The organism is Bradyrhizobium sp. 186, from assembly GCF_023101685.1.
Taxonomy (GTDB): domain Bacteria; phylum Pseudomonadota; class Alphaproteobacteria; order Rhizobiales; family Xanthobacteraceae; genus Bradyrhizobium.
In genome coordinates this window covers 9,732,977-9,955,791 of record NZ_CP082164.1, presented here as the reverse complement: position 1 = coordinate 9,955,791, position 222,815 = coordinate 9,732,977, and the positions used below count along the sequence as shown (strand labels likewise).

The following is a 222,815-nucleotide window of genomic DNA, read 5'->3' as shown; positions in this document are numbered from 1 at the left end:
GGCATCGTGATCCATTCGACGCGATCGACTTTCACCACCTTGCCGCCCGAGGTCCATTCCGCCGGCTCCTTGCGCGGCACGTAGTCGGTGTTCTTCTCGTAGACGGCCTTCACGCCGGGCTGAAATTCGGCCTGCACGAACCTGAAGGGGCCGGAGCCGACCTGCTCCGGAATCTGCTTGTCGGGCGGTGTCTCCGCAAGCCGCTTCGGCATGATGAATGGCAGGAACGAGGACGGCTTGGCGATCGTGTCCAGCACCAGGCCGTAAGGCTCTTTCAGCTTGAACAGAATCGTCCTTGCATCGGCGGTATCGATGCTTGCCGTGAACTCCATCAGCTTCTGCGCCATGCTGTCGACGCTCTTGCCCCAGCGCTTCAGGGAGGCAACGCAGTCCTCCGCCATCACCGGCGCGCCGTCATGCCATTTCAATCCGTCGCGCAAGGTGAAGGTGTAGGTGAGCTTGTCGTCGGATACGGTCCAGTCGGCCATCTGCGGCTTGACCTTGAAGCCGGAGTCGATCCCGAGCAGCGTGTCATAGACCATGTAGCCGTGGTCGCGGGTGATGATCGCCGGCGTGAAGCCGGGATCGGTGATGCGCAGGTCGGAATGCATCACCGCGGTGAGGGTCTTGGTGCCGGCCGCGGCCGATGCCAGTGACGTCCAGGTGGCGGGAAGGGCAGACGGCGCAAGGGCAGCAAGCTGGAGAAGTTTCCGGCGCGAGAGGTGAACCATTCGCTTTTCTCCTGACTTGACGCAAACGAAACCAGATGGTGGTTGCCCGTCACGTGCAGCGTATGGTCTGGTGCCGCACCTTGCAATGACGGGTTGTCTCGTAAATCTGTATTCGTTTGCGATCGAGTAAGGGCCGTCGGAACCGGCGGCGTGACGACAGGCCGCCTCGTCCTAGGCCTGCTCGCGATAGAATTGCAGCAGCCGCGCGCCGGCGGGCGAGAGCCAGTCGGGTGCGCCCGCGATATAGCCCTCGATGTGATTGCTCGTTCCGACCAGATAGGTGACGGGCATGCCGACAAGTCTGAAATTCGCGCCCGATGATTCCGCGGTCGCGCCGTACGCGTCGACATAGCACGCAAGGTTTTTCACGGCCAGGCCGCCGAGGAACGCACGGATTTTCCGCAAGTCCTTCGTGTCGGTGCAAATCGCGACAATGTCGAGCCGATCGGGCCGCGATCCCGCGAGGCTTGCGAGCGCGGGCAGATCGAGCCGGCAGGCCGCGCACCACGTCGCCCAGAAATTGACCAGCGTGATGCGTCCCGGCTTCGCCGTTGCAACGATGTCCCTGCCATTGAGGTCCTGAATCCGGAGCGGAGCCATGGGCGCACGAGGCCGCACGACCGTGAACTGGTTGCGGCCGGTCTCGAACACCGGCGGCCAGGACGGGTCGCCGCCTTGCGCACGGCTTGCGCGCAGGGAGGCAATGAGCGCCGGCGCGGCCATCAGGAGCGATCGCCTGGACAACGCCGTGCCGGGCGCGTGAGGCTTCTCACGCATGGATATAGGCCCAGCCCTTGAGTTGCAGGTCGACGACGCGCCCGATGCCGAAGGGAACGAGGCTGGCGCCCGCGATCAGTGGAATCAAGACCTGCTCCTTGGCTTCCGCGATCGCCTTGGACGACGCGCACATGCTGTAAGTGAGATTGGGCAGCGACTGCCGCAGCGTCGCGAGCGGCTCGACGAGTGGAGTCTTGTCCGCGCGAAACAAGTCGATGCCCTTGCCGTTGGCGACGACCTCGATCAGCAGCTTTGCGCCTTTGTCGGCAAAGTGCTTTGCGAGGTTGGCCGAATAGCTGATCGCGTACCCCATGACGTAGGGTTCGTTGCTGTCGATCAGGATCGCGACACCGTCGACGAGGCGATCGTCCTTGGCCGCGGCCGCGCCGCCCGTCGTGAGGATCGACGCGCCGGCGAGCAGGCCCCTGCGGGACCATCCGTTGGCAGAGATCATGGTTGTGCCGTCTCGCCGGTCAGAATTGCCGTGGAACGATCGGCGCCTTGCGGCTGCGTCCCCACACCACGAAGAGCGCGAGCGCAAGCAGGACGAAGTTGAGCGGCGTCACCGCGGCCTCGCCGCGCGAGATGTGGAAGACCAGTGCAAAGACCTGCAATACCGTGCAGCCCAGCGCCGCCAGCACCGTCAGCCGCGGCAGGATCCGCGTCAGTGCCGGCAAGAGGATGCCGATTCCGCCGGCGAGATCGATCAGGCCGATGATGCGGACGAACGCCTCGGAATACTGGCCCGCCCACGGCATCATCGCGGCAAGCTGGGGAATCGGCGTGAGCAGCTTCACCAGCCCAGCCGAGGTGAACACGAAGAAAATCAGGGACTGAGCGGCCCAGAGGCCGATGCGCAGGGCGCGGCCGGGCGTGGCGGTTTCGATCGCGGTGGTGGACATGGCGGTTCTCCGATTGGTGAGGTTCGCCACCATTTGATAGTTTCCTCATCTTTGATCATTATGCGATACAGGACGGGTTCCTTTCCTGGATGTTGATGATCTGATGGATTCCCTGGTCAGCATGAGGGTGTTTTGCTTGGTCTCGGAGCTGAAGAGCTTTGCGGCCGCGGCGGAGCGCTTGCGCATCTCGCCCGCCATGGCGAGCAAGCATGTGATGCAGCTCGAGAAGCGGCTGGGCACGCGGCTGCTCAACCGCACCAGCCGGCGCGTGAGCTTGAGCGAGAGCGGCACGCTCTATTTCGAGCAGGCGCGCCAGATGCTCGATTCGCTCGACGAAGTCGAAGCCGCCGTCAGCAAGGCGACCGTCGTTCCACGCGGCACGCTGCGGCTAACCGCGCCGGTGTGGATGGCGAACACGATGTTTGCTAGGATTTTGGCGGACTACCAGGCCCAATACCCCGAGGTGCGGCTGGACGTTGATCTCAGCGGGCGGCTGGCCAACCTGGTCGAGGAAGGCTTTGACCTGGCTCTGCGCGCGACCGGCGCGCCCGACGAGGCGCTGATTGCGCGGCCGATCACCAAGGTTGCGTTCCATATGGTCGGCGCGCCCGCTTATCTCGATCGCGCCGGACGCCCGACGAAGCTGTCCGATCTCTCCGGCCATGCCTTGCTGCACTATGCGCTTTATCCGGGCGAGAGCTTCTCCTTTACGGGCGAGCACGGCGTCGAGACCGTCAAGTTGAATCCGGTGCTGCGCAGCGCCAACGAAACGCTGCTGCACATGGCCGCGCTGGAAGGCATGGGCCTCGCCTTCCTGCCGAAATGGCTGGTCGCCGACGACATCGCCGCCGGCCGCCTTGAGCAATTGATGCCCGGGCAGGTCATCTTCGAGGGACGCCTGTTCGCGGTCTATCCGAGCCGCAAATACCTCTCCGCCAAGGTGAGGACCTTCATCGACTTCATCGCCGCCGACAAGCGGATGAGATAGCCGCGCTACAGCGAGCGCGCGATCAGCAGCTTCATGATCTCGTTGGTGCCGCCATAGATCTTCTGGATGCGGGAATCGATGAAGATGCGCGAGATCGGATATTCCTGCATGTAGCCGTAGCCGCCGAACAGCTGGAGGCATTCGTCGGCGGTCTCGACCTGCTTCTCCGAGCACCAGTATTTCGCCATCGAGGCGGTGACGGTGTCGAGATCCTTTGCGACCAGGCGCTCGATGCACCAGTCGACGAAGACGCGCGCGATCATCGCCTCGGTCTTGCGCTCGGCGAGCTTGAACGCAGTGTTCTGGAACTCCAGCAGCGGCTTGCCGAAGGCTTTCCGTTCCTTGGTGTATTCGGTGGTGAGCTTGATGGCGCGTTCCATTGAGGCGACGGCGCCGACGGCGAGCGCGAGGCGCTCCTGCGGCAATTGCTGCATCAGCTGCGCAAAACCCTGGCCTTCCTCGCCGCCGAGCAGGTTTTCCGGGGCCACCTGCACGTTGTCGAAGAACAGCTCAGACGTGTCGGAGGCGTGCAGGCCGATCTTGTCGAGGTTGCGCCCGCGCTTGTAACCGTCCGCGCCGGCGGTCTCGACCACGATCAGCGAAATGCCCTTGGCGCCGGCCTCGCCGGTACGGGCGACGACGATGACGAGATCGGCGGCCTGGCCGTTGGTAATAAAAGTCTTCTGGCCGTTGATCACGTAGGAATTGCCCTGCTTCTTGGCGGTGGTCTTCACGGCTTGGAGATCCGAGCCAGTGCCGGGCTCGGTCATGGCGATGGCACCGACCATCTCGCCCGAAGCCATCCTGGGCAGCCAGCGTTTCTTCTGCTCCTCCGAGCCGTAGTTGAGGATGTAGTGGGCGACGATGGCGCTGTGTACGGAGACGCCGGTCGTCATCTCCGGCACCGTGCTTTCGAGATCGTCCAGCACGGCCGCGTCATAGGCGAAGGTCGCACCCAGACCGCCATAGGCCTCCGGCACGCTTGCCAGCAGCGCGCCCATCTCGCCGAGCGCGCGCCAGGCGGAGCGGTCGACCATCTTCTGCTCGCGCCATTTCTCGGCGTGCGGCGCCAAATCCTTGGCCAAAAACTTCCGGAACTGGTCGCGGAAAACGTCGAGCTCTTCGGTCATCCAGGCGGAGCGGTAGGACATGGTCACCTCGGTTGATGCGGTTGCCGGCTTGGTAGGCCAGCCGGCGGCGGCAATTATTGTGTTTTCAGGCTGCGCCGGTGACGCTACCAAGGCGGCCGGGGTAGCGTCTGTTGGGATGGTTGATCTTGGCGATCAAAACCAAAGAGCTCAAGCTCGACATCGAGCGCATCGGCATGGTCTCGGCGATCCTGATGCAGCCGGACAAGGCGCGCGCCTGTTACGTCCTGGCGCATGGCGCGGGCGCCGGCATGCGGCATTCGTTCCTTGAGGAGATCGCTTCAGGCCTTGCGAACCGCGGCATCGCGACGTTCCGCTTCAATTTTCCCTACATGGAGAAGAACCAGCGCCGTCCGGATCAACCGATGGTCGCGCACGCCACCATCAGCGCGGCGGTCGAGGAGGCGGCGCGGCTGTGCCCCGGCGTGACGCTCGTCGCGGGTGGAAAGTCGTTCGGCGGGCGCATGACGTCGCAGGCGCAATCGAAGGCGCCATTGCCGGGCGTAAAAGCGCTCGCCTTCCTCGGCTTTCCCCTGCATGCCGACAACAAGCCGTCGACCGAGCGTGCCGAGCATCTCGCCCGGGTCGATGTCCCCATGCTGTTCCTGCAAGGCACGCGCGACCGGCTCGCCGATCTCGGCACCCTCAAGCCCGTCGTCAAGGCGCTCGGCCCGAAGGCGAAGCTGCACGAGATCGAAGGTGGCGATCACTCCTTCGCGGTACTGCGAAAGTCCGGCCGCAGCAATGACGAGGCGCTTGAGGAGGTGCTCGACGCGCTCGCGGCCTGGATCGACGGACTCGGCTGAGGCTCACATCGCATAGAGCCCCTTGTCGCGCGCCTTCTGGATCGCGAGTGCGGCGATCAGGTCGAGCGTCGGCGTCGAGAGCCCGGCGGCGCGCGCGAAGGCGGCAGGCGCCTTCACCAGGACGTCGATCTCCATGGTGCGGCCGAGCTCGTAATCCTGGAGCAGTGACGGCTTGTGGTTGGGGGCGGGGCCGCTGCGTGACACGCGCTTGACCTCGGGAATGAAGTGCTGCGCGATCTCGTTGGCCTCGTTCAGCATGCGCGGGATGACCTCGGCAAAGGCGGGGTCGTCGCGCACGCCACGCGCGGTCTGGCCGGTGAGCAGGCACAGCACCGACAGCGACATGTTGGTCAGGAGCTTTGACCAGATTGCCTCGCGGATCTCGGCCACCGGCGGCGATTCCAGCCGTGCGTCGTTCAGGACACCGCGGAGCTTTGTGATGCGCTCGCAATTGCGGTCGTCGCATTCGCCGATCAGCAGGCGGTTGCGGTCCGGCGTCAGGTTTTGCACCACGCCGGGCGCGATCACCTCATTGGAGGAGAAGACCACGCCGCCGACGATCCGCTCCTTCGGGATGTATGCACGCAGGCGCCCGCCCGGATCGAGGAAGGAGATGTCGGGCGGCGTCGGGTGCCGCGGCGGCAGGCCGATCCCGTACCACCAGGGAATGCCGTTCTGCGCGAACACGATCGCGGTGTCCTCGCCGAGCAATGGTTTGAGGTTGGCGACCAGCCCCTGAAGCGCGGTAGCCTTCAGCGTGCTGATCACCACATCCTGCGGACCGAGCTGGGCCGGATCGCCGGTGGCGTTCACCTTGGTTCCGACCTCGGAATCGCCGACGCGCAGCTTGAGGCCGCCCGCCCGCACCGCCTCGAGATGCGCCCCCCGCATCACGCACGAGACCTCATGGCCGGCGCGTGCGAGCCTGACCGCGATGTGGCTGCCGACGGCGCCCGCGCCAAAAATGCAAATGCGCATGATGTGATGTCCTGGTCCCTTGGCTGTCGCCCGGTGCCACCATGGCACAACCCGCCATGCGATGGGCGCGGCCGCCCCACGACGGAAAGATATGGATCAGGGTGCGCGGCCTCGGCCATAGTGCGCGGCAAACAAACGACCGGAGGATCGCCGATGACCGCCAAACCCGTCCTGTGGGCCCTCGATGCGCGCGGGGTCGCAACCGTGACCTTGAACCGCCCGGAGGTCAACAATGCCTATGACGGCGCGCTGATCGCGGGCGTGCTCGCGGCCATGGACGAATTGGGCAGGAAGCCCAATCTTCGCGTCGTCGGCTCCGCGGTAACGGCAAGCACTTCCAGGCCGGCGCCGATCTCAAATGGATCAACGGCGTGCGGCCGCAATCGACTGATGCGAACGAGGCGGCGTCCCGGGCGACCTATGAGGCCGTGCAGCGGCTCAACACGCTGCCGATCCCGACGGTCGCGCTGGTGCAGGGCGGCTGTTTCGGCGGCGGCACCGGCGTGATCGCGGCTTGCGACGTCGTGATCGCGGCGGATAACGCGCTGTTCTCGATCACGGAGGTGCGCTGGGGGCTGACGGCGGCGATCATCATCCCACAGCTCTGCGACGCCATCGGCGTACGTCAGGTGCGCCGCTACGCGCTCACCGGCGAACGTTTTGGCGCCGAAGATGCCCGCCGCATCGGCCTTGTCCACGAGGTCGTGCCGCTCGCCGAGCTGGAAGCCGCTGGCGCCAAGGTGGTCGAGCAGTTGCTTGCCAACGGCCCGGAGGCGATGGCCGAGACCAAGCGGCTGGCGCTGGAGAGCTCGTTCGGCGGGATGGCTGTGGACGATGCGGATTATGCCCGGCTCGTGCACCTGCATTCGCTGAAGCGGCAGAGTGCGGAGGCAGCGGAGGGGCTGGCGTCGTTCGCCGAGAAGCGGGCGGGGCGTTGGAGCAACCAAGGGTAGATTTTGCTCCGGCGATGTGCAGGATGGCCGCCACTATCGAGAGTGTGGGGGCTGAGAGGTCATGCGTAGGAAGTTCATTCTTGCACTGCCGTTGATCGTCGCAATCTGGCCCGGTCATGCAAGCTCCGATGACAGCGTCGTCTGCAACGACGAGAAGGTCCCCTCCAACATACGCATCGAGGTCTGCACAAGACTGCTCGATCAGGAAAAGAACAAGGAGAGCCGATCCCGACTGCTGGCCCGCCGCGCCGATGCCTATTTTGACAAGGACGACTTCGCACGTGCGTTGACCGATTTCGACGAAGCGATTGTAAGTCATCCGGGGAATGCTGACGCCTTCATGCGTCGCGGTTTCCTGCACTGGTACCGTCTCGAAGATGAGGCCGCGTTCAAGGATTTCGATGCGGCGCTTCGGCTCGATCCGACGCCATCGCATCTGTTGTCCCGAGGGCGGAGATACGTTTTGCTGCGACAGTTTGATGCTGGGATCGCCGACATGACACGGGCGATCAAGCTCGATCCTCGTTCCAAGGACGCCTATGCGGATCGCGCATGGGCTTACAGCCGGAAAAAGGCATTCGATCTCGCGATCGCGGACTATGACCGGTTGCTCAAGCGTGACCCTAGCGACGGCCGCAGCGCGCTGGCGCGTGACAATGTGCGCGCGGCGAAGGGCGCAGGTGTGAAATCCATCGATGAATACAGCCGCATGTTGGTTGCGCGGCTGCAAATCGAAAAGTCCTACCCGCGGCGGGCCGTCAGCGACAGGGTCGAAGGGACGGCTGAGCTTGCATTCAGCATCACCCGCTGGGGATTGCTCGCGGCGAGCAGCGTGAAAACCAGCTCGGGCTCGGCCATGCTGGATGAGGCGGCGCTCAATACCCTCAGGCAGGCACAACCGTTCCCGCCATTGCCTCCCGGCAGCAGGTCGATCGAGGCCTTCGTGATCTCACTGATCTATCGAAATCAGTCGGAACGTTAGGCGCGTTGAGCTCGGTCGCGATCTCAGCAGCCGCGGCAGATGTTGTTGATGCTGCGATAGACGGCGTCGTCGTCCTGCCGCATCTGCTGCAGCGATTGGAGCGTCTTGCTCTCGCCGGCCGGCGCCGCGGGCTTGCGCTTCGCCGCGAGTTCTTCCTCCTGGCGCTTGTAGCAGGCCTCGCGATCGGGCTTGGCCTGGATGAAGCGGCAGTTCTGCTCCACAGCTGCGGCGGGGGCGGCTGAGACCGTGAGAACGATCAGGGCGGAAAGGGCGAATTTTGTGAAGGTCGGATCCATGGCGGCCTTCTCTCAGGTCCGCCGACGAAGGGCAACTGCAACCTTTGAAAACAGCTTGTAGCCCGGATGGAGCGAAGCGCAATCCGGGACGGACCAACCGAATCTCCCGACTGCCCCGCGTGGCACGAAACCCGGATTACGCTTGCGCTCCATCCGGGCTACGGGCCTTTACAACGACGGCGCGAGCGACGTTTTCAGCAAAGTGAGCAGCGCCTGCACCGCGGCCGCGTTGCGCCGCCGCTCGGGGATCGCGGCCTTGACCCATAATTCCGGAATGGGAAAGTCGCGCAGAACCGGCTTCAGCGCGCCATCGCGCAAGGCGTTCGCGACAAGGTAATGCGAGATCAGCGCGATACCGTTGCCGGCGATCGCGCTGCGCGCCAGCACATGGCCCTCGTTGGAGGAGAGCAGCGGGCTGACCTGGATGCTGATGCGGCCGCGCGGCCCGTCAAAAATCCATTCGGGGCCGGTCGGCAGAAAACTGAGGCAGCGATGATCGACGAGGTCGCGCGGATGCTTTGGCGTGCCGTGCTTCTTCAAATAGGCCGGTGAGGCGCACAGCAGCCGCTTCAGCGGGCACAGCGGCTCGTCGACGACACCGCCAAAGGAATGCGGGAAGGCGCCGATGGCTATGTCAAAACCTTCGGTGACGGGATCGACGGGGCGATCGATCAGCACGATATCGAGCTTGAGTCTCGGGTTTTGGGTCTGAAAGGCGCTGAAGGCGTCCGCAAGCCGCGCCACGGTCAGCGAGGTCGGCGCCTTGATGCGCAGATGATCGACGAGGTCGTGGCCCTTTTCGCCCATGCGCGATAGCAGATCGGTGGCATCAGTTACGACGCTGCGGGCGCGATGCACATAGCGCTGGCCGGCTTCCGTCAGGCGCAATTGACGCGTCGAGCGATGAAACAGCGGCGTGCCGATCCGCGCCTCCAGTTGCGTGACGCGCTTGGCGACCACCGAGGTCGAGACATTGAGCTTTCTTGCCGCCGCGGAGAATCCGGCCGCATCGGCGGTGGCAAGGAACGCTTGAAGGTTCACCAGGATGTCCATCTCGACCTTTCGCGATTCGAGCAAGCTGATCGCTTATTTCGGTGGATTGTAGCTTGAGCCGCGTTAATTCATAGTCGGGCCCAAGCAAGAGATTTTCAGGGGTAGGACGCGCCATGCGGGCCACGACGATCGAAGAACCAGCGCGCCAGGTGCCGCTTTACGGCGAATATGAGGTCGTTGTCCTCGGCGGCGGTCCGGCCGGCATCGTGGCGGCGGCATCTGCCGCGCGTGCCGGGCGGCGGACGCTGCTGATCGAACGCTACGGCTTCCTCGGCGGCATGGGCACCGCTGCCGGCGTCACCAATTTCTGCGGCCTGCATGGCAATGTCTACGGCCAGGCCCACCGGCTGGTGCAGGGCATGGCGTCCGAGCTGCTGGCGCGGATCGATCGCTTGAACGGCCTGAATGCGCCGCACCTGATCCTCGGCAAGGTCTTCGCGCAGGCCTATGACACCGCGGCCTACAAGATCGCGGCCGACGAACTCCTCGCAAGCCACAAGGTGCACATCCTCTTCCATGCGCTCGGCGCCGGCGTCGTGATGGGCGACGACCGCCGCATCGATGCGCTGATGGTCGAGACCAAGGCCGGACGGCAGGCGGTCCGCGCCGAGATCTTCATCGATTGCTCCGGCGACGGCGATCTCGCGGTCTGGGCCGGCGCGCCGTTCGAGGTCGGCGACGAACACGGCCATCCCCTGTATCCCTCGATGATGCTCCGTCTTAACGGCATCGATCCCGAGAAGGCGGGCGAGGCCTGGCGGACAATCCCGCAATTGATGGAGAAGGCGCTGGCCGCCGGCACGCACAAATTCCCGCGCAAAAGCGCGATCGTGCGGCCGCAAAAGTCCGGCATCGAATGGCGGGTGAATTTCACGCAAATCGCGCGCGAGGACGGCCATGCCGTCAACGGCATCGAGCCCGACGATCTCACCCGCGGCGAGATCGAGGGCCGAAAGCAGGCGCTCGCCGCGTTCGAATTCTTGCGCACCGTGCCGGGCTTTGAAAAATCCTACATCGTCGACCTGCCGCCGCAGCTTGGCATCCGCGAGACCCGCCGCATCAAGGGCGGCTATCAGCTCAGCGGTGAGGATGTGCTCGGCTGCGCCTCGTTCGAGGATTCGATCGGCGTCAATGGCTGGCCGATCGAGGCCCATGTTCCCGGCGATGTCGTCTTCACCTTCCCGCCGATCCCGGAATCGCGCGGCTATAATGAGCTGCCGTATCGTATGCTGGTGCCTGAGGGGGTCGACAATCTCCTGGTTGCCGGCCGCTGCGCCTCCATGACCCATGAGGGCCAGTCGGCGGCGCGGGTCTCCGGTGCCTGTTTCGTGATGGGGGAGGCGGCCGGTTCCGCAGCAGTGCTGGCGCTCTCCGGAAACCGGATCCCGCGTGACATCCCGGTTGAAAAATTGCAGGAAACGTTGAAACAACAGGGCGCCTTCATCGGACGGGGCCAACCCGTGCCCGAGGGGTTGTGACGGGCTGCAAAAGAACGACCAAGAGAACGGTCAAGATAGCGACGACGGAGGAGACGGAATGATCGGGATTGTGCGGCTCGCGCTTGCGGGCCTGGTTGCGATCATGGCGATGGGCACGGCGCGGGCCGAGAACGCGCTGAAGGCCAGGATCGGCGTGCTCCGGCTGTCGTCCTCCGCGCCGGTCTTCATCGCGCAGGACAAGGGCTATTTTCGCGAGGCCGGCCTCGACGTAGAGCTGAAATTCTTCGATGCGGCGCAACCGATCGCGGTCGCTACCACCTCGGGAGACATCGATTTCGGCGTCACCGCCTTCACCGCCGGTCTCTATAATCTGGCCGGCAAGGGCGTGCTGAAGGTGATCGGCGGCATGAGCCGCGAGAAGGCCGGCTATCCCCTGATCGGCTATTTCGCCAGCAACAATGCCTACGCCGCCGGATTGAAGACGCCGAAGGATCTCGCGGGCAAGCGTGTGGCGGTGACGCAGGTCGGCTCCTCCTTTCACTATTCGCTGGGGCTGCTCGCCGACAAATATGGCTTCAAGCTCGCGGACGTGAAGATCATCCCGCTGCAATCGCTGTCGAACGCGGCCGCCGCGCTGAAGGGCGAGACAGTCGACGCCGCGTTGCTTCCCATCTCCACCGCACGCAAGCTGATGGACGAGGGCGGCGCGAAATTCCTGGGCTGGGTCGGTGACGAGACGCCCTGGCAATTGGGCGCGGTGTTCGCCGCGCCGAAGACGCTGACCAACAAGGTGCTGGTCACGAAACTGCTCGGCGCGTTGGCGAAAGCCGATCGCGAATATCACGACGTCATCCTCGCCGCGATGAAGGACGGCGTTGCTCCGATCAACGACAAGACAAAACCGCTGCTGGAGATCATCGCAAAGTACACCAACCTGCCGGTCGAGCAGGTGGTTGGTAACTGCGCCTACATCGATCCGGACGGCAAGCTGGATGTGAAGAACGTCGACAACCAGATCAAATGGCTTCAAGAGCAGGGCTTTGCCGACAAGGGCTTTGATGCGAATGCGATCATCGCCAGCGATTTTGTGAAGGCGGATTGATGGTGCACTTGTCCCTCCATCCCCGTCACCCTTCGAGGCTCCCATTGCGATGCATCCGCATCGCAATGGGAGCACCTCAGGATGACGGATTGAGAGTAGAACGCAGCTCATGGACCTGATCGCCAACCACATTAGCCATCGTTTCGGCGAGCTCGCCGTGCTCGACGATGTCTCATTCACCGTCAGTGCCGGCGAGGTGGTGGCGATCGTCGGGCCGTCGGGCTGCGGCAAGAGCACGCTGCTGTCGATCCTGGGCGGGCTGTTGCAGCCGTCGTCGGGCGCGCCCGAGCTGCGCGGATCGCCGCCGGCGGGCAGTCTCAACCCGCTGACCTTCGTGTTCCAGGATTTTGCGCTGCTGCCCTGGGCCACCGTGGAGGAGAACGTCGAATTCCCGCTGCTGCACACGCAGCTCTCGGCCGCGCAGCGCCGCGCGCAGGTCGATGATGCCTTGCGCCGCACCGGCCTGACCGATTTCCGCAAGACTTATCCGAAGCAGCTTTCCGGCGGCATGCGGCAGCGCGTCGGTATTTCGCGGGCGTTGGCGGCGCGCCCGGCCATCCTACTGATGGACGAGCCGCTCTCGGCGCTGGACTCGCAGACCCGCGAGCTCCTGATGGAGGATTTTGTCCGTCTGCTCGCCGATGGCGGCATGGGCGCGGTCTATGTCACGCATAATCTCGAAGAGGCGGCGCGGCTTGCCGACCGCATCGTGGTGCTGTCGCGGCGTCCCGGCCGTATTCGCGAGGTCGTGACTGTGCCGCTCACGCGCGCCGAACGCGGCGAAACCGCTGCGCGTGAAAAGCTGCTCGCGCTTCAGAACCAGATATGGTCGCTGATCCGCAACGAGGCGATCGATGCCGAGCGCGAGGTTCAGCATGCTTGATCGCGCGACGACTGAAACGCCTGCGAAGGAGACTGCGACGCGGCGCGTCCGCTTTCGCGGGGCAGGCTTCGTGCCGGCTTCTAGCCGCTTCGGCGGCTGGATCGCGCTCGCGCTGGTCATCGCGATCTGGCAGACGGCCGGCAGTGCCGGTGTCGTCAATCCGCTGTTCCTGCCGGCGCCGGCGGCGATCGCGCGGGCGATCTATGAGCTCGCCGTCTCCGGCGCGCTCTGGCAGCACCTTTCCGCTTCGCTCCTGCGCATCGGTGTCGGCTGGCTACTCGGCACCGCAGCCGGCGTGGCCGTCGGTTTTGCCATCGGCCTGTCTCGGCTCGCGCGCAGCATCGGCATCACCTTCATCTCGGCGCTGTTTCCGATCCCGAAGATCGCGCTGTTGCCGCTGTTGATCCTCTGGCTCGGCATCGGCGAAGAGCCGAAGATCGCGACCATTGCGCTCGGGGTGTTCTTCTCGACCGCGATATCGGTCTATAGCGGCGTCGATGCGGTGCCGCGCAACCTCATCCGCATGGCGCAGAGTTTCAACGTGCCGTTTGCGACCATCGTGCGGAAGGTGATCTGGCCGGGCGCGTTGCCCGCGATCCTCGCCGGCTTCCGCATCACCGCGTCGGTGGCGCTGCTGCTCGTCGTCAGCGCCGAGATGATCGGCGCGCAGTACGGCATCGGCGCGTTCGTGCTGCAGGCGGGCAATCTGATGCAGACGGATCAGCTGCTTGCGGGCGTCGTGATCTTGTCGGTGTTTGGATTAGCGGTGGGGAGGGTGATTAACTGGCTTGAGACGCGGTTGCTGCACTGGCGGTGAGGCTGTGGACGCGAGCTCGCGCCAAAATCTCAGTCGTCGTGCCCGGGCTTGAGCCGGGCATCCACGTCTTTCCTCAATTGTGGTCGCGCGTGGATGGCCGGGTCAAGCCCGGCCATGACGGTGGAGGGAGTGTGCCTCACGCATTCCCGCGATCTTCGCGGAACAGGTCGAGCTTCTGCTGCACCGGGCGATCCGAGAAGCTGAACAGTATCGCATCCATGTCAGCCTCGTGCGTGACCGAGTGCCAGCTCGGCACCACGAACAAATCGCGCGGGCCCCATTCGAACGTCGCATCGCCGATGCGGGTGCGGCCGTGGCCTTCGATCGGACAGAACACGGTGGCGTCCGTCGAGCGATAGCGGGAGGTCTTGAAGCCTTTCGGCAGCAGCTGGATGAAGGTGCCGATGGTCGGCATCGCGAAATCGCCGGTCTCGGGGTTGCTGAACTTCAGCTTCAGCCCGTGGCAGGCGTCCCACTCCTCGCGCGTCCTGGCCTTCTCCAGTGCTTCGCGCGTGTAGGCATAGGGATAGCTGAAGATCGGCGAGGTCTTTGACGACCGCTTCACGTCGACCGGCAGCAGATTGTGGCCATAGCGCGCAAAGCTGTCGCCGGCAGGCCTTGTGATTGTCTGCTGGTCCTCATTCGATCCTTCCGCGAAGGAACAGTCGAGGAATTGCACCAGCGGGATATCCAGACCGTCGAGCCAGAACATCGGCTCATTCGTCTCGTTGGAATGATCGTGCCAGGTCATCGACGGTGTGATGATGAAGTCGCCGGGCTCCATCGCGGTGCGCTCGCCGTCGACGGCGGTGTGGGCGCCCTTGCCTTCGAGCACGAATCGCAGCGCCGACTGGCTGTGGCGATGGGCGGGCGCGACGTCACCCGGCACCACCATCTGAACGCCGGCATAGAGCGAGGTGGTAATTTTGGATTGCCCGCGCAGGCCCGGATTTTCCAAGACCAGCACGCGCCGCTCCGCTTCCTTCGCCGTGATAAGCTTGCCGGCTTCGGTCATGTAGTCGCGGATGATTTCGAATTTCCACAGATGCGGCCGGCAGGCGCTTTTTGGCTCCGGCGTGATCAGGTCGCTCATCACAGTCCAGAGCGCGGTGAGATTCTCGCCGTCGATCTTTTTGTAGAACGCCTCGCGTTCCGGCGTCTTGGTCACGGCTTCCATGGTGCTGCTCCCGTTCGTTTTGTTGATTGACAGTATACTTACGGTCTAGGTAGCGTCAACGCGTAGGAGAAGGTCATTCCGGGGCTCGCGAAGCGAGAACCCGGAATCTCGAGATTCCGGGTTCGGCTCTGCGAGCCGTCCCGGAATGACGAATGAGAAAACAGAGGGAGGGTTCCGATGAAGCTGCACGGCTATTTCCGCTCCAGCGCCGCCTACCGGGTTCGGATCGCGCTGAACCTCAAGGGCCTTGGCGCCGAGCATTTGCCGCATCACCTTCGCAAGGGCGAGCAATGCGCGCCGGCCTATCTCGCCATCAACCCGCAGGGCCTGGTGCCGGCGCTGGAGAATGATGCCGGCGCGGTGCTGACGCAGTCGGTCGCCATCATCGAGTGGCTGGACGAAATCCACCCCAACCCGCCGCTGCTGCCGAAGGAGCCGCTGCGGCGCGCCAAGGTAAGGGCGTTCGCGCTGGCCATCGCCTGCGATACTCATCCGGTGCAGAATTTGAAGGTGCTGGCGCGGCTGCGCGAGTTGGGCCTTGCAGAAGAGAAGGTCCAGGAATGGGCGGCATGGGTCAATCGCGAGGGACTGTCCGCCTGTGAGACGCTGATCAGGGACGAGCCGGGACCGCTTTGCTTCGGCGATGCGCCGACGCTCGCCGATCTCTGTCTTGTGCCGCAGCTCGCCAATGCGCGCCGCTTCGGCGTCGACGTCTCCGCCTATCCGCGACTGCTCAAGGCGGAAGCCGCCGCAAAGGCGCTGGCAGCGTTCGCCAACGCCGCGCCGGAGAAGCAGGCCGATGCCGAGTAAGCCTGCCCCTCCGATCACGATAGACGCGGTCTATGCCGCGCCGGGCTATCTGTTCCGGCGTATGCAGCAGATCGCGGTCTCGATCTTCATGGAGGAGTGCAAGGCGTTCGACCTCACTCCAGTGCAATATGCGGCGCTGATCGCGATCCACACCCATCCCGGCATCGACGCGACGCGGCTGTCGGCGGTGATCGCCTTCGACCGCTCCACGCTCGGCAGCGTGATCGAGCGACTGCAAACCAAGGATTATATCGAGCGGAAGCCGGCGCCCGAGGATAAGCGGATCAAGCTGCTCTATCTGACGAAGTCAGGTGCGGCTTTGCTCAAGGAGATTATCCCCATCGTCGAGCGCGCCCAGGCGCGCATGCTGGAGCCTTTGAAGCCCGCCGACCGCAAGACGCTGATGGCGCTGATGGTGCAGCTCGTCGATCTCAACAACGAGGCCTCACGGGTGCCGCTGCGGGCCGAGGATGCGCTGGAGCATCTGGGGAAGTCGGGGTGAGGGGCGCATGTGAGCGAGGCTGAGCTCGCGCTTCGCATTCAGTCGTCGTCCCGGACAAGCGAAGCGCAGATCCGGGACCCATAACCACAGGGAGTAGTTTGGCGAAGACTCGTGGTTGCCAGTCTCGCGCCACAACTTCTCCCTGTGGTTATGGGTCCCGGCCTTCGCCGGGACGACACCTGGAGTGTGGTTGCGCCATTCCCTCACATCCTCAGCAGCGCCTGCCGGTCGATCTTCCCCGTGCCCGTCTTCGGCAGTTCGTCGATAAAGATCACTTCGCGCGGATATTTGTAGGGCAGCAGCTTGCCCTTCACGTAGTCCTGGAGCCTGCGCGTCGTCACGCTTTGATCGACGGTCCGGTTGTTCATCACCACAACCGCCTTCAGCGTCATGCGCCGGTCGGGCAGCTCGGCGGCGAATACCGCACATTCGCGGATGTCGGGGTGGTCGGCGAGACAGAGCTCGACCTCGAGCGGGTAGACCCACTGGCCGGAAATCTTGATGAGATCGTCGGCACGGCCGCGGAAGAAATGGAAGCCGTCGCTGTCGCGCACGAAGCGATCGCCGGTGTAGATCCAGCCGCCCTCGCGAATCGTCTCGGCGGATTTGTCCGGCCGGTTCCAGTAGAGCGGCGTGTTGGAATCGCCGCGCACCCACAAGATGCCTTCCTCGTCGTCGCCGACCTCGCGGCCGTCCTTGTCCCTCAGCGCGACCTCGTAGCCGGGCACGCGCAGGCCCGCGGCGCCGAGCTTCTTTTTCTCAGGACTGTTGGAGAGATAGATGTGCAGCACTTCGGTCGAGCCGAGGCCTTCGACGATTTCGAGGCCCGTGAGCTTGTTCCAGCCGTTGAAGACCTCCGCCGACAACACTTCGGCCGCGGACAGCGACATCCGCAGCGACGAGAAATCTGCTTTATCGGCGCCCTCGGCTTTGGTGAGGGACGTGTAGAGCGTCGGCAGCCCGAAGAAGACGGTCGGCGTGTACTGCTCGATAGCGGCGAAAATGGCCGCGGGCTTCGGCTGACCCGGCAGCAGCAGCGTCGCCGCGCCCGCCGAGAACGGGAAGGTGACGGAGTTGCCGAAACCATAGGCGAAGAAGATCTTGGGCACCGAGAAGCAGATGTCGTCCGGCGTCAGCTTCAGCACATTCTGCGCAAAGGCTGTGTCGCTATAGGCCATGTCGTGCTGGAGATGCACGATGCCCTTGGGCCGGCCAGTCGATCCCGACGAATACATCCAGAACGCCATCTCGTCGCGACGCGTATCGGCTTCCGCGAGCTCAGTCGGGAATGGCCCGAGCCAGCTTGCTGCGGCCATCGCCTCCGGCGCAGCGTGGTTGCGCACCTCGCCATTGACGACGATCAGCGTGCGCAGGCAGGTCGCCTTGCAGGCCTCCGCGTTGAAGCGCGTGCAGAACTCGGACTCCGCCACCGCAACGCTCGCGCCGGAATCGGCGAGATAGAATTGCAGCAGGTCCGGCGGCGTCAGCGTGTTGATCAGCAGCGGCACGAAGCCGGCGCGGACCGCGCCGAAGAAGGCGGCCGGATAGGCCGGCGTGTCGTCGAGGAACAGCAGCACGCGGTCGCCGCGCTTCAGTCCCAGCGAAATCAAGCCGTTACCCCATTGGCCGGCTTCCGCGCAGAGCTCGGCATAGGCGCGCGTGCCCGCCGGGCCGATCAGTGCGAGCTTGTCGCCGCGTCCCTTGGCGAGATTGTCGAACAGCACGCGGCTGGCGTTGTAGATTTCCGGAACGGCAAAGCCGATCTCGCGTGCGCCCGGGCTGTCCGCGGGCACCTGGTCGCGAATCTCGTTGCTCATTCCGCATCTCCGCCGTTCTTTGCGGCCTCGTAGCGCGCCATGAAGGCCGGCGACATCGCGCGCAGCCGGGCATCGTCGATGCGGCCGGAGCGGGTGATGTAGCTATAGGCGAAGTCCATTAGGTCGAGCTTCATGTGTTCGGAAAAGTGCTCGTACCAGCCGGCCGAGGTACGCGCGGCGTTGATGAGCTTCTGCAGCACCGGCTTGCGCGCGGCTTGGTAGCGATGCAGCGCGGTCGAAAGATGCGCATCCGATTCCAGCGCCTTGACCAGCGCGATGGCGTCCTCGATCGCGAGCCGCGTGCCCGAGCCGATCGAGAAATGCGCCGAGTGCAAGGCGTCGCCGATCAGCACGATGTTCTTGAACGACCAGTGCTCGTTCCAGACCCAAGGAAAGTTGCGCCACACCGATTTGTTGGAAACCAGCGAGCGGCCGCCGAGCGTATCCGCAAACACCTCCTCGCAGACGCCCTTGGACTGCTCGACATCCTTGTAGGCGAAGCCATAGGCCTGCCAGGTGGCGTGGTCGCACTCGACCAGGAACGTGCTCATGGTCGGCGAGTAGCGGTAGTGATGAGCGGTGAAGGCGCCGCGGTCGGTCTTCACGAAGGTCTGCGACAGCGTATCGAACCGCTTCGGGGTGCCGTACCAGACGAACTTGTTGGAGGAGTAGGACAGCGAGGTGCCGAAATCGCCCTCGAAGGCGCGGCGCACCAGCGAGTTCAATCCGTCGGCGGCGACGATCAGATCGTGGCCGTTGAGCTGGTCAATCGCATGAATCTGTGTGTCGAAGCGCGGCGTGACGCCGGCATCGAGTGCGCGCTGCTGGAGGAACTTCAAGAGTTCGAGCCGGCCGATCGAGGAGAAGCCGACCCCGTCGATGGCGACGTTGTCGCCATGCAGGTTCAGCGTGATGTTCTCCCAGCGCTCCATATGCGGCGCGATCGCGTCGACCGTCTCGGGGTCGTCGGCGCGCAGGAATTCCAGCGCCTGGTCGGAGAACACGACGCCAAAGCCCCAGGTCGCGTCGGCCGGGTTCTGTTCGAACAGGTCGACTTGATCCTCGGGGTGGCGCTTCTTCCAGAGATAGGCGAAGTAGAGCCCACCGGGCCCCCCGCCGATCACGGCGATCCGCAACGTCTGCCTCCCTAATTGACAGTATACTTACTATCTAGGGGTAGACTAATGTGCTCCGACGTCCGGCGCCAGCGGAATTATCGGCATGGCATGGCGCGCCGAAGCCGGCTCCAAACACACGTTTTGGCGCATGTCCGAAACCATCAAGTGCGGAGCATAGCCAAACCGCGCCGGCTTGGCCACCTGCGCGTCAGACGCAGCGCTTCACCCGGACCCCGTTCACCAGCACGGTGGTGCAGCGGACCGCCAGCACCGGCTTGCGGACCACGACGGCGGCGTTCGGCCCGGCGCAGCCGGCGCGATAGACGCCGCGGGCGCACACCACCGCGTTGGCATCGGAGGCCTCGAAGGTCATGGTCGCCGCGAAGGCGAGGAGTGCCGAGGCAGTGAGTAGGAATGCACGCATGTCTTCCTCCCGGTCTTGTCGTGATCGAAATTGGATATCGGCAAGGTTCTGCGATGGTCGTTGCCGGCGCGCGATGCTTTTATGCGCGCCGCCAGCTTGTTGATGCGCGCAGTCGCATGTCGATCCTATCGCGCCGCGAACGGCGCGAGCACGTCCTTGCACGCGGGCGACAGCGAGGCGGCATTGCTTGCAATGCACTGCACGATACGGCCGCCGCCGGGCGCCACGCCGGCGCACAGCGTGCGGATGTCGGCGCCGCAGGCGGATCGGACGATGAACAGTTCTTCGCGGGGTCGCAACGGCCGCAGCACGATGACGGTCGGCGCAGCCGCCGGTGCTGTCGCAGTCGCCGGTGCTGTGGCGGGAGCCGCGCCCACGGGCGCCGCTGTTGCTCCTGCGCCGGACGCGGCGCTCACCGCTTTCGCGCAGGCCGGCGACACCTTTGCCTTGTTCTTCTCCAGGCATTCGAGCGCGGGCGCGCCGCCCGGCGGCACGCTGGCGCAGACCTTTGGATAGTCGGAACGGCAGGCGCTCTTGACCGCAGAAACCTGCGCACTGCTCGGCTGTTTTGGCGCGGCGGTTTTCGGAGCCGCTGCGGCGGCCGGCTTGGCCGCGGGCTCGGTGGCAGGGGCGGCTTCCGTCTTCGCGGGTTCAGATTTGGCCGGTTCGGATTTGGGTGCAGCTTCGGTCTTGGGTGAGGCGGCCGGCTCGACCGCGCGAACCGCGCTTTGGCATGACGACGACAGGCTCGACATGTTCTTCTGGAGACATTGCAACGACGCTTCGCCACCGGGCGGCACGCTGGCGCAATGCGCCTGATAGTCTGCGCGGCACGATGAGCGAATTGCGGCCTTTTGCGCATCCGTTGGCATCTGCGCGAATGCGCCTGTTGCAGCTGCGAAGAGTGCTGCCGCCAGCAACGCCTTGCGCGTTGAGACATGTTTCAACGTGTTGAACATCTGGGTGGATTCCTGCCCTGTCGGTAACGCCGACGAATTTTTAATGTGATGTAAACGCAATCGTCGCGAGTGATGCCTCGCGCACGGTATCTTTGGCCGCTTTGGCTTCTACCGCAAGTAGATTGTGCCAACGCCAATGCGACGTAACTGCGTCGTCAGAGCTTGACCATGCGCTTGCCGCGGTTCTCACCCGCGAGCAATCCGATCAGCGCCCTCGGTGTGTTCTCGAGGCCATCGATGATGTCCTCCTGCACCTTCAGCTTGCCGGATTTGACCCAGGCCTGGAGCTCGGCGAGCGCGCGCTGGCTGTCCTTCATGTAGTCCATCACGATGAAGCCCTGCATGACCAGCCGCTTCACCACGATCAGCCCTGGCACGCCGCGCGGGCCGTGCGCGGAGGGCGCGCCGTCATACTGCGAGATCGCGCCGCAGCAGGCGATGCGGCCGTAATTGTTCATCTGCGGCAAGCAGGCTTCGAGAATGTCGCCGCCGACATTGTCGAAATAGACGTCGACGCCCTTGGGCGCCGCCGCGCGTAGCGCCTTGAACACCGCGCCGTCCTTGTAATCGACCGCGGCATCGAAGCCGAGCTCTGAAGTCAGCCAGTTGCACTTGTCCGCGCCGCCGGCGATGCCGATGACGCGACACCCCTTGATCTTGGCGATCTGCCCGACGATCGAGCCGACCGAGCCCGCGGCCGCGGACACCACGACCGTCTCGCCCTCCTTGGGCTTGCCGATCTCCAGCAGGCCGAAATAGGCAGTGAGCCCCGCAACGCCGAACACGCTGAGCAGGTGCGTCATCGGCTCGAGCTTCGGCATCTTGTTCAGGTGCCTTGCGGGGACCGCGGCATAGTCCTGCCAGCCGGTGTCGCCGAACACGATGTCGCCGGCCGCAAGGCCCGGCGCCTTCGAGCTGACCACTTCGGCGATAGCGCCGCCGGCCATCACGCTGTTGGCTTCGATCGCCGAACGATAGGTCGCGCCGTGCATCCAGGCACGGTTGGCGGCGTCGAGCGAGATGTAACGCACGCGCAGCAGAGCCTCGCCGTCCTTCGGCTCCGGCAGGGCGCTCTCCACCATCTTGAAATGTTCGGGACCGAGCTTACCGCTGGGCTTCTCCACCAGAAGAATTTGGCGATTGATGCTGCCGCTCATGACATTTCCCTTTTGATTGTTTTGACGATTATTGATGCAGCTGCCGCAAAGAAAACGTGCAAGCCGCATTTGTTGTGCGCTGCATGAAGGCTAGATCGCCGGCGCCGGTTTCACAATGGGAACATCCGGCCAACGCGGCTACACGCCAAGCGTGTTGCGTCGCTATCATATCTGCGACATCATGAAGCGCCGGTGTCGTGGGGGTCTTCAATGTCGAACAGGTTTACGCAATTCATCCTGGTGGCGATGGTGCTGGGCATCATCATGGGCGCGGCGATCTACAATTTCCTGCCCGATACGCGCGCCGACTTGGCCTCCTCCATCAACCTGATCGCCGTAATCTTCCTGCGCCTGATCAAGATGATCATCGCGCCGCTGGTGTTCGCGACCCTGGTCGGCGGCATCGCCCATATGGGCTCGGGCTCCAAGCTCGGCCGTATCTTCGCCAAGACCATGGGCTGGTTCGTCAGCGCGTCCTTCGTTTCGCTGATGCTCGGCCTCGTGATGGTCAATCTGCTTCAGCCCGGCGCCAACTTCCCCGGTACGCTGCCGGACAAGGCGCAGTCGACGGGCTTGCCGGTTTCAGCGTTCTCGATCGAGAAATTCCTCACCCATCTGATCCCGACCTCGATCGCCGATGCGATGGCGCAGAACGAGATTTTGCAGATCGTGATATTTGCCGTGTTCTTCTCGGTGGCGATGGGCTCGATGCCCGAGCGCTCCAAGCCGATCCTGGCGCTGATCGACGATATCGGCCACATCATGCTCAAGGTTACGGGCTATGTGATGCTGTTCGCACCGTTCGCGGTCTGGGCCGCCATCACGGCGACAGTCGCCAAGAACGGCCTGCTGGTGCTCTGGAAGCTCATCGTCTTCATGGGCGGCTTCTACCTCTCGCTCGCGATCCTGTGGGGCATCCTGGTGGTCGTCGGCTTCATTGTGATCGGGCCACGCTACGCCCATCTGCTGAAGCTGATCCGCGAGCCGCTGATGATCGCGTTCTCAACCGCGAGCTCGGAAGCCGCCTATCCGAAGACGCTGGAGGGTCTCAACCGGTTCGGCGCGTCGTCGCGGATCTCGAGCTTCGTGCTGCCGCTCGGCTATTCCTTCAACCTCGACGGCACGATGATGTACTGCACCTTCGCCAGTATCTTCATCGCGCAGAGCTATCACATCGACATGCCGCTCGGCACCCAGCTCGCGATGCTGGCAACGCTGATGATCACCTCGAAGGGCGTCGCCGGCGTGCCGCGCGCCTCCCTCGTCGTGATCGCCTCGACGCTGTCGCAGTTCGGCATCCCCGAGGCGGGGCTGTTGATGATCATGGGCATCGACACCTTCCTCGACATGGGCCGCAGTGCCACCAACGTAATCGGCAACACGCTCGCGACCTCGGTCGTGGCGAAGTGGGAAGGCGAGCTCGGGCCTGAGCATGCGATGGAACCGAGCGACGCCGTGCCGGGCGACATGGTGCCGGGCGAAGTGCCCGCGATGGCCGGCCATTGAAGGGAGTGCGACATGCGCCCTGTTATGGCGATTTCGGGCGGTTTGCTGGCAGCGTGCCTGCTGGCAACCGGCGCCTCGGCACAGACCGGCGGCAGCGAGGGGCTTAGCCCGACGCTGCTCGCCATCAAGAATGCGCACACCGTGCGGCTCGGCTATCGCGAGAGCTCGCCGCCGTTCTCCTTCCTCGACCAGGCCAATCGCCCGATCGGCTACAGCCTCGAGCTCTGCGAGGCCATCGTCGAGGAGATCGGCGTCGAGGTCGACGATCCCAATCTGAAGATCGGCTACGTCAAGGTCACCTCGGACGACCGCATCGACGCCGTGCTTGCGAACAAGATCGATCTGGAATGCGGCTCGACCACGGCCAATGCCGAGCGCGCCAAGCGCGTCGCCTTCTCGCCCCTGATGTTCGTCGCCGGCACCAAGCTGATGGTGTCGAAGGCGTCGAGCGTCCAGTCGCTGGCTGATCTGAAGGGTAAGACCATCGTGGTGACGAAGGGCACCACCAACGAGCAGGCGATACAGGCGGCCGACAAGAAAGCCTCGCTGGGGCTGAACATCGTCGTCGGCGCCGATCACGAGCAGTCGTTCCAGATGCTCGCCGACGGCAAGGCCGATGCGTTTGCGACCGACGACATTCTCCTGTCGGGTCTGATCGTGCGCCACAAGGCACAGGACAAGTTCCGCGTCACCGGCGATTACCTGTCCTACGATCCCTACGGCATCATGTTCCGCAAGGGCGAGCCGCAATTGACGGCCGTGGTCGAGCGCACCTTCCGCAAGCTCGGCTCCAACCACGACCTCGTCCCGCTCTACAACAAATGGTTCACCGCGCGGCTTCCCACCGGCGAACGGCTGAACGTGCCGATCTCGCTGCAACTGGAGGAAGCCTTCAAGGCAATGGACGATTCGGCGAGCGCGAATAATTAGCGCCTCTGGACTGCGACGCTCGGGTCCGCGAGCTCGGTGCACCCTCTCCCCTTACAACAAGGGGAGAGGGTGGCTCGCCGCGCCGCGGCGAGACGGGTGAGGGGTCTGTCTCCGCGACTCCATTTCCATTTGAATGCGCGGAGACAGACCCCTCATCCGGCGCTTCGCGCCACCTTCTCCCACAAGGGGGGAAGGGATCGCAGCGAGTGCGCGGCGATCAACGCTTCTCCCCAAACACCCGATCCAGCGCCGCATCGTACGTCGCTTGCACCAGCTCCGGATACAGCTTCCCCAGCGCTTCCATCATCACGCCCGAATTGATCTCGAGCACCCGCCAGGTGCCGTCGACACGGACCACGTCGATCGATGTGAAGACGATGCCGATGGCGCTCGCGGCGTCGGTGGCGAGTTTTGCGCAAGCCTCGCGAGTCTCGTCGTCCTCCACGAGAACCGGCCGTGCGCCGGCGTCGAGATTGTGCCGCCAGTTCAGGATGCGGCGCTCGCCCTTCGGGACAATGGCGTTGGCCTCGTGTGCGTCGAACTCGCGAACCTGCCTGCCGTGTCCTGCCGTGGCCGCCAGTTCATGCAATGTGTGCACGCCGTCACCAACGACCGTCGGCCGCTCCTTGCGGTAGACCATCATCGGTTTGCCATCGAGCAGGATCACGCGGACCTCCTCCTCGATCTCGACATAGGGTGCGATCACGAGGCCGAGGCTGGATGAGAAGACCTCGCCGACGGCGCGATCGAGCTCGTCGCGGCGCGTCACCTTGAACACTGAACGCCCTGACGTTCCCTCGTTGGGCTTGACCACGACGCCTTGCGGATTCTGCGCGAGCAGATCCAGCATCGCTTCATGCCAGCCGGCGCCGGCGACGTGCACGCCCATGCTCGGGTTGAGGAAGAGATGATGGGGAATGCAGGGTACGCGCTCCAGCGCCAGCGCCTCGGCGGTTGCCGATTTGTCGTTGGCCAGGCGGTGCGCGATCGCGCTGTTGAGGCCGATGTCGTAGCCGAAGGCGAAATGGCGCGTCGCGCCCCGCCGCATCGCAACCAGCCAGCCGCCGGAGCGCAGATCGACCGCGATGCCATGGCGTGAACAATAATGCTGTATCGCCTGGACGAAGATGCGCTCACCGGTTGCCATGTCTTGAAGCCGCTCCACCTGCCGAAGGCCACAAAAATGCGGAAAAAGCACGAAACCCGGCCGAAAATCAGAGCTATTCTTAATGAAATTCTCGCGAGCGCGCCGGAAATTAAGTGCTGCAATTTTGCTCTGTAGGGAAAGGAAATTCCCTCCGGCGCCGCTCGGCAGCAGATTCATTGATGATGCGGCCAATTCCGCCGCAAATGCCGGTTTGACCGGCATCAATTGCATCCGAAACGAGGTTGATTATTGGCCTCAATGGCGTAGATCACACCCGATAATCTTCCACCATGACAAGTGGTGTCCGCCTCGCTTTCAGGGCCGTGCAACGCTTTTGTTCAAAACCGCAAATATTCGGAATATCGAAAACAATGAGCGCGTTTTACCGAGAGAAGGTTCTTTCCGTCCAGCACTGGACCGACACCCTGTTCAGCTTTCGCGCCACCCGCGATTCCGGCTTCCGCTTCCAGAACGGTCAGTTCGCGATGATCGGGCTCGAGGTCGAAGGTCGCCCGCTGCTGCGCGCTTACAGCATGGCGAGCGCCAATCACGAGGAAGAGCTCGAGTTCTTCTCGATCAAGGTTCAGGACGGCCCGCTGACCTCGCGGCTCCAGAAGATCAAGGAAGGCGATACCATCCTGGTCGGCCGCAAGGCGACCGGCACGCTCATCGCCGACAATCTCATTCCCGGCAAGCGGCTCATGCTGCTCTCGACCGGCACCGGGCTGGCGCCGTTCGCCAGCCTGATCAAGGACCCCGAGGTCTATGACCAGTTCGATACCATCGTGCTGGTCCATGGCTGCCGCCAGGTCTCCGAGCTCGCCTATGGCGAGCAACTCGTCGCGAATTTGCGCGAGGATGAGCTGTTCGGGCCGCTGCTGTCGGAGAAGCTCGTTTATTACCCGACCGTGACCCGCGAGCCGTTCCGCAACCGCGGCCGTATCACCGACCTGATCAGCTCCGAGCAGATCTTCAACGACATCGGTCAGTCCCCGCTCGACATCGAAACCGACCGCGTCATGATGTGCGGCAGCCCGGGGATGCTGGAAGAGCTGCGCGTCATGTTCGAGAGCCGCGGCTTCGCCGAAGGCTCGGGCAATACCCCCGGCCATTTCGTGATCGAGAAGGCGTTCGTCGAGCGCTGATCGCCGCTCGCGGCAGCTAGCGCTCCTACCGTTCCCGGCTGTTAGCCACCAACGCGGCCGTCATCCCGGCCGCCGTGCGAGATTGCGCGCGAGGATGGGGCGACAGCGGCGGATGTCGGTGGCGCTCGGCTGGCGCGGGATGGCCCTGCCAAACGGCCATATTCCCCACGACGACGATGCAGCATGGTCACTGGCCTTGCCGTCTGCTGCACTGCAAAAACCCCGCCCATCGGACGAATTGATCTGCAAGGACCGAATTCGGTAGCCTGAAACGCGGCCGGCGTCATATCCGTAAGGTGACACGGGCGTACCTTACCCCGTCATTCCGACGAGAGGATGTGATCGTGGCCGACGACGATAAAGCGCTAAACTCGCCGAAGGTGTCCGTAGGGCGGATCGCGGAAGAGGGTGTCATGGAAACTCTGCTGCTTCCGTTCTCGCCGCGCTTCATCGTGCTGACGATCTGCGCGGTCGTGACCGCGCTGCTGATCGGCATCGGCATCGCGGATCGCAAGATCTTCGACATCCTGCTGATCCCGATCCTGATTTTTGGCGCGCTCACCTTGCTCGGCGTCCGCGATCTCATGCAGAAGGGCCACGCGGTCCTGCGCAACTACCCGATCTCGGCGCATATCCGCTTCCTGCTCGAAGAGATACGGCCCGAGATGCGGCAGTACTTCTTCGAGAGCGAGAAGGACGGCATGCCGTTCTCGCGCGACATCCGCGCTGTCGTCTATCAGCGCGCCAAGATGCAGCTCGACAAGCGTCCCTTCGGTACCCAGGAGGACGTCTATCGCGAGGGCTATGAATGGATGCATCACTCGGTCTCGCCGAAGACGCATGCCGACGAGAAGTTCCGCATCGCCATCGGCGGCCCCGACTGCAAGAAGCCTTATTCGGCCTCGGTGTTCAACATCTCCGCGATGAGCTTTGGCGCGCTCAGCCCGAACGCCGTGCGCGCACTGAATGCCGGCGCGAAGAAGGGCGGATTTGCGCACGATACCGGCGAGGGCGGCTTCAGCCCCTATCATGCAGAGATGGGCGGCGACATCATCTGGGAGGTCGGCTCCGGCTATTTCGGCTGCCGCCATCGCGACGGCACGTTCGATCCGGAGGCGTTCGCGCGGGTCGCCAGCGCAGACCAGATCAAGATGGTCGAGCTCAAGATCAGCCAGGGCGCCAAGCCCGGCCATGGCGGCGTGCTGCCGGCGGCGAAGGTCTCGGAAGAGATTTCCAAGATCCGCGGCGTTTCGATGGGCGAAGACTGCATCTCGCCGGCCTCGCACCGCGCCTTCTCCACCCCGGTCGGCATGATGCAATTCATCGCCGAAATGCGCAGGCTCTCCGGTGGCAAGCCGACCGGCTTCAAGCTCTGCATCGGCCACCCCTGGGAATTTTTGGCGATCTGCAAGGCAATGATCGAGACCGGCGTCTATCCGGACTTCATCGTCGTCGACGGCAATGAGGGCGGTACCGGCGCCGCGCCGCTCGAGTTCATGGATCATCTGGGCATGCCGATGCGCGAGGGCGTCAGTTTCGTCCACAATGCGCTGATCGGCATCAATGCCCGCGACCGCGTCAAGCTGGGCGCTTCCGGCAAGATCGCCACCGCCTTCGACATGGCGCGCGCGATGGCGATCGGCGCCGACTGGTGCAATTCGGCGCGCGGATTCATGTTCTCGCTCGGCTGCATCCAGTCGCTGAGCTGCCACACCGATCGCTGCCCGACCGGGGTGGCGACGCAGGATCCGACGCGGGCCCGCGCGCTCTATGTGCCGCTCAAGATCGACCGTGTGCACAACTATCATCACGCCACGCTGCACTCGCTGGCCGAGCTGATCGCCGCGGCCGGTCTCGAACATCCGCAGCAGCTGCGCCCGATCCACTTCAGCCAGCGCAACTCGACGACGGAGGTGAAGTCCTTCGCGCAGCTCTATCCGTCGCTGCGCCCGGGTGAGCTGCTCGAAGGAACCGAGGACCCGCGCTTCCGCGACGCTTGGCGGATGGCGCAGACGGAGACGTTCCAGCCGGCGCCGTAAGGTGCCGCTTCATCGCATGCTAGCGGCGGCCTCCGGGCCGGCGCAAATTCGTTGGGGCAGGGTCGAGACTTAATGTTCGTGTCAGCTTCGGGGATAAATTTGGCCCATGGACGAGCGACGCAATAAATCCAGGCATCGCGTGCTGAAGGCCGGAACGATCGAGTTCGGCGGCGGCGCGATCGACTGCACCGTCCGCAATTTCTCGGACACCGGCGCTGCGCTCGACGTCACCATCCCCCTCCGCATCCCCGAGCAATTCACCCTGTTCATCCAGCCCGACGGAACGCATCTGCCCTGCACCGTGGTCTGGCGCAAGGAAAAGCGGATTGGGGTGAGGTTTGGGTGAGGGCTGGTGCGCAATTGTGCACGGGCGGCTGGAACCCATAACCGCTATCACGCCCCACTACCTTGCCCCGAACGTCGTCTTCCCAAATAGCTCCTTCTGCGTCGACGGCTGCGAGCGCCAGTATTGCGGCGGGGCGTCGACCACGCCGCCAACTTCCGCCGCAGCGTGCCAGCCCCAGCGGGGGTCGTAGAGCATGCCGCGGGCGAGCGCGACCATGTCGGCCTTGCCGGAGGCGACGATGTCCTCGGCGTGCCTCGCTTCGGTGATCAGGCCGACGGCGATGGTGGGCAAGCCGATCTCGCGCTTGATGGCTTCGGCAAACTGCACCTGGTAGCCGGAGCCGAGCGGGATCTTCTGCAGCGGCGAGACGCCGCCGGAGGAGGCATCGATCCAGTCGACGCCGCGCGCCTTCAGCGCCTTGGCGAATTCGATGGTCTGCGCCAAATCCCAGCCGCCCTCGACCCAGTCGGTCGACGAGACCCGCATGCCGACCGGTTTGTTGTGCGGGAACACCGCGCGTACCGCGTCGAACACCTCCAGTGGGAAGCGCATGCGATTCTCCAGTGAACCGCCATATTCGTCGATGCGCCGGTTGGAGATCGGCGACAGGAACTGATGCATGAGATACCCGTGTGCGCCGTGCAGCTCGATCGCGTCGATGCCGATGCGATCGGCGCGGCGGGCCGAGTCGACGAAGGCGTCGCGGATGCGCTTAAGGCCGGCCGCATCCAGCGCCAGCGGCGCGGCTTCACCCTCCTTGTGCGGCAGTGCCGACGGCGCGACCGTCTGCCAGCCGCCCTGCGACTGCGGGATCAGCTGACCGCCGTCCCAGGGTCGCGCGCTGGAGGCTTTGCGGCCGGCATGCGCGAGCTGCATCGCGATTGCCGTGGTGGAATGCTTGCGCACCGAGGCGAGCACCTGCTTCAGCGCCGCCTCGCAGGCATCGCTGTAGAGCCCGAGGCAGCCCGGCGTGATCCGACCGATCGCCTCGACATGGGTCGCCTCGACGCAGAACATCGCCGCGCCCGACAGCGCGAGATTGTTGATGTGGGTGAAGTGCCAGTCATTGGCGACGCCGTCATCGGCCGAATACTGGCACATCGGCGACACCACGAGACGGTTCTTCAACGTCAGGCCGCGCAGCTTGATCGGGGAAAACAGGGCACTCATGCGGGAGTTCCGGGGATGGGAGGGGCGATGGAGGGAGTGTAGTGAGCGGATGCGGGATTACCAGCGGCGTGGCGGGAATGCCGGCCTGTGGGCCTGCGCATTGCGATGTCACACCGGCGCAAGGTGGCGCCCACCCTCCGCTGTCGTCCTGGCGAAAGCCAGGACCCATACCGCGAGGTCTGTCGACTGTGGATGGTGCTAATCCCGAACGACCAATCTTCGCCAAACTTCTCCCTGGGGTAATGGGTCCTGGCTTTCGCCAGGACGACGCGAAGAGGCTTCCCGCGCGCGTTCACTCCACCAGCGTGAACTGCAACAGCAACGTGCGCTGGAGCAGCGAGAAATTGTCGTCCGAGATCAACGTCAGCACAGTCTCGCCCTCCGCGCTGACGTGCGCGTCGATGCCTTCCATGTTGTCGATCTCGTGGCCGAGATCCGCCGCGAACAGCTCGGGGCCATCGACCAGCGTGTTCGGCGCGATGGACTTGAGCGGGATGGCGCGGATGCGGATGTTGACGCCGGTGAACCAGGAGAACTTTCGCTCGAGGATGAGAAGCTCGCCCGAGGGCAACAGCACAGCGTCGCTGATGTCGAACTTTTCCGTACGGCGCACGCTGAACTGGCCGGGCGTGGGACCGCCGATCAGGAACGCGATCAGATTGCCGTCGGCATCCAGCCCGCGCTCGGAGAAAGCGATCAAGGTGCCCGCGAGCGGCTGGCCCTTGGGCACGAACACCAGCGCTTCGAGCCCCTTGTTGTACGGCAGTTTTCGTAACCCCGGCGGCACCGGCAGCACCTCGCCACGGGCGCGGGTGCCGCCCTTGGAGAAGTCGTAACGCATGATCTGGTTGACGCGTTCGAGCCCGACATAGACGTAAGAGCCGTCGCGCGCGATCGACTCCGAATCGTACCAGAGCCGCTTCTCCGTGATCGGCCGGCCTTCGGCGTTGAGCAGCGGCGCGGCCTCGACATTGTCGAGCCCGGTCATCTCGCGCCCGGAGTAGCGGATCGCACCGGTGAACCAGCCGCCCTGGTCGGAGATCGCGAGGAAACGCTCACCCTTGGTGTCGAGAAAGCGAATGCCGGATAATCCGCCGAAGCCGCGATAGGGCGAGGTCAGCACCAGGCCGCTGCGATATTGCAGCGAGCCGAAGCGCACGCGCGAGCGGTCGCGCGGCTCGAACGCCGGGATCGGCCGTGCGTTGACCTCGACGGCAACAGGCTCGGTGACGGCGTGCTCGACGAGCGCCGGCTTCGGCGGCGGCTCGGTCGCAGGCTGCGCCCGCGCCAACCCGGAGAGTGCGAGAGTGGAAAATCCCGCCGCCGCGTGGCCAAGAAAGCTGCGGCGGGATGAAGGTTTGCTCACGAATGCAGTTTGCGGCGCGGGCGGTTGGCCGGTTGCGTGGGCGCAGTATTCGTCTCGCTGAAGAGTTCGGCGAGCTTTTCGGTGATGGCGCCACCAAGCTCTTCAGCGTCCACGATCGTCACCGCGCGGCGATAATAGCGCGTGACGTCATGGCCGATGCCGATCGCGATCAGCTCCACCGGCGAGCGCGTCTCGATCTCCTCGATGATGTGGCGCAGGTGCCGCTCGAGATAGTTGCCGGGATTGACCGACAGCGTGGAATCGTCGACCGGTGCGCCGTCCGAGATCATCATCAGGATCTTGCGCTGCTCGGGCCGGCCGAGCAGGCGCTTGTGCGCCCAGTCCAGCGCCTCGCCGTCGATGTTCTCCTTCAGGAGACCCTCGCGCATCATCAAGCCGAGATTTTTTCGCGCACGGCGCCACGGCGCATCCGCCGACTTGTAGATGATGTGGCGGAGATCGTTGAGGCGGCCGGGATTGGCCGGCTTGCCGGCGGCAAGCCAGGCCTCGCGGGACTGGCCGCCCTTCCAGGCACGGGTGGTGAAGCCCAAAATCTCGACCTTGACGCCGCAACGCTCCAGCGTGCGGGCGAGAATGTCGGCGCAGGTCGCCGCCACCGTAATGGGGCGTCCCCGCATCGAGCCGGAATTGTCGAGCAGCAGCGTCACCACGGTGTCGCGGAACGTCGCTTCCTTCTCGTGCATGAAGGACAGCGGGTGATAGGGATCGGTCACCACGCGCGACAGCCGCGCAGGGTCCAGAATGCCTTCTTCGAGGTCGAACTCCCAGGCGCGGTTCTGCTGCGCCATCAGCCGGCGCTGCAGCCGGTTGGCGAGCCGCGCGACGATGCCTTGCAGATGCGCGAGCTGCTTGTCGAGATAGGCGCGCAGGCGCTCCAGCTCGTCATGGTCGCAGAGGTCTTCGGCGGCGATGATCTCGTCGAATTTCGGCGCGAAGGCATGGTATTCCGGCCCGCGCGGCTCGTTGGTACCGCGCGAATTCGGCCGCGTCGCCTCGCCCGGCGTCTCGTCGTCACCGAGCTCGCCGTCGTCGAAGGTGTCGGAGGTCGAGGCCTGTGCGCTTTCCATCGCACTCTCGCTCATGTCCTCGCTCGAGGCCTGCGCCTGGTCGGCGCTCATCTCCTGGGCTGCGTCGGAATCGGGCGAGCCCTCGGCGCCGGACTGGTCGTTGTCGCCGTCGCGGTTTTCGTCCTGATCGTCGTTGTCGTCGCTGTCGGCATTGCGCTCGTCGCCGAGCTCGAGCGCCGTCAAGAGATCATGCACGGCATCGCCGAACCGGGTCTGGTCCTCGACCAGGCCGTCGAGCCGGTCGAGCCGCCTGCCGATCTTGTCTTCCAGGATTGGCCGCCAGAGGTCGACCACCTTCTTCGCTGCTGTCGGCGGCGCCATGCCGGTCAGGCGCTCGCGCACCAGCATCGCCAGCGCGTCCGCAAGCGGCGCATCGGCGCGGTCGGTGATCTCGTCGAACTTGCCGCGATGGAAATGATCGTCGAGCATCGCGGTGAGGTTCTTGGCAACACCGGCCATGCGGCGTGCGCCGATTGCCTCAACCCGGGCCTGCTCGACCGCCTCGAACACGCCGCGCGCCTGCGGATTGCCGGGCATCAGCTTGCGATGCAGCTTCGGATCGTGACAAGCGAGCTTGAGCGCGATGGAGTCGGCGTGGCCGCGCACGATCGCGGCGTCGCGCTTGGTCATCTTGCGCGCCGGCTCCGGCAGCCGGGCCTTGCCGGGCGCAAGGCCCGGACGCTCGGCGGCGAAGCTGACGTCGAGCTCAGGCGTCTTGGCGATCGCCTTCAGGCAGGACGCCACCGAGCGCTTGAACGGCTCGGTCGGGGCTTCCTTGGTGTTGCGGAATTTGGAGTTCGACGTCGTCATCTCGCCTCTATCCGTCGTCCCGGCGAAGGCCGGGACCCATAACCACCGGCGATCATTGCGTCAGGAGATACTCTCAGCGTCGTACCATCGAGAAATCACGCGGTATGGGTCCCGGCCTTCGCCGGGACGACATCACGAGAGCGATCAGGACAGCGCCACGTTGACCGCCGATTCCGGCAGCTCCGCGTTGAAGCAGCGCTGATAGAACTCGGCGACCAGCGGACGCTCGAGCTCGTCGCACTTGTTGAGGAAGGTGACGCGGAAGGCGAAGCCGATATCGCCGAAGATGTCGGCGTTTTCCGCCCAGGTGATCACCGTGCGCGGGCTCATCACCGTCGACAGGTCGCCGTTGGCGAACGCGTTGCGGGTGAGATCGGCCAGCCGCACCATCTTGTTGACGATGTCGCGGCCTTCCTGGGTGCGATAGTGCTTCGCTTTCGCCAGCACGATCTCCACTTCCTCGTCATGGCTGAGATAGTTCAGCGTGGTGACGATCGACCAGCGGTCCATCTGGCCCTGATTGATCTGCTGGGTGCCGTGGTAGAGGCCCGAGGTGTCGCCGAGGCCGACGGTGTTGGCGGTCGAAAACATGCGGAAGGCCGGGTGCGGCTTGATCACCTTGTTCTGGTCGAGCAGCGTCAGGCGGCCGGAGACCTCCAGCACGCGCTGGATCACGAACATCACGTCAGGTCGGCCGGCATCGTATTCGTCGAACACCAGCGCGACGTTGTGCTGGAGCGCCCAGGGCAGGATGCCGTCGCGGAATTCGGTGACCTGCTTGCCGTCGCGGACAACGATCGAGTCCTTGCCGACGAGGTCGATACGGCTGATGTGGCTGTCGAGGTTGACGCGCACGCAGGGCCAGTTCAGCCGGGCAGCGACCTGCTCGATATGGGTGGATTTGCCGGTGCCGTGATAGCCCGTCACCATGACGCGGCGGTTCCTGGCGAAGCCGGCCAGGATGGCGAGCGTGGTGGCGCGGTCGAAGCGGTAGTCGGCGTCAACTTCCGGCACATGAGGATCGACTTCGGAATAGGCCGGCACTTCGAGATCGCTGTCGATCCCGAACACCTGGCGCACCGACACCTTCATGTCGGGCAGACCGGAAACTTCCTCAACTTTGGACAGGGCGGCGGTCGTCATCAATCCTCCGAGGCCCCGGGCGGTCCCGAGACCAGTTATTTGCACGTTGGCTGCGGCTGGGTGCGTTTGCGAACCTATCAGAGACAACGTGCCGGCAGAAGCCCGCCCCCGGATCAAAGTTCCATTGTCTTTTCATTTAGATAGGCAAGGAACGCGATTTTTGGAGGGCTGCCTTGCGAATCACGCCTGAATTTTGCGCGAGGATGCGCGGCCTGCCCACGCGAGTGGCACTTTTACCGCCCCTCCTTACTTGTGTAGGGTCTGAGCCCCGATTTGCCCCAGCCCACCACAGAGACGACGTGACGTCCTTCCTCGATCCCCTCATTTCATTCGTTTCGGCCCATGCGTGGCTGGCCTATTTGACCCTGTTCCTGGCGGCGCTGCTGGAAGCCGTTCCGGTGGTAGGCTCGGTGGTCCCGGGCTCGACCATCATCCTGGCGCTGAGCGCGCTGGTTCCGGGCGGGGACCTGAAACTGCAATGGGTTTTGCTGGTGGCGGCGCTCGGCGCCGTCCTGGGGGACGGCTCGGCCTATTGGATCGGCCACCGAAGGCAACGCGAGATTCTCGACACTTGGCCACTGACCAACTATCCGCGCGTGGTGGAAGAGAGCGAAAGCTTCTTCAACCGCTTCGGCACCTGGGCCGTGTTCTTCGCCCGCTTCGTGCCGCCGATCCGTGCCTTTGTCCCGGTCACGGCCGGCGCGCTCGGCATGGCACCGGTTCGCTTCTACGCGATCAACATCCCGGCGATCCTGGTCTGGGCGCCGGCGCATGTGCTGCCAGGCGTGCTGGCGGTGTCGGCCCTGCACGAATATGCCGGGCTGCATCACCACGGGCATATCGGCAAGCACATCTGGATCCTCAGCGTGGTCGGCGTCGCGATCATTTTGGGACTGGCGATCTGGATCATCCGCCGCAGGCAGGGCGGTGGCGTCGCTGCCGCGAAGCCGCGGGCCTGAAGCGCGATGCCGAGCGTACGGGCCGCGGCCTCGACTTTGCCCTTCTCAAGCACGGCGGACGGATAGCCCGCGTTGATGATGACCGCCAACCGGGAAAGCACCGTAACCCGGGCGCGGCACCGAGTCCTCCGGCGGCGGACACGGCGGCTCTGAATGGGCCGAGCTCGCGCAGCACAAGAGACGGGCGGCTGGAGCTCTCTGTTGCCCAAATTGCGGTCCCCTGCGCTTCTTCGATGCGCAAATATTTGTCAGCGGGATAGCTTGTCGATTAATTGCTTCACGGCGCGTTGCCTTCGGATGACCCTCGTCCAATCACAGGCTGGCCGTTGCGGCCGCCGACATGACCGAGGTGGTTGCATGCGCTCGAAAACAGCTCTTCGCATGGTTTTGTTTGCGGTCTCTGCATATGCGGGCGTCTTGAATCCCGGCTCCCGGGCTAGAGCCGAAGATGTGAAGGCGCGGCTTGCGCAGAATCTCGCGCCGATTTCGGCCCTCGCGATCGTCGCCAAGACGAACGGCCTCTTCGCCAAGCAGGGACTCGATATTTTTGTCTCGAATTTCACGAGCGGAAAGCAGTGCCTCGATACAGTGGTGGGCGGAGGAGCGGATATCGCAACGACGGCCGAAGCTCCGGTAACGGCGGCCGCGATGGCCCAGCAGCCGATCGCCTTCGTCGCCGGCATGGAATACTCGGATCTGAAGACAATGACGGCCGCGTCCGCCGCAATCAGGACGAAAGCCGATTTGCGCGGTAAACGCATCGGCTTCACGGCCGGGACGGGTAGCGAGGTCTACACATCGGTTCTGTTGAAAGCGGCGGGACTGACCGCCAAGGACGTTACGCTCGTCAATCTTCGCCCACAGGAGATGCTTCCCGCCCTGGCGGCGGGGAGCATTGATGCGTTCGACACCTGGGAGCCGCATGTGGCTAATGCAAAGAAGGCTCTTGGCGAGGGTGCCGTCCTGCTCGATACGAGGGGGGTCTACTCGGAGACCTTCAACATCGTTGTGACGCGGTCCTATCTGGAAGCAAACCCCGCGGTCGTCAGCAAATTCCTGGCTGCGCTCATTGAAGCTGAAGGCTGGGTCAAGGCTCATCCGAATGAAGCGATCGACATTGTTGCCGCAGCAACTGGCATGAAGCGCGACGAGCTGGCGGCGATCTGGTCGGATTACATCTATCATGTGCGCCTCGACGACAAGCTGCTCGAGACGCTAAAAACGCACGCTGCCTGGCGGCTTGAGACCGGCAATCATCCGCCCGGGGCGGGGATGCCCGATTTCTCGAAAATCATTGCGACGGCGTCGCTGAAAGCGCTTGATGCTGCACGTGTGACGCTGTCGGCCAATCCATGAGCATCGGCGGACGCAACCGTGCGAACGCGGCCGGACGCCTGAGCGTGCTTGTCGGCGTGCTCTCCGTGCCAACCTTCGTCGGCGTTTGGGAATTGATTGCACGATTGCGGATCGTCAACGCGGTGCTCTTTCCGCCACCTTCGACGGTAGCTGTCGCCGTCCTTGACTGGATCCATAGCGGTCAGTTTTTCGGCGACCTTTCAGCGAGCCTCTTCCGCGTCAGTGTGGGATTTTTGATCGGTACCACGGGTGGGATCATGCTCGGCGTCCTGACAGGCCAGTTCCGGCTGGTCTCAAGCCTGCTCTCCCCGTTGTTCCATATTCTTCGCCCGATCCCCCCAATCGCCTTTGTGCCTATCGTGATCCTCTGGTTTGGGCTGTCGGAGGCCGGCAAACTGTTTCTGGTCGTCTGGGGTGTGTTCTTCACCGTGTGGCTCGCGACCCATATCGGCGTGCAGAAGGTCGATCGCGGCCTCATTCGCGCCGCTCTGATGCTCGGCACGCCACGTCGGCAGATGCTATCGGAGATCGTTCTGCTGGGCGCGCTTCCCTACATCGTTGTCGGTCTGCGCACCGCCGTAAGCATCTCCTTTTACACGCTGGTCGCGGCTGAGCTGGCGGGCGCGTTTGCCGGCATCGTCTACCGGATCGAGATTGCGCAACAGAACATGCAGACCGGACAGGTCATGGGAGGGCTGGCGGCGCTCGGATTGCTCTCATTCGTGGCCGATCGTTCCTTCGCGGCAATTGCCGAACGTGCCGTATGGTGGCGATGATGCACAACCCGCTTCGTCCGCCCCCACCGCTCCGGCTCGTGGATGCTGCGCCCGCACCTTCATCGGCAACACCTCAAGCGATCATCCGCGTCGAGGATTTGAGCATCGTCTTCGATGTGCCGCGCGGCCAGGTTATTGCGGTGGACCGGGTGTCTCTGGCGGTCATGTCGGGCGAATTCGTCTCGCTCGTTGGTCCGTCGGGCTGCGGCAAGTCTACGCTTTTGAATGCGATGGCTGGCCTCGAACGGCCGTTCGAAGGCCAGGTAATGGTAGCTGGCGAGCCAATGCTGGCACCCCGGCCGGATATCGGGATGGTCTTCCAGCAGCCGCATCTGTTTCCGTGGAAATCGGTGCGCCGTAATATCGCTCACGGGCCGCGCGCGCTCGGCAAGTCGAAGGCGGAGGCGCTGCAGATCGCCGACGACCTGATCGAAATGATCGGGCTGACAAAATTCGCGAACGCCTATCCGCATACGCTTTCAGGCGGCATGCAGCAGCGGGTGGCGATTGCTCGCGCCCTCGCAAACCAGCCGCGTGTCCTGCTCATGGACGAGCCGTTCGGTGCTTTGGACGCGCAGACCCGGGCGGTGATGCAGGATAACCTTCTCGAACTTCGCGACCGGATCAATGCCACCATCGTTTTCGTCACGCACGATATCGACGAAGCCATTCTCCTGTCGGATCGCGTGCTGATCATGAGCGCCGGGCCGGGCCGTATCCTGCGGGATCTTTCCGTGGGCCTGCCGCGCCCGCGCTCCAGCGCCATCCTGACCGACCCCGCCTATCTCGCCCTCAAGCGGGATTGCCTTGATCTGATCCGGACCGAAGGCCGCAAGGCCTTCGAGCAAATGGAAACAGTGACCTAGTGGCTCATCACAGTGATTTTGACTCTTTGGCGGTGGCTGGATAGGCGCGGCCGAGTTTGGCGCGGGCCTTGTCGGTTGTGAACATCCATTTGATGCGGGCTCGGGTTTTATTCCGCCGCTTTTGCCATGCTGCGATCTCGTTTCGGAGCCTTTTGGGGTCGTCGATGCGGCGGCCGAGGCACTGGCGCTGGAGCACGCTGATCTCGCACTCGACCATATTGAGCCAACTGGCGTGTTTCGGGGTGAAGTGGAATTCGAGGCGGCGCAGGATGCGACGGGCCTCAGCAGGCGCAAATGCTTGATACAACGCGCCGGCGGTATGGATCGACAGATTGTCCTGCACGAGGCGGATGCAGTCGGCGTCGGGATAATGGACGTCGACGAGTTCGCGCATGCAGTAGGCGTAGTCCACGGCGGCGCGGTGCTCGGTGACCTTGACGTTGCGCCAGCCACGATGCGGGTCGAAGGTAACGAAGAGATTGACGGTGCCGTTGCGGCGGTACTCGTAATCGTAACGCTCGCGCTGTCCCGGCTCGGCTGGAATCGGCTGACGGACCTCGCCGATGAGCTGGACGGGGGTCTCGTCGAAGCAGACCAGCGGCCGGACGGGATCCGGCGCCTCGGCGTAGAGGTCGAGCACGTCCTCCATGCGGGCGACGTATTCGCCGTCGACATAGGGGATGCACCACATGTCCCTGCGCCATGGCTTGAGGTCGTTCTCGGCCAGCCGGCGACGCACGGTCTCGCCCGACAGGCTGTCATGATCGGTGAGCTTGACCATCGTGTCCGCCAGCAGCGTCAGCGTCCAACGTTTGCGGCCGGCGGGCGGCTTGGCGCACGCCGTCGCCACCAGCAGGGCCTCCTCCTTGCCGGTCAATTTGCGCTCTGCGCCCGGACGCGGTTCCTCGCTCAAGGCCCGCTCCAGATTGCCTTCCACGAAGCGGCGCTTGGTCCGGCCGATGCTGGACAGGCTGACCCGGACAGACCGGGCAATCTCCGCGTCGCAACTGCCGGCATCGGCCGCCAGCAAAATCTGCGCCCGCTTGAGCTTGCGGGCAGCATGCTTCCCGCCGCCCAGCATCGCCGTCAGTTCGTCCCGCTCGATTTGGCTCAATTCGACCCGATAACGTACATTCATGCTTCGCCTCCTTGTCGGAGGCCGGGACGAATCCAGCGATGAGTCAAAAATCAGGCACGCACTTCACGGAGAAGCAGGGACACTACCTGGCCTTTATCTACACCTACGCGCACATGTTCGGACGCCCACCCGCCGAAACCGACATGCAGCGCCATTTCCGCGTCAGCCCGCCTTCGGTCCACCAGATGATCGTCACCCTCGAACGAAACGGTTTCATTCGCCGTCAACCTGGCGTCCCCAGAAGCATCGAAATCCTCGTGCCGCCGGAAAGCTTGCCGATCCTCGAATGGCTCGGTATCAAAACGTCAAAATCACTGTGATGAACCACTAGGGCTGGCATGGCTCTTGAATGGATCCGCTCCGGCTACGAGGGAGTGGGCAGATGTCAGCGGCAACACTCAGGACTACGGCCGGGATCATGCTGGCCGAGTCGGATACTCTGGTCAGGTCGCTGCCGGGTTTGCTCGATCCGCTAAGTGAGGCTGACCGGCGTCGCGTCCTTGCAATTGGTCGTCACGAGGTCCTGGAAACCGGCAAGCATATCTGGCGCCAGGGAGACACACAGAACGGCATATATCTGATCGAATCCGGCCGGATCCGCAGCTATTACGCCGCACCCTCCGGGCGTGAGGTGACGCTCGCCTATTGGTTTGGCGGCAATTTCGTCGGCGGGCCGGACCTCTTCGGAGCCGGAGCGCATATGTGGTCTTCGGTTGCAGTTGAGCGCAGCCGGCTCCTGTTCTTGCCTGGCCACGCTCTGCGCGAACTTGCGCTTCAGTCGGCGACCATCGCGGTTGCGCTTCTGGATGCGCTGGCCTTCAAGGCGAGATGCTACTCAGCCATGGCGCAAATGCTCGGCACGCGGTCAGTTACCGAACGGTTGCAGCGTCTGCTCATCTTTCTCTCGAAGATCTACGGATCGCAGCATGGCCGTGAGATCGTGATCGGCATTCCGTTCACCCATGGCGATCTCGCCAACCTGATCGGAGCGACACGACAATGGGTGACGGTGCAGCTTTCGCGCACGCAGGCGAGAGGCATCATCCGCTACGACAGGGGTCTGATCGTCATTCTGAATTTGCGCGCCCTCGATCTCGAACTCGTCTAACTGGCGGTACGCGAATAGACTTTCAGACCGAAGAAAGCGCCACGATCTTTCGGCTGCCATCGCGAGGCAAAGTCCAGGAGGGCGTGATCGTGCCATGCGGGTGCCAGCAGGGTGACGCCCATGGGCATGCCGTTGGGGAGCGTTGCATTGGGAAGCGCCACCGCGCACAGGTCCAAAAGATTGGCGAAATAGGAGTAGTGACCAAGACGGCTATTGAGCGTGATGGGGTCCTCCAGCATTTCCGCAATGGCGAAGGGGCGCGGTGCGGTGGGCACCACGAGGACATCCATCTGTTTGAAGAGTAACTGGACCTGCCGCCGCAGCTTCAGGAGACGGTGTTGCGCCGCGAATGCATCTGCCGCTGTAAACTGCGCCGCGGAATGCAGGACTTTGCGCGTAACGTCCAGCAAATTACCATGATCAATGTCGAGGAGCTTGCTGATCGCCGCATAGCGTTCAGCGATCCAGGGCCCCGAAAACAGCATTTCGCCGGCCTCGGCGAAAGGCGTGAAGTCAGTCTCAAGGGCCTGGCCTCCCAACCCCACAAGCCTCTCGCAAGCCTGTTCGTAAAGCGCGTCGCATTCGGGCATGCCGAATGAATTCAGCTGACGACCAAAAATGCGTCCGAAGCGGAATTCTTGGGGAAAAGCAGATGACGGGCCGAGCGCCTTACGGCTGTAGGGATCTTCTTCATCGAAGCCGTCAATGAGCTCCAGCAACAGTTTGCCCTCGGCTGCGGAATTGCAAAAGATCGATGGACAATCGATCGTCGGGCAGTTCGGGACGAGCCCGCGGGATGAGACAAACCCGACCGTCGGCTTGATTCCGACGATGCCGTTGAAACCTGCCGGTATCCGGCCCGAGCCGCCGGTGTCGGTTCCGAGTGAAAACGCAATATGGCCGGCGGCCACGGCGACAGCCGAGCCGGAGCTCGACCCGCCCGAGATATAGCGATCATCAGCGGCGCTCGGGCAGGCGCCGTGAGGTGACCGGGCGCCGGAGAGCCCGGTGGCGAACTGATCCAGGTTTGTCTTACCGAGACAGATTGCGCCCGCTGCGGCCAGGCGCTCGACGCACCGGGCCGATCGCTCCGCAACATAGGCGAATGACGGACAGGCCGCCGTGGTAGGCATGCCCTCCACGTCGATGTTGTCCTTCACGCCGAAAGGCACACCGAGGAGCGGCAGGAATTCGCCTTGCGCGCCGCGCCGCGCGAGAGCCTCAGCCTCCGCCAGCGCCTCCCCCATCGGCCTCACATAGACCCAGCAATTGCGGTGTTGGTCACGTTCGATGCGCTCGTATGCCGTTGCGATGGCCGAAGTGAGTTCGGCGGGCGTGCGAAGGGCTCGGCTTCGGCTAGGTAGGGCGGCTTGCGACACGAATGGCTCCCGAGGCGTTAGAAGATGCCACAAGCCTGCCCGGGGGTGGACAGTACGGAAAGCAATTAAGCGCTTCTGCTGTTGCCGTGAACCGCGCTGATCCATGAAGGTCTGATTAGGTCTTCGGCTCCATCATCGTCCTCCGCCCCGGCGCAGGTCCGACATAACGCGCACGCGGGCGGATCAGCTTGCCGAACTGCAACTGTTCGCTGGCATGCGCGATCCAGCCGACGCTGCGGGCCATCGCGAACAGCGCGAGCTCGCTGCCGGCGGGCAGGCGCAGGGCGTGCACGAGCACCGCGAGCGCATAATCGATATTGACGAGCTCGCCGGTCGCTTCAGCGATGCGCTCCGGCACTTCGCGCGTGAACTTTCGCGGCGCGCCGGCACGCGACAGCGCGTTCAGGAGCGACTGCGCGCGCCGATCGCCGCGCTTGTAGACGCCATGGCCGAATCCGGCAAAGCGTTCGCCGAGCGCGACGCGTTCGCGGACCATCGGCTCGACGTCACGATCCACCAGCATCTTGACGAGCTGCGAGGCGAGCACGCCGGCGCCGCCGTGCTTCGGCCCCTTCAGCGCGGCGAGGCCGGCGATGACGGAATCATAGAGATTGAGGCCGGTCGACGCCGCGCAGCGCGCAGTGAAGGTGGAGGCGTTCAGTTCATGCTCGGCGAGCAGAACCAGCGCGCGGCGGATGAGATCGGCCGCGTGCTTGTTGTCGGGTGCCCAGGCCTTGGCGATTTGCTGGTGCAACGGCTCGGCTGACGGCTCCGTATTGAGCATGGTCGCGACCAGGAGTCGGACAATGCGCGCACCGACCATCGCACGTCCATCATGCGCGCGGGTGAAGGCGCGGGGATCGGCGCTCGACGCCAGCGCCAGCACCGCAATGGCGCGATCGATCGGCGCGGCACGGCGCGCGGCCTGCGCAATCGCCCGCATCTCGTCGGAGACCACAGGATAATTGTCAGGCGCGAAGGGATCGACGCTCGAGACGTCCCAGAGCAACGTCGCGGTGTGCTCCAGCGTGTCGCTCTCGGCGAGATCGACGCAGTTCACGCCGCGATAGATCGGGCCGTCCTCGGTGATGGTCGAGATCTCCGTATCCATCACCGGTAGGTCGGCATCGAAGCTGCGCAGGCCGCGCGGCTCCGGCGAGGGCACACGGCGCTCCTTCAGGGTACGGACGTCCTCGGCGCGGTAGCGGTTCTTGCGCGAGTCCGGCGTCGGCTCGGAGCGGATCAGGCCGCGGCTGACATAGGCGTAGAGCGTGGCCGGCGAGATCGCGAGCTCGGCGGCAGCTTCCCGGGCGGAGAGGTAGAGCTCCGGAGAATTTTTCATATTGATTTATGTAATCAAGATTGATCAATCTGTCGAGAGGCCCGACCTTTCCCCTCGTGAACAGGAGATTTGGGCCATGAACATCCACCTCACCAAAAGCCAGATCGGGCTGGACGGCGTTCCGGCGGCCGAGACCGTGCTGAGCCATGTCGACGGCGAGCGCGGCCAGCTGATCATCGCCGGCGAGCATGTCGGCACCTTCGCCGCCAAATCGAGCTTCGAGGGCGTCACCGCCCGGCTCTGGAACGGCGCCAGCAAGAGCACGCTCAGCGAGGCCAATGTGCGGGCAAGTCTCGGCGCCGCCCGCGAGCGCGCCTTCGCGCGGCTGCCGGACCTGCTGCCGGCGACAAGCGGCATGAATATCGTCGACGGTTTTCGCGCGGCGGTCGCGGGCCTTCGCGCAGAGAACGGGCTGGAGCACGAAGCCACCATTGTCGGCGCGTTTCCGGTAATTGCTGGCGCACTGGTCCGGCGCACCAAAGGGCTCGATCCGCTCACACCGGATCCGAACGCGAGCCATGCCGCCGATACGCTTCGCATGCTGCGTGGCGCCGCGCCGGAACCGCGCAAGGTCGCCGCTTTGGATGCCTATTTCGTCACGGTCTGCGATCACGGCATGAATGCGTCGACTTTCACCACGCGCGTGGTGGCGTCCACCCAGGCCGATCTGTTCGCCGCCGTCACGGCCGGCTATTGCGCGCTGACCGGGCCGCTGCATGGCGGCGCGCCGGAGCCAGTGCTGGAAATGCTGGATGCGATCGGCTCGAGCGAGCGGATCAAGCCATGGGTCGATGCGGCGCTCGCGCGCGGCGAGCGGCTGATGGGTTTCGGCCATCGCGTCTATCGCGTGCGCGATCCGCGCGCCGACGTGCTCAAGGCCGCGATCGAGCGGCTTTCCACCGAGGGCGCCGGTTTGCCTTTCGCCGGCGAGGTCGAGGCCTACATCCGCGCAGCGCTGCGCAAGAAGAACCCGGACCGGCCGCTGGAGACGAATGTGGAGTTCTTCACCGCTATCCTGCTCGATGCGCTCGCCATCCCCCGCCAGGCTTTTACGCCGATCTTCGCGGTCGCCCGCAGCGCGGGCTGGACCGCGCATGCGCGCGAGCAGCAGCGCACAGGGCGGTTGATCCGGCCGAGCTCGTCCTATGTGGGGGCGATGCCGAAGGAATGATGCGTAGCCCGGATGGAGCGAAGCGTAATCCGGGGAAGATAGATCGCTATGCCAGAAAGACCCGGATTACGCTTGCGCTCCATCCGGGCTACGCGTTTGCGCGAGGCCTACGCCTCCCGCACCACCGTCTTCAGATAATTGTACGCCTTGATGATCTCGATCAGGCGGTCTTCGGTGGAGCGGTCGCCGTTGTTGGCGTCGGGGTGGTGCTGCTTCACCAGCGCCTTGTACTTGGTCTTGACGTCGGCGAGCTTGGCGTCGGGGCCGAGACCCATCACCTGGAGCGCCTTGCGCTCGGCATTCATGATCTTGCGCGTTTCGGCCTTGGGCGGGGCCTCGGGGCCGCGGCGCCAGTTCGCGCGGCCGTTGATCTCCGAGAACATGCTGAACGGATCGAAGGCGCCGTCGATCTCGGCCTCGGCTCCCTTCTTGACGCCGCCATTGGCGCCCATCTTCCAGGTCGGACGGTGGCCAGTCAGCGCATCCTTCTGGTAGCGCGCGACCGCGTCGGCATTCATGCCGGAGAAGAAATTGTAGTTCTGGTTGTACTCACGCACGTGGTTGAGGCAGAAGTGCCAGTACTCGCGCGAATTCTCGCGGCCCTTGGGCGCGCGGTGACCGCCCTTGTTCTGACACCCGGTCCATTCGCAATTGACCACGGTGTCGCGCGGCTTCGCTTCCGCCTTGCCCTTGTTCGGCTTGACGCGGATGGAGTCGAAGAACTTGGATGAATCGATCGGCATGACCAACTTTGACTACGCAATGCGAAAACGTTCAAGTCTTGACATTGCAATTAGGATGGAACCCCGACAATTGACGGAGTGCGATCGCGCACATTAATGAGCAAACATGGCTGCCAGAGACATTATCAGCAACAAGTTGCAGGAAGCTTTCACGCCGGAAAGCCTGCAAGTCGTCGACGAGTCACATTTGCATGAGGGTCACGCCGGCCATCGACCGAGCGGCGAGACGCACTTCCGGGTCTATATCGTGTCTGCTGCCTTCAAAGGGAAGAGCCGGGTCGAGCGCCACCGCATGATAAATTCGGCGCTGGCCGCGGAACTCTCCGGCGGCGTGCACGCGCTGGCGATCCACGCGCAGGCGCCGGGGGAAGGCGGGACCTAGCTCGCCAATTGGCTGTCATGCCCAGCGAAGGCGGGGGCATCCAGTAATCAGAGACACCTCGGCAAGAGCAAAGCCGCCGCGGCGTACTGGATCGTCCGCCTGCGCGGACGATGACATCGGCCGCGGGAGCTAAAACGACGTCCCTGCACGCCGCGGCTTGGTTTCCTCCACCTCCGCCTCGCGCGGCACCGGTGAAATACGGAGTGCGGTAATGCGGTTGCGCTCGCGGCGGAGCACGCGGAAACGGAAGCCGTGGAAGGTGAAACTCTGGCCGCGGTCGGGGATCGAGCGCGCCTCGTGAATGACGAGGCCGGCGACCGTGGTCGCCTCTTCATCGGGCAGATGCCAGTCCATGGCGCGGTTGAGATCGCGGATCGGCACCGAGCCGTCGACCACGACCGAACCGTCCGGCTGGGCGCGCACGCCCGCGACAACGACGTCGTGCTCGTCGGAGATGTCGCCGACAATCTCTTCCAGAATGTCTTCCAGCGTCACAAGACCTTCCACTTCGCCGTACTCGTCGACGACGAGCGCGAAATGGGTTTTTCGGCGCCGGAACGCCTTGAGCTGCTCGGACACGGGCCGCATCTCCGGCACGAACCAGGGCGGCAATGCGATGGTGGAGACGTCGATGCGCGAGGTGTCGCCGTCGGCGGCACGGATCGCGCGCAACAGATCCTTGGCGTGGAGCACGCCGATGATGTTTTCCGGCTTCTCGCGCCAGAGCGGGATGCGGGTGTATTCGGTCGCCAGCACCTCGCGCACCAGTTCCTCCGGCGGCAGGTCGGCATTGATCATCATCATCTCGGTGCGATGGATCATGACGTCGGAGACCTGGAGCTCGCGCAGATCGAGCAGGCCACCGAGCATGTCGCGGTCCTGCTTCTCGAACTTGCCTTCATGGTGCAGCAGGTCGACCGCACCGCGCAGGCGCTCGGTCGGCGACAGGATCGCCTGGTGCTCGCCGGCAAGGCCGAACAGGCGCATCAACACGCGCACCACGATCTCGACCACATGGAGCAGCGGCCCCAGCACGTACATCGTCAGCCGCATCGGGCGCGCGACCGCAAGCGCCATGCGATCGGGCGCGTTGATCGCGATGGTCTTGGGCAGGACTTCCGCGAAGATCACGACCAGCACGGTCATCACGCCGGTCGCATAGAGCACGCCGACGTCGCCGAACCAGGCCGTGAAGATGCTGGTGGCCAGTGCGGATGCACTGATATTGGCGATATTGTTGCCGAGCAGGAGCGCGCCGATCAGGCGTTCGCGCATGTCGAGCAACCGCGAGACGACGTCGGCGTCGCGATTACCCTGCTTGGACAGCCGCAACATGCTGGCGCGCGAGGCGCCGGTCAGCGCGGTCTCGCTCGCGGCGAAGAACCCCGAGACCAGGAGGCAGAGAACGACGATCGTGAATCCGAGCCAGTCCATGTACCTCTCTGCCGCCGTTCAGCCGCGCATCATGCCTTGCGCGCGAGCTTCTCTTTCAGGAAGTCGCGCACCGGAGCCAGCTCGACGTCCTTTGCGATGACCGCGCGCCCGACTGCCTCCAGCAGGATGAAGGTGAGCTTGCCGCGCTCGACCTTCTTGTCCTGCGCCATCAGCGCCATCAGCGCATCGGCGTCGCTGAGCCCTTCCTGCGCGAAACCCGAGATATCCTGCAAACGTGTCGGCAGGCCCGCTTCGATCAGATGACGTTCGACGCGCGCGGCGTCCGCCTCGCCAATCATGCCGAGCCTGGCCGAGAACTGCGCCGCCAGCGTCATGCCGATCGCGACGCCCTCGCCATGGAACAACCGGTCGGAAAAGCCGGTCGCGGCTTCCAGCGCATGGCCAAAAGTGTGGCCGAGATTGAGCAGCGCGCGTTCGCCGGTCTCGCGCTCGTCGCGCGAGACGACTCCTGCCTTGGCGCGGCAGGAGGTCGCGATCGCATGCTCGCGGGCCGAGCCGCCCTTGAAAATGTCGGCGTGGTTCTTCTCCAGCCAGCTGAAGAAGGCTTCATCGCCGAGCACGCCGTATTTGGCGACCTCGGCATAGCCGGCGCGGAACTGCCGCGGCGACAGCGTGTCGAGCACGGCAGTGTCGGCGATGACCAGCACCGGCTGGTGAAAGGCGCCGAGCAGGTTCTTGCCCTGCGGTGAATTGATGCCGGTCTTGCCGCCGACGGAGGAATCGACCTGCGCCAGCAGCGAGGTCGGCACCTGCACGAAATCGACGCCGCGGCGCAGGATCGCCGCCGCAAAGCCGGCGAGATCGCCGACCACACCGCCGCCGAGCGCGATGACGAGATCGTTGCGCTCGATTTTTGCGGCGATCAGGGCTTCGCTGACCTTTTCGAGCCCCGCATAGGTCTTCGAGATCTCGCCTTCCTCGACCACGACAGGCGAGGTCGGAATGCCGGCCGCGGCCAGCGATGCCTCGGCAGGCACGAGCCAGTGCTTTGCGACGGTGCGGTCGGTAACGATCGCGGTGCGCACGCCGGGGCGCAAGCGCGCGACCCGTTCGCCGAGCGAGGCAAGCACGCCGCGACCGATGACGATGTCATAGCCGCGATCGCCGAGCGCGACGTCGACGTTTACGGGATCAGAATGTTTTATGGGCGCAGTCATCGTACGGCACTCGCGACGTCGGCTGGTGGTTGAGACGCCGGCTCGCCGCAGAGATGCGCGTGCAGCGTCTCGATGGTCTCCTCGACGATGCGGTCATGCGGCACGTCGCGCGAGGCGATGGTGAGGTCGGCATTGCCGTAGACCGGTTCGCGTTCAGTGAGCAAACGGGTGACGGTGCCTTCGGGATCGGCGGTCTGGAGCAGCGGACGGTCGGCCCGCCGGCGCACGCGCCGCATGATGATTTCGGCATCGGCCTTGAGCCAGATCGAGACCGCCTTGGCCGCGATGCGCGCGCGCGTCTCCTCGCGCATGAAGGCGCCGCCGCCGGTCGCCAGCACGATGGGGCCGCCGTCCAGAAGGCGCGCGATCACCCGCGCCTCGCCGTCGCGGAAATGCGGCTCACCATGGCGCTCGAAGATTTCCGGTATGGTCATGCCGGCTGCCGCCTCGATCTCGGTGTCGGCATCGACGAAGGGCAGCCGCAGCCGCGCGGCCATGCGGCGGCCGATGGTGGATTTGCCGACCCCCATCATGCCGACCAGCACAATCGAGCGCGCTCCCAGGGCCGACAATATGTCGGTCTCGGGCGAGGCAGGTGCTGGCAACGCGGCGTCGGACATGTCCCTCGCTCGATCTGCCGCCAGATGCGGCATCCGGCCACCTATACTACCCCGTGAGCCGCCATCGCCAGAGGACTCTTGCCACGAAACAGCGAACATGTTGGATGATTTCATTGGTTAATTTGCCCGTTCGAGACCCTTGCTGAGACCCTTGCTGAGACCCTTGCCGAGATCTTGCCGATGCCCAGCCTGTTCCGCTTCCTGACGGTCGTCGCCGTGATCGCCGGCATCGTCTATGGCGTGGTCTTCGCGCTGGCGAACTTCGTCAATCCGAAGTCGCGGGAAATGACGGTGACGATCCCGCCTGACAAATTTCTCAAGAAATAGGAACTAGGCTGCGGGATGCGCGCCAAATCCTCCACCAGCAAGCCCTCAGATATCAAGCTCACCGGCCTGTTCCTCGACATGCTCGCGGCGGAACAGGGCGCCGGGCCTAACACGCTCGATGCCTACCGCCGCGACCTCACCGATTTCTCGGAATTTCTGGCCCGCGCCGGCCATGGTTTTGCGGACGCCGAGACTCAGACCTTGCGCGACTATCTTGCCGATCTCGACGCCCGCGGCTTCAAATCCTCCAGCGTCGCGCGGCGGCTGTCGGCGATGCGCCACATGTTCCGCTTTCTCCTGAACGAGCGCATCCGCACCGAGGATCCCGCGGCGATCCTGTCCGGCCCGAAACGCGGCCGCGGGCTGCCGAAGGTGCTGTCGATTGCCGACGTCGACCGCATGCTCCGGCGCGCCAAGGAGATGAGCGAGGCGGCCGATGCCTCGCCGTCGCAACGGCTGCGCGCGTTGCGGCTCTATTGCCTTCTCGAAGTGCTCTACGCCACGGGCCTACGCGTCTCCGAGCTGGTGGCGCTGCCGCGTACGGCGGCCAAGCGCGACGCCCGCATGATCGTGGTGCGCGGCAAGGGCGACAAGGAGCGGCTGGTGCCGCTGAACGAGGCCTCACGGCAGGCGATGGCGGATTATCTCGCGGCCACCGACGCGACGAAGGCGGAGAAGAAGAACAGCCTCGCCGCCTCGAAATGGCTGTTTCCCTCCTTCGGCGAGAGCGGGCACCTGACGCGGCAGCATTTTGCCCGCGACTTGAAAGAGCTCGCGGTCGCCTCCGGCCTCCAGGCCAGGCTGGTCTCCCCGCACGTGCTGCGCCACGCCTTTGCCAGCCACCTCCTGCACAACGGCGCGGACTTGCGCATCGTGCAGACCCTGCTCGGCCATACCGATATCTCGACGACGCAAATCTACACCCATGTGGTCGAGGAGCGGCTGAAGAGCCTGGTGCGCGACCTGCACCCGCTGGCGGAGAAGTAGGTGCTCTCGCGTAGCCCGGATGGAGCGCAGCGAAATCCGGGTTCTCACCTCGCGGATAGATTTTCCCGGATTGCGCTTCGCTCCATCCGGGCTACGGACGACGCACGAACCGCCCTTGACTTCGGCCACATCTCCGCAGAAAGAGCCGTGGCCTCACGCGTGATTTGGTGCGTTCCCGGGAACGCACAGGTCAACCCCTTGAAGAAGCTACACTTCTTTCCGCCAAGTTTTCGCAAAGCCAATCCCGCTTCGCCGCCTCGCCCCGTCCCCCTATATTGAGTTGATGCCAGACCAGATGCGCAGCTATCTCGACTTCGAAAAGCCGGTCGCCGAGCTCGACTCCAAGCTCGACGAATTGCGCACGTTGGCTGCCTCGGGCTCCGACATCGCGGAGGAGATCGAGCGGATCGAGGACAAGGCGGCGCAGGCGCTGGCCGACCTCTATCTGAACCTGACGCCGTGGCAGAAGACGCTGGTCGCGCGGCACCCGCAGCGGCCGCATTTCTCCGACTTCATCAAGGGCCTGATCACCGAATTCACCCCGCTCGCCGGCGACCGCAAGTTTGGCGAGGACGAGGCGCTGGTCGCGGGCTTCGGCCGTTTCCGCGGCGAGAGCATCTGCGTGTTGGGCCAGGAGAAGGGCGATTCCACCGACAGCCGCATCAAGCACAACTTTGGAATGGCGCGGCCGGAAGGCTATCGCAAGGCGGTGCGGCTGATGGAGATGGCCGAGCGTTTCGGCCTTCCCGTGCTGTCGATCGTGGATTCCGCCGGCGCCTATCCCGGTATCGGCGCCGAAGAGCGCGGACAGGCTGAGGCGATTGCTCGCTCGACCGATGCCTGCATGGCATTGGGCGTGCCCAATGTCGCGATCATCACTGGCGAAGGCATGTCGGGCGGGGCGATCGCGATCACGACCACCAACCGGGTGCTGATGCTGGAGCACGCGATCTACAGCGTGATCTCGCCGGAGGCCGCCTCCTCGATCCTCTGGCGCGATGGCACCAAGGCGCAGGAAGCCGCCAACAACATGAAGATCACCGCCCAGGACATGCTCCGCTTCGGGGTGATCGACAGCATTTTGAAGGAGCCGGTCGGCGGCGCCCACCGCGACCCCGCCGCCATGATCGCCACCACGGGTGATGCCATCGGCAAGGCTTTTGACGAGCTGCGCGGCCTGGACGCGGACGCCGTCCGCAAGCAGCGGCGCCAGAAATTCCTCGATATCGGCCGGAAACTGGGCTGATTCCCTGATTTTTCGGTCGTTCCGGGGCGCCCGAAGGGGCGATGCCGGAATCTCGGGGTTCCGGGTTCGGTGCTTCGCCGGCCCGGAATGACGGGGCAATAACCCTGCGTTAACCCTTTTTTTGCCCAAATCAGCGATCTGAGTTGTGATTTGGCCGGAGGGCCCAAGTAAAGCCTGAAGTTTAGTCCTTGTTGACCATGCTACTGGGCCAACGGGCTCGTGATCCCCGCTCGGGTTGCGACGTCATGACCCAGAGGTTAGAATTTTAATCAATGGCTTCAGGGCATAAGCGCTGGGGCGTGGTCTCGAAAAGCCTGTCTCGACGAAAGTTGTCACGACGGGTCCGGATCTCCGGTCAGGCCATGTTCCAAGATTGGGGTTCGCGCGACTTGCCCGGCACGGTGTGGGGTCCATCTTGATTTCTCGTTCGCTTGCTCGCGCGGTTATGGCTTCGGTTGCGCTTGCCGCCAGCATTCTGCTGGCCGGCTGCGACACCGATCAGGTCTCGCTCGCGACCAACGCCAAGGCCAACCAGCCGGTCCCGCCAAAGCTTCTCGCCGCGATGGTCGAGAAGGACATGGATCTGCAATCGCCGATCCTGGTCCGCCTGTTCAAGCAGGAGGCCGAACTCGAGGTCTGGAAGCAGACCCGCTCCGGCCAGTTCGCGCTGCTCAAGACTTATCCGATCTGCCGCTGGTCGGGCGATCTCGGCCCGAAGGTGCGCGAGGGCGATCGTCAGGCACCCGAGGGATTCTATTCGATCAATCCCGGCCAGATGAATCCGCAATCGGCCTATTACCTCTCCTTCAACACCGGCTATCCCAACGCCTTCGACAAGGCGCTCGGCCGCTCCGGCTCGCAGCTGATGGTGCACGGCGACTGTTCTTCGCGCGGCTGCTACGCCATGACGGACGAGCAGATCGCGGAGATCTATTCGCTCGGCCGCGAATCCTTCTTCGGCGGCCAGAAGGCGTTCCAGCTCCAGGCCTATCCGTTCAAGATGACGCCGGTGAACATGGCAAAGCACCGGACCAATCCGAACATGGCGTTCTGGAAGATGATCAAGGAAGGCTATGATCATTTCGAGGTGACGCGGCAGGAGCCGAAGGTCGATTTCTGCGAGCGGAAGTACGTCTTCGACGCGACACGCGGGCCCGACGCCAAGCGCGATCCGGTGTTCGACGCCTCGGCAAAATGCCCGGCCTATGTGATCGCCGAGGATGTCGCCAGCGCCGTGCGCGAGAAGCAGGCGCGCGACGAGGCCGAATACAGCAAGCTCGTCTCTCGCGGCACGCCGGTGGCGCGCATGAACACCGGCATCGACGGCGGCATGAACAAGATCTTTGCCGCCAAGATTCCCGAAGGCTCGACCGGCCTGTCGGAAGGGGCCGAGGGCAATACTCTCCAGATGCTCGCGATGTCGAAGGCGCCGGGGACGATTCCCGGACACGTCAATCCGCCGAAGCCGAATTTCGAGGCGGCCGCGGCCGCTGCGCCCCAGGAGGAGCCGGTCGTCGCCGCGCCCGTCGCCAACACCCGCGTCGCTGCGGCCGCGCCGCCCGAGAAGTCCGGCGGCTTCTTCTCCGGCATCGCCCGCAAGATGGGCATGGGCACCGCCGATACCACAGCCGCTACACCGCCGCCGCAAGCCACCGCGTCTGTCGCCCCGGCCACCACGTCCGCAACGCCCCCAACTGCGGCGTCCAGGCTGAAAGCCGCGGTGACCCGGTTCGGGCCGGGCCACGACACCTCCAAGGACGCGCCGAAGTCGGTCGCAGCCACCAAGCCTGCCGAACCGCCGAAGCCCGACACGCGCCTTGCCGCGACGCGTCCGCCGCTGAAACCGTCGGTGTCGGATGGCGCGGCCGAATCCGGCGGCGCGCAGTTCGCTGGCGCAGCACCCGTGGTGCAGTCGAATTCGTTCGATAGCCGGTTCGGAGCGGTGAAGTAGGGGCGGGCGAGCTCTTCATCGTCCATATATTCCGTCCGAGCGAAACGCGCGACCCATTTGGGAACATCGGCGACGGCCTGCGCGCGCCTTGAATTCCAATGATATATACCCCATGATATACAATAGATTTTGTATATCATGGAGGGTGCGGTGCAAGTCTCCAAATGGGGCAACAGCCTCGCGGTCCGCTTGCCCAAAGCGCTTGTGGAAGAGCTTGGCCTCAAAGAGGGCGACGAACTCGACGTGGTTGCCTCCCGTAAGGGCACGATCGAGGTCGAGACCAAGGAAGAGCGTCGTCGGCGGGCGATCGAGAACCTTGCCTCGCTCAATTGGACTCTTCCTGCCGACTACAAGTTCGATCGCGACGAGGCGAACGAGCGGTGAAGGCATTTTTCGATTCCAGCATCCTCGTTTACACCGCGACGTCCGATCCGAGAAAGCAGCAGGCCGCCGCCTGCCTCAGCGGCGGCGGTTATGTAAGCGTTCAGGTGTTGAACGAGTTCGTCCATGTCGCCCGCCGAAAACTCCGCACTGATTGGCCGCAGATCGAATTCGCACTTCAACAGTTTCGAGTGTCACTTGTTGACGTCGTCCCTATCACGCTGAACACCCATGCGGGCGCTCTCGCCCTGGCACGAAATCACGGCTTCGCATTCTACGATGCGCTGATCGTCGCGGCCGCGATCGAGGCCGGCTGCGATACGCTCTACAGCGAAGACATGCAGCATGGCCGTAACGTCGGCGGGCTCACCATCGTCAATCCGTTCCTCGGAAACATGCCGTAAGCGCTCGACCGCAATGCGAGAGTTGGCTCCGGAGCCGGCATCGACGCTCCCCTACGGCGCCAGATACCGCATCAGCTCCGGATTCCCCCGAACCTCGCGCGCCGCGCCTTGCAGCGCGACGCGGCCGCGGTCCAGCACATAGGCGTAGTCCGCAACGCGCAGCGCGAGGTCGAGGTGTTGCTCGACGATGATGACGGCGATGTTTTTCGCAAGCTCGATCAGGCGCTCGGTGATCTCCTCGATGACGCCGATCCAGACGCCTTCGGTCGGCTCGTCCAGCAGTAGCAATTTTGGATCGCCTAACATGGCGCGGCCGATCGCCAGCATCTTGCGTTCGCCGCCGGAGAGGGTACCGGCGGGCTGGTCGAGGCGCTGGCCGAGTTTTGGGAAGATCGTCAGCACGTGGTCGACCGCATCGGCCTTCTTGCTCGCGAGCGAGCCGACGGCGAGATTGTCGCGCACCGACAGGCGCGCGAACACAGAATGCTCCTGCGGCACGTAGCCGATGCCGGCGCGCACGCGCTCCTCGGTGCGGTGGCGGCTGATGTCGCGGCCGTCGAAGCCGACCTCGCCCTTCCACGCCGGCAGCTCGCCGACGATGGTCTTCATCAGCGTGGTCTTGCCGGCGCCGTTGCGCCCCAACACGGCGACGCCGCCGCGCCAGGGAATGCCGAGGGTGACGTCGAACAGGACCTGGCTGCGGCCATAGCCGGCGTCGAGATGCTTGATGTCCAAAAATTCAGGCACGGCGCAGATAAATCTCCTGGACGGCTTTGTTGGCCTGGATCTCGGACACCGTGCCGGATGCCAGCACCTTGCCCTGATCGAGCACGGTCAACCGATCACAAATGTCGCGGATGAAATCGAGGTCGTGCTCGACAATGACGAGCGAGCAATGTTGTTTGATCGGCTGGAGCAACTCGCCGGTGACGCGGCGCTCCTCCAGGCTCATGCCGCCGGTCGGTTCGTCCAACAGCAACAGCTTCGGCTTGCCCGCGAGCGCCATCGCGATCTCCAGCCATTGCTGCTGACCGTGCGACAGCGCAGCCGCCGCGTCGAAGGCGCGATCGGCGAGGCGAAACTGGGTGAGCATGGTCATGACCTGCTCGTGCAGCACGCCGCGGGTACGCGAGAACACCAGATCGAACAGCGAGGATTGCGCCTGGAGTGCGAGCAGGATGTTGTCGTACAGCGTCAGCGTCGGCAGCACGCTCGTGATCTGGAATTTCAGGCTCATGCCGGCGCGGGCGCGCTCGGTCGGCGTGAACGCGGTGATGTCGGTGTTGATGAAGGAGACTTTGCCCTGCGTCGGCACTTCGGCGCCGGCGATGCACTTCATCAGCGTGCTCTTGCCGGAGCCGTTCGGGCCGATCAGGCCGTGGAACTCGTTCTCGCCGACGGTGAGGGCTGCGCCGTCCAGCGCGGTGAGCTTGCCAAAGATCTTTTTGATGCCTGCGGCTTCAAGGAGCGGCATTGCGCTTCTCCTTTAAGTTCTGCTTGCCGGTCTCCTTGGGCTTCGCACCAAAGCTGCCGACCCGCTCGCGCTCGCCGAGCACGAAACTGATCAGGCCTAGCGGCCGGAACAGGATCACGAGCAGCAGCAGGAGGCCGAGTATGATCGGCCAGATCTCGCGGTAATTGTCCGACAGCCAGAAGCTGACGCCCTCGACGATGACAGCGCCGATGACGGCGCCGATCAGCGTGCCGGAGCCGCCGAACAGCACGTAGAGCACGACTTGGGTCGAGACGACGACGCCGACCATGTTGGGCCAGACGAACCCCTCGTGGAACGCATAGAGGCTGCCGGCAAGGCCTGCGACGGCGCCGCCGATCGCGAAGATGATCGCCTTGAGATGCTGCGCCTTGTAGCCGAAGAAGGCGATGCGCTGCTCGTTCTCGCGCAGGCCTGCCAACGCAAGCCCAAACTGCGAGCGCACCAGGAAGCGGCAAAGCAGATAGACGACTGTGAGAATGCCGAGCACGAGATAATAGAAGGCCGGCCCTTCCGAGAATTCGTAACTGCTGGCCGTCATTGGCGCGATCGAGGGGATGCCGTTTTGGCCGCCGAGATAGTACCAGCCGCGCGCGAGCCGGTCGGCGGCGTAGGACCCGGTCAGCGTACCCAGCGATACGAAGATCACGCTCGAGGGATGCCGTCCCAGCAGCAGGAAGCCGCCGAGCAGGAGCGCGAAGGTAAGCCCGATGATCGTGCCCGCCGGCAGCACCAGAAAGATGTTGGTGATGTCGAGATCGCGTGCCAGCAGCGCGACGCCATAGCCGGCCGAGCCGAAGAACAGCGCCTGGCCGAAGCTCATGATGCCGGCATAGCCCCACACCAGATCGAACGATAGCGCGAACAGCGCGAGGATGATCACGCGGGTCGCGAACACCGTGAGATAGTCTTGCAGCACCATCGGCGCGACCAGCGCCGCGACGAGCACCACGCCCTCCACGATCGGCAGGATATTGCGGCTTGCTCTCGCCTGTCCCGTCGCTGCGCCTTCAGCCATCGCACCGTCCGCTTCGCCGCTCGCGTCGGCGACGATGGCCTCTCTTACCACACTCATCGGCTTCAGCATTCCGCCTCAGCACTCCTTGGGATCGACGAGACCATCGCTGCGTCCGACGATCTCGTAGTTCCCGCCCTTGGCGACCGCGGTGTACATCTTCATCTTGCAGTGCCGCTTGCCCGGCACCATCTCGGCCGGTCCACCCGGACCTTCGGCGATCTTGGCATGGTCGAGCGCGGCCGCAACCGACTCGCGGTCGATCTTGCCGGCCTCCTTGACGGCGGCCTCCCACAGCTTCAGGCCGCGATAGGTGCCGGTCGCGGCGCTGCCGGCGGCGAACAGGAAGTTGCCGGGGAAATCCTTTTCATAGGCCGCCTGGATCTTGGCGTTGAACGCATCCTCCTTGGTCAGCACCTTGAAATAATCGAGACAGCTTGCGAGCCCCTCGATCTCGGCGGCCTGGTTGATGTTGAGCGTGTTCTCGTCATAGTAGACGCAGGCGAGACGGCCGCCGTTCTTGAGGAAGCCTGCTTCATAGAGCTGCTTGAAGAATGGACCGACACCGGGCGGAATGACGGTGTTGAAGACGACGTCGACCTTGTTGGAGATGATGCGGTTGACGGTCGAAGAGAAATCGACCTGGTCGAGCGGATAGTATTCCTCGAACACGACCTCGCCGCCGTTGGCTTCGATCACCTTGCGGGCATAGACGTTGAGCGTGTGCGGCCAGACGTAGTTAGCGCTCGGCAGCGCGAACTTCTTGCCGCCGTTCTTGATCAGCCAGGGGATGAAGTCGTCGCACTGCTGCGCCGGCGTCGGCCCGGTGCAGAATAGATAAGGCGTGCACTCTTTGCCCTCGTAGAGCTGCGGATAGATGTAGAGCGTCTTGCCACGGGCCACGATCGGATCCTTGATCGCGTTGCGCATCGATGAGGTGATACCGCCCAGCACCATGTCGACCTTGTCGCGCTGGATCAGTTTTCGTACGTTGCCCACCGCAACGGATTCGTTGGAGGCGGTGTCCTCGATGTAGAGCTCGAGCGGCCGGCCGAGCAGGCCGCCGGCATCGTTCATCTGCTTGATCAGCATCTTGGCGACGTTGGCGTCCGCCGTGCCGGCATAGGCGATCGGACCGGTGAGGTCGGTCGCGATGCCGACCTTGATCGGGCCTTCCGCCGCGTTGGCCCAGCCAGCCGGAATCACCCAGCTCCCGACCCCGGTCGCGACGGCGCCGGTGGTGAAGGCGAGATTGGAGAGAAAGCGGCGGCGCGTGAGATTGGTGCGATCTGCATACATGAACTAAACCCCTTTTCCAGCGATGAGGCCCTGTGGCCGGAATTTGATGAAGACAATGGCGAGAACGAAGACGAGGACGTCTGCGACGACCGGCGCCATCACCCATGGCAGCGCGGCGCTCAGCGTGCCGATGACGCCCGCGCCCGCGACCGGCCCGATGAAGGATCCGACGCCGCCGACCATGACCGCGACAAAGCCCTGGATCAGGAAGCGCAGGCCGAGATCGGCGAACAGGCTGAACACCGGCACGATCAGCGCGCCGGCAAGGCCGGCGAGCGCCGCACCGAAGGCGAAAGTTGCACCGTAGATCAGCGGCGTGGAGATGCCGGAGGCGCGCGCCAGCGACGGATTTTCCAGCGTCGCACGCACGCGCAGGCCAAAACTGGTGCGTGCCAGCAGGAGATAGCAGCAAGCCATCACCAGCAGCGTGATGATGATGATGGTGAAGCGCCAGGCCGAGATATGCATGGCGCCGATATCGATCGAGCCGCCGATCGGCTCGGGCACGGTGAGATAGAATCCGCCGATCAGGCCGCGTACAGTTTCGCGGATGATCAGGCCGAGTGCATAGGTACCGAGCATGGCGACGATCGGTGCGGCGTAGAAGCGCCGGATGATCAGTGCCTCCAGCATGAAGCCGAGCGCTCCGACCGCGAAGGGCGCCGCGACCATGCCGGTCCAGATCGGCAGGCCTTTGGCGTAGGCGAGATAGGTGATGTAGGCCCCGAGCAGGACGAACTCGCCCTGCGCGAAGTTGAAGATACCCATCATGCTGGCGATGATCCCGAGCCCTAGCACGATCAGGACGATGATCGCGCCAAAGCTCAGGATCTCGAACGCCGCGACGAACACGTTAGCCATGCGTTGCGTTTCCGTCCGCCTGCATCAATGCCTCTCTCACATCTTCTTCCAGTCGCCGATCTGCTCGAAAGCGTGAGCGGCGCGATAGATCGTGGATTCCTCGAACATGCGGCCAACCAGCATCAGCCCGACGGGCAGGCCGTCGACCATGCCGCAAGGCAGCGACATCGCGGGATGATGGGTGATGTCGAACGGCGCGGTGTTGGAGATCATCTCGAGTGCCCGGGCGACATAGTCCTCGCGGCTGGCGGTCGGCTCCGGCAGCTTCGTCGCCTTCATCGGCGTCGTCGGCAGCAGCAGCAGGTCGTATTCGCCGAACGCCTTGTCGTAGGCCGCGGTCAGGCGGCGGGAGATGTTGAGCGCTTTGCCGTAATAGCGCGGACCGAAGTTGTTGTTGATGTAGGTGCCGAGCAGAAGGAACAGTTTTGTGGTCTCGGACAGCGAATCCGCCTGCCGCCGCCAGCCGCGATGGAAATCCATCAGCGAGGTCGAATAGAGGTCGGACCGGCTGAGCCCATAGCCGTCGCCATACATCATGGTCTGGGTCATGCCTTCGGTGCCGATCGGCGTCCAGATCGCGGGGCCCATGAGATGCATCGGGATCGAGACGGCCTCGACGGTGGCGCCGAGATCCCTAAAACGCTTGGCAGCCTCGCGCACACTTTCATTCACCGCGGCTTCCGCGGTCGCCTGCTCAAAGCCTTCCTTGAGAATGCCGATCTTCATGCCCTTCACGCCCTGGCCGAGCGCCTTGGTGTAGTCCTCGACCTTGGGCGCCTTGATGCGGGGATCGTAACCGTCGTCGCCGGCGAGCACTTCGAGCATTAGCGCGTTGTCGGCGACGGTGGCCGTCATCGGGCCGGTGTGATCGACGAAGATCTCGATCGGCATGATGCCGGTGTAGGGGACCAGGCCCCAGGTCGGCTTCATGCCATAGGTGCCGCAGAACGAGGACGGCATGCGGATCGAGCCGCCCTGGTCGCCGCCCATCGCCATGTCGGCTTCGCCAAGGGCGACGACGACGCCGCTGCCCGAGGACGAGCCGCCGGCGGAATAACCCATCTTATAGGGATTATGCACCGCGCCGACCGCACCGGTGTGACTGCCGCCGGACATGCAGAAGGATTCACAGTGGGTTTTGCCGAGGATTTCCCCACCGGCGTCCAGGATGCGCGTGACGACAGTGGCGTCGAAATCGGGCACGTAGCCCTCGAGCGTCGCCGAGCCGTTCATCATCGGCACGCCGGCGAGCATGATGTTGTCCTTCAGCGCGACGGTCTTGCCCTTGAGCTTGCCGCTCGCCGCGCCCTTCACGGTCGACTTGCGATACCACGCGTTGCGCGGGTTCTCTTCGGCCGAGGGCCGATAGCCCGGCGTACGCGGATATTTCACCTCCGGCACTTCGTCCGGCATCGCGCCGACGAGGTTGTAGGCCTCGATCGAGCCCTGCATCAGGCCGCGGAACGAGGCGACGTCTTCATCGGTCAGCGCGAGGCCGCATTGCTCAGCGACACTGCGAAGCTGGTCGGGCGTGGGAAGGGCAACTGTCACGGCGCTCTCCTTGAGGCTTCTTGATCCCTGGCGTTGGACGGAAGCCGCCCGGTCGCGCCTGCACAGCGCGGGCCAATCGGCTTCGCGTCGATACTACAGACGGAAATATTTTCCTTTTCAAGTATTATTTTGGATTCGGAGTGTGCGCGTGGTTACGGCGGCGTCAGACCGGCTTGATCAGCCTGAAGTCGAGGCCATCCGCTTCGGCGAGATACATCGGCATCCGGGCGTGACCGTTGCGAACGGTGACCGGGCCGCGCGCGCCGCCATAGACGATGTTCCGCCCCGCCGCGAGCATGGCTCCCGTCGCCAACGTGCCGGCCTTGTTCGCCACGGCTTCGAGAAAGCGCAGCCCTTCATAGCTGGATTGACCGAGCGAGCCGATCGGGGGACCGTTCGGTCCAAACATCGCGCGGTAGCGGCTCTGGAAATCCTCGTTGGCCCGCGAGCCGATTCCAGGGAAATAGCCGGAGGCGCAGAACAGATTCTCGCTGTTGTCGGCGCCGATGCCGAGCAGCACGGTCTCGTCCATCGCCCCGGCCAGCCGCAGCGTCGTGGCGGCAAGGCCGCATTCGCCGAACGCCCGATTGAAGGTGATGCTGTCGGTACCGATCAGCGAGATCAGGACGACGTCCGGCCTCGTTGCACGGATGCGTGCCAGATGCGGCTCGTGGTTATCCTCGCCGAGGGGAACGAACTCCTCGCCGACGACCTGGCCGCCAGCTTCCTTGATGTAGCGCTTCACCGCGCGGTGCGACTGCCAGGGCCAGACATAGTCGCTGCCGATCAAATACCATCGCGAGGCCTTCTTGACGTCGGCAAGCCAGTGGATCGACGGCCGGCTCTGCCAGCGCGGCGTCTCGCCGATCGCCATGACGCCCGGCGTCTGCTCGCCGCCCTCGTAGACGGGCGTGTAGATGTAGGGAATGCGGTGGCGTGTGGTGACCTTGCGCAGCGCGACGCGCACCGCGCTGGTGTGCAGCCCGACGATGAGATCGACCTCATCGAAAGCGATCGCCTGCTCGGCGCGGTTCAGTATCTCGTCGAGCGGGCCGCCGGCGTCGTAGATCGAAAGCTCGATCTCGCGCCCGAGGATGCCGCCGCGTTTATTGATCTCGGCGACCGCGAGCTGAGCACTGCTTGTCGCACACGGACCCCAAACCCCAGGCGAGCCGGTGCAGCAGATGAAGCCCCCGATGCGGAGCTTGTTGCGTGCGCCGCGGCGCTTCATGAAATGCGCGTCAACCGGCGACAGGTCGAAATCCGCTGCCGCGGGCGACAGATTCCTGAACAGCAGAGACGGCGGCAACGCCGGGCCGCCGTGAGCCGGGAAGTTTACCGTCGCGCGCACGCCAACTCCTGTCTGGCACCAGACTTGAAAGCACATTCAGCAGGCGGCCGCGGCATCCGCCCTATTGTTAGGCAATCATCCTATTTTGAAAATATTGAATATTCAAGAATTGAAGTGCATATAGATGCAGCATTGATTGCAAGACATTCGCTCATTTGGACAATACGAAGTCTCAACCGTGGCCAAACCGCAGAACTCTCCGATCACCGAACACCTCGCCTACCTGCTGGCGCAAGCCAACCGGGAAATCAATCGACAGCTTGAGCTACGGTTGAGCAAGGAAGGGGTCCCCGTCGAGCAATGGCGCATCCTGAAGGTTCTGTCCGACGGCGACGGCCATTCGATGGGCGAGCTCGCCGACGCCGTGCTGCTCAACCATCCGACGCTGACCAAGATGATCGACCGCATGGTCTCCGACACGCTGGTCTATCGCGTGCAGGACCCGAACGATCGCCGCAAGGTTTTGATGTTCATCTCCGACCGCGGCAAGGTGCTGTGCAAGAAGCTCAACTCGCTCGCGGTGGACCAGGAGGAGCACATCCTGGAAAGCTACGGCGACAAGTCGACGAGCGAATTGAAGCGGCTGCTGGAGAGTTTGATCGACAGCTCGAACTGAGCATCGGTTATGCCGACGTCTGCTCATCGCTCCGGCTCGCGAGAATCTTGTCGATCCTTCGGCCGTCGAGATCGACCACTTCGATATGCCAGCCACCGAGGTCGAAGGCATCGCCGACGTTGGGCAGAACGTTGAACTGTTGCAACACGAGGCCCGCCACCGTGTTGTAGCGGTGCGGCGGCAGTTCGATGCCGAGCAGCTCCCCGAACTCGTCGACCGGCATCCAGCCCTCGATCAGCAGCGAGCCGTTGGCGCGCATGACGTAGGCAGGCTCTGGCGGCCCTTCCTCGGAATGGAAGGCTCCGACGATCGATTCCAGGATATCGGCCGCCGTGACCACGCCTTCGAAGGCGCCGTATTCGTCGTAAACGAAGCCGACGTGAACCGGCGCAGTTCTCAGGATTGCCAGCACGTCGCGGGCATCCGCTGATGCCGGAATGCTCGGCGCTTCCCGGACGAGCGCCCGCAGGTCCGGCGTGCGTTCGTTCATGAAGGCGACCAGCAGGTCCTTGGCCTGGAGCACGCCGATCGGCTCGTCGCGATCGCCATCCGAAGCTGGAAAGCGCGAGTGCGGGCTTTTTGCGATGATCCCTCGGATGATCTCGGGCGCGTCGTTCAGGTCGATCTCGTCGACCTCCGTGCGCGGCGTCATCACCGCGCCGACCGGCCGGTCGCCGAGCCGCATCACGCCGGCGATCATCTCCTTCTCGCCGGGCTCCAGCACGCCGGCGCTCTCGGCTTCGCTGACGAGATGATGGATCTCGTCCTCCGACACTTTCTCCTCGGCCCTGCCGCCGCGGCCGAGCAACGTGAGGATCAGTTTGCCGGAGAGATCGAGCAGAAAGACGAGCGGCAGCGATATCTTTGCCAGCAAGTGCAACGCGGGCGCGACCCTGACCGCGATGCTCTCGGGGTCGCGCAACGCCACCTGTTTCGGCACGAGCTCGCCGACGATCAGGGTGGCGTAAGTGATGAGCGTGACGACGATGCCGACGCCGACGATGTCGGCGATGCCCGACGATAGCCCGAGCTCGACCAGCCATTGCGTCAGCCGCTGCCCGAGCGTCGCGCCCGAGAACGCACCGGAGAGCACGCCGACCAGCGTGATGCCGATCTGCACCGTCGAGAGGAATTTTCCGGGATCGGCCGCCAGCGTCAGTGCCCGCTCGGCGCCGCGCACGCCCCTGGCGGCGAGCAGCGACAGCCGGGCCGGGCGTGAGGAGACGACCGCCAGCTCGGACATGGACAAGAGGCCGTTAATGACGATCAGGACGACGACGATGATGAGTTCGACAGACAACATTGTGCGCGATGGAATGGGATATCCGGTCAGGCGGACGCCGGACCGAGCCCATCATATATAAACTCAATGAGCGGTTTGCCCGGTTCCGACCAAATTGTCGCACCGCGCCGGAGGAGGCATTGTGGAGGGAACCAATTTCTCCTAAATTTGCAGCCGGGGACGTCGCAGCCTTCCCGTGAAGTGGTGATCCCACGCAAGCGCTGCTCGCTGATGTATGGAGCGAGCAATGGACGGGATCGCAATCGAGCTTCCAATTTTCCTGTTGGCTACTTTCGCCGGCGCATTCGTGGCCGGCCTGTCCGGCTTTGCCTTTGGCTTGGTCGCGGCATCGCTGTGGCTCTATGTGCTGACGCCGGTTCAGAGCGCCAGCCTGATCGTCGGTTTCGGCCTTGTGGTGCAGGGCTACTCGGTCTGGAAGCTGCGCGCCGCAATCGATTGGCGCCGGCTGTGGCCGTTCATGATCGGCGCCGTCACGGGAGTGCCAGTCGGGGTGTCGCTTCTGACCTGGGCCGACCCGAACAGCGTCCGCATCGCAGTTGGAACGATCCTCGTCGCCTACAGCCTTTATGCGTTCTTCCGGCCGCGGCTCAAGATCGCGACCGTCGTGCCGTCTTCCGCCGACTTGGCGGTGGGTTTCGTCAACGGCCTGCTCGGCGGGCTGACCGGCCTTGCCGGCATCGTCATCACCATCTGGTGCAATCTGCGCGGCCTGCCCAAGGATCTCCAGCGCGCCACGTTCCAGCCCATCGCGGTCGTGGTGTTTGCCACGGCGGCGCTGTTGCTGGGCGCCAAGGGATCGCTCACGCTTGAGACGGCAAAGCTCTTTGCGCTTGGTCTGCCGTTCCTGTTTGCCGGGACGTGGCTGGGGCTGAAACTGTTCGGTCGGATCGACGAGGCCACGTTCCGCAAGATCGTGCTCGCGCTGCTGTTCGTCTCCGGCGTTGCGCTGTTGTTCTAAGCGGCGATCAGAACTCGCCGTGCAGCCGTCCCGAGAACACCGACACCGGTCCGCGGTCGGCGTTGTAGGCGGGGTTGACGATGAGCTGGTAGTCGGCGGTGAGGGTGAAATTCTTGTTCAGCGCATAGGCGTAGTAGGTTTCGAGGATGCGCTCCTTGCGGTAGTTGAGCGCCCCGTCGCCGACGAGCACGCCGAGGCCGCCGGCGGCCAGGAAGTCGCGATAATCCTGCGAAATGGCGTTGACGGCGCCGCCGATGCCGATCACGTCGTCGGGCCGGCCCCATTTCGTACCTTTGATCGACAGTCCGCCGGACAGGCTGCGGTTGATATCGGTGAAGGCAAGCGTTTCGGACTTGCCATCGTTCCAGCTCCAGCGGCCAAACAGTCCGACATCGTCGGTGATGGCCTGTTCGAGATTGACGACATAGCCGACCTTGATGCGGCCGCGCCGGGTCTGCGCGATGTCGAGGTTGAGCGCGGGATTGTCCAGCGTCTCGCGGAAGCTGCCCATATTGGCGCTGTCGACCCAACCCATGGTCCTGAGCTTGCCGGGTTGTGAAAACAGCGAGTAGCGCGTCTCGAGCTCGACCACATACTGGCCGCGCTCCGGCACCTTGGTGTCGAAATGATTCGAATTGGGCTCCGCGACCATCAGGAAATAGCCGCCGCGCAGCGCCCATTGCTTCTGATTGAGCTCGGCCGTGACGCCGTAGGTCAGGCCGACCTTGTCGGCGGAATAGTCCAAGGCACCCGGCGCCCACAGCGACCAGTTCATGAAATCCCTGCGGGTGTCCTTGGCATAGGCGTTACCGTCGAACACGTCGATCACCGCAAACTTGCCGGCCTGCACGGTGAGCCGAGAAACGTCGACCTTCTGCCCAAGCTGCAACTGGCCGCTCGCGAGTTCTTCCTGTTCGCCGCCAAAACCAAACGTCTGGCGCAGGAACAGGCGCGAGGTGTTGTAGTGCGGGTAGGGGAAGTTCGATTTCTGCGCTTCGCCGTTCGGAAAGCCGGCCGCGCCCACCGTGTCGTTCAATCCAAATCCCTGGAGCAACTCGGGATTGTAATAGACCTCGCCGCCGTCCCACAGCCGCGCGTTCAGGAACAGGCTGTTGCTCCAGGTCGCCTTGGCCTGCGCCGAAGGCGAGAGAGAGTTCGGCCCGCTGTAGAGGGCAGGGAACGATGGATAGCCTTGCGGCAGATAGGTGCTCTGGCCGTGAATCTCCCAGCGATCCGATTCGGTGTCGGTCAGCGAGCTCCTGGGATCATAGCTCGGCATGCCCGGCCAATCGACCTTGCGGTTGAGGCCGAGCCTGATCGACTGGAAATCGAGAGATGAGGAGGTGTATTGGGCGCCCGAGGAGAAGGCGATATTGGCGCTGTCGAAGCGGCTATAGAGGTACTCGAGCCGCGCGCTCCAGTGCGGCGCGAAGCCGTATTCGATGCCCGCGCCTGCGATCCAGCCAGGCCTCGTGTTCAGGATTTTCTGATCATCGCCCACGGCCGGCGTGTCGAAATAGCGCTCGCCCATCCATGCGAAGCCGCCGGTGGCATAGAATAGCCACGCGCCGCTCGTGTAGCCGACGCGGCCGCGCAAGCTGGCGGTGTAGTCCCATTGCTGGGTGACCGTGTTGGCGGGCGTCGCGAGGAAGGAAACGATCGAGTTGGAGATCATGTAGTTCGGAAACGAAAAATCGCCTTCGACGCCGACAAGCCAGCCGGAGTTGAGCCGGTAATTGTAGCCGGCCTGCACCCCGCCGATCATGCCGCTGAAGACGCCGTTGTCGTTGATCCCCGCGCCGTCGTTCAGGGCGAAGCTGGACGAGCCGCGGCCGTACCCGACATGCGCGCCGATATAGAGGCCGGTCCAGTCATGGATGGCCTTGAGCGCCGGCGCCTTCAACGGGAGATCGGCCGCGTGGGCAGCGGCGGAAAACCCCAGCAGGCCTGCGGTCGCCGCTGTGTGCAGCAACCAGTGTCGGTGACCTCTCAACGTCAAAACGAACGCCCCCACGCGAATGTGCCCTATCCGCCGCCATATCACTGCCGATTCGCGGCGACGCTGTCATCAGGCGCCGGTTGTCTCATCGGATGGGGGAGATGGTCTCCGCCCGACGCGATTTCTTCCCAAGCCCCTGCGCTTGCTAAAAACCTTATTGCGATTAATTCGCAATAGCAACTGGTACGGATTGCCGCGGAGGATGGTTCGCATCCTCCTGTGACGGGACTGCAACAATATCCCGACCCCAAAAATGGATGACCCCGCCCGTGGGGACATCCGGGCGGGGTCGGGGGCACGACACGGGGTGGATGAGGCGCCCGTGTCGGACGCAGGATCCACGTGAGATCGGCCTCAGGTCCTCAAATCAGTAGCAGCTACGAACGCGGCCAACGTACTGGCCGAAGGCGTTGTACTGGGCGACCCAGCCGCAGCGGTGATAGCCGTAATAAGGGTCGTTGCTGGCGGCGATCGCGGTGCCGACGATGGCGGCGGTGGCGATGCCAGCGCCCACACCCCAGCCCCAGCCAAGCGGCTTGGCTTCGGCCTGCGAGGTGGTGGACACGATGCTGCCGGTGGCGGCGAGGGCAGCGAGCGCGATAGCGGCAATCTTGGTCTTGATCGACATTTCAAGCTCCATCCGGGTTGAGGCGGTCCGTTGTGACCCGCGTGCCCAGTTGGACGGAGGCTCCTCGCGTCCGGTTCGAAAGCGAGAGATGCGACCGTGGAGTCCGGATCTTTCCTGAATGATTCCAGGTGGATGGGAGCTAATCGAGGGGGCCTTTGGCGAGCCTGTTCACGTCGAAGTTATCGACCTCGGCAAGCAGCTCGCAAAAGGCGCGCGCGCCCTGATCGACCAGCCGTTCGCCTTTCTCAGGCAAGGCCAGCGTCGCATTGCCGACCGCGCCGCTCGTGTTGAGATCCTGCGCCTGCCACGCGAACGGCGCGGGCCGTTGCGTCGACAGCCAGCGATACTGCTTCTCCATCGCGATGCTGCTTGCGGGAAAATCCGCGATTGCATCGAGGCGCACCTGATCGGGATAGCGCGCCAGCATGATCGAGGTCTCGACCGCGCCGCCATGAATGCCGTGACGCACTTCCTCGGCCGGGAACAATCTGTCCGCGCCCGACAGCCGCGACCAGGACGTCGTCACCACCAACAGCTTCCGATGCGCGCGCAGATCCTGCGCGACCAGCATCATTGCCGCGCTGTTGCCGCCATGGCTGGTGATGATGACGAGCTTTTTCACGCCGCGCCGCGCGATGTCCTCGCCGATTGCGGTCCACCTCCTCAGCGCTACGTCAGTCGGCAGCGTCTGCGTGCCCGGATAGTCGATATGCTCGGTGGAAATGCCGACCGGTTCAAGGGGAAGAAAAATGGCCGGAACGTTGTCGGGCAGGAGCTCGCGCACCCGCGCAAGATAGGCATCGGCGATCAGCACGTCGGTCTCGAGCGGCAGATGCGGGCCGTGCTGCTCGGTCGCCGCCAGCGGCAGCACCGCGATCCAGCGCGACGGTTCCGAGGGCGCGGTCTCGCTCCAGTCAATGCCGGACCAGTCGCGGGGCGGGGATGAATTCATCGAGGTTTCTTTGCGCCGATTTGTAACGTAATTTGAGGCTCCTCGGGGGACGCTGCTCGGCCGGCCGCGTCTCCCGAAATTTCTTGTTTATCATGGGCCGGAACGATCGACGGAGTCCAATCATGCGCCCCAACCATCTGCGGCGAGCGTTAACGGGGGCCTTGGTGGCCGCATCTGTCGCGACGCTACCCGTGCGCGCCGAGACGCTGGACAAGGTCTCCTTCGGCACCAACTGGGTCGCCGAGGCCGAGCATGGCGGCTTCTTCCAGGCGGTCGCCGACGGCACCTACAAGCGCTACGGGCTCGACGTCACCATCGTTCCCGGCGGGCCCAACGAGAACAACCGGATGCTGTTGATCGCCGGCAAGATCGATTTCTTCATGGCCGCGAACACGCTGATGTCGTTCGATGCGGTCGCCAATAACGTCCCCGTCGTCACGATCGCCGCGGTCTTCCAGAAGGATCCGCAGGTGATGCTGACGCAGCCGGACGCGAAGGTCGCCAAGATCGAAGACCTCAAGCCGCTGACGCTGTTCGTCTCCAAGGAGGGCATGACCAGCTATTTCCAGTGGCTGAAGTCCGAATACGGTTTTAGCGAGAAGAACGTCCGTCCCTATAATTTCAATCCGCAACCCTTCATCGCCAATCCCAAGAGCGCCATGCAGGGTTACGTCACCTCCGAGCCGTTTGCGGTGGAGAAGGCCGCGGGCTTCAAGCCGAACGTGCTGCTGCTGGCCGATTACGGCTTCAACACCTATTCGACGCTGATCGAGACCCGCCGCGACATCGCCGAGAAGAAGCCGGATCTGGTGCAGCGCTTCGTCGATGCCTCCATGGTGGGTTGGTACAATTACATCTACCGCGACAATTCCGCCGGCAACGCCATGATCAAGAAGCTCAATCCGGAGATGACCGACGAACTGCTGGCCTATTCCGTCGCCAAGATGAAGGAATACGGCATCGTCGATTCCGGCGACAGCGTGAAAAACGGTATCGGTGCGATGAGCGACGAACGCTACACCTCCTTCTTCGACAAGATGGTGAAGGCCGGCGTCGTGAAGCGCGATCTCGACTTCCGCAAGTCCTATACGCTGCGCTTCGTCAACAAGGGCGTCGGCGTCGAGCTGCGCCCGAGCAAGCCGTAACGCAAGGTCCATGTCAGGCGTCAAAACCTCGTCGGGGGTCGAGGCCGGCCTGACGGCCCTGGCCGTCAGCCTGCGCGGCGTGACGAAGACCTACGACAATGGCGTCATGGCGCTCGGGCCGCTCGATCTCGCCGTGCGCAAGGGCGAGTTCATCTCGCTGCTGGGCCCGTCCGGCTGCGGCAAGTCGACTGCACTGCGCCTCATCGCAGGGCTCGGTGCGCCGTCGTCCGGCACGGTGCGGGTGTCGCGCCATGAGGGCGAGGCGCAGCCGGGTCATGGCATCGGCTTCGTTTTCCAGGAGCCGACCCTGATGCCCTGGACCAGCGTGCGCGAAAACGTGCGGCTGCCGCTGAAGCTCGCGCGCGTGCCGAAGGTCGAAGCCCGCGCGCGTGTCGATGAGGCGCTGACCAGCGTCGGGCTTGCCGATTTCGCCGACGCCTTTCCGCGCGAACTGTCCGGCGGCATGAAGATGCGGGTGTCGCTGGCGCGTGCGCTCGTCACCGATCCCGATATCCTCCTGATGGATGAGCCGTTCGCGGCGCTCGACGAGATCACGCGCTTTCGCCTCAACAACGATTTGCTCGCGCTGTGGCGGGGGCTTGGCAAGACCATCGTCTTCGTCACCCATTCGGTGTTTGAATCGGTCTACCTGTCGCAACGCGTCGTGGTCATGACGGCGCGGCCCGGTCGCATTCAGGCAGATATCCGGATCGAGACGGTCGAGCCGCGCGGCGAGGAGTTTCGTACTTCGGCGGCCTATTCCGATTATTGCCGGAAAGTGTCGGCCGCGCTGGCACCGTCCTATCTGGGGCAGTCGATGCTATGAGCGCGCTTCCCACGGTCAACGCCAGGCCATCCGGCGCGCAACGCGCGGTGCGGTTCGTGCTTCCCGTCATCGTGTTCGCGGCCGGCCTCGTCGCCTGGGAACTGGTGGTCCGCGTCAAGGAGATCCCGCCTTACGTGCTGCCGGCGCCTTCCGTCATCTTCCTGACGTTGATCAATGACTGGGCGGTGCTGTCACAATCGCTCGCGGTCACGCTGCTGACCACGCTTGAAGGTTTTGTGGCGGCCAGCATCGGCGGCATCGCGCTGGCGCTGCTATTCAACCAGTCGAAATGGGTGGAATATTCGCTATTCCCCTATGCCGTCGTTCTCCAGGTCACGCCCGTGATCGCGATCGCGCCGCTGCTGCTGATCTATCTGGAGCAGCAGACCGCCGTCGTCGTCTGCGCCTTCATCGTCGCCTTCTTCCCGGTGCTGTCGAACACCACGCTCGGGCTCAATTCGGTCGATCGCAATCTCGCCGGCCTGTTCCAGCTCTATGGCGCGTCACCGCCGCAGACCCTGCGCTTTCTGAAGCTGCCTGCGGCGCTGCCCTATATCCTCGGCGGCCTGCGGATCGCCGGCGGACTGTCGCTGATCGGCGCGGTCGTGGCCGAGATCGCGGCGGGAACGGCCGGAGCGGGGTCCGGGCTTGCCTACAGGATCGCCGAATCCGGCTATCGATTGAACATACCCCGCATGTTCGCGGCGCTGCTGTTGTTGTCGCTGGCCGGGATTGTCATCTATGGGGTGCTGGCGCTAGTTTCCCACCTCGTTTTACGGCGCTGGCATGAGAGCGCGCTTGGAAAGGAAAACTGATGACCGCCGGTTCGATTTCGTCCGAAAAGATCGACCTCTTGATTTATGGGCCGGTGCGGCCGATCCTCGACAGCGGTTTTTCCGATCATTTCGTCGTGCACAGAGCGGAGACGCGAGGCGATCTCGAGCGGCTGACGCCGGCGATCCGCGAAAAGATCCGCGGCGTGGCGGTGACCTATCACACGGTGCGCGCCGACAAGGATTCGCTGTCACAATTGCCGAAGCTCGAGATCGTCGCGAGCTTTGGCGTCGGCTACGACCACGTCGACGCCAAATATGCGAGCGAGCACAACGTCGTCGTCACCAACACGCCCGACGTGCTGACCGAGGAAGTCGCCGACGTGGCGATGGGCCTTCTGCTGGCGACCTTGCGGGAATTCATCAAGGCCGACCGTTACGTGCGCTCAGGCCTCTGGCAGACGCAAAACTATCCCCTCAGCGTCGGCTCGCTGCGCGACCGCAAGGTCGGCATCGTCGGCATGGGGCGGATCGGCCAGGCGATCGCGCGCCGGCTCGATGCCTCGCTGGTGCCGGTGGTCTATCACTCCCGCAATCCGTCCAAGGACGTCTCCTACAAGCACTATCCCGACCTGATCGAGATGGCGAAGGCGGTGGATACGCTGATGGTGATCGTGCCCGGTGGCGCCGCTACCGAAAAGATGATCAATGCCGAGGTACTGAAGGCGCTCGGTCCGCGCGGTGTGCTGGTCAACGTGGCGCGCGGCTCCGTGGTCGACGAGCCCGCGCTGGTGCAGGCGCTGAAGTCGGGCACCATCCTTGCCGCCGGTCTCGACGTGTTCGCGGCCGAACCCAACGTGCCGGACGAGCTCAAGACCATGCAGAACGTCATCCTGCTGCCGCATATCGGCTCGGCGTCGGTGGTCACGCGCAACGCGATGGACCAGCTCGTTGTCGACAATCTCAAGGCCTGGTTCGCCGGCAAGGCGCCATTGACGCCGGTTGCGGAAACTCCGGTGAAGGCGCGCGGATGACAGTGCTTCGGGTCTTCGCGTTGCTGATCGCGGCATCTATCGCCGCGATCACCCTTGCGCAGGCGCAGGATGCGACGACCCTGAAGAAGGACATGCCCGGACAATGGGAGCTCTCGACCACCGAGCGCAGCAAGACCTGCGTCGTCACGCTCAAGGGTGATGCCGCGAGCCATGGCTTCAAGCTCGAGCTGGAGCCGGCCTGCAAAGCTGCGCTGCCCTTCACCAAGGATATCGTCGCCTGGAGCGTCAGGGGCCTCGACATCGTTCGCTTGCAGGATGCGACCGGCGAGGCCGTGATCGACTTCACCGAGGTCGAGGCCGGTATCTTCGAAGGTCTGCGGCAGGGCGAGGGCGTCTACATCCTGCAAGACCTCGCCGCCGCGCGTTCGATGGCGAAGTCGATGGACCAGATGATCGGCGACTGGTCGATCGTGCGGGGCAACGGCCAGCCGGTCTGCGGGGTGACGCTGACCAACACCGAGGCCGGGCCGGACAATTTCCAAGTCTTCCTCAAGCCGAAATGCGACGCGGCAATCGCGCAGTTCAACCCGACGCAATGGCGGCTCGAACGCGGCCAGATCATCCTGATGTCGAAAGCGGGCGAGGCCTGGCAGTTCGAGGCCGACGACAACGCGCAGTGGCGGCGCGTTCCCGACACCGCCGATCCCCTGATCATGCTGCGCCAGTAGGATCGCGCTTGGCGCCCGCTCAGGAATATCCCTTCATCTTCTTCCAGGCCCGCCAGCCTTCCTTGGTCTGGCTGAAGAAGCAGAGATCGAACATTCCCTCTCCGGTGTGTGCCTTCACGGCGTTCGGGACGGTACGGTCGAGGGTCCAGCCGGTCGCGTAGAGATAGTGGATGATCGGCTTGTTATGCGAGAGCGCGGTCGCGAGCATCGCGTCCATGCCGAGCTCCTCGAAGAAATAGGTGCGGAACGGGACCGTCACGGCGTTGGTGACACCGGAATGGCGATAGGCCGGCTCGCCGATAATCATCGCGACCAGGAATTGGTTGGTCTCGAAGTTCACGTCGTTGCGCAGGAAGCCGAGCAGCAGCCCTGACGACTTCTCGAAGATGCCGATCAGGATCTTCGTGCGCTGGTCGAAACTCTTGATATAGACGACTAGATCATCGCGCGTCATCGTCCTGCGCGGAGCGTTGAGCATCTCGCTGGCTTCGACATCCTCCATCCAGTGCGCCCAGCGCTCGGTCGCGTCCGCGGTCGTGACTGTGCGCAGGATGTGTTCCCCGCAGTCGATATTCACCTTGCGCTTGGGATATTTGGCCGTCGGCTTCACGTGTCACCCTTGGTTGGAGCCGGCATTATCGGTTGCTTGTATTTGCCAGGGCAAGGGTGTTGCCGCCTGTTTGGGCAGCGTGTGACAACAGGAAGATGTGATTTCAAGGAACAATTTCCGGTGGTGTGCCCGCGGTGCAATAGCCGCGCGCCTGTCCCGCCACTAACGTCGCCGAAGGGGCGATTCCCCCGCGAGGCGGGGGCAAAAAGGATTCAACAAGGGGCTGTCTCGTGAAGGGTCATTTTCTGGCTGGCGTCGCGGTTGTTGCGTTGATTGTAGCAGGCCCGGCCATCGCGGCCGACTTGCCGTTGAAGGCTCCTCCACCGAAAGTTGTGCCCTGGACCTGGAGCGGCTTCTATCTCGGCGGACATGCCGGTTATGGCTGGAGCCACGACTCGCTATCGTCGACCGACGATCCCTATTTTTTCGGCAAGTTTCCGGGATTTGGCCCGGTCGGCTTCGATAGCCAGGGTTGGCTCGCGGGCTTTCAGGCGGGCGCCAACTGGCAGGACGGCAAGATCGTCGGCGGCCTTGAGATCGACCTGTCGGCGACCGGCATTCAGGGATCCTCGTCGGTGACGACCGGGCCGCAGCCCGGCGGCTTCGGTCCCGTGACCGGCACCGCGAACTCCTCCGGCAAGTTCGAATGGCTGGGATCGGCGCGAGGCCGTCTCGGCTTCCTCGTGACACCGGACATCCTGCTTTACGGCACCGGCGGCCTGGCTTGGACACACTATGTCCACGACGAGGATTTGCGGGATCTACGCCAATTCGTTCCGCCAATTTCACCGAACGACGGCACTTTTGCGATCACCTCATCCGCGAATTGGCGCTTTGGATGGGTCGCGGGCATCGGCGGAGAAATGCGCTGTTCAACAGCAACTGGCTCGGCCGCCTCGAATATCTGCATTATGATTTCGGTCCGTCGGACACGTCGGCCACGACGATGTACTACTCCGGTCCGTGGACGCGAACCGGCGGCAATCTCACCGCCGACGTCGTTCGCCTCGGGCTTTCCTACAAGTGGGATCCGGACCGGTTTGCGCTCGGCTACACCGGCGCTGAAGGCGGGGTCTCACCCGTGCCCTACACGAAAGCGCGGCCTCTGGTGGCTGCGCCCTGGACCTGGGCCGGCTTCTATCTCGGCGCCCATGGCGGCTACGGTTGGGTCGACGATCCCTTCACCAAGACGATCAGCCGGCCGGCGGTTTTCCCGCAATTGTCGGGCGTCGATTCCCGCGGCTTTGTCGCGGGTTTCCATGCCGGCGCGAATTGGCAGTCCCGTTCGGTGGTCGGCGGTCTCGAGCTCGATATCTCCGGCACCGGCATCAAGGGATCGACCTCGAACACGGCCGGCGGATTGCAGGTGACGCAGACCGACAAGTTCGCTCCGATGGGCTCGGTGCGCGCACGGCTTGGCTATCTCGTGACACCGGACGTGCTGCTTTATGGCACCGGCGGCCTCGGCTGGACCCAATTCACGGCGGTCAACGAACTGCCGGGCTTTACGCCATCGTCGCTGGCAACGCAGAACTGGGTGTTCGGTTGGGTCGGTGGCGGCGGCGTCGAAGCCCGGCTCGGCCAAACCAACTGGCTCGGCCGCATCGAATATCTCCACTACGACTTCGGCAATACCGGTTCGGTGTCCAGCACGGCCCCTTCTCTGTTTACCGGGCCGATCGGTGCCTATAGTTCAGGTCGCCTGACTGCCGACATCGTTCGCGCCGGCGTGAGTTACAAGCTCAACTGGCCCGACCCGGCAGGTGCCGGCCGTACCGTCATCATCGCCAAGGCCGTCGTGCCGGCAGTGTGGAGCTGGAGCGGCTTCTATCTCGGCGGCCACGGCGGATATGGTTGGGGCGACGATCGCTCGAGCCAGATGGTGTCTCCCGTCTTCCTTGGCGGCCTCGTTCCTCTCGAAGTCGGAGGAATCAAACCGAGCGGCTACGTTGCCGGTTTCCAGGCTGGCGGCAACTGGCAGTCGGGGAAATATGTCGGCGGTGTCGAAATCGATTTGTCGACGACCGGAATTAAAGGCTCCGCTTCTGCCTCGGGTCTGGATAACAGCGTTCCGCCCGCGCCCTGGTCCGGTGCCGCGACGGACAAGTTCGATCTGCTTGGTTCGGCACGGGCGCGCCTCGGCTATCTTGTCCGGCCGGATCTCCTGCTCTATGGCAGCGGCGGCCTCGCCTGGACCCGTCTTGAACAGTCGATGGAGAGCGTGAACTCTGCGGGGACCTTCGCTGCAACGACGCCAACATGGCGCACCGGATGGGTCGCCGGTGTCGGCGGTCAGATACGCCTGTGGGACAGCAACTGGATCGCCCGGCTGGAATATTTGCATTATGATTTCGGCAAGTCCGGCGGGACTTATCAAGCTTTTCTCGATCCGACCCAACCGTCCGGGATTGGCCTCACGAAGGTGGATCAGGCCGGCCGCCTGATCACCGACGTCGTCCGAGCCGGCATCGACTACAAGTTCGACTGAGCCGGCTGCGCAGATCATCCTGATGCCAACGGCGGCGAGGCTCGAGGCCGCCGCCGCTGCGTTGCGCGAAATGATCGCGCGTTACGATGCCACCTTGGGCGGCGGCGCGGTGCCCTGCGCCCATTTCTCCATCTTGCCGAGCACGCCCCATGCCGTGAGCGCCAGGGAAATCGGGAGAGCGAATTGGCCGAGGCCCGGTATCGCTGACGCAATCGTCCCGAACAGTCCGGCAAGACCTCCGGCATTGGGGCTAGCCGTCACGGCGGAGAGCAGCGCGGTGATGAGCGAGCCGCCGATCCCGAGTGCCGTCTTCTTGCCGTCAAGCAGCTTGCCGATGGTATCGCCGAGCGCGCCGTTGACCTGGCCGAGGACCGGCTTGCCGTCCTTGTTGAGGAAGGCGCCGAGCAGGTCGACCACCTGCTTCAACTGATCGACGGGAGCGGGATTGGTCGGGGTGGCCGTTCCGGGCATGGGCGACGTCTTGTTGATGAGGCCGAACAGCCGTTCGAGCATGCCGATCGGATCGTTGGTTGCCGGCAGCGCGCCTGCCGGTGTCACACCTCCTGGCGTCATGCCGCCCACCGGTGGCCGTATCAACTGCGCGAGGTCCTCCAGCCGCTTCAGGATCTGAGACAGATCGCCAGAGTGCCCGACGGGGCCCGCCGGCGTGCCGCGCGTGAGGGCGGCCATCGTGGCACCGTCGAGAAGGCCGGTATCCCTCAGGCCGTTCCGCTGCTGAAACTGCGAGACGGCGGCCTTGGTCTTCGGTCCGCAGATGCTGTCTTCGGCCAGCGGTGGATTGGCGCCGAGCCTGTTGAGCGCCTGCTGCATGAGAACAACCGTCGATGCCACATCGTCCTCGGGTTCGGCGCGGCCCGCGATCTGCGGGCTGCCGTCCAGAGTGATCGAGGAATCGAGCGACATCATCGCATGCAGGATCACCGCCGTGCCAAGCTGGGAATCGACGTGGCTCGGGTCGAACGCATGGTCGCGGACGAATTTGCCGGGTCTCGCCTCAGGCGGGCCGTACAGCGTCGAGCCGCCGTAGAGATAGGGCGAGTTGACGCCCTTGGCGTGATAGCCGAAGCCGTTGAAGCCCTCCAGTCGGTACAGGGTTCGCGCGACCCCCCAGTCTTTGGCGCCGACGAAGTTTTCGAGCCTCAGTGCGTCCACAGCGCCATCTACGAACGAGGCAAACGGGCCGCGGCCTTTCGGAACGATGGTCGTCACGCGATGCAGCGACTCGCCGTTGCCGAGATAGGTGTCTAAATCGAAGTTGGATTCGCGATAGTGGCAGAGCGCGATGAAATGCCAGGGGACGTCGGTCAGCCGCTCGACCTGCTGATATGTCGCCTTGCCCTTGATAGCCTTGCGTGCCACCGCGTTCGCATCCGCAACGCGTCCAGGCCGGATCTCGAGATTGGCCCAGTTTCGCTCGTATTCGCTTTTCAGGCTCTCGAAAGACGCCATTTCCTGCTCCCGTAAATTGATGAAATACCGGGTCTTCGTGCAAATCAGGTGTGAGCCATGTGCCGTCATCACGGCGTGACTCCAGCGTGATCCCTTGAATGTGACAGGGCGCCGGCTCGGCGCATGTGAAATGGCTTACACGCTCGGCGGGAAAATCAGCGGGGAGGCAGCGGTCAATTTCGCGAGCACATCGATCGCGGCAGTGCAATCCGAAGCGGCCGGCCGACGACACGGCGGCTGCCGGCCCGGGAACCGGTAAGGCCGGCCATCCGTTAGCAAGGGAGATTGTTCGGGAAGGAGGCCCGCATGGCCAAGCGCGTCCTCGCAATCGGCATCGAACCCGGCAACGCGGATTACAGCGCGTTCCCGCAGCTCACGCCCGAGCTCGTGCGCGGCTATATCGAGGCGCAATTGCTGCGCCTGCGCGATCTCGGCTACGAGGTCACGAGCTGCCTGATCGATCTCGACGCGACTGCCGAAGCCGGTGTGACAGCGGCGTTGCGCGACGAGAGCTTCGATTGCATCGTCATTGGTGCGGGCCTGCGCGAACCGAGGGAGCGCCTGTTGATGTTCGAGAAGGTGCTCAACCTCGTCCATCGGCTGGCACCGAATGCTGCGATCTGCTTCAACACCACGCCCGCCGACACCGCCGAGGCCGTGCAGCGTTGGGTCGATCCCTGAGATCGCGTCGGCCGGCGCGTGCATCGCATGCGGCATGGCCTCCGCCGCCTTCGCGCCGAGCCTCCGGCGCCATCGCGTAAAGCGCGCCAATCCCGGACGCCCGCGATTGTTCTGGCCCGAATCCGGCTCCAGAGCTATGACTTTAGGCAACCATAAGGGAGGGCTTGGGATGCTTCGAGGTCTTGGAATTGCGGCGTGCCTGAGCGTCGCCATGGCGATGCCGGTCCATGAAGCGGTGGCCCAGGACGCCGTCGGCGGTGCCATTATCGGCGGCGTCGGTGGGGCCATTCTGGGGGGCGCGATCGGCGGTGGCCGCGGGGCCGCGATCGGCGCCGTCGTCGGTGCCGGCACAGGTGCTGCGATCGCGTCCGAAGGCGACCGCCGCCGCTCCGGCTACTATGCCTATCAGCGGGGCTGCTACATGCAGCGTCCGGACGGCGCCTACGTGCGGGTCGATCCGAGATACTGCTACTGAGGACGGTCGCCTCGCCGAACCGTCGGCCTGTTCTGATACGGGCCGGCCGTTTCTGCTGCTAACTTCTGGCCGTTGCCTCCGGCATGATCTGGCGCAGCGGCTCCGGAGAGACCGATATCTGGCCCGTAAACGGCCGGTCGTGCGCGGCGATCAAGAGAACCGAGGTGGCGACGCCGGTCGCGAACAGGCCCATCGCGATGGCTGACGCCAGGCGGTTGTCGCAATGAACCAGGCCGATCACCAGCAGCGCGCAGGCCGCCTGGAGATACAGGCACCACCATTTGACCGAATTCACTGCGGCGAGGCTGACGATGATCCGCTGCCGTCGCGCATCCAGCGCCTGTTCGAGCGCGACGATGATCTCGCGCTGCACGGTCTCCTGCCCCCGGCCTTGCGGTGCCATCGCGACGACGAGCTGCAACGCCTCGGCGAGCGCCGGCGGGGTCACCTTCAGCGAGGCCTCCTGATGCGCCATCATCGGCCATTCCACCGTGACGGCCTGTCCGACATAGTCGCGCACCAACCCACGCAGCCGGGCCTCCTGCTCAGGCGGCAAGCCGGCGGCCAGCAGCACCGCGCTTCTTAACGCGCTGGCCTCACGGCTCACCGCGGCGCCGGCGCGGTCGCTGTCAGCCCAGACCTGCGCCGCGGTGAAGGCGACGAACAGGCCGAAGATGATGCCGAGCACCGGCAGCATGCCCGGCGAGATCGTCTTGAGCGATTTTGCGCGCTCGCCCGTCGCGAGCAGCGCAACGAAGGTGAACACGGTCGCGGCCAGAAGATAAGTGAAGCCAAAGATCACCAGCGCCATCGCGGGCACCGGCAAATTGTGCAGCCAGTCGGTCATGCTGTTCCTGCTACGTGATTCGTGGACTTAAATCAGCCGCATCCCGCGCAGCGCGCTCGCGTGTGGCTAATTGTCGGTGAGCAGAGCAAACCGACGTCGGTCGATCCGCTCGCGCGCCAACTGTCCCGCTGCCGCGCAAAGATCGGGCGCATAGAGCTGGCAAGTTCCTCGCTTCTCGATTCCCTCGTCGATCAGATGCAAAAGTCGTGCAGGCGCGATGTCGGGCGGGGCGGCGATGCGCCCGGTGACGACGTGCTTTTGCATTTTCTCGTGATCAGCGTGATCGATGTCGGGATTGCGCCAGCAATTTGCGCACATGATCTTGAAGCTCTCCGAGTGCGAATAGATGACGGCGTCCCCGTCGAGCTCTTCGCTCATGCCGGCCAATTGCCGTGCCGTCTCCTGCGTGCCCGCGAAATCGAAGAACTGGTAGTTCCGACGCAGAAGCGTTGCCAAATGGGGGAAGACCGGTATCTGCTGGTCACCGTAGGTGTGATGCGTGATGGGGGCGCCATCCATGAGGATGACATCGCCATAGTCGACGCCGAGATTGCCGTACAACACGCTGCGGATAACGCCATGGCACGGGCTTAACCGTTCGATCCATACCGTTTCCTCTTCGCCTGGGTCATCAAGGTCTGCCGCACGCTCTGCAAGAGGTCGTCTGGCGAGCTTCACCTTGCAGGCAAAATATCTGCCCTCCGGCAATCCAAACCGTCCAAGCTCAATTGTTTGCCCCATGCGCTTCCACACGTCCAAGGCTGTCTCGGCGTTCCCGGCGCCAGTGGCGCAGATTCCAAGATTCCATTCGTAGCTGTCGACAACCTCTTGCGAGAGACTTGCGGCAGCCCGGTTGGCCGCCACGCCTTCCGCGAACCTGCCGCGTGTCTTGTAGAAAAGCCCCAGATTGTAATGGTGCGTGCTCTTGCGTGGATCGATTTCGGTGAGCTTCCGAAGACTGTCCTCGGCGATCGCATCCCGCTGGCGCGCCATCATGCGCGCCGCCATTGCGAGCCCGCGCAATATCTGTTCCTGTTCAGGCCGCCCCTCGTGGAGCTTGGCCGAGCGGTCCAGCTTCTCAACCACTGTCTGAAATATCGGGTGTCCCGGCGGTGGCGCGTTCAGATCATCAATGTCGCGGACGGCTTCGAGGCATAGGCCGAGCACCGGGAGGATACTTGGGTCGTCATCGTAAGCATCTGCTATCTCTGAAAGTAGGTCTGCCGCCTCTTCCCTTGCGAGGGTTCGTTCGTCGATAATCCATTGCAACGCCCTGGCGGCCTCAGGCTGATGGCGCTGGGCCTTTCGAAGTAGTTGGATCTTCTGCCATGCGGTCTGCTTGCGGTCCGCCAGTCCGTCTGCAACGGCGTCACGTGCAATCGCGCCGATCTCGCCGGAAGAGAGAACCGCGCTGGGACCATTCAACATGATCGTCTCCGTGGAGGCGCCTCGGCGTGGCGGGGAACGGGCGGTGTGACGCGCCTCAACGTAGCGAGACTACATCAATTTCATCGCCTTGAGGCTCGCGTGCCCGCTTCTGCCGACGATGATGTGATCGTGCACGGAAATGCCGAGCGGCTTTGCGATGTCAATGATCGCCTTTGTCATCTGGATGTCGGCCTGCGAGGGCGAGGGATCGCCGGAGGGATGGTTATGTACCAGGATCAGCGCAGTCGCGGATAATTCCAGCGCGCGTTTGATCACCTCGCGCGGATAGACCGGCGTGTGGTCGACGGTGCCGGTCTGCTGCACCTCGTCGGCGATGAGCTGGTTGCGCTTGTCGAGGAACAGCAGCCGGAACTGCTCCTTGTCGGCAAACGCCATGCTGGAGCGGCAATAGTCGATCACCTCGTTCCAGGACGACAGCGCGTTGCGGCTCTTGACCTCGCCCTTGGCGACGCGGTGCACTGCTGCCGCGATCAGCTTGAGCTGGTTGATCGCGGCTTCGCCCACGCCCTCGACCTCGCGCAGCCGCGCCACCGGCGCGTGAACGACCTCGGCGAACGAACCGAAGGTCTTGATCAGCGCTTTCGCGAGCGGCTTGGTGTCACGTCGCGGCAGCGCCGGAAACAGCGCCATCTCCAGCAGCTCGTAGTCGCTGAGCGCATCCGCACCCGCGTTGTAGAAGCGCTCGCGCAGCCGCTCGCGATGGCCGTGATAATGCGGCGGCTCCGACGGCTCCGGCTGGCTGGACAGGTCGCTGGACTTGGTGCTGGATTTGGCGGGCATCGCGCGCCAAGCATCGCCGCGGCGCGTCGCTTTTGCAACCGCCAATTGCGGCGGAGGCGGATCAGCGCTGCGATTTCAATCCCGGCACCAGCGCGGCGAGGCGATCCTTCACCGGACGGCCGAACATCGGCCCGCTTATGCCCGATGGTGGAGGGCCGGGCGGAGATCCGCCATGCAAGCCCGGAGGAGGGCCTGCGCGCCCGACGGTCGCGTCTGTACGACGGTCGACGCCGAGCGTCAGCGTCGCGACGTAGCGGTCGCGCTCCTCCTTCACCGCGCAGAAGGCCCGATGCTCGGGGTCGGAGCGTTCTATGACGTGGTCGTTGGCGTTGATCACCATGCGCTGCCGCGCGCGGTCTCCGTAATCGGGCACGTTGGTGTAGATGAATTCGTTCAGCGCGTCGGGCAGGAAGGTCTGTCCGGTCAGCACGGTGCGGTCGTCGAGAAACACCTTGAAATGGATGTGTGTGGTGCGGCCGTCATACCAGCCGGGATAGATGGTGTCGAAGGTGACCCAGCCGGCCTCGTCGGTCATTTGCGTGCCGCGCAAAAACGTCTTGCTGGTCGCATCGATATTGTGCGCATCGCCCTGTCCGGGAAAGGCCGAGTAGAGCCCCTTCGCGTCGCAATGCCAGATGTCGGCCCGTGCGCCCTTGATGGCGGTGCAGGGGCCGGCCTCGATCACACGCAGCCGCAACGTCAGCGGCACGCCGGGCTTGCCCTCGGCGATGTCGGATCGAACGAGCTTCGGGTCGGAATAGAACGGCCCTTCTTCGGCCTGCGGCGTGAGGATACAGGCCGGCTCACTGTCCGCGGTGGCAGGAGCAGCCTCCGCGCGGCTCTGCAGCAGACCCGCGGCGCTGGCCGATACAAACCCGAGAAAGCCACGGCGCGTCGACGGGCCCACTTCATCTCTCCTGTGCTCTGACGAAAGATCGTCATCGGCGAACAGGATGGCAAGATCAGGCGCTGAAGATGGCGACAATCAGACCGCAGGTTTCGCGTCGTTTCGCGCCGACTGGGGCCAGGTGACGGCAACCACGCCGACGAGAATGAGCGACATTCCGGTGAGAATGGACCAGGTGAAGCGCTCGCCCAGCAGCGCTGTGCCGAGCGCCACCGCAAACCCCGCGCGCAAATAGCTACCGCTTGTCGTGCCGAGTGGGCCGAGTGTGTGGATCAGCCGGAAATAGATCACCATCGCAAGCGCGGTACAGACGACCGCGAGACCGAGGACCGCCGTGATCGCCTGCGCCGTCGGCGCGAGCGTCCAGGGCCGCTCGAGGACGGCGGCCGTGGGGAGCATCAGGATCGCGGCGCAGCTCATGGCCCCGGCCGCCGTGACGATCGCGGGAAGGTTCGAGAACCGCTGTCCCCACATCGGCGCGACCGCGTAGCAGAGGCTTGCGCCAAGCACGGCCGCTTGCGGCAGCGGCTCCGCCGCGCCGATCCCAGAAAGCGCATCGATGCCCATCGTCACGGCCACGCCAGCGAGCCCGAGACCGACGCCGACGATCCTCAGGCCGCTGATCGTCTGCCGCCCGCGCCCGGTCATCATCGCGATCGCAAGCACGAACATCGGCGGGGTAGCATTGAGCACACCGGCGAGCCCGCTCGCGATATGCATCTCGCCCCAACTGATCAAGGTGAAGGGCAGCGCGCTTTGCAGCAGCCCTTGCACGAGGAAGGCGGCCCATATCCGTCCTCGTCGGGGAAGGGAATGTCCCTGCGCGGCGGCGATGAGAGCCAGCAGAACTGCGGCGATCGCGACACGCGCTGCAACCATCGTGAATGGCGGAATCGTAGCAATCGCCACCTTGATCAGCGTGAACGAACTGCCCCAGATCAGAGAGAGCAGCAACAAGAGCCCGATCTCCAGGGGGAGGGTGGTTCGCTCTGACGTTGCCTGTGGTGCCTGTGTGCTCATGCGATTTGCTCCGCGATCAATCGGCAACATGATCCGGAGCGACGACGCAGGCTGGCCGAATTCGGACCTCATCGCCCGATCAAGTCCGATTTCAGCTACTCGGTGGGCTGCCTTGAAACTATGATTCCGCCATGGCGAAGGCTTTGGCGCAGCGGCAAACGTTGCCACCACATCTCGACTGGGAGACCTGCGACCGGGCGCGGTTGGCACGCGCCCGCGCTTTCGACGGGCTGTTCTTTTCCGGGGTTCGCTCGACACGCATCTACTGCCGGCCGGTCTGTCCGGTTCGCCCCGCGCGCTCGGAGAATGTCACCTTCTATCCAACCGCTGCCGCCGCAGAGCGGGCCGGCTTTCGCCCATGCCTGCGTTGCCGGCCGGAAACTGCGCCGGGGTCACCAGCCTGGATGGGAACCGCCACCACCGTGGCGCGCGGGATGCGCCTGATCAACGACGGTTTTCTGAATGGCGCGTCCACGACGGAACTCGCAGAAGCCCTTGGGGTCGGGCCGCGCCACCTGCTTCGTTTGTTCATGCGCCATGCCGGAGCGAGCCCGAGCGAGATTGCAGCGACGCGGCGCGTGCAGGAAGCCAAGCGCTTGATCGATGGGACCGATATGACCTTGGCGGAGATCGCCTTTGCGGCAGGATTTGGCAGCGTGCGCCGTTTCAACGATGCCTTTGCCGCGACCTACAAACGGCCGCCCTCGTCATTCCGCCGTTCACGATAGGTGTCGCGGCGAGATCAACCCACCTGCTTCTCGCCGTGCCGCTCCGACAGCGTAAATATCTCCACGCCAGTCGCGGTCACGCCGACCGAGTGCTCGAACTGCGCCGACAGCGAGCGGTCGCGTGTGACCGCGGTCCAACCGTCGGAGAGAATCTTCACATGCGGCTTGCCGAGATTGATCATCGGCTCGATGGTGAAGAACATGCCGGGCTTGAGCTGCACGCCTTCGCCGGGCCGGCCGATATGGATGATGTTCGGCTCGTCGTGGAACATGCGCCCAAGGCCATGGCCGCAGAAATCACGCACCACGCTCATGCCCTGCGGCTCGACGAAGCTCTGGATGGCGTGGCCGATGTCGCCGGTGGTGGCGCCGGGCTTCACGGCCGCGATGCCGCGCATCATGGCTTCATACGTCACCTCGATCAGCCGCTCGGCCTTGCGCGCGAGCGGGCCGACCGCGTACATCCGGCTGGAATCGCCGTACCAGCCGTCGACGATGAAGGTGACGTCGATGTTGACGATGTCGCCTTCCTTGAGCGGGCGGTCGCCGGGCATGCCGTGGCAGACCACGTGGTTGAGCGAGGTGCAGGTCGAGTAGCGATAGCCGCGATACATCAGCGTCGCCGGATAGGCGCCATGGCTGAAGGCGAAGTCGCGGACGAATTCGTCGATGCGCTCGGTCGGCACGCCAGGTCCGACGATGTCGGTGAGCTCGTCGAGGCATTTCGACACCAGCGCCCCCGCCTTGCGCATGCCGGCAAATGCGCTCGGCCCGTGCAGCTTGATCTGTCCGGTCTTGCGCAGGGAGGTATCGGAGGCTTCGACGTAGCTCATCATACGGTCTTTACGGGTTCGGGCCGATCTCGATGTCGGCGGAAAGGCTTGATTTCGGGCCCTAATTTAATGATCGCGGGCCTTCATGCAAGCCAAAGCCTGCCATGCGCCCGAAGGCGGGCTCAATTCGGGACTTCTACGGTGGTTTCGACCGGCAGGGCGCCGCCGCGGATGCGGATTTCGCGGACGGGATAGGGAACCCGGATGCCCTCGCGCTTGAAGGCGTCCCACAGCGCCAGCATCACGTCGCTCTTGACGTTGTCCATGCCGTCCGGGTCGGCGATCCAGAAGGTCAGCGAGAACTTCATCCCGGCCTCCGCGAACTCCGTCAGGATGCTGTTCGGCGGCTTGCCCTTTTGCGCGCGGGGATGGGCGGCGGCGGTCTCCGCTGCGAGCTTGCAGACCAGCCGCGGGTCGGCGTCGTAATTGGTGCCGAAGGCGATTTTCACCAACGTGTTCTTGTCGGTATAGGTCCAGTTGACCACCTTCTGTGTCACCAGATCCTCGTTCGGCACCAGGAATTCGCGGCCGTCGCCGGCGGCGACCGAAATATAGCGCGTCTTCATCGCGCTGATGCGTCCGGTATTGTCGCCGATGGTGACGAGGTCGCCGGGCTTCACCGATTTGTCGGCGAGCAGGATGATGCCCGAGATGAAATTGGCCACGATCTTCTGGAGGCCGATACCGATGCCGACGCCGACCGCGCCGGAGAACACCGCGAGCGCCGAGAGGTCGATACCGACCGTGCCGAGCGCGATCACGATCGCGACCGCAAGCAGCCCGATGCGGATGATCTTGACCAGCAGCACCTGCACCGACGGGGTCAGGTCGGTCGTTGAGTTGATCTTGCCCTCGGCGAAATTGCTCGCAATGTTGGTAAGCCAGAGCGCAATAATCAGGAGCGCGCCCGCCTTGATCACCAGGAGCGGCGTCAGCCGCAAGCCGCCGAGCACGATGGCGAAGGAATCGAGCATATCCACCGTCGCACCGAGCTGGCCGATGATGGACAGTGCGGCGACGAACCACGCCGCGATCGACACCAGCTTGACGATGAAGGCGTTGCGCAGCACCGAGGTCAGCAGCCGGATCGCGAGCCAGGCCAGGCCCAGCTTGGCGGCGACCATCAGCAGATAGCTGCGGCTCGGCCACGTCGAATGATACAACACGATGCGGAACACGATCACGAGCAGGGTGAACACCGCGGTCGAGGCGCTCGAGACCATCACGCGGACGAAGTGCCGGAGCGGCAGCGGCCAGCGCATCGCCAGCGACGTCATGTCGACGCGGTTGCGAATGGCAGCTTCCGCGGCATAGGCGATGCCGGCCGCGGTCAGGATGAGACCAAATTGCAGGTAGAACCAGGGCGAGGAGATCTCCGCGCCGACGCTGCGCGCGGTCGTCTGCACGAACTCCATGAAGTCTTTGAGGTCCATGTCCATCGGGGTCTCGTCGGCAATCAGGCGGGAAGATTTGATTCGAGGGAGCCGCAGAATCCCACAAAGGGAGCGGCCCGGCCATCGATACACCGGCATGTGATGCGAGTTAAAGTCGCAAAATACGGGCAGATTGCCGCGAGCGGGAGAAAATGGGTTGGCGCGGGAGTGTGCCGACGATAAGGATGCCATTCCAGCGAATTCGTACCCGGAAGGTGGATGGCCTCTCTCGACACTGTCAGCCTCGCCATATTGCTCGGCGCCGTCCTGGTGATGGCCGGTATCCTGTCGAGCCTGCTTGCGTTGCGCTTCGGCGCGCCCTTGCTGCTCGTCTTCCTCGCGATCGGTATGCTGGCCGGCGATTCCGGTCCTGGGCAGCTCCAGTTCGACGACGTCCGCACCACCTATCTGGTCGGCTCGGTGGCGCTCGCGCTGATCCTGTTCGACGGCGGCCTGCGGACGCGCTTTGCCAGCATCCGAGCCGTGCTTGCGCCCTCCATGGTGCTCGCGACCGTCGGTGTGCTCCTGACCGCGCTGATCACGGCGCCGTTCGCGAAATATGCACTCGACCTCAACTGGACGGAGTCGCTGCTGGTCGGCGCCGTGGTGGCCTCGACTGACGCCGCCGCAGTGTTCCTGCTGGTGCATACCCAGGGCCTGCGCCTGCGGCCGCGCGTCGGCGCGACGCTGGAAGTGGAATCCGGCACCAACGACCCCTTCGCGATTTTCCTCACCTTGATGCTGGTCGAATACATCTCGCTCGGATCGGGCACGGCCGGGCATGTGCTGATGGAGTTCTTCCAGGAGGCGGTGCTGGGCGCCATCGTCGGCGTGATCGGCGGGCGTCTGGTCGTCATCGCGCTCAACCAGGTGGCGCTGCCGCAGGGCCTGCATGCCCCCTTCGTCACCACCGCGGCGCTCGTCATTTTCGGCGGCTCGCAGATCATGCACGCCTCCGGCTTTCTCGCGGTCTATCTTGCCGGCATCATCATCGGCAACCGGCCGACGCGCGCGCATAATTCGGTGGTGGCCTTCCTGGATGCGGCGACCTGGCTGGCGCAGATCGTGATGTTCGTGCTGCTCGGCCTGCTGGTCTCGCCGAGCCGGCTCGGCGCCAGCGTGCTGCCCGCGGTCGGGGTTGCATTCGTCCTGATGCTGGTCGCGCGGCCGATTGCGGTGTTCGTGTGCCTGGCGCCGTTCCGGTTCAACTGGCGTGAAAAGATCTTCATCGCCTGGACCGGCCTGCGCGGCGCGGTCGCGATCTTCCTGGCGTCGATCCCGATGCTGGTCGGCCTGTCGAAGGCCTATCTCTATTTCGACGTCGCCTTCGTCGTCGTCATCATCTCGCTGCTACTGCAAGGCTGGACGCTGGCGCCTGCCGCACGCAAGCTGCACGTGGCGCTGCCGCGCGCCGAGCGCGGCCCGCGCCGCGTCGAATTGGATCTGCCCGGCCAGCTCGAGCAGCAGCTCGTCGGCTATCCGGTGCGGCCCAAGAGCCTGTATTTCCGCCGCGGCCTGATCCCGTCCTGGTCCAAGCCGACCCTGGTGATCCGCAACGAGAACATCCTGACGCCCATGGAAGCCGACCCGATCGCGCCCGGCGACTACATCTATCTGCTGGCCCCGCCGGAAAAGGCGGGGTCGCTCGATCGCTTCTTCGTCGACATGCAGCCGAGCTCGGCGCCAGATCCGCATCTGCTCGGCGACTTCATGGTCTCCGCCGAGCATACGCTCGCCGAGCTTGCCGAGATCTACGGCGTGAACGTCGGCGAGGACGAGGAAAAGCTGACGCTCGCCGACTATTTCGACGTCCATCTCGACCGCGCGCCGAAAGAGGGCGCCGAGCTTGCACTGGATTCGATCGTGCTTGTCGCGCGAAGCATCTCCGGCGGCCGCGTCAACGTCGTCGGCCTGCGTCTGCCGGAAGACGACGAAACGCCCGCGCCATTGACACGCGCGCAGGCGCTGCGGCGCAAGCTGGCGGAGTTGTGGACGTCGGTGGCGGGGGTTTAGGGCTCGCGCGTTATTTGCGAGCCGCGACCACAACCTCGCTGTCATCACCCGCGAAAGCGGGTGATCCAGTATTCCAGAGGCAGCGATGATAGAGCCGAGAAGCTGCGGCGTACTGGATGCCCCGGTCAAGCCGGGGCATGACACCTTCTATGTGGTGAAGACCGCTCGGCGAACGCCAGCGAGAAGCCTTACCCCGCCGGCACCGCCTCCCGCCAATGCCGCGCAATCGCCGCGCGCGGCGCGATCCACGCTGCGCCGCTGCCGGTGATGTGGGACAAAATCCGGTCCAGCGCGCCGATCCGGCCGGGGCGGCCGATCATTCTCAGATGCAGCCCCACCGACATCATCTTCGGCGCGGTCTCGCCCTCGCGCTTGAGCCATTCGAAGGCGTCGATGACATAGTCGGCGAAGTCGGCGCCGTTGAACCGCGAGGCGTTGTAGTACTGCATGTCGTTGGTGTCGAAGGCGTAGGGCAGCACCAAATGGTGCTTTCCCGCGACCTCCTTGTAGTAGGGCAGGTCGTCGTTATAGGCGTCGCTGTCGTAGAGGAAGCCGCCGTCCTCGACCAGCAGCCGCCGCGTATTCGGCGACGTCGCCGAGCGCGTGTGCCAGCCGACCGGGCGCTGCCCGGTGGCGCGCGCGATCGCCGCCACCGTCCTGGCGATCACCTCGCGCTCGCTCGCCTCATCCATATCGGCGTGGCTCTGCCAGCGCCAGCCATGCGCCGAGACCTCATGTCCTCGCGCGATGGCATCGCGCGCGAGCTCTGGAGACCGCTCGACCGCGCGGCCGCAGGAGCTCACCGTCACCTTGACGCCGTGTGCGTCGAACAGGTCCATGATGCGCCACCACGCGGCACGCGTGCCGTATTCGAAATGGCTGTCGATGCAGGAGTCCGGCCCTTCGAGCTGGTGGACGACCTCATAGATCGCCTCATTGCCCGCGTCGCCGTCGTTGACTGAGAACTCGGAACCCTCCTCGAAATTCACCACCAGCGACACCGCGACGCGCGCGCCGTTCGGCCAGCGTGGATTCGGCGGCTCGCCGTGGTAGCCGGCGAGGTCGCGATGCGAGAGAGACTTGGTTTGGTTGCTCATGGATCAGTCCAAGGTTCCGGCCATGCGGTGCAGGCCGACGACACGGTCGCTGACGAACAGCAGGATCACCGTGCCGGCGAGGATGAGGGTGGAGAGTGCGGCGAGCGTCGGGTCGGGTGCCTCCTCGATATATTGCAGCATCCGGATCGGCAGCGTCTTGGTGCGGACGTCGGCGAGGAAGATCGACACCGGATAATTGTCGAACGAGGCCAGGAACGAGAAGATGCCGGCGATCAGGAACGACGGCGCCAGCGCCGGCACCATCACCCGCAGCACGCTACCGGGATAGGTGCAGCCGAGCGTGCGGGCCGCCTCGATCAAAGTGAAGTCGAAGCGCGCGAGCCCCGCGATCATCGTGCGCGCGACGTAAGGCAGCGTGATGACGAGATGCGCGACCAGCAGCGTCGCAGAGGGCGCGGTGAACCCGACCGCGCGAAAGCCCTGCAACAGCGCAATGCCGAGCACGAGGCCCGGCATCATCAGCGGCGAGACCAGCGCGGTCGCAAAGATGCCCGCCCCCGGCAGCTTTCCGCGCGCAATCGCGATCGCGGCGAGCGTGCCGCAGACCAGCGAGATTGCGGTCGACAGCAGCGCGATCTGAAGCGACAGCGACAACGACGGCCAGAAGCCGTCGAGCCGGCCGATCTTGCCGTACCATCGCGTCGTTGCGCCCGTGAGCGGCAGGTCGAACACCGGTGTCGGCGAGAAGCTTGCGGCTGCGATCACCAGCAGCGGCGCGAGTAGGAACAGGGCCAGCGCGATGGCCATCACCCAGCAGACGGCGATTGCGGCCCGAATCATCACTTCGGCTCCCGCGACAGCCGCGCGCTCAGTGCGACGACGGCAATCGCGATCGCCAGCAGCACGACGCCGGCCGCGGCGCCGAAGCCGGGCTCGCGCGCCAGCAGATAGGCCTTTGCGATCGCGGTCGCGAGCGTCGGATATCTTTCGCCGATCAGGAGCGTCGGCACGACATAGGCGGAGACCGACAGCGAGAATACCAGCGCCACGCCGGCGATGATCCCGGGCAGCGTGAGCGGCAGGATCACGCGAAAGAACGTCACGACCGGCGAGGCGCCGAGCGTCGCAGCAGCTTCGGCGTAGCGGGAATCAAGCTGGGCGACGATCGCGTAGATCGGCAGGATCATGAAGGGCAGGAAGATGTTGACGGCGCCGACGATCAGCGCGGTCTCGGTAAAGATCATCCGGATCGGGTCTTCGATGATGCCGAGCGCGATCAGCGTCTCGTTGACGATGCCGTCGCTGCGCAGCAGGATCGTCCAGGCGAAGGCTTTCACGATGACGCTGGCGGCGAGCGGCAGGAATAGCGTCGCGAGCAACAGCGAGCGCAGGGCGCCGCGGGCCCGAGCCAGCGCAAAGGCGGCAGGGTAGCTGATCAGGAAGGCGATCAGCGTGGTCAGCAATCCCAGTCGCAGCGAATTCCAGATCACGCCGAGATAATAGGGCGTGCCAAGCAGGCGTCTGTAATGCGCAAAGGTCAAGCCGTTGGCATCGACGATGCTGACGCCGAGCAGCAGCACCAGCGGCAGCGCAAATACACCGGCGATGATGAGGAAAGACGGCAGCACGAAACCGATCGCGGTCAACCGCTCGCGATCGACCGCGGGCGCCGCCACGGGCGCAGGAAGTGTCGCCTCGGTCATGCCTGCGCCTCCATCGGAAACGCAAAGGTCTCGGCAACCGGCCAGCTCAGGCGGATCTCGTCATGCACGCGCGGGATCGCGCCGTCGCGCCCGGAGAGTTCAGCGAGCAGGCTCTCGCCCGCACCGGCATCGACCTCGACTAGCGTGCGCGAGCCCTGGAACACGATGGAGCGGACGCGCCCGGCCGCCGAATTCGCATCGTTCCGGTCGCCGAGGCGCAGCTGCTCGGGGCGCGCCGCAACGATGACGGGGGAGCCCGCCTGGAAATTGCCGAGCGCCGACAAGCGGCCGACCTTGGTCTCGACATCGACCTTGCCGTTATCAGCCGCGAGCACGGTGCCGGAAATCCGCGTCGACAGCCCGACGAAGTTGAGCGCGAACAGGCTCGCGGGTCGCAGATACAGCTCGCGCGGCTCGGCGAGCTGCTCGATCCGGCCCCTGTTCATGACCGCGACGCGGTCGGACATGGTCAGCGCCTCGTCCTGGTCGTGCGTCACGAAGATCGCGGTCGCCTTCACGTCCTGGAGCAGGCGGCGCAGCTCGACCTGCATCTCCTCGCGCAGCTTGCGATCCAGCGCCGAGAGCGCTTCGTCGAACAACAGCACGTCGGGCTCGACCGCGATCGCGCGCGCCAGCGCTACGCGCTGCTGTTGGCCGCCGGACAGCGCCGAGATGCGCCGACCGCCGAGATGGCCGAGCTTGACCAGCGACAGCGCACGTTCGACCGCGATGTCGATGTCCCGCTTCGCCACGCCGCGCACCTTCAGCCCGAACGCGACGTTGCCGGCGACCGTGAGATGCGGGAACAGCGCGTAGCTCTGGAACACGACGCCGACATTGCGCCGGTGCGGCGGCACGTTGGTGATGTCGCGCCCGGCGAGCTCGACCTTGCCGGTGTCGGGCTGCGCGAGCCCCGCGATGGCGCGCAGCAACGTCGTCTTGCCGCAGCCGGAGGGGCCGAGCAGCGTGACCAGCTCGCCGCGGCGGATGGTCAGGTCGATGTGGTCCAGAACCGTGGTCGGTCCGAATTTTTTGGAGACGCTGCGGACGACGAGATGCGGCGCGGCCTCGCTCATGCCATCTCCTTGCTCCAGCGGTCGACCCAGCCCGCGCGGTTTTTCGCAACGAAGGCCCAGTCGGGCGCGAACAGCGATGCGGGGTCCGGAAAGCCTGCGGGCGTCGGCGTGCCCTTGTTGGTTGGCGCGACAAAAGCCTTGTCGGCGAGGATGGTCTGCGCTTCCGGGCTCAGGAAGAAATCGATCGCGGCGTCGGCGAGGTCGCCGGCCGGCGCGCCGTTCACCTTGGCAATTCCGGACGGCATGGCGAAGCCGCCATCCTGCGGCACCGCGAGATCGACCGGCGAGCCGTCGGCCTTGCGGATCAGCGTGTAGGCCGAAAACTGTCCGCCGATCATCCAGGCCTCGCCCTGCTCCATCAGATTGATGGCCTGCGGCGCGTTGGTATAGACGTTGAGGAGGTTCGGCTTCAGCTCCTTCACCTTTTTGAAGGCCGCCTCGATCTCGTACTGCGCTTCCTTGTAGGGCTTGCCGGTTTCGAGATGCGCTGCCGCGAGCAGCGTCCAGAAACCCTCGGTGTTTGACAGCGACGGCACGATCACCTTGGAGGCATATTTCGCATCCCACAGCTCGGACCATTTGGCGGGCGCCGTCTTCATGCGCTTGGTCGAATAGGCAATGCCGGCCCACGGCCGCTGGTAGTTCGCCCACAGGCCGTCCTGATGCACCGAGCCGTCGACCAGCTTCCCGAGGTTGGCGATCGACGACGCCGACATCTTGGTGATCAGGCCATCGGCGGCGGCCGGCAGCATCACCGGATCGTCCATGATGACCACGGAGATTTTCGGTGCGGCCTTGTCGGCCTGCATCTTCTGCAGATTGGTCAGCGAGTTGGTGCCTTCGTAGAGCACCTTGCAGTCGAGCTTCTTCTCCAGCACCGGAAACAGATCGGCGTTGAAATATTTCGCGGCGCCCGCGGGGCCGCCGATGACGATCTCCTTGGGCGCGGCGCGCAGCCGCACTGGGGCGGCAATGATCGCGGCAAGCGCCGCGCCGGATTTCAAAACACTGCGTCGGGAGGGGGTGTGCATGGGCATGTCCCGTTTGTTGTGCGTAAAGCTTGCAACGGAGATGCAGCAAACGCCATGCCAAATGTGCACATTTTGGAAATATACAACAATATCAATGTGATGAGGCGAGCATGATTGGCGCCTGGGCGCCGGCGCGACAAATGTGCACATTTTTTGGAGGTGACTCTGCGCATCCTTTGGGCCTAGCTAACGCCCATGGCGACGCAGCGCAGGCGAAACGGCAAGGCCAATCCGGCGGAGGATGAGGCGGTCTATCAGGCCATCCTGCACGCGCTGCTGGAGGGCAAGCTGAAGGCGGGCACGAAGCTTGCCGAGCCTCCGCTCGCCGAGATTTTCGGCGTGTCGCGCGAGCGCATCCGCAAAGTCTTGCATCGGCTCGGGGCGGAACGGCGGCTGGAGATGATCCCCAACCGCGGCGCCCGCGTGCCGCGTCCGACGCTCGACGACGTCCGCAGCGTCTACGAGGCCCATCGTGTGCTCGAGGCCGGCGTGCTGACCCAGCTCGTGCGCCATGTCGACGATGCCTTGATCGATCGTCTGACGGCGCATCTTGCCGAGGAGCGCGCAGCCGCAACGCGCGGTGACCGTGCCGCTTCGGTGCGCCTGTCGGGCGCGTTCCACGTCTATCTCGTCGAGGCACTCGGCAATGCCGAGCTTTCGCGTTTCCTCGGCGACCTGCTCAGCCGGTCCTCGGTGATGGTCTCGGTCTACGAGCCCGCGACCGATTCGATCTGCGCCGTCGACGAGCACGGCGCCATCGTCGAAGCCCTGCGCGCCCGCGACGTCGCCCGCGCGATTGCGGTGTCGCGCGAGCATTTCATCCACGTCGAGAGCCGTCTGCATCTGGACGACGTGGTGCCGGCAGCTGAGGATTTGACGAGCGTGTTCGGGGCGATGAAGCCGAAGCGACGGAAGGCGCGGTGAGGCACAATGCCTCCCCAACGTCGTCCCGGCGAAGGCCGGGATCCATAACCATAGGGAGAAGTTTGGCGACGGCTAGCAGTTAGCTCTTTTCGCCGGTACGCATACCGCCCGTCCCCGATAGATCACGCGGTATGGGTCCCGGCCTTCGCCGGGACGACATTGGTGGGTGATCAGGCCTTCCCTTAAGCCCGAGCCGCACCCCCTCACGTCAGCACCTTCACCCCGCCGAACGACGTCACCCGGCCCTGCTTCAGCATCACGATCTGCGTGGCGAGCTGGCGCAGCTCGGCGACATCGTGGCTGACATAGACCATCGGCACGTTGGCTTCGTCGCGCAGCCGCACCAGATAGGGCAGGATCTCGAGCTTGCGGCCTTCGTCCAGCGCGCCGAGCGGCTCGTCGAGCAGCAGCAGGCGTGGCTTCGACAGCAGCGCGCGGCCGAGCGCGACGCGCTGGCGCTCGCCGCCGGAGAGCTTTCCGGGGCGGCGGTCGAGCAGGGCGCCGATGTCGAGCAGGTCGACGACGCGCTTGTGCTGCGCCGGATCGGAGGCGAGGCTGTTCATCCGCCGGCCGTAGTCGAGATTCTGCGCGACGTTGAGATGCGGAAACAGCCGCGCATCCTGGAACACGTAGCCGATGCGGCGGCGCCAGGTCGGAACGTGGATGCCGGCCGCGGTGTCGTCGACGGTCTCGCCGTCGATCACGATGGTGCCGCGATCGGGACGCAGCAGTCCCGCGATCATGTTGACCAGCGAGCTCTTGCCGGCACCCGACGCGCCGAACAGGCCGATGACGCGGCCCTCGCTGCTGAAGGACGCGGCGAGCGAGAATTCGCCAAGCTGCTTTTCGACGTCGACACGCAGCATCGTCAGTTCCCGTGCAGCCGTGCGGTGGCGCGGCGGGCGAACCACTCGGCGGCGATCAGCGCGCCCAGCGCCAGGATGATCGAGACGATCACAAGCCGGCCCGCTGCTGCATCACCGTCAGGCGTCTGGATCAGCGAATAGATCGCCGAGGAAATCGTCTGGGTCTCGCCGGGAATATTTGAAACGAAGGTGATGGTCGCACCGAACTCGCCGATCGCCTTGGCGAATCCGAGCACCATGCCGGCGAGCACGCCGGGCAGTGCCAGCGGCAGCGTCACCGTGAAGAACACTTTCCAGGGCGCGGCGCCGAGCGTCTCCGCCGCCTGTTCGAGCCGGCGATCGATCGCCTCGATCGACAGCCGCATCGGGCGTACCAGCAGCGGGAACGACATCAGGCCACAGGCGAGCGCAGCACCAGTCCAGCGGAAGGCGAAGACGATGCCGAGAGAGTCAGCCAGGAAACCGCCGACGAGGCCGCGGCGGCCGAAGGTGAGGAGCAGGAGATAGCCGGTGACGACCGGTGGCAGCACCAGCGGCAAATGCACCACCGCGTCGAGAAATGACTTGCCCCAGAAATCACGCCGCGCGAGTAGCCACGCCAGAGCAATACCGAATGGCGTCGCCACCAGCGTCGCGACGACGGCAACCCTGAGCGAGAGCAGGATCGCCGTCCATTCGGCGGGCGAAATCTCGGACATCAAGCGGCAAGCATCACGTCGAAAAACCTCAAGTAGTCGGGCTGATCAGGAACTTGAAGCCGTATTTTTCGAAGATGGTCTTGGCCGCGGTGGAGCGCAGGAAGGCGAGATAGTCGTTGGTCTCGCCCTTCGCGGTCGTTGTCGCCGCTACCGGATAGATGATCGCGGGATGTGAATCCGCCGGGAAGGTGCCGACGATCTTGACGCCGGGCTCGACCTTGGCATCGGTGGAATAGACGATTCCGAGGTTGGCCTCGCCACGTGCCACCAGCGTCAGCGCGGCGCGCACGCTCTCGGCCATGGCGAATTTAGGCTCCGCGGCCTGCCAGGCGCCGAGCTTTTCCAGCGCGGCCTTGGCATATTTGCCTGCTGGCACGGACTTCACATCGCCGGTCGCGATCTTGCCGTCGCCTGCGAGCTTGGCGAGATCGAAACCTTGTGCGATCGTGACGTTGTCTATCTCTGAATCTTTCGGCGCGATCAGCACGATGCTGTTGCCGAGCAAATTGACGCGGGTCGGCTCGTTGATGGTCTTCTTGGAGATGGCGTAGTCCATCCAGTCGGTGTCGGCAGAGACGAACACGTCGGCCGGCGCGCCCTGCTCGATCTGTCTGGCCAGCACCGAGCTCGCCGCATAGCTGACGCTGAACTTGACGCCGGTCTTGGCGGTGTAAGCGGCGTCGATGTCGTCGAGCGCGTTCTTCATCGAGGCGGCGGCAAACACGGTGATGGTCTTGTCCTCGGCGGCGGCAGGCGAGAGGCTCGCGCTCGCGAGGATCACGAAAGCGGTGAAAAGTCCGGCAATACGAAACATGGAGTGCGCTCCGTGCGAGCCCGCGCGCGCTGGTGCACGCGCAAATCTGGCGTTGGGTGGGTCAGGTGCGACGGGCGGAAGCGCTGTTCCACGGGGCCCGGCAGCGGCTTACGGCCGGCAGGGATATCGCGACACGCGAAGATAGCAGGCCGGAGCCTCAGGTCAAAGGGCGACCGTTTGCCAAACGGGCCTATTGCGCTGGAAGGATCGCAATCGAGAGCGAGTTGTCCTTGGCGCCGCTGACCTGGATCACGAAGGGGTGCGCCGAAAGCTCGTATTTCATGGTCTTGCGGATGCCGTCGCAATCGGTCGCGCCGCTGAAGGCCACCGGCTTGAGGAAATGCCCGTCCTGGACCACGTCGACCCAGGCCCCGGTGGACAGGCTGATCGTGTAGAGCCCGGCCTTCGCGGTCTTGATGCTGGTGAAGCCGGCAAAGCTGCCGTCCTTCGGCGCGCGCTCCGGCGGCGTCGGCAGCTTCGCATCGGCGGGCGCGACCAGTCCGAGCGTGATGGCTGACGACGGCAAAGCCGCCTGTTCGCTCCCCGATGCGACCTTCGCACGGTCCGGCGCGGTCAGCGCAGCGCGCTCGCGCTCGATCAGCCATTTGAACTTGTCGCAGCCGCTCGGTTCTTCGGTGGCAAGAGCGGAGGTTGCGCCGAGCGAAAGCGCGGCGAGGAAAGTGAGGACGCGCATGTCGATTCTCATCATTGGCCACGCGAACGACACGGGGCTTGCTGTCAGGCTTGTTGAAGAACGGGATGCGCATCCCGACGCGCCGCCTGCTTACGGCCCAGCGGCAAGCCGATCCTAGCGCATTCGAATGGCGCGAACCAGCTATCCAGGTCCTCATCCCGGACAAGCCAACAGCACGATCTCTCCGCTTGTCCGGGACGACGGCGGCGTGTGGATGTCGGTGTGCCCGCCCCATACGCTACGGCTTCGCATCCGCTGCGTGCAGCACGACCTTGCAGGCGGCCGGCATCTGCGCCAGCGTCATCGGCGGTTTCGGCTTTGGCGGCTCCGGCGGCGGTTTCGGGTGCAGCACGTCGTCACTGAACCAATAGGCGAGATCGGAGTCCTTGCAGCCTTCGTCCTCGGATTGCGACGGCTGGCCCTCGCATTCGCCGGCGCCCGGCGGGCAGCGCATGCGGATGTGGAAATGATAGTCGTGACCCCACCACGGCCGTATCTTCGACAGCCACGAGCGGTCGCCCTTGGCCTCGCGGCACAGCGCCTTCTTGATTGCGGCATTGACGAAGATGCGCTGCACGGCCGGCTCCTGCGCGGCGTCGCGCAGCACCAGCACATGGCTTGGCGTGAACACTTTCGGATCGATGTCGAGCCGGTCCTGCCGCACCATCATCACTGCCGACATATCCTCGCGCTCCTCGCGCGAGAGGCGATGGTCCGGCATCGGCGTCAGCCAGATGTCGGCGTCGAGACCGATCTGGTGGCTGGCGTGGCCGGATAGTGCAGGCCCGCCACGCGGCTGAGCGATGTCGCCGACCAGGATGCCCGGCCAGCCGGCGTCCTTGCGCGCCTTGGCCGCGAGCCGCTTGATCAGCGCGATCATCTCGGGATGACCATAGTTGCGATTGCGCGATAGCCGCATCACCTGCCAATTGTCGCCGTTCAGCGGCATCGGCTCCGCGCCACCGATGCAGCCCTTGACGTAGGAGCCGATGACATGGACCGGCCCCTTCGACGGCAACAGTTTTCGCGCGAACAGTTCCTTGGCGCCGATCTTGGGGTCGTTCGGGTTGGCGAGCGGCGGCAGCGCTTTTGGATTGACGCTGCCCTTGTCCTGGGCCAGCGCGGCGCCGGCGGTCAGGAGTGTCATGAAAAGCAGGAGAGGGATGATGCGGCGGGGACTCATGCTGGCATCCTTATAGCCCAACGCCGCGTCAGGGTTAAGAATTAGGCTTTGTTAAGAATTAGGCTTGCGGCCGGCGGCAACCCCGCCGCGATGCGGGTCGTCACGGCGGCCCTCGTGCTGGCGGGATTTTGCATGATGCCGGCGTCGCGCTGGTCCAGCGCGAGGGCGCGCGCAACACGACGATCCATATCTCCAACTAGCTGTCCGAAGGTCGTGGTTTTTTGCGCTGGCCAGCCCGATCTTTAACGGCGCGATAACCCTGTCCTGCATTGACCAATATTCGTGCGTGGGACGGGATTCACTCCCGTCCTGCATGCAATCGCGCGCGATCTCGGAAATGATTCAAGAGAGCGCGCAATTTTGCGCCAGATTGCTCTCCGATCGCGACGGCGGAATGGGTTTGGCGCGCCCGCTGCCGCTGCCGCGCCTCGCAAACGGGCAATAAGGGCAGCTTCATGCGGGCCGCAGGCCAGTGCGCCCGACGGTCAAGCCGTCGAAGATTACTGTTTTTTCAGACACTTGCTCCAAAACTTGCGGCCGCTGGGCGTGACTGGGACGTATGAAGTTGAGTTTGGGGTCTCGAAAACCAAAAAAACGAAAGCGCTGCGTGCTCGCTCAGGCCGGCCACGAGCCGCGCAAGCCGAGATTCGCGCGCGCGCCTCGCCCCGCCGTTGCAATCGACGAACTCGTGCAGAGCCGCGCCGAGGCAGATGCCGCGATTGCCGAGGCGCGCAAGGCGCATGAGCGCCTGCGCCAGGCCATCGATATCCTGCCGCAGGGTATCGTGTTTCTCGATGCCGAAGGCCGTTACGTCCTCTGGAACAAGAGCTACGCCGAGATCTACAGCAAGACCGCCGATCTGTTCGAGCAAGGCGCGCGCCTCGAAGACACGCTGCGCATCGGCGTCGCCCGCGGCGACTATCCCGAGGCCGCCGGCCATGAGGACGAGTGGATCGCGGAGCGGCTGCAAAAACTCTATCAACCCGGCGCGCGCCATGAGCAGCAGCTGGCGGACGGCCGCGTCATCCTGATCGATGAGCGGCTGACCGACGACGGCGGCGTGGTGGGCTTGCGCGTCGACATCACCGAACTGAAGCAGCGCGAGGCGTCCTTCCGCCTGCTGTTCGACGGCAATCCCGTCCCCATGATCGTCTGCGCGCTGGACGGCGAGCGCATTCTCGGCGTCAACGAGGCCGCGGTCGCGCACTATGGCTACAGCCGCGCCGAGTTCGAGCGGCTGTCGATCCGCGCCTTGCAGGCTTTCGACAGCAAGCCGCCCTGGACCACGGACCGCTCGAGCGAGGAGCAGGCCGCGCGCACCTGGAAGCACGTCAAGGCCGATGGCGCGCTGATCGATCTTGCGATCTATTCCCGCGAGCTGACCTATGCCGAGCAGCCCGCGGTGCTGCTCGCGCTGATGGACATCACCGAGCGCAAGCGCGCCGAGGCGCGGCTTGCCTTCATGGCCCAGCACGACGGGCTGACCGGGCTGCCAAACCGCAACCTGCTGCGCCAGCAGGTGGACGAAATGCTCGCGCATACGCGTCGCAGCACCGACAAGGTTGCGCTGCTGATGCTGGGGCTGGACAATTTCAAGGCGGTCAACGACACGCTGGGACACGCTGTCGGCGACAAGCTGCTGCGCGGCGTCGCCAAGCGGCTGCGCTCCACGCTGCGCGAGGAAGACGCGCTGGCGCGGCTCAATTCGGACGAGTTCGCGATCGTGCAGAGCGGGCTGACGCGTCCCGAGGACGCGGTGCTGCTGGCCAAGCGCCTGCTGGAGGCCATCGCCGATCCTTATCTGCTCGACGGCCATTCGGTGGTGATCAGCGCCTCGATCGGCATTGCGATGGCGCCCGGCGACGGCGACGATTCCGAAAAGCTGCTCAAGAGCGCCGACATGGCGCTGTCGCGCGCCAAGCTGGATGCCCGCGGCACCTTCGCGTTCTTCGAGGCCGCGCTCGATGCCAAGGCGCAGAGTCGCCGCAAGATCGAGGTCGAGCTGCGCGATGCGATCCAGAACGACGTGCTGCGGCCGTACTACCAGCCGCTGATCGACCTCTCGAGCGGGCGCATCACCGGCTTCGAGGCGCTGGTGCGCTGGCCGCATGCGGAGCGCGGCATGGTCTCGCCCGCCGAGTTCATTCCGGTCGCCGAGGAAACCGGCCTGATCAACCCGCTCGGCGGCTTGATGCTGCGCCGCGCCTGCCTGGATGCCGCGACCTGGCCGGACGACGTCCGCGTCGCCGTCAATTTGTCGCCGCTCCAGTTCCGCAGCGGCAATTTGCTTTCGGTGGTGACGGACGCCCTGAAGCATTCCGGCCTGCCGCCGCGCCGGCTCGAGCTCGAGATCACCGAGACGCTGCTGCTCGAGAAGAGCGCGCAGGTGCTGGCGACGCTGCATGCGTTGCGTGCGCTCGGCGTGCGCATCTCGATGGACGATTTCGGCACCGGCTATTCCAGCCTCAGTTACCTGCGCAGCTTTCCCTTCGACAAGATCAAGATCGACCAGGCCTTCGTGCGCGATCTCGGCGCCAACCGCGAGGCGCAGGCGATCATCCGCTCGATCGTCAGTCTCGGCAAAGGGCTCGGCGTCACCATCACCGCCGAGGGCGTCGAGACCGAGGCGGAGCTGAGCTGCCTCCGGGCCGAAGGCTGTGACGAGGGCCAGGGTTTTCTGTTCAGCAAGGCCCGCCCCAATGCCGAGATCATCAGCCTGCTCGCCGCGCAGCGCGGAATCGATGCAACGGACGACGAGGACGCCGCGCTGGTGGCGTGATGCGGTCGCTGGAGCGGCGCCGCCCTCTTGCCTCGCCCCGCTTGCGGGGAGAGGGAGCATACCTTCGTCGTCGCGGCGATGAAGCTTGATCTCATCACGGCCCCGCGCCCCATAAAATCGCCTTACCCACATCCTCGTAATGCGTGTCGCGGGCCTGGATCTGCTGGGCGATGGCGTGCATGTCGCGAAAGCGCCGCTCGAACGGATTGCTGCGGAATACCGCGGTCGCGCCGGCCATGTGATAGGCGGTGTCGACCACTTTGGCTGACTGGTGGATGGTCCAGGTCGCGGCCAGCCGGACCGCGCTGCGATGCGCCGCGTTGAATTCACCGGTCGCGCTGAGGTCGTGCCACATCGCATTCGCCGTCGCGTAGAGATAGGCGCGGGCGGCGCGGAGGTCACCCTCGGTGCGTCCGATCAGGCCCTGGACCGACTGGTTGTCGCGCATTGCGCTTGCCGCGAGCGACTGATGCTTGCCGCGCGCCAGCGCGATTGCGGCGTCCAGCGTAGCCCGCGCCACGCCGAGCGAGACCGCGGCAAAGCCGAGACTGAATGTCGAACCGGTGCCGATCCTGTAAAGCGGGCCGGGTTCGCGCAACGCGGACGGCACGTCACGGAACGTCGCAAAGCGCTCGGGGATGAAGAGGTCGCGCACCTCGTAGGAATCGGTGCCGGTGCCGGCGAGCCCGATCGCTTGCCACACGTCGTGCAGCGTTGCGCTTGTGGCAGCAAACAGGATGGTGCGCAGCTCCGGCGATCCGTCCGCATTGTTCCGCGGCACACTGTCCGCGCCGACGATGCGCACATGCGCCCCGAGCCAGTTCGCCTGCCGCGAGCCCGAGGCAAAATCCCAGCGCGCTGTGACGCGATAGCCGCCCTCGACCGCGCGCGCCTCATGCGCCACCGCACCCCAGGCGAGGATGCCGGGTGGTGTGTTGAAAATCTCGTTCGCGGCGTCGTGATCGAGAGAGGCCGCGATCATCGCGCAGACGCTGCATTGGCCGAGGCACCAGGCGGTCGAAGCATCCGCCTTGGCGATCTCCTCCAGCATCTGCATGAAAGCTTCCGGCGGAGCTTCCGCGCCGCCGAGGCTCTGCGGCAGCAGCGCGCGATAGAGCCCGTTCTCGATCAGCGCGCCCACGACCGTCGGCGTCAGCCGCCGCGTCCGCTCGATCTCGTCAGCCTCGCCCGCGATCAGGGGAGCGATGGCGCGTGCCCGCTCGACCAGGCTAACTCCGGGGGCTGCGTTCATTCGCGTTTCCTCGCCCATTCTGTCGTGAGCGGTCAGCTACGATGGTGGTCTATTTGATCGGAAGGATCAAGGCGAAGGGGTACCGTTCGGCGGCGCGCAAGGCGTGACCCCGAAAGCTTGCGCCGCGATCTCACGGAGCCGACGAGTGCCGACGGCGACGCGCCAGCTCGCGATAGAGGGCTTCCGGCGTGACGCCGATCTCGGCTGCAACTTGGCGCCATTGCCCCTTGGGTGGTATCGGCTCATCCTTCATCATCATCCAGGCGTCGATCCGCGCGGAAACTGTTTTCAGCGAAGCTATTTCGGCATGCGTCCGAGCGCGTTGGATCTCGTGAGCCAAGTGTTGAGTCCAGGCGCGCGCCAACTCGGGCTGCTTTGCGAAGGCCGCCAGGAGCCGTCGCATAGGGACGACACGAACCACCGAGTCTTCCAAGGCCTTGCCCTCGCAGTGGTAGCGATCGGCGAACAGGGACGCCTCGGCCAGAATGGCGCCGGGACCGGCACGCTGCAGCGTCAGCTCGGAACCATGTGGTAGGGGGCGGGTAAGCCGGACCGTACCTGCGACGATCAGGAATAGCGACCGGACGGGGTCTCCTGCGCGAAACAGGATGTGGGCCGCCGCGAGTTGCTGCTCGCGCTGAGCGAGTTCGGATAGCCAGGTAACGAGGGGACTCGACATGATTGCGATCATGCTCGGTGCCGCCCCTTCATGACAAGCTGAGCGAGGTTAAAACCACCGGAGTTCCTATGAAACCGATCCTCCTGCCGATCCTCGCGCTCGGATTTTCGATGCTGATGTCCCTGCCCGGTGCCGCGCAAGACTGCAAATGCGACCCGTCTCGCGGTCATGCACAAGTGTCAGCAGCGCCGGCTGCTTCGCCGTATGCCGGCATGGAGCGCCGCGACGTCAAAGCCCTTTCGGAACAACAAATCAACCATCTCAGGGCCGGACGCGGAATGGGCTTGTCGCTGCCGGCGGAACTCAATGGCCATCCCGGACCGGCGCACGTTCTCGAACTGGCCGATGCGTTGCGCCTTTCAGGCGATCAGCGCGCAAAAGCCAAGGAGTTTTTGGAAGCAATGAAGGCAGAGACGATATCTGTCGGCGAGCAAATCATCGCGGAAGAGACGGCGCTCGATCGTCTGTTCGCCGAAAAACACGCGACGCGAGCTGGAGTGGACGCCGCAGCCTTCCGTATTGCTTCAGCGCAAGGCGAACTTCGGGCGGCACACCTGCACTATCATCTCGCAATGAGCGAGCTGCTCACGCCCGAGCAGATCATGCAGTATGTCGCCCTTCGCGGCTATGGCAACGGCGGGCATCACCAACACCAGCAGCACTAGAGGCCTGCCGTCTCTACGCCGCGTGACGGTCGATAGACAAAGAGCAGTTGCGGCTGCTTTGATGGATTCGGCAAGGCGCTCCCACCGATCACATGCCCGGCGATGATGGCATCATGCCTCTGTTTTGCCCGACGGGGCAATGGGACTTCGTAAAATCGAAAAAGGCCAATGCCGACAAGCCCCTGCCCAGCGCGTGCACGGCGGATTCAACTCGAGCGGGAGGAATACCGCCGATATTTGTCATGGTAGTGAAGGTGTGCGCATGATCCGGGCCGCAGTCCCGAGATCTCCCGCGTCGACCGGAAACGCGCCATGTCCCGCACAGGGGCAGCCAAGAGCCACGCCATGAAGAAGCCAGCCCGCCCCGATGTTCGCCTCGCCGAGGCGCCGATCATGCTGAAGCTCGAGAACGCGCCGATGAGCGATGTCATCGATGCTTTGGCCAGTGGGCGGGTCACCGCCACGGCGCTGACCAAATTCTATCTCGCACGCATTGAGGCCTACGACCGCGATGGGCCCGTGCTCAACGCCATACGGGAGCTCAATCCCGACGCGCTCACGATCGCGGGCAAGCTCGACGACACCAGGCCGTCGGTCAAACGGCCGTTGGCCGGCGTCCCGATACTGGTGAAGGACAACATCGCGACGGCTGACAAGCAGACGACGACGGCGGGCTCGCTGGCGCTGGAGGGCGCGCACGCCAGGGACGACGCCACAATCGTCAAGCTGCTGCGGGACGCCGGCGCGGTGATCCTGGGCAAGGCAAACCTGACGGAGTTCGCCAACATGCTCGCGCTTGACATGCCCGCGGGCTACTCCTCGTTGGGCGGTCAGGTGAAGAGCCCTTACGCGCCGACACTTATGGACGATCGAGGCATCCCGGTCGTGCAGCCTGGCGGATCGAGCTCGGGTTCGGCGGTCGCGGTGGCGGCCGGTCTGTGCGCGGCCTCGATCGGCACCGAGACCTCGGGCTCGCTGCTGTCCCCCGCCAGCCAGAATGGCCTCGTCACCGTGAAGCCGACCGTCGGGCTGATCAGCCGGGCCGGCATCGTGCCGATTGCGCACAGCCAGGACACCGCGGGGCCGATGACGCGCACGGTACGCGATGCGGCGATGCTGCTGAACGTGCTGGCGGTCAAGGACCCGCTCGACCCAGTGACAGAACGGCAGCGGCGGCCGGCCGATTACACCGCCGACCTCGCGCCCGATGCAATGAAGGGTGCGCGCATCGGCGTGCCGAGCGACCCGGCCGACCCGCTGAACGATTGCTATTACGGCAAGCTGCTCCCCAACAGGGTCTCGGTGATGACCGAGGCGATCAAGGTGCTGGAGGATCTGGGCGCCGTCATCGTGCGCGCCAGCATGCCGACGGCCGGCTGGATTGCCGGACCAGGCACGACCATGGCTGTGCTCAACCGCAATCCGTTGAGCCCAAACAAGGGCAATCCGATGATGCAGTGGGTCGTTTTCCTCTATGAGCTGAAGCGCGATCTCAATCTCTACCTGAAGGATTGGGCGACCAACACCGCGATCAAGACCATCGCCGACATCGTGGCCTTCAACGAGGCGAACGCCGGCAAGGCGCTGCGTTTCGGCCAGGACCTGTTCCTCGCCGCGGACAACACCAGGGGCGACTTAAGTGAGCGCGAGTACAGATCGGCGCGTGCCATGGACCTGCTCGCCGCCAGGACGCGCGGCATGGACGCCTACATGAAACAGCACAAGCTCGACGCCGTGCTGTTCGCCGGCGCTATGGGCGCCGCGATCGCCGCCAAGGCGGGCTATCCCAGCGTCATGGTGCCCGGAGGCTTCATCTCGGGGACGACAGACGGCAAGGACACGCCCGACTATCCGCTTGGCGTCACTTTCGCGGGCCGTGCCTGGAGCGAGCACAAGCTTCTGCGTCTGGGCTACGCCTTCGAGCAGGCTTCCCAGATGCGCAAGCCGCCGCCTGGCTTGCCCGCGCTTTAGGTTTCAATGCTTTGCTTGCCGGGAGATGTTCGGCGAGGTTCATCTCGCGCTTGCACTTCTCAGGGCTGGGGCCGTCGGGAGAGGCGTGCAGCATTGGCTTTTGGCGCCAGAAGCAGAAGTTTCCGGCCCCGAGCTCTTGGGGTACCCCGGACGGAGCCGGCGGTCTTTAGCGTGCCGGGATGCTGAGGAACCGCAAGGGTCTCGCGCTCACGACAGCCACGAGGTTCACGACACCGCGCGGCCAACAATTTACATCGGACGGCCGCCAAAGCTCGCGCTGGTGCCGAGAAACAAGTCCCGCTGCTCGGACGTTATCATCCTTCAGAGGAACGTGGTAATCCTGCAAAGCAGGCAGCGATTTTGGTCTCCGACCGGCAGCGGAAAATGTCCTCGTCTGATGCACAAATGAAACCCACTGACGCAGCCCGCCGAGGGCGGAGAAGGACGAAGACCCTACTGCTGATTTTGGCCATTGGATTTCTCATTTTTGGAGCCGCCGCGGGCACACTGTATTATGCGCTGCGGCCGATAACTCTCCGGATTGCCGTCGGACCGCCGGGAAGCAACGATCACAAAGTGATTGAGGCGATGACCGAGGCCTTTGCCAACGAAAGCAGGACTGTGAGGCTGTCGCCGATCGCGACTGCGGGAGCGGTCGAAGCTCTCGCTCTGCTTGGTGCCGGCAAGACCGACCTTGCGGTCGGTCGTGGCGATCTGGAGATGCCGGCCGACGCGCAAACAGTCGTCGTCTTGCGCAAAAACTTCGTCGTGCTGTGGTCTCCTTCGGGACTTGCGGGCAAAGGCTCCAAGAGAAAGCCGGCGCCGAAAATCAAGGAGATCGCCGATCTCGCAGGGCACAGGGTAGGAGTGATCGGCGCGACGTCGGCGAACGCCGCGTTGCTACGGGTCATCCTGAGCGCCTCCGGCGTGGATGCGGACAAGGTCACGGTTACGCACTTTGGCACGGGTCAAATCGAGGAGCTGGCGCGTGACCGTACCCTCGATGCATTCATGGCGGTTGGTCCGCTCGACAGCAACATAACCTCCGGCGCGGTCGCCGCGACGGCTCGGACCCGTGGTGAGCCGAAGTTTCTCGCGGTCGATGCATCGGAGGCCATCGCCCTGAAGCACCCGCGTTACGAATCGGAGGAAATCCCGCCAAGCATGTTCAATGCGAATCCGGCCTGGCCGGATGACAAGGTGGAGACTGTCAGTGTCAGCCATCTGATCGTGGCACGGAAAGCTTTGTCCGAAACGACGGTGGCGGCATTCTATCGCCAACAATTCGCCCTCCGGCAGGCGATTGCAAAGCAAGTGCCTGGCGCGGCGCAAATTACCAAGCCGGACACCGAGAAAGAAGGCGAGCTGCCGGTCCATCGGGGAGCGGCAGCCGTCATCGACGGGACTGAACGCACCTTCCTCGACAGATACGGCGACTACTTCTGGTTCGCGCTTCTGCTTCTCTCCGGGATTGGTTCGGCCGGCGCCTGGTTGCGTCAATATTTAAATCGGGACGACAGGAACGAAAATACCAGCCATCGCAATAGAATTCTGGCCATGGTTTCAAAAGTGCGGACCGCGGAATTCGACCACGAGCTGCTGGCCATGCAGCGTGAGGTCGACACCATCATTGGGGAAACGCTCGACAGTTACGATGGCGGCTTGATCGAGGAGGAGGAACTGGCAGCCTTTGGCTTAGCGCTCGAACTGTTCAATCATGCCATCGTCGAGAGGCGCGCGGCCTTGCAAGCAGCCCCTTTGAACGTGCTCGCCGCGCGGCGATAGGCGATAGGCTCGAGATTGGCCATCCAATGGCTTTGGTATTTTCGGTTCGCTCTGTCCGCAGATTTGCATCGAGGAGTTAATATTCCCCGTCATAGCGTACGCGTGATGCCGTCGCCGTAGCTCGACCTTCCGGAATGACGCTTTGTCAGGCCGGCACTTTCCTGCCGATCAGACCGAAGACGATCATGACGAGGCTGATGCCGCCGACAGCGCCCGAGACTTGCCCGATCGTTCGCATCAGGGCGACAGGATCATTGGACCACGGCGTCATGTCCCGCATGGACAGGAAGAACAGGACGGCGAGCCCCAGCAGCACCGTGCCGACGGCAATCAATCGCCAGTTTCGCTTTCGCATGACGAACCTTCCTCCGGGCCAGGCTGAGGCGTGGCCCTGCGAAAGGAATAGTGTCGTCGATTTCCGTTCGGGTTCAACGGAGCACTTTGCCGTGACGTTCGTGCGCAGTACACGTGCGGGCCCATCCCGGCGCGCCTTGGAGAAGACGAGAGTAGGCTGTGTACCCCCAAGTCCGGCGACGTGACCTGCCTAGGCGACGCGGATGTCAAAGTCGTTGCGAGGTCCGCTTGGGCCAGTAGGCGACGTCAAGCTATCTTATTCCGACAACCTCACCGGACCGGCGCCTTGGGCACGGCAGCTTGTTCATCACAAGCCCGCGTCCTGCTTCGTGGGCGCTGCGGCGCCGCTTTCAAGGAGCGGTCTAAGAAACGACCGATCATGTCTTAGGAAGCATTTAGTCTCCCGGAAATATGCGATCGCCCTCTGGCAATCGGGATCGATGGTCGATTTGGAGCGGTAGACTTCGTAGTCGGCAAGCGAAGGAAATGAAAACAACGCGATCGCGACGTAGTCCCCGCCTTCGTGCGGTAGGAAATAGCCGTGATGCGTGCCGCCGAATTTTTCGACCAGTGGCAGCCACATCTTGGCGTAGGTCTCGAATTCTTTCGCTTTAGAGGGATCGATCTCATAGCGGAGGTAGCAGGTTATCATTCTCAGTCTCCTCGTGACGGACCGATCGGCCTACCCATCATACCGTCAGAAGTGAGACCCGTACATTGCTCGGTCGCGGCTCCAACAAGCCGACGTCCGGTCGGGGTCACACGGCAACATGAGCGGAAGGCGCTGCAATGCCGGCTTGGGCCAAAAGGCAAAGTTTGGCCCTCGGCTGGAAGATGCAGCTAATTTGAGCCGTTTGAACAAGACTATTTACAAAAGACCATGCGAACAGGCGGAATGGTCTGGATCATTGCTCCTGCGTTTCTCGGCTTTTGTTGGTGGCGCGCAACATGTGCTCGCAAACGAACTGCTGAACTGGCAGCAGCAGGCATTTTGCGCTCCCCGCTGTACTGGTTGTCGAACGCGCTGGTGGGCCTGCTGTTAGCGCTAGTGCTGTACATCGCCCACATTCACAATCAGACACCGGTTCCATCTTTCCTTTGGTTCGCCGTCGTGGCGATCATCGCGGCCTTGCTTTTCCTGCGCCGCGCGTTGAGATGGCGCTACCCCTTATAGGAAGAAAGATGCAGACCTCTCGCGCCGAGGCTTGGTTGGTGATTTCAGCGGTCGCGTGCTTTGTGGGCTATCTCATCCTCACGTGGACGCTCGAACAACGAAGGTTCCTGGCGGAGTGCGCGGAATTGGGAATTGATCGTATGGTGCAGCGGCCATCAGACGATGATCTGCGGCGCGCGGTGGATGATTGCGAACGGGGACGGCGTCGCCATTGATCTGCGGTCACAGCGTTCGCAATGTCAGCTCAGGGTCAAAAGCGTCGGTTTGGCGCTCGGCTGCGAACTTCCGGTCTGCCCCTATGAACCGACATGTAGCTGCACCGCCCAACTGAAGCGATGGGCCAGTTGCCGATATTCAACAAAATGAAAGAGGCCGCCAACTGAGGCGGCCTTATTCGAACCTGACGCCTATACGCTTCTCTCGCTTCCAAACGACGCGACACAGCTGTTTGAATTGGTCGCTGAGGATAAACAATGTGAAACGGTCGGGGATGTAGAGCGGGGAGACTACTTCAAGCTGAGCGCCTGTTTCTGAGAGATTCTTAACGATGCAGTCGATCCCCCCGCCGCCAAACTCGATGGTCCCGGCCTTGAACGTGCGACGCCGTGTTGCGTCCCTTTGTTCGCCCATAGCCAACCTTAGCGATCAACCCTCAACTTTTTCGGCGAAGTCTGTCCAAAAGTAAACACAAGATTACCGTGAACTTCCGGCGCCGATCCGGAAGGGTTGTCATTAGGATGTGCAGGGCTATGCCGAAACCGTACGGTGGTCAGGATCGCCAGGACGATGAAGAGGACAAGGACCGATCCCTGGACAACCAGGAACGCGGGCTCGGTCTGCGTCGGCGCCCATGATTTCAGCGGTGGGATCTTCAGGAAAGACGGAATAATCACGACGAACACGTTCAGGTACAACGGCAGCACGGCGGTGATCGTATAAATCGGCCTCCAGATGCCCGACAGGTGCCTGCCGTAGTAGGCGAATGTCGCGAGCGCCAGCATCACCAGCGAAATCAGCCCAACGATGTGCGACGGCAGGGCCCGGCGCTGGGAACAGGAAACCGGTCACTTTCGTCATATCGTGGCGACCAGAAAGGCGGTCGTCCAAACCCGGGACGGATCGGCCTTCAACCAACCGATCGTCGCAACCAACCCGGAGACGATGCCGATCGGGACGTCACTACGCACCTAGCCGCGAAGGAAAATGTTTAACTCGGAAAGCACGCCTGTGCTGTCAGAATCAGCGGCGAGAGATTGAGCACTTGCGGAAACTGAAATGTATAACTTGCGCTGACCTGACTACCACAGGTCGGCGTGGCGTAGGTGAACGTCTGCGCTGGGAGATCCAGGCCGAATGCCTGCTGGGCAGCATAGCTCGTGATTTCATTGCTGCCTGGGCAGAGCGTCGGATTGACGCTGGCGCAGCGTGCCGCCATTTCGGTCCCGTGTTGCAGACCGAGCTGGGTCCAAAACAGCAGTCCGAACTCGATGATGCCAAATATGAACAGAAAAAAGACCGGGGCGGTCAACGCGAATTCGAGCGCCGACGCGCCGCGTTCGTCTCGCCATAGCGCAGTGACTTTCACTGCAGCCTCGCAGTGGATTGAGCGTTGTAGGTGTAGGTGGCAGCGACAATCTGATAGTTGATCAGGGTATAGTAGGTCGCCTGCGCCGAGACCGTCGCATACGTGCCGGCCTGCGCACCGCCCGTGCAGACCGTTCCGCAACTAACCGAGCTAACTCCCGTGCTCGTGGGGCAGCCACAAAATTGAACAGGGCTTGGAGACGCCGCGATGGCTGTGGAATTCGTAGCGCTCGTTACCGCGCTCGAAATGCCGCTCGTGTCAAAGCCGTGCACAATGGCGTATTGAGCTCCGGCTTGCGCCGCATCCTCCACTTGCATTTTGCGATAAACGGCTAGCCCAATATCACTTACTGAGACCACCATCAGGGATAGCAGCGGGATCATGAATGCGAACTCGATTGCAGCTGCGCCGCTTTTATCGCGAACAGCGGCATGAACGAGGTCACGGACCCTGTCAAACGGTCGAACTTGGCTCTTAAGAGATAGATTTTGTCTCATTGAGGCCAACCTCATTCGATGAGCTGCGCGGTTTGGCCGCCGATCGTGGCGGTGCCGAGCGCAGAGCAGTTAACCTGAACGTTCGATGTGCCAGTGAATGTCAAGGTATCCGCGATGATCTTGGTGCAGGAGGTGCTCGTCCCATTACCGCCGCTGAAGCTCAGATTGGCCTTTGGCAGGTAGATGGCGCCGCCAAAATTTTGCGTGCCACCACCGGTCAGATTGAAGGCAGTTCCTGCGGGCATTTTTCGGTCGCCATAGATGACGATGCCCTTGGTGGATCCGGCGGTCGGGGCCGTCAAATCAATGACGGCATTGCTGCCAATGGAGGCTGTGCCCCAGTTGCTGCCCGACCCCGTAAAGACCAGAGTCACACCGGTGCCGGTGATCGTGGCATTACCAGCCACGCTTAGATTAGCACCGTCCAGGTAGTAGATCCCCGGATCGAGGTTTAGAGTCGCACCTGCATTGACAGTAATGCTGCCGCTGTAGCAGCCAGGACTGAGGGAATTTGTCTTTCCATTGGAGTTGACCGTGATCTTGGCGTTGGTGCAACTCGGCTCCGCTGGGGGAGAGACATTTGCGTAGGGATCGGCCACCGCCCTCATGTGAGTTCGGACCCCATTGGTCGCGGTGATATTGCTGGCCCCGGAAACGTCACCCACCACGCCGACCTGGTTGGCAGCGACGGAGGCACTACCGGCGACATTGAGTGATGGGCTTGCGCTTGAGTTGCTGTAGAGATTGCATTTGATCAGATTGAGCTGGTTGCCTCCGCTCACGTTCACGGCTGGGTTGGCCGTCGAATTGAGCGCGAGCACGCAGCCTGTCCCGGAATTTGGCAGTGCTACAGCATGTGCGGTGATAAGTATCGGATCTGAACCGAACAATGCTGATAGCAGTCGCGGTTGCAGCTGGCTGACGATGACTTCGACCGCTTGCGGATTTGAAGTATAATTGCCTGTCTTCGGCGGCTGGTTCACCGCAACAGTAACGTTGCTCACCGCATTCGCGTAGCCGTAGCTCGCCGTGACTGCGTTGGCTTCGGAGAGCAAATCAGTGCCGGCAGTTACAGCGGTTGCCGCACTCACCGCGCCTGAGTCCGCCGCACTCTGCATGTTCTTATGCTTGTAGTACCACCATCCAACCTCGGTGCCGAGACCGGCCGTGCCAACCAGAACAGGCATCAACAACGCAGATAGAATGACGTAGCTGCCGGACTGGTCTCGTGAGAACCGTCGGATCAGGCTGCTCCGGTTTAGGCAGCACCGAGCGCACTCGTTTAGATATCGCGAAGCGCTGAAGGAGCGACTGCAGATCTTCCTAAAGGTCATGTTCCTCACCGAAGACTTGCCACGTTTTCCCGATAGGTAGCTTCAAGCGGATAAAGGACGCTTAAATTGACACAGGAAAATTTTAGCTAAACGCAGACGACCAGTGACAACCTCAAGACTCTCGGGCGACGGAGACCACTCGCTAGGAGCCTGTCCCGGTAATGGACTTGGGATCAAGCGAATCGAGTTCTGAGCGTTTTTTTGGAGACAAGTTTCTCCTTAGCGTACTGCTGCGAGTTTTGTGAGGTTGTGGGCGGTGCAGATCATGGCCCATTCGGCTTTGACCTTGTCGATGCCGCGCAGGAGGAACTGGCGGAAGCCTCTTGCCTGCTTGATCTGGCCGAAGACGGGCTCGACGATCTGTTTTCGCAATCGATACCGGCTTCGATAGCCTGCGCGCTTGAGCTTTGTGCTCATTCTGGCGATCAGCGTGCCGGATTTGAGCTTCCTTTTTGCCGTGGCCGCCTTGGTGCCGTGCTTTTGCCGTCCAGTGGCGACGTAGCCCTCGATCCGGCGTCGAACGAGCGTGCGAAGATTGGCTTGCGAGCAATAGCCCGCATCGGCCGATGCTTCATCCGGGTTCGTCCCGAGATTGGCTTTGATGGCATCGAGCAAGGGTGCGAGCTGCGCCTGATCGCTCGGCGAGTTGGTCAGCGTGTGCGCCACGATGATCTGATGGGCGCCATCGACGGCGGCCTGTGCGTTGTAGCCCTGGATGAAGCCGTTTTTGGTCGGCATCACGCGGCTGTCGGGATCGGTGAAGTTGCGTTGCGCCTTGTCGCTCGGCTCTGCCGTGACAGGCTTGGACTTGCGTCCCGGCCGGCCCCTGCCGCCGTCGCCGGAGCCGTCGTCGTCCGGCTTCGAGGCGGCTTTGGTTTCGGCAGCAGCCTTGGCTTCGGCTTCCAGCGCGGCCTTGGCGGCCCGGATCTTCTCGAGCCGCTTCTCTTTATTGGCCATCCAGTCCGGCATCTCGTCGCCGCGCTTCAAGGCTCCGAACTGGCGGTCCTCGGCCTTGTCGGTCTGAGCGGCTTCGGCGAACCAGCGTTGGACTTCGGCAGCAAGCCTCGGTTCGGCCTCTTTCATCCGGCCATAGCTCATCGCCTTGTTGATCCCGGCATTGGCCTTGATCTTGGTGCCATCGAGCGCCACATGGCCAAGCTTCACAAGGCCGGCCTCGCGGCACAGCTTCAAGACCTGCCGGAACAGGCCCGATAGCGCGGCCAGATGGCGCTTGCGGAACTCGCTGATCGTGCGGAAGTCCGGACGCTGCATCCCCGTTACTGCCGCAAAATCCAGCCGCTCCTCGCAGCCCCGAGCGATCCTGCGCGACGAGTAGATCCCCTGGCTGTAAGCATAAAGCAGCAGCGCCACCATCATGCCAGGATGATAGGGCGGAAAGCCGCGCTCCTCGTCGTAGGCATCCATGATCGCCGACAGGTCCAAACCCGTGCGAACCGTGTCGCGAACAAAGTGGGCCACGTGCCCGGGAGGCACCAAATCCTGGACCGACGGCGGCAGCAGCCAAACCTGATCAACGTCCCAAGGACGAAATGTCTTGCTCATCCGCCGTTTGAATCACGACGCTTGTGCTTCGTCGAGAAAAATCCGATTACTCGGACAGGCTCCTAGAACGGCTCGCTCGCGAGTTACGGGCTAGTTCATTTTATAGCCGTGGAGGCAGCAATGAACGAAAAGGCTGGACGATGCGCGTCGGCGAAGCTGCAGCAGCTCGCGCCGCTGGCACACCACTTATCCGAGGACTGACGATGTGCAGCCTTTACAGCATGACGAACAACGTCGACGCGATCCGGCGGATGCTCGACGCGCTCAGCAGTCGCGTCAGCAACCTACCGTCGATGCCGGGTATCTACCCGGACCATCCGGCGCCGATCGTTCGTAGGCAGTACAACGCACGCTGACGCAATCAATTGCGATCGCCCGCTGACATGGGATGCCAAGGGTCAAAGGCTATATTTCGCGCCACTGTCGCAAGCCCGCGTCCCTGGCGGTCTACATAACCGAGAGACCGCCAATAACGGCTTGCTCCTCAGACGACGACTTCCGGTCTACTCCCGGCTCCGGACAAGTCGCCGCACTGCGCCCACTGACGCGATGGGCACAGAAGCGGACTCTGCATCCCGGTGTCGGCGCGCCCTCACTCTGGCAGCCCTGCTTCGCGCCAGGCTTCGGCAAAGGCAGAGAACACCGCGGGTTCATGTCCCACGATGGCGGACACGCCGCGGACGGTGAAGGTTGGTTGGAGCGCGAGCACCTGCTGCGCCGCAGCTTTCGCCTCCTCGCCGCGTCCCAGTCGAACAAGCGCGGCCGCCAGATAGGCATGAGGAAAGCTGAAACGCGGCGTAGATTCGATTGCGCTCTGCGCCGCATCGGCTGCCTCCGCGTACCGCTCGGCATGGAAGTATGCGATCGCAAGAGCGCAGTTCGGCAGAAAATTCAAGGGATCGAACGGACTGAGCCGCAGCGCCCGCTGCGCCCGTTCGGCTGCTACCTCGGTCTTTCCCATCCAGGCGAGGGGCACGGAGCTGCAAGCAAGCGCAAAGATGTTGGAGTTGCTGAGCGCCAAGGCGCGGTCAAAGAGCTTAAGCGCCGCCACGTCGTCACGTTCGTCCATCCAGATGACGAACCCGGCCATCGCAAGCGTTGTCGCATCGTCGCCGCCATGCGACGTCGCCGCGCGAGCATGGTGAATGGCGGCCCTGCGATCCTCCTCGCGCGACCCTCCGCGAGCGAAGCGATGGTGGTAGCACCAGGCCAGAGCGGCCTGCGCGCTTGCATAGCCAGGCTCGAGCTCGATCGCTTTCTCCAGCAGCGGAATCGCTCTCGCCGCGTCCTGCGGCATCGGGGTGTAAATGTTCGGCAGAGCCCGCAGGAAGAGATCATAAGCATCGAGGCTGTCGGGCCGCTGGCGCTTGACGCGCTCGATCTCGGCTCTCCTGAGGTTTGGCTCAATGGAGCCGACAACGCTCATAGTGATCTCGTCCTGCAGGGCGAAGATGTCGTCGAGCGATCGGTCATAGCGCTCGGCCCAGAGATGAACTCCGGTCTCGGCCTCGATGAGCTGTCCGGTAATACGAACATGGCTCCCTGCCCGGCGCACGCCGCCCTCAAGCACGTAGCGCACGCCGAGCTCGCGCCCGACCTGCTTCACGTCCACCGCCTTGCCCTTGTAGACGAAGCTCGAATTGCGGGCGACGACGAACAGCCACTTGATGCGCGAAAGCCCGGTGACGATGTCCTCGACCACGCCGTCCGCGAAATACTCCTGTTCGGGATCGCCGCTCATGTTGGTGAAGGGCAAGACAGCGATCGAGGGCATGTCCGGAAGGGCAAGCGCAGGCTTTCGCGCGCCAGCCTGCGCGGCACCAGGCGAACGGGCGCGTCCGGGGCCGTTCGCATTCCTAATGTCGATGCGATACGCGCGTACCGGGCGCACGATATTCTTGAGGCCTTGCTCGCCGAGGTCGACGAACTCCGCAGCGATTTTACCCCGAACCTGACGATAGACATCCTCGGAGAGGCAGATTCCTCCGGGCTCGGCGATGCCTTCGAGGCGAGCGGCGATATTGACACCGTCGCCGAGCAAATCATCCCCCTCGACTACGACATCGCTGACATTGATTCCGATGCGGAAGTTCATCCACTGCTCTGGCGCCAGTTTGGCGTTCAGGGGAGCGATACCGCGCTGCACCGCGATCGCGCAGCGCACCGCGTTTACCGGGCTCGCGAATTCCACCAATATACCGTCGCCGGTTGTCTTCACGATGCGGCCGTGATGATTGCCGATCGCGGGATCGATTAGCTTGTGACGCAACATCCCGAGCCGCGCCAGGGTGCCTTCCTCATCAGCGCCGATCAATCGGCTGTACCCGGCCACATCGGCGGCCAGGATTGCAACAAGTTTTCTGTCAACGCGCTGCTTCACCACGGCTCGGTTCCTAGGGGTAGCGACTGCAGTCTACCACAAAGCCACGGCAGATCAGCTCTGCTCCAATTGAAATGCGAGCCGACTACATTCTGAAGGCTGCCGCGGCGACAGCCTTCACGAAATTCATGCCCACTAATCCCCTAGGGCTTGGCATTTGGATCGTGACGCCGCGTACGCAGCCAATTTCCGAGTTGGGTCATAATGCGACTTCGCGGCGACGACAGCTTCCGGAACGAAGCGGACTTCCGAAAATTCCAGAAGCTTGCGCGTGATGCGCCGCCGTAGCCCAACCTTCCGGAATGACGCTTTGTCAGGCCGGCACTTTCCTGCCGATCAGACCGAAGACGATCATGACGAGGCTGATGCCGCCGACAGCGCCCGAGACTTGCCCGACCGTCCGCATCAGGGCGACAGGATCATTGGACCACAGCGTCATGTCGCGCATGGACAGGAAGAACAAGATTGCGAGCACCAGCACTACCGTGCCGACGGCAATCAATCGCCAGTTTCGCTTTCGCATGACAGACATTCCCCCGCATCGCCCCCTTGGATGGGCGAGGCTGTTCACTATGCAGGGGATAGTGTCGTGGGCCTCTGATCGGGTTCAATCGAAAGCGGAGAGGAAGTGGCGGTTGACGCTTTTCGTAGTTCCGACAAGCGCAGCTCTATCTCCGTCACCCTGATAAGGTGCTCGCCTCTTCGGCGAGCCTCGAAGGGCGACGGCCCCGCTGCCGCGTCATGGCCGTTCATCCTTCGAGGCTCACCCAGCGGTGCGTTGCACCGCCGGGTTCGCACCTCCAGCGACAATGGCTTCGCCATTGCGCGGGGATGACGGGCTGACAGACGTCCAGCGCGCAAATGAAGACCTCAACGCGACGTCGACCGTCGAACTGCGCCTCTTCGATCGGCCGATCACACGAGCCGCGATGATGACATCGTGCCAGTGTTTTGCCCGACGGGTCAAATGGGATTTCGTAAAATCGAAAAAGGCAAATGCCGACAAGCCCCCGGCTACTGTGCATGGGGTTGTTTTCGAGATTTTTGTTTGCCGGTCGCCGATATCCCGGGCCGGCCCCAATCTCGTCACGCCCGAACTGGCTCGAGCCTTCGCCTCAGCTATCCACCTTCAGCGCGGCAATAAAAGCTTCCTGCGGGATGTCGACCTTGCCGAACTGCCGCATCTTCTTCTTGCCTTCCTTCTGCTTCTCCAGAAGCTTGCGCTTTCGCGTGATGTCGCCGCCGTAGCACTTTGCGGTGACGTCCTTGCGCAGCGCGCGCACGGTTTCGCGGGCGATCACCTTGCCGCCGATCGCGGCCTGGATCGGGATCTGGAACATGTGCGGCGGGATCAGCTCCTTCATCCGCTCGACCATGGCGCGGCCGCGGCCTTCGGCGCGGGTCCGATGCACCAGCATCGAGAGCGCATCGACCGGTTCGTTGTTGACCAGGATCTGCATCTTGACGAGATCGGCCGGCTTGTAGTCGGTCAGATGATAGTCGAACGAGGCGTAGCCCTTGGAGACCGACTTCAGGCGGTCGTAGAAATCGAACACCACTTCGTTGAGCGGCAAATCGTATTTCACCATCGCGCGGGAGCCGACATAGGTCAGCTCCTTCTGCGAGCCGCGCCGGTCCTGGCACAGCTTCAAGACGCTGCCGAGATACTCGTCGGGTGTGAGGATCGTCGCTTCGATCCAGGGTTCCTGGATCTCGGCGATCTTGACCACGTCGGGCATGTCGACGGGATTGTGGATCTCGATCTCGGTGCCGTCGTTGAGCTTCATCTTGTAGATCACGCTCGGCGCGGTCGCGATCAAATTGAGGTCGAATTCGCGCGACAGCCGCTCCTGGATGATCTCCAGGTGCAACAGCCCGAGGAAGCCGCAGCGGAAGCCGAAGCCGAGCGCAGCGGAGGTCTCCATCTCGAACGAGAAGCTGGCATCGTTGAGACGCAGCTTGCCCATCGCGGCGCGCAGCGTCTCGAAGTCGTCGGCGTCGACCGGGAACAGGCCGCAGAACACCACGGGGATCGCCGGCTTGAAGCCCGGCAGCATTTCGGTGATCGGCTTACGGTCGTCGGTGATGGTGTCGCCGACGCGGGTGTCGGCGACTTCCTTGATCGCGGCGGTGATGAAGCCGATTTCGCCCGGCCCGAGTTCGTCGACCTGCGTCATCTTCGGCGTGAAGAAGCCGACGCGCTCGACGTCATAGGCCGCACCCGTGCCCATCATGCGGACGCGGCTGCCCTTCTTCATCACGCCGTCGACGACGCGGATCAGCACGACAACGCCGAGATAGACGTCGTACCAGCTGTCGACCAGCAGCGCCTTCAGGGTCGCAGCGCGGTCGCCGTTCGGCGGCGGCAGGCGGGTGACGATGGCCTCGAGCACGTCGGGCACGCCGAGGCCGGTCTTGGCGGAGATCATCACCGCGTCGGAGGCATCGATGCCGATGACGTCCTCGATCTGCTGCTTGACCTTCTCGGGCTCAGCGGCCGGAAGGTCGACCTTGTTCAGGACCGGAACGATCTCGTGATTGTTGTCGAGCGCCTGGTAGACGTTGGCGAGCGTCTGCGCCTCGACGCCCTGGCTGGCGTCGACCACCAGCAGGGAACCCTCGCACGCCGCCAGCGACCGCGAGACTTCGTAGGCGAAGTCGACATGGCCGGGCGTGTCCATCAGGTTGAAGATGTAATCCTTGCCGTCCTTGGCGTGGTAGGTGAGGCGGACCGTCTGCGCCTTGATGGTGATGCCGCGCTCGCGCTCGATGTCCATGGAATCGAGCACCTGCTCCTTGCCGGCCATTTCGCGGTCGGAGAGGCCGCCGGTCATCTGGATCAGGCGGTCGGCCAGCGTCGATTTGCCATGGTCGATATGGGCGACGATGGAGAAATTGCGGATGTTGGAAATGGGGACGGTCGTCATGGGCGCGGGATACCACTCACATCCCCGTGCGGCAACCATATTGCTGTATTTTCAGGGGCTCTCTTCACGCCAAGCTGATTCCACGGGAGCCGAAAACGCGCTACGCAACGGCCCATGTCCACGACCTCGATCCCATCCGCCAAAGCGCGCGCGAAGACCCGGGTGAGCTTTGGCCGCTTCCGGGCCTGGCTGGTTGCCTGCGCGATCCGGCCGCAGGCCCGGCTGTGGCTGGTGATCCAGCTTGCCGTCCTGCATGCGGTGCTCTGGACCTTCATCCTGATCAATCTGAAGGCGGCGCAGGACGTTCATATGGACGTCGCGGAAGCCTATGGCTGGGGCCAGAAATTCCTGCTCGGCTACGGCAAGCACCCGCCGCTGTCGGGCTGGATCGCGGGCCTCTGGTTCATGGTGTTCCCGGCGGCGGACTGGGCGACCTATGCGCTCGCGATGGCGACCGTCGGGGTCGGCATGGTGATCTGCTGGCTGGTCGCGCTGCGCGTGGTGGATGCAAGGCGCGCGTTCCTGGTCGTGGTGATGGTCGCGCTCTACCCGATCTTCAATTTCAAGGGCTTCAAGTACAACCCGGACCTGTTGCAGCTCGTCACGCTGCCGCTCGTCGTGCTCGCCTATCTCAACGCCTTCGAGAAGCGGAGCTGGCAGTCCGGCATCTGGCTTGGCCTTGCCGGCGCGCTGGCGCTGATGACCAAATACTGGGTGCTGACCATGATCGGCGCCATCGGGCTCGCCGCGCTGATCCATCCCGAGCGGACGAAATTCCTGCTGTCGCCGGCACCGTGGGTCGCGATCGCGACGCTTGTCGTGGCGATGATCCCGCACATCGTCTGGCTGGCGGAGGCGCATTTCGTGCCGCTGACCTATGCCGGCGACACCTACAGTATCGAGGACAGCGGTCAGGTGCATCAGCTCGTGTTCGGCTATGTCCTGCACAATCTCTCGCTGCTGGCGTTACCGGTGGCGCTCGCAGCGCTGGCGATGGCGCTGGTGCCGCCGTGGTTCACGCTGCTGCTGCGCGCGCCGTTGCGCATCGTCACGCGCGCCTGGGCGCGCGGCGCCAATCCGGGCGTCAATTTTTCGCAGGCGCTGAACATCTGGATCATCCAGATCATCGTCGCGGCCGGGCCGCCGCTCGGCGCGCTCGTCTTCAGCGTCTACATGAAGACCGATTGGGGCATCTCGCTGTTCTTCCTGGTGCCGCTCGCGCTGGTCGCGATCCCGGCGTTGCGCGTGCAGAGCGCGACGCTGTTCAACATCGCCGCGATCTGGCTGGTGCTGAGCGTCGCGACACTCGCCGCCTCGCCCTGGATCGCCGCGCGCGAGATGGCGATCAATGCCGACAATACGGCGACCTATGGCGCGCGCTCGGAGCTGGCACACGAACTGACGCAGGCCTGGCACGCGCGCTTTGCCTCGCGCTGGGCCATCGTCGCCGGCACCATGGAGTCGATCCAGCCGATGGTGTTCTACAGCGCCGATCATCCCGGCGCGTTCACACCGAACGAAGCCTGGAATTCCGGTCTGACCTCGCTCGAGGACGTCAAGAAGTTCGGCTTCATCGGTGTGTTCGACCCGACCGACGGCCGCCTGCCGGCGTTCGAGAAATGGGTGTCGGAGACCACGCCAAATGCCGAGCGCATCGTGATGACGACGCGCCGCTTCACCCACGGCAAGGCGGGACCGTCGATGACCTGGAACATCTACATCGCGCCGCCGGGGAAGTGAGCTTTTCACCTCGCCCCGCTTGCGGGGAGAGGTCGGATCGCTCTTGCGATCCGGGTGAGGGGGTACAGGTCCCTCGACGATCTCACGTGTGGAGAGAGGCCCTCACCCCAGCCCTCTCCCCGTAAGAACGGGGCGAGGGAGCGCACCTGAGCGCGTGGCGAAGGCTACGGCCTCAAGTCCCTTCCTCGTTGAACTTGCTCTCAACGAGTTCCGTGATCGCCGCAAGCGCCGCTTCAGCATCATCGCCGGCGGCCGCCACCGTGATCGTGGTGCCCGGCCCTGCGGCCAGCATCATCAGGCCCATGATCGAGGTGCCGCCGACGGTTTCGCCGCCGCGCGTCACCCAGACCTGCGCATTGAAGCGCTCGACTGCCTGGACGAATTTGGCCGAAGCGCGGGCGTGCAGGCCGCGCTTGTTGATGATCAGGAGCTCTTTGGAAATCGCGCCCGCGGGCGCGCCTGTCCCGGTCTGGTTTCCGAGCGGCGCGTCGTCGCTCATTTGCCGGCGAGGACGCGGCTGGCAATGGTGACGTATTTGCGGCCCGCTTCCTGGGCCATCGCGATCGCATCAGGCAGCGAACGCTCCTCGCGCACCTTGGCGAGCTTCACCAGCATGGGAAGGTTGATGCCCGCGAGCACCTCGACCTTCGGCCGGCTCATGCAGGATATTGCAAGGTTGGACGGCGTGCCGCCGAACATGTCGGTGAGGATCGCAACGCCGTCACCGGAATCGACCCGGTTAACCGCTTCTATGATGTCGCTTCGACAGAGATCGGAATCATCTTCGGCGCCGATCGTGATCGCTTCGATTTGCTTTTGCGGGCCCATGACATGTTCAAGCGCTGCCTTGAATTCGTCGGCAAGGCGCCCGTGGGTCACAAGTACTAGACCAATCATCGGAAAAACTCCTCGCGGGCGCTTTTGGTGCACCGCACGAACGCGCCACTTTGACCATCCAGAGCCCCCGCGCAAGGGGGGATGTTGCGTATCTCCCTGAATCTAGACGGATGGATGAGGGGAGCTGCGCCGGTCTATTCGGTCGCGATAGTGGGGTTCATATGGTTACCATTTCCCTTCAAACAATCGCCCGAGGGGTCAACGGAAGATTAACTCTTGGTAGTGGTCAAGGCCGCAACAACCAGTGGGAGGGGTAAATAGCCGCGGGCGACCGGGATTCGCGGTATTTCGACACCGAAGATGCTTGTTTTCAGGGATTCGGGAGGCGGCAGACGTTCCGCGTCGTCCGCTTCGAGATCGACCACGAGACCCACGGTCGCAATCTCCACGAAGTCGCAGAGCCGAATTCCCAACCCCCGGACCTCGATCAAACCGGCCAATGGATGGGCGGGGCGGACTACAATTTCCTGGCCGACTGTCGCCAGATGGACACGGTCATCGCCGACCAGAACGGCGCTTTCGACGACGCCGGCGCGCCCCGCCATGATCAAATCGAAGGCAAGCCGCGACTTGCCGGCGCCGGAAGGCCCGCGGATCAGCACCGCCAGATTCCCGACCTTCACCGCCGAAGCATGAACGCTGGGCCCGCCTTCGCTCATAGCGCCGGCAGCCTCACCACGAAGTGCGCGCCGGTAATCGTAGGCGCCCCGTCGGCGTCCGGCGGGCCTGTGCGATTCTCGGCCCAGATGCGCCCGCCATGGGCGTCGACGATCTGCTTGGAGATCGACAGCCCGAGGCCGGAGTTTTGACCAAAGCCCTGGTGCGGCCGGTCGGTGTAGAAACGCTCGAAGATGCGCTCCAGCGCGTCGTCGCGGATGCCGGGGCCGTCGTCGTCGACCACGATCTCGATTTCTCCGCGCACGCGGTGGCAGGTGAGCCGCACCTTGCTGCCGGGCTCGGAGAAGGACTGCGCGTTGGAGAGCAGGTTGGAGACAACTTGCCCGAGCCGGGAGTCGTGACCGGGCACCGCAAGGCTGTCGTTCGGGCTGCGGCCCTCGAAGCGTGCCTCGACCGCGACGTCGTGACCGAGTTTTGTCTCGTTGGCGACCGACACCAGCGTCGTCAGCAGGCGCCGCAGATCGACCGGGCTCGCGTCCTGCCGTTGCAGCTCGGCATCGAGCCGGCTTGCATCCGAGATGTCCGAGATCAGCCGGTCCAGTCTTTTGACGTCATGCTCGATCACTTCGAGCAGTCGGGCGCGGCTGTTCTCGTTGCGCGCCAGCGGCAGCGTCTCGACCGCGGAGCGCAGCGAGGTCAGCGGGTTCTTCAGCTCGTGGGCGACGTCGGCGGCGAACATCTCGATCGCCTCGATCCGCTTGTAGAGCGCGTTGGTCATGTCGCGCAGCGCGCCGGAGAGATGGCCGATCTCGTCGCGGCGGCGGGTGAAGTCGGGGATCTCGACGCGGCTCTTGATGCGGCGGCGGACGCGCTCGGCACTGTCGGCGAGCCGGCGCACGGGACCTGCGATCGTGCTGGCGAGCAGCAGCGACAGCATGATCATGACGGCGGCGGCGACGCCGCCAACTTTGAGGATCGCCAGGCGCTCGGCGGTGACCATCTGGTCGATGTCATCGCCCTGCGTCGACAGCATCAGCGCGCCGCGGATGGCGCGCGAGCGCAGCACCGGGACCGCGACCGAGACGATCACCTCGCCGCGCGCATTGACCCGCACCATCGAGCGCTTCTGGCCCTGGAGCGCGTCGCCGACCTCCGCATAGCCATTGCCGTTCTCGGGCCCGAGCTCGCGATAGAGCGGCAGGTCGCCGCGGTTCAGCCAGGTGCGCACCGCGACCATGCCGCGCTCGACGACACCGGGTTTCTCGGCGGACAGCGGCGGCAGGTCGAAGCGCAGCACGTTTTCGAGGTTGCGGCTGTCGAGCAGCAGGCTGCCGTTGGGATCGTAGATGCGGGCGCGGGTCTTGGTCGGCGAGATCAGAGTACGCAGCACCGGCGCCACGCGCTCCGGATTGATCGGGAAATCCAGCGGCGAATAGTCGTCCGGACCGCCATAGGTCTCGCCGGGCTTGAGGTCGAGCAGCCGGTCGGGATCGATGGTGATGGCGTTGGTCTGCACGGTCGCGGACGCCGCGATCGCGCCGGCGATGATTTCGGCCTGCACCAGCAGGCTCTGTGCGCGCGCGTCGATCAGGCCGGCGCGGAACTGCGACAGGTACAGGATGCTCGCAACCAGCGCGACGAGGCCCGCGAGGTTGAGCGAGACGATGCGGCGGGTCAGGCTCGAGAAGGACAGCGCGAAGAAGAACTGCCCGGCGCGCTTCAGCCAGTTCAGCGGCCGCCAGCCTTGCGCGACCGGCTTGCCCTTGGCCACGTGATCCGGACCGCCGTCGGATGCGACATCCTCGGCGTTCTGGTTTGAATCAGGCTGCGTTCGGTCAAGCAATGCTTACGCCCGCGTTGGGACAGCTTGTGCGATCAAGTCCCCGCATCCTAGAGCCATCCCAGTTCCGATGGAATCAGAACCGGTGCTGCTCTGGTCTTTCGTGAAGGCGCGTGCGCCTCAGGCTTCCTTGAACCGGTAGCCGACGCCATAGAGCGTCTCGATCATCTCGAACTCGTTGTCGACCACCTTGAACTTTTTGCGCAGCCGCTTGATGTGGCTGTCGATGGTGCGGTCGTCGACATAGACTTGGTCGTCATAGGCGGCGTCCATCAGCGCGTTGCGGCTCTTCACCACGCCGGGCCGGGTCGCGAGCGCCTGGAGGATCAGGAATTCAGTGACGGTCAGCGTCACCGGCTCGTTCTTCCAGGTGCAGGTATGCCGTTCCGGATCCATGCGCAGCAGGCCGCGATCGAGCGCCTTGGCGTCGTTCTCCTTCGGCGCGACGGTCGGATCCTTCGGCGCCGAGCGGCGCAGCACTGCCTTGACGCGCTCGACCAGCAGGCGCTGCGAGAACGGTTTGCGGATGAAATCGTCGGCGCCCATCTTGAGGCCGAACAGTTCGTCGATCTCTTCGTCCTTGGAGGTGAGGAAGATCACCGGCAGGTCGGATTTCTGCCGCAGCCGCCGCAGCGTCTCCATGCCGTCCATGCGCGGCATCTTGATGTCGAGGATGGCGAGATCGGGCTGGGTGGTGCGGAAACCGTCGAGCGCAGAGGCGCCGTCGGTGTAAGTCATGATGCGGTAGCCTTCGGCTTCCAGCGCGATCGAGACGGATGTGAGAATGTTGCGGTCGTCGTCGACCAAAGCGATTGTGGGCATGAGCCTGCTTTCTGCTTTCCGTTTGGATCGTGGCTTGAAACGGCGAGCAATCCAGTGATGCGCCGCATAGATGGGTCCCGAACTTGGAGTTCGAACTTTGTCACCGAGCAATGCAAGCTGGGCTGAAGTGTGACCAAGTTCCGCGAAACACGGCAGATTCGCCGCATCTCGACCCATAACCAGATCCCCGTTTACCCGAAATAAGGCCCACCTTGCAACCACCCGAACCGAGAAAGCCGATGCAACCGACCCCCGATTTCGACCCCGGTAAGCTCGCCAAATCGCTGCTCAGGCGGTCGCGGCAGGGCGCGCTGGCAACGCTGATGGCCGGCAGCGGCGATCCTTATTGTTCCCTGGTCAATCTGGCGAGCCACCCGGACGGCTCGCCGATCCTGCTGATCTCGCGTCTGGCCATTCACACCAAGAACACCCTCGCCGACCCCAGGATCTCCCTGATGCTGGACGAGCGGGCGGCAGGCGATCCCCTCGAGGGCGCCCGGATCATGTTGTCCGGTCTGGCGGAACAGGCTGACGCCGAGAGGGATCTCCTTCAGCGGCGGTATCTCAATGCCCATCCGTCCGCGGAAGCCTTTGTTTCGTTTAGGGATTTTTCCTTCTTCCGGATTCGACCCTCGGGAACCCATCTGGTCGCCGGCTTTGGCCGCATCGTCGATCTCAAGCCTGAGCAGTTCCTCACGGACCTTACGGGTGCAGAGGATTTGCTGGTGGCGGAGGAAGGGGCCGTCGAGCACATGAATGCCGACCATCGCGACGCCATGGGCCTCTATGCAACAAAACTCCTCGGTGCGGCCGAAGGCGATTGGCGCTGCACCGGCTGCGACCCCGAGGGTCTCGACATGCAGGAAGGCCAGACCGCGCTGCGGCTGGAGTTCCCGGAGCGGGTGACGAGCGGCACGGCGCTACGCAAGGTGTTGGTCCGGCTAGCGGGCGAAGCGCGGGCCAAGACACTTTAGGGCCAAGACACTCTAGCGGGCCAAGACCCTTTAGCAGGCCAAGACACTCTACAAGACGGACCAGCCGCGACAATTTGAACGCCGCTGCCCGTCGCTGCGACCCAACACCGTAATGGCCTGAGGTCGGCAGCGAGAGGGTTCATGACACGCCGTCGTTTGACGCTGGTCGCGGGTTTGGCGCTCGCGATCACCGCATCGCTAGCCACGCCCGGCCTTGCCCAGAAGGGCGATCTCTCGGCGCAGAGCGCGCGGATCAATGGGCTCAAGAGCGCCGGCAAATATTCCGAAGCGCTGCCGCTGGCACAGGCCATGGTGGCGAGCCTGGAGAAGACCAGCAACAACCGCGATCTCGCCGCCGCGCTCAACAACCTCGCGCAGATCTACGCGGACCAGGGCCACGACGATCAGGCCGAGCCGCTCTACAAGCGCGCCATCGCGCTGATGGAGAAGGGGACCGGCCTCGACAGCGTCGAGATCGCGCCCGTGCTCAACAATCTTGCAGCGCTCGATCAGCGGCAGAGCCGTTACGCCGAGGCCGAGCCGCTGTTCAAGCGCGCGCTCGCCATTCGCGAAAAGGCGTTGTCGCGCGAACATCCCGACGTCGGGCAGTCCCTCAACAATCTCGCCACGTTCTATGTGAAGCAGCAGCGTTATGCCGACGCCGAGCCGCTGTTTCAGCGCGCGCTTGCGATCTACCAGAAGGTTGGCGGCCCCGAGCATCCGGCGGTCGCGACGCTCCTGAACAATCTCGGCCAGCTTGATCGCGACCTCAACCGCGATGCGGAGGCCGAAGCGCCGATCAAGCGGTCGCTCGCGATCCGCGAGAAGGTGTTGGGGCCGGATCATCCCGACGTCGCACGCTCCCTGAATAATCTCGCCGGTCTTTACGAGCACCAGCAGCGCTATCCGACGCCGAGCCGCTCTATCGCCGCGCGCTTGTCATCCGTGAGCGGGCGCTTGGGCCCGATCATCCTGATGTCGCGACCTCGACCAGCAATCTCGCCTATTTCCTCTACGTGTCCGGGCGGAACGCGGCCGCGCTGCCGCTCGCGGAAAAGACGCTTGCCACCAATCGCGCGCAGTTGCGCGTCGTGCTGCCGGTCCTGTTCGCCGCGCGACAGCAATATCTGCTGCCCGATGACAAGGCGTTCGACGAGGCGCTCGCCGCGATCCAGCGCGGAACGCAATCCTCCGCAGCATCCGCGGTGAACAAGCTCGCAGTGCGGCTCGCCGCCGGCAGCGACCGGCTCGCCGAACTGGTGCGCAAAGATCAGGATCTGGCGGCCGAGGCCGAGGCGCTCGACAAGGCGATCATCACCGCGGTGTCGAAGCAATCAGCGCAACGTGATGTCGCGTCCGAACAGCGCAGCCGTGCACGGATCGCGGCGATCGCGAACGAGCGCGCGGGCTTGCAGAAGACGCTCGCCGTCGAGTTTCCCGACTACGCCTCGCTCTCCAATCCGCTGCCGCTGACGGTGAAAGACATCCATCCGCTGCTGTCAGCCAACGAGGCAATGGTGCTCTACTCCGTTGTCGACAAGCAAAGCTACGTCATCGCGATCACGCGCGAGGGCATCGATTGGAAGCAAGTTCCGCTTGGCGCGGATGCGCTGGCGCAGAAGGTGTCTGCTTTCCGCAGGGGGCTCGACGTCGGCAAGGCGCGCGATGCCTCGGGCAAATCAGGGTTGTTCGACCTTGCGCTTGCCAACGAATTGTATGTCGCGCTGCTCGGCCCGGTCGAGGCGCTGACAAAGGACAAGCGCAGCCTGCTCGTGGTGCCGTCGGGTGCGCTGACCGCATTGCCGTTTCATTTGCTTGTCACGGAGAAGCCGCAAGCTGCGATTCCGGACAAGCTCGAAGGCTATCGCAGCGCCACCTGGCTGTTGCGGCGTCAGGCCGTGTCGGTGCTGCCATCGGTCGTCAGCCTGAAATCGCTGCGCGCCTTCGCGCGCAAGGACCAAGGCGTCAAGCCGATGACCGGCTTCGGCGATCCCGTGTTCAATCCTGCGCAAGAAGGACCCGCAGACCGGCGCGCCGCAGGCGGCAAGGTCGCCGCGCGCAGCATTGCGACCATTGCCTATACTGACTTCTGGCGCGGCGCCGGCGTCGATCGCGCGCGGCTTGCGCAGGCGCTGCCGCAACTGCCCGACACTGCGGACGAGCTGAGCGCTGTGGCCAGGGATGTCGGCGCGGCCGAGGCCGACATCCATCTCGGCCGCGATGCCAGTGAGACGACGCTCAAGCGTGCAGCGCTTGCTCAATACAGCATCATCTACTTTGCCACCCACGGCCTTGTTGCCGGCGACGTCAAGGATGTGGGCGAGCCCTCGCTCGCGCTCTCCATTCCGGATCAGCCCTCGGAGCTCGACGACGGTCTGCTCACCGCGAGCGAAGTCGCCCAGCTCAAGCTCAACGCGGATTGGGTGGTGCTGTCGGCCTGCAACACGATCGCCGGCGACAAGCCCGGCGCCGAAGCGCTGTCCGGACTGGCGCGATCATTCTTCTATGCCGGCGCTCGCGCGCTGCTGGTATCGCATTGGGCAGTGGACTCGGAGGCTGCCACCCGCTTGACCACGTCGACTTTCGATCTGCTCAAAAACGATCCAAAAATTGGTCGAGCCGAGGCCTTGCGGCGCGCGATGCTGGCTTATCTCGACGACGCATCATCACCGCGCAACGCCTATCCCGCGATGTGGGCGCCGTTCGCACTCATCGGCGAAGGTGCGGTACGATAGAACGGATTCCGGGATTGTGCGTCGCAACAACCCCAGACAACGCCGAATCCTGCGTTTGGTTGCGCGATCATCCATGATTTTTTGATGCGCCTGCTCAGAGCAGACATGCGCGACGTTTGGCGCGGTCCTTGAATAAACCAAATCCTACGGGATCGGCTTGGCAACGCCAGCGTTCATCAGTATTAGGTCGCCCAACCGAGGTCGGACGGTCTATTATTCACGGTGACCGCGGCGGCGCCAAAGCATGATCGCGCTGAGTGTCGCGGGTTCTAGGAGGATTTTTCGTGCAAGAGACGGGTGTGCGCAACGGTGCCTTCGGCGCCGACAAATTCGGCTTAAAGAATCTCAAGCAGGTTCACTGGAATCTCGGCGCACCGCAGCTTTACCAATATTCGCTCTCCGCGGGCGAGGCGGTGCTGTCGGCTGACGGCGCGCTCTGCGCCGACACCGGTGAGTTCACCGGCCGCAGCCCGAAGGACAAGTTCACGGTGCGTGACGCCACCACCGACAAGAAGATGTGGTGGGCCGGCAACCAGTCGATCACCGCAGAGCAGTTCGAGACGCTCTATCAGGACTTCCTCAAGCACGCCGAAGGCAAGTCGCTGTTCGCGCAGGATCTCTACGGCGGCGCCGATCCGGCCTACCGGATCAAGACCCGCGTCTTCACCGAGCTCGCGTGGCACTCGCTGTTCATCCGCACGCTCCTGATTCGCCCCGAGGCGGTCGAACTGTCGAGCTTCACGCCTGAGCTCACCATCATCGACATGCCGAGCTTCCGCGCCGATCCGAAGCGCCATGGCTGCAAGTCGGAGAACGTCGTCGCGATCGACTTCGCGCGCAAGATCGTGCTGATCGGCGGCTCTTACTACGCCGGCGAGATGAAGAAGTCGGTGTTCACCACGCTGAACTACTATCTGCCCGAGCGCGGCGTGATGCCGATGCACTGCTCGGCCAATGTCGGCGCCAAGGGCGACACCGCGATCTTCTTCGGCCTGTCCGGCACCGGCAAGACCACGCTGTCGGCCGATCCCAACCGCACGCTGATCGGCGACGACGAGCACGGCTGGGGCCCGAACGGCGTCTTCAATTTCGAGGGCGGCTGCTACGCCAAGTGCATCAAGCTGTCGAAGGAAGCCGAGCCCGAGATCTACGCCGCCTCGACGCGCTTCGGCGCGGTGCTCGAGAACTGCGTGCTCGACCAAGACACCCGCGTTGTCGATTTCGACGACGGCTCCAAGACCGAGAACACGCGCTCGGCCTATCCGCTCGACTTCATCCCGAACGCCTCACGCACCGGCCGCGCGCCGCAGCCGAAGAACGTGGTGATGCTCGCGGCCGACGCCTTCGGCGTGCTGCCGCCGATCGCAAAGCTTTCGCCGGCGCAGGCGATGTATCACTTCCTCTCCGGCTATACCGCCAAGGTTGCCGGCACCGAGCGCGGTCTCGGCAACGAGCCGCAGCCGGAATTCTCGACCTGCTTCGGCTCGCCGTTCCTGCCGCTCGACCCCAGCGTCTACGGCAACATGCTGCGCGACCTGATCGCCCAGCACAATGTCGACTGCTGGCTGGTCAACACCGGCTGGACCGGCGGTAAGTACGGCACAGGCTCGCGCATGCCGATCAAGGTGACGCGCGCGCTGCTCACCGCGGCGCTCGACGGATCCTTGCGCAATGTCGAATTCCGCACCGACAAATATTTCGGCTTCGCGGTCCCGACCGCGCTGCCGGGGGTGCCGAGCGAGATCCTCAATCCGGTCAACACCTGGAAGGACAAGGACGAGTTCGACAAGACCGCCCGCGCGCTGGTCGGCATGTTCCAGAAGAACTTTGCCAAGTTCGAAGCCCAGGTCGACGCCGAGGTCCGCGCGGCCGCGCCGGACGTGAAGCTCGCGGCGGAGTAATTTCGTTCTGCTTGAAATGTAAAAGGGCGGCCGCGAGGCCGCCCTTTTTGTTTGGTGCGCACGCTGTCCCTTCTCCCCTTGTGGGAGGAGATGGCGCGAAGCGCCGGATGAGGGGTTCTCTCCGCGTATTCAATCGATAGAGGTTCGCGCGCGGAGAGAACCCCTCACCCCGCTTCGCGTCGCGAAGCGACCCTCTCCCCTTGTGGGACCCACGAGAGGGAAGTAAACTCACGCCTTGAAATACGCGATCTGCGTCGTGGTCGCGAGCAGGCGGCCGTTCGGGGACCACAGCTCGGCGTTCTGATCGCCGTAGCTCTTGTGGAAGATCTTTGCGTCGGCGATCGCGAGCACGCGGGTGATGTCTTCGGCCGCGAGCTCCTCCGCATCGGTGTGGAAATACGTCGTCAGCGACACCGTGCCGAACGGCACGAGCTCGCGCCGTGCATGGAAGATACGGCCGAAGAAGGCGTCCGACATCGACATCAGCGACAGCATGTCGAGCTTGCGCGGCGCGCGGTCGCCGATCCAGACTTTTGAATAGGTGCTGGCAAGCTCGGGTTTCGGCGGGCCCATCCGCATCTCGCCCTCGACGAAGCGGAATTCATACTGGTTGGCCCAGGACGCCGCGATCTTGGGGAACGCAAGCGTCTTTTCGAACGCGGTGGCGTCCGGATATTTCGCCACGTCGTGCTCCCAGGATGGCCGGCGCTCGGCGAACACGGCGGTGGCGAGCGTCGCGACCTCGCCGCCGCCCTGCGACAGTTCGACGCTCCAATGCTGGCTGGAGCGGTTGGCCTTCACCAGCCGCACGTCGAGATCGAACGGTCCCTTCGCGATCGGCGCGCAGTAATTGACGGTGACCGCCAGCGGATCGCCTGCGGCCTGGGGATGATCGATCAGCGCGCGCAGGATGGTCGCCGCGGTCACGCCGCCGAACGGACCGACAAAGGCCCAGTAGTCGTCGCTGGTCTGCCCCTGCCAGCTGCTGTCGCCGGCGGTCACGCGGGTGGCGTCGTCGAAGGGGTGCGGAAGTTTGGCGTGCATCTTTGTTTCCGTCTGTCATTCCAGGGCGATGCGAAGCATCGAACCCGGAAGCTCGAGATTCCAGGTTCGGCTCTGCGAGCCGCTCCGGAATGACGGTCGTCATATCACAGCCACTGCCAAACTGTGCAATAACCTCTAAGGTAGCGCAGATTCCACGTCGTGGAAAATCAGCTCGCGGCGTCGCGCAGATCCTCTGCGTCCTGAAACGGCGGCATGATCGGATGCACCGGCACGTTCCAGATTTCCTCGGCGTATTCGCGAATGGTGCGGTCGGACGAGAACCACGCCATGCGCGCGACATTGAGGATGCTGGCGCGTGTCCAGGCCGGTGCAACCTGCCAGCGCGCGTCGACACCGCGCTGCGCCTCGTAATAGGAATCGAAATCGGCGCTGACCATGTAGTGGTCGAGATAGCGCAAGGCGTGTGCGATGGACTCAAAACGTCCGGGATCGCCGGGCGAGAACGCGCCGGCGCCGATTGCATTGATGGCGCGCTGGAGCTTTGGCGAATTGCGGATCACGTCGGAGGCGTCCAGCCCCTGCTTGCGCCGGATCATCACGTCGCCGGCCTCCATACCGAAGATCGCGATGTTCTCTGCGCCGACATGGTCGCGGATCTCGATGTTGGCGCCGTCGAGCGTGCCGATGGTGAGGGCGCCGTTCAGTGACAGCTTCATGTTGCCGGTGCCGGAGGCCTCCATGCCGGCGGTCGAGATCTGCTCGGACAAATCGGCTGCGGGAATGATGATCTCGGCGAGGCTGACATTGTAGTCGGGCAGGAAGACGACCTTGAGCTTGCCGCCGATCGCGGGGTCGTTGTTGACGATTTCGGCGACGTCGTTGATCAGCTTGATGATCAGTTTTGCGTAGCGGTAGCTCGCCGCCGCCTTGCCGGCGAAGATCTTCACCCGCGGCACCCAGTTGCCGTTGGGATCGTCCTTGATCGACTGGTACAGCGCCACCGTCTCGATGACGTTGAGCAACTGGCGCTTGTATTCGTGGATGCGCTTGATCTGCACGTCGAACAGCGCGCCGGGGTCGACCTTGATGCCGAGCCGCTCGCCGATCAGGCGCGCCAGCGCCGTCTTGTTGTGAAGCTTGACGCTGCGGAACCTGCGCTGGAATTCGACGTCGCTGGCGCGCGCTTCGATCAGGCGGAGCTGCGTCGGATCGTCGAGCACGGCGTCGCCGCAGGCCTCGCGCAGCAGGTCGGTCAACTTCGGGTTTGCCAGCATCAGCCAGCGGCGGAAGGTGATGCCGTTGGTCTTGTTGGTGATGCGGCCGGGATAGAGATGGTTGAGATCGTGGAACACGGTCTCGCGCATCAGGTCCGAATGCATCGCGGAGACGCCGTTGATGCGATGCGAGCCGACGAAAGCGAGCTGGCCCATGCGCACGCGGCGGCCGCTCCTCTCGTCGATCAGCGAGACCGAGGCGCGGAAGTCGATGTCGCCGGGCGCACGCGCTTCGGCCAACGCGAGATGCTGGACGTTGATGCGGTAGATGATCTCGAGATGCCGCGGCAACAGCCGTTCGAACAGCTCGACCGGCCAGGTCTCGAGCGCCTCAGGCAAGAGCGTGTGGTTGGTGTAGGACAGCGTCGCAACCGTGATCTTCCAAGCCTCGTCCCAGCGGAAGTTGTGCAGGTCGACCAGGATGCGCATCAGCTCGGTGACGGCAAGGCTCGGGTGGGTGTCGTTGAGCTGCACCGCGACCTTGGCCGACAGGCTGCGGAGCTGTCCGTCGGACGAGAGATGACGCTTGACGAGATCCTGAAGCGAGGCCGAGACGAAGAAATATTCCTGGCGCAGGCGCAGCTCGCGGCCCGCCGGGCTCTCGTCATTCGGATAGAGGAATTTGCAGATCGCTTCCGCGCGCGACTGCTCGGCGCTGGCGCTGACATAGTCGCCCTTGTTGAAGGCTTCGAGCCTCAGGGGATCGGGCGATCGCGCCGACCAGAGGCGGAGCGCGTTGACGTGCTGGCCGCGCCAGCCGACGATCGGTGTATCATAGGCGATCGCCTGCACGATCTCGGACGGATGCCATATCGCGCGGTCGCGGCCCTTGTCGTCGACATGCTCGATGCCGCCGCCGAAATTGATGTCGTAGATCACCTCGGGCCGCTGCAATTCCCAGGGATTGCCGAAGCCGAGCCATTCGTCCGGATATTCCTGCTGCCAGCCCTGATTGATGATCTGGCGGAACAGGCCGTAATCGTAGCGGATGCCGTAACCGATCGCGGGGATCGACAGCGTCGCCATGCTTTCCATGAAGCAGGCGGCGAGACGTCCGAGACCGCCATTGCCAAGCGCGGCATCCGGTTCGCATTTGCGCAGCTCAGGTAGCGAGACGCCGAGATCGCCGAGCGCGACCTCGAAGATCTTCAAGAGGCCCATGTTGTTGAGCGCATCGGTGAAGAGGCGGCCGATCAGGAATTCGAGTGAGAGATAGTAGACGCGCTTGCGCCCCGCGTCGTAGCTGCGCTTCTCGGCGCTGAGCCAGCGATGCACGATGCGGTCGCGCAACGTGAGCGCCGCGGCCTGGTACCAGTCGTGCTTGGTCGCCATGCCTGCGTCCTTGCCGATGGCAAGGCGCAGCTTCGCGAGGATCGCGCCCTTGATCTCAGCCAGCGCGAGTTCGTCGATGGGCTGACCGGCAGCGGGAAAATTTGGCTGGAACGATGAATCTTGCAAGGCCGTCACTTCCTGGTCGCGAGAACATCACTAAACCCTACGCGTCATGCTTCCGGACCGAAACCATCGCCGGCGCGGCCGTGCACTGCGCTGGCGTAAATTTATGCAAGGAATGGGCCGGTTTGGGAACCCGGATGAGCACGGAGAAACGTGGATTCAGTGCTAGATTAGGGGCCAATTCAGCCAGCAGTGTGGAGGAAATGCCCATGAGACTGCTGATGCGACTGCTGCTCGAAATCGCCACTGCTGCCCTGTTCCTGGTCTGCATCACCGCCTCCAGCGCTGCGTTTGCCGCCGGCAAATCAGGCCGCAGCGCCGACGGCCTGAGCTGCGGCTTTACCGTCCCGCAAAATGCGTCCCCCGCCGCCCGCTGCGCCGCCATCAAGCGCCAATGCGGCGGCAAATTTTATGCGAGCGCGTGCGGGGATAGGCTGATGTCGGCGGCGAATTGAGCCGAAGTTCGCGTTACAAGGAAGGTGTCGTCCTGGCCCAAGCCAGGACCCATTACCCCAACTGTCAGAGAAGGCCCGTCCGGTCATTCCAGTCGGGATTCTCTTCCTCGATCAGCTTAATCTTCCAGTCACGCTTCCAGAACTTGAGCTGCTTCTCGCGCGCAATGGCTTCCTGCGGTGTCGCAAATACTTCGACATGAACCAGTCGGAAGATATCGTACCTGTGTACGAACTTGGAGCCTCTAACCGAACGGTGCAGCTCAATCCGCGCACAGATGTCGTTGGTGACACCGATATAGATTGTCCCGTGATGGCGACTTGCGAGGCTGTAGATGTAGTAGTTGCACGCGCTCATGGCTACAGCTCGCAAAAAGCAACGCTGACCGGGGTAATGGGTCCTGGCTTTCGCCAGGACGACGTTTCCTCAACAATCTTGGATGCCTATCAGAACAAATTAAGAACACTTTAGCAAGTCTTTGATATATCATTGTGATTCGGTGCGTTGCCGACACAATATCTAGGGTCTGTCAGACTTCGCGAGGACCACATGTCCACCATTGCCTTCGATCAATTTGCCCTCACCCGGATTGCCGATTTTGCGCGCTCGCTGTCGCGGCTGCATCAGGCGGCGCGGCGTTATGCGGTCGATGACGACCAGTTCGACCGCGAGTTCAACGCGGTGTGCCAGTCGATCTGGGGTTACACCATCGACGACGTCAGCGACGATCTGTTCGCGTCCGAGGACCATCTGTTTCTCGACACGCTGGACGAAGCGCATGCGCGCATCTTCGCGGCCGAGCAGGGCTATGACCTCGTCGACGAGGCGGGGATGCTGACCGACTGGTGGGGTTTCTGCTGGATGATTTTGGCCGAGAAGCGCGGCCTGCTGACGGCGGACAACCGTGCCGCGGCGCGCGCGGCGATCGAGGAGAAATATCTGGCGGCGCCGAATGTGATCGGGGTGATTATCGGGAGGTGAAGACTTGCTTGCTGTCATTCCGGGTTCATCGCTGCGCGATGCCCCGGAACGACGGAGCAAGCAGCTAGTCCAAACCCGCCCGCTTCGCCGATTTCTGCGCCTGTGACTTCGGCACCGTCACATCGGGCAAATGCCCCACGCACGATCTCTGCCGTCGGCGCATCCGCCGCCACAGTCTCTGCGCGCACCGGGGCTACTTTCATTTCGCCGAGGCGCGCGCGGACCTGCGCGGTGAGGCCGGGATAGGAGGCGACGGGCGTGAACTCCGCGGCCTGGTCGTTGCCGACGCGGATGCCGGTGTAGGCGACGAGGCCGTCGGTGGTCGCGATGACGTCGCCGGCCTTCAGCGAAGAATCCAGCGCGAGATCGACCGGGGCGAGGCCGGCCGGCTCGCGGCCGTTGCAGGTGCAGTCGGCGCGCAGCGCCTTGCGATAGGCAAACGCGTTCTCGCTGTCGGCGTAGCGCTCGCCGGTCTGCGCATAGGCGCCGTCGATGCTGGAGCCGAAATAGATTTTTGTGGCGCTGGCAGGACAGAAGGCCTGACACATCTGCGCCGGCGACGCGACGCCGCGCATCAGCGGAAAATATTTTCCGTCACAGCTGCGCACGCAGAAGGCCGGGCCCGAACCGCCGACAGCCACTGAGCGTGTCGGCGGGACATATTGTGGGGTTGCGGCATTCTGCTGGCCGGTGAAGGGATCAGCATAGGAGTTCGCCTGCGGCACCTCGCGCTGCGGGCGTTGCTGCTGCGCGCCACCGAAGAAGAAGTCGAACAGGCCTTCGGCCGAAACCGGGGCAGGGGCCGCGAGCAGCGGAGCTGCAAGGGTGGCGGCCACAAGCATCGCGCGACGCCGCCGGCGCGCATGGGACACGACTGTACGCAACGCTCACTCCACCCGACGCAACGCGACCGCCGAGAGCAACTCGTCTCAGCTTCCGATTCACCATAAAGCGTGATGGTAAACGATGGGTTGAGCGGGGCTGTTCACGAACGAAGTGGGGACCTCGTCATGGCCGGGCTTGTCCCGGCCATCCACGATCTTTGGTGCGGCAAAGACGTGGATGCCCGGGACAAGCCGGACAAGCCCGGGCATGACGACGGAGAGTGCTTTGTCGTCCTAGCTCTTCAAGAATTCCGACGCCTTGTACAGCGAGCGGAACGGCAGGCCGGCCTGGCCGAACGTGTCGGTGGCGCCTTCCTCGCGGTCGACCATGGTCAGCACCAGCACCACCTCGGCGCCCATCTCGCGCACGGATTCGACGGCCTTCATGGCCGAGCCGCCGGTGGTGGTGACATCCTCGACGATCACCACACGCTTGCCCTCGAGCGTCTCGCCTTTGGGCAGGCCCTCGATCGCCAGCTTCGCGCCGTGCTCCTTCGGCTTCTTGCGCACGAAGAACGCCGCGATCGGATGGCCCTTGATCCAGGAGATCTGCGCAAGCGCTCCGGCAAGCGGCACCGCGCCCATCTCGAGCCCGCCGATGAAATCGAGCTGGTCGTCCTTCAGCGTCTCATAGGTGAGCTCGGCGAGCAGTGTCGCGCCCTCCGGATCCAGCATGGTCGGCTTGAGGTTGAAATAGAAATCGCTCTTGCGGCCCGATGCGAGCGTGACGTCGCCGCGGCCGAAGGAGCGCCGGCGGATGATTTCGAACAGGCGGGCGCGGGAGGCTGATTTCGACACGGCGGTCCCTCGGGAGCGTTTTTGGAAGTGGCGGAATTTATCCGCGACGCCCGCGACATTCCAGAGGGGACAGGTCCAGTCAACAGGGATCGGCCGACGGTCGGCCATCCCGGTCCGCCGGTTGTAGGGCTGCGACCTTCTGGAGTAGTTGGGAGCCCAAGCCGAGAGCCCAAGCCGGGAGCTCAAGCCGGGAGCCTAAGCCTCTTGGGGAAGGAAATAAGGCATGATCATCGAGCTGCACACCTGGAACACGCCAAACGGCCGTAAGATTTCGGTCGCGCTGGAGGAAATGGGGCTGCCCTACAAGGTGATCCCGGTGAACATCAGCAAGGGCGAGCAAATGGCGCCGGAGTTCCTCAAGCTCTCCCCGAACAACAAGATTCCGGCGATCGTCGACCCCGAGGGCCCGGACGGCAAGCCCGTCAGCCTGTTCGAATCCGGCGCGATCCTGCTCTATCTCGGCGAAAAGACCGGAAAATTCCTGCCCAAATCGCTGGCTGGCCGCATTCCCGTCTACGAATGGCTGATGTGGCAGATGGGCGGTTTCGGGCCGATGCCGGGCCAGGTGCATCATTTCATCGCGCTCGAGAACGAGCAGGACCGCGCCTATGGCCTGAAGCGCTACATGGCGGAGACGCGCCGGCTCTACAGCGTGCTGGACCGCCGGCTCGACGGCCGAGACTTCGTCGCCGGAGATCTCTCGGTCGCCGATTTCGCCATCCTGGGCTGGGCCTGGCGCCATCCTCGCCACAAGGTAGAACTGGCCGATTTCCCCAACGTCAAGCGCTGGTACGAGGCGCTGATGGCACGGCCGGGGGTGAAGCGGGGGATGGAGGCGAAACTGGATTGAGGGGCGCTTCTCCCTCTCCCCGTTCTTACGGGGAGAGGGTTGGGGTGAGGGGCCTCTCCACGCACGAGATCGTCGAAGGACCTGTACCCCCTCACCCGGATCGCAAGAGCGATCCGACCTCTCTCCGCAAGCGGGGAGAGGTGAAAACCATCACACCTTCCTCGCCTCAACCGCCATCCGCACCGCGAGCCCGGCGAGCACCGTGCCCATCAGCCAGCGCTGCACCAGCATCCAACTCGGCCGGCGGGTCAGGAACAGCGCGATCGATCCGGCAGCGAGTGCGATCATGGCGTTGACGCTGACGCTGATCGCGATCTGGATCGTACCCAGCACCACTGACTGCGCCAGCACGCTGCCGGCGGCGGGATCGATGAACTGCGGCAGCAGTGCGAGATAGAGCATCGCGATCTTCGGATTGAGCAGGTTGGTGACGAACCCCATCGCGAACAATTTGCGCGGGCTGTCGATCGCGAGCTGCTTCACCTGGAACGGCGAGCGGCCACCTGGTTTCACCGCCTGCCAGGCGAGCCACAGCAGGTAACCGGCTCCGGCGAAGCGCAACGCGTCATAGGCGAAGGGAATGGCAAGCAGCAGCGCCGTGATGCCGAACGCCGCGCACAGCATGTAGAACACGAAGCCGAGCGCCACGCCGCCGAGCGAGACGATGCCGGCCGCCGGCCCCTGCGTGATCGAGCGCGAGATCAGATAGATCATGTTCGGCCCGGGCGTGAGCACGAGACCGAGGCAGACGAGGGCGAAGCCGAGCAGGGCGGATGTGTGGGGCATGGGTAAACCGGTGCGGGGGACGCCACAGTTCTAATATGCGCGGGATCGCGCCGCCATCGCGCAATTGCACGGAGGACAATTCTACCGTCCGGAGTAATCGCACATGGGCTCTGCAGATATCGAGCGCTGACGTTTCCGTATCGTCATGGCCGGGCTTGTCCCGGCCATCCACGCGCCACCGCGCGCAGGGAGAGACGTGGATGCCCGGGACAAGCCCAGGCATGACGAGTTCGTGGGGCGAGCACCCGAAGGTGCGCCATAGATGGCCGTCAATGCGCCTCGTCCCAATTCGTCGCTGCGCGGGCGTCGACATGCAGCGGCACCGAGAGCAGCACGGCGGGGAACGGCGCGTCCTGCATGACGTGCTGTACAACCGGAAGCGTCGCCTCGACCTCCGCGTCCGGCACCTCGAAGATCAGTTCGTCATGCACCTGGAGCAGCATCTGCGCCGACAGCTTCTTCTCGGCGAGTGCATCCTCCACCCGCGTCATGGCGCGGCGGATGATGTCGGCCGCGGTGCCCTGGAGCCGGGCGTTGATCGCGGCGCGCTCGTTAAAGGCGCGTACCGAGGCGTTCGACGCCTTGATGTCTGGATAGTGGCACTTGCGGCCGAACAGCGTCGTGACATAGCCGTGCTGCCGGCAGAAATCGCGGGTCTCGTCCATGTAGGCGCGGATGCCGGGAAAGCGCTCGAAATACTTCTTGATGTAGGCTGACGCCTCTTCGCGGGCGATGCCGAGCTGGTTGGCCAGTCCAAACGCCGAGATGCCGTAGATGATGCCGAAATTGATCGCTTTCGCGCGGCGCCGGATTTCGCTCGGCATGCCCTTGATCGGCACGCCGAACATTTCGGACGCCGTCATGGCGTGAATGTCGAGCCCGTCGCGGAAGGCCTGCTTCAGGACGGGAATGTCGGCGATCTCGGCGAGCAGCCGCAACTCGATCTGCGAATAGTCGGCCGAGACGAGCTTGTGCCCGGGCGTCGCGATGAAGGCGCGCCGGATCTTGCGGCCGTCCTCGGTGCGCACCGGAATGTTTTGCAGGTTCGGCTCGTTCGACGACAGCCGGCCCGTGGTGGTCGCGGCCAGCGCGTAGGTGGTGTGCACACGATGGGTCTGCGGATTGACGTAGGTCGGCAGCGCGTCGGTATAGGTCGATTTCAGCTTGGAGACCTGGCGCCACTCCAGAATTTTCTTCGGGAAGTCGTGGCCCTGCTCGGCGAGCTCGTCGAGCACCTGCGCGGTGGTCGACCACGCGCCGGTCTTGGTCTTGGTGCCGCCGGGCAATGACATCTTGCCGAACAGGATGTCGCCGATCTGCTTGGGGCTGCCGACATTGACCGGCTCGCCCGCGATCTGCTGGATTTCGGCTTCGACGCGGGCCGCGGTCTGGGCAAAGTCACCGGAAAGACGCGACAGCACCTGGCGGTCGATCGAGATGCCGCGCCGCTCCATCCGCGCGAGCACCGAGACCAGCGGCCGTTCCAGCGTTTCGTAGACTGCGGTCATGTGCTCGGCGACGAGGCGCGGCTTCAGTACGCGCCACACCCGCAACGTCACGTCGGCGCCTTCCGCCGACAGCGGCGCGGCCTTGTCGGTCGGGACCTGGTCGAATGTGATCTTGCCCTTGCCGCTGCCGAGCAGCTCGCTCTCCTTCAGCATGGCGTGGCCGAACCAGCGCTCCGAGAGCTGCTCGAGCGCATGCGAGCCGCGGCCGGCATCGAGCACATAGGAAATCAGTTGCGCATCGTCGGTGTTGCGCAGGGTGATGCCGTGCTGCGCCAGCATGACGGCGGTGAATTTTACGTCGAAGCCGATCTTGAGGATGCCGGCCGATTCCAGCACCGGCCGCAGCGCTTCGATGGCATCGGCGTGCTTGGCCTGATCCACGGCGAGGCCGGCGTCGAACAGGCCCGCGCCGCCGCCGGACTGCTTGTGTGCCAATGGCACATAGCAGGCATCGTTCGGCGCCAGCGCCAGCGCGACGCCGCAAAGATCGGCCTGCATCGGATTGATGGAGTTGGCGCGAATCTCGATCGCGACATGGCCGGTATCGTGGATGCGCGCGATGAAAGCGTTGAGCTCGGCGAGATTCTTGATCGTTTGATATTTGCCGCGGTCGACCGGAAGTTTTCGCAGAGCCTCTTCGCGCGCGGCGGCGAGCGAGATCGGCGCGCCCTTCAGGCTTGCGGCCTTGTCCTCCTTGCCGGCCGACTTGTTGCGCTCACCCGGCGCAGCTTGCACCGGTGCGCCGGCTCCTGGCGCGGGCACGACGTCGGAAGGCGGCAGCGGCGAGAATACGCTGGCGCCGCTCGCATAGCCGGGATTGGCATCCACGTTCGCTGGATCGATCTGCGAATAGTCGGAGACGCGCCGCGTCAGCGTCGTGAACTCCATCGCCTTCAGGAAAGCGATCAGCTTGCGTGCGTCGGGCTCGTGGACTGCGAGGTCGTCCAGCGGCACCTCCAGCTCAACCTTGTCGTCGAGCAGCACGAGCTGCCGCGAGATCCGCGCCTTCTCGGCATTCTCGATCAGCGCTTCGCGGCGCTTGGGCTGCTTGATCTCGCCGGCGCGGAACAGCAATTGCTCGAGGTCGCCATATTCGACGATCAGTTGCGCCGCGGTCTTGATGCCGATGCCGGGCACGCCCGGCACGTTGTCAGTGGAATCGCCGGCCAGCGCCTGCACCTCCACCACCTTGTTCGGCGGCACGCCGAACTTTTCAATCACCTCGGGAATGCCGATGCGGCGGTCCTTCATGGTGTCATACATGGTGACGCAGTCGGTCACGAGCTGCATCAGGTCCTTGTCGGAGGACACGATGGTCGCGCTCGCGCCGCGCTCGCAGGCCTCGCGCACATAGGTCGCGATCAGATCGTCGGCCTCGAAGCCGCCCTGTTCCAGGCAGGGCAGGTCGAAGGCGCGCACGGCTTCGCGGATCAGCGCGAATTGCGGGATCAGATCGTCAGGCGCCGGCGGTCGGTGCGCCTTGTATTCGGGATAGATCTTGTTGCGGAAGGTGACTTCCGACTTGTCGAAGATGATCGCGAGATGGGTCGGCCGGTTGTCCGCGGGCATATCGCGGAGCAGCTTCCACAACATGTTGCAGAAGCCGAGCACGGCATTGACCTGCAAACCGTCGGATTTGCGGTTCAGCGGCGGCAGCGCGTGATAGGCGCGGAAGATGTAGGAGGAACCGTCGACCAGGAAGACGTGGTCGCCCTTGCCGGCCGCCTTCGCGGCAACGGGCGTGGCGGATGCGGGCTTTTCGGCAGCTTTCGGGGAGGTTTTGGGCATGGCCGCAATGTATGAATTTTTGCGGCATTTGACAGCCTTGGAAGGGCGATTTTTGGCGGAGCCCACACCTCATCGTCGTCCCGGCGAAGGCCGGGACCCATAACCACAGGGTGCAATTTTGTGAAGACCGGCAGTTAAGCGATCGTGCCGCGGTACTGAGACCGCGTTTCATCGATAAATCACGCGGTATGGGTCCCGGCCTTCGCCGGGACGACGATCACTCCGCCGCCTGCAACACCGCCCCGGCCTTCTTCGGTGCGATCCAGTATGCATCCGGCCGCTCGAACAGGAAGTGCGCATTGAGGTGCAGTGCGGCCTGCCAGATCGCAAGCGAGCCGATCACGCCAGCGATGGTGACGATCAGCGACACCGTGCCGATGTCGGGAATGATGCCCGTGCGCAGCAGCAGCGTCCGTGTCGCCGCCATCGGCAGGAAGAAAGCCAGGTAGATCACGATCGAATGCCGGCCGCAGAAACGGAAGAAGTTCAGCCAGTGCGCATGCGCGAGCAGCGTGCCCATGGTGACGATGGCGCAAGCGCCGGCGAAGCCGAGGACGAGCGACACGATCTTCCATTCACTCGCGCCGAGCGCGACGACGCTCGCATTGATGAGCGCCCACGCTGCAAGCGCCGCGAGCGCAGGCGCCGGATGGTTGCGCGCGCGATCCGACAGCGCGAACACGTAAGGTGCGAACAAATAGCCCGAATAGAAGTAGACGAAGCGCGCGCAGAACTCGTCGATCGCGGTCCAGCCGGTCGCGATGCGCGCCGTCTCCAGCGCTGCGGCGACGAGCCAGATCGCGAGCGGCGGGACTCGCCGTGTCAGTTTTGTGACGACGAAGAAGATCGGCAGCAGATAGATGAACCAGAGCGTGCCGAACGGCTCGACGAAGGATTCCAGATACAACAAGCCGACGTCGCGCCAGCTGGTCTCGGCTGCGAATGCGGGTGCCTTGAAGCCGAACTGGATTGTCACCCAGACGACATAGAAATAGGCGAAATGCACCACCTTGCGGTCGAGATAGGTTCGCCAGTCGCGGTCGATCACCAACGGCAGAAACAGGCCCGAAATCAGGAAGAAATCCGGCATCCGGAACGGCTTTGCGAAGGCCACCAGCACATGCATGAAACCGGTCTCGCCGGCGGCGAGTTCAACCCCCAGCACCGAATGCATCATCACGACCATGACGATGCAGATGCCCTTGGCGTAGTCGATCCAGTCGACACGCGCGGCAGCCGGGGCCTTGATGCCTCCGCTCGCAGCGATTGTGCCGATTGGTGCCATGGTGTCTCTTTTCGAGGCGTGTTCCGCCCGGCTCTGTCCGGGCGTGGGGCAGTGTGGCGCCTTGCGGTTTACGATTTCTTTACCGGTACAATTCCTGTGCCGGTTTTTGCGTGCGCACTGTTCCCTCACCTCGGGAAAATGCTAAAACGCCCTGAGTTGGGGTTTCGTTAACCAAGGCAGACAGGTTTTTTCATGCGAATCGCAATGATCGGCACGGGCTATGTGGGACTGGTGTCCGGAGCCTGCTTTGCGGATTTCGGTCACGACGTCACCTGCGTCGACAAGGACGAGAAGAAGATCGCGGCACTCCATCGCGGCGAGATCCCGATCTACGAGCCCGGGCTCGACGAGCTGGTCGCGACCAACGTCAAGGCCAAGCGGCTGGACTTCACCACCGACCTGTCCAAGCCGGTCGCGGATGCCGACGCGGTGTTCATCGCGGTCGGTACGCCGTCGCGTCGTGGTGATGGTCACGCCGATCTTTCCTACGTCTACGCCGCCGCGCGCGAGATCGCGCAATCGCTGTCCGGCTTCACTGTCGTGGTGACAAAGTCGACCGTTCCGGTCGGCACCGGCGACGAGGTCGAGCGCATCATCCGCGAGACCAATCCGTTAGTCGACGTCGTGGTCGCCTCCAATCCCGAATTCCTGCGCGAGGGCGCCGCGATCCGCGACTTCAAATATCCCGATCGTGTCGTGGTCGGCACCTCCGACGAGCGCGGCCGCAAGGTGATGGGCGACGTCTATCGGCCGCTGTCGCTGAACCAGGCGCCGCTGATGTTCACGGAGCGCCGCACCGCCGAGATGATCAAATACGCCGCGAACGCGTTCCTCGCGACCAAGATCACCTTCATCAACGAGATCGCCGACCTTGCCGAGAAAGTCGGCGCCAACGTGCAGGAGGTCGCGCGCGGCATCGGCCTCGACAACCGTATCGGCACGAAATTCCTGCATGCCGGCCCGGGCTTCGGCGGCTCCTGCTTCCCGAAGGACACCAAGGCGCTGATCAAGATCGCGCAGGACTATGATGTCAGCTTGCGCATCGTCGAATCCGTGCTGGCGGTCAACGAGAACCGCAAGCGCGCGATGGCGCGGAAAGTGAGTCAGGCGCTCGGCGGCTCGCTACGCGGCAAGACCATCGCCGTGCTCGGCCTCACCTTCAAGCCCGACACCGACGACATGCGCGATGCGCCGTCGATTCCGCTGGTCACCGGCCTGCTCGACATGGGCGCGAAGGTAAAGGCCTTCGATCCGGTCGGCATGGAGCAGGCCAAGCAGGAGCTGCCCAGCATCACCTATTGCGAGGATGCCTATTCCTGCGCGCAAGGCGCCGATGCGCTGGTCATCGTTACCGAATGGGTGCAGTTCCGCGCGCTCGATCTCGACCGGCTGAAAGCGACCATGACGCAGCCGATCATCGTCGACCTCCGCAACATCTACCGCCCCGAAGACATGGCTGCCGCCGGTTTCGTCTACGAGAGCATCGGCCGGCCGCCGGTGCAGGGCTGATCGCCACACATTAGTTGTTGACCGAAACCGTCATGGCCGGGCTTGTCCCGGCCATCCACGTCTGTTTTTTAGTCCGAACTTCCCCTTGAGTAGCGACGTAAGCATTTGAGCTGGCGTGTAATTCCAGCGGGCGTGACGGCGCGTCTGCCTACATTATGGGGCGATAGGAATGCCGAGCCGATTGAAGACGTCTTGTTGTAGTGGGGTTGGACTTGTGAGCATAGCGGCCGGGGCGTCCTGACCGATGCGAACGATGTTGCGTGTGAGCGTGGCGAGATCCTGCAACAGCGTTCGAAAGCTGTGCACGGGCCGGCCATCGTGGGTGTGCTTGCGATTAGCCTTGGTTCTGGCCGCGGCCGAGACTCTGGCCTTGGCGACGGGCGAGACGCGCGCGGCGTCGGCGGCCTCGCGGTCGTGATCGTCGAACAGGATCGGGGCCAGCGCGCGGCGCATGTGCCAGACGATGTAATAAGCGAGCATGCAGAGGAAGACGTGGGCGCGCACGCGGCCAGCGAGGCGATGGTGGATCGGGCGCACCTCCAGTTCGACGGTCTTGATGGTGCGGAAGGCGCGTTCGACCTGGGCCAGGCTCTTGTAGGCACGCACCGTGGCGGCGGTGTCGAGGTTCTCGGCCGGCACGTTGGTCCGTAGCACATAGAAGCCGTCGAGCGACGCTTCGTTGGCGATGGCATCCTCGATCCGACTGAAGTCGAACGAAGTGTCGGTGATGGCGAGGTGGAAGTGCTTGGCCATCTTACGCTTGCCCAGCACGGCGCCGACCTTCAGACCGATCTCATCCTCGCCGCGCAAGGGGTTGCGCTGACGCTGCACGGCGGCCTTGACGCGGGCGAGATCCTTCTCGGTCGCCGCCAGCAACTCGCCGCGCTTGCGCCGACGCTCGTCGGCCAGATCCGGGTTGCGGCACACGATCAGGCGCTCGCCGGGGAAGTCGGGGGACGTGATCTCGGCCATATCGCGATCGTCGAACAGCGACAATTGCAGCGGGCCGCCGTCCTCGGCGAGCTTGCGGATCGCCGGCGCCCGCAGAGCGGTGATCCAATCGAGCCCGGCCGGCATCAGATCGGCTTCGATACGGGCGCTGGTGATCATGCCGCGATCGCCGACCAGTACCACACGCGACAGCTTGAAGCGGGCCTTCAGTTTGTCGACTTGCGCGGCCAGCGTGCTCGGGTCGGCGGTGTTACCTTCGAACACCTCCACCGCCACCGGGCAGCCGTCGGCGGCGCACAGCAAGCCGAACACGATCTGCAGCTTGTCGGAACGACCGTCGCGGCTGTAACCATGCCGCGCCAATTCGCAATGTCGCCCCTCCAGATAGCTGGAGGTGAGATCGTAGAGCACCAGCGAGCCGTCATGCAGATGGCGCTTGGCGAGCGTCGCCTCGATCCCCGGTTGGGCCGTGCCGAGCAGGTCGAGCGCTTCGTAAAGCTCGTCCTCGTCGACGGCGCTGAGATCGAGCAGTTCGCCCAGCGAATGCGCCGCCGTCGCCTCGCTGAGCTGGCGCGCCGTGGCCAGCTTGGCGGCCGGTTCGATCACCCGTGCCACGATCAAGGCCAAAGCCAGCCTGGCCAACCGTCTGGGCTTGTCCGGGACAAGGCGATGCAGTCCGAGCTGGCGCGCCATGCCGAGCACCGCGGCCACGTGGCCGTGCGGCAGCGAGCGCTCGATCCGCAGTTGCTCGGCCGGCGAGACCAGCTCCTCGCCTTTCAGGACGCGGCGCAGCGCATCGATCTTCTCATCCGGCCAATGCGACAGGTTGGCCAGCGTGCGCGACTTGATCTTGTCGCCCTCGCGATAGCTCTCGCGCAACAGGATCGCGGGCGGCGAGTTGCGGTTGGGAATGCGGGCGACGAACATGCCGGAATCGAATCACGGAAACCTGCCATTCGCAAGCCAAAAATCATCATTTACATGCCTACAAAATCAGCCCGATCCAAACTTCTCAAATCCTCTCAACGCTCTAACAAAAATCCCGAGGGGAAGTTCGGTTTAGTCTAAAGACGTGGATGCCCGGGACTTTTGTGCGAAGACGCGCTTCGCGCTTTTGCCCGGACATGACGAATGGATAGGCCTTGCCCCGCAGCTTCGACACGCCCCTGCCGATCGACGCCGTGCTCGACGATCTCTCGCGCACGCTGGAGGCGCATAATGCCGCAGTGCTGGTAGCGCCGCCGGGCGCCGGCAAGACCACGCGGGTGCCGCTCGCGCTGCTGGATGCGCCTTGGGCTGCCGGCAAAAAGATCATCGTGCTGGAGCCGCGGCGCATCGCTGCGCGGGCCAGCGCCGATCGCATGGCAAAATCGCTCGGCCAGCGCGCCGGAGAAACCGTCGGCTATCGCGTCCGCTTCGGCTCGAAGATATCGCGCGCGACGCGCATCGAGGTGGTGACGGAAGGCATCTTCACCCGCCAGATTCTCGACGATCCCGAGCTCTCGGGCATTGCCGCCGTCCTGTTCGACGAGTTCCATGAGCGCTCGCTCGACGCCGATCTCGGCCTGGCGCTGGCGCGCGACGCGCAATTGGGCCTGCGCGAGGATCTCCGCATCCTCGTGATGTCGGCAACGCTCGATGGCGCGCGCGTCGCAAAGCTGCTCGGCGAGGCGCCTGTCGTTGAAAGCGAGGGTCGCGCGTTTCCTGTCGAAACGCGCTATCTCGGCCGCAAGGCGGACGCGCAGGTGGAACGGCAGATGGCGGATGCGATCACCTCGGCCCTGCGCGCCGATGCGGGGTCCGTGCTGGCGTTCCTGCCAGGGGCCACCGAAATTCGCCGTACCCAGAATTTCCTCGCCGAGCGCGTGCAGGATGTTTCCATCGAGATCGTGCCGTTGTTCGGCGCGCTCGATCCCGCCGTGCAGGATCGCGCCATCGCGCCGGCCCCGAAGGGTATCCGCAAGGTGGTGCTGGCAACCTCGATCGCGGAGACCTCGCTGACGATCGAAGGCGTGCGCATCGTGGTCGATTCCGGTCTCGCCCGCGTGCCGCGCTATGAGCCGGATATCGGACTGACGCGGCTCGAGACCGTCCGTGCCTCGCGCGCCGCAGCGGATCAGCGTCGCGGCCGCGCCGGACGTACCGAGCCCGGAATCTGCTACCGGCTCTGGGACGAACCGCAGACGGCGTCGCTTGCGCCCTACACCCAGCCGGAAATCCTCAGCGCCGATCTGTCCTCGCTGGTGCTCGATCTCGCGCAATGGGGTGTCGCCGATCCGGCGGCGCTGTCGTTCCTCGACCCGCCGCCTCAGCCGGCCTGGAAGGAAGCCAAGAGCCTTTTGGCTGAGCTCAACGCGCTCGATGGCGACGGTCGCATCACCGCGGAGGGCAAGAGCCTGCGCGCACTGGCGCTGCCGCCACGGCTTGCGCGCATGATCGTGGATTCGCATCGCGCAGGCGCGGGCGAAGCCGCCGCCGAGATCGCCGCCATCCTCACCGAGCGCGGGCTCGGCGGCGACGGCGCCGATCTCGAGCACAGGCGCGACCAGTTCCGCCGCGACCGCTCGCCGCGCGCGTCGAGTGCGCGTGACCTGGCGCGGCGCTGGGCTTCGCAGGTGGCCGCATCTGAGAAGGCAAAGCCCGAGGAGAGCGATCTCTCCACCGGCCTGATGCTCGCCTACGCCTTCCCGGACCGCGTCGCGCGCAATCGCGGCAATGGCAGCTTCGTGCTCGCCAACGGCCGCGGCGCGGCTGTCGAACAGACCTCGTCGCTCGCCCGCGCGCCCTACATCGCGATCGGTGAGATGACAGGGACGGCGGCCAGCGGGCGCATTTTGCTCGCCGCGCCGATCACGCAGGACGATATCGAGCGGCATTTCGCCGAGCACATCGAAACCGTCGACGAGGTGTCGTTCGATTGCGGTGCAATGGCGCTGCGCGCGCGGCGAAAGCGCGCGCTGCACGCGATCACGCTGTCCGAAGCCACGCTCGCGCTGTCGCCCTCGGAAGAGACCGCACGCATCTTCGCCGACGGCCTGATCGCCGTGGGGCTCGACCGGTTGCCCTGGTCGAAAGCGGCCAGGCAATGGCGCGACCGGGTGATGTTTTTGCGCAAGGCCGAGGGCGAAGGCTGGCCCGATTTGTCGGACGACGGGCTGACCGCGCGCAGCGACGATTGGCTGGTGCCGGCGCTCTACGACAAGATCGCGCTGAAGGATATCTCGGCCGGCGATCTCTCCGATGCGCTGATGGTGCTGTTGCCGTGGGAGATGCGCGCGCGGCTCGAGCGCGAGGCGCCGACCCATTTCGAGGCGCCGACCGGCACCATGCTCGCGATCGATTATGAGGCCGAGCAGGGACCGACCATCGCGGTGCGGCTGCAGGAATTGTTCGGCCTCAACAGCCACCCGTCGATCGCCGCCGGCAAGGTGCCGTTGGTGCTGGAGCTGCTGTCTCCGGCGCAGCGCCCGGTGCAGGTGACGCGCGATCTCCCCGGCTTTTGGCGCGGCAGTTACAGCGCGGTTCGCTCCGACCTGCGCGGCCGCTACCCGCGCCATCCCTGGCCGGAGGATCCGGCGAACGCGCTGCCGACCCGGCGGGTCAAGCCGCGCGGGACCTGAGAAGTCACGAAGGCGTATTAACCGTTCGCTCATCCTTTTCGTCAAAATGACACGGGCCTGTCCGCGGCTTCGCTCGCGGACAGGCCCGTCGCGTGGTGAAATCGAGCTTTCGGCTCCGAGTGGTGTGATGCGTAACATTATGATCTTCGCGGCCATCATGATTGGGCTGGGCACCTTCATGGCGCAGATGGCGGACAGGATGAGCTCCGCCTCCGCGACGTTAGCACCGCGCACGACGGTCGCAGTCGCGGCGATGGCGCCGGCCGGCGGGCGCAGCCTCAGCATTTCCCGCGACGGCCGCGGCCATTTCCAGGCCGAAGGCCGGATCGACGGCCAGCGCATCGGCTTCATGATCGACACCGGTGCCTCCGTGGTGGCGCTCAACGAGACCTCGGCGGCACGCTTTGGACTGCGCCCCTCGCGCAGCGAGTACAATGCCACCGTCTCGACCGCCAATGGCACCATCAAGGCCGCCCGCGCCCGCATCGCCATGCTCGATGTCGGCGGCCTTGTCGTGCGCGATGTCGACGCCATGGTGCTGCCGGACGAGGCGCTGTCGGAGAACCTGCTCGGCCTCTCCTTCCTGTCCCGCCTGAAGCGCTTCGAATACGCCAACGGCCAGATGGTGCTGGAGCAGTAAGCGGTTTTGGAGCGGCGTGGTGAGACCTCCCGCCGGGGCGGCCGGCATGCTATAGTCCGCCGATGAACAGCCCCGATGCGATTGCGATCCTGCGACAGTCCGAGCCTGCCCTGCGCGAGCGGGGCGTCTTGCATGCTGCGTTGTTCGGCTCTGTGGCCCGGAATGAAAACCACGACGGCAGCGATATCGACATCATGATCGAGGTTGACCCGGACGCGCAGATTACGCTCTTCGACTATGTCGAACTGAAGGAATATATCGCCAATCTTTTCGATGGACCGGTTGACGTCGTCAACCGCGACAGCCTGAAATCATACGTCGCCCCTGCTGCGACGGAAAACGCCGTTTATGCCTTCTGATCGTACAGACGGGGCGCTTCAGGATATTTTGCACCACATCGATTTGGCGACTGAGTTCGCCGCAGGCCTCAGCCGCGATGCCTTTAAAGCGGATTTGCGGTCCGTCTATGCGGTTACACGCTGCCTTGAGATTATCTCTGAAGCATCGCGCCGTCTTCCGGACGATTTGAAGGCGAGACATCCGACGATCACGTGGAAGCAGATGGCGGCGGCCGGCAACGTCTATCGCCACAACTACGAGGATGTCGCGGCACATTTTGTGTGGGAGACCGTTCGACAGGCCCTTCCACCCCTCAGGGCGGTCGTCGAAGAGGAGATTGCGCGTCTCCAAGGAGCCGGCTAGGCAAGGCCCGGTTGCCTGCTCAGCCGCCCTGTCTCGGTCTTTCCCCAGTAGCGTTTCTCCGTTGCCAAACTGCCGCAATTATCATCCATAAGCTGCCATTCCCGCCTTCCGCTGCGGCCCGGCATTCGCTAAGGCTGCATCAAATCCTGGCTCTTTTTCACGAGACCTTCTCAATGTTCCCCAAGCCGAAATCCGTACTGCTGCCCAACACCTATGCCTTCGAATCCGAGCCCATGGTGAAGGCGACCGGCTTTCGCGAATACGACGCACGCTGGCTCTTCAACAAGGAAATCAACCTGATGGGGATACAGGCGCTCGGCATGGGGCTGGGCGCGCTGATTACAGAGCTCGGCGTCAGCCAGGAGATCGTCACCGGCCATGATTTCCGCGGCTATTCGGCCTCGATCAAATATGCGCTGATCTCCGGCCTGATGGCCGCCGGCTGCAAGGTACACGACATCGGGCTTGCGGTAACGCCGATGGCCTATTTCGCGCAGTTCGACCTCGACGTGCCCTGCTGCGCCATGGTCACGGCCTCGCACAACGACAATGGCTGGACCGGCGTGAAGATGGGCGCCAACCGTCCGCTGACGTTCGGCCCCGACGAGATGACGCGGCTGAAGCAGATCGTGCTCAACGCCGAGTTCAAGAACAAGGCAGGCGGCTCCTACCAATTCCACGAGAACTATCCGGCGCGCTACATCGCCGATCTCACCAGCCGTCCGAAGCTGAAGCGCAAGCTCAAGGTCGTCGCGGCCTGCGGCAACGGCACGGCCGGTGCGTTCGCGCCGCAGGTGCTGGAGGCGATCGGCTGCGAAGTGATCCCGCTCGACACCGAGCTCGACTACACTTTCCCGAAATACAATCCGAATCCGGAAGACATGGAGATGCTGCACGCAATCCGCGACGCCGTGCTGCAGCACAAGGCCGATGTGGGCTTGGGCTTCGACGGTGACGGCGACCGCTGCGGCGTTGTCGACAACACCGGCGAGGAGATTTTTGCCGACAAGGTCGGCGTGATGCTGGCGCGTGACATGTCGGCGATCCACAAGGATGCGCAGTTCATCGTCGACGTGAAGTCGACCGGCCTGTTCGTCACCGATCCCGTCCTGCAAAAGCAGGGCGCGAAGACCGCCTATTGGAAGACCGGCCATTCCTACATGAAGCGCCGCACCAACGAGATGGGCGCGCTTGCCGGCTTCGAGAAGTCGGGCCACTTCTTCTTCAACAAGCCGTACGGCCGCGGCTATGACGACGGCCTGGTCTCGGCGATCGCGATCTGCGATATGCTCGACCGCGCGCCCGGCAAATCGATGGCAGATTTGAAGGACGCGCTGCCGAAGACCTGGTCGTCGCCGACCATGTCGCCGCATTGCGCCGACGAGGTCAAATACGGCGTCATCGATGCCGTGGTGAAGCACTTTGAAGGCTTGCAGGCGAAGGGTGCGATGATCGGCGGACAATCGATCCGCGATCTCGTCACCGTCAACGGTGTGCGCGTCACGGTCGAGGATGGAAGCTGGGGCCTGGTGCGCGCCTCCTCCAACAAGCCCGAGCTCGTCGTTGTCGTCGAGAGCCCGGTCTCCGAGCAGCGCATGCGCGACATGTTCGAGATGGTGGACAGCGTGCTGCGCACGCACCCGCAAGTCGGCGAGTACAATCAGAGGATCTGAGGTGGCGGGCGCGTGCTTGCCGCATGACCGCCGTCATCACCCGCGAAAGCGGGTGATCCAGTATTCCAGAGACGGTTGCGATTGAGCGGAGGAGCCGCGGCGTACTGGATCGCCCGGCCGGGCGATGACACCTTCTCGGTGGCGAGACGCGAACCTTAAGCCGCCACCACCGCCGGGATCGGCAGCGCGGTGACCGACTTGATCTTCTCCATCGCGAAGCGCGAGGTGACGTTCTTCAGCGGCACGGCGCTGATCAGCTTCTTGTAGAAGATGTCATAGGCCTGCATGTCCGCGACCACGACGCGCAGCATGTAATCGACGTCGCCGGCCATGCGATAGAATTCCATCACCTCCGGCATCGCGCTGACGGCCTCGGCGAATTTTTTGAGCCAGGCATCGGAATGGTCGGAGCTTTCCACCGAGACGAACACGGAGATGCCGAGCCCGATCTTGTTCTGGTCGACCAGCGCGACCCGCTTCAGGATCACGCCGTCGGCCTCCAGGCGCTGGATGCGCTTCCAGCAGGGCGTGGAGGACAGTCCGACCCGGTCGCCGATCTCGGCAACGGACAGAGAGGCATCGTCCTGGAGCACCATCAGGATCTTGCGATCGATGGCGTCGAGGCGGCGGCTGGTCTCGGGGAGCTGGACGGCGAGGTCAGTCATTTGAAGAACTTTGTTCCATTATGAGGGCTTGTTTCCCTCATATAGAGAAAAATCTTCTATCGCAAGCCTATAATCTCGGCGACCGGCTCGGGCTGAGCTGCGGGCGTTCTCGCAAAAACACTTCAACTTCAAGGCGTTGCGGGGCGGCCATGCCGCCGCCATGACGGGTGCATTTCAGCGCTGCCGCAGCCGCGGCGAATTGCAGCGCCTCCTGCACATCGCTGCCTTCGGCGAGGCAAAGCGTAAAGGCGCCTTGGAAAACGTCCCCGGCGCCGAGCGTATCCACGGCCTCGATCGGGAAGGCCGGCGTCTCCTTCAGTTCGCCCGCCTCGTTCAGCCAGATCGTGCCGCGCGGGCCGCGGGTGGCGGCCAGGAAGGCCGGCGTCAGCGTCGCGAGGCGCTTCAATGCCTCTCCATCGTCGGCCACGCCCGCGGTCTCCTGCACCTGTTCGCTGGCGAACAGCAGATGCGATGCGGCCGTGAGTAGCCCGTCCTGCAATAACATCGCGCGGTCGACGCCGACGACGACGGGAACGCCGCGCCGGCGTGCTTCGGCGCAGAGGTCGGTGCAGAACGCAGCACAACGGCTCTCGACGAGCACTGCCTGGCAATCGGTGAGCAGTTCGTCGGCATCAGGCAGCTTCACGCTCCATGGAGCCGGATCGCGATAGATGGTGAGCGTCCGTTCGCCGGAAGGCTCGATCATGATCGCCGACACCGGCGTCGTCAGACCAGGCATGCGCACGATATGCGTGGTCTCGATGCCCTCGGCGGCCATCCGCTCGAGAAGGAAACCGCTCGATGTCTCGCCGGTATCGCCCATCGGTCCGGCGAACGAGACGCGGCCGCCGAGCCGCGCGATGGCGATCGCGGCGTTGAGCGCATTGCCGCCGCAGATATCCGCCAGATGGCTGGCGTTGGCCTTGCTGCCGCGTTCAGGCACGGCCTCGACGCGAAATGTGAGGTCGCGCACGGGAATGCCGATGCAGAGGATGCGCGGCGCAGTCCCTGACGCAGCCATCGGCGGTTCAGCTCAAGCGCCGTTCTTGTCGTGCACCCAGCGGCCGAGCAGATGATGGGCGATGGCGAAGGGATGCGGGCCGGCGAGCCCATCCGGATGGGTCCGCATCAGCATCAGGGCTGCCTCGTCGCGCGTGAACCAGCGCGCATCCTCCAGCTCCGAGTGATCGACGACGATGTCCTCGTTCAGCGCGCGTGCGCTACAGCCGATCATCAGCGACGACGGATAGGGCCAGGGCTGGGTCATGTAGTACTGCACGTCGGTGCAGCGGATGCCGGACTCTTCGAGGATCTCGCGGCGCACTGCGTCCTCGATCGTCTCGGCGGCCTCGACGAAGCCGGCGAGGCACGAATACATGCCCGGCGGAAATTGCTTCTGGCGGCCGAGCAGGCACTTCTCGCCCGAAGCGACCAGCATGATCACGACCGGATCGGTGCGCGGAAAGTGCTCGGCCTTGCAGCTCGGGCAATCGCGCTTCCAGCCGCCTTCTTTCATCGCGCTGCGGGTGCCGCAATTGGCGCAATAGCCGTGGCGCTGGTGCCAGCTCACCATCGACTTCGCCATCGCGACCGCCGAGAGCTCCTGCGGCGCGATCGCGCCCTGCATCGCCATGCCGCGCAGTTCGGTGAGGCTGTAGTCCTCGCGACCGACCAGCTTCTCGGCGGCAGCCTGCGACAGGCCCATGCCGAACACCGCGGCGCCGTCGCGCAAGCCTAGGAAGATCGTGCCGGGATTGGCGCCGCATTTCAGCGCTTCGTCGATCGACAGCATTGCGCGTGCGCGCTCGCCCTCGTGCTTCACCAGCAGCGAGTCGCGGTGGACGACATAGGCGCGAGACGACGGGTTCTGCTCCATCGCGAACAGCTTTTCGTCGTTACGGCGCAGATGCGCGGCGCGATCGAGGATGCTGGTGACGAAGGCCGGCTGCCCCAGCGGAAACGAGTCGAATGCTGACATTTCTTGTTCTTTCAACCCAACCAGATCTTGCGGCGAAGCGCGCTGATGAAATTCTGCACCTCCGTGGCATCGTGCGCCAGCGGTTGCATCACGCCCCAGACCGGCCGCGGCCAGGCGGCGTCACCGGTGCGGCGTGCGATGATGTGGACGTGAAGCTGCGGCACCAAATTGCCGAGAGCGGCGACATTGAGCTTGTCGCATTTGGTGATCTCCTTCAGCGCGCGCGAGACGCGCGAGATCTCGGTCATCAACTGCGCCTGCTGGACCTCGTCGAGATCGATGATCTCGACCGCGTCCGTGCGCCGCGGCACCAGCAGCAGCCACGGATAATGCGCGTCCTTGATGACAAGCACCTTCGACAGCGGCAGGTCGCCGATGTCGATGGTGTCCTCTTTCAGGCGGGAGTGCAGCGTCCAGACGGGATCGGGCATGAAGGTTTCCGGATGGCCCGATGGGGTCGGGCTTGTTTGCTCGGACCATACGACACCGAGTCCGCCAGGGGAAGGATAAGGCTCCGCGGCGGCTGCATACTCGATCGTCGTCCCGGACAAGCGGAGCGCCGATCCGGGACCCATAGCCACAGGATCACATTTTGCGAAGACTCGCGGTTACCCGCTTACGCGACAACTCCTCCCTGTGGATATGGGTCCCGGGTCTGCGCTTACGCTTGCCCGGGACGACGAGTGAGTTTGTGGCGCTGCTGGCGGCTACGCTTCCACGTCTTACGCCTCCGCCAGCACGCGCGCATTGGCGCGGATCGAGGCTTCGCTGACGCGGATGCCGAGGCCGGGGCCGTCGGGCACCACGACATGACCGCCGCGGTTGGCGACGCGCTCTTCGAGCACGTCCTCGGTCAGCACATGATGCGGCATGTAGAATTCGCAGCCGAGCGAGATGCCCGGCGTCGCCGCGATCAGCTGCGTGCCGGCGGCAAGGCCAATGCCGCCCTCCCACAGCGTGCCGCCATAGCCGGGCAGGCCGGCGATGTCGGCGATCGCCATGATCGCCTGCGCCTCGAACAGGCCGCCGGCCTTCATCAGCTTGATCGACACGGCGTCCGCCGCCTCGCGGCGCACCACCTCCATCATGTCGCGGCGGTCGAAACAGCTTTCGTCGGCGAGCACGGGCGTTTCAAGCGCCGCGGTGAGCTGCGCCATGACATCGAGATATTTGCGCGGCACCGGTTGCTCGATGAAGGTCGGCGCGAACTGCTCGACCTCGCGCAAGATCTTGATGGCGCCGAACGGCGCTAAGGCCTGGTTATAGTCGACGCGAAGGTCGACCTTGTCGCCGAATTCCTTTCGGATCGCTTCGAGGTGATCGAGATCCTCGCGATGCGGCTTCACGCCGGTTTTGACCTTGTAGATGACGTTTCCGTCCGGAACCATCTTCCGCATGCGCTCCAGATCGGCGGCGAAATCGGGATCGGCGATCGAGAACGACAGTGGGATCGTGTCGCGCACGCGGCCGCCGAGCAAATCGGCAACCGAAAGCCCCGACGACTTCCCGACGATGTCGAGCAGCGCCATCTCGATCGCGACTTTTGCTTCGGCGTGTCCGACCAGCGCGCGGTCGAGCTCGGCCATCAGCGCGCGAATGCGGCGTACGGGTTTGCCGAGCACGATCGGCCGCAAATAGATGTCGAGCGCGGAGAACGCCGCTTCCGGCGTTCCCGTAAAGACCTCCCACGGCGCCGCCTCGCCCCAGCCGATCACGCCGTCGCTCGACGTGAGCTCGATCAGCACGCGTTTGACCGTGCCCTTGACGTTGCCGACGCCCTGGAGGCGCGCCATCTTGATCGGGCTCTCGATCAGGAACAGCCTGATACGTTCGACGGTCGCTTCGGTCATGTCAGGCCTCCATTGACGTGCCAGACCTGGCCGGTGACGTAGGACGCTTTCGGCGACGCCAGGAAGGCGATGATTTCCGCCACTTCCTCCGGCCGCCCGCGGCGGTTCATCGGGATCAGCGCTTCGGTCGCGGCGATCTGCTCGGGCGACAGCCTGCTCTCGCTCGGCTTGTCCTTGACGATGAGGCCGGGCGCGACCGCGTTGACGGTGATGCCGTCCCTGGCAAGTTCGACCGCGGTGAGGCGCACCAGCGCTTCGAGCGCGGAACGGCTCGCTGCCGTCGCCGCGAACGGCGCGAACTCTGGCCGGATCGCGTGCGCCACGAAGGACGATACCGCGACGATCCGTGCGTCATGCCCTGCGCGCAACAGTGGAAGCGCGGCCTCGACCAGCCGTGTGAAAGCCAGTGCCGACTCATCCATCGCGCGGCGGAATTCGTCCGCTGGCGTGCCGATCGCACTGCCTCGGCGGGCATGGCCGCCAACCAGGATCAATCCATCGAGCCCGCCGAAGGCGACATGCGCGGCGGCGATGGCATCGGCGGCTGCGGCCTCCTCGGCGAGATCGCCGAGGCATTTTGCCACCACGGCACCTTGCGCTTCGGCCTCCGCCGCGGTGGCATCGAGGCCGGCTGCGTTCGACCGCGTGTGCAGCAGGAGTGCGGTGCCAGGGGCCGCGAGCAATTTTGCGGTGGCGCGGCCGATGCCGCTGGCGGCGCCGGTGACGAGATAGGCACGGTTGATATCAGGCATCACGTTGCTGCGTTGGCCGGCGGCAGTGCGCCGGTGCGGTGGAAATGGCTGAGGAAGGCGCGCGTCGCGGCCTGCTGCGGATTGTCGATCACCTGCCGCGCCGGACCTTCCTCGACGACGACGCCGTCGCGCATGAAGATGAGGCGGTCGGCGACCTCGCGGGCGAAGGCGATTTCGTGGGTCACGATCACCATCGTCATGCCCTCCGACGCCAACCGCTGCATGACGCTAAGCACCTCTCCGACCAGCTCGGGATCGAGCGCCGAGGTTGCCTCGTCGAACAGCATCACGTCCGGCTCCATGGCGAGCGCCCGCGCGATCGCGACGCGCTGCTTCTGTCCGCCCGAGAGCGTCGCCGGATATTGGTCGGCCTTCTCCGCAAGGCCGACCTTGGCAAGCTGCGCGCGCGCGAGCTTCTCGGCGTCCGCCTTGGCCATGCGCCGCACCGTGACGGGGCCCTCCATCACGTTCTGCAGCGTCGTCATGTGTGGGAACAGGTTGAAGTGCTGGAACACCATGCCGGTGGTGGCGCGGAATTTTGCCAGCGTCTTCACATCAGGCAGCTTCGCGCCCTCACCGAACGCAAAGCGCGTATCGCCGACCCGGACACTGCCGCCGTCGGGCACGACCAGGAGATTGATGCAGCGAAGCAGCGTCGACTTGCCCGAGCCCGACGGGCCGATCAGCGCCACCACGCCGCCCTTGGCGACGTCGAGGCTGATGTTCTTCAAGACCTCGTTGCTGCCAAAACTCTTGCGCAAGCTCCGGATCTCGATCTTGGATGTCTCGCTCATTCGCTGCCCGCCAGTCGCTTCTCGCCACGGCGGACGATGATGGTCAGGGGAATCAGGATCGCCGCATAGGCGACCGCAACGGCCGTGTAGGTTTCGAGCGGCCGGTAGCTGTCATGGGCGGCGACCTGGCTCTGATAGACCAGATCAGGCACCGCCAGCACCGAGACCAGCGAGGTGTTCTTGAACTGGATGATCGACTGGTTCATCAGCGCGGGGATCATGCGCTTGATCGCCTGCGGCAGCACGATGCGCCGCATGGCCTGGCCCGGCGTCATGCCGAGCGCGGCGCCGGCTTCCGACTGCCCGTTGTCGATCGAGACGATGCCGCCGCGGATGATCTCCGAATAGAACGAGCCGCCATAGAGCGAGAGCGCCAGCGCCGACGCCGTGATCGGAGTCATCTCGACACCGGCGAGAATCGGCAGCGCGTAATAGAACCAGATCAGCTGCACCAGGATCGGCGTGCAGCGGAACGCCTCGATGAAGGTGAGCGCGATCAGGCGCACCGCTCTAAAGCGCGACAGGGTGCCGAACGCGCCGAACAATCCGAAGACGAGCCCGAGCACGACGATGACCACGGTGAAGCCGACGGTGACGCCAAGCCCGTTGAGGAAGAGCCAGCGATAGCTCCAGAGGATGCCGAAGTCCCACTGATACATGCGTGCTTTCTTGCTTTACCTCCCCCGCTTGCGGGGGAGGTCGTATCGCATCGAAGATGCGATGCGGGTGAGGGTTTTATCCTCTTGGGGAGCCTCGCCTGCGGAGCTACCCTCACCCCAACCCTCTCCCGCAGGCGGGAGAGGGAGCAGAGCGGAGCGCGCGGACTGAGTTCGACCCAAACTCATCACACCTTACAGCGACACGCCCGGCGGAATGTCCGCTTCGGTCACGCCCACCAGCTCCATATTGGTGATGATCGCGTTGCGGATGAAACCGAGGCCCTTGTTGAAGTCGATCCAGGTGTTGACGTAGTCGCGCCAGGTCTTGTCGGTCTCGCGGCGGAAGCCGGCATTCGACGTTGTGGCGAAGATCGGCGTCGGCAGCACAAACTGGCCGAGCGAGGGGTTCTTCTTCAGGACGGTCAGCGACAGCATGGTGATCAGGCACTGTGCGTCGACGCGGCCGGTCTGGAGCGCGGCGGTGGCGTCGTCGGCGCTCTTCAGCCGGGTGATCTGCGCCTTCGGCGTCAGGCGGCTGACGACCTGGTCGTGGGACGAACCCTGGTCGACGGCGATCTTGACGTCGGGCGAGTTCAGCTCCGCCCAGCTCTTCGGCTTGAAGTCCTTCTTGCAGAGAATGCCGAAGGCGTTGTTGAAGACCGGCACCGAGAAATCGACCACCAGCGCGCGTTTCGGGGTCGGGTTGAGGCCGAAGAAGATGTCGATCTTGTTGGCCTGGAGATCGAGCACCGAATTGCCCCAAGTGGTCTCGGTGATGTCGAGCTCGGCCTCCATGTCGTCGGCAAGCGCCTTGGCGATGTCGACGTAAAAGCCCTTCCACTGGCCGCTGGCGAGGTCCTTCATGTAGTAGGGCGCGCCGCCGCCGACCGCGCCGATCCGCATCTTCTTGGTGCGGCGGATGCGGGCAAAGGTCGATTCGTTCGGATCGGCCGCTTGGGCCACGGCCGGGGACACCAGCGCGCCCGCGGTCGCTGCGCCAATAGCGCCAAGTCCGACAATCGATGCAACATCACGACGTGTAACCATTGGGATCAATCGCTTTTCTGTTGGATGGAGTTCCGGCAGTGTTCATACCAAGGCACTCCCGGCAGTGAAAGCACAGCCTATCGGCTGGGCAGACCGGGAATTGCCCGGATGCTGGGCAAGCCAGAGCTAAGTCCAGCCCGTTCAAGGTGATACCCGCTTGCTTTCCGGCCCCTTTGGCCCCAAATAGGGACCGGGAGATTGGCGGTGGACGAGCCACTCGCCAACCGGGTCAGGTCCGGAAGGAAGCAGCCCTAACGAGGTCAGGATCGGGTCGCTCGTCAGTCTCCTACCTGTTTTTTCGAGCGAATTGCGCCGGCGGCAAAACCGCCAGCGCGCCCCTTTCCGCAAAAGCCGGCCGAAAGACATTCCATTGCGGATCGACCGATGACCGACGCTGGCGCCCCTTCCAATTCCGATAGCGCCAGCCACGCCGGTTTTGCGCTCGGCGCCCAGCCGGGCACACCCTACCGGGTGCTGGCACGCAAATACCGCCCCTCCAGCTTCGACGATCTGATCGGCCAGGAGGCCGTGGTCCGCACCGTCTCCAATGCGTTCGAAACCGGACGCATTCCGCAGGCTTGGATTCTCACCGGCGTCCGCGGAGTCGGCAAGACCACTACCGCGCGCATTCTCGCCCGTGCGCTCAACTACGAGATGCCGGACGGCTCGGTGAAGGGGCCAACCGTCCACATGCCGACACTGGGCGTGCATTGCCAGGCGATCATGGAAAGCCGGCACATGGACGTGCTGGAGATGGACGCCGCGTCGCATACCGGCGTTGACGATGTCCGCCAGATCAATGACAGCGTGCGCTACGCGCCGGCCAGCGCCCGCTACAAGGTCTACATCATCGACGAAGTCCACATGCTGTCGACGGCGGCGTTCAACGCCTTCCTGAAGACGCTGGAGGAACCGCCGGAGCACGCAAAATTCGTGTTCGCGACCACCGAGATCCGCAAGGTTCCGGTGACCGTGCTGTCGCGCTGCCAGCGCTTCGACCTCCGCCGGGTCGAGGCCGACGTGCTGATGAAGCACCTTGCCAATATCGCTGCGAAGGAAAGCGTCGAGATCGAGCCGGAAGCGCTCGGCATCATCGCGCGCGCCGCCGAAGGTTCCGTGCGCGATTCGCTGTCGCTGCTCGACCAGGCGATCGCGCATGCGGCAGGCACAGTGAAGGCCGATGCCGTCAGGCAGATGCTCGGGCTCGCCGACCGCACCCGCGTCATCGATCTGTTCGATTCGCTGGCGCGCGGCGACATCGCCGCCGCATTCAAGGAGTTCCGCGACCAGTACGACGTCGGCGCCGATCCGATTGTCGTGCTCTCGGACCTCGCGGAATTCGTCAACTTCGTCACCCGCGTGAAGATCGTGCCGGCGACCGCCGACAACGTCGCCTATGGCGAGACCGAGCGGCTGCGCGCGCGCGACTTTGCCTCGAAAATCTCGATGCGCGTGCTGTCGCGGATGTGGCAGATGCTGCTCAAGGGCATCACCGAGGTGCAGGCCGCGACGCGCCCGGCGGCTGCCGCCGAAATGGTGCTGGTGCGCATCGCCTATGTCGCGGATCTGCCGACGCCGGACGAAGCGCTCAGGATGCTGGAGCAGAACGGCGGCGGTTCGCCGGTCGTGAGCGGCGGCAGTGCAGCGCGCAGCGCGCCGGCTTCGCCGGTTGCCTCCGCCGCGCCTGTTCGCGCGCCAACCTCGTCGCCGTCATCGTTCGGGGGCGGCGCTCGGCCGCAGATGGCGGCGCCCGCGCCAGATCCGCAAACTGCCGCGCCGGCACTGCGCGTCACGAGCTTCACCCAGCTTGTCGCGCTCGCCGGCCAGAAGCGCGATATCATGACCAAGGCGGCGCTCGAAGGCGACATGCGCCTCGTCCGTTTCGAGGAGGGCCGGCTGGAAGTCGCGCTCGAGCCGAACGCCTCCAAGACCATGATCACCGAACTCGCGCGCAAGTTCGAGCTCTGGACCGGCCGCCGCTGGACCGTGATCGTCTCCAACGAGCAGGGCCAGCCGACGCTGCGCTCGGTCAACCAGGCCGCCAAGCAGGAGCATGCGCGTACCGCCGAGGCCGATCCGCGCGTGCAGGAGGTGCTATCGCGCTTCCCCGGGGCGAAGGTCGTCGAGGTCCGCAGACTTGCCCCCGAGGCGCCGGTATCCAATATTAATGCCGACTATGGCAGTGACGATCCGCCCGACGGTTCCGACGGCGACGATCTCTAGGAGCATGATCCGGAAAAGTGCGAAGCGGTTTTCCGATAAGATCATGCGCAAACAATATGCTAAGGCGCGATGACGATTCATGGCGCCTTAGAGTCCATCTTTCCAAGGACACGCACCGATGGCTGATTTTCTCGGCATGATGAAGCAGGCGGCGCAACTGCAATCCAAGATGCAGGCGATGCAGGACGAACTCGGCAATGTCGAGGTCGAGGGCACCTCCGGCGGCGGCCTCGTCGCGGTGCGCATGACCGCGAAGATGGACGTGAAGGGCGTCAAGATCGACCCCTCGCTGATGAAGCCGGAAGAGCGCGAGGTGCTGGAAGACCTGCTCGTCACCGCGCTCAGTGACGCCCGCCGCAAGGCGGAGACGGCCATGCAGGAAAAGATGCAGGCGCTTACCGGCGGGCTCAGCCTGCCGCCGGGGTTGTTCGGCCAGTAATAATGGGCGCGGTTGCAGGTCCCGAAATCGAGCGGCTGGTCCAGCTTCTCGCACGGCTGCCGGGCCTCGGTCCGCGCTCCGCGCGGCGCGCGGCCTTGCATTTGATCAAGAAGCGCGAGGCGCTGATGATGCCGCTGTCGGGTGCCTTGCAGGTCGCGCTCGAAAAGGTGCAGGTGTGCAAGACCTGCGGCAATATCGATACGCAAAGTCCCTGCACGGTCTGCACCGATCCGCGACGGGATCCCTCGATCATCGTCGTCGTCGCCGATGTCGCCGATCTCTGGGCGCTGGAGCGGGCCAATGCGACTCAAGGTCGTTACCACGTGCTCGGCGCGACGTTGTCGCCGCTCGACGGCGTCGGCCCGCAGGATCTCACCATCGACGCGCTGGTCGCGCGCGCGCATGAAGCGCAGGTGCTCGAAGTCATCCTGGCGCTGAATGCGACGGTCGACGGCCAGACCACGGCGCATTACATCACCGACCTGCTTCAGGACGCCAACGTCAAGATCACGCGGCTCGCCCACGGCGTGCCGGTCGGCGGCGAGCTTGATTATCTCGATGAAGGTACGCTATCGGCCGCGATGCGGCAGCGGACCCTGTTCTAGCACTCCTACAGACCCCACGGAACGGACGACATGACGAAACGATTCGCCACTCGACTGGCTTTGGTTGCGACGGTGACGATGCTGGCAACACCGGCCATCTCCGCGCAGCAGGGCGACGAGGCGGCTCCGCCGCCGCCCAAGCCCGGCAAGCCGATCAACACCGGCGACGTGCTGTCGGGCGAGCTGAACGCGATGAAAGTGCGCGACGTCAAGAACGGCGGCAAGAGGGTTGCGACCTACCAGATCACCTCCGAGCCGCGCCGCCTGCCGCCGCCGAACGGGCTGTGCAATCTCGAGACCGGCCCCGAGACCTTCCAGCTCGTCCCAGCTCGTCCCCAATGGCGATGCGCAGGCCGCGCAGTTGAAGACGTTCGCCGGCAAGGAAATCTCGGTCAAGGTCGACGAAGTCGCCTGCGCCAGCGATGCCGGCCAGATGAGCGAAGCCGTGATCACGAAGTGGAGCATCATCAAGAAGCAGTAGGGAGAGGCCGCGAGATTAATTCGGTGTCGTCGCCCGGCTCGACCGGGCGACCCAGTACGCCGCGGCTTCTCGGTAAATCACAACTGTCTCTGGAATACTGGATGCCCCGCTTTCGCGGGGCATGACAGCGAGCGGTGACTAAACCGAAGTTTGCGCTTGGTTTGACCTGAAAGACGAATCCTTTCGGGCGGATGGGCGGAGAGTAGTTTGCAGTTTGTATCCATGTAACGGGGATTCCCAAATCAGTCGAGATGTGATTCGATTTGGGAATGTTCATCGAGACGATTCCCAATCGAGGCTCGCCGCCTGCGGTGCTGTTGCGGGAGGCGTATCGCGACGAGCATGGCCGCGCGCAGAAGCGGACCTTGGCCAATCTGAGCAAGCTGCCGGTGGATTTGATTGGCGGACTGAAGGCTCTGCTCAAGGGCGGCACGGTGATTGGCACCGGACCGGACGAGATTCAAATCGAGCGCTCACTGCCTCACGGCCATGTTGCAGCGGCGCTCGGGACGATCCGCAGAATTGCACTGGATCGGCTGATTTTAAGCACGACGAAGGATGAGGCATCGCGACGCCATTACTGGTAGCCATGATCGTTGATCGGTTGATTGCGCCACGCTCGAAGCTTGGCTTTGTACGGGCGGTGGATCAGGAGACGGCAATCTCCAGCCTCGGATCGGTTCTGCGCCTGGGCAAGGTGAAGGAGCGCGAGGCCTATGAGGCGCTCGATTGGCTGGTCGAGCGCCAGGCGCGGATCGAGACCGGCTTGGCGCGGCGACATCTCCAGGACGGCGTGCTGGTGCTCTACGACGTCAGCTCGTCCTACTTTGAGGGCCGCTGCTGTCCGCTGGCGCGCTATGGCCATAGCCGCGATCACCGGGGCGACCGGCCGCAGATTGTCTACGGGCTGCTCTGTACGCGTGAGGGGCTGCCGATTGCGGTTGAAGTCTTCGACGGCAACACGGCCGATCCGAAGACGCTGAGTTCTCAAGTCCAAAAGATCAAGGATCGCTTCGGGATCAGCCGTATGGTGTTGGTCGGGGATCGGGGAATGATCACCTCGGCACGCATCCGCGATGATCTCAAGCCGGCGGGCGTCGATTGGATCACCTGCCTGCGCGCGCCGGCGATCCAGGCTTTGGCGGCGGAGAACGGGCCGCTGCAGCTGTCGCTGTTCGATGACCGCGATCTCGCCGAAATCAGCGCCCCTGACCTGTTCCCAGGCGAGCGGCTGATCGTCTGTCGCAATCGCGATCTGGCAGCCGAACGAGCGCGCAAACGCGAGGATCTGCTGGCCGCGACCGAGCACGAACTTGCCCGCGTTCAAGCGCAGGTCCAGCGCAAACACTCTGCGTTGCGCAGTTCCGCCCAGATCGGCATCGCGGTTGGTGCGGTTTTGGACCGCAAGAAGATGGCCAAGCACTTCGACGTCGAAGTGGCCGATGGCTATCTCTCATGGCAGCGACGGATCGAGCAGATCGAGGAAGAGGCTCGCCTCGACGGCATCTACGTCATCCGAACCAGCATACCCGCTGGGCATCTCGACGCTGCAGAGGCGGTTCAGGCCTACAAGGACCTGTCGCGAGTCGAACGCAGCTTCCGGTCCATGAAAACCATCGATCTCGAAATACGGCCGATCCGCCACTGGACGGCACAGCACGTGCGGGCCCATGTCTTCCTGTGCATGCTGGCCTATCACGTCGAATGGCACCTGCGAGAAGCCTTGGCGCCGCTGTTGTTCCACGACACCGACCTTGAGGCCGCCCGGGGAGAACGGACCTCTCCCGTCGCCAAGACCGAACCATCTGAGGCGGCGAAGGCCAAGAAGGCAACAAAGCGATCAGCCGACGGCCATCACGTCATGAGCTTCGATGCGCTCATCGCCCATCTCGGCACGCTGGTCCGAAACACGATGCGCGTGCCCCTTCACACCAAGCATCGCTTCATGCTCCATTCCACACCAACCTCCGTCCAGGAGGCCGCGTTCAAGCTGCTCGATCTTGACCCGCTGCGTGTCCAGTAATTGAAAACACCGACCGTCAACTTATCGAGTCGGATCAATCCCTTGCACACTTCCCAAGCGAAAACTTCGGGCTAAACCCGCACCGGCCCCAGCGCCTCGAAATGCCCGCGCTTCTGGAGCCAACTGAGCAGCATCAGGCTCGGGATCGCCGCCAGCACGCAGATCACGAAGAACAGCGGCCAGCCGGTCGCCTTGGCGACATAGCCTGCCACCGACGAGAGATACGTGCGCCCGACCGCAGCGAGCGCCGTGAGTAGCGCATATTGCGTCGCCGTGTGCAGCGGGTTCTGGCATAGCGCCGAGAGATAGGCGACGAAGATCACGGTGCCGATGGCGCTGGTGAAATTCTCGCAGGTGATGGCGAAGGCCAGCGCCCATTGGTTGGTGCCGGCCACAGCCAGCCATGAGAAGGAGAGGTTGGCGACCGCCTGCACCACGCCGCCGATCCACAAGCTGGTCGCGAGCGAATAACGCCGCGCAACAAAGCCGCCGGCAAAACCGCCGATCAGCGTCGCGGCAAGACCAACGCCCTTCACGATCGCCGCATAATCATTGCGGGAGAAGCCGAGGTCGATCACGAACGGCGCCGTCATGGTGCCGGAGAACGCGTCGGTGAACTTGAACAGCACCACGAAGGCCAGCGCGGCGAGTGCATCCTTGCGCGACAGGAATTCCGAGAAAGCGCCGATCGCCGCATGCAACACGCGTGCGAACGCGGTCTCGGCTTGCGTCGCTGCTTCGGCCCGTACCGATTGCTCGGGCTCGGTCGCGGCCAGCGCCGTGATCGTCCCGATCAGCACCATCGCCGCCATCACCACATAGCCCCACATCCAGGCGGATGTGCGGGAAATGCCGGAGCTCTCGAAGCCGGAGACGATGAAGAGCGCGCCCGCGGTCGAGACCAGCATGCCGATGCGGTAGGCCGCGACATAAGAGGCCATGCCGGCGGCCTGCTCGCTCTCCGGCAGGCTCTCGACGCGGAAGGCGTCGACCACGATGTCCTGCGTCGAGGACATCGCCGCCACCAGCAGCGCGCCGAGCGCGACGTAGAAAGGCGAGCGCGCCGGATCGGTCAGCGCGAGCAGCAGGATCGCGATGATCAGCAGCAATTGCGAGAACAGCAGCCAGCCGCGCCGCCGTCCGAACGCGCGCGTGAACAGCGGCACATGCAGCGCATCCACCAGCGGCGCCCACAGGAATTTCAGCGTATAGGGCGTGCCGACCAGCGCAAACAGCCCGATGGTGCCGAGATCGACGCCGGCCTCGCGCATCCACACCAGCAGCGTCGACCCCGACAGCGCCAGCGGCAGCCCGGAGGAGAAGCCGAGAAACAGCACGATCAGCACCCGCGGCTGCAGGTACACGGCAAGGCCGTCGCGCCAGGAGGCGGTTGGGGTCTCGGTGCCGGCGGGGGAGGTCGCGTCGGGTGCGGTCATGCGGGAGGTGTTAGCAGATTCTGGCTGCCACAAGTGAGGTGTCGTCGCCCGGCTTGACCGGGCGATCCAGTATTCCAGAGGCAGGGGTTATGGGGGACCTGCTATCTCCGGATAAAGATCATTCCAGTCCGGATTTTCTTTCTCGATCAGCGCGATCTTCCACGCTGGCTTCCATTTCTTGAGTCGCTTCTCGCGCCTGATCGCGTTCTCGGGATCATCGAACTGCTCGAAGTAGACGAGCCTGACGACGTCGTACTGCTCTGTGAAGCTCTCAATCAGCTTTGATTTGTGTTCCGCTACCCGGCGGATGAGATCATTGGTCACGCCGATGTAGAGGGTGCCGCCGATCTTGCTAGCGAGTATGTAGACGTAGTAGCTGCGCGTTCCCATTTGGCGTCTCTGGGATACTGGGTCGCCCGGTCAAGCCGGGCGACGACAGCCGAGGTTGTGGCGGCAGTCTCGAACAGGTTACTCCCCCGCCTGGAGCTTGCGCGGGAACAGCTCGGCGGCACCGGTCGCCACCAGGTGCGGGCCTTCGGGCGCGTCGGTCTTGCTGAAATCCAGCTCCTCGATCCGTCCCGCTCGTTTTTCGATCTTGTCGGCGGAGATCAGCACCTGCCGCACGTCCTCGTTCGCGTCGGCAAAATGCTTCTGGAGTTTCAGCACGCGGTCCCTGAGGCGGCCGAGGTCGTCTCCGAGCTTGATCACCTCGGTGCGGATCTGGTCGGCGGCGTCGCGCATGCGCGCGTCCTTCATGATCTGCTGCATCACCTGGATTGCGAGCATCAGCAGCGAGGGCGACACCAGCACGACACGGGCGCGATAGGCCTTCTGGATCACGTCGTCGAAACCGTCGTGGATCTCGGCGTAGACGGATTCCGACGGCACGAACATCAGCGCCATCTCCTGGGTCTCGCCCGTGACGAGATATTTGTCGGCGATGTCGCTGACATGCTTCATCACGTCGCTGCGCAGGCGTTGCGTGGCAATGCGCCGCTCCTCGTCGCTACGCGCGTCGTGCAGCGCAGTCATCGCTTCGAGCGGAAACTTTGCGTCGATGCAGAGCGGCCGCTGGTCGGGCAGGAACACCACGCAGTCCGGCCGCTTTCCGGTCGAGAGCGTGAACTGGAACGCGTAGGCGCCCTTCGGCAATCCGTCCTGGACGATCGCCTCCATCCGCGCCTGACCGAAGGCGCCGCGCGACTGCTTGTTGGCGAGCACGTCGCGCAAGGTGGTGACCTGCGTGGTGAGGTCGGTGAGGTTCTTGTGCGCGCTGTCAATGATGCCGAGCCGCTCGTGCAGCGCGCGCAGGCTCTCCATGGTGTTGCGGGTGGTGTGCTCCATGGACTGGCCGACGCGGTGGGTCACCGAATCCAGCCGCTCGTTGACCGCGCGCGCCATGTCGGCCTGGCGGCCGGCGAGCGTCTGGGTCATGGCGTCGACCCGGCCAGAAGCCTCGCTCTGGACGTGCAGCACCTGGCTCAGGCGCTCCTCGAGCTCGTCCGCACGGATCGCATTGGCCATCGCCAGTTCCGCCCCGCGCCGCCCTGAGCGCGCGATCACGACGGCGATCACCAGCAGCAGGATGAGGACCAGCGCGCCGAAGCCGATCAGCGCGTCCACCGTGCGCACCGGCCAGTCGCCAGCCAAGAAAATGATCTCGTTCATGCTCGTTCTTCTAGCCGATTCGCGTGTCCGCACGAACGAATAGCGAACATTTATGGTAAATGCCCCATTAATTTTTATGGTTAACGAAACCCAAAGTTTTATGGTTAGCGGATCGTTAACGGAGTTCCTGGCCGCATTGACCGCATCCGGCGCGCGGCTTAAATCGCCGCCATGGCCCTCAGAGAAATCATCATCCTGCCCGACAGGCAGCTGCGTCTGGTCTCCAAGCCGATCGAGAAGGTCACGCCGGAGATCCGCAGGCTTGCCGACGACATGTTCGAGACCATGTACGACGCGCCCGGCATCGGGCTGGCGGCGATCCAGGTCGCGCAGCCGCTGCGGCTCATCACCATGGACCTCGCCAAGCGCGACGAGAACGGCGAGACCACGCCGGAGCCGCGCGTGTTCATCAATCCGGAGATCATCGCCTCGTCCGAGGAGCTGTCGGTCTACGAGGAAGGCTGCCTCTCGATCCCCGAATATTACGAGGAGGTCGAACGTCCCGCCAAGGTGCGCGTGCGCTTCACCGATCTCGACGGCAAGGTGCACGAGGAGGACGCCGAAGGCATCTATGCCACCTGCATCCAGCACGAGATCGACCATCTCAACGGCGTGCTGTTCGTCGACTATCTGTCAAAGCTCAAGCGCGACCGCGTTCTGAAGAAGTTCGAGAAAGCCGCCAAACGCGCGGAGGAGTGATTATAGAGTGCATCATGTCGCCGCTTGCTCAGTAGACTCCCTCCCCCCTTGCGGGGGAGGGCAGGGGAGGGGGGTAGCCCAGGAAAAGGTCTATCCCTCGTCGAGAAAGAATGCGCGCCGCGAACGTCCAAATGGAGAGAGCGCGCCGTGTGGCACCCCCCTCCCTAGCCCTCCCCCGCAAGGGGGGAGGGAACGCAGTGAGTGCTGTTGATGCCCCTCCGCCTCATCTTCATGGGCACGCCCGATTTCTCCGTGCCGACACTGCTCGAACTCGTCGCGCACGGCCACGAGATCGTGGCCGTCTACACCCGCGCGCCGAAGCCGGGCGGGCGGCGCGGCCTGCAATTGCAGCCGACGCCGGTAGAAGAGGCCGCGCGAAAACTCGGCGTTCCCGTGCTGACGCCGAAGACGCTGAAGTCACCGGAAGCGCTCGACGAGTTTCGCGCGTTTAACGCGGATGCAGCGGTCGTCGTCGCCTACGGCATGATCCTGCCGCAGGCTATTCTCGATGCGCCAAAGCTCGGCTGCTACAATCTGCACGCCTCGCTGTTGCCGCGCTGGCGCGGTGCTGCGCCGATCAACCGCGCCATCATGGCCGGTGATGCCGAGAGCGGCGTGATGGTGATGAAGATGGATGTCGGCCTGGATACCGGCGACGTCGCCATGGCCGAACGGCTGGCGCTATCCGACACAATGACTGCTGCCGACCTGCACGATCGCCTGTCCCGGCTCGGCGCCGATTTGATGGTGCGCGCGATGGCGGCGCTTGGGCGCGGCGGGCTCCAGCTCAAGAAGCAGAGCGAGCAGGGTGTCACCTATGCGGCCAAGATCGACAAGAGCGAGGCGCGCGTCGACTGGACCAAGCCCGCGCGCGACGTGCTGCGCCACATCCATGGTCTGTCGCCGTTTCCCGGGGCCTGGGCCGAGCTTGCCGGCGCGAGCGAGAATGCACGTGTCAAAATCCTGCGCTGTGAGCTGGTGAAGGGCTCCGGCGCGCCGGGCGAGGTGCTCGACGACCAGCTCACCATCGCCTGCGGCGACGGCGCGATCCGCATTCTCGAGCTCCAGCGCGAAGGCAAGGCGCGGATGCAGGCGGCGGATTTCCTGCGCGGCGTGCCGCTGAAGCCGCCGATGCGGCTGGCCTGATGCCCCGCTACAAGCTCATCATCGAATATGACGGCGCGCCGTTCTTCGGCTGGCAGGTGCAGGAGACGCTGCCTTCTGTGCAGGGCGCGTTGGAAGCTGCGGTGAAAGCGATGACCGGCGCGGATGTGCGCGTGCATGGCGCCGGCCGCACCGACGCCGGCGTGCACGCGATCGGCCAGGTCGCGCATGTCGACATCGAGAAGCAGTTTCCGCCGGGCCGTTTTCGCGACGGGTTGAACGCGCATTTGCGCCCGCATCCGGTCGCGGTGCTCGAAGCCGAGATCGTGCCGGATGCCTTCGAGGCGCGGTTCTCGGCGGTCAAACGCCACTATCGCTACCGCATCGTCAACACCCGGGCCAATCTCGCGCTCGACATCGGCCACGCCTGGCGCGTGCCGCGCCGGCTCGATGCGGAAGCGATGCATGCCGCCGCCCAGCGCCTGCTCGGCAAGCACGATTTCACGACGTTCCGCGATACCGAGTGCCAGGCCAAATCGGCGGAGAAGACGCTCGATCAGCTCGACGTGCTGCGCGACGGCCGCGAGGTGACGATCCTCACCTCCGCGCGCTCGTTCCTGCACAGCCAGGTCCGCTCAATGGTCGGTTCGCTGGTCTGGGTCGGTGAAGGCCGCTGGACCTCGGACGATCTCTCCGCAGCCTTGCAGGCCCGCAACCGCGCCGCCTGCGGCATCGTCGCCCCGCCGGACGGGCTGTATCTGGTGAAGGTGGATTATTGAGGCGAGAGGCCGACCCCGGCGTCATGGCCGGGCTTGTCCCGGCCATCCACGTGCGTCAACATGCGACCATGCAAGGCGGATGGGTGTACATCCTGGCGAGCGCGCCAAATGGCATTTTGTATGTCGGCGTCACGAATGATCTCGTGCGGCGAACATATGAGCATCGCGAGGGGCTTGGTAGCAGGCTTTACCAAGAAGTACGCCGTGAAGCGTCTTGTCTATTTCGAGCGCTACGAGGAAATCCAAACCGCCATCCAGCGCGAGCACAACATCAAGCACTGGCCGCGTAAGTGGAAGGTGCGGCTGATACTCAGAGACAATCCCGAGTGGAAGGACCTCTACGACACGATCACCCAGTGAGACGTGCGCGGGCTCTCACCACAACGTCATGGCCGGGCTTGTCCCGGCCATCCACGTTCTTCCTTTGCCGGCGCAAAGAACGTGGATGCCCGGGACAAGCCCACGGCTGTCCGGTTCAGGCTTCGGCGTCAAAAAGCGAGTCGCTAGAGTCAATTAATGGCGTCGGGGCATAGCTGCGAAGACTTGTTGTTCGCGAGAACACCGCAAATTTTCTTCATTGCGGACCTCAGCATACTCCGCTGCGGGTCGCTCGGCTAAAACGAGAGCGCAAAAATCGTGAGTCATATCAATGAATTTTGCGCTCATTACGAGTCGATGCGTCTCGTTGCAACCGTTTTGCCTGAACCGGACAGCCGTGGGACAAGCCCGGGCATGACGGCGGAGCGCCTGGTAAAGTAGCGATTCAGGCAAAATACCTTGCCAATATCCCCCGATACACCTTCGTCAGCTGCTCCAGATCGACCACCGGCACGCGCTCGTCGATCTGGTGCATGGTCTGGCCGACCAGGCCGAACTCGATCACCGGGCAATAGCTCGAGATGAACCGCGCATCCGAGGTGCCGCCGCTGGTTGACAGCTCGGGCTTGCGGCCCGTCACGTCCTCGATCGCGGACACCGCGAGATCGGTGAACGGGCCCGGCTTGGTGACGAACACGTTGGAGTTGGACGGCTCCCAGACGATGCGGGCGCGGATGCGGTTGCCGCAGGCTTGGGTCAGCCGCATCTCGACCAGCTCGCGCAGGCTCGCCTGGGTGTGGTTGTCGTTGTAGCGGATGTTGAATTTTGCGCGCGCCTGGCCGGGGATGACATTGTTGGCGGTGTTGCCGACGTCGACCGAGGTGAATTCGAGATTGGAGGCCTGGAACGCCGCGCTGCCGTGGTCGAGCGGCTCGTCGGAGATCGCCACGATCAGCCGCGAGATGTCCGGCACCGGATTGGCGGCGCGGTGCGGATAGGCGACGTGACCCTGTACGCCGTCGACGAAAAGCGTGCCGGATTGCGAGCCGCGGCGGCCGACCTTGATGGTGTCGCCGAGCGTCTCGACATTGGAGGGCTCGCCGAGCACGCAATGATCGAATTTTTCGCCACGCTCGGCGGCCCATTGCAGCAGCTTGATCGTGCCGTTGATGGAAACGTCTTCCTCGTCGCCGGTGATCAGGAACGAGATCGAGCCGTTGCCGTCCGCGCGCGGCTTGCCGCCATTGGTGGCGAGATGCTCCAGCACCGCGGCAACCGAGCAGGCGATGCCGCCCTTCATGTCGACCGCGCCGCGGCCGTGCAGAAAGCCGTCCTTCACATCGCCGGAGAACGCGCCGACGCTCCAGGCGCTCTCGTCGCCGGGCGGCACCACGTCGGTGTGGCCGGCAAAGGTGATGTGCGGGCCTTCGCTGCCGATCCGCGCATAGAGATTGTCGACGTCGGCGGTGCCGGGTTCGGAGAACGTCACGCGGTGGCAGGTGAAGCCAGCTGCGTTCAGGGCTTTTTCAAGCACGCCCAGCGCACCGGCATCGGCCGGGGTTACCGAAGGGCAGCGGATCAGATCGCGGGCAATGGACAGGGCATCGGTCATGACGGAGAAGATCAATCCCGCAGCAGCTCGTTGATGCTGGTCTTCGACCGCGTGCGTTCGTCGACGCGCTTGACGATGACGGCGCAGGCGGTGCTCGGGCCCATCTGGCCGTTCTTCATCGGCTTGCCGGGCAGCGCGCCGGGCACCACAACCGAATATTCCGGCACTTCGCCAACGAAGATTTCGCCGGTCTCGCGGTCAACGATCTTGGTCGAGGCGCCCAGGAATACGCCCATCGACAGCACCGCACCCTTGCGTACGATGACGCCCTCGGCGACCTCGGATCGCGCGCCGATGAAGCAGTCGTCCTCGATGATCACGGGCTCGGCCTGGAGCGGCTCGAGCACGCCGCCGATGCCGACGCCGCCGGAGATGTGCACGCGCTTGCCGATCTGCGCGCAGGAGCCGACCGTCGACCAGGTGTCGATCATGGTCGATTCATCGACATAGGCGCCGAGATTGACGAAGGACGGCATCAGCACGACGTTGCGGGCGATGAAGGCGGAGCGGCGCACGATCGAGCCGGGAACGGCGCGAAAACCGGCGTCGCGGAACCGGTTCTCGCCCCAGCCGTCGAACTTCGAGGGTACCTTGTCCCACCAGGTCGCCTTGCCGGGGCCGCCCGGAATGGCGCCCATGTCGTTGAGACGGAACGACAGCAGCACGGCCTTCTTCAGCCATTGATTGACCTTCCACTTGCCATCGGCCCCGCGCTCGGCGACGCGCGCCTCGCCCTTGTCCAGAATCTCCAGCGCCTGGTCCACGGCCTCGCGCACCTCGCCCTTGGTCGAGGTCGAAATGCCGTCGCGCGCGTCGAAGGCGCCGTTGATGGTGGATTCGAGGGCTTGGAGGGACATCGGCATTTCCTCTCGGGAAGGCAGGATTTGTAGCGGATTGGGGGACTTTTTCGGGATTTGAGGGGACGGAGTCAAGGCATACTCCACCGTCGTCCCGGGGCGCGCGAAGCGGGGAAGGTAGTAGCCCGGATGGAGCGAAGCGTAATCCGGGAAAGTCTCCCCTGCGGTGAGTTGCCCCGGATTACGCTTCGCTCCATCCGGGCTACGGTGGCCTAACGCGACAGCCCCGCCAAAAACCCCGTCAGATCATCCGTGACGTGGTCGACATGGGCCGCATCCCGGCCCTCCAGTTCCCAGTCCTCACGCACCACTTCCTTCGTGCCATCGGGCACCACCAGCACCGTGGTCATGCCGAGCTCGTGCGGGACGGTGAGGTTGCGGGCGAGGTCCTCGAACATCGCGGCCCGGGTCGGATCGACCGTATGATCGCCGAGAAATTTCCGGTAGGTCTGCGGCGCCGGCTTAGGTTCGAACTCCGCCGCGATGATGTCGAATACGCCGTCGAAATGCGTGGTGAGGCCGAGCCGCGACAGCACCGCATCGACATGGTCGACCGAACCGTTGGTCAGGATCAGCTTGCGCCCGGGCAGCTTTGCGATGGCTTCGCCAAGCGCCTGGTTCGGCGCCAGCGGCGAATGATCGATCTTGTGCACATAGGCGAGGTAGTCGTCGGCGCGCACGCCATGCAGGGTCATCATGCCGCGCATGGTGGTGCCGAAGCGCAGATAGTAATCCTTCTGGATCTTGCGCGCTTCCGCAGGCGTCACGTTGAGCCAATTGCAAACGAACTCCCCGATCCGCGCATCGACCTGCTGCCACAGATTGACGTGATGCGGATAGAGCGTGTTGTCGAGGTCGAACACCCAGGTGTCGATGCGGGCGAAGGTGCGAGGGGAGGTCATTGCGGCTCTCTATTCGTTATCGGAGTGGCCCCCCAACTTTCCGCCGTCGTCCCGGCGAAGGCCGGGACCCATACCGCGTGATCTATCAATGGGGCACGCTGGTCGTCGTTCTTCGCAAAACCCAATCCTGTGGTTATGGGTCCCGGCCTTCGCCGGGACGACGATGGTGTTTGTTGCGTCATCACAAAAGCAATCACGGCATCGCGAACCGCAGCGTCTTGCCGCCGCTCGACATATCCACCACCCCAAAACCCGTCGCCGCAAATCCGCGCGCGGGGCAATCGGTCTGCTCGTTGGTCTCGAACTTGGTCTCGCGTGTGCAAAGCTGCTTGTCGCCGCCCCAGTTCAGCGGCCGGTCCTTCTGCTTGATAACGCGGTTGTCGGCATCGATAGCTTCCGCGAAGCTGAAGATCTGCTTCGGCTGCCCGGTCACGTCGGGGTGCAGGCACGTCTTGGGATCGATGCGATACCAGCCGCGGCTTGTCACCGACTTGCCGTCGTCGGTGGCGACCGCCGCCATCACCTTGTGCGGCGTGTCGTTGCACCAGGTCAGGCCGCTCGCCGACGGCGTCTGCACCGCGTCGACCATTGTCTTGAAGAGATTGGGCGACTGCATGGTGTCCAACGGCAACCCGCGGCTCTTCAGGAAGGCTGCGAGCGCTGCCTGCGTCTTCGGCCCGTCGACGCCGTCGATTGGGGCGGCGTCATAGCCGGCGATCACCAGGAGCCGCTGGATGCCGGCGAGCCGTGCCTGCTCGTCGTCATATTCGGAATCTTCGGCGAGGTAAGCGGTGAAGTTGCCGTCGTCGCCCTGCGTCGGCGTGATCTGGGTGAAGGCGGCCTGGGTCTGGCCGCTGCGGCACTGCCGCGCGGCGGCGATGACGAAATTATCCTGCGCCACGCAGAGCATGTCGCTGCCGTTCTGCGGGATCGGGGAGGCGCCATAGACGCCGAGCGCGCGGGCGTTGAGCAGGATGCGGTCGGCGGACAGCGTGCCCTGCACCACCACGCGGCAGGTGGCGGGATCGATCCTGAACCAGCCGCGCGTAGCGGTCGCCGCCTTGTCATCGATGCCGATGGCGGCCTCCACGACATAGGACATGCGGTTGCAGATCTTGAGGTCGGCGAACGCTGGTGCGGAGGAGAAGAAGAACGAGACCGCGGCGGCGGGCAGCGCCATCAGGAAGCGAGTCGAGGTCGAGCGGCGGCGCGGCCACATTCTCGGTTCGTCATGGCCGGGCAAAAGCGCGAAGCGCGTCCCGACGGAAAGCTCCCGGCCATCCACGCCTTGTTTCGGCGTTGAAGAAAGAACGTGGATGCCCGGGACATCTTCGCGAAGACGCGCTTCGCGCTCTTGCCCGGCCATGACGGCTTTCTTTGGCCCGCTCTTCATCACTTGTGGATCAGCGTCCCCGTGCCCTGGTTGGTGAAGAGCTCGAGCAGCACGGCGTGCTGCATCTTGCCGTCGATGATGACGACGCCCTGCACGCCCTGTTCGAGCGCGTAGATGCAGGTCTCGACCTTCGGAATCATGCCGCCGGAAATGGTGCCGTCGGCGATCAGCTTTCGCGCGTCCTTCACCGAGAGCTGCGGGATCAGCTTCTTCGACTTGTCGAGCACGCCCGGCACGTCGGTGAGCAGCAGCAGGCGTTTTGCTTTCAGCGCGCCGGCGACGGCGCCGGCGAAGGTGTCGGCATTGACGTTGAAGGTCTGCCCCGTCTTCGAAGTCGCAAGCGGCGCCAGCACCGGGATCAGCTCGTAGCCGATCAGCTGGTTGAGCAGCGTCAGATCGACCTTCTCCGGCTCGCCGACGAAGCCGAGATCGACCACCTTCTCGATATGAGAGTCCGGGTCGACCATGGTCCGCGTCGCCTTCGACGCGGTGACCATGTTGCCGTCCTTGCCGCAGAGGCCGACCGCCTTGCCGCCGGCTTCGTTGATGTAGCCGACCAGCGACTTGTTGATGGAGCCGGCGAGCACCATCTCGACGATCTCGATGGTCGCGGCGTCGGTGATACGCAGGCCGGCGGCGAACTCCGAGACGATGCCGAGGCGCTTGAGCATGGTCGCGATCTGCGGCCCGCCGCCATGCACGACCACCGGGTTGATCGCGGTCTGCTCGAGCAGCACGATGTCGCGGGCAAAGTTCTTCGCCGTCTCCTCGTCGCCCATGGCATGGCCGCCATATTTGATGACGATGGTTTCTTCGTCATACTGCTGCATGTGCGGCAGCGCTTCGGACAGGATGCGGGCCTGGTCGAGCGGTGAGATTTCGGTCATGAGGCGGATCTCGCTGGCGGGACTGTCGGGCCGCGTTCTATCCGATTGGCGGGCGAGGCGCAAAGCGTTGCTGGCATGCCGCCATGTAGCCCGAATGGAGCGAAGCGAAATCCGGGTCTCGTGCCAAAAGCGCCGGTGGTCCCGGATTGCGCTTCGCTCCATCCGGGCTACGGCTCAGCTCTTGGGCCACACCGCCGCTGCCGTCACCGCCAGCCAGCTCAAAATCATCAGCGTTCCGCCGGTCGGCGCGGCGTAGGGAAATAGCGCGTGTCCGGCATACTGCCGCAAGGTGAGGTCGCCCGCGAACAGCGCCGCAGCGATCGCGAAGCCGAAGCCAGCCGCAAGGCCAATTCCGCCGTGCAGAAGTCCGCGTTCGATCAGCGCGACCGCCGCGAGGATGGCAGTTGCATGAAACAGCAGCATGGCGCTTGCGGATGCGAGCCTGCTCGCATCGCCGCCATGGGCGGAGGCTGCCGCCAGCGCGACGCCGGCGGCGCCCATCAGGCCGGCCAGGGCGACCAACGGCCGCAACATCAAGAGCTCCGCTCTTCCAGCAGCCGTGCCATCGCGGCGCGCAGCTCGGCCATTCCGGCCCCGGAGCGCGATGACGTCGTCAGCACATCCGGAAACGCGGCGGGATGCTTGGCGAGCGCAACGCCGGTCTCGGCGATGCGGGATTCAAGCTCCGATGCCTTCACCTGGTCGGCCTTGGTGAGCACGATCTGATAGCTGACGGCCGAGCGGTCGAGCGTTCCCAGGATTTCATGATCGACGTCCTTCAGCCCATGGCGGGCGTCGATCAGCAGGTAGACGCGCGCGAGCGAGGCGCGGCCCAGCAGGAATTTGTGAATCAGGTCGGTCCAGGATGCGACCTGGGTCTTGGGTGCCTTGGCATAGCCATAGCCGGGCATGTCGACGAGCCGCAGGTCGGTCTTGCCGGGGACCTCGAAGAAGATCAGCTCCTGGGTGCGGCCCGGCGTGTGCGAGGTGCGCGCGAGCGCGTTGCGGCCGGTCAGCGCGTTGATCAGGCTCGACTTGCCGACATTGGAGCGGCCGGCAAAGGCGATCTCGAGCCCCGCCATCGGCGGCAGCGTCGCAATCGAGGGCGAAGCCCAGATGAACTGCCAGTCGCGGGCGAACAGCTTTCGCCCGGTTTCGATCAGCTTCGCATCGGTGTCGTCGGTCATGCGAAGGCCTCTACCTCTCGTCATGGCCGGGCTTGTCCCGGCCATCCACGTCTCGCCACGGAGCCCGCTTCCAAGACGTGGATGCCCGGGACAAGCCCGGGCATGACGATGTGGAGGCAGTTGCGCCCGGCAACGCCGGAATACTACGTCGCCTTCTTCGCGAACGTCGCCTTGAGATTGTCGAACAGCTCCACCTTCACACCGTTGCGGCGCATGATGAAGCTCTGCTGGAGCACCGAGAGCGTATTGTTCCACGCCCAGTAGATCACGAGACCCGCCGGGAAGCCCGCCAGCATGAAGGTGAAGATCAGCGGCATCCAGTTGAAGATCATCTGCTGGGTCGGATCCGGCGGCGTCGGGTTCAGCTTCATCTGGAACCACATCGTGATGCCCATGATGATCGGCCAGATGCCGAGCGCGAGGTAATGGCCGAACAGCGGGAGCGTGGTCGGGTCGAACGGGATCAGCCCGAACAGGGTGAACAGATTGGTCGGATCGGGCGCGGAGAGATCCTTGATCCAGCCGTAGAAGGGCGCGTGCCGCATCTCGATGGTGACGAACAGCACCTTGTAGAGCGAGAAGAACACGGGGATCTGGATCACCACGGGAAGACAGCCGGCGACCGGATTGATCTTCTCCTTGCGGTAGATCTCCATCATCTCCTGCTGCTGCTTCACCTTGTCGTCGGGATAGCGCTCTTTCAGCCCCTGAAGCTGCGGCTGGATCGACTTCATCTTCGCCATCGAGGCGTAGGACTTGTTCGCCAGCGGGAAGAACAAGAGCTTCACGATCACGGTCACGAGCAGGATCGAGATGCCGAAATTGCCGAAGAAGCGGTAGAAGAAGTCGAGCCCCAGGAACATCGGCTTGGTGATGAAGTAGAACCAGCCCCAGTCGATCAAGAGATCGAAGTGGTTGAGGCCGAGCTCCTTGGTGTAGCCGCCGAGGCCGGCGAGCGGAAAGTTGATGCCGACCACGCCGGCTTCCTTGGCGCCGGCGAACAGCCGCGCGTTCGCCGTTGCGGTGCCGCCGATCGCGACGGTGACGGGATCGAGCAGATAGTCGGTCTGGTAGGTGTGGACGTTGCCGGTTGGGTTCGACGAGAAACGCGCCTGAAGCTGGGCATTGGTGTCGGGCAGCAGCGCCGAGGCCCAGTATTTGTCGGTCATGCCGAGCCAGCCGTTGGTGGCCTTGAAGCTCACCTGCCTGGCTTCGTCGATTTTCTTGTAGGCGTATTCCTGCAAGCCCTGGTCGCCAAGATAGCCGATCAGGCCTTCATGCAGGATGTAATAGCCCGAGACCTGCGGCGTGCCGTGGCGCGAGATCAGTGCGAAAGGATAGAGCGTGACCGGCGCGTTGCCGACATTGCTCACCTCGTCCTTGACTGTGAAGAGATAATGGTCGTCGACCGCGATGGTGCGGCGGAAGGTCAGGCCCTCGCCATTGTCCCATTTCAGCGCCACCGGCGTCGACGGCGTCAGGTTGCCGCTGCCGTCCTGCTGCCAGGTGGTCTGGGCGTCCGGCAGCTTGGCCGACACGCCCGTCGCGGGCACCCAGCCGAACTCGGCGTAATAGGGCTCCGCGGTGCCCGAGGGCGAATAGAGGACGATCGGCGGCGAGCTCGGATTGACCGTTTCGCGGTATTGCACCAGCGCAAGGTCGTCGATGCGGCCGCCCTTCAGCGAGATGCTGCCGGCAAGCCGCGGCGTCTCGATCTTCACGCGTGGCGCCGCGGCAATTGCGGTGTCGCGGCTGACGACCGGCTGGGCCTGCTGGTTCACAGCCGGCGTCGTTGACGGCTGCGCCGCACTGCCGGGCTGCGGCGCCGCGCCCGGCGTTGCGGACGCGGTCGGCTGCGGTGCGCCCTTCTGGAGCTCGGCCTGCGTCTGCTGGGCGCGCTGCTTCTCCATCTGCGGCACGTTGTAGAAATACTGCCAGGCGATCAGGACGAGGCCCGACAGGATGACGGCGAGGATGGTGTTGCGATTGTCGGTCATCATCTAATGTCTCGTCATCAATCCGGGTTGCGGCTGGCTGCGGGAGCGGGGCTGGGCCGAGTGCGGTCGGTTCTTGGACCGCGTCCCTTCGACGTTCCCTTGGGCGCCTGCCGCGCGGGCTTCCTGAACGCCGTGCGGAGGTCGTCGAGCATGGTCGCGAAGTCACGCGACAGCGCGTCCCTTCGGCCAACCAGCACATAATCATGATGGGGCTGCATCGACACCGGATCGAGCCGCTTCACCAATTCGCGAAGCCGGCGCCGGATGCGATTGCGCTCGGGAGCGTTGCCGTTCTTTTTGGTAACGGTAAAGCCGATCCGGATCGGGCCGCTGTCATCGCGGCTGCGGCTTTGCAGGACGAACGCGGGACTATTCACCCGCGCGCCATTGGCAACGGCGAGGAAATCCGCCCGCTGCCTCAGCCGATCCATGATGAAATCCCAAAAAGGGGGGCCGGGTCAGGCGCTCAGACGCTTGCGGCCGCGGGCGCGGCGGGCGGCGAGAACCTTGCGGCCGCCGGCAGTGGCGAGGCGGGCACGGAAGCCGTGACGGCGCTTGCGCACCAGTTTGCTGGGTTGATAAGTCCGCTTCACGGGTTTTTCTCCGCTGACCGGGCAATTTGCCTGTAGAATTGATGATAAAGTCCGGAAGTTACGGCCCAAAAGGGCCCTTTTCCGGCCCTAAGAGAGCCGCTCCCGGTGTCGCACCGGGTCATCGCGGACAATTTGGCCGGCTTATAAGGGAGCGTCCCCTTGTCGTCAACGCCGCAGGACCGCGCAGGCGAATGGAATATCACTTGAATATCACTGTTTCGGCGGGGTTTTAAACCCCTGAGGTAGCGACTCGCCGTATCAGCGCCTACATCCGACCTCGGGAGATTAGCGATCCGTAATTTGACCGGACCCCGGGGCGGGTCGCATCCTTCGTCAGCCAAGGCCAGCAGGGGCGAAACTCGTGGTAGCGACAGACCTCCAGCCGACCCAAGATCTGGATCGAGCTCTGGATCGAGCTCTGGATCAGCCGGACCAGCCGGTGACGCGGCTGCGCGGGCCGCGCGGGCTCGGCCTGTCCGGCAAGCTGCTGCTGCTGACCGTTCCACTGGTGATGATCGCGGCGATCCTGCTCTACGTGCCTGCGATCGCCAACTTCTGGGTCAATCGGCTGAACGACCGCGTGGCGGCGGCCAACACGGCGGCGCTGGTGCTCGATGCGGCGCCGCTCGGCATGGTCCCCGATTCGCTGTCGCGCCAGATCCTGAAAAGCATCAACGCGCGCGCGGTTGCGATCAAGATGGGGCAGCAGCGCCGGCTGCTCGCCAGCGACAATTTGCCGGCTGCCATCGAGCACGACATCGACCTGCGCGACATGACAGCCTGGGAGGCGATCACCGGCTCATTCCGGATGATGCTGGAGACCGGCAACCAGGCCATCCGCATCGTCGGGCCCGGCGTCGGCAGTGCCCAGTTCATCGAGATCGTCACCGACGAGCTGCCACTGCGGCAGTCGATGTACCGCTTCTCCCGCAACGTCGTGGTGGTCGCGCTGATCATCGCGGTGCTGACCGCGGGCCTGGTCTACCTCGCGCTGCATTACCTGTTCGTGCGACCGATGCGGCGGCTCACCGCGAGCCTGGTCGGCTTCCACGAAAACCCTGAAAGCTCGGCGCGGATCATCGTGCCGAGCCAGCGCAGCGACGAGATCGGGGTCGCCGAACGCGAATTGTCGGACATGCAGCGCGACCTGATGTCGATGCTCAATCAGAAGAGCCGGCTCGCAGCGCTCGGCCTCGCCGTCTCCAAGATCAACCACGATTTGCGCAATCTGCTGGCCTCGGCGCAGCTGCTGTCGGACCAGCTCGCCAGCGTGCCGGACCCGCGGGTGCAGCGATTCGCGCCAAAGCTCGTGCGCTCGCTGGAGCGCGCCATCGCCTTCTGCCAGTCGACGCTGTCCTACGGCCGCGCTCAGGAGGCTGCGCCCGACCGCCGCATGCTCCTGATCGAGCCGGTGGTGCTGGAGGTGCGCGAGACCGCGGGCCTCGCCAGCGACGCCTCGATCGCCTGGGTCGCCGCGATCGAGCGCGGGCTTGCGGTCGATGCCGATCCCGATCAGCTCTTCCGCGTGCTGCTCAACCTCGTCCGCAACGCCGCCCAGGCGCTGGAAAGCCATTCATCCGGCGAGAGCGGCGGGGTCCAGCAGATCCGGATTACCGGCAAGCGCGAGGGCGCCGTCGCCATTCTCGAGGTCTCCGACACCGGCCCGGGCGTGCCCGAGAGGACCCGGGAGCACCTGTTCGAGGCGTTCCAGACCTCCGGCCGCCCCGGCGGCAGCGGCCTTGGACTGGCGATTGCCGCCGAGCTCGTCCGCGCCCATGGCGGCGACATCCATCTGGTCGAAGGCACCATCGGCGCCACCTTCCGGATCGTCATCCCCGACCGCCCCGTGGAACTGCTCTCCATTCGCAACGAGCGGGCGCGGGCGTAGTCGGCCTCCAGAGGCCGAGTGCCGCGCACCTTTGATTAGTGCCGCGCACCTTTGATTCTTGTCATTCCGGGATGGCCCGAAGGGCCAGGCCCGGAATCCATAACCCCGACTGGTGGTTATGGATTCCGGGCTCGCGACTCCGTCGCGCCCCGGAATGACGGTTGGGAAGCGGAAATGCCCCAAAATACCGCCACTCCGGACCTTGCCAACCGGGACAAGAGCGGTTAGTCAAAGCGCTCTTTCGCACCCCTCCGGCTCCGCCGGGGGCTGCATGTGGGTCATGCCCGCAATCGCTGTTTGCGAAACACGCGCCCGTAGCTCAGCTGGATAGAGCATCAGACTACGAATCTGAGGGTCGGACGTTCGAATCGTTCCGGGCGCGCCAGTCGCACAAGTTCCCATTGGAAATCAATAACTAACGCAGATACAAGCGCTTAGCTGCCGCGTGGTGGTCACAAGCGGTGGTGCTAATCGTGCGCGTATTGATGGGTGTAATCAAAGATAGACACGGGACGTACTGTGCCCGGAAGACGGTGCCAGAGAAACCCAAGGGGCTTCAGGCGGCGGTTGCGCGTGAGCTGAACAACGGCAAGCCGGTGCAGAAGCACTTGAAGCGCTCACTGGGGACCAAGGACCCCCGCGAGGCCAACATACGGGCCAAGCCTGTGTTGGCGGAATTTGACCGCATCATCGCCAAGGCAAAGGCGCGCCTAGCGACGACCACAGCCCCACGGGCCAAGCGCACCAGCCTGAACGACACCGAAATCAAGCGCATGTCCGAGTACGTGTATGCCAAGGCGATGGCGGATGATGAACGTTTTCGCTTCGGTGGTCGCGATGGGAGGAAGCGCATTGAGGCGGAAATCATTCGCCTTGAGGGGGCTGCGGAGCCGCCGCTAATCCCGCATGAGGAGTGGCCGCAGTATGGGATGCCGCGCCGGGTGTTCGAGGAGAACCGTGGTGAACTGATCGATACGTTGCGCGAGATGCGCGAGGCCGCTGCTATGGGCGACATCTCCGCTGTTCAGGATCATGTGTTGGAAGCCATGTGGGCCTTCAACATCGAGCTGGACGAGCACAGCCCGGCTTACATCAGGCTAAGCACGGCGTGCCTGCATTCGTACCTGCGAGCCCTTGAGGACATCAGGAAGCGCGACGAGGGCATTACAGTTGAGACCCCTCCGCTCGCGTTGCCGGGTGCTGCGGCGACAACAGCAGACGGAGGGACGCTGAAAGACGCGTTGGAGGGTTGGAAGCGACACCGAGCGCGACCCAAACGAACAGTGGATGAGTTTAGCCGCAGCGTGGACATGTTTGTGCAGCTTCACGGCAACATGCCTGTAGCGGCGATCAAGAAGAAGCACGCGCTGGAATACCGCAAGGCGCTTCAGGACGTACCTCGGTTGAGGCAAGGTGATCTGCTGCGTGCAACGCTTCCAGCGCAAGCCGAGTGGGGACGCGAGCACCCGGAAGAGCCGAGGATCACCGCGGCCACCATCAACAAGCAACTGGGTGCGGTTCAGTCCGTTTGCATCTGGGCGAACGATAACGGCCTCGTGCCAGAGGAGGTGCAGTGGACCGACCCATTCAGCAAACTCAGGCTTCCAGAGGAACGCTCCGAGCGCACGTCGTTTGAGATTGCGGAGCTTCAATCGCTGTTTAATGCGGCGGTATTCACAGAACACAAGTTCGCGCTAGGAGCAGGGGCGGCTGGTTTTTGGTTGCCTGTGCTTGCGCTCTTCTCTGGCGCACGGCAGGCGGAATTGGGAAGCCTCACCGCTGCTAATGTGCAGGTAGACGCTGAAACGCGAGTGCCCTTGCTATACTTCGTGACTGAGCGAGCACGAGGCAAGCGGGTCAAGACAGACGCATCCGAGCGTGTCGTACCCGTACATCCCGAAGTGATCCGCTTGGGCTTCCTCAGCTATGTCGAGGAGCGTCGGAAGGCGGATGGCGCGGATGCGTGGCTGTTCCCCTCGGTATCTCCCGACCGGGGCCGCGCTGGCGTGCCCGCGTGGTCCCAATGGTTTGGCCGTTATCTCCGGGCCGCAGGGGTCACGGATAAAGCCAAGGTATTCCACAGCTTCAAACACACCGTAAAGGACGCGCTGCGCAGAGGCAGGGCGGATCATGAGATGCGCGAAGCTCTGATCGGTCACGCTCAGGCATCCTCGGTGAGCTGGGGCTACGGCGCTAACGCCATGTTGTCGCGGTTCGGTGCTGCCGCACTGTCGGACGCCGTAAACCGCATTTCCTATCCCGGCCTTGACCTGTCGCGTGTTCGTCCGCTGGACAAACCAACTCTTACTCGCGCCAACGGAAGAAAATGACGCCTATCCACATCGACAAAGAACTCCTGCAAGCAGCAAAATACGCCTCGCTACGAGCACACCCAACCTCCGAGCAAGCCATAGCTCTTGTCGCGAAGCTCGCGTCGATGGTGGAGGAACACACTCTCCGTGCCGGGTTACGTCAAAAGAAGCGGAAGGATACGGCGGGTAAGCTGGAGTACGCCACGGGAGCATTCTTGGCTGACCTCTTGCGTCCGTACGATGCGGAGGAGCCCAACGGTTGGGTCTATAAGTCGTTGAACAAGACGTCCTTCACAGGGGCCTCGGTGGGCCGTCACGCGTTTGATCAGCTATACAACGGTCTTGAAGGGTTGGGCTTCTTACAGCACGTACCGGGACACAAGGTCTCAGGCGAACATTCCGACATGGGGAAGTACGCCGCTCGTTTCCGTGCGACACCGGAGCTGCTGACGTTCTGCACTGAGCAGGGGGTGCCTCCCAGCGCTGTGCTCGACCACTTTGAGTTCGAGTACGACCTTCCCAAGCATCCGGTGGAGCTGCGGAAGCGCAAGCTCAAGAACTTCTTCAGAAGCTCGGACATCCCCGGAAAGCCCATGGAGTTCGAGAGGACACCAGCGCTCGGGGGGATGGAGCATGTCATCTCCGAGATGAATGAGTTCTTCGCAAAACAGATACTGCGCGGAGGCCAGCATCATGGCTACGTCCGCATCTTCCAGAACGGTGACGATCCTCACTTCGATTGGAACAAGGGAGGCCGGCTGTATAGCCAACACTTCACCGAGAGCTACCAAGTGATGTCTTCTGAGGCGCGGCGGAAGATGACGATCAATGGCGAGCCGGTGGCGGAAATCGACCTCAGCGGAAGTTACCTGACCATTTTCCTGTCGCTCCACGGGCTCCAGTTGGACTTAACCGAGGACCCGTACTTACTGCCGGGCCTTGGATTGGAGCACCGAGGAGCCGTGAAGCAATGGTTCGTGGGGACGTTCGGTAACAGCAAGCCGATCAAGAGATGGCCCAAGGACATGCTGGATGGTGATCCCGGCCTCAGCGAGTATCGTCCTGCCGAAATCACGAAAGCTGTTTTCACCAAGTATCCGGTGCTGAAGAGTTGGGGCGAGCCCCTCAATGGTCGGGTCTATAGCTGGGCCGACTTGATGTGGCTGGAAAGCTCGGTGATGTTTTCAGCCATGCTGGATTTGATGCACCATCACTCAACTCCGAGCCTGAGTGTCCACGACAGCCTGATTGTTCCGGTCTCTAAGGCCGAGGTGGCAGAAGAGGCGCTGAGGAGCAGGTTTCAGTCCCAACAGAAGGTAGTCCCAAGGTTGAAGTTCAACGGGCCACTATCCGACGTTGGATAGAGGCTCCAAGAGAGAAGTTCATAACCAGATACAGAGAGGGGGGACAGGAGGGCCACAGAGGAACTAGAGGAGCATAGGGGGGAGCTTAGGGGAGGGGGGTAGTAGATGAATTATATAGGGAAGACAGGCAGATAGAGGGGAGAGGAGGAGAGAGACGGCACAGGGGGGCACAGGTACAATGGGACCAGTTTATATCCAGATACCGAGGCCGCCTCCGAAGACCCCCGCCAGCCCACCAGAGGGATTTAGCTCCTCGACACCAAAGGCCCATCTGGGATCGTTGAGGACCCCACGGTCGCCGTAAGCTGCTCGTACAGCAGACCGCCACGACGGGACACGGGCCGCCAGCCAAGGCGCACCTGCGCCACATCCTCTCGTGGGCCCATGCCTGACAATCGACGCAGCGCGCCCGCCTTTGGCACCGGGGCAATCATCGGTGCCCTTGGAGGCCTCATTGGGCTTGAGGCGGTACAGTTGCGACCAGAGCTTCTCTATGTTTCGGCGGCATTGGCCATTTAAGTGATTGTCTCTGAACCACGCACGACTGCTGTCGGCCCGGTGGCGGTCGCCCTTGAAGCCCGAGCATTTGGAAGCCGGGGGGCCGGGGCGTTCAGAAAGGGGCCCGGTGGAGCAGATGGGACCCGCAAGCGCCTCAGCTCTTGCCTCAGGCGGCTTGCCTCGGCAATGGATGTTGCACTTCTTCGAGATTGAGGCCTGTTCACAACAAGCCTGAGCGACTTAACATCGGGAGCGGCTGCGGCAGTCCAACGCAGAGCTGAAGAAGTTCATGGCATTCGTCCTCGCGACCCCGAGGCGTTCTAGTCAACCAGCGATGGGTCAGCGACGTGCTGAAGGGGGAAGGGGCGTTATGTTCGGGCTGGGACGCAAACTGAACTACGTGCGCGAGGCATTCACGGCAGGCGCAACTAACACCGGCAACGTCACCGCCACGGTGGATGATAAGCTTGCGCTCAACTGGCACGGAACAGCTTCTCAGCGGGACGGCGTCCTAGAGATGCTCCCGAGAATGCGAGATAAGATGATGCCGGGCGTGGAGCTGGGGACGTTCGCGGACGGCCTTATTGCGAGCATCCACGATGAAGGCATGTCGTCGGATAGTACGGGGAACAACATCCAGACCATCGCTATGTTGTGGAGGGTGTTCACAACGAGGCTCGATGACGGCACCTATGGCGATCTGATCAGCCACGCGAATATGCACTGCGCCTTTCAACTGCATGAGCAGCCCGGCGAGCAGTTCAAGATCACGTGGAAGATCAGCGTGATGAAGGGAAGAACTCCCTAGAAGGGCTCCGACTGTGCCAGAGCGCGGTAGACCGAAGCGCGACCAATTCCCAGCGCCTTTGCAATGGCGGACGCACCCATGCCCTTCAAGTGCAGCTCCCTGACCTTCGCAGCGTCAATGGAAGCCCTGCGGCCCTTGTAGACCCCGCGAGCCTTGGCCTCCGCAATACCCTCCAGCTGCCGCTCTCTACGGAGGTTGGTCTCGAACTCGGCAAACACACCGAGCATATCTAGGAAGCACTTGCCGGCCGCCGTGCTGGTGTCGATGGGCTGCTCTGTGGCCCTTAGGGAAGCACCGCGCGCCCTGACTGTGCGCACGATGTCCTGCAGGTCGCCGATGCTGCGCGCCAGCCGGTCGATGCGCGTCACCATCAGCACGTCCCCAGTGCGGAGGAAGTCGAGCACGGTGCGAAGCTCCTCTCGGCCAGCGGTGGTGGTGCCGCTGCGCTTCTCAGAGCGGATCAGGTCGCAGCCTGCCGTTCGCAATGCATTCTCTTGGACGTCGAGGTTCTGGTCGGTGGTGCTCACCCGGGCGTACCCGATAACGGTCATTGTGCCGCTCTTGTCTCGTTAGGGTTTAGACCTTGAGACAATGGCGTCTCAAAATACAGAAGTCAATCCTATTGAGACACAATTTATGTCTCGCCCGCGCGTCTCACGGGGGTAGACCCATGCGAGACCTTGGGGAAAAGCGAGAAGATGGTGGAGGAGGTAGGAACAAAACGAGGCCGTGGAACTCGCGCATGGTACAATGAGTGCAACCATGGCGAGTCGCTGGAGAAAGCATGAACGTGCAATCGAAGCCGTCCCGTAAGGTCGGCGCGAGCTACTGGAGTACCCTAACGGAGGAGCAACTTCTCCGTACTGCCTTTACCACCAATGACCCAGAGAGTTTGAAGGGGCTGACCGAGGACGTACCTGCCACCGACGAACTGCCGTTCGTTGAGCTTTGGTACGACTTCCGAGGCGCCAAGCGGGAGCGGCTTCGGTGCGTGCATTGTCGCTACCACAATCATCTCGCCGGATATGTCATCAGGACAACTGAGGGTCAACGCTTCTTGGTCGGCCACGAGTGCGGGGACAAGCTCTATGGTGCCGACTTCGAAATCCTACGAAGCGACTATGACGAAGCTCGCGACTACGCCTCCAACCTTCGCCGCTGGCGCAACCTACAAGCGGTTCTCCCCAGTTTCCTTGAGTGGCTTGCGGAGCTTCAGTGTTGCTCTGCTGTGCGGACCTACAGGGACACTAAGAGCGCATTCCGAGGCCAGTTGCCAAGGCTGTTCGGTGCGGTCGCGGTGGCACTCCTGAGGGACAAGGGTGTCCTCAGTGTCGATGAGCGGTTGCGGGACTTCGAGAGCGAGAACCGAGCTGTCGAACGGTATGAGCGTGAGAAGAAGGAGTGGGATGAACTCACGCCAGCGGAACGCAAGTACCGCAAACGCCATCATGGCGATAGGGCACCGCAACCTCCCCAGCTACCGATGTTCAAGGTCATCCCCAAGCCGGTCATGACGGTGCGTGCAGCCAATTTTTTCTCCGATGACCCCCTGCCGCATCAACGGCTTGCAGACGTACTCGCTGGCTTTGAAGGCCTTGTCTCGGAAATCAACGGAGCAACGCTCAATGCAGCGGCTTACGAAGGGCGGAAAGATACACTGCACCGAGAGCGGAGGCATACGTTTGCTCACACATTCAAAGGCGTTTTTCGTCGGTTGAACGCCTTTCTCGAAACCATCCGAGCTTCCATTGACGATGTCCGTGAGTTGGACGCCTTGTTCAGGCCAGACAGTTTGGCAGTGCTTGTGAATTGGGCGAACAGCCATCCAAAGATCAAGGAGCGGTTCAAGATGAGCGGCCGTGGGTTGATTGACCACGACCGGATGAGGTTCGGTCCGCCCCCTATCGTGACGCTTCCAGTTTCGTTTGCCACACCTTCCTTAGAGCCCATGGAAGCGTTCGTTGCTGCTATCAATTCTCCCCAAGATATGACCGCTTCGTAAAATGGCGGATGACATCCTCGGAAGGCAGACATGACCATCGTTTTGTGCCCCGTATGCAAAGGAAAATGCCTGTGCGTAGCCTGTGACGGCCGAATGGAAATCTTTCATGAAGGCAAGAAGGATTGGATAGATTGCCCCGTATGCAGCAGCCAGAACAAGAACGTCTCCGATAATGGTGTTTGCCAAACGTGCAGAGGTGTCGGCACTATCGATGACGCAGTGCCGTTGCGCGGTGGACAGGTGTGAATGCCGTAGCGACGAAACAGGGACGTAACGCCGGAGCGTTGTGAAGCTCGCTTGCCGCACTACTGGAGGCACCTAAGGTGGAAGTTGGTTCGAACTGGACTTGTCCGTACTGTCGCCATGCGCAAGTCATATCTTACGAACGCATTCACGATGCCGGCACTGACTTGAACGTTCAGGGCTCCCAGTTAGTTTCGCCGCAAATCAGAGTTACGGCAGTGGTTTGTGCAAACGATCAATGTAAGCAACTCACCCTTATCGCCGGGCTCAGCTCAGTAGTGGCCGCAAATTCGGTAGTCGGCGGACGCAAGCAGATGCGCATGCCCGTTAAGCGGTGGAACTTGATGCCGGCGTCTGCCGCAAAGCCTCAGCCTGCGTGCGTGCCAGAGCCCCTCCGGGTAGATTACGCCGAGGCCTGTGCAATTCGAGACCTCAGCCCCAAAGCATCCGCGACCATAATTCGACGCTGCCTTCAAGGGATGATCCGAGATTTCTGCGGCATCAAGAAGGGCAGGTTGATTGATGAAATCAAGGAGCTTCGGAAGCGTGTTGACGAAGGTGACGCACCACGAGGCGTTCAACACGATAGCGTTGATGCAATCGATCACGTACGAGGGATCGGGAACATTGGGGCTCACATGGAGAAGGACATCAACACAATCATTGACGTTGACCCGGACGAGGCTCAGCGGCTGATTGAGTTGACGGAAATGCTTTTCGAAGAATGGTATGAAGCGCGGCATAGGCGAGAGCAGCGCCTAAAGCAGATTGGAGCTATCGCTGCGGAGAAGGCCTTGGCCAAGACGCCCCCTACGGAGGGCGAACCTCAGACCGGATGATGACGCTTCGAGCTTGTGGGTGGTCACAGAAGGTGGTACGAGCGGCACGGCAGCGACGCTGATTTGTGCTTGTTTTTCAATGCAGAAGCTGTGCATCGGTCGCCTCGTTCCGGGCGCGCCACTTCGGTACAAAACTGGGCACTCCAAAACCTACCGTTTTTGCGCTTTCAGCGGCGACGAGGGTGCGCAGCAGCACGTTTTTCGACCCCATGATGCGAACCTCTTTTGCGTCGACTTCGATGCGCTGGGCCAGCGCGCGCAGGTGATCGCGACGGTAGCCGCCGCTCTCGGTCCGCGTGCGCCTGCGGGCCTGCCTGGCGAAGGTTTTGAGTGCCTGGGGTGTGATGCTCGGCCCAGACCGATCCAGCGCACCCTCGGTCCGCTCTGCATCGGCGCGGGCCTGATCGCGAATGGACTTCAGCTCGGTCACGCGCTGCTTGAGCATCGGATCGGACACATCGGCGATTCCGTTTTCGATAGCGTCGTAGAGGCGCTTGAGCTTGGCTTCCGACTCAGACCCTCGCTTGCGCAATTCGGCAATATGCGCCGTTCGTCGCTCGGCTCGCTCTTTCCGGCAATGGAGGATGGCCGACAGGATTTGCTCGAGACGCTTGGGCTGCAACAGCCGCTGCTCGATGTGCTCGGCAACGACGCTGTCGAGCTTTTCCATAGGAACGGTGCGACCCTTGCAGCCGGTCTCACCCTGCCGGGCCTTGGTGCAGCAAGTGTAATACCTGTATCTCCCGCTCTTCCCGGTCCTCAGCGTCATTGCTCCGCCGCACGAGGCGCAAAAGCAGATACCGGTAAGGAGGGTGGGACCGCTCACAACGCGCGGAGCGGTCAGTGCTGGGCTCCGCGTCTTGAGCAGAGTCTGCACTGCCTCGAACTCGGCGACGTCGATGATCGGCGGCACGGCCATCTCGACGACCTCGGCCTCTGGTTTGCGCTCGCGCGTTTTCCAATACTTGGTGTTGAAGCGGTGGCGGCCGATATACGTCGTTCGCGTGAGCATCTTGTGCACGGCATCGACACCCCAGCGTCCGCCGTCGCGCGTGCGCATGCCAGATTCATTCAGATGTTTGGCGATCGATTTGACGCCCATCGGCCCCGAGGAGCCGTTTCCCTCGCGCGCCAGCCGGAAGATCAGCCGCACAGTTTCGGCCTGAATGGGGTCGATCTCCAGCGTCTTCTTGGTGCGGTCGCCGCGCTGTTCTGCGGCTTCAACGATGCGGTAGCCGATCGGCGGCAGCGCGCCATTCCAGAAGCCTTGGCGTGCATTCTCCTTCATCGCCCGCAGCGTGTGCTTGGCATTCTCCTTGGATTGGTATTCGTCGAACAGCGCCATGATCTGGCGGATCATGTTGCTCATCGGATCGTCGCCGAGTTCCTGCGTGATCGAGACCAGACGCACGCCGTTCTTGGCAAGCCGGCGGACATAAAACTCAAGCTGGAATTGATCGCGGAAGAAGCGGCTGAAGCTGTGGACCAGGATCACCTCGAACGCCGGCGGCTTGGTGGTCGCGGCGTCGATCATGCGTTGGAATTCGGGCCTCCGGTGGTCCGTCGCGGACGCGCCGGGCTCGACGTAGTCGGCGACGATATCCCAGCCGCGCGACGCACAGTAGGCCTTCGCCTGGCGGCGCTGGTCCGGGATGGAGAGATCGCTGTCGGCCTGCCGCCCCGTCGAGACCCGCAGGTAGAGCGCCGCACGAACCGCCGCTGCCATGGTGACGTCCTCCTCAGCCGTCTCCAAATAGCTCGTCGAACAACTCGCCAAACCACGCCTCGAACACGGCGATCTCGGCTTCCGTCATCGGCACGTCTTCCGGCCAGTCATCCGTCGCCGTCAATGTCGTCCGATCGCGCCTCGCCCGTCGTCGGCCGTGACGAGCGAGCGTCTTTGCGTAGTCGTAGAGATCGTCGCATTGCGCGTCGGCCGGCGCACGCAGTCGCCGCGAATCTTGAGAGGCCAGCCATGGCGCCACTGTGGCAAGCGTGGTCGATCCACAGAACAACCGAAGTCAACGCCACGTCACGCTACAGCGCTGCGACACTGCACTTCCTCTGCAGCTTGAGCGCAATCGCGCACAGCAAGACACGATCGCATGGCAGCAAAAAGCCGGTCCAGCGGAGCGCAGTCAAGGCCGCAAACCGGCGGAGCCGGTCGCGCGCAACGCGAGCCTTGACGGCGTTCCGTTGGTCCGGCAGCGGCTTCCATGCGACCATGGCGGGACATCCTGCCGAGCACGCGCGGCAACACGCCATGCTACGAACGATGGCGCTCGGGGCATTGATTCCAAATGTCTCTTTTCTCGAAGCGGCACTAGGGCGTTTTGCACAGTGCCGTTGGAGTGCCATCAAAACTAATGTGCAGACAAATACTTACGACCCCAAGTGGCCCGCAGCGGCGAGCCGCTTTTATCTTGCCGTCAATCCCAGACTTTAGTCGGCGCTCTCATTCCCGCCGTGGTAATGTCCGGTGTGGTGGATAGCGGACGCAAGAGCGGACATGGCAATATCGACGCGAATGACCCATTTCAGACATCGGACCTTGTCAGCGCCAGATGGATAGTTGCCCCAGCACCTGGGCTGCGATAGCTAGGCATTCCGCGAGTCGTTTTTCATCGGGGCTACATGAGACGACGCGATTTCATAGCCGGACTTGGTAGCGCCGCAGCGTTGCCTTTCTCAGCGTGCGCTCAATCGAAGAACGACCACTTCGCCCGCATCGCCTACTTGGGTGTTGGAAGCCCGTCGGCCTTCGATCCTCGGCAGATCGAAGGGTTCAAACAAGGTCTGCGCGAGAATGGCCTTATAGAGGGCAAAGCCATCGAGGTTGATTATCTGTGGGCCGAAGGCAATCCAAAACGCATCCAAGAACTGGCAGCAGTTCTCGGACAGCGCGATCTCAATGTCATCGTCACTGCTGGCTCAGAGGCGACACTTGCGCTCATGGCCACCGGAACCAAAACGCCCATTGTATTTGCGGTCATCAGTGATCCGATTGGGACGGGAGTTGTTAACAGCCTCAGCCGCCCCGGCGGTAATGTCACCGGTTTGGCGATGTCTGGCACAGATTTGGAAGCCAAACGCGTGGAAGTGCTGAAGGAGGCAGTACCAGCAACCACAAGGATCATGGTCCTGCATGATCCGAAGTTAGGGCAGGCCGGAGTGGCTGAAGTACAGGCGACTGCGCGTGCGCTCAAGGTTGAACCACTGATCGTCCAGGCCGCTGATCCCGGCGAATTTGACGGTGCATTCGCGCGCGCGAAGGAACAAGGCGCGGATGCGCTTGTAACTATGGCGTCTCCGTTCCTGAATTATAATCGCAAGCGACTGATCGAGTTGGCGGGACACTATCGATTGCCGTCGATTTGGTATGGTGCCGCCTTCGTCAGAGAGGGAGGGCTGCTATCGTATGGTCCGAGCTTTCCGGATATGTACCGCCGGTCGGCCGGTTACGTAGCAAAAATCATAGGGGGCGCGAAGCCCGCCGACATCCCGGTCGAGCAACCTATAAAGTTTGAGTTGGTAATAAATCTCAAGACCTCAAAGGCACTTGGGCTCGAAATTCCAGCGGTGCTGGTCGCTCGCGCAGACGAGGTGATCGAATAGCGGGCCATGTCCGCAAATGTGCCATCACGTCGCCCCCGGGATTAATCGAGAGGGCCGCTATCGAAGGGTAGCCGGACAACCCTGCGAAACTCGAAAGACTGCGGCCCATGAGACGTAGCGCAAGAGCGCAGGCCATCGCGGGTTAGTCGGTTGGAGCGCGTAATCGACTATAGCATCATAGCGCCACGGCGAAGCAATAGTGCCCATCTTCATCGGCCGTGGTGCGCCATTATACGCCAGAGCACGATACGATTCGCGTGGGGGTCCGCTCGCGCGCTGCCGTTCGACGATCAGGCCGCTTCCGGCACGTAGTGCAGGACCAGCAGGTCCGCCCGCGGGCATGGAGCGACCGCGTAGGCACGACCTTGGTCGTCGCTGAACTCCACGAGCAAAGTCTTGTCGTCAAGCCGCTCGACGATGGTGCCCACCTGCCCGCGGGCGAGTCGCTGCGCGGGAAGGTCCGCCAGCAATGCCACCACGTCCAAAACGGACGGCCTTTCGTGCTTTGCATCCTTTTTCGTCTTCATCACAATACCCAACACGTGACGAACCTCGGCAGGCTCTCGCCGGTTCGCACGATCCAGAGGGTTCTTACCACAGCACGTTTCCTTTGTCGCCTGACCGTCGTGTCGAGGCGCCAATGGCTCCCCCACGCGTCCGCTGCAACCTGGAGGGCTTCGCCCGAGCGTGCGGCGTCAAGCAAAGTGTCCCGCAACCACGATGCATCGCTGCGCTCAATGTCGAGTGCCTCGCGGAATACGCGGGCCTTGTGCCTACCCCGCGGGTGCGACGGGCTCAGGCAATAGTCGGCGATCTTACGAATATCGAGAATGGCCTCATCGCCGCGTGGCAGGCGTGTCGTCATGCCGGCGCCCGGACTTCATGCTTGACGGCACTCGAAGACATCAATGGATCCTATATCGATGAGCCGCCCTGTCCTCATGCATCACCGGGAACCGGATCGAGCGTAGCGCACCGGAGAGTGATAGCGAATGTTGGGATATCGAATCGGCATTCCGGCCAGCAAATCATAGCGCCACGGCGAAGCTATAGTGCCCATCTTCATCGGCCGTGGTGCGCCATTCTCCTTACGCCACAGCAGGCTCAACGCCCATAGACCGTCGCTCCAGCACCTCTGAACCTTCCGCGCGGCCGCCATGGCGTATGGGATTTCACGTCGTGCGGCGCACTCCTGATGGGTCAAATCCGGCCAATCCCACTCTCCGAGTGGCATGCAGTCGTACAGCAGACTCAAAATGTACGCATGGCTGAAGGAGACTTCGAGATAGCCAACCCGAGGACCGGTGAAATCATCAAGGTTCGCAGTACCGGCGGTGACGCTGAGGTTTGTTTCGAAACGAATAAGTGGCTGCGTGGCTGCGTGTGTTTCGTTGGTCACCTTCCAGTCGAATCTCGTTCAGGGTACCCGCCCGATTTTGATCTGCCCGCCTCCGGTATCCGCCGCCTTGCCAGGGAACCTGTTCGCGCCCTGGGTGCATCAGTTATCGGAGACCAAGGGGAGATTTACGACTGATCGCCGGGCCCGCACTTCAGTGACCGCAGTTCAGAGTTCCAGTCACCACATCAACGCCGCGTAAGTAGCAAACCAGCACCGTGATTCGATCGCAAACATGGCAGAGCATTGGCGTTCGGTTTGATTCGGAACCAGCGGAGTTCAACAATGTCGACTAAACGCCAGGACAAATCGACCGGGAAGCCCCGCCAGCGCGGCCGGAAGGCGGACCAGCGGAGCCAGAAACCTGGTCAACAGCAGAGCGCGAAGCTCGACCAACGGGATGAAGATCAAGTCGGCGCAATGGTCGCGTCAGCCGACGCCCCCACGAACCACGCGGCCGCGCCGGCGGAGTTTCCCTCAAGCGGGGCACCCCCGGCGGATGTGCCCCAAATCGGCGAAATTGCACCGACGGAGGCCCCCTCAATCGTCGCCGTTGCGCCGGCGGACAACCGTCCAATCAGCATTCAAACGATCGCGAATGCCTACCGGGATTACACCATGAAGTCTTTCCAGGAGACCAGCTCCTTTGTCGAAAAGCTCATGGGCGTGCGGTCGTTCGACAAGGCGTTCGAGGTTCAGACCGAATTCGCAAGGCGGGCTTATGCGGACTTTGTCGCTGAGTCGCAGAAGATTTGTGAACTCTACAGCGAACTTGCGATGCAGTTCTTCAAGCCATGGGAAGGCTTCGCGGCCAAGGCGACCCAAGTCGGGCGCTAGATCTCGCACCGGCACGCGAAGCAAATAGCTGCCTTGATGCAGGCTGTGTGAAAGCACAGGCTCCGGTTTCCCGGGGGCCGTTTTTTGCGCTGACGCGGACGGCTTGAAAGCATCAGAACTCCGATCGAGCCGCAGACGCTCGTAGCTTCAGCTGGATTGAGCATCGGATTTCGATCCCGAGGGTCGGGAGAAGCTCGCGCAAGCGAGGTGGCACAGGTGGTTGGCAGGAAAGCTGTGAGCCACCACCCGGCGCTTAGCCCGCTGCGTCCTTGATCGCGGTTTCGAAGCTCTTTGCGTCGAAGGCCGGCATACTTTGAATCCGCCCCAGACCCTGGGTCGAGTACCAGACCGAGAACGCGAGCATCGCCCCCTGATTCGGGGCATCGACGATGTCGACGAAATCGTAGTAGCCCTGCGTGTAGTGGATCGACTCGATCTTGATGCCCAGCTTGTCGAGCTTTGCCTTGGCCTTGCCGATCCGCTCCGATTGCTTGCTTGCCCACTCCGGGCTCAGATTACCAAGCAGCACATATTTCATGGCCACCTCCACATGATGTTGATCATATTGCGCGAAGGACCATACAATTATACGCCTTCCGGCGACCCGTGCCCATGCCGTTCTGCGTAGCGGGAACGGCGGGTTACGGACTCCACGGCCCCGTATTTTGTCCGACAAGCCCTACAGCCAGCGCCGTACCCGCGCGCGGTAGCGGCGATAGACGTCCCCGAACTTGCGCTCGAGATAGGCTTCCTCGCGGGTGATCACACCGTAGCGGATGACAAGCGCAAAGGGCGCCAGCGTCATCAGCAGCCAGAGGCTGTTGAAGGCAATAGCCAAGCCGATGAGCCCCAGCACCATGCCGAGATAGATGGGATTGCGCGTGAAGCGGTAGGGGCCGGCCTCCACGATGGTCGTGGTCGGCAGGCTGGTGGGCACGTTCGAGCCGGCCCGGGTCATGGTAGAGATCGCCCACGCGACCGGCGCCAGCGCAAGGACAAACACTACCGCGCCGAGCCAGCCTGCAGGTACCGCGGCCGGCAAGAACGGCAAGGGCATAAGCCAATTGAGCACGAGCCCGGCAAGCACCGCGAGCGCCCACGCGATCGGCGGCCGGACAATGACATTCGCGGTATCTGCCGTGTCAACCATGGCGGGACCGGTGAAGCTGCGCTCCCTTGATGTGGCCAGTTGAAAACTATTTGCAAGCGTAGCGCAAAATCGCGGGCAGTCCGATATTTGCCGGTTGGAGCGCGTGGCGGGCTGCCGCATCATAGCGCCACGGCGAACGAGTAGTGCCCATCTTCATCAGCCATGGCGCGCCACTGCCTTTTCTACGCCATAGCGCGATGCGGCTCGCGGGCGCACTCAGTTTCCCTACGTTATCAGCCACTTCGCTCCTGCCGACGCGGATGGGAGAAAGTTGCGCATACGTGGCGATAGTTGCGCATAGGATCCCATGCGCAACTATCGACGCAATGCTCTGGTGGTGAAGGACGCTTAACGCCTGAGCCGTATGCCGGATCTCGACCCTAAGCCGTCACTTGGTGCGCTTGTCGAAGGTTCACGAATGAGCCTTACCGACCACGCGCCTGAGCGCAAACGGCGAAGGGGAAATCACAATCCCGACCGGTCCCGATGCCGAAGCGCATCGACAATGACTTTGAAGGCGGGAAGATTCTGGCGACGGCTGGGAAAGTAGAGGAAATAGCCATCGAAAAAGGGCGACCAGTCATCCAAAACTTGGACCAGCAAACCCGATACGACGTGCCGTTCCACGATGTTTTCGGGCACATAGGCGATGCCGTAGCCGTTCACCGCCGCATCGATCATGGCGTAGGAGTTGTTGAAGGTTAGTTGACCGTTCACCCGGACACGCAGCGCCTGTCCGTCCTTCTCGAACTCCCAAGCATAAAGACCGCCGGCGGTTTCGTGGCGCATATTGATGCAGACGTGCCGGACCAGATCCTGCGGATGCTTCGGCGCCCCATGCGCGGCGAAATATGCTGGCGACGCCACCGCCACCAAACGCCAGTCCGCGCCGATTCGGACCGCGATCATGTCCTTCTCGACGCTCTCTCCCAGCCGGACGCCGGCGTTGAAGCCTTCCTCGACGATATTGCGGAAAGTGCTGTCCAGGATAAGTTCCACGCCGATATCGGGATAGGCGCTGAGGACCGGTTTCAGCTTGGGCCATACGACGCTTTCCAGCGCGTGGTCGGACAGGGTCAGCCTGATTGTGCCTGAGGGCTTCTCGCGGAACGCCATCAAAGCCGCGATCTCGTCCTCTATTTCGCCGATGCGCGGGGCGATCGTCTGCATCAGCCTCTCGCCTGCGGTGCGCGCTTCGAGTTGCTTGATCGTGTGACTGAGCGTCGATTGCGCCACGCCGAGCTTTGCCGCCGCCTTGGTGGAGCTGCGCTCTTCGGCGACGGCCTGGAACCACATCAGTTGGTTGAGATCGGTTCTGGCCATGAAGGTCCTTCCTTCGTCACTCGCCCGATAGATTAATCGACCTGACCTATAAGTTCATTCCAATTTCGGCGGGTAATCGTTTTATAGCAAAGCCCCTAAGTTTGCACTGCAGCAATTTATGCAGGAGCCAGCGATATGGTGGTTGCCGCCCCATCAGATGCAGGAAGCAAACCGGCCGCCTGGGGCGCTGTCCTTTCGATGGCGCTTTGCGTGGCACTGCTGATCGCGTCGGAATTCATGCCGGTCAGCCTACTCACGCCAATGGCCGAGGGGCTACGCGCGACCGAGGGCCAAACTGGACAGGCAATCTCGATCAGCGGCCTCTTCGCGGTGGCCGCGAGCATGGTCATCACCACCACCGCCGGAACGCTGAACCGGAAATGGGTTCTGGTCGCGATGACGGCCTTCATGCTGCTGTCGCTGGTTCTGGTTGCGGCGGCTCCGAACTTCGCGGTGCTGATGATCGGCCGCGCCTTGCTCGGCATCTGCATCGGCGGCTTCTGGGCGCTGGCGACCGCCGTCATCATGCGGCTGGTTACCGAAAGCGACGTGCCGCGTGCCCTTGCATTGATGTATGGCGGCCAGGCCATCGCCGCGGCCTTTGCCGCGCCGATCGGCAGCTATCTGGGCGGCATGTTCGGATGGCGCGCGGTGTTCTGGGCGCTGACGCCTATCGTCGCCATCAACCTCGTCTGGCATGTGGTTGCGCTGCCGTCTCTGCCCGCACGCCAGCGGCAGGATTTCCGGACCATGTCCGGCCTGCTGAAGCGCCCCATTTCCTGCGCGGCCTTGCCGCCGCGATGCTGTCTTGGGGTTCGGCCTTCACCATGTTCACCTATCTGCGCCCGTTTCTGGAGCAGGTGACGGGTCCGGATGTGACGACGCTCTCGATCCTGCTGCTCGTGCGGGGCTGTGCCGGCTTTGTCGGGACATGGGCGGCAGGCCGTTTCCTCAGCGGCAGCGTCGCGCCTCTGCTGAAGCTGCCCGCGCTGCTGATGGGCGCCTGCACGCTGGGGCTGCTGTTTTTGGGCGGCTCGGTGATCGCCACGGGCCTGTTCCTCGCGCTCTGGGGCGCGATGAACACCGCGATGTCGGTGATCTGGATGACATGGATGTCGCAGAACGCGGACGATGCGCCCGAGGCCGCCGGCAGCCTGATGGTCGCGGCAATCCAATCATCGATCCTGCTGGGCGCCGTGGTCGGCGGGCTGCTTCTGGATGGCATGACGATCTTCGCGACCTTCATCGGCAGCGTCGTTCTGGCCGGGCTCTCAATAGCACTCATCGGCGATGGCCGACGTCTGCTGAAGCGGGAATGACGGGCAGGACCGCCAATGCTGCGGGCGGCTCAATACCAACTCAACCTTGCAGGAAATCAGAGATGCCTACGAACACCCCTGACACGACCACTCGGAAAGCGCCGGCCCGCGACATCGGCCGACGAGAACTCCTCAAGCTGACCGGCGCTGGCGTTGCCGCCTTCGGCGCAGCTTCACTCTTCAACATCCCCTTCGCAGAGGCTCAAGACATGTCAAACGGAGCAAACAATTTCTACACCAGTGATCAAGTGACTTCTGAAAAAGTCATGTTCAAAAGCCAGTATGAGTGGAGGGTCGCGGGTAATCTGTTCCTTCCCAACAACCTCGACCGCGCAACGCGGCATCCCGCGATCGTCGTCGGCCATCCGATGGGCGCGGTGAAAGAGCAGAGCGCTAGCCTCTATGCCACGAAGATGGCCGAGCAGGGCTTTCTCGCCATGGCAATAGACCTGCTGTTCTGGGGCGAGAGCGAGGGCGAAGCCCGTCAGATCGTTTCGCCGGATGTCTACGCCGAAGCGTTCAGCGCGGCGGTCGACTTCCTCGGGACGCGCGAGTTCGTCGACAGGAACCGCATTGGCGCGATTGGCGTCTGCGGCAGCGGCAGCTTCGTCATCAGCGCGGCCAAGATCGACCCGCGCATGAAGGCCATCGCGACCGTCAGCATGTACGATATGGGCGCGGCCAACCGCGACGCGCTCAATCACTCGCAAACGGTCGAGCAGCGCAAGCAGATCATCGCCGAAGCCGCCGCGCAGCGGTGGGTCGAGTTCGAAGGCGGCAGCACCGAATACACCAGCGGAACGGTGCATGAACTGACCGCCGACACCCATCCGATTCAGCGTGAATTCTACGACTTCTACCGCACGCCGCGCGGCGAGTTCACGCCCGCCAGCTCGACGCCCCGACTCACCACGCATCCGACGCTCACCAGCAATGTCAAATTCATGAACTTCTATCCCTTCAACGACATCGAGACGATTTCGCCGCGCCCGATGCTGTTCATCTCGGGCGACCAAGCGCACTCCCGCGAGTTCAGTGAGGATGCCTACAAGCGCGCTGCGGAACCGAAGGAGCTGGTTTGGGTCAAGGGAGCCGGTCACGTCGACCTCTACGATCGCGTGGACCTCATCCCGTTCGACAAGCTGACGAGCTTCTTCGGTCGGCATCTGGCTGCATAACCATGCGCGGAATCGGAGGGAACCGATGACGAGTGTTTTGGCTTTCATCCAGCTTTTCTTGTTGGCTCGTCACTCGCCTCGCAACAGGAAGGAAGTTGAAATGGCATACAGGCCAGCGCCATTTTCGCGTCGCACACTGCTGGCTGCCGCTGCTGGCCACGCGCTTCCCTCGTTGGTGCGCGCTCAGTCCAATACAGCTCCGGATCGGAAGGGAGCTACTATGCGCCTCAGATTTGTCTTTGCGGATCAGGATTTCACGGCAACGCTGGAGGACAATCCCTCCGCGCGGGATCTGGTCTCGTTGCTGCCGCTGGATCTCACGATCAGCGACTATTCGACCAACGAGAAGATCGCCTATCTGCCGCGCAAGCTGACCGAGGAAGGCAGCGGCCGCTTCGGCAACGAGGCGCCGGGCGATCTTTGCTACTTCGCGCCTTGGGGCAACCTGGCGTTGTTTCACGGCCCGTACCACTGGTCGCGCGGCCTGATCCGGCTGGGGCGGTTGGACGAAGGTCCCAAGCCGCTGCTTCTGCGCGGTGAGCACCCGCTGCGCGTCGAAATCCTCTCCTGAGTTCATCGAACCATGCGTGCAGCGTCCCGTGTCATAAGCACCTACGCACAGCCAAATCATAGCGCTGCGGCGGGCTCTGCCGCGCCGTAGGTGGTGTTGGCGCAAAACGGAGTACGATTTCATAGCGCTCCAGCGAAAATGTAGTTTCGTCTACGCTGGCGCGCCATTTCGGCATCAACCTGAACAACGAGCCCCGCAGGATCGCAAATCTGCGACGGACTGCGTCTTACGCCTTGAGCGCGGGCGTGTAGCCAATATCGCAATGGCGTCCTGGCCTTCGCCGGCGGCTGTCTCGATCAATCCCGGGATCGACGCGATATGCCAGCAGCGGCAATTCCAAGCGGTGCTCGCGGTGGGTGAATCTGTGGTCTCAGACCTTGCGCTTGACCTTCGCCCGGCCCGCCTGACTGTTGTCGCTCAGGAGCTGTTGCAAAGCCTGGATGTTCGGCGAGCCCGCGCCCTTGCGCCAGATGAGAACGGTCTCAGCCCCGTTCTCGCCTGGCCGCAGCGCGTGGACCACAGTCGTTTTTATCCGGAGACGTACTCAGGACGCTGCGCGGCAACAATGCCACGCCCGTGCCGGCGACGACGCAGCCCAGCATGCGAAGTTCCGGTATCGAGCCGGCGTTGCGTCAATGATGATGGGCCGACACGCCCTTGACGCATTGGGTCAACAGATCAGCGGGGGCGGATTGGCCGACATCGCCCAGGCTGATCATGCCAACCATCCGCCTGCTCCTGTTGATCACAGGCAGTCTGCGGATCTTCAGCGTCTCCATGTGATGCAGGGCTTTCGCCAGATCGTCGTCTTCCCGGCAGCAATGGATGCCTTCGGTCATCACGTCCCGCGCTGTCATGCGCGCAGCATTGAAGTTCTTGCTTGCAAGGCCTTTGCAGACGATGTCGCGATCGGTCACCATCCCGATCAAATGGTCGTCTTCGCCGATCGGAATGCAGCCGACGTCGTGCCCTTGCATCAACTTAGCGATCTCGATGATCGGGGTGTCGGGGCTGACCCAATCGACGCCCTTGTGCATCACATCTCTGACCTTCATGGAGGACCTCCGTTGCGAACGCAGCCCCCGCGACGTGACTATACAACGAACCGGATACGACCGCACGCTCGCCGTGAGCGAGGCGCACCGGGGCTTATCTCGCCGTCATGCCGCGTCAGTCGTGCACGCTGAAGCGTCCATGCGGTGCATTGGCCGTCAGGTGCGCGAACTGCGCATGGGTGAGCTGGAGCAGCGTCTCGTGATCGCCGGCTTCGATATAGACCTCGGGCTGGGCCCGGATGCTGTCATCGACGATGAGGTCGAGCCCGTAGCACCGGCCGAGCGCCGGAACGGCTCCGTGCGCGCAGTCCGCGAACAGCCGGTTGATCTCGGTTTCGTTGGCCATCGCGAGATCCTCGCCAAGCCTCTCCTTCAAGTCCGGCAGGTTGAGATGGTGCGATGCCGGCACGACCGCGAGCATATAGCCGCCGTCATGCCGCAGCACGACGGCCTTGGCGAGACGATCGCCCGAGACGTGGCAGGCCTGCGCCGCGCGCGTGGATGACATGGTGAGATCGTGTGGAATCTCGGCATACTGGATGTTCTCGGCAGCCAGATACCGGTGCAGCGTGGGGGCAATGGACATGGCGTGGCCTCCGGATGGGTATGCGAGCCATCCACCGCGAGGCTGTCCCGCCGCACGATGGGCGGCCGCGTGATTTCCAGACTTCAGCATAGGCCTTGCCCTCGAACGCCGCAATTGGCGAGATCGGGAAGACAGCCGCCCACCACGCGTGGCGGAAGATCGCAGGTTGTCGCAGATTAGACAATGGGAGCGCGTGGTCGGCCCGGCATCATAGCGCCACGGCGAAGCAATAGTGCCCATCTTCATCGGCCGTGGCGCGCCATTCATCATCCCGGCATTCATGCGCTCTTCGGCCGAAAGGCGACGATAGATCCGGTTGGCTCTTCTTCGCCCATCGCCGCCTCGATAGCCCTCGCAAGCGCGGCCTGGTCGAACGGCTTTGACAAGCGCGGCAGGCTGGATCGCGCATCGCTGGGAAGCTCCGCGTATCCCGTGCTCAGGAGGATGACCGTCTCCGGACGCTCCGCAGCGACAGCGCTGGCCAGTTGCAGTCCGGTCATGCCAGGCATGGCATAGTCTGTAACGATCAGGTCGACGGTACGCGTGCGGCGGAGCAAAGCCAGTGCCTCATCGCCCGAGCGCGCCTCGACCACGATGTGCCCAAGATCCTCCAACATCGCTGCCGTGTTCTCAAGCACCAGGAGGTCGTCGTCGACGACGAGCACGGAAAGCTGCCGGCTGGCCCGAGCTGCGGGTGCCGGAGCCTCTGCGCGCAGCTCTGGCACCGCGGTCTCCTCGGCTATCGGCAGCCAGATGTCGGCTGTCGTGCCTTCTCCGGGACGGCTCTTCAATACGAGCCTGCCGCCGGACTGCTCGGCAAGTCCGTGGACCATCGACAGACCGAGCCCGGTGCCTTTGCCGACGCCCTTGGTCGTAAAGAATGGCTCCTGAGCGTGCTTGAGGATCTCATCGTCCATGCCACAGCCCGTGTCGCTCACCGAGAGCGCAACATAGCCGCTGTTCGAAAGGCCGCCTTCGTCCTGCTCCTCGCGCGCGGCGATGGTAATCAGGCCACCGTCCGGCATCGCATCACGCGCGTTGACCGCCAGGTTGAGGATAGCCAGTTCGAGCTGGTTGGCGTCGACCTTCACTTTCGGCAGGTGCATCGGAAACAGCGTCTCGACACGAATTCCGGCCTCGAATTTCAACAATGATTCCATGCCGCGCACCAGCTCGCGGACATCGACGACCGCCGGCCTGAGATCCTGTTTACGCGCGAAAGCGAGCATGCGCTGGGTCAGGGAGGCGCCCCGCACCGCGCCTTGCATCGCGTTCTCCACCAGGCGCTGGATCTTCGGATCGCCCGACGGCAGGCGCTTCTTCAGAAGCTCGAGGCTGCCGAGAACGGCCGCGAGCAGGTTGTTAAAGTCGTGGGCCACGCCGCCGGTGAGCTGGCCGATGGTCTCCATCTTCTGCGACATCATCAGTGCTTCGCGCGCCTGATCCAGTGCTTCCTGCGCCCGTCTCCTTTCGCTGACGTCGCGCACGATCTTCGCAAAGCCGGCGATTGCGCCGCTTTCGTTCCGGACCGCGACGATCGTTGCCTCCGCCCAGAAGCGGCTGCCGTCCTTGCGCACGCACCAGCCTTCGATTGCGGACTTCCCCTCCCGCTCGGCTTCAACGAGCGCGCGCGCGGGCGCCCCGGCCGCGCAATCTTCCTCGGTATGAAAAATGGTGTAGCTCGTCCCTACGATGTCGTCGCCATAGCCCATCAGCCGGCGCGCGCCGAGATTCCAATTGCCCACGCGCCCGTCCGGATCGAGCATGAAGATCGCGTGGTCGACGATACCTTCCACAAGGAGGCGAAAGCGTTCTTCGCTGCGCCTCAGTGCGTTGGCCTCGCGTTGGGCGCGCTCCGCGGAAGCCCTGTCATAGACGGCCGCCGCGATCCCGATGCTCAGGATCACGATGGTGATGCCGGCGAGCAGGAACGCGAGCGGCGCCTGGCCGACACCGAGATGTCCTGCCTGCCGGGCCGTGGCGGTCGTCGGCAGGAACATGGCGCCTTCCATCGCGGCGTAGTGCATGCCGGAGATCGCAAGGCCCATCACCAATCCCGCGAACAGCCGCTGGACCGCGTTGGTGTTGCGAAAGGCGAGCCAGAGCGCCACGATCGAGGCGCTGATCGCGATCAGGATCGAGAGCACGACCCAGCCGGAATCGTACTCGATGATGGCCGCCATTCGCATCGCGGTCATGCCGGTATAGTGCATGCCGGAGATGCCAAGTCCCATGGCGAAGCCTGATGCGAGGAGCGCCTGTGGGCGTCGTCCGACAACGGCAAAGGCGGCAGCGGCGACGACAATCGGAATGACCAGCGAGAGCAGAGTCAGGAAGGGGTCGTACGAGATCTCGATTCCGGGCAGGCTAAAGGCCAGCATGCCGACAAAGTGCATGGACCAGATGCCACCGCCCATGGCAATCGCAGCGGCCACGAGCCAGGATCGGCGGGCCCTCCCCGAAGCAGCTCGCATTCGGGTCGCCAAGTCCAATGCTGTATAGGAGGCGAGGGCCGCGATCAGAATCGATAGTGCGACCAGAACGGGATCGTGAAAAGCCACATGGTGATGCATTTCGGCCAACGCTAGCCGAAGTTGCATTCGGGTTTACGCATGATGTCCTCCCCGACACCGAAGTCGTCCTCGGCACCAAGATGGGCGCCGCGACCGCAGGCGTCCACGAGAATCGGCTGTTATGGTGCACGCAATCCTGCCGCGCCGCCACTCTGATGGTGTCATCGGGTCGATCGTGTCGCGAATGGTGATCCCGCGCCGCGCAAGGAGCGGAACTTGCGGGCACCATCCGTTATGCCGGCAGCAGACCGGCCGCGCGGTAGCTGTCGATCAAGGCGTCGTAGAGCGAGAGATCCGAGCGGCTCCTCGCAAGGAGCTGGGCGCCGGCGATGGCGGCGAAGATCGCGCGCGCCCGCCGTTCGCTGTCCTCGGAGCCCGCCAGCGCCGCAGCGGACAGAACCTTGCTCAGCCAGGCGATGTTCACGTCGGCAAAGGTCTGCACCTCCTGCTTCACCGCGTCCGGCAAATCGTCATGCTCGGCAGCCATGAAGCTGTGCAGACACATGCGGTTGCCGCTTTCGAGCGCCTTGCGGAAGATGTCGGGATAGCGGTGCAGGCAGCGCCGGGGATCCGAGGTTTCGGCCAGCATGGATTCGAGCGCCGCCGCGGTGTCCTCCCAATAGCGTTTGGCGACCGCTGCGCCGAGATCGGCTTTGCTCGGAAAGTGATAGTGGATGCTGGCGGCCTTGATGCCGACTTCAGCGGCGAGATCGCGGAAGTTCAGGCCGCCATAGCCGTGCGCCTGTGCGGTCCGCTTGGCGGCCGCCAGGATGGCTTCCCGCGCACTGGAACTCATGTCGCTTCCTTCACCGCCTCGTTATCTACCAAGTGACAGATAGGCTTTGACCGCAGAAATTTGAAGGCTATAGTCATCTACCAAGTGGCAGGTAGATAAAGGAGAGTTACTGTGATGAAGATTTACGACTGGCCCACCGGCCCTTACCCCGCGCGCGTCCGCATCGCTTTGGCCGAAAAGAATTTGCGGCCGCGCGTCGCGTTCGTGACGGTCGACCTTTGGAAGGGCGAGCACAAGAAGCCCGAGTTTCTGGCCAAGAACTACTCGGGCACGCTGCCGGTGCTCGAACTTGAGGACAGCACCTTCATCGGCGAATGCACCGCCATCACCGAATATCTTGACGCGCTCGACGGCGCTCCCCTGCTCACCGGCAGGACACCGCGCGAAAAGGGCGTGATCCACATGATGAGCAAGCGCGCCGAGCTGGAGCTGCTCGATGCGGTCAGCATCTACTTTCATCACGCCACACCGGGGCTTGGACCCGACGTCGAGATCTATCAGAACGCCGAGTGGGGCTTGCGTCAGCGCGACAAGGCCCTGCGGGGCATGCACTATTTCGATGGCATTCTGAAAAAGCAGCCATTCGTCGCCGGCGAGGCCTTTTCGATGGCCGACATCACGGTCATCGGCGGCTTGATCTTTGCCGGGCTCGTGAAGCTGCCGGTGCCTGCGGAATGCGAGGCTCTCCAAGCCTGGTACGCCCGGATGCAGGAGCGTCCCAGCGTCAAGAACCGGGTGACGATGTCAGAACCGGCGGAAGCGTCCGCCTGATATCAGGGCTGCGCCACCGCGAGTGTCTGTAGCAGCAGGCGCTTCCGAAGTTGTCCAACCCATGAAGCTCTCGGTCGGTCAGGCGGAGGAAATCTTCCGATCCTTGACCGGCTGACGTCGGCCGTCGAAGTTTGCCCAAGCGATCATGGTTTCGACTGATCAAACCTGTCCTTCAGCCAAGGTTGACCAAGAATCGAGAGGAGTTGAGTGCCAAATCATGGCGCCGCGGCGAACGAACAGTGCCCATCTTCATCGGCCGTGGCGTGCCATCGGCGATTTCATACGACGCCGTTCCGATCGCGTACAAACGCGACATCAGGCCGCCGATAGCCGCACGCGGAACTTGCTGCCGGTCGCCTCGGCATAGCGCTAAAGTGTCTTCGTGCTCGGCAGCGTTTGTCCGCTTTCAAGTCGGGCGATCGTAGACTGGCTGGTGCCCATTCGGGCGGCCAATTCGGACTGCGAGAACCCGGCCCGCAAGCGAGCCCTGAGCAATTCAGCGGCGATCTCGAATTCCGGAGCGAGCGCGTCATACTCGGCCTTGACCTTTGGGTTGGCCAGAAGACGAGCCTTGAGCTTCCCGAATGGGATTGTCATGTGATCTCATTTCCTCCCCGTAACACCCATTTTCATCGGCCGTGGCGTGCCAGTATTGCTGTTGCCTGCTTGCCAAGAACAGGCCGAACACGCACCACGCGTACGCCTCACCGCCACCCCAGCGCAGGCGCGACGTGCGTCAAGATCGCCTCGATCGTATGCGCGCAATACGCAACGCCCAACTGGTTCGGCACCGTCAGCAGCAACGTGTCTGCCTCGGCGATGGCTTCGTCCTGCCGGAGCTGCTCGATCAGGACATCAGGCTCGGCGGCATAGGAGCGGCCGAAGATCGCGCGGGTGCGCGGGTCGATGAAGCCGATCTGGTCCTCGCCTCCGCGCTCTCCGCCGAAATAGGCGCGGTCGCGATCGTCGATCAGCGCGAAGATGCTGCGGCTGACCGACACGCGCGGCTCGCGGGTGTGGCCGGCCTCCTTCCATGCGCCACGAAAGCTACGGATTTGGGCTGCCTGCTGCACGTGAAAGGCCTCGCCGGTCTCGTCGTTCTTCAGCGTCGAGCTCTGCAAATTCATGCCGTGCTTGGCCGCCCAGACCGCCGTGGCGTTCGATCCCGCACCCCACCAGATCCGTTCGCGCAGGCCTTCGGAATGCGGCTCGAGCCGCAAGAGCCCCGGCGGATTTGGGAACATCGGCTGCGGGTTTGGTTTTGCAAAACCTTCGCCGCGCAGGATGTCGAGAAAGACCTCGGCATGACGCCGGCCCATGTCGGCGTCGCTCTTGCCTTCGGCCGGTTGGTAGCCGAAATAGCGCCAGCCATCGATCACCTGCTCGGGCGAGCCGCGGCTGATGCCGAGCTGGAGCCGGCCGCCGGCGATGAGGTCGGCGGCACTCGCGTCCTCCGCCATGTAGAGCGGGTTCTCGTAGCGCATGTCGATCACGGCGGTGCCGATCTCGATGCGGCTGGTTCTGGCGCCGACGGCCGCAAGCAGTGGAAACGGCGAAGCGAGCTGGCGCGCGAAGTGATGCACACGGAAATAGGCGCCATCCGCGCCGAGCTCTTCCGCGGCAACGGCAAGCTCGATGGATTGCAGCAGCGTATCCGCAGCCGAGCGGGTCTGCGACTGTGGCGAGGGCGTCCAATGCCCGAACGAGAGAAATCCGATTTTTTTCATGAGGGTAATCTAGTGACGCTCGGGACGGTTTGCGAGACTCCGGCCGAAGAGGGATACAGCCACGAGCGGAAATGGCACATTATACTGCATACTGCCGTACCCATTTTGCCGGTGCTAACGTGAGACGATGCAACCGGGGATGGGGAAGCCCATGATTAGAATCTCATTGCCTTACGTTTTCGGCCTCTGTGAGAGCTTAGAGCCGCTCGCGAGGCTGAATCCAAAGGCGACGCTCAATGACGAGATTTTTACGATCTGGGGCGCTCAGGCGACGCTAGAAGCGCTTCTGACCGGAAGCGTTTTTTCGCCCAATCTTCGAAGCTCCAGAAGGTTGGCGAGTGACCTCCTTGAGGCCCTGAAGCACGAAGGCGATACGGAGAAGAACTGGGCAAAAGAACTGGGCTACGTGGCTGCCCATATCGGCCGGCTCTACGCTCAATTTAAAACTGCATTTACTGCAGAGATCGGCACCTTCCCAGCCTACTTTGTGAGCCAAAAAGGAAGTTTCGACACCCTTTCACTTTTGGAAGAGCCTTGGCGTCTTTTCCCAATGGAATTGTGGGTCAAAGTGCCAGAAGCCAGGTTCGATGTAATCGAAGCCGGGAGAGCGCTTTGCTACGAGTTACCTACGTCTTGTGGCATGCACGTTTTCAGGGCTGTGGAAACAGTTCTGCGCCGCTACTACACGGAAGTGACTAGCGGGCGGCCTCAGCCGAAAGTGAGAAACATAGCCGTGTACATCAATGCGATGCGACAAGGCGGTCGAGGCGACGAGAAAGTGTTGGGAATCTTGGAGCATTTAAGCAAGCTTCATAGAAATCCGCTTATGCATCCCGATGCCGCACTCACCCTAGATGAGGCAATATCGATCATAGGCATGGCGCACAGCGCAATGACCGCGATGTTACGGCATCTCCCTGAGCCCCCACCGACAACGACCACTGCTGTAGCGGCTTCATAGCAACGCAGTACGTCCGCATTGTTCCTCACGCTGCCTATTTTCGGCTCGATCGGATCAGCACATCTGCGCTGATGCCGAGACGCTCGTGAAGGCGGCGGATCATTGTGATCGATAGTCCGCGTTTTCGGTTCAGAACCTCGGAGATGCGGGTGCGTGTCCCAATAATCTCTTCCAGGTCTCGCCGCGTCAGCCCCTGCTGCTCCATGCGAAACTTGATGGCCTCAACCGGGTCGGGAGGGTCCATTGGGTAATGCTCGGTCTCGTATGCATCGATGAGGGTCGCGAGCACGTCCAGCCGATCACCCTCAGGCGTGCCCGACTTCGTGCCCCAGAGGCGCTCCACCGCTTTGAGCGCACCATCATAGTCTCGCTTCGTCCGAATCGGCTTTATCTCAGTCGCCGCCATGTCGAACCTCTCTCACATCGATCTTGTCGTAATCCCGGTGCGTGCCGATCCATTGATCCACACGATGCTCTTCTCGAAATCGATGGCGACGACCAGCCGATAGTCGTTGCCCTTGACGTTGAACACAACTCGGTCCGCCGAGATGATGCTGGCGGTCGCGTAGCTGCGCTTGATATCCGCTGCGCTCGACCACCGCGCTTTCCTGACTTCATCGAACCACGCATCGAGGGCTGCCTTCCGCGCAGCTTGGTCCTTGTGTGCTCGCCGTGCCTCGACGAACTCCCGCAACGTGCGCCGGGCAATGATCCGCATGCCATCACATTTTCATGCGCCCAAAATGGGCGCGATGACCTGCCACGGTGATTGCGCCGGCGGCCTTCGGTCTGTTCCGCGAATGGCTCCCGGCGGGGTACGCCGGCCGCGCCAGGATTTCATGTTGCCGCGGCGCTGGTGCAGGGATTGGCCATCTGCGCATTTCTGACGGGGCGCCAATCGCGCCGGTGCCGGGCCGAAGTCGCCTGCCGCCAACGAGGTCGCGGCGCATGCGGGCAGCCGATGGATGATCGGTAAGGGGTAGTATTCTGACATTTTGACGAGAACCAAAATTCTGGCTATAATCTGGCCAAAATGTCCTTTGACGTCATCCTTGCTCCAGAAGCGGTTGAAGACTTCAAGCGCATCAAGGCGCATGTAAGGGCGGCCGTTCGTACTGCGCTGGAAACGCATCTGAGACACGAGCCCGATAAAATCAGCCGCAGCCGGATCAAGAAGTTGCGGGGATTGCGCCGGCCTCAATACAGGCTGCGTGTGGATGATGTCCGAGTATTCTACGATGTTTCCGGCACGACCGTCGAAATTCTGGCGATCGTTGCCAAATCGGAGGCCGAGTCATGGCTCGCACAGTTCGGAAATCCGGAGTGAAAGAGGTCCCGCTCTCAGAGATCAAAGACGATCTGTCCCGCTATCTTCGTGAGGCGGAGACCCAGGAGATCGTCATCACGCGTCACGGCAAGCCGGCAGGCGTGCTGATTGGATTCGAATCGGAGGAGGATTGGTTCGAGTATCGCTTGGAGCATGATCCCCGTTTCCTCCAGCGTGTCGAACAGGCGCGGAACAGCCTGCGCGCGGGACGTGGCGTGAAGCTCGAGGATCTCGATACGGAGTAGCGGCTAAGGCCTACGCGGCATCATGGCCTGCCTGTGTGCCGCACACCGTATCGCAGGACTCGCGCTATCTCGATTGTCGCGATGATAGCATCGTGCGCCTGTTTTGCCCGACGGGTCAACGGCTTCGCAAAGCGCCTAAGCCATTGATCCGGCTAGCGCCGGCTACTGTGCATGGGGTTGTTTTCGACATTTTTGTTTTGGGGCACGAACAGGCCAGGCCGACCCCGATCTCATCGCGCCTTTGCCCGCTACTTCATCACCCGCAGGCCCTTGGTCGTGAAGCGCTGCGTCTTGTCGCCGGGGCGCACAGGGCGTCGTGTGCCGGCGGCCTTGCCGGTGCCGGGCGGCTGGTGCGCGGGCACGAGCTGCTCGGGGCGGGAGCCGATCAGATCGGCGCGGCCCATCTCTTTCAGCGCCTCGCGCAGCACCGGCCAATTGTCGGGGTCGTGATAGCGCAGGAACGCCTTGTGCAGACGGCGTTGCCGCAGGCCCTTGATCGCCTCGACCTTGTCGCTGCCGCCGCGCCGCACGCCGCGCAGCGGATTGACGCCGGTGTGGTACATCGCCGTCGCGGTCGCCATCGGCGAGGGCAGGAAGGTCTGCACTTGATCCGCGCGATAGCGGTTCTTCTTGAGCCAGAGCGCGAGGTTCATCATGTCCTCGTCGGTCGTGCCCGGATGCGCCGCGATGAAATACGGGATCAGGTAATATTTCTTGCCGGCCTGCTCGGCCGCGGCATCGAACATCCGCTTGAAGCGGTTGTAGGCGCCGATGCCCGGCTTCATCATCTTGTCGAGCGGGCCGCGCTCGGTATGCTCCGGCGCGATCTTCAGATAGCCGCCGACGTGATGGGTGACGAGCTCCTTGATGTATTCGGGGCTCTCCACTGCGAGGTCGTAGCGGACGCCGGAAGCGACCATCACCTTCTTGATGCCCTTGGTCTCGCGCACCTTGCGATAGAGCCGGATCAGATCGTCATGCGAGGTGTTGAGGTTCGGGCAGATCTCGGGGAAGACGCAGGACGGCAACCGGCACGCCGCCTCGATCTTCGGATCCTTGCACGCCATCCGGTACATGTTGGCGGTGGGACCGCCGATGTCGGAGATCACGCCGGTGAAGCCGGGCGTCTTGTCGCGGATCTGTTCGATCTCACGCAGGATCGAGCCTTCGGAGCGGTTCTGGATGATGCGGCCCTCATGCTCGGTGATCGAGCAGAAGGTGCAGCCGCCGAAGCAGCCGCGCATGATCGTCACCGAGAACCTGATCATATCCCACGCTGGGATCTTCGCGTCGCCATAGGATGGATGCGGCGCGCGCGCATAGGGCAGGTCGTAGACCGCGTCCATCTCCTCGGTGGTGAGCGGGATCGGCGGCGGGTTCAGCCACAGATCGCGATCGCCATGACGCTGCACCAGCGGCCGCGCATTGCCGGGATTGCTCTCCCGGTGCAGCACGCGTGACGCACGCGCATAGGCCTCGCGGTCCTGCTCGACCTGCTCCAGGGCCGGCAGCCGGATCACGATGGCGCCTTTCGTCCGCGATGCGCCTTCGTCGGCGGAGTCGAGATCGTCCGCGTGCAGCTCTGCGTAATCCTCGGGCACGCGGCGAAACAGCGCGACACCCCTGATGTCGTCGAGTTCGCGCGGTGCCTCGCCGGCGGCAAGACGGTTGGCCACCTCGACGACGGCGCGCTCGGCATTGCCATAAAGCAGAAGGTCCGCCTTGGCGTCGGCCAGCACCGAGCGGCGCACCTTGTCGGACCAGTAGTCGTAATGCGCGATCCGGCGCAGCGACGCCTCGATGCCGCCGAGCACGACCGGCACGTCCTTGAACGCCTCGCGACAGCGCTGCGCGTAGACGATGGTGCAGCGGTCCGGCCGCTTGCCGCCTTCGCCGCCCGCGGTATAGGCATCGTCGTGGCGCAAACGGCGGTCCGCGGTGTAGCGGTTCACCATCGAATCCATGTTGCCGCCGGTGACGCCGAAGAACACTTTTGGCTTGCCCAGCGCCTTGAATGGCTCGGCCGAATGCCAGTCCGGCTGCGCGATGATGCCGACCCGGAATCCTTGCGCCTCAAGGAGACGGCCGATGATGGCCATGCCGAAACTCGGATGGTCGACATAGGCATCGCCCGTCACCAGCACGATGTCGCAGGCATCCCAGCCGAGCGCATTCATCTCGGCGCGGCTCATCGGCAGGAACGGCGCGGGCTTGCGCGCACGGTCAGGGGACCGCGACATCAAGGGCTTTTCGGCGATGGCAGGGGTGTTCATGGTGTTTACGCATAAGCCTGCGGGCCCGCGAACACAACCAACGATGTGCTGCGGAGATGTGAGCCATGCCGGCGAAGGCGTCGTCCGGGCGAGCCTGCGCAGGTAGTTCCGTCTGCTGAGGCGCACGCTGCGGCCCAGGAACCAATTGCTCGCAACCGGATTTTGCCTCGACGTTTGTCTCGGGCGATGGGGGAGCTGTGGGTACAGTCATTGAGAACTTGCTGTTGCGGAAGCAGAAGCTCGTGGAACAGCTCGAGGAGGCGCAGTCGGTCGAGGACCGCGACAAGATCGAGCACCAGCTCGAACAGATCAACACCGCGCTGGATTTTCTGGACAGGCCGGAACCGAAAGGCGCGCGGTAGCCGCGCTCAATCCACCTTCAGCGCGTCCACTTTCAAGGCTTTGGCATAGACGACGCCGGAATTGGTGATGTGCGTCGTCATCAACTTCTCGAACTCCGCAAACGCGCCGCGGCCGAACAGATCGAGCAGCTTGCGATGCTCGTCGAACGACGTGGGTGTCCGAACGTCGATCGGCGAGGTCAGGTTGGTGCGCAGCGCAGCGACGCGGCCCGAAACGAGCTGGTAGGATTCGACGAGATAGCGGTTGCCGCAATGCGCGAACAGCGCTTCGTGAAAGGCGGCGTCGGCGCGCCCATACGCGATGTTGTCGCGTACCGCGACCGCCGGCTCCATCGCCGCGATCGCACCGCTCATCGTCGCGACCGCGCCGTCGCGATCGTGGCGAAAGGCGAGCTCGGCGGCCTTGGGCTCGAGCGCGATCCTGAAAGTGCAGAGCGCATTGATGTCCTCGGCGCTCGGCGTGAACACGAAGCTGCCGACCTGCGGCCGGATCACCACCAGCCCTTGCGCCTGCAACTGTCCCATCGCCTCGCGCACCGGCGTGCGGCTGACGCCGAAGGAGTTGGCCACCATCTCCTCGGAGATCGCTGCCCCCAGCGCGAACTCGCCGTCGATGATCGCCTGGCGCAGCCGCTGCATCACCCGCTGTGACAGCGATTTCGGCGCATCGAGCTTCAAGGATCTCATCGGCTCTCCCCGTCGGATTGCGCCGGTCAGATTACCTTGCCGGGATTGAGCAGATGATCGGGATCGAGCGCGGCCTTTAGCGTTCGCATCAGCGCGATCTCGGCTTCGCTGCGCGCATGCCCCAGCCACTTTTTCTTCAGAGTGCCAATGCCGTGCTCGGCTGAGACGCTGCCGCCCATCTCGCGCACGAGGCTATAGATGATCGTGTCCATCTCTTCCTTCGGCTGTTGCTCGACGGACAGGCCCGTGACCCAGGAGACCAGATGCAGATTGCCGTCGCCGATATGGCCGTAATAGACGCTCTCGCATCCCTTGATGCCCGTGGCGAGCGCGGCCTTGCAGCGCGTGACGAACTCGTCCATCCGCGCCACGGCAAGGCCGATGTCGTAGGAGATGTGCAGCCCCAGCACCTGGCCGAACTCGGCGCAGATGTCGCGCACCCGCCAGAACGCCTGGGTCTGTGCCAGCGATTGCGCCACCGCGGCATCCACGAGCAGCCGGCGCTCCATCAGTTCTTCAAGCCAGTTCTGGAAGCGCGGCGCATCCAGGCTCTCGTCGGTGCCCTGCGCCTCCACCAGCACGTAGAGGCCGTGGCCGGCGCCAACCGGCGGCTTGACCCCGGCGCGCGTCGTAATGACGTCCCAATAGTCCGGCCACATCACCTCGAACGCCGATAGCAGCGGGCCCAGTCCAGAGCGCGCCGCATCGAGCAGCGCGATCACCGCCGCATAGTCCTTCACCGCGCACAGCGCGGCCATGGTCGAGCGCGGTTTTGGAAACAGCCGCAGCACCACGCGGGTGATGATGCCGAGCGTGCCTTCCGAGCCGATGAAGAGGTGCTTCAAATCGTAGCCGGCATTGTTCTTCATCAGCTTGTTGAGACTGGTGATGATGGTGCCGTCAGGCAGCACCACTTCGAGCCCGAGCACCAGTTCGCGCGCCATGCCGTAACGGATCACGCGATTGCCGCCGGCGTTGGTGGAGAGGTTGCCGCCGATGGCGCAGGAGCCGCGCGAGCCAAGATCGAGCGGAAAGAAGAAGCCGGCTTCGTCCGCGGCCTTCTGGATCGTTTCCAGCGGCGTGCCGGCCTTCACCGTCATCGTCGCCGACGCGCGATCGATCTCCTCGATGCCGGTCATCCGTTCGAGCGAAATCGCGACCCAGCCCGGCTCGGGCGAGGCGCCGCGGCAGAGCCCGGTCAACCCGCCCTGCGGCACGAAGGGCAGCCGCGCCTCTCGGCATGTCGCGATCGCATCGGAGACACCTTGCGCGTCGAGCGGACGGATCACCGCAAGCGGGGTTTGCGGCAGGCTCGCGCTCCAGTCGTTGCAATTGCGTGTAGGCACATCTTTGCCGGTCAGCACGGCGGCCGCACCGAGCCTCTCGCACAGGGCGCCGAGCAATTGTTCGGACCGTTCGATGGCGGTCACCATGTCCATGAAGACCTCTTGTGGATCACGCCGGGCGGCTGTTGCACGTCACTGCGGCGAGGGAATTGCATCCACCTTGTATGTAAGGTACAAGATAAAAGCAAAAACAAGGCTTCAGTCAACCCCGAAGATCATTACCCCGAAGATCATTATGGATCAGGGGCTTATTCCGAAGCCGCAGCAATGGGTGGTGTCATGACGAAGGCAATTCGCGGGTTCTGGGTGGCGTCGGCAACGCCGCTTGCGCCGGATGGCAGCGTGGATTCCGCCAAGCTCGCCGGCCACGCCAGGCAGCTCTTCAGCAAAGGCGTCGACGGCGTCGTGCTGTTCGGCACCACCGGCGAGGGCACCTCGTTCAACGTCGACGAACGCGTCGCGACCATTGAAGCCGTGCTCAAGGCCGGCGTCGCGGCGGAGCGCATCGGGATCGGCGGCGGATTTCCCGCTATCAGCGACAGCATCGCGCTGACGCGCGCCGTGCTCGGCCTCGGCCTGCGCCACGTGCTGTTCTTGCCGCCGTACTTCGATCGCAACGTCACGCCTGAAGGCATCGAGGATGCCTTTGCCGCGATCATCGATGGGGTCGCCGACGAACGCCTGCGCGCCTCGCTCTATCATATCCCGCAGGTCTCCGGCGTTGCGATCCCGACCGCCATCGCCGCGAATCTGCGCAAGCGTTACGGCAAGCTGGTCGCCGGCCTGAAGGACTCCAGCGGCGACTTCAAGCAGTTCCAGGCGTTTCGCGCCGCTGCGCCCGAACTCGCCATCACCGTCGGCAACGAAGCCGACATCGCTCGCGCGATTGCCGCCGGCGGCGCCGGCACCATCTGCGGCATGGCCAATATCGCGCCGGAGCTGGTCAAGGCGATGATCGACGGCAAGGATGTCGAAGCGCGGATGCAAGCCGCGATCGACATTGTGGTGAAGACACCATGCTTTCTCGCGACACTGAAGGCCATTCTCGCCGTGCAGACGGGCGATGCAGGCTGGTTGCGTGTGCGTCCGCCGCTGCGTGCCCTGTCTGACGGCGCCGCGCTCAAGCGCAAGCTCGACGAGTTGACGACGCCCGCCATCGCGTGAGATCGCGGGCCGCGTAGCGCGAGCCGCGGCCCGATTGCAACTGTCGCGAACTCACGCACAACGTGTCGCGATCTAGCGCAACCGCAATCGGTGATTGCCGCCCGGCGTCCGTCTACGCCTAGCATTACAGTTGCCGTTTTGCTTTGAGATGCGCGCGCTGAGCGGCAGCCTGGTGAGCTCTGCGCCAGAATGACCATGCGATGACATGCGCGGGTTGGATCCGCTTTCGAGCAAGCCTGATGGCGATGCGGCGGATTTCCTGGATTGACCAACGGATCAGTGGCGGCGTGGGTGTGCTTTGGCTTTTGCCGGGGGGCGGCGTTTGGTTTTTTTGGGCGGTGGCGGATTGGCGCGATGGCGGATCGCCGCCATCATGGCGAAGGCGAGCATCACCAGGGACACGTGGCGATGCCAGCCATGCCAGGACCTGCTCTCGTTGTGATCGAGCCCGAACTCGTTTTTCGCGGTTTCAAAGCTGTCCTCGATCGCCCATCGATGGCCTTCGACCGCGACCAGCGTTTCAATTGATGTTCCCGCTGGGCACCAGGTGGTGAAGAAGGCGAGATCGCCATCGGCGATATGGCGACGGATCAGCAGACCGCGCGTCCATAAACCATCATTTGCGCTGTTGAACTGCTCGACCTCGAGATCGGCCAGTTCGAGATAACACCAGTCATGCAGCCTCGGTCCTTTGGTTCCGGCTCCCGCCGACAAGCGCTTCCAGTCGGACGGGCGCCGCGTCCGGGCGATGTCTTCGGCCTTGCCGGCGACCGGCTGTCGCTTGCCCCAGGATCGGAAGACATGAGAGCTGCTGACCCCGAGCACATAGCCTTTGCCTGCCCGCCGTAGCTGCTGTTCGATATCGCCAACACCGTAGACCGTGTCACCGGCAACCCACTTGAATGGTACAGACGCGGCTATCGCACGTGCGATCATTCTCGTCGCAAGCTTTGGTTTGGTCGCAAAGCCGACATCGGCAGGCACGTATGCGGCTTCCAGACGATCTGGATCGTCGGTCCATTCCTTCGGAAGATACAACGCGCGATCGATGAACGCATGACCATGACGCGAAACGTAGGTAGCGAAGACGCCGATCTGGCAGTTCGTAATCTTCCCTGCCGAACCAGTGTATTGCCGTGCCACTCCGCATGAGGCCTTACCCTGCTTGAGAAAGCCGGTCTCGTCGATCACCAGCACCGCATCGTCATCCGCCAAGTGCTCGATGACATAGTCCCGGACGATGTCGCGCAGGGCATCAGCGTCCCAATCTCCACGACCCAGGATCGCCTGCTGACGCCATGGGCCAGGATCGCCAGCCGCCTCCGCGCGCATCCAGCCGGTCTTGCGCTGCTCATCTCCGAGCAGACCTTCCAGGAACAAGCCTGCATTCGTCGCCACACGCTCTTGCGTGAACAACGGACGTATCCGTTGCTTGATCTCTCGAAGCGACGCCGCCCACAACGCAAGCGTCTCCTCAACCGACGCGGCCCGCGTCCACGACATTCGAATCATGGTTGCCCATGGATTCAGAAGCCCGCAAACAAAGCAACTGTAATGCTAGAACGATTCAACACTAGAGGGATTCAACGCCACCTACGGTTCTCTTCATTCGCAGCGGCTGCTAGACGCGCCAACTTCAATGCTGTCTCTGACTTGGAAGTGAATCGAAAGTGCGTGCCTACGTGGATGGTCAGCGCGTCAGCGGCCATCGAAATCGTGCCGGCAAGAGCCGCGCAGGTCTTCTCATCGGAGCAGCCGTCCTGCTCACCGAATGTCCCTTCGATACGATGCCTGCGCAGGCACAATCGGCGCTGCCGCCGGTGAAGGTGGACGCGCCGACGCAGCGACCCAAACCGGCACGCGCATCGGAACAGCCTTCACGCCGCGCGCAAACCGCAGCACGTCAGCGCAATCGAAATCCCGCACCCGCGGCGCCGACGCTGTCGGAACGCGCCGCAGCTGAAGCTGCCGCACAACAGGCCGCAAAGCTCGGCTATCGTGCGATGCCGAGTGCGACCACGCTACGCTCGGGCGCCTCGCCCCTCGACACCTCGCAGGCCGTCAACGTCGTGCCCGCGCAGGTCCTGAAGGATCAGCTGCCGCGCAACATCGACGATGCACTCGGCAATGTCTCCGGCATCACCCAGACCAACACGCTCGCCGGCAGCCAGGACGCGGTCATCCGCCGTGGCTTTGGCGACAACCGCGACGGCTCGATCATGCGCAACGGCATGCCGGTGGTGCAGGGTCGTAGCCTGAACGCCGCGGTCGAAAGCGTCGAAGTGCTGAAGGGCCCGGCCACGATGCTCTACGGCATCATGGATCCCGGCGGCATCGTCAACACCATCAGCAAGCGTCCGGAGCTCTACCAGTACGGCTCGGTCACCGTGCTCGGCTCGACCTTCGCGAACAACCGCAGCGGCGCTGACGGCACCTTCGACATCACCGGTCCGATCGGCGATCAGGGCCTTGCCTATCGCTTCATCGGCTACGGGGTCAGCGAGGATTATTGGCGGAACTTTGGACGCCACCGCGAGATGCTGATCGCGCCGTCACTGGCCTGGTACGGTCAGGACACCACGGTCCAGCTCAACTACGAGCATCGCGAGTTCATCTATCCGTTCGACCGCGGCACGGCCTTCAACCCGGTCACCAAGGCGCCCTTGGCGGTGCCCGCCACGCGCCGGCTCGACGAGCCCTTCAACAACACATGGGGCACGTCGGATCTGATCCAGGCCTCGGTCGAGCATCGCCTCAATCAGGACTGGAAGCTCTACGCGGGCTACAGCTACAACACCGAAACCTTCAGCGCCAACCAGCTCCGCATCACCGGCATCAATTTCACGACCGGCGCAGAGACGCGCAGCAATGACGGCACGCAGGGCTCGTTCAGCAATTCGAGCTATGGGACATCATATATCTCAGGTGGTTTCTGGCTCGGCAACATGCGCAACGAGGTGCTGTTCGGCGGCGACGGCCAGTATCGCACCATCTATCGCGACAATCTGATCCGTCAGGCAACCCCGCCCATTAATATCTATAATCCGGTCTATGGTTTGATTGGACCGGGCACCACTGTGGTTGCGGCCGACAGTGCCCAGACCGACAAGCTTGGCCAATGGTCGATGTTCTTCCAGGACACGCTGCATCTGACCGAACGGCTCGCCTTGGTCGGCGGCGTGCGCTACATGGATTACGATCAGCTGGCCGGACGCGGCAAGCCCTTCGTCACCAACACCAATGTGTCTGCGGACAAGGTCCTCCCGCTTGGAGGCGCCATTTTCAAGCTCACCGATCAGATCTCGCTCTATGCGAGCTATACGCAGTCGCTGAAGCCGAACTCGACCATCGCTCCGATCGGTGCCGTGATCGGCTCCAACGTCGCGCCGGAAGAAGGCGTGTCGTACGAGACAGGCGTCAAGTTCGATTTCAATCAGCGCACCTCCGGCACAGTGGCGCTGTACGACCTCGATAAGAAGAACGTGCA

210 protein-coding genes, 1 tRNA gene, 1 other RNA gene and 6 pseudogenes (2 of these 218 running past the window's edge) are annotated in these 222,815 nt (G+C 63.7%); 92 read left to right on the top strand and 126 right to left on the bottom strand.

Annotation, left to right across the window (positions count from 1 at the left end; all coding sequences use genetic code 11):
* The 4 genes from IVB18_RS47605 to IVB18_RS47590 form a co-directional block, all read right to left on the bottom strand.
* Nucleotides 1-731 carry the beginning of an ABC transporter substrate-binding protein gene (locus IVB18_RS47605; protein WP_247986939.1) on the bottom strand. It extends 877 nt beyond the left edge of the window, so 731 of the gene's 1,608 nt are visible here — the first part of the coding sequence; it begins with the start codon at nucleotides 729-731; the stop codon falls past the left edge of the window.
* Between the two features lie 171 nt (nucleotides 732-902).
* Complete coding sequence (locus IVB18_RS47600; RefSeq protein ID WP_247986938.1) at nucleotides 903-1,508, bottom strand: TlpA disulfide reductase family protein; 606 nt, start codon at nucleotides 1,506-1,508, stop codon at nucleotides 903-905.
* Nucleotides 1,501-1,962: a DsrE family protein gene (locus IVB18_RS47595; RefSeq protein WP_247986937.1), complete on the bottom strand. Its 462-nt coding sequence runs from the start codon at nucleotides 1,960-1,962 to the stop codon at nucleotides 1,501-1,503. Before IVB18_RS47595 ends, IVB18_RS47600 begins: the two co-directional genes overlap by 8 nt.
* Nucleotides 1,963-1,981: 19 nt before the next feature.
* Nucleotides 1,982-2,410 (bottom strand): DoxX family protein, encoded by a 429-nt coding sequence (locus IVB18_RS47590; protein WP_247986936.1) that lies wholly within the window; start codon nucleotides 2,408-2,410, stop codon nucleotides 1,982-1,984.
* A 103-nt stretch (nucleotides 2,411-2,513) separates the two neighbouring features.
* On the opposite strand from IVB18_RS47590, the gene IVB18_RS47585 reads away from it, so the two are divergent.
* Nucleotides 2,514-3,398, top strand: a complete 885-nt coding sequence (locus IVB18_RS47585) for a LysR family transcriptional regulator (RefSeq protein ID WP_247986935.1) — start codon at nucleotides 2,514-2,516, stop codon at nucleotides 3,396-3,398.
* A 5-nt stretch (nucleotides 3,399-3,403) separates the two neighbouring features.
* Here IVB18_RS47585 and IVB18_RS47580 read toward each other — a convergent pair whose 3' ends face one another.
* Nucleotides 3,404-4,549, bottom strand: a complete 1,146-nt coding sequence (locus tag IVB18_RS47580) for an acyl-CoA dehydrogenase family protein (protein WP_247986934.1) — start codon at nucleotides 4,547-4,549, stop codon at nucleotides 3,404-3,406.
* A gap of 125 nt (nucleotides 4,550-4,674) precedes the next feature.
* On the opposite strand from IVB18_RS47580, the gene IVB18_RS47575 reads away from it, so the two are divergent.
* Nucleotides 4,675-5,352, top strand: a complete 678-nt coding sequence (locus IVB18_RS47575; RefSeq protein ID WP_247986933.1) for an alpha/beta family hydrolase — start codon at nucleotides 4,675-4,677, stop codon at nucleotides 5,350-5,352.
* A 3-nt stretch (nucleotides 5,353-5,355) separates the two neighbouring features.
* Here IVB18_RS47575 and IVB18_RS47570 read toward each other — a convergent pair whose 3' ends face one another.
* Complete coding sequence (locus tag IVB18_RS47570) at nucleotides 5,356-6,330, bottom strand: ketopantoate reductase family protein (RefSeq protein ID WP_247986932.1); 975 nt, start codon at nucleotides 6,328-6,330, stop codon at nucleotides 5,356-5,358.
* Nucleotides 6,331-6,483: 153 nt separating this feature from the next.
* Here IVB18_RS47570 and IVB18_RS47565 point away from each other — a divergent pair.
* Nucleotides 6,484-7,283: pseudogene (locus IVB18_RS47565) on the top strand (enoyl-CoA hydratase-related protein).
* A 91-nt stretch (nucleotides 7,284-7,374) separates the two neighbouring features.
* Nucleotides 7,375-8,265 (top strand): TonB family protein, encoded by an 891-nt coding sequence (locus IVB18_RS47560; RefSeq protein ID WP_247986931.1) that lies wholly within the window; start codon nucleotides 7,375-7,377, stop codon nucleotides 8,263-8,265.
* Between the two features lie 23 nt (nucleotides 8,266-8,288).
* On the opposite strand, the gene IVB18_RS47555 is transcribed toward IVB18_RS47560, so the two are convergent.
* Nucleotides 8,289-8,561, bottom strand: a complete 273-nt coding sequence (locus tag IVB18_RS47555; RefSeq protein ID WP_247986930.1) for a hypothetical protein — start codon at nucleotides 8,559-8,561, stop codon at nucleotides 8,289-8,291.
* Between the two features lie 168 nt (nucleotides 8,562-8,729).
* Complete coding sequence (locus IVB18_RS47550; RefSeq protein ID WP_247991905.1) at nucleotides 8,730-9,614, bottom strand: LysR family transcriptional regulator; 885 nt, start codon at nucleotides 9,612-9,614, stop codon at nucleotides 8,730-8,732.
* Nucleotides 9,615-9,727: 113 nt separating this feature from the next.
* Here IVB18_RS47550 and IVB18_RS47545 point away from each other — a divergent pair, with 113 nt between their 5' ends.
* From IVB18_RS47545 to IVB18_RS47530, 4 genes are all read left to right on the top strand, one after another.
* Nucleotides 9,728-11,092: an FAD-dependent oxidoreductase gene (locus IVB18_RS47545; RefSeq protein WP_247986929.1), complete on the top strand. Its 1,365-nt coding sequence runs from the start codon at nucleotides 9,728-9,730 to the stop codon at nucleotides 11,090-11,092.
* Nucleotides 11,093-11,150: 58 nt separating this feature from the next.
* The gene (locus IVB18_RS47540) at nucleotides 11,151-12,155 is read left to right on the top strand and encodes an ABC transporter substrate-binding protein (protein WP_247986928.1); all 1,005 of its coding nucleotides are present in this window, start codon (nucleotides 11,151-11,153) and stop codon (nucleotides 12,153-12,155) included.
* Between the two features lie 109 nt (nucleotides 12,156-12,264).
* Entirely contained in the window at nucleotides 12,265-13,038 is a 774-nt protein-coding gene (locus tag IVB18_RS47535) for an ABC transporter ATP-binding protein (RefSeq protein WP_247986927.1), read from the top strand.
* A complete protein-coding gene (locus tag IVB18_RS47530; protein WP_247986926.1) occupies nucleotides 13,031-13,855 on the top strand; it encodes an ABC transporter permease in 825 nt (274 codons plus the stop codon). Before IVB18_RS47535 ends, IVB18_RS47530 begins: the two co-directional genes overlap by 8 nt.
* 136 nt (nucleotides 13,856-13,991) lie before the next feature.
* Here the strand turns inward: IVB18_RS47530 and gtdA are convergent, their stop codons facing one another.
* Nucleotides 13,992-15,032 (bottom strand): gentisate 1,2-dioxygenase, encoded by a 1,041-nt coding sequence (gtdA, locus tag IVB18_RS47525; protein ID WP_247986925.1) that lies wholly within the window; start codon nucleotides 15,030-15,032, stop codon nucleotides 13,992-13,994.
* A 177-nt stretch (nucleotides 15,033-15,209) separates the two neighbouring features.
* On the opposite strand from gtdA, the gene maiA reads away from it, so the two are divergent.
* Entirely contained in the window at nucleotides 15,210-15,842 is a 633-nt protein-coding gene (gene maiA / locus IVB18_RS47520; RefSeq protein ID WP_247986924.1) for a maleylacetoacetate isomerase, read from the top strand.
* The gene (locus tag IVB18_RS47515) at nucleotides 15,832-16,344 is read left to right on the top strand and encodes a MarR family transcriptional regulator (RefSeq protein ID WP_247986923.1); all 513 of its coding nucleotides are present in this window, start codon (nucleotides 15,832-15,834) and stop codon (nucleotides 16,342-16,344) included. Before maiA ends, IVB18_RS47515 begins: the two co-directional genes overlap by 11 nt.
* 203 nt (nucleotides 16,345-16,547) lie before the next feature.
* Here IVB18_RS47515 and IVB18_RS47510 read toward each other — a convergent pair whose 3' ends face one another.
* The 5 genes from IVB18_RS47510 to IVB18_RS47490 all read right to left on the bottom strand — a co-directional run bounded on the left by IVB18_RS47510 (nucleotide 16,548) and on the right by IVB18_RS47490 (nucleotide 21,819).
* Entirely contained in the window at nucleotides 16,548-18,161 is a 1,614-nt protein-coding gene (locus IVB18_RS47510) for a benzoate-CoA ligase family protein (protein WP_247986922.1), read from the bottom strand.
* Nucleotides 18,158-19,297, bottom strand: coding sequence for an FAD-dependent monooxygenase (locus IVB18_RS47505; RefSeq protein ID WP_247986921.1), 1,140 nt, complete (start codon nucleotides 19,295-19,297; stop codon nucleotides 18,158-18,160). Before IVB18_RS47505 ends, IVB18_RS47510 begins: the two co-directional genes overlap by 4 nt.
* 190 nt (nucleotides 19,298-19,487) lie before the next feature.
* Nucleotides 19,488-19,703 (bottom strand): hypothetical protein, encoded by a 216-nt coding sequence (locus IVB18_RS47500; protein WP_247986920.1) that lies wholly within the window; start codon nucleotides 19,701-19,703, stop codon nucleotides 19,488-19,490.
* 125 nt (nucleotides 19,704-19,828) lie between these two features.
* Nucleotides 19,829-20,662: a cysteine rich repeat-containing protein gene (locus IVB18_RS47495; RefSeq protein WP_247986919.1), complete on the bottom strand. Its 834-nt coding sequence runs from the start codon at nucleotides 20,660-20,662 to the stop codon at nucleotides 19,829-19,831.
* Nucleotides 20,663-20,817: 155 nt separating this feature from the next.
* Nucleotides 20,818-21,819 (bottom strand): NADP-dependent oxidoreductase, encoded by a 1,002-nt coding sequence (locus tag IVB18_RS47490; RefSeq protein WP_247986918.1) that lies wholly within the window; start codon nucleotides 21,817-21,819, stop codon nucleotides 20,818-20,820.
* 210 nt (nucleotides 21,820-22,029) lie between these two features.
* Between IVB18_RS47490 and IVB18_RS47485 the strand changes: the two genes are divergently transcribed.
* Both IVB18_RS47485 and IVB18_RS47480 read left to right on the top strand, forming a co-directional pair.
* Nucleotides 22,030-23,325 carry a dicarboxylate/amino acid:cation symporter gene (locus IVB18_RS47485; RefSeq protein WP_247986917.1) on the top strand — a complete coding sequence of 432 codons (1,296 nt, stop codon included), beginning with the start codon at nucleotides 22,030-22,032 and terminating at the stop codon, nucleotides 23,323-23,325.
* Nucleotides 23,326-23,337: 12 nt separating this feature from the next.
* A complete protein-coding gene (locus IVB18_RS47480; RefSeq protein WP_247986916.1) occupies nucleotides 23,338-24,255 on the top strand; it encodes an amino acid ABC transporter substrate-binding protein in 918 nt (305 codons plus the stop codon).
* Nucleotides 24,256-24,472: 217 nt separating this feature from the next.
* Here the strand turns inward: IVB18_RS47480 and IVB18_RS47475 are convergent, their stop codons facing one another.
* Nucleotides 24,473-25,402, bottom strand: a complete 930-nt coding sequence (locus IVB18_RS47475; RefSeq protein WP_247986915.1) for a RimK-like protein — start codon at nucleotides 25,400-25,402, stop codon at nucleotides 24,473-24,475.
* A gap of 371 nt (nucleotides 25,403-25,773) precedes the next feature.
* On the opposite strand from IVB18_RS47475, the gene IVB18_RS47470 reads away from it, so the two are divergent.
* The 3 genes from IVB18_RS47470 (at nucleotide 25,774) to IVB18_RS47460 (ending at nucleotide 28,932) form a co-directional block, all read left to right on the top strand.
* The gene (locus tag IVB18_RS47470) at nucleotides 25,774-26,547 is read left to right on the top strand and encodes a ferredoxin--NADP reductase (RefSeq protein WP_247986914.1); all 774 of its coding nucleotides are present in this window, start codon (nucleotides 25,774-25,776) and stop codon (nucleotides 26,545-26,547) included.
* Nucleotides 26,548-26,960: 413 nt separating this feature from the next.
* Nucleotides 26,961-28,586 (top strand): FMN-binding glutamate synthase family protein, encoded by a 1,626-nt coding sequence (locus IVB18_RS47465; protein ID WP_247991904.1) that lies wholly within the window; start codon nucleotides 26,961-26,963, stop codon nucleotides 28,584-28,586.
* Between the two features lie 106 nt (nucleotides 28,587-28,692).
* Complete coding sequence (locus IVB18_RS47460) at nucleotides 28,693-28,932, top strand: PilZ domain-containing protein (protein ID WP_247986913.1); 240 nt, start codon at nucleotides 28,693-28,695, stop codon at nucleotides 28,930-28,932.
* 57 nt (nucleotides 28,933-28,989) lie between these two features.
* Here the strand turns inward: IVB18_RS47460 and IVB18_RS47455 are convergent, their stop codons facing one another.
* From IVB18_RS47455 to cobS, 4 genes are all read right to left on the bottom strand, one after another.
* Nucleotides 28,990-30,102, bottom strand: a complete 1,113-nt coding sequence (locus IVB18_RS47455; protein WP_247986912.1) for an NADH:flavin oxidoreductase/NADH oxidase — start codon at nucleotides 30,100-30,102, stop codon at nucleotides 28,990-28,992.
* A 292-nt stretch (nucleotides 30,103-30,394) separates the two neighbouring features.
* The gene (locus tag IVB18_RS47450; protein WP_247986911.1) at nucleotides 30,395-31,468 is read right to left on the bottom strand and encodes an esterase-like activity of phytase family protein; all 1,074 of its coding nucleotides are present in this window, start codon (nucleotides 31,466-31,468) and stop codon (nucleotides 30,395-30,397) included.
* Entirely contained in the window at nucleotides 31,465-33,366 is a 1,902-nt protein-coding gene (gene cobT / locus IVB18_RS47445; RefSeq protein ID WP_247986910.1) for a cobaltochelatase subunit CobT, read from the bottom strand. Before cobT ends, IVB18_RS47450 begins: the two co-directional genes overlap by 4 nt.
* Nucleotides 33,367-33,510: 144 nt before the next feature.
* The gene (gene cobS / locus IVB18_RS47440) at nucleotides 33,511-34,509 is read right to left on the bottom strand and encodes a cobaltochelatase subunit CobS (RefSeq protein ID WP_247986909.1); all 999 of its coding nucleotides are present in this window, start codon (nucleotides 34,507-34,509) and stop codon (nucleotides 33,511-33,513) included.
* 299 nt (nucleotides 34,510-34,808) lie between these two features.
* Here cobS and IVB18_RS47435 point away from each other — a divergent pair, with 299 nt between their 5' ends.
* The 4 genes from IVB18_RS47435 (at nucleotide 34,809) to IVB18_RS47420 (ending at nucleotide 38,466) form a co-directional block, all read left to right on the top strand.
* Nucleotides 34,809-35,468 carry a DedA family protein gene (locus IVB18_RS47435; protein ID WP_247986908.1) on the top strand — a complete coding sequence of 220 codons (660 nt, stop codon included), beginning with the start codon at nucleotides 34,809-34,811 and terminating at the stop codon, nucleotides 35,466-35,468.
* 201 nt (nucleotides 35,469-35,669) lie between these two features.
* Nucleotides 35,670-36,824: an NrtA/SsuA/CpmA family ABC transporter substrate-binding protein gene (locus IVB18_RS47430; protein ID WP_247986907.1), complete on the top strand. Its 1,155-nt coding sequence runs from the start codon at nucleotides 35,670-35,672 to the stop codon at nucleotides 36,822-36,824.
* The gene (locus IVB18_RS47425; protein ID WP_247986906.1) at nucleotides 36,821-37,600 is read left to right on the top strand and encodes an ABC transporter permease; all 780 of its coding nucleotides are present in this window, start codon (nucleotides 36,821-36,823) and stop codon (nucleotides 37,598-37,600) included. Before IVB18_RS47430 ends, IVB18_RS47425 begins: the two co-directional genes overlap by 4 nt.
* On the top strand, nucleotides 37,588-38,466 hold the full coding sequence (locus IVB18_RS47420; RefSeq protein WP_247986905.1) for an ABC transporter ATP-binding protein: 879 nt from the start codon (nucleotides 37,588-37,590) through the stop codon (nucleotides 38,464-38,466). Before IVB18_RS47425 ends, IVB18_RS47420 begins: the two co-directional genes overlap by 13 nt.
* A gap of 7 nt (nucleotides 38,467-38,473) precedes the next feature.
* On the opposite strand, the gene IVB18_RS47415 is transcribed toward IVB18_RS47420, so the two are convergent.
* A complete protein-coding gene (locus IVB18_RS47415) occupies nucleotides 38,474-39,604 on the bottom strand; it encodes an IS630 family transposase (protein WP_247984173.1) in 1,131 nt (376 codons plus the stop codon).
* A 38-nt stretch (nucleotides 39,605-39,642) separates the two neighbouring features.
* Here IVB18_RS47415 and IVB18_RS47410 point away from each other — a divergent pair, with 38 nt between their 5' ends.
* Nucleotides 39,643-39,924 (top strand): helix-turn-helix domain-containing protein, encoded by a 282-nt coding sequence (locus IVB18_RS47410; protein WP_247983521.1) that lies wholly within the window; start codon nucleotides 39,643-39,645, stop codon nucleotides 39,922-39,924.
* Between the two features lie 62 nt (nucleotides 39,925-39,986).
* On the top strand, nucleotides 39,987-40,712 hold the full coding sequence (locus tag IVB18_RS47405; RefSeq protein WP_247986904.1) for a Crp/Fnr family transcriptional regulator: 726 nt from the start codon (nucleotides 39,987-39,989) through the stop codon (nucleotides 40,710-40,712).
* Here the strand turns inward: IVB18_RS47405 and atzF are convergent.
* Both atzF and IVB18_RS47395 read right to left on the bottom strand, forming a co-directional pair.
* Nucleotides 40,709-42,091 (bottom strand): allophanate hydrolase, encoded by a 1,383-nt coding sequence (atzF, locus tag IVB18_RS47400; protein WP_247986903.1) that lies wholly within the window; start codon nucleotides 42,089-42,091, stop codon nucleotides 40,709-40,711. The two genes, IVB18_RS47405 and atzF, sit on opposite strands and share 4 nt — an antisense overlap.
* A gap of 115 nt (nucleotides 42,092-42,206) precedes the next feature.
* The gene (locus IVB18_RS47395; RefSeq protein ID WP_247986902.1) at nucleotides 42,207-43,433 is read right to left on the bottom strand and encodes a citrate synthase family protein; all 1,227 of its coding nucleotides are present in this window, start codon (nucleotides 43,431-43,433) and stop codon (nucleotides 42,207-42,209) included.
* 76 nt (nucleotides 43,434-43,509) lie between these two features.
* Between IVB18_RS47395 and IVB18_RS47390 the strand changes: the two genes are divergently transcribed.
* Nucleotides 43,510-44,604, top strand: coding sequence for a citrate synthase/methylcitrate synthase (locus IVB18_RS47390; RefSeq protein ID WP_247986901.1), 1,095 nt, complete (start codon nucleotides 43,510-43,512; stop codon nucleotides 44,602-44,604).
* A 107-nt stretch (nucleotides 44,605-44,711) separates the two neighbouring features.
* On the opposite strand, the gene IVB18_RS47385 is transcribed toward IVB18_RS47390, so the two are convergent.
* Nucleotides 44,712-45,347, bottom strand: coding sequence for a DnaJ domain-containing protein (locus IVB18_RS47385; protein ID WP_247986900.1), 636 nt, complete (start codon nucleotides 45,345-45,347; stop codon nucleotides 44,712-44,714).
* A gap of 106 nt (nucleotides 45,348-45,453) precedes the next feature.
* On the opposite strand from IVB18_RS47385, the gene IVB18_RS47380 reads away from it, so the two are divergent.
* A complete protein-coding gene (locus IVB18_RS47380; RefSeq protein WP_247986899.1) occupies nucleotides 45,454-45,729 on the top strand; it encodes a BolA family protein in 276 nt (91 codons plus the stop codon).
* A 129-nt stretch (nucleotides 45,730-45,858) separates the two neighbouring features.
* Here the strand turns inward: IVB18_RS47380 and IVB18_RS47375 are convergent, their stop codons facing one another.
* From IVB18_RS47375 to IVB18_RS47365, 3 genes are read right to left on the bottom strand one after another with little or no spacing between them, the layout of a single operon-like run.
* Entirely contained in the window at nucleotides 45,859-47,163 is a 1,305-nt protein-coding gene (locus IVB18_RS47375; protein ID WP_247986898.1) for an HlyC/CorC family transporter, read from the bottom strand.
* Between the two features lie 29 nt (nucleotides 47,164-47,192).
* Nucleotides 47,193-48,341 carry a 3-dehydroquinate synthase gene (gene aroB / locus IVB18_RS47370; RefSeq protein WP_247986897.1) on the bottom strand — a complete coding sequence of 383 codons (1,149 nt, stop codon included), beginning with the start codon at nucleotides 48,339-48,341 and terminating at the stop codon, nucleotides 47,193-47,195.
* Nucleotides 48,338-48,961, bottom strand: coding sequence for a shikimate kinase (locus IVB18_RS47365; protein ID WP_247986896.1), 624 nt, complete (start codon nucleotides 48,959-48,961; stop codon nucleotides 48,338-48,340). Before IVB18_RS47365 ends, aroB begins: the two co-directional genes overlap by 4 nt.
* Before the next feature lie 180 nt (nucleotides 48,962-49,141).
* On the opposite strand from IVB18_RS47365, the gene IVB18_RS47360 reads away from it, so the two are divergent.
* From IVB18_RS47360 to IVB18_RS47335, 6 genes are all read left to right on the top strand, one after another.
* On the top strand, nucleotides 49,142-49,288 hold the full coding sequence (locus IVB18_RS47360; RefSeq protein ID WP_211400134.1) for a histidine kinase: 147 nt from the start codon (nucleotides 49,142-49,144) through the stop codon (nucleotides 49,286-49,288).
* 15 nt (nucleotides 49,289-49,303) lie between these two features.
* Nucleotides 49,304-50,275, top strand: coding sequence for a site-specific tyrosine recombinase XerD (xerD, locus tag IVB18_RS47355; RefSeq protein WP_247986895.1), 972 nt, complete (start codon nucleotides 49,304-49,306; stop codon nucleotides 50,273-50,275).
* A gap of 283 nt (nucleotides 50,276-50,558) precedes the next feature.
* Nucleotides 50,559-51,521 carry an acetyl-CoA carboxylase carboxyltransferase subunit alpha gene (locus tag IVB18_RS47350; protein WP_247986894.1) on the top strand — a complete coding sequence of 321 codons (963 nt, stop codon included), beginning with the start codon at nucleotides 50,559-50,561 and terminating at the stop codon, nucleotides 51,519-51,521.
* Nucleotides 51,522-51,936: 415 nt separating this feature from the next.
* Nucleotides 51,937-53,472, top strand: a complete 1,536-nt coding sequence (locus IVB18_RS47345) for a murein L,D-transpeptidase family protein (protein ID WP_247986893.1) — start codon at nucleotides 51,937-51,939, stop codon at nucleotides 53,470-53,472.
* A gap of 150 nt (nucleotides 53,473-53,622) precedes the next feature.
* Nucleotides 53,623-53,856 carry an AbrB/MazE/SpoVT family DNA-binding domain-containing protein gene (locus IVB18_RS47340; protein ID WP_247986892.1) on the top strand — a complete coding sequence of 78 codons (234 nt, stop codon included), beginning with the start codon at nucleotides 53,623-53,625 and terminating at the stop codon, nucleotides 53,854-53,856.
* A complete protein-coding gene (locus IVB18_RS47335; RefSeq protein WP_247986891.1) occupies nucleotides 53,853-54,257 on the top strand; it encodes a PIN domain-containing protein in 405 nt (134 codons plus the stop codon). The genes IVB18_RS47340 and IVB18_RS47335 overlap by 4 nt, the downstream gene beginning before the upstream one ends.
* A 51-nt stretch (nucleotides 54,258-54,308) precedes the next feature.
* Here the strand turns inward: IVB18_RS47335 and IVB18_RS47330 are convergent, their stop codons facing one another.
* The 7 genes from IVB18_RS47330 to IVB18_RS47300 all read right to left on the bottom strand — a co-directional run bounded on the left by IVB18_RS47330 (nucleotide 54,309) and on the right by IVB18_RS47300 (nucleotide 61,826).
* Nucleotides 54,309-55,004, bottom strand: a complete 696-nt coding sequence (locus IVB18_RS47330) for an ABC transporter ATP-binding protein (protein ID WP_247986890.1) — start codon at nucleotides 55,002-55,004, stop codon at nucleotides 54,309-54,311.
* Nucleotides 54,997-55,731, bottom strand: coding sequence for an ABC transporter ATP-binding protein (locus IVB18_RS47325; RefSeq protein ID WP_247986889.1), 735 nt, complete (start codon nucleotides 55,729-55,731; stop codon nucleotides 54,997-54,999). Before IVB18_RS47325 ends, IVB18_RS47330 begins: the two co-directional genes overlap by 8 nt.
* On the bottom strand, nucleotides 55,718-56,836 hold the full coding sequence (locus IVB18_RS47320) for a branched-chain amino acid ABC transporter permease (RefSeq protein ID WP_247986888.1): 1,119 nt from the start codon (nucleotides 56,834-56,836) through the stop codon (nucleotides 55,718-55,720). The genes IVB18_RS47325 and IVB18_RS47320 overlap by 14 nt, the downstream gene beginning before the upstream one ends.
* A 6-nt stretch (nucleotides 56,837-56,842) precedes the next feature.
* Complete coding sequence (locus IVB18_RS47315; protein WP_247986887.1) at nucleotides 56,843-58,063, bottom strand: substrate-binding protein; 1,221 nt, start codon at nucleotides 58,061-58,063, stop codon at nucleotides 56,843-56,845.
* A gap of 3 nt (nucleotides 58,064-58,066) precedes the next feature.
* Nucleotides 58,067-58,924: a branched-chain amino acid ABC transporter permease gene (locus IVB18_RS47310; protein WP_247986886.1), complete on the bottom strand. Its 858-nt coding sequence runs from the start codon at nucleotides 58,922-58,924 to the stop codon at nucleotides 58,067-58,069.
* A 36-nt stretch (nucleotides 58,925-58,960) separates the two neighbouring features.
* Nucleotides 58,961-60,475 carry an amidase gene (locus tag IVB18_RS47305; RefSeq protein WP_247986885.1) on the bottom strand — a complete coding sequence of 505 codons (1,515 nt, stop codon included), beginning with the start codon at nucleotides 60,473-60,475 and terminating at the stop codon, nucleotides 58,961-58,963.
* Nucleotides 60,476-60,638: 163 nt separating this feature from the next.
* Nucleotides 60,639-61,826: a substrate-binding domain-containing protein gene (locus tag IVB18_RS47300; RefSeq protein ID WP_247986884.1), complete on the bottom strand. Its 1,188-nt coding sequence runs from the start codon at nucleotides 61,824-61,826 to the stop codon at nucleotides 60,639-60,641.
* A 178-nt stretch (nucleotides 61,827-62,004) separates the two neighbouring features.
* On the opposite strand from IVB18_RS47300, the gene IVB18_RS47295 reads away from it, so the two are divergent.
* Complete coding sequence (locus IVB18_RS47295; protein WP_247986883.1) at nucleotides 62,005-62,442, top strand: MarR family transcriptional regulator; 438 nt, start codon at nucleotides 62,005-62,007, stop codon at nucleotides 62,440-62,442.
* Nucleotides 62,443-62,449: 7 nt separating this feature from the next.
* Here the strand turns inward: IVB18_RS47295 and IVB18_RS47290 are convergent, their stop codons facing one another.
* On the bottom strand, nucleotides 62,450-63,745 hold the full coding sequence (locus IVB18_RS47290) for a hemolysin family protein (RefSeq protein ID WP_247986882.1): 1,296 nt from the start codon (nucleotides 63,743-63,745) through the stop codon (nucleotides 62,450-62,452).
* Nucleotides 63,746-63,971: 226 nt separating this feature from the next.
* Between IVB18_RS47290 and IVB18_RS47285 the strand changes: the two genes are divergently transcribed.
* The gene (locus tag IVB18_RS47285) at nucleotides 63,972-64,703 is read left to right on the top strand and encodes a sulfite exporter TauE/SafE family protein (protein WP_247986881.1); all 732 of its coding nucleotides are present in this window, start codon (nucleotides 63,972-63,974) and stop codon (nucleotides 64,701-64,703) included.
* A 7-nt stretch (nucleotides 64,704-64,710) separates the two neighbouring features.
* Here IVB18_RS47285 and IVB18_RS47280 read toward each other — a convergent pair whose 3' ends face one another.
* The 3 genes from IVB18_RS47280 to IVB18_RS47270 form a co-directional block, all read right to left on the bottom strand.
* Nucleotides 64,711-66,672 carry a carbohydrate porin gene (locus IVB18_RS47280; RefSeq protein ID WP_247991903.1) on the bottom strand — a complete coding sequence of 654 codons (1,962 nt, stop codon included), beginning with the start codon at nucleotides 66,670-66,672 and terminating at the stop codon, nucleotides 64,711-64,713.
* Nucleotides 66,673-67,069: 397 nt separating this feature from the next.
* A complete protein-coding gene (locus IVB18_RS47275) occupies nucleotides 67,070-67,330 on the bottom strand; it encodes a hypothetical protein (RefSeq protein WP_247986880.1) in 261 nt (86 codons plus the stop codon).
* A 139-nt stretch (nucleotides 67,331-67,469) separates the two neighbouring features.
* On the bottom strand, nucleotides 67,470-68,282 hold the full coding sequence (locus tag IVB18_RS47270) for a creatininase family protein (RefSeq protein ID WP_247986879.1): 813 nt from the start codon (nucleotides 68,280-68,282) through the stop codon (nucleotides 67,470-67,472).
* A 122-nt stretch (nucleotides 68,283-68,404) separates the two neighbouring features.
* On the opposite strand from IVB18_RS47270, the gene IVB18_RS47265 reads away from it, so the two are divergent.
* Genes IVB18_RS47265 through IVB18_RS47245 form a run of 5 tightly spaced genes read left to right on the top strand, consistent with a single transcriptional unit; the run spans nucleotide 68,405 to nucleotide 72,749 of the window.
* Nucleotides 68,405-69,427, top strand: coding sequence for an ABC transporter substrate-binding protein (locus IVB18_RS47265; RefSeq protein ID WP_247986878.1), 1,023 nt, complete (start codon nucleotides 68,405-68,407; stop codon nucleotides 69,425-69,427).
* Nucleotides 69,428-69,437: 10 nt separating this feature from the next.
* The gene (locus IVB18_RS47260; protein WP_247986877.1) at nucleotides 69,438-70,253 is read left to right on the top strand and encodes an ABC transporter ATP-binding protein; all 816 of its coding nucleotides are present in this window, start codon (nucleotides 69,438-69,440) and stop codon (nucleotides 70,251-70,253) included.
* Entirely contained in the window at nucleotides 70,250-71,068 is an 819-nt protein-coding gene (locus IVB18_RS47255) for an ABC transporter permease (RefSeq protein ID WP_247986876.1), read from the top strand. The genes IVB18_RS47260 and IVB18_RS47255 overlap by 4 nt, the downstream gene beginning before the upstream one ends.
* Nucleotides 71,068-72,060, top strand: a complete 993-nt coding sequence (locus IVB18_RS47250) for a 2-hydroxyacid dehydrogenase (protein WP_247986875.1) — start codon at nucleotides 71,068-71,070, stop codon at nucleotides 72,058-72,060. Before IVB18_RS47255 ends, IVB18_RS47250 begins: the two co-directional genes overlap by 1 nt.
* Complete coding sequence (locus IVB18_RS47245) at nucleotides 72,057-72,749, top strand: AprI/Inh family metalloprotease inhibitor (protein ID WP_247986874.1); 693 nt, start codon at nucleotides 72,057-72,059, stop codon at nucleotides 72,747-72,749. The genes IVB18_RS47250 and IVB18_RS47245 overlap by 4 nt, the downstream gene beginning before the upstream one ends.
* A 19-nt stretch (nucleotides 72,750-72,768) precedes the next feature.
* Here the strand turns inward: IVB18_RS47245 and IVB18_RS47240 are convergent, their stop codons facing one another.
* Nucleotides 72,769-73,359, bottom strand: a complete 591-nt coding sequence (locus tag IVB18_RS47240; protein ID WP_247986873.1) for a GNAT family protein — start codon at nucleotides 73,357-73,359, stop codon at nucleotides 72,769-72,771.
* A 559-nt stretch (nucleotides 73,360-73,918) separates the two neighbouring features.
* Nucleotides 73,919-74,056: a hypothetical protein gene (locus IVB18_RS47235; protein ID WP_247986872.1), complete on the bottom strand. Its 138-nt coding sequence runs from the start codon at nucleotides 74,054-74,056 to the stop codon at nucleotides 73,919-73,921.
* 141 nt (nucleotides 74,057-74,197) lie between these two features.
* Between IVB18_RS47235 and IVB18_RS47230 the strand changes: the two genes are divergently transcribed.
* A complete protein-coding gene (locus IVB18_RS47230) occupies nucleotides 74,198-75,847 on the top strand; it encodes an outer membrane beta-barrel protein (RefSeq protein WP_247986871.1) in 1,650 nt (549 codons plus the stop codon).
* An 81-nt stretch (nucleotides 75,848-75,928) separates the two neighbouring features.
* Here IVB18_RS47230 and IVB18_RS47225 read toward each other — a convergent pair whose 3' ends face one another.
* The gene (locus IVB18_RS47225; protein WP_247986870.1) at nucleotides 75,929-77,317 is read right to left on the bottom strand and encodes a peptidoglycan-binding protein; all 1,389 of its coding nucleotides are present in this window, start codon (nucleotides 77,315-77,317) and stop codon (nucleotides 75,929-75,931) included.
* A 306-nt stretch (nucleotides 77,318-77,623) separates the two neighbouring features.
* On the opposite strand from IVB18_RS47225, the gene IVB18_RS47220 reads away from it, so the two are divergent.
* A complete protein-coding gene (locus tag IVB18_RS47220; protein ID WP_247986869.1) occupies nucleotides 77,624-77,998 on the top strand; it encodes a hypothetical protein in 375 nt (124 codons plus the stop codon).
* Between the two features lie 169 nt (nucleotides 77,999-78,167).
* Complete coding sequence (locus IVB18_RS47215) at nucleotides 78,168-78,473, top strand: YMGG-like glycine zipper-containing protein (RefSeq protein ID WP_247986868.1); 306 nt, start codon at nucleotides 78,168-78,170, stop codon at nucleotides 78,471-78,473.
* A gap of 58 nt (nucleotides 78,474-78,531) precedes the next feature.
* On the opposite strand, the gene IVB18_RS47210 is transcribed toward IVB18_RS47215, so the two are convergent.
* The 5 genes from IVB18_RS47210 to IVB18_RS47190 all read right to left on the bottom strand — a co-directional run bounded on the left by IVB18_RS47210 (nucleotide 78,532) and on the right by IVB18_RS47190 (nucleotide 83,476).
* Complete coding sequence (locus IVB18_RS47210) at nucleotides 78,532-79,320, bottom strand: DUF4239 domain-containing protein (RefSeq protein ID WP_247986867.1); 789 nt, start codon at nucleotides 79,318-79,320, stop codon at nucleotides 78,532-78,534.
* 66 nt (nucleotides 79,321-79,386) lie between these two features.
* The gene (locus IVB18_RS47205) at nucleotides 79,387-80,748 is read right to left on the bottom strand and encodes a prenyltransferase (protein WP_247986866.1); all 1,362 of its coding nucleotides are present in this window, start codon (nucleotides 80,746-80,748) and stop codon (nucleotides 79,387-79,389) included.
* Between the two features lie 69 nt (nucleotides 80,749-80,817).
* Nucleotides 80,818-81,549, bottom strand: a complete 732-nt coding sequence (gene radC / locus IVB18_RS47200; RefSeq protein ID WP_247986865.1) for a DNA repair protein RadC — start codon at nucleotides 81,547-81,549, stop codon at nucleotides 80,818-80,820.
* A gap of 61 nt (nucleotides 81,550-81,610) precedes the next feature.
* On the bottom strand, nucleotides 81,611-82,456 hold the full coding sequence (locus tag IVB18_RS47195) for an intradiol ring-cleavage dioxygenase (RefSeq protein WP_247986864.1): 846 nt from the start codon (nucleotides 82,454-82,456) through the stop codon (nucleotides 81,611-81,613).
* Between the two features lie 78 nt (nucleotides 82,457-82,534).
* Nucleotides 82,535-83,476, bottom strand: coding sequence for an EamA family transporter (locus IVB18_RS47190; protein ID WP_247986863.1), 942 nt, complete (start codon nucleotides 83,474-83,476; stop codon nucleotides 82,535-82,537).
* Nucleotides 83,477-83,607: 131 nt separating this feature from the next.
* Here IVB18_RS47190 and IVB18_RS47185 point away from each other — a divergent pair, with 131 nt between their 5' ends.
* Nucleotides 83,608-84,204 (top strand): Ada metal-binding domain-containing protein, encoded by a 597-nt coding sequence (locus IVB18_RS47185; protein ID WP_247986862.1) that lies wholly within the window; start codon nucleotides 83,608-83,610, stop codon nucleotides 84,202-84,204.
* Nucleotides 84,205-84,218: 14 nt separating this feature from the next.
* Here the strand turns inward: IVB18_RS47185 and map are convergent, their stop codons facing one another.
* Nucleotides 84,219-85,037: a type I methionyl aminopeptidase gene (map, locus tag IVB18_RS47180; protein ID WP_247986861.1), complete on the bottom strand. Its 819-nt coding sequence runs from the start codon at nucleotides 85,035-85,037 to the stop codon at nucleotides 84,219-84,221.
* A gap of 122 nt (nucleotides 85,038-85,159) precedes the next feature.
* On the bottom strand, nucleotides 85,160-86,476 hold the full coding sequence (locus tag IVB18_RS47175) for a mechanosensitive ion channel domain-containing protein (RefSeq protein WP_247986860.1): 1,317 nt from the start codon (nucleotides 86,474-86,476) through the stop codon (nucleotides 85,160-85,162).
* 213 nt (nucleotides 86,477-86,689) lie between these two features.
* Between IVB18_RS47175 and IVB18_RS47170 the strand changes: the two genes are divergently transcribed.
* Nucleotides 86,690-88,483 carry a potassium/proton antiporter gene (locus tag IVB18_RS47170; RefSeq protein ID WP_247986859.1) on the top strand — a complete coding sequence of 598 codons (1,794 nt, stop codon included), beginning with the start codon at nucleotides 86,690-86,692 and terminating at the stop codon, nucleotides 88,481-88,483.
* 188 nt (nucleotides 88,484-88,671) lie between these two features.
* Here IVB18_RS47170 and IVB18_RS47165 read toward each other — a convergent pair whose 3' ends face one another.
* From IVB18_RS47165 to IVB18_RS47145, 5 genes are read right to left on the bottom strand one after another with little or no spacing between them, the layout of a single operon-like run.
* Nucleotides 88,672-89,580, bottom strand: coding sequence for a polysaccharide deacetylase family protein (locus IVB18_RS47165; RefSeq protein ID WP_247986858.1), 909 nt, complete (start codon nucleotides 89,578-89,580; stop codon nucleotides 88,672-88,674).
* A gap of 3 nt (nucleotides 89,581-89,583) precedes the next feature.
* Nucleotides 89,584-90,381 (bottom strand): ABC transporter permease, encoded by a 798-nt coding sequence (locus IVB18_RS47160; RefSeq protein ID WP_247986857.1) that lies wholly within the window; start codon nucleotides 90,379-90,381, stop codon nucleotides 89,584-89,586.
* Complete coding sequence (locus tag IVB18_RS47155; RefSeq protein WP_247986856.1) at nucleotides 90,381-91,244, bottom strand: ABC transporter permease; 864 nt, start codon at nucleotides 91,242-91,244, stop codon at nucleotides 90,381-90,383. The genes IVB18_RS47160 and IVB18_RS47155 overlap by 1 nt, the downstream gene beginning before the upstream one ends.
* Nucleotides 91,241-92,320: an ABC transporter ATP-binding protein gene (locus tag IVB18_RS47150; protein WP_247986855.1), complete on the bottom strand. Its 1,080-nt coding sequence runs from the start codon at nucleotides 92,318-92,320 to the stop codon at nucleotides 91,241-91,243. The genes IVB18_RS47155 and IVB18_RS47150 overlap by 4 nt, the downstream gene beginning before the upstream one ends.
* Complete coding sequence (locus IVB18_RS47145) at nucleotides 92,317-93,351, bottom strand: extracellular solute-binding protein (RefSeq protein ID WP_247986854.1); 1,035 nt, start codon at nucleotides 93,349-93,351, stop codon at nucleotides 92,317-92,319. The genes IVB18_RS47150 and IVB18_RS47145 overlap by 4 nt, the downstream gene beginning before the upstream one ends.
* 195 nt (nucleotides 93,352-93,546) lie before the next feature.
* On the opposite strand from IVB18_RS47145, the gene IVB18_RS47140 reads away from it, so the two are divergent.
* The gene (locus IVB18_RS47140) at nucleotides 93,547-94,275 is read left to right on the top strand and encodes a GntR family transcriptional regulator (protein WP_247986853.1); all 729 of its coding nucleotides are present in this window, start codon (nucleotides 93,547-93,549) and stop codon (nucleotides 94,273-94,275) included.
* Nucleotides 94,276-94,478: 203 nt separating this feature from the next.
* Here IVB18_RS47140 and modC read toward each other — a convergent pair whose 3' ends face one another.
* The 5 genes from modC to mepA form a co-directional block, all read right to left on the bottom strand.
* Nucleotides 94,479-95,141 carry a molybdenum ABC transporter ATP-binding protein gene (modC, locus tag IVB18_RS47135; RefSeq protein WP_247986852.1) on the bottom strand — a complete coding sequence of 221 codons (663 nt, stop codon included), beginning with the start codon at nucleotides 95,139-95,141 and terminating at the stop codon, nucleotides 94,479-94,481.
* 2 nt (nucleotides 95,142-95,143) lie between these two features.
* Nucleotides 95,144-95,839: a molybdate ABC transporter permease subunit gene (gene modB / locus IVB18_RS47130; RefSeq protein WP_247986851.1), complete on the bottom strand. Its 696-nt coding sequence runs from the start codon at nucleotides 95,837-95,839 to the stop codon at nucleotides 95,144-95,146.
* Nucleotides 95,840-95,867: 28 nt separating this feature from the next.
* On the bottom strand, nucleotides 95,868-96,653 hold the full coding sequence (modA, locus tag IVB18_RS47125; protein ID WP_247986850.1) for a molybdate ABC transporter substrate-binding protein: 786 nt from the start codon (nucleotides 96,651-96,653) through the stop codon (nucleotides 95,868-95,870).
* 190 nt (nucleotides 96,654-96,843) lie between these two features.
* A complete protein-coding gene (locus IVB18_RS47120) occupies nucleotides 96,844-97,347 on the bottom strand; it encodes a hypothetical protein (protein WP_247986849.1) in 504 nt (167 codons plus the stop codon).
* A 238-nt stretch (nucleotides 97,348-97,585) separates the two neighbouring features.
* Complete coding sequence (mepA, locus tag IVB18_RS47115; RefSeq protein WP_247986848.1) at nucleotides 97,586-98,530, bottom strand: penicillin-insensitive murein endopeptidase; 945 nt, start codon at nucleotides 98,528-98,530, stop codon at nucleotides 97,586-97,588.
* 607 nt (nucleotides 98,531-99,137) lie between these two features.
* On the opposite strand from mepA, the gene IVB18_RS47110 reads away from it, so the two are divergent.
* Nucleotides 99,138-101,309 carry an EAL domain-containing protein gene (locus IVB18_RS47110; RefSeq protein WP_247986847.1) on the top strand — a complete coding sequence of 724 codons (2,172 nt, stop codon included), beginning with the start codon at nucleotides 99,138-99,140 and terminating at the stop codon, nucleotides 101,307-101,309.
* A gap of 94 nt (nucleotides 101,310-101,403) precedes the next feature.
* Here IVB18_RS47110 and IVB18_RS47105 read toward each other — a convergent pair whose 3' ends face one another.
* Together IVB18_RS47105 and IVB18_RS47100 are read right to left on the bottom strand one after the other, a co-directional pair.
* Complete coding sequence (locus IVB18_RS47105) at nucleotides 101,404-102,561, bottom strand: acyl-CoA dehydrogenase family protein (protein ID WP_247986846.1); 1,158 nt, start codon at nucleotides 102,559-102,561, stop codon at nucleotides 101,404-101,406.
* Between the two features lie 130 nt (nucleotides 102,562-102,691).
* Entirely contained in the window at nucleotides 102,692-103,252 is a 561-nt protein-coding gene (locus IVB18_RS47100; protein ID WP_247986845.1) for a Crp/Fnr family transcriptional regulator, read from the bottom strand.
* 56 nt (nucleotides 103,253-103,308) lie between these two features.
* Here IVB18_RS47100 and IVB18_RS47095 point away from each other — a divergent pair, with 56 nt between their 5' ends.
* The 3 genes from IVB18_RS47095 to IVB18_RS47085 all read left to right on the top strand — a co-directional run bounded on the left by IVB18_RS47095 (nucleotide 103,309) and on the right by IVB18_RS47085 (nucleotide 107,661).
* On the top strand, nucleotides 103,309-103,905 hold the full coding sequence (locus IVB18_RS47095) for a Spy/CpxP family protein refolding chaperone (protein WP_247986844.1): 597 nt from the start codon (nucleotides 103,309-103,311) through the stop codon (nucleotides 103,903-103,905).
* Between the two features lie 345 nt (nucleotides 103,906-104,250).
* Nucleotides 104,251-105,876 (top strand): amidase family protein, encoded by a 1,626-nt coding sequence (locus tag IVB18_RS47090; RefSeq protein ID WP_346732690.1) that lies wholly within the window; start codon nucleotides 104,251-104,253, stop codon nucleotides 105,874-105,876.
* 405 nt (nucleotides 105,877-106,281) lie between these two features.
* Nucleotides 106,282-107,661, top strand: a complete 1,380-nt coding sequence (locus tag IVB18_RS47085) for a TAXI family TRAP transporter solute-binding subunit (protein ID WP_247986842.1) — start codon at nucleotides 106,282-106,284, stop codon at nucleotides 107,659-107,661.
* A gap of 145 nt (nucleotides 107,662-107,806) precedes the next feature.
* Here IVB18_RS47085 and IVB18_RS47080 read toward each other — a convergent pair whose 3' ends face one another.
* A complete protein-coding gene (locus IVB18_RS47080) occupies nucleotides 107,807-108,016 on the bottom strand; it encodes a hypothetical protein (protein ID WP_247986841.1) in 210 nt (69 codons plus the stop codon).
* 306 nt (nucleotides 108,017-108,322) lie between these two features.
* Complete coding sequence (locus tag IVB18_RS47075; RefSeq protein WP_247986840.1) at nucleotides 108,323-108,667, bottom strand: NIPSNAP family protein; 345 nt, start codon at nucleotides 108,665-108,667, stop codon at nucleotides 108,323-108,325.
* Nucleotides 108,668-108,910: 243 nt separating this feature from the next.
* Between IVB18_RS47075 and IVB18_RS47070 the strand changes: the two genes are divergently transcribed.
* A complete protein-coding gene (locus IVB18_RS47070; RefSeq protein ID WP_247986839.1) occupies nucleotides 108,911-109,189 on the top strand; it encodes a hypothetical protein in 279 nt (92 codons plus the stop codon).
* Between the two features lie 390 nt (nucleotides 109,190-109,579).
* On the opposite strand, the gene IVB18_RS47065 is transcribed toward IVB18_RS47070, so the two are convergent.
* From IVB18_RS47065 to IVB18_RS47040, 6 genes are all read right to left on the bottom strand, one after another.
* A complete protein-coding gene (locus IVB18_RS47065; protein WP_247986838.1) occupies nucleotides 109,580-109,819 on the bottom strand; it encodes a PilZ domain-containing protein in 240 nt (79 codons plus the stop codon).
* Nucleotides 109,820-109,827: 8 nt separating this feature from the next.
* The gene (locus IVB18_RS47060) at nucleotides 109,828-110,193 is read right to left on the bottom strand and encodes a hypothetical protein (RefSeq protein ID WP_247986837.1); all 366 of its coding nucleotides are present in this window, start codon (nucleotides 110,191-110,193) and stop codon (nucleotides 109,828-109,830) included.
* Nucleotides 110,194-110,396: 203 nt separating this feature from the next.
* Nucleotides 110,397-110,774, bottom strand: a complete 378-nt coding sequence (locus IVB18_RS47055; protein ID WP_209312085.1) for a TadE/TadG family type IV pilus assembly protein — start codon at nucleotides 110,772-110,774, stop codon at nucleotides 110,397-110,399.
* Nucleotides 110,771-111,271: a TadE/TadG family type IV pilus assembly protein gene (locus IVB18_RS47050; RefSeq protein ID WP_247986836.1), complete on the bottom strand. Its 501-nt coding sequence runs from the start codon at nucleotides 111,269-111,271 to the stop codon at nucleotides 110,771-110,773. Before IVB18_RS47050 ends, IVB18_RS47055 begins: the two co-directional genes overlap by 4 nt.
* Nucleotides 111,272-111,282: 11 nt before the next feature.
* Nucleotides 111,283-112,605, bottom strand: coding sequence for a TadE/TadG family type IV pilus assembly protein (locus tag IVB18_RS47045; protein WP_256476669.1), 1,323 nt, complete (start codon nucleotides 112,603-112,605; stop codon nucleotides 111,283-111,285).
* A 219-nt stretch (nucleotides 112,606-112,824) separates the two neighbouring features.
* A complete protein-coding gene (locus IVB18_RS47040) occupies nucleotides 112,825-114,168 on the bottom strand; it encodes an IS1182 family transposase (protein ID WP_247986834.1) in 1,344 nt (447 codons plus the stop codon).
* A gap of 203 nt (nucleotides 114,169-114,371) precedes the next feature.
* Between IVB18_RS47040 and IVB18_RS47035 the strand changes: the two genes are divergently transcribed.
* On the top strand, nucleotides 114,372-114,524 hold the full coding sequence (locus IVB18_RS47035; RefSeq protein ID WP_346732604.1) for a hypothetical protein: 153 nt from the start codon (nucleotides 114,372-114,374) through the stop codon (nucleotides 114,522-114,524).
* Nucleotides 114,525-114,760: 236 nt separating this feature from the next.
* On the opposite strand, the gene IVB18_RS47030 is transcribed toward IVB18_RS47035, so the two are convergent.
* From IVB18_RS47030 to lepA, 3 genes are all read right to left on the bottom strand, one after another.
* Nucleotides 114,761-116,551, bottom strand: coding sequence for an adenylate/guanylate cyclase domain-containing protein (locus IVB18_RS47030; protein ID WP_247986833.1), 1,791 nt, complete (start codon nucleotides 116,549-116,551; stop codon nucleotides 114,761-114,763).
* A 310-nt stretch (nucleotides 116,552-116,861) separates the two neighbouring features.
* Nucleotides 116,862-117,071: a hypothetical protein gene (locus tag IVB18_RS47025; RefSeq protein WP_247986832.1), complete on the bottom strand. Its 210-nt coding sequence runs from the start codon at nucleotides 117,069-117,071 to the stop codon at nucleotides 116,862-116,864.
* A 592-nt stretch (nucleotides 117,072-117,663) separates the two neighbouring features.
* Nucleotides 117,664-119,475, bottom strand: a complete 1,812-nt coding sequence (lepA, locus tag IVB18_RS47020; protein ID WP_247986831.1) for a translation elongation factor 4 — start codon at nucleotides 119,473-119,475, stop codon at nucleotides 117,664-117,666.
* A gap of 114 nt (nucleotides 119,476-119,589) precedes the next feature.
* Here lepA and IVB18_RS47015 point away from each other — a divergent pair, with 114 nt between their 5' ends.
* Nucleotides 119,590-121,215 (top strand): glycosyltransferase family 39 protein, encoded by a 1,626-nt coding sequence (locus IVB18_RS47015; RefSeq protein WP_247986830.1) that lies wholly within the window; start codon nucleotides 119,590-119,592, stop codon nucleotides 121,213-121,215.
* Nucleotides 121,216-121,387: 172 nt separating this feature from the next.
* Here IVB18_RS47015 and IVB18_RS47010 read toward each other — a convergent pair whose 3' ends face one another.
* The 5 genes from IVB18_RS47010 to IVB18_RS46990 all read right to left on the bottom strand — a co-directional run bounded on the left by IVB18_RS47010 (nucleotide 121,388) and on the right by IVB18_RS46990 (nucleotide 125,392).
* Nucleotides 121,388-121,714, bottom strand: coding sequence for an HPr family phosphocarrier protein (locus tag IVB18_RS47010; RefSeq protein WP_247986829.1), 327 nt, complete (start codon nucleotides 121,712-121,714; stop codon nucleotides 121,388-121,390).
* Nucleotides 121,711-122,112: a PTS sugar transporter subunit IIA gene (locus tag IVB18_RS47005; protein WP_024339151.1), complete on the bottom strand. Its 402-nt coding sequence runs from the start codon at nucleotides 122,110-122,112 to the stop codon at nucleotides 121,711-121,713. The genes IVB18_RS47010 and IVB18_RS47005 overlap by 4 nt, the downstream gene beginning before the upstream one ends.
* 209 nt (nucleotides 122,113-122,321) lie before the next feature.
* Nucleotides 122,322-122,771 carry an HPr kinase/phosphatase C-terminal domain-containing protein gene (locus IVB18_RS47000; protein ID WP_247986828.1) on the bottom strand — a complete coding sequence of 150 codons (450 nt, stop codon included), beginning with the start codon at nucleotides 122,769-122,771 and terminating at the stop codon, nucleotides 122,322-122,324.
* Nucleotides 122,768-124,573 (bottom strand): sensor histidine kinase, encoded by a 1,806-nt coding sequence (locus IVB18_RS46995; RefSeq protein WP_247986827.1) that lies wholly within the window; start codon nucleotides 124,571-124,573, stop codon nucleotides 122,768-122,770. The genes IVB18_RS47000 and IVB18_RS46995 overlap by 4 nt, the downstream gene beginning before the upstream one ends.
* 117 nt (nucleotides 124,574-124,690) lie before the next feature.
* Nucleotides 124,691-125,392 carry a response regulator transcription factor gene (locus IVB18_RS46990; protein WP_008542552.1) on the bottom strand — a complete coding sequence of 234 codons (702 nt, stop codon included), beginning with the start codon at nucleotides 125,390-125,392 and terminating at the stop codon, nucleotides 124,691-124,693.
* A gap of 239 nt (nucleotides 125,393-125,631) precedes the next feature.
* Here IVB18_RS46990 and IVB18_RS46985 point away from each other — a divergent pair, with 239 nt between their 5' ends.
* The 3 genes and pseudogenes from IVB18_RS46985 (at nucleotide 125,632) to IVB18_RS46975 (ending at nucleotide 131,002) form a co-directional block, all read left to right on the top strand.
* Nucleotides 125,632-126,366 (top strand): DUF2470 domain-containing protein, encoded by a 735-nt coding sequence (locus IVB18_RS46985; protein ID WP_247986826.1) that lies wholly within the window; start codon nucleotides 125,632-125,634, stop codon nucleotides 126,364-126,366.
* Between the two features lie 141 nt (nucleotides 126,367-126,507).
* Nucleotides 126,508-129,101 (top strand): annotated as a pseudogene (locus IVB18_RS46980) (CHAT domain-containing tetratricopeptide repeat protein).
* Nucleotides 129,102-129,385: 284 nt separating this feature from the next.
* Nucleotides 129,386-131,002: a phosphoenolpyruvate carboxykinase gene (locus IVB18_RS46975; RefSeq protein WP_247986825.1), complete on the top strand. Its 1,617-nt coding sequence runs from the start codon at nucleotides 129,386-129,388 to the stop codon at nucleotides 131,000-131,002.
* Between the two features lie 228 nt (nucleotides 131,003-131,230).
* Here the strand turns inward: IVB18_RS46975 and IVB18_RS46970 are convergent, their stop codons facing one another.
* Entirely contained in the window at nucleotides 131,231-132,046 is an 816-nt protein-coding gene (locus IVB18_RS46970; RefSeq protein ID WP_247986824.1) for a thioesterase family protein, read from the bottom strand.
* 167 nt (nucleotides 132,047-132,213) lie between these two features.
* Entirely contained in the window at nucleotides 132,214-134,739 is a 2,526-nt protein-coding gene (locus IVB18_RS46965) for a glycogen/starch/alpha-glucan phosphorylase (protein ID WP_247986823.1), read from the bottom strand.
* Between the two features lie 206 nt (nucleotides 134,740-134,945).
* Here IVB18_RS46965 and IVB18_RS46960 point away from each other — a divergent pair, with 206 nt between their 5' ends.
* Complete coding sequence (locus tag IVB18_RS46960) at nucleotides 134,946-135,191, top strand: hypothetical protein (protein ID WP_247986822.1); 246 nt, start codon at nucleotides 134,946-134,948, stop codon at nucleotides 135,189-135,191.
* A 64-nt stretch (nucleotides 135,192-135,255) separates the two neighbouring features.
* On the opposite strand, the gene IVB18_RS46955 is transcribed toward IVB18_RS46960, so the two are convergent.
* Entirely contained in the window at nucleotides 135,256-135,546 is a 291-nt protein-coding gene (locus IVB18_RS46955; protein WP_247986821.1) for a GIY-YIG nuclease family protein, read from the bottom strand.
* A gap of 192 nt (nucleotides 135,547-135,738) precedes the next feature.
* Between IVB18_RS46955 and IVB18_RS46950 the strand changes: the two genes are divergently transcribed.
* Complete coding sequence (locus IVB18_RS46950; RefSeq protein WP_247986820.1) at nucleotides 135,739-136,170, top strand: hypothetical protein; 432 nt, start codon at nucleotides 135,739-135,741, stop codon at nucleotides 136,168-136,170.
* 64 nt (nucleotides 136,171-136,234) lie between these two features.
* Here the strand turns inward: IVB18_RS46950 and IVB18_RS46945 are convergent.
* Together IVB18_RS46945 and pyrE are read right to left on the bottom strand one after the other, a co-directional pair.
* A pseudogene (locus IVB18_RS46945) lies at nucleotides 136,235-137,012 on the bottom strand (DUF2865 domain-containing protein).
* Nucleotides 137,013-137,288: 276 nt separating this feature from the next.
* Nucleotides 137,289-137,852, bottom strand: coding sequence for an orotate phosphoribosyltransferase (pyrE, locus tag IVB18_RS46940; RefSeq protein ID WP_247986819.1), 564 nt, complete (start codon nucleotides 137,850-137,852; stop codon nucleotides 137,289-137,291).
* A 223-nt stretch (nucleotides 137,853-138,075) separates the two neighbouring features.
* Between pyrE and IVB18_RS46935 the strand changes: the two genes are divergently transcribed.
* Nucleotides 138,076-138,702, top strand: coding sequence for a glutathione S-transferase family protein (locus tag IVB18_RS46935; RefSeq protein ID WP_247986818.1), 627 nt, complete (start codon nucleotides 138,076-138,078; stop codon nucleotides 138,700-138,702).
* Nucleotides 138,703-138,852: 150 nt separating this feature from the next.
* Here IVB18_RS46935 and IVB18_RS46930 read toward each other — a convergent pair whose 3' ends face one another.
* The 3 genes from IVB18_RS46930 to IVB18_RS46920 form a co-directional block, all read right to left on the bottom strand.
* Entirely contained in the window at nucleotides 138,853-139,488 is a 636-nt protein-coding gene (locus IVB18_RS46930) for a LysE family translocator (RefSeq protein WP_247986817.1), read from the bottom strand.
* Between the two features lie 269 nt (nucleotides 139,489-139,757).
* Nucleotides 139,758-142,784: a DNA polymerase I gene (polA, locus tag IVB18_RS46925; protein ID WP_247986816.1), complete on the bottom strand. Its 3,027-nt coding sequence runs from the start codon at nucleotides 142,782-142,784 to the stop codon at nucleotides 139,758-139,760.
* Nucleotides 142,785-143,001: 217 nt separating this feature from the next.
* Nucleotides 143,002-144,069, bottom strand: a complete 1,068-nt coding sequence (locus IVB18_RS46920; RefSeq protein ID WP_247986815.1) for an acyltransferase family protein — start codon at nucleotides 144,067-144,069, stop codon at nucleotides 143,002-143,004.
* Between the two features lie 192 nt (nucleotides 144,070-144,261).
* Here IVB18_RS46920 and IVB18_RS46915 point away from each other — a divergent pair, with 192 nt between their 5' ends.
* Nucleotides 144,262-145,578, top strand: a complete 1,317-nt coding sequence (locus IVB18_RS46915; RefSeq protein WP_247986814.1) for a UDP-glucose/GDP-mannose dehydrogenase family protein — start codon at nucleotides 144,262-144,264, stop codon at nucleotides 145,576-145,578.
* Nucleotides 145,579-145,731: 153 nt separating this feature from the next.
* On the opposite strand, the gene IVB18_RS46910 is transcribed toward IVB18_RS46915, so the two are convergent.
* Entirely contained in the window at nucleotides 145,732-147,456 is a 1,725-nt protein-coding gene (locus tag IVB18_RS46910; RefSeq protein WP_247983724.1) for an IS1634 family transposase, read from the bottom strand.
* Nucleotides 147,457-147,671: 215 nt separating this feature from the next.
* Here IVB18_RS46910 and hrpB point away from each other — a divergent pair, with 215 nt between their 5' ends.
* The 5 genes from hrpB to IVB18_RS46885 all read left to right on the top strand — a co-directional run bounded on the left by hrpB (nucleotide 147,672) and on the right by IVB18_RS46885 (nucleotide 153,164).
* Entirely contained in the window at nucleotides 147,672-150,149 is a 2,478-nt protein-coding gene (hrpB, locus tag IVB18_RS46905) for an ATP-dependent helicase HrpB (RefSeq protein WP_247986813.1), read from the top strand.
* 127 nt (nucleotides 150,150-150,276) lie between these two features.
* Entirely contained in the window at nucleotides 150,277-150,789 is a 513-nt protein-coding gene (locus tag IVB18_RS46900; protein ID WP_247986812.1) for a TIGR02281 family clan AA aspartic protease, read from the top strand.
* Between the two features lie 62 nt (nucleotides 150,790-150,851).
* On the top strand, nucleotides 150,852-151,148 hold the full coding sequence (locus IVB18_RS46895; RefSeq protein ID WP_247986811.1) for a nucleotidyltransferase family protein: 297 nt from the start codon (nucleotides 150,852-150,854) through the stop codon (nucleotides 151,146-151,148).
* On the top strand, nucleotides 151,138-151,491 hold the full coding sequence (locus tag IVB18_RS46890; RefSeq protein ID WP_247986810.1) for a HepT-like ribonuclease domain-containing protein: 354 nt from the start codon (nucleotides 151,138-151,140) through the stop codon (nucleotides 151,489-151,491). Before IVB18_RS46895 ends, IVB18_RS46890 begins: the two co-directional genes overlap by 11 nt.
* A gap of 173 nt (nucleotides 151,492-151,664) precedes the next feature.
* A complete protein-coding gene (locus IVB18_RS46885; RefSeq protein WP_247986809.1) occupies nucleotides 151,665-153,164 on the top strand; it encodes a phosphomannomutase/phosphoglucomutase in 1,500 nt (499 codons plus the stop codon).
* Between the two features lie 155 nt (nucleotides 153,165-153,319).
* Here the strand turns inward: IVB18_RS46885 and IVB18_RS46880 are convergent, their stop codons facing one another.
* The 9 genes from IVB18_RS46880 to IVB18_RS46840 all read right to left on the bottom strand — a co-directional run bounded on the left by IVB18_RS46880 (nucleotide 153,320) and on the right by IVB18_RS46840 (nucleotide 160,909).
* Complete coding sequence (locus tag IVB18_RS46880; protein ID WP_148751631.1) at nucleotides 153,320-153,829, bottom strand: Lrp/AsnC family transcriptional regulator; 510 nt, start codon at nucleotides 153,827-153,829, stop codon at nucleotides 153,320-153,322.
* A 67-nt stretch (nucleotides 153,830-153,896) separates the two neighbouring features.
* Nucleotides 153,897-154,850 (bottom strand): PfkB family carbohydrate kinase, encoded by a 954-nt coding sequence (locus IVB18_RS46875; protein ID WP_247986808.1) that lies wholly within the window; start codon nucleotides 154,848-154,850, stop codon nucleotides 153,897-153,899.
* A 12-nt stretch (nucleotides 154,851-154,862) separates the two neighbouring features.
* Nucleotides 154,863-155,807 carry an NAD(+) diphosphatase gene (gene nudC / locus IVB18_RS46870; protein ID WP_247986807.1) on the bottom strand — a complete coding sequence of 315 codons (945 nt, stop codon included), beginning with the start codon at nucleotides 155,805-155,807 and terminating at the stop codon, nucleotides 154,863-154,865.
* Between the two features lie 11 nt (nucleotides 155,808-155,818).
* Complete coding sequence (locus IVB18_RS46865; protein WP_247986806.1) at nucleotides 155,819-156,238, bottom strand: HIT family protein; 420 nt, start codon at nucleotides 156,236-156,238, stop codon at nucleotides 155,819-155,821.
* A gap of 291 nt (nucleotides 156,239-156,529) precedes the next feature.
* Complete coding sequence (locus IVB18_RS46860; RefSeq protein ID WP_247986805.1) at nucleotides 156,530-157,657, bottom strand: muconate cycloisomerase family protein; 1,128 nt, start codon at nucleotides 157,655-157,657, stop codon at nucleotides 156,530-156,532.
* On the bottom strand, nucleotides 157,654-158,409 hold the full coding sequence (locus IVB18_RS46855; RefSeq protein WP_247986804.1) for an SDR family oxidoreductase: 756 nt from the start codon (nucleotides 158,407-158,409) through the stop codon (nucleotides 157,654-157,656). Before IVB18_RS46855 ends, IVB18_RS46860 begins: the two co-directional genes overlap by 4 nt.
* Complete coding sequence (locus IVB18_RS46850) at nucleotides 158,409-159,203, bottom strand: amino acid ABC transporter ATP-binding protein (protein ID WP_247986803.1); 795 nt, start codon at nucleotides 159,201-159,203, stop codon at nucleotides 158,409-158,411. The genes IVB18_RS46855 and IVB18_RS46850 overlap by 1 nt, the downstream gene beginning before the upstream one ends.
* Nucleotides 159,200-159,862, bottom strand: a complete 663-nt coding sequence (locus IVB18_RS46845) for an amino acid ABC transporter permease (protein ID WP_247986802.1) — start codon at nucleotides 159,860-159,862, stop codon at nucleotides 159,200-159,202. The genes IVB18_RS46850 and IVB18_RS46845 overlap by 4 nt, the downstream gene beginning before the upstream one ends.
* Nucleotides 159,863-160,054: 192 nt before the next feature.
* Entirely contained in the window at nucleotides 160,055-160,909 is an 855-nt protein-coding gene (locus IVB18_RS46840; protein ID WP_247986801.1) for a transporter substrate-binding domain-containing protein, read from the bottom strand.
* A 193-nt stretch (nucleotides 160,910-161,102) separates the two neighbouring features.
* Between IVB18_RS46840 and ffs the strand changes: the two genes are divergently transcribed.
* The 6 genes and pseudogenes from ffs to IVB18_RS46810 all read left to right on the top strand — a co-directional run bounded on the left by ffs (nucleotide 161,103) and on the right by IVB18_RS46810 (nucleotide 166,680).
* An RNA gene (ffs, locus tag IVB18_RS46835) (signal recognition particle sRNA small type) lies at nucleotides 161,103-161,199 on the top strand.
* 94 nt (nucleotides 161,200-161,293) lie between these two features.
* A complete protein-coding gene (locus IVB18_RS46830; protein ID WP_247986800.1) occupies nucleotides 161,294-163,132 on the top strand; it encodes a DNA polymerase III subunit gamma/tau in 1,839 nt (612 codons plus the stop codon).
* A gap of 118 nt (nucleotides 163,133-163,250) precedes the next feature.
* Entirely contained in the window at nucleotides 163,251-163,571 is a 321-nt protein-coding gene (locus IVB18_RS46825; RefSeq protein WP_247986799.1) for a YbaB/EbfC family nucleoid-associated protein, read from the top strand.
* A complete protein-coding gene (recR, locus tag IVB18_RS46820) occupies nucleotides 163,571-164,176 on the top strand; it encodes a recombination mediator RecR (protein WP_247991902.1) in 606 nt (201 codons plus the stop codon). The genes IVB18_RS46825 and recR overlap by 1 nt, the downstream gene beginning before the upstream one ends.
* A gap of 30 nt (nucleotides 164,177-164,206) precedes the next feature.
* A pseudogene (locus tag IVB18_RS46815) lies at nucleotides 164,207-164,657 on the top strand (hypothetical protein).
* A gap of 269 nt (nucleotides 164,658-164,926) precedes the next feature.
* Nucleotides 164,927-166,680, top strand: a pseudogene (locus IVB18_RS46810) (IS1634 family transposase).
* 71 nt (nucleotides 166,681-166,751) lie between these two features.
* Here IVB18_RS46810 and IVB18_RS46805 read toward each other — a convergent pair.
* From IVB18_RS46805 to rmuC, 3 genes are all read right to left on the bottom strand, one after another.
* On the bottom strand, nucleotides 166,752-168,116 hold the full coding sequence (locus tag IVB18_RS46805; protein WP_247986798.1) for an MFS transporter: 1,365 nt from the start codon (nucleotides 168,114-168,116) through the stop codon (nucleotides 166,752-166,754).
* 87 nt (nucleotides 168,117-168,203) lie between these two features.
* Nucleotides 168,204-168,506, bottom strand: a complete 303-nt coding sequence (locus IVB18_RS46800; protein WP_247986797.1) for a GIY-YIG nuclease family protein — start codon at nucleotides 168,504-168,506, stop codon at nucleotides 168,204-168,206.
* 78 nt (nucleotides 168,507-168,584) lie between these two features.
* Entirely contained in the window at nucleotides 168,585-169,784 is a 1,200-nt protein-coding gene (rmuC, locus tag IVB18_RS46795; RefSeq protein WP_247986796.1) for a DNA recombination protein RmuC, read from the bottom strand.
* 171 nt (nucleotides 169,785-169,955) lie between these two features.
* Between rmuC and def the strand changes: the two genes are divergently transcribed.
* The 4 genes and pseudogenes from def (at nucleotide 169,956) to IVB18_RS46775 (ending at nucleotide 172,726) form a co-directional block, all read left to right on the top strand.
* Nucleotides 169,956-170,483: a peptide deformylase gene (gene def, locus IVB18_RS46790; protein WP_247986795.1), complete on the top strand. Its 528-nt coding sequence runs from the start codon at nucleotides 169,956-169,958 to the stop codon at nucleotides 170,481-170,483.
* A gap of 210 nt (nucleotides 170,484-170,693) precedes the next feature.
* Nucleotides 170,694-171,629, top strand: a complete 936-nt coding sequence (gene fmt / locus IVB18_RS46785) for a methionyl-tRNA formyltransferase (RefSeq protein WP_247986794.1) — start codon at nucleotides 170,694-170,696, stop codon at nucleotides 171,627-171,629.
* A complete protein-coding gene (truA, locus tag IVB18_RS46780) occupies nucleotides 171,629-172,366 on the top strand; it encodes a tRNA pseudouridine(38-40) synthase TruA (RefSeq protein WP_247986793.1) in 738 nt (245 codons plus the stop codon). Before fmt ends, truA begins: the two co-directional genes overlap by 1 nt.
* Before the next feature lie 23 nt (nucleotides 172,367-172,389).
* Nucleotides 172,390-172,726: pseudogene (locus tag IVB18_RS46775) on the top strand (GIY-YIG nuclease family protein).
* A gap of 403 nt (nucleotides 172,727-173,129) precedes the next feature.
* On the opposite strand, the gene dapE reads toward IVB18_RS46775, so the two are convergent.
* The 10 genes from dapE to rpmH all read right to left on the bottom strand — a co-directional run bounded on the left by dapE (nucleotide 173,130) and on the right by rpmH (nucleotide 182,112).
* Nucleotides 173,130-174,296, bottom strand: a complete 1,167-nt coding sequence (gene dapE, locus IVB18_RS46770) for a succinyl-diaminopimelate desuccinylase (protein WP_247986792.1) — start codon at nucleotides 174,294-174,296, stop codon at nucleotides 173,130-173,132.
* Nucleotides 174,297-174,307: 11 nt separating this feature from the next.
* Nucleotides 174,308-175,153: a 2,3,4,5-tetrahydropyridine-2,6-dicarboxylate N-succinyltransferase gene (gene dapD, locus IVB18_RS46765; protein ID WP_247986791.1), complete on the bottom strand. Its 846-nt coding sequence runs from the start codon at nucleotides 175,151-175,153 to the stop codon at nucleotides 174,308-174,310.
* A gap of 212 nt (nucleotides 175,154-175,365) precedes the next feature.
* Nucleotides 175,366-176,055: a pyrimidine 5'-nucleotidase gene (locus tag IVB18_RS46760; RefSeq protein WP_247986790.1), complete on the bottom strand. Its 690-nt coding sequence runs from the start codon at nucleotides 176,053-176,055 to the stop codon at nucleotides 175,366-175,368.
* Between the two features lie 193 nt (nucleotides 176,056-176,248).
* Nucleotides 176,249-177,235, bottom strand: a complete 987-nt coding sequence (locus IVB18_RS46755; protein WP_247991901.1) for a DUF1036 domain-containing protein — start codon at nucleotides 177,233-177,235, stop codon at nucleotides 176,249-176,251.
* Between the two features lie 212 nt (nucleotides 177,236-177,447).
* On the bottom strand, nucleotides 177,448-178,335 hold the full coding sequence (gene argB / locus IVB18_RS46750; RefSeq protein WP_247986789.1) for an acetylglutamate kinase: 888 nt from the start codon (nucleotides 178,333-178,335) through the stop codon (nucleotides 177,448-177,450).
* A 174-nt stretch (nucleotides 178,336-178,509) separates the two neighbouring features.
* Nucleotides 178,510-178,869: a DUF423 domain-containing protein gene (locus tag IVB18_RS46745; RefSeq protein WP_247986788.1), complete on the bottom strand. Its 360-nt coding sequence runs from the start codon at nucleotides 178,867-178,869 to the stop codon at nucleotides 178,510-178,512.
* Complete coding sequence (gene yihA, locus IVB18_RS46740; protein WP_247986787.1) at nucleotides 178,869-179,522, bottom strand: ribosome biogenesis GTP-binding protein YihA/YsxC; 654 nt, start codon at nucleotides 179,520-179,522, stop codon at nucleotides 178,869-178,871. Before yihA ends, IVB18_RS46745 begins: the two co-directional genes overlap by 1 nt.
* Nucleotides 179,523-179,665: 143 nt before the next feature.
* Nucleotides 179,666-181,519, bottom strand: coding sequence for a membrane protein insertase YidC (gene yidC, locus IVB18_RS46735; RefSeq protein ID WP_247991900.1), 1,854 nt, complete (start codon nucleotides 181,517-181,519; stop codon nucleotides 179,666-179,668).
* 17 nt (nucleotides 181,520-181,536) lie between these two features.
* Nucleotides 181,537-181,950, bottom strand: a complete 414-nt coding sequence (gene rnpA, locus IVB18_RS46730; RefSeq protein ID WP_247986786.1) for a ribonuclease P protein component — start codon at nucleotides 181,948-181,950, stop codon at nucleotides 181,537-181,539.
* Between the two features lie 27 nt (nucleotides 181,951-181,977).
* Entirely contained in the window at nucleotides 181,978-182,112 is a 135-nt protein-coding gene (rpmH, locus tag IVB18_RS46725; protein ID WP_008542748.1) for a 50S ribosomal protein L34, read from the bottom strand.
* A gap of 418 nt (nucleotides 182,113-182,530) precedes the next feature.
* On the opposite strand from rpmH, the gene IVB18_RS46720 reads away from it, so the two are divergent.
* From IVB18_RS46720 to IVB18_RS46700, 5 genes are all read left to right on the top strand, one after another.
* The gene (locus tag IVB18_RS46720; protein WP_247991899.1) at nucleotides 182,531-184,000 is read left to right on the top strand and encodes a HAMP domain-containing sensor histidine kinase; all 1,470 of its coding nucleotides are present in this window, start codon (nucleotides 182,531-182,533) and stop codon (nucleotides 183,998-184,000) included.
* Nucleotides 184,001-184,308: 308 nt separating this feature from the next.
* Nucleotides 184,309-184,385, top strand: a tRNA-Arg gene (locus tag IVB18_RS46715).
* 100 nt (nucleotides 184,386-184,485) lie between these two features.
* Nucleotides 184,486-186,330 (top strand): site-specific integrase, encoded by a 1,845-nt coding sequence (locus IVB18_RS46710; protein WP_346732689.1) that lies wholly within the window; start codon nucleotides 184,486-184,488, stop codon nucleotides 186,328-186,330.
* Nucleotides 186,327-187,676, top strand: a complete 1,350-nt coding sequence (locus tag IVB18_RS46705; RefSeq protein WP_247986784.1) for a hypothetical protein — start codon at nucleotides 186,327-186,329, stop codon at nucleotides 187,674-187,676. The genes IVB18_RS46710 and IVB18_RS46705 overlap by 4 nt, the downstream gene beginning before the upstream one ends.
* A gap of 868 nt (nucleotides 187,677-188,544) precedes the next feature.
* A complete protein-coding gene (locus IVB18_RS46700) occupies nucleotides 188,545-188,982 on the top strand; it encodes a hypothetical protein (RefSeq protein ID WP_247986783.1) in 438 nt (145 codons plus the stop codon).
* On the opposite strand, the gene IVB18_RS46695 is transcribed toward IVB18_RS46700, so the two are convergent.
* The gene (locus IVB18_RS46695) at nucleotides 188,979-189,533 is read right to left on the bottom strand and encodes a recombinase family protein (RefSeq protein ID WP_247986782.1); all 555 of its coding nucleotides are present in this window, start codon (nucleotides 189,531-189,533) and stop codon (nucleotides 188,979-188,981) included. The two genes, IVB18_RS46700 and IVB18_RS46695, sit on opposite strands and share 4 nt — an antisense overlap.
* 233 nt (nucleotides 189,534-189,766) lie before the next feature.
* On the opposite strand from IVB18_RS46695, the gene IVB18_RS46690 reads away from it, so the two are divergent.
* Nucleotides 189,767-190,984, top strand: a complete 1,218-nt coding sequence (locus IVB18_RS46690) for a hypothetical protein (protein WP_247986781.1) — start codon at nucleotides 189,767-189,769, stop codon at nucleotides 190,982-190,984.
* Nucleotides 190,985-191,541: 557 nt separating this feature from the next.
* A complete protein-coding gene (locus IVB18_RS46685) occupies nucleotides 191,542-192,066 on the top strand; it encodes a DUF4145 domain-containing protein (RefSeq protein ID WP_346732688.1) in 525 nt (174 codons plus the stop codon).
* Nucleotides 192,067-192,142: 76 nt separating this feature from the next.
* On the opposite strand, the gene IVB18_RS46680 is transcribed toward IVB18_RS46685, so the two are convergent.
* Nucleotides 192,143-193,792 (bottom strand): recombinase family protein, encoded by a 1,650-nt coding sequence (locus IVB18_RS46680; RefSeq protein ID WP_247986780.1) that lies wholly within the window; start codon nucleotides 193,790-193,792, stop codon nucleotides 192,143-192,145.
* A 908-nt stretch (nucleotides 193,793-194,700) separates the two neighbouring features.
* On the opposite strand from IVB18_RS46680, the gene IVB18_RS46675 reads away from it, so the two are divergent.
* Nucleotides 194,701-195,681: an ABC transporter substrate-binding protein gene (locus IVB18_RS46675; RefSeq protein ID WP_247986779.1), complete on the top strand. Its 981-nt coding sequence runs from the start codon at nucleotides 194,701-194,703 to the stop codon at nucleotides 195,679-195,681.
* A gap of 290 nt (nucleotides 195,682-195,971) precedes the next feature.
* Here IVB18_RS46675 and IVB18_RS46670 read toward each other — a convergent pair whose 3' ends face one another.
* Nucleotides 195,972-196,208 carry a DUF4926 domain-containing protein gene (locus IVB18_RS46670; RefSeq protein ID WP_247986778.1) on the bottom strand — a complete coding sequence of 79 codons (237 nt, stop codon included), beginning with the start codon at nucleotides 196,206-196,208 and terminating at the stop codon, nucleotides 195,972-195,974.
* Between the two features lie 419 nt (nucleotides 196,209-196,627).
* Nucleotides 196,628-197,080 carry a hypothetical protein gene (locus tag IVB18_RS46665; RefSeq protein ID WP_247986777.1) on the bottom strand — a complete coding sequence of 151 codons (453 nt, stop codon included), beginning with the start codon at nucleotides 197,078-197,080 and terminating at the stop codon, nucleotides 196,628-196,630.
* Nucleotides 197,081-197,620: 540 nt separating this feature from the next.
* On the opposite strand from IVB18_RS46665, the gene IVB18_RS46660 reads away from it, so the two are divergent.
* Nucleotides 197,621-197,914 (top strand): phasin family protein, encoded by a 294-nt coding sequence (locus IVB18_RS46660; protein WP_247991897.1) that lies wholly within the window; start codon nucleotides 197,621-197,623, stop codon nucleotides 197,912-197,914.
* Between the two features lie 253 nt (nucleotides 197,915-198,167).
* On the opposite strand, the gene IVB18_RS46655 is transcribed toward IVB18_RS46660, so the two are convergent.
* The 3 genes from IVB18_RS46655 to IVB18_RS46645 all read right to left on the bottom strand — a co-directional run bounded on the left by IVB18_RS46655 (nucleotide 198,168) and on the right by IVB18_RS46645 (nucleotide 200,387).
* Entirely contained in the window at nucleotides 198,168-198,452 is a 285-nt protein-coding gene (locus IVB18_RS46655; RefSeq protein WP_247986776.1) for a GYD domain-containing protein, read from the bottom strand.
* Between the two features lie 141 nt (nucleotides 198,453-198,593).
* Nucleotides 198,594-199,064 carry an isoprenylcysteine carboxylmethyltransferase family protein gene (locus IVB18_RS46650; protein ID WP_247986775.1) on the bottom strand — a complete coding sequence of 157 codons (471 nt, stop codon included), beginning with the start codon at nucleotides 199,062-199,064 and terminating at the stop codon, nucleotides 198,594-198,596.
* A 465-nt stretch (nucleotides 199,065-199,529) separates the two neighbouring features.
* Nucleotides 199,530-200,387 (bottom strand): LysR family transcriptional regulator, encoded by an 858-nt coding sequence (locus IVB18_RS46645; protein WP_247986774.1) that lies wholly within the window; start codon nucleotides 200,385-200,387, stop codon nucleotides 199,530-199,532.
* A 135-nt stretch (nucleotides 200,388-200,522) separates the two neighbouring features.
* Between IVB18_RS46645 and IVB18_RS46640 the strand changes: the two genes are divergently transcribed.
* The 4 genes from IVB18_RS46640 to IVB18_RS46625 all read left to right on the top strand — a co-directional run bounded on the left by IVB18_RS46640 (nucleotide 200,523) and on the right by IVB18_RS46625 (nucleotide 203,455).
* Entirely contained in the window at nucleotides 200,523-201,251 is a 729-nt protein-coding gene (locus IVB18_RS46640; RefSeq protein ID WP_247986773.1) for an MFS transporter, read from the top strand.
* The gene (locus IVB18_RS46635) at nucleotides 201,215-201,706 is read left to right on the top strand and encodes a hypothetical protein (protein ID WP_247986772.1); all 492 of its coding nucleotides are present in this window, start codon (nucleotides 201,215-201,217) and stop codon (nucleotides 201,704-201,706) included. The genes IVB18_RS46640 and IVB18_RS46635 overlap by 37 nt, the downstream gene beginning before the upstream one ends.
* A gap of 62 nt (nucleotides 201,707-201,768) precedes the next feature.
* The gene (locus IVB18_RS46630) at nucleotides 201,769-202,884 is read left to right on the top strand and encodes an alpha/beta hydrolase (protein WP_247986771.1); all 1,116 of its coding nucleotides are present in this window, start codon (nucleotides 201,769-201,771) and stop codon (nucleotides 202,882-202,884) included.
* A gap of 100 nt (nucleotides 202,885-202,984) precedes the next feature.
* Nucleotides 202,985-203,455, top strand: coding sequence for a cyclophilin-like fold protein (locus IVB18_RS46625; RefSeq protein WP_247986770.1), 471 nt, complete (start codon nucleotides 202,985-202,987; stop codon nucleotides 203,453-203,455).
* A 370-nt stretch (nucleotides 203,456-203,825) separates the two neighbouring features.
* Here the strand turns inward: IVB18_RS46625 and IVB18_RS46620 are convergent, their stop codons facing one another.
* From IVB18_RS46620 to IVB18_RS46600, 5 genes are all read right to left on the bottom strand, one after another.
* Nucleotides 203,826-203,975, bottom strand: coding sequence for a hypothetical protein (locus tag IVB18_RS46620; RefSeq protein WP_247986769.1), 150 nt, complete (start codon nucleotides 203,973-203,975; stop codon nucleotides 203,826-203,828).
* A gap of 112 nt (nucleotides 203,976-204,087) precedes the next feature.
* Nucleotides 204,088-204,510 carry a CBS domain-containing protein gene (locus IVB18_RS46615; protein ID WP_247986768.1) on the bottom strand — a complete coding sequence of 141 codons (423 nt, stop codon included), beginning with the start codon at nucleotides 204,508-204,510 and terminating at the stop codon, nucleotides 204,088-204,090.
* Nucleotides 204,511-204,625: 115 nt separating this feature from the next.
* Entirely contained in the window at nucleotides 204,626-205,096 is a 471-nt protein-coding gene (locus IVB18_RS46610; protein ID WP_247986767.1) for a YbaK/EbsC family protein, read from the bottom strand.
* A 278-nt stretch (nucleotides 205,097-205,374) separates the two neighbouring features.
* A complete protein-coding gene (locus tag IVB18_RS46605; RefSeq protein ID WP_247991896.1) occupies nucleotides 205,375-207,669 on the bottom strand; it encodes an MHYT domain-containing protein in 2,295 nt (764 codons plus the stop codon).
* 232 nt (nucleotides 207,670-207,901) lie between these two features.
* Nucleotides 207,902-208,465 (bottom strand): TetR/AcrR family transcriptional regulator, encoded by a 564-nt coding sequence (locus IVB18_RS46600; protein ID WP_247986766.1) that lies wholly within the window; start codon nucleotides 208,463-208,465, stop codon nucleotides 207,902-207,904.
* 114 nt (nucleotides 208,466-208,579) lie between these two features.
* Here IVB18_RS46600 and IVB18_RS46595 point away from each other — a divergent pair, with 114 nt between their 5' ends.
* Nucleotides 208,580-209,236 carry a glutathione S-transferase gene (locus IVB18_RS46595; RefSeq protein WP_247991895.1) on the top strand — a complete coding sequence of 219 codons (657 nt, stop codon included), beginning with the start codon at nucleotides 208,580-208,582 and terminating at the stop codon, nucleotides 209,234-209,236.
* 369 nt (nucleotides 209,237-209,605) lie between these two features.
* On the opposite strand, the gene IVB18_RS46590 is transcribed toward IVB18_RS46595, so the two are convergent.
* Complete coding sequence (locus IVB18_RS46590; RefSeq protein WP_247986765.1) at nucleotides 209,606-209,833, bottom strand: helix-turn-helix transcriptional regulator; 228 nt, start codon at nucleotides 209,831-209,833, stop codon at nucleotides 209,606-209,608.
* A gap of 107 nt (nucleotides 209,834-209,940) precedes the next feature.
* A complete protein-coding gene (locus IVB18_RS46585; RefSeq protein WP_247986764.1) occupies nucleotides 209,941-210,963 on the bottom strand; it encodes an LLM class flavin-dependent oxidoreductase in 1,023 nt (340 codons plus the stop codon).
* Between the two features lie 151 nt (nucleotides 210,964-211,114).
* Here IVB18_RS46585 and IVB18_RS46580 point away from each other — a divergent pair, with 151 nt between their 5' ends.
* Nucleotides 211,115-211,924 (top strand): hypothetical protein, encoded by an 810-nt coding sequence (locus IVB18_RS46580; RefSeq protein WP_247986763.1) that lies wholly within the window; start codon nucleotides 211,115-211,117, stop codon nucleotides 211,922-211,924.
* Nucleotides 211,925-211,958: 34 nt separating this feature from the next.
* Here IVB18_RS46580 and IVB18_RS46575 read toward each other — a convergent pair whose 3' ends face one another.
* Both IVB18_RS46575 and IVB18_RS46570 read right to left on the bottom strand, forming a co-directional pair.
* Entirely contained in the window at nucleotides 211,959-212,330 is a 372-nt protein-coding gene (locus tag IVB18_RS46575; protein WP_247986762.1) for a helix-turn-helix domain-containing protein, read from the bottom strand.
* Nucleotides 212,331-212,342: 12 nt separating this feature from the next.
* On the bottom strand, nucleotides 212,343-212,642 hold the full coding sequence (locus tag IVB18_RS46570) for a type II toxin-antitoxin system HigB family toxin (protein WP_247986761.1): 300 nt from the start codon (nucleotides 212,640-212,642) through the stop codon (nucleotides 212,343-212,345).
* A gap of 315 nt (nucleotides 212,643-212,957) precedes the next feature.
* Between IVB18_RS46570 and IVB18_RS46565 the strand changes: the two genes are divergently transcribed.
* Nucleotides 212,958-213,251 (top strand): type II toxin-antitoxin system RelE/ParE family toxin, encoded by a 294-nt coding sequence (locus IVB18_RS46565; RefSeq protein ID WP_247986760.1) that lies wholly within the window; start codon nucleotides 212,958-212,960, stop codon nucleotides 213,249-213,251.
* Nucleotides 213,248-213,496 carry a type II toxin-antitoxin system Phd/YefM family antitoxin gene (locus tag IVB18_RS46560; RefSeq protein ID WP_247986759.1) on the top strand — a complete coding sequence of 83 codons (249 nt, stop codon included), beginning with the start codon at nucleotides 213,248-213,250 and terminating at the stop codon, nucleotides 213,494-213,496. The genes IVB18_RS46565 and IVB18_RS46560 overlap by 4 nt, the downstream gene beginning before the upstream one ends.
* A 248-nt stretch (nucleotides 213,497-213,744) precedes the next feature.
* Here IVB18_RS46560 and IVB18_RS46555 read toward each other — a convergent pair whose 3' ends face one another.
* Nucleotides 213,745-215,769: a YgiQ family radical SAM protein gene (locus tag IVB18_RS46555; protein WP_247986758.1), complete on the bottom strand. Its 2,025-nt coding sequence runs from the start codon at nucleotides 215,767-215,769 to the stop codon at nucleotides 213,745-213,747.
* A 197-nt stretch (nucleotides 215,770-215,966) separates the two neighbouring features.
* Here IVB18_RS46555 and IVB18_RS46550 point away from each other — a divergent pair, with 197 nt between their 5' ends.
* Entirely contained in the window at nucleotides 215,967-216,131 is a 165-nt protein-coding gene (locus IVB18_RS46550; protein WP_247986757.1) for a hypothetical protein, read from the top strand.
* A gap of 6 nt (nucleotides 216,132-216,137) precedes the next feature.
* Here the strand turns inward: IVB18_RS46550 and IVB18_RS46545 are convergent, their stop codons facing one another.
* Together IVB18_RS46545 and IVB18_RS46540 are read right to left on the bottom strand one after the other, a co-directional pair.
* On the bottom strand, nucleotides 216,138-216,818 hold the full coding sequence (locus IVB18_RS46545; protein WP_247986756.1) for a GntR family transcriptional regulator: 681 nt from the start codon (nucleotides 216,816-216,818) through the stop codon (nucleotides 216,138-216,140).
* Between the two features lie 26 nt (nucleotides 216,819-216,844).
* Nucleotides 216,845-218,257: an FAD-binding oxidoreductase gene (locus tag IVB18_RS46540; RefSeq protein WP_247986755.1), complete on the bottom strand. Its 1,413-nt coding sequence runs from the start codon at nucleotides 218,255-218,257 to the stop codon at nucleotides 216,845-216,847.
* Between IVB18_RS46540 and IVB18_RS46535 the strand changes: the two genes are divergently transcribed.
* Nucleotides 218,250-218,447: a hypothetical protein gene (locus tag IVB18_RS46535; protein ID WP_247986754.1), complete on the top strand. Its 198-nt coding sequence runs from the start codon at nucleotides 218,250-218,252 to the stop codon at nucleotides 218,445-218,447. The genes IVB18_RS46540 and IVB18_RS46535 overlap by 8 nt on opposite strands.
* Nucleotides 218,444-219,328: a dihydrodipicolinate synthase family protein gene (locus IVB18_RS46530; RefSeq protein ID WP_247986753.1), complete on the top strand. Its 885-nt coding sequence runs from the start codon at nucleotides 218,444-218,446 to the stop codon at nucleotides 219,326-219,328. Before IVB18_RS46535 ends, IVB18_RS46530 begins: the two co-directional genes overlap by 4 nt.
* A gap of 276 nt (nucleotides 219,329-219,604) precedes the next feature.
* Here IVB18_RS46530 and IVB18_RS46525 read toward each other — a convergent pair whose 3' ends face one another.
* Complete coding sequence (locus tag IVB18_RS46525; protein WP_247985537.1) at nucleotides 219,605-220,840, bottom strand: IS701 family transposase; 1,236 nt, start codon at nucleotides 220,838-220,840, stop codon at nucleotides 219,605-219,607.
* Nucleotides 220,841-220,998: 158 nt separating this feature from the next.
* On the opposite strand from IVB18_RS46525, the gene IVB18_RS46520 reads away from it, so the two are divergent.
* Nucleotides 220,999-222,815 carry the 5' portion of a TonB-dependent siderophore receptor gene (locus IVB18_RS46520; protein ID WP_247986752.1) on the top strand. The gene runs 508 nt beyond the window's last position, so 1,817 of the gene's 2,325 nt are visible here — the first part of the coding sequence; its start codon is at nucleotides 220,999-221,001; its stop codon lies beyond the right edge, outside the window.

What these genes read in the sequence shown, in the direction of transcription:
- IVB18_RS47600 (WP_247986938.1), bottom strand. Translation starts at nt 1,508, where the DNA reads ATGCGTGAGAAGCCTCACGCGCCCGGCACGGCGTTGTCCAGGCGATCG.
- IVB18_RS47595 (WP_247986937.1), bottom strand. Translation starts at nt 1,962, where the DNA reads ATGATCTCTGCCAACGGATGGTCCCGCAGGGGCCTGCTCGCCGGCGCG.
- IVB18_RS47590 (WP_247986936.1), bottom strand. Translation starts at nt 2,410, where the DNA reads ATGTCCACCACCGCGATCGAAACCGCCACGCCCGGCCGCGCCCTGCGC.
- IVB18_RS47585 (WP_247986935.1), top strand. Translation starts at nt 2,514, where the DNA reads ATGGATTCCCTGGTCAGCATGAGGGTGTTTTGCTTGGTCTCGGAGCTG.
- IVB18_RS47580 (WP_247986934.1), bottom strand. Translation starts at nt 4,549, where the DNA reads ATGTCCTACCGCTCCGCCTGGATGACCGAAGAGCTCGACGTTTTCCGC.
- IVB18_RS47570 (WP_247986932.1), bottom strand. Translation starts at nt 6,330, where the DNA reads ATGCGCATTTGCATTTTTGGCGCGGGCGCCGTCGGCAGCCACATCGCG.
- IVB18_RS47555 (WP_247986930.1), bottom strand. Translation starts at nt 8,561, where the DNA reads ATGGATCCGACCTTCACAAAATTCGCCCTTTCCGCCCTGATCGTTCTC.
- IVB18_RS47550 (WP_247991905.1), bottom strand. Translation starts at nt 9,614, where the DNA reads ATGGACATCCTGGTGAACCTTCAAGCGTTCCTTGCCACCGCCGATGCG.
- IVB18_RS47545 (WP_247986929.1), top strand. Translation starts at nt 9,728, where the DNA reads ATGCGGGCCACGACGATCGAAGAACCAGCGCGCCAGGTGCCGCTTTAC.
- IVB18_RS47540 (WP_247986928.1), top strand. Translation starts at nt 11,151, where the DNA reads ATGATCGGGATTGTGCGGCTCGCGCTTGCGGGCCTGGTTGCGATCATG.
- IVB18_RS47535 (WP_247986927.1), top strand. Translation starts at nt 12,265, where the DNA reads ATGGACCTGATCGCCAACCACATTAGCCATCGTTTCGGCGAGCTCGCC.
- IVB18_RS47530 (WP_247986926.1), top strand. Translation starts at nt 13,031, where the DNA reads ATGCTTGATCGCGCGACGACTGAAACGCCTGCGAAGGAGACTGCGACG.
- gtdA (WP_247986925.1), bottom strand. Translation starts at nt 15,032, where the DNA reads ATGGAAGCCGTGACCAAGACGCCGGAACGCGAGGCGTTCTACAAAAAG.
- maiA (WP_247986924.1), top strand. Translation starts at nt 15,210, where the DNA reads ATGAAGCTGCACGGCTATTTCCGCTCCAGCGCCGCCTACCGGGTTCGG.
- IVB18_RS47515 (WP_247986923.1), top strand. Translation starts at nt 15,832, where the DNA reads ATGCCGAGTAAGCCTGCCCCTCCGATCACGATAGACGCGGTCTATGCC.
- IVB18_RS47510 (WP_247986922.1), bottom strand. Translation starts at nt 18,161, where the DNA reads ATGAGCAACGAGATTCGCGACCAGGTGCCCGCGGACAGCCCGGGCGCA.
- IVB18_RS47500 (WP_247986920.1), bottom strand. Translation starts at nt 19,703, where the DNA reads ATGCGTGCATTCCTACTCACTGCCTCGGCACTCCTCGCCTTCGCGGCG.
- IVB18_RS47495 (WP_247986919.1), bottom strand. Translation starts at nt 20,662, where the DNA reads ATGTTCAACACGTTGAAACATGTCTCAACGCGCAAGGCGTTGCTGGCG.
- IVB18_RS47490 (WP_247986918.1), bottom strand. Translation starts at nt 21,819, where the DNA reads ATGAGCGGCAGCATCAATCGCCAAATTCTTCTGGTGGAGAAGCCCAGC.
- IVB18_RS47485 (WP_247986917.1), top strand. Translation starts at nt 22,030, where the DNA reads ATGTCGAACAGGTTTACGCAATTCATCCTGGTGGCGATGGTGCTGGGC.
- IVB18_RS47480 (WP_247986916.1), top strand. Translation starts at nt 23,338, where the DNA reads ATGCGCCCTGTTATGGCGATTTCGGGCGGTTTGCTGGCAGCGTGCCTG.
- IVB18_RS47475 (WP_247986915.1), bottom strand. Translation starts at nt 25,402, where the DNA reads ATGGCAACCGGTGAGCGCATCTTCGTCCAGGCGATACAGCATTATTGT.
- IVB18_RS47470 (WP_247986914.1), top strand. Translation starts at nt 25,774, where the DNA reads ATGAGCGCGTTTTACCGAGAGAAGGTTCTTTCCGTCCAGCACTGGACC.
- IVB18_RS47465 (WP_247991904.1), top strand. Translation starts at nt 26,961, where the DNA reads ATGGAAACTCTGCTGCTTCCGTTCTCGCCGCGCTTCATCGTGCTGACG.
- IVB18_RS47460 (WP_247986913.1), top strand. Translation starts at nt 28,693, where the DNA reads ATGGACGAGCGACGCAATAAATCCAGGCATCGCGTGCTGAAGGCCGGA.
- IVB18_RS47455 (WP_247986912.1), bottom strand. Translation starts at nt 30,102, where the DNA reads ATGAGTGCCCTGTTTTCCCCGATCAAGCTGCGCGGCCTGACGTTGAAG.
- cobT (WP_247986910.1), bottom strand. Translation starts at nt 33,366, where the DNA reads ATGACGACGTCGAACTCCAAATTCCGCAACACCAAGGAAGCCCCGACC.
- cobS (WP_247986909.1), bottom strand. Translation starts at nt 34,509, where the DNA reads ATGACGACCGCCGCCCTGTCCAAAGTTGAGGAAGTTTCCGGTCTGCCC.
- IVB18_RS47425 (WP_247986906.1), top strand. Translation starts at nt 36,821, where the DNA reads ATGAGCATCGGCGGACGCAACCGTGCGAACGCGGCCGGACGCCTGAGC.
- IVB18_RS47420 (WP_247986905.1), top strand. Translation starts at nt 37,588, where the DNA reads ATGGTGGCGATGATGCACAACCCGCTTCGTCCGCCCCCACCGCTCCGG.
- IVB18_RS47415 (WP_247984173.1), bottom strand. Translation starts at nt 39,604, where the DNA reads ATGAATGTACGTTATCGGGTCGAATTGAGCCAAATCGAGCGGGACGAA.
- IVB18_RS47410 (WP_247983521.1), top strand. Translation starts at nt 39,643, where the DNA reads ATGAGTCAAAAATCAGGCACGCACTTCACGGAGAAGCAGGGACACTAC.
- IVB18_RS47405 (WP_247986904.1), top strand. Translation starts at nt 39,987, where the DNA reads ATGTCAGCGGCAACACTCAGGACTACGGCCGGGATCATGCTGGCCGAG.
- IVB18_RS47395 (WP_247986902.1), bottom strand. Translation starts at nt 43,433, where the DNA reads ATGAAAAATTCTCCGGAGCTCTACCTCTCCGCCCGGGAAGCTGCCGCC.
- IVB18_RS47390 (WP_247986901.1), top strand. Translation starts at nt 43,510, where the DNA reads ATGAACATCCACCTCACCAAAAGCCAGATCGGGCTGGACGGCGTTCCG.
- IVB18_RS47385 (WP_247986900.1), bottom strand. Translation starts at nt 45,347, where the DNA reads ATGCCGATCGATTCATCCAAGTTCTTCGACTCCATCCGCGTCAAGCCG.
- IVB18_RS47380 (WP_247986899.1), top strand. Translation starts at nt 45,454, where the DNA reads ATGGCTGCCAGAGACATTATCAGCAACAAGTTGCAGGAAGCTTTCACG.
- IVB18_RS47375 (WP_247986898.1), bottom strand. Translation starts at nt 47,163, where the DNA reads ATGGACTGGCTCGGATTCACGATCGTCGTTCTCTGCCTCCTGGTCTCG.
- aroB (WP_247986897.1), bottom strand. Translation starts at nt 48,341, where the DNA reads ATGACTGCGCCCATAAAACATTCTGATCCCGTAAACGTCGACGTCGCG.
- IVB18_RS47365 (WP_247986896.1), bottom strand. Translation starts at nt 48,961, where the DNA reads ATGTCCGACGCCGCGTTGCCAGCACCTGCCTCGCCCGAGACCGACATA.
- IVB18_RS47360 (WP_211400134.1), top strand. Translation starts at nt 49,142, where the DNA reads ATGCCCAGCCTGTTCCGCTTCCTGACGGTCGTCGCCGTGATCGCCGGC.
- xerD (WP_247986895.1), top strand. Translation starts at nt 49,304, where the DNA reads ATGCGCGCCAAATCCTCCACCAGCAAGCCCTCAGATATCAAGCTCACC.
- IVB18_RS47350 (WP_247986894.1), top strand. Translation starts at nt 50,559, where the DNA reads ATGCCAGACCAGATGCGCAGCTATCTCGACTTCGAAAAGCCGGTCGCC.
- IVB18_RS47325 (WP_247986889.1), bottom strand. Translation starts at nt 55,731, where the DNA reads ATGCCGCTCCTTGAAGCCGCAGGCATCAAAAAGATCTTTGGCAAGCTC.
- IVB18_RS47320 (WP_247986888.1), bottom strand. Translation starts at nt 56,836, where the DNA reads ATGCTGAAGCCGATGAGTGTGGTAAGAGAGGCCATCGTCGCCGACGCG.
- IVB18_RS47315 (WP_247986887.1), bottom strand. Translation starts at nt 58,063, where the DNA reads ATGTATGCAGATCGCACCAATCTCACGCGCCGCCGCTTTCTCTCCAAT.
- IVB18_RS47310 (WP_247986886.1), bottom strand. Translation starts at nt 58,924, where the DNA reads ATGGCTAACGTGTTCGTCGCGGCGTTCGAGATCCTGAGCTTTGGCGCG.
- IVB18_RS47290 (WP_247986882.1), bottom strand. Translation starts at nt 63,745, where the DNA reads ATGTTGTCTGTCGAACTCATCATCGTCGTCGTCCTGATCGTCATTAAC.
- IVB18_RS47285 (WP_247986881.1), top strand. Translation starts at nt 63,972, where the DNA reads ATGGACGGGATCGCAATCGAGCTTCCAATTTTCCTGTTGGCTACTTTC.
- IVB18_RS47275 (WP_247986880.1), bottom strand. Translation starts at nt 67,330, where the DNA reads ATGTCGATCAAGACCAAGATTGCCGCTATCGCGCTCGCTGCCCTCGCC.
- IVB18_RS47270 (WP_247986879.1), bottom strand. Translation starts at nt 68,282, where the DNA reads ATGAATTCATCCCCGCCCCGCGACTGGTCCGGCATTGACTGGAGCGAG.
- IVB18_RS47265 (WP_247986878.1), top strand. Translation starts at nt 68,405, where the DNA reads ATGCGCCCCAACCATCTGCGGCGAGCGTTAACGGGGGCCTTGGTGGCC.
- IVB18_RS47260 (WP_247986877.1), top strand. Translation starts at nt 69,438, where the DNA reads ATGTCAGGCGTCAAAACCTCGTCGGGGGTCGAGGCCGGCCTGACGGCC.
- IVB18_RS47255 (WP_247986876.1), top strand. Translation starts at nt 70,250, where the DNA reads ATGAGCGCGCTTCCCACGGTCAACGCCAGGCCATCCGGCGCGCAACGC.
- IVB18_RS47250 (WP_247986875.1), top strand. Translation starts at nt 71,068, where the DNA reads ATGACCGCCGGTTCGATTTCGTCCGAAAAGATCGACCTCTTGATTTAT.
- IVB18_RS47245 (WP_247986874.1), top strand. Translation starts at nt 72,057, where the DNA reads ATGACAGTGCTTCGGGTCTTCGCGTTGCTGATCGCGGCATCTATCGCC.
- IVB18_RS47235 (WP_247986872.1), bottom strand. Translation starts at nt 74,056, where the DNA reads ATGTCCGGTGTCACGAGGAAGCCGAGACGGCCTCGCGCCGATCCCAGC.
- IVB18_RS47230 (WP_247986871.1), top strand. Translation starts at nt 74,198, where the DNA reads ATGGGTCGCGGGCATCGGCGGAGAAATGCGCTGTTCAACAGCAACTGG.
- IVB18_RS47225 (WP_247986870.1), bottom strand. Translation starts at nt 77,317, where the DNA reads ATGGCGTCTTTCGAGAGCCTGAAAAGCGAATACGAGCGAAACTGGGCC.
- IVB18_RS47220 (WP_247986869.1), top strand. Translation starts at nt 77,624, where the DNA reads ATGGCCAAGCGCGTCCTCGCAATCGGCATCGAACCCGGCAACGCGGAT.
- IVB18_RS47215 (WP_247986868.1), top strand. Translation starts at nt 78,168, where the DNA reads ATGCTTCGAGGTCTTGGAATTGCGGCGTGCCTGAGCGTCGCCATGGCG.
- IVB18_RS47210 (WP_247986867.1), bottom strand. Translation starts at nt 79,320, where the DNA reads ATGACCGACTGGCTGCACAATTTGCCGGTGCCCGCGATGGCGCTGGTG.
- IVB18_RS47205 (WP_247986866.1), bottom strand. Translation starts at nt 80,748, where the DNA reads ATGTTGAATGGTCCCAGCGCGGTTCTCTCTTCCGGCGAGATCGGCGCG.
- radC (WP_247986865.1), bottom strand. Translation starts at nt 81,549, where the DNA reads ATGCCCGCCAAATCCAGCACCAAGTCCAGCGACCTGTCCAGCCAGCCG.
- IVB18_RS47190 (WP_247986863.1), bottom strand. Translation starts at nt 83,476, where the DNA reads ATGAGCACACAGGCACCACAGGCAACGTCAGAGCGAACCACCCTCCCC.
- IVB18_RS47185 (WP_247986862.1), top strand. Translation starts at nt 83,608, where the DNA reads ATGGCGAAGGCTTTGGCGCAGCGGCAAACGTTGCCACCACATCTCGAC.
- map (WP_247986861.1), bottom strand. Translation starts at nt 85,037, where the DNA reads ATGAGCTACGTCGAAGCCTCCGATACCTCCCTGCGCAAGACCGGACAG.
- IVB18_RS47175 (WP_247986860.1), bottom strand. Translation starts at nt 86,476, where the DNA reads ATGGACATGGACCTCAAAGACTTCATGGAGTTCGTGCAGACGACCGCG.
- IVB18_RS47170 (WP_247986859.1), top strand. Translation starts at nt 86,690, where the DNA reads ATGGCCTCTCTCGACACTGTCAGCCTCGCCATATTGCTCGGCGCCGTC.
- IVB18_RS47165 (WP_247986858.1), bottom strand. Translation starts at nt 89,580, where the DNA reads ATGAGCAACCAAACCAAGTCTCTCTCGCATCGCGACCTCGCCGGCTAC.
- IVB18_RS47160 (WP_247986857.1), bottom strand. Translation starts at nt 90,381, where the DNA reads ATGATTCGGGCCGCAATCGCCGTCTGCTGGGTGATGGCCATCGCGCTG.
- IVB18_RS47155 (WP_247986856.1), bottom strand. Translation starts at nt 91,244, where the DNA reads ATGACCGAGGCGACACTTCCTGCGCCCGTGGCGGCGCCCGCGGTCGAT.
- IVB18_RS47150 (WP_247986855.1), bottom strand. Translation starts at nt 92,320, where the DNA reads ATGAGCGAGGCCGCGCCGCATCTCGTCGTCCGCAGCGTCTCCAAAAAA.
- IVB18_RS47145 (WP_247986854.1), bottom strand. Translation starts at nt 93,351, where the DNA reads ATGCACACCCCCTCCCGACGCAGTGTTTTGAAATCCGGCGCGGCGCTT.
- IVB18_RS47140 (WP_247986853.1), top strand. Translation starts at nt 93,547, where the DNA reads ATGGCGACGCAGCGCAGGCGAAACGGCAAGGCCAATCCGGCGGAGGAT.
- modC (WP_247986852.1), bottom strand. Translation starts at nt 95,141, where the DNA reads ATGCTGCGTGTCGACGTCGAAAAGCAGCTTGGCGAATTCTCGCTCGCC.
- modB (WP_247986851.1), bottom strand. Translation starts at nt 95,839, where the DNA reads ATGTCCGAGATTTCGCCCGCCGAATGGACGGCGATCCTGCTCTCGCTC.
- modA (WP_247986850.1), bottom strand. Translation starts at nt 96,653, where the DNA reads ATGTTTCGTATTGCCGGACTTTTCACCGCTTTCGTGATCCTCGCGAGC.
- IVB18_RS47120 (WP_247986849.1), bottom strand. Translation starts at nt 97,347, where the DNA reads ATGCGCGTCCTCACTTTCCTCGCCGCGCTTTCGCTCGGCGCAACCTCC.
- mepA (WP_247986848.1), bottom strand. Translation starts at nt 98,530, where the DNA reads ATGAGTCCCCGCCGCATCATCCCTCTCCTGCTTTTCATGACACTCCTG.
- IVB18_RS47105 (WP_247986846.1), bottom strand. Translation starts at nt 102,561, where the DNA reads ATGAACGCAGCCCCCGGAGTTAGCCTGGTCGAGCGGGCACGCGCCATC.
- IVB18_RS47100 (WP_247986845.1), bottom strand. Translation starts at nt 103,252, where the DNA reads ATGATCGCAATCATGTCGAGTCCCCTCGTTACCTGGCTATCCGAACTC.
- IVB18_RS47095 (WP_247986844.1), top strand. Translation starts at nt 103,309, where the DNA reads ATGAAACCGATCCTCCTGCCGATCCTCGCGCTCGGATTTTCGATGCTG.
- IVB18_RS47090 (WP_346732690.1), top strand. Translation starts at nt 104,251, where the DNA reads ATGAAGAAGCCAGCCCGCCCCGATGTTCGCCTCGCCGAGGCGCCGATC.
- IVB18_RS47085 (WP_247986842.1), top strand. Translation starts at nt 106,282, where the DNA reads ATGAAACCCACTGACGCAGCCCGCCGAGGGCGGAGAAGGACGAAGACC.
- IVB18_RS47080 (WP_247986841.1), bottom strand. Translation starts at nt 108,016, where the DNA reads ATGCGAAAGCGAAACTGGCGATTGATTGCCGTCGGCACGGTGCTGCTG.
- IVB18_RS47075 (WP_247986840.1), bottom strand. Translation starts at nt 108,667, where the DNA reads ATGATAACCTGCTACCTCCGCTATGAGATCGATCCCTCTAAAGCGAAA.
- IVB18_RS47070 (WP_247986839.1), top strand. Translation starts at nt 108,911, where the DNA reads ATGGTCTGGATCATTGCTCCTGCGTTTCTCGGCTTTTGTTGGTGGCGC.
- IVB18_RS47065 (WP_247986838.1), bottom strand. Translation starts at nt 109,819, where the DNA reads ATGGGCGAACAAAGGGACGCAACACGGCGTCGCACGTTCAAGGCCGGG.
- IVB18_RS47050 (WP_247986836.1), bottom strand. Translation starts at nt 111,271, where the DNA reads ATGAGACAAAATCTATCTCTTAAGAGCCAAGTTCGACCGTTTGACAGG.
- IVB18_RS47045 (WP_256476669.1), bottom strand. Translation starts at nt 112,605, where the DNA reads ATGACCTTTAGGAAGATCTGCAGTCGCTCCTTCAGCGCTTCGCGATAT.
- IVB18_RS47040 (WP_247986834.1), bottom strand. Translation starts at nt 114,168, where the DNA reads ATGAGCAAGACATTTCGTCCTTGGGACGTTGATCAGGTTTGGCTGCTG.
- IVB18_RS47035 (WP_346732604.1), top strand. Translation starts at nt 114,372, where the DNA reads ATGTGCAGCCTTTACAGCATGACGAACAACGTCGACGCGATCCGGCGG.
- IVB18_RS47025 (WP_247986832.1), bottom strand. Translation starts at nt 117,071, where the DNA reads ATGCGAAAGCGAAACTGGCGATTGATTGCCGTCGGCACGGTAGTGCTG.
- lepA (WP_247986831.1), bottom strand. Translation starts at nt 119,475, where the DNA reads ATGACGACCGTCCCCATTTCCAACATCCGCAATTTCTCCATCGTCGCC.
- IVB18_RS47015 (WP_247986830.1), top strand. Translation starts at nt 119,590, where the DNA reads ATGTCCACGACCTCGATCCCATCCGCCAAAGCGCGCGCGAAGACCCGG.
- IVB18_RS47010 (WP_247986829.1), bottom strand. Translation starts at nt 121,714, where the DNA reads ATGAGCGACGACGCGCCGCTCGGAAACCAGACCGGGACAGGCGCGCCC.
- IVB18_RS47005 (WP_024339151.1), bottom strand. Translation starts at nt 122,112, where the DNA reads ATGATTGGTCTAGTACTTGTGACCCACGGGCGCCTTGCCGACGAATTC.
- IVB18_RS47000 (WP_247986828.1), bottom strand. Translation starts at nt 122,771, where the DNA reads ATGAGCGAAGGCGGGCCCAGCGTTCATGCTTCGGCGGTGAAGGTCGGG.
- IVB18_RS46990 (WP_008542552.1), bottom strand. Translation starts at nt 125,392, where the DNA reads ATGCCCACAATCGCTTTGGTCGACGACGACCGCAACATTCTCACATCC.
- IVB18_RS46985 (WP_247986826.1), top strand. Translation starts at nt 125,632, where the DNA reads ATGCAACCGACCCCCGATTTCGACCCCGGTAAGCTCGCCAAATCGCTG.
- IVB18_RS46970 (WP_247986824.1), bottom strand. Translation starts at nt 132,046, where the DNA reads ATGCACGCCAAACTTCCGCACCCCTTCGACGACGCCACCCGCGTGACC.
- IVB18_RS46960 (WP_247986822.1), top strand. Translation starts at nt 134,946, where the DNA reads ATGAGACTGCTGATGCGACTGCTGCTCGAAATCGCCACTGCTGCCCTG.
- IVB18_RS46955 (WP_247986821.1), bottom strand. Translation starts at nt 135,546, where the DNA reads ATGAGCGCGTGCAACTACTACATCTACAGCCTCGCAAGTCGCCATCAC.
- IVB18_RS46950 (WP_247986820.1), top strand. Translation starts at nt 135,739, where the DNA reads ATGTCCACCATTGCCTTCGATCAATTTGCCCTCACCCGGATTGCCGAT.
- IVB18_RS46935 (WP_247986818.1), top strand. Translation starts at nt 138,076, where the DNA reads ATGATCATCGAGCTGCACACCTGGAACACGCCAAACGGCCGTAAGATT.
- IVB18_RS46930 (WP_247986817.1), bottom strand. Translation starts at nt 139,488, where the DNA reads ATGCCCCACACATCCGCCCTGCTCGGCTTCGCCCTCGTCTGCCTCGGT.
- polA (WP_247986816.1), bottom strand. Translation starts at nt 142,784, where the DNA reads ATGCCCAAAACCTCCCCGAAAGCTGCCGAAAAGCCCGCATCCGCCACG.
- IVB18_RS46920 (WP_247986815.1), bottom strand. Translation starts at nt 144,069, where the DNA reads ATGGCACCAATCGGCACAATCGCTGCGAGCGGAGGCATCAAGGCCCCG.
- IVB18_RS46915 (WP_247986814.1), top strand. Translation starts at nt 144,262, where the DNA reads ATGCGAATCGCAATGATCGGCACGGGCTATGTGGGACTGGTGTCCGGA.
- IVB18_RS46910 (WP_247983724.1), bottom strand. Translation starts at nt 147,456, where the DNA reads ATGTTCGTCGCCCGCATTCCCAACCGCAACTCGCCGCCCGCGATCCTG.
- IVB18_RS46900 (WP_247986812.1), top strand. Translation starts at nt 150,277, where the DNA reads ATGCGTAACATTATGATCTTCGCGGCCATCATGATTGGGCTGGGCACC.
- IVB18_RS46895 (WP_247986811.1), top strand. Translation starts at nt 150,852, where the DNA reads ATGAACAGCCCCGATGCGATTGCGATCCTGCGACAGTCCGAGCCTGCC.
- IVB18_RS46890 (WP_247986810.1), top strand. Translation starts at nt 151,138, where the DNA reads ATGCCTTCTGATCGTACAGACGGGGCGCTTCAGGATATTTTGCACCAC.
- IVB18_RS46885 (WP_247986809.1), top strand. Translation starts at nt 151,665, where the DNA reads ATGTTCCCCAAGCCGAAATCCGTACTGCTGCCCAACACCTATGCCTTC.
- IVB18_RS46880 (WP_148751631.1), bottom strand. Translation starts at nt 153,829, where the DNA reads ATGACTGACCTCGCCGTCCAGCTCCCCGAGACCAGCCGCCGCCTCGAC.
- IVB18_RS46875 (WP_247986808.1), bottom strand. Translation starts at nt 154,850, where the DNA reads ATGGCTGCGTCAGGGACTGCGCCGCGCATCCTCTGCATCGGCATTCCC.
- nudC (WP_247986807.1), bottom strand. Translation starts at nt 155,807, where the DNA reads ATGTCAGCATTCGACTCGTTTCCGCTGGGGCAGCCGGCCTTCGTCACC.
- IVB18_RS46865 (WP_247986806.1), bottom strand. Translation starts at nt 156,238, where the DNA reads ATGCCCGATCCCGTCTGGACGCTGCACTCCCGCCTGAAAGAGGACACC.
- IVB18_RS46860 (WP_247986805.1), bottom strand. Translation starts at nt 157,657, where the DNA reads ATGACCGAAGCGACCGTCGAACGTATCAGGCTGTTCCTGATCGAGAGC.
- IVB18_RS46855 (WP_247986804.1), bottom strand. Translation starts at nt 158,409, where the DNA reads ATGCCTGATATCAACCGTGCCTATCTCGTCACCGGCGCCGCCAGCGGC.
- IVB18_RS46850 (WP_247986803.1), bottom strand. Translation starts at nt 159,203, where the DNA reads ATGAGCGAGACATCCAAGATCGAGATCCGGAGCTTGCGCAAGAGTTTT.
- IVB18_RS46845 (WP_247986802.1), bottom strand. Translation starts at nt 159,862, where the DNA reads ATGTATCAGTGGGACTTCGGCATCCTCTGGAGCTATCGCTGGCTCTTC.
- IVB18_RS46840 (WP_247986801.1), bottom strand. Translation starts at nt 160,909, where the DNA reads ATGGTTACACGTCGTGATGTTGCATCGATTGTCGGACTTGGCGCTATT.
- IVB18_RS46830 (WP_247986800.1), top strand. Translation starts at nt 161,294, where the DNA reads ATGACCGACGCTGGCGCCCCTTCCAATTCCGATAGCGCCAGCCACGCC.
- IVB18_RS46825 (WP_247986799.1), top strand. Translation starts at nt 163,251, where the DNA reads ATGGCTGATTTTCTCGGCATGATGAAGCAGGCGGCGCAACTGCAATCC.
- IVB18_RS46805 (WP_247986798.1), bottom strand. Translation starts at nt 168,116, where the DNA reads ATGACCGCACCCGACGCGACCTCCCCCGCCGGCACCGAGACCCCAACC.
- IVB18_RS46800 (WP_247986797.1), bottom strand. Translation starts at nt 168,506, where the DNA reads ATGGGAACGCGCAGCTACTACGTCTACATACTCGCTAGCAAGATCGGC.
- rmuC (WP_247986796.1), bottom strand. Translation starts at nt 169,784, where the DNA reads ATGAACGAGATCATTTTCTTGGCTGGCGACTGGCCGGTGCGCACGGTG.
- def (WP_247986795.1), top strand. Translation starts at nt 169,956, where the DNA reads ATGGCCCTCAGAGAAATCATCATCCTGCCCGACAGGCAGCTGCGTCTG.
- fmt (WP_247986794.1), top strand. Translation starts at nt 170,694, where the DNA reads ATGCCCCTCCGCCTCATCTTCATGGGCACGCCCGATTTCTCCGTGCCG.
- truA (WP_247986793.1), top strand. Translation starts at nt 171,629, where the DNA reads ATGCCCCGCTACAAGCTCATCATCGAATATGACGGCGCGCCGTTCTTC.
- dapE (WP_247986792.1), bottom strand. Translation starts at nt 174,296, where the DNA reads ATGACCGATGCCCTGTCCATTGCCCGCGATCTGATCCGCTGCCCTTCG.
- dapD (WP_247986791.1), bottom strand. Translation starts at nt 175,153, where the DNA reads ATGTCCCTCCAAGCCCTCGAATCCACCATCAACGGCGCCTTCGACGCG.
- IVB18_RS46760 (WP_247986790.1), bottom strand. Translation starts at nt 176,055, where the DNA reads ATGACCTCCCCTCGCACCTTCGCCCGCATCGACACCTGGGTGTTCGAC.
- IVB18_RS46755 (WP_247991901.1), bottom strand. Translation starts at nt 177,235, where the DNA reads ATGGCGCTGCCCGCCGCCGCGGTCTCGTTCTTCTTCTCCTCCGCACCA.
- argB (WP_247986789.1), bottom strand. Translation starts at nt 178,335, where the DNA reads ATGACCGAAATCTCACCGCTCGACCAGGCCCGCATCCTGTCCGAAGCG.
- IVB18_RS46745 (WP_247986788.1), bottom strand. Translation starts at nt 178,869, where the DNA reads ATGTTGCGGCCGTTGGTCGCCCTGGCCGGCCTGATGGGCGCCGCCGGC.
- yihA (WP_247986787.1), bottom strand. Translation starts at nt 179,522, where the DNA reads ATGACCGACGACACCGATGCGAAGCTGATCGAAACCGGGCGAAAGCTG.
- yidC (WP_247991900.1), bottom strand. Translation starts at nt 181,519, where the DNA reads ATGACCGACAATCGCAACACCATCCTCGCCGTCATCCTGTCGGGCCTC.
- rnpA (WP_247986786.1), bottom strand. Translation starts at nt 181,950, where the DNA reads ATGGATCGGCTGAGGCAGCGGGCGGATTTCCTCGCCGTTGCCAATGGC.
- IVB18_RS46710 (WP_346732689.1), top strand. Translation starts at nt 184,486, where the DNA reads ATGGGTGTAATCAAAGATAGACACGGGACGTACTGTGCCCGGAAGACG.
- IVB18_RS46705 (WP_247986784.1), top strand. Translation starts at nt 186,327, where the DNA reads ATGACGCCTATCCACATCGACAAAGAACTCCTGCAAGCAGCAAAATAC.
- IVB18_RS46700 (WP_247986783.1), top strand. Translation starts at nt 188,545, where the DNA reads ATGTTCGGGCTGGGACGCAAACTGAACTACGTGCGCGAGGCATTCACG.
- IVB18_RS46695 (WP_247986782.1), bottom strand. Translation starts at nt 189,533, where the DNA reads ATGACCGTTATCGGGTACGCCCGGGTGAGCACCACCGACCAGAACCTC.
- IVB18_RS46690 (WP_247986781.1), top strand. Translation starts at nt 189,767, where the DNA reads ATGAACGTGCAATCGAAGCCGTCCCGTAAGGTCGGCGCGAGCTACTGG.
- IVB18_RS46685 (WP_346732688.1), top strand. Translation starts at nt 191,542, where the DNA reads ATGCGCATGCCCGTTAAGCGGTGGAACTTGATGCCGGCGTCTGCCGCA.
- IVB18_RS46680 (WP_247986780.1), bottom strand. Translation starts at nt 193,792, where the DNA reads ATGGCAGCGGCGGTTCGTGCGGCGCTCTACCTGCGGGTCTCGACGGGG.
- IVB18_RS46675 (WP_247986779.1), top strand. Translation starts at nt 194,701, where the DNA reads ATGAGACGACGCGATTTCATAGCCGGACTTGGTAGCGCCGCAGCGTTG.
- IVB18_RS46670 (WP_247986778.1), bottom strand. Translation starts at nt 196,208, where the DNA reads ATGAAGACGAAAAAGGATGCAAAGCACGAAAGGCCGTCCGTTTTGGAC.
- IVB18_RS46655 (WP_247986776.1), bottom strand. Translation starts at nt 198,452, where the DNA reads ATGAAATATGTGCTGCTTGGTAATCTGAGCCCGGAGTGGGCAAGCAAG.
- IVB18_RS46650 (WP_247986775.1), bottom strand. Translation starts at nt 199,064, where the DNA reads ATGGTTGACACGGCAGATACCGCGAATGTCATTGTCCGGCCGCCGATC.
- IVB18_RS46645 (WP_247986774.1), bottom strand. Translation starts at nt 200,387, where the DNA reads ATGGCCAGAACCGATCTCAACCAACTGATGTGGTTCCAGGCCGTCGCC.
- IVB18_RS46640 (WP_247986773.1), top strand. Translation starts at nt 200,523, where the DNA reads ATGGTGGTTGCCGCCCCATCAGATGCAGGAAGCAAACCGGCCGCCTGG.
- IVB18_RS46635 (WP_247986772.1), top strand. Translation starts at nt 201,215, where the DNA reads ATGTTCACCTATCTGCGCCCGTTTCTGGAGCAGGTGACGGGTCCGGAT.
- IVB18_RS46630 (WP_247986771.1), top strand. Translation starts at nt 201,769, where the DNA reads ATGCCTACGAACACCCCTGACACGACCACTCGGAAAGCGCCGGCCCGC.
- IVB18_RS46625 (WP_247986770.1), top strand. Translation starts at nt 202,985, where the DNA reads ATGGCATACAGGCCAGCGCCATTTTCGCGTCGCACACTGCTGGCTGCC.
- IVB18_RS46615 (WP_247986768.1), bottom strand. Translation starts at nt 204,510, where the DNA reads ATGAAGGTCAGAGATGTGATGCACAAGGGCGTCGATTGGGTCAGCCCC.
- IVB18_RS46610 (WP_247986767.1), bottom strand. Translation starts at nt 205,096, where the DNA reads ATGTCCATTGCCCCCACGCTGCACCGGTATCTGGCTGCCGAGAACATC.
- IVB18_RS46605 (WP_247991896.1), bottom strand. Translation starts at nt 207,669, where the DNA reads ATGCATCACCATGTGGCTTTTCACGATCCCGTTCTGGTCGCACTATCG.
- IVB18_RS46600 (WP_247986766.1), bottom strand. Translation starts at nt 208,465, where the DNA reads ATGAGTTCCAGTGCGCGGGAAGCCATCCTGGCGGCCGCCAAGCGGACC.
- IVB18_RS46595 (WP_247991895.1), top strand. Translation starts at nt 208,580, where the DNA reads ATGAAGATTTACGACTGGCCCACCGGCCCTTACCCCGCGCGCGTCCGC.
- IVB18_RS46590 (WP_247986765.1), bottom strand. Translation starts at nt 209,833, where the DNA reads ATGACAATCCCATTCGGGAAGCTCAAGGCTCGTCTTCTGGCCAACCCA.
- IVB18_RS46585 (WP_247986764.1), bottom strand. Translation starts at nt 210,963, where the DNA reads ATGAAAAAAATCGGATTTCTCTCGTTCGGGCATTGGACGCCCTCGCCA.
- IVB18_RS46580 (WP_247986763.1), top strand. Translation starts at nt 211,115, where the DNA reads ATGATTAGAATCTCATTGCCTTACGTTTTCGGCCTCTGTGAGAGCTTA.
- IVB18_RS46575 (WP_247986762.1), bottom strand. Translation starts at nt 212,330, where the DNA reads ATGGCGGCGACTGAGATAAAGCCGATTCGGACGAAGCGAGACTATGAT.
- IVB18_RS46570 (WP_247986761.1), bottom strand. Translation starts at nt 212,642, where the DNA reads ATGCGGATCATTGCCCGGCGCACGTTGCGGGAGTTCGTCGAGGCACGG.
- IVB18_RS46565 (WP_247986760.1), top strand. Translation starts at nt 212,958, where the DNA reads ATGTCCTTTGACGTCATCCTTGCTCCAGAAGCGGTTGAAGACTTCAAG.
- IVB18_RS46555 (WP_247986758.1), bottom strand. Translation starts at nt 215,769, where the DNA reads ATGAACACCCCTGCCATCGCCGAAAAGCCCTTGATGTCGCGGTCCCCT.
- IVB18_RS46545 (WP_247986756.1), bottom strand. Translation starts at nt 216,818, where the DNA reads ATGAGATCCTTGAAGCTCGATGCGCCGAAATCGCTGTCACAGCGGGTG.
- IVB18_RS46535 (WP_247986754.1), top strand. Translation starts at nt 218,250, where the DNA reads ATGTCCATGAAGACCTCTTGTGGATCACGCCGGGCGGCTGTTGCACGT.
- IVB18_RS46540 (WP_247986755.1), bottom strand. Translation starts at nt 218,257, where the DNA reads ATGGACATGGTGACCGCCATCGAACGGTCCGAACAATTGCTCGGCGCC.
- IVB18_RS46530 (WP_247986753.1), top strand. Translation starts at nt 218,444, where the DNA reads ATGACGAAGGCAATTCGCGGGTTCTGGGTGGCGTCGGCAACGCCGCTT.
- IVB18_RS46525 (WP_247985537.1), bottom strand. Translation starts at nt 220,840, where the DNA reads ATGATTCGAATGTCGTGGACGCGGGCCGCGTCGGTTGAGGAGACGCTT.